A 226,313-nucleotide genomic window follows, 5' to 3' on the forward strand; every position below is an offset into this window, starting at 1 on the left:
CCTCCTCCCGAGAGCGAGTCCCCGATGACGGCCGAGTCCACCGCAGCGGCACCCGAGGCGCTGCCCCGCGCCCGCGTGGACCGGGGCAGGCAGCCGCCCCGCTGGGCGGTCATCACGGTGGTGCTCGTCCTGGCCGTCCTCGTCACCGACCTGTTCGCCCAGGCGCTGTGGCCGCTGCTGCGCGCCGACGACTGGCCCTACCTGCTGCCGGCCCACACCCCCGGCACCATCGACAACTGGGCCAAGAACCTGCGCGAGGGCCGCTGGCTCAACTACCTCTGGTGGCTCGCGATCGGCCAGCACACGACCACGACGTGGGCGTCGGTGACGCACGTGACGGCATACGTCCTCTTCGTCGCGGGACTGTGGCGGCTGCTGTGGCGCGACGACCGGCGGACGCACTGGGCGGTGCAGGTGCTCGTCGGGCTGGCGCTCTTCGCATCGGTGACGTGGGTGCAGCTGCTCTACTGGCCGGCCACGCAGGTCTCCTCGGCGCTCGTCGCGGCCGCGGGCGTGTGGACCCTGCCGCTCGCGGCCCGCCGCCGCGGGCGGTTCGGCGCCTGGCTGCTCGTCGTCACGGTGCTGTCGGTGCTGAGCTACCCGCCGGTGGCCGCCGTCCTCTTCGTCGCCGCCGTCGTCCACCTCGGCCGTATGCCGTGGCGCCGGCTCCTGCTGCTCACGCTGGGTTGGGTGGGCAGCTTCGCCCTCGGAGTGGGCGTGATCTACACGCTCAACTGGTTCGCGTTCGGGCACTTCGGACTCGAGATCGCCGCTTGGCGGCACCCGAACCCGCTGCACGACCTCGCCAGCCTGCGCACCAACGTGCGCCGCGCCGCGAGCTCCGCCGCCGGCCTGCTGCGGCTGTCGCCGGTCGCCACGGTGGCCGGGGTGCTGGCGGTCGTCGCCGGACTGCTCAGCCCCGTGGTGCGGCCGCTCATGACGCGCCTGCTTGTCGCGCTGGCGGTGGTGGCCGGCCTCGAGGCGGCGCAGACCGTGGTCACCGGCGTCGCCACCGCGCCGCGGGGGGAGCTGTGGATCTGGCTCGCCCTCGTCCTGCCCGCCGTGCTGCTCCTGCGCGACCCGGGGGTCTGGTCGCGGGTCGGGATGGGCATGCTCGCGGTCCTGGCCGTCGTCGGGCTGGTCACGTGGCGAACCGACGTGGTCGGCCACCAGCAGACCCGGCAGCAGTACGACGCGATCGTCGCCGCGGCGACGAGGCCCGGGCCGGGCGGGTCGCGGCCCGAGGTCGTCTTCTACCAGGACCACGAGGGGCGTACGCACCTGCCGGGCCAGACGATGGCCGGGGTGCTCTGGATGATGGTCCGCCAGGGACAGGACCGGGTGCCGCGCTGGTGCCGTGGAGCCGAGTGCACGCAGATCGCCCGGGCCGCGGCCGGCTCTGACGGGTTCGTCGTGCGGGTCGGCTCGGTCGTCGGCGTCGTCGTGCCGCCGCCACCGGACTGGGTCAAGGGCTGAGCCCGGGTACGGCTGCGCCCGAGTCCCGAGTCCCGGGTGGCGGCGGCCGCCGGCTGCTCGACTACTTGACCGAGCCGGCCGTGAGGCCGCCGACGAGGTGCTTCTCGATGATCGCGAAGAGGATGACGACCGGCACGACCGCGATGACCGAGGCCGCGAAGAGCTGGTCCCAGTGCTGCTCGTAGCCGGTGATGTAGGCGCGCATGCCGACCGTCAGCGGCTTCTTGTCGTCGTCGATCATCAGCGTCAGCGCCACGACGTACTCGTTCCAGGCCGCGATGAAGGTGAAGATCGTCGCCGTCACGAGCCCCGGCAGGGTCAGCGGCAGCATGACCCGGCGCAGCACCTGCCAGCGGCTCGCACCGTCGAGCGAGGCCGCCTCCTCGACCTCGAGCGGGATCGAGGAGAAGAAGCCGTGCAGGATCCAGATCGCGAAGGCGAGGTTGAACGCCGCGTTCGTGATGATCAGCGCGCCGTAGGTGTTGATCATGTTCAGCTCGAAGAACTGGCGGTAGAGGCCAACGACGAGCGAGGTCGGCGCGAACATCTGCGTCACCAGCACGAGGAACAGGAACGCGCCGCGGCCCGGGAAGCGGTGCCGCGCCGTCATGAACGCCGCCGGGATCGCCACGAGGACGACGATGACCGTCGAGCCGCTCGCCACGATGAGCGAGGTCTTGAGCCAGTTGAGGAACCGGTCGTCGCCGAGCACCTGCGCGTAGGTGTCCCACTGCCAGACCTTCGGGAAGATCGAGGTCGGCGTGCTCTTGACGTCGGTGCTCGTGCGCAGCGAGTCGAGCACCATGATCAGGTACGGCGAGAGGAACACGAAGGCCACGAGCGCGCCGCCGACGGCCATCCAGGCGCGCCTGCGCCGCTTCGGGTCGTGGCCGTGCGCGACCGCCTGCTCCTGGGCCGGAGGCGGGCCGGGTGCGACCGGCGCGGCAGCCGTCGTGGTGCTCATCGCGTCGTCTCCTCGCGCACGTTGATGATCCTCAGGTAGATGGCGACCACGACCAGGATGAGCAGGACGTTGAAGATGCCGGCAGCCGCCGACATGCCCACGTCGTGCTCCTGGCTCTTGAAGGCCAGCTTGTACATGAACGTGATCGTCGTGTCGTGGGCGTAGCCCGGGTTGCGGTCGTTGAGCGTGTAGACGATCGGGAAGCTGTTGAAGACGTAGATGACGTTGAGCACCGTGGCGACCATCAGGGCCGGGCGCATCAGCGGCAGCGTGATGTTCCAGTAGCGCTGCCACGGGCTCGCGCCGTCGACGGTCGCGGCCTCCATGACGTCGTCGGGGATCGCCCCGAGGCCGGCGATGAAGACGAAGATCGTGAACGGCAGCGACACGAAGATGCCCACGACGACCATCGAGAACATCGTCCAGCTGTCGTTGCCGAGGAAGTCGATCGGCGTGCTGATCAGGTGCAGCTTCTGCAGCACGTAGTTGATGACGCCGTAGTTGTAGTCATAGAGCAGCACGAACAGCTGGCTCGTGATGACCAGCGAGGCCGCCCACGGCACGATCACCGCCCAGCGCACGAAGCGGCGGCCCGGGAAGCTCTTGACGAGGAACTGCGCCAGCGCCAGGCCGATGACGATCGTGAACGCGACGACGGCCACCACCCACACGACGGTGTTGCGCAGCACCTGCGCGAGATCGGGGTGCTCGAGGACCTTCTGGTAGTTGGTCCACCCGGCGTCGCCGGTGCGCAGCCCGGTGATGGAGTACTTCCCCTGCGAGGCGTCGAAGAGCTTGATCGCCGGGTAGAGCACGACCCCCACGATGAGCGCGAGCGCCGGCGCCAGCCAGAGGAGGGCGACCAGCGGGTGGACCCGGCCGATCCGCCCCGCCCGCTTGCGGCGGGAGGGACGAGACGGCATACGCGAGCGCGTGGCCCCCGCCCCCGCCGAGTCGGCGGGAGCAGGGGTCACGGCAGTGCTGTCACTCATCGTGGGGAGCTCCGGGTCAGCCGGCGTTCTCGGCGGTCTTCTGCAGGTCGTCGAGGACGGCCTTCGGGTCGCCGCTCATCGCCTTGCCGAGGTTCTGCTGGACGGCGAGCTTGACCTTGTCCCACGTCGGGTCGTCGGTCGGGGTGAGGCGCGCGTTCGGCAGCGTGTCGAGGTAGACCTTGAGCTTCGGGTCGCTCTGGAACTGCTGGACGCCCGACTTCGTGACCGGCAGGAAGCCCTCGGCCTTGATGAAGGTGTTGACCTGGTCGGGCTGGTAGTAGAGGTCGTAGAAGGCCTTGACCGCCGCCTGGTTGCCCGGCTTCTTGAACGCCATCAGGTAGTCGGTGACGCCGAAGGTCTTGCTCTCGGAGTTGTCGTTGGTCGGGAACGGCGCCACGCCGTAGTCGACCTTCTTGTCCTGGTCGAGCGCGCCGGCGAGCGGGCTGAAGCCGACGACCATGCCGGCCTTGCCCGACTTGAACAGGTCGAACGCGTCAGCGCGGTTGGTGCGGGCCGGGTTGTTCTGCGTGACCTTCTCGTCGGAGAGCTTCTTGAGGAAGGTGAGCGTCTGGACGTTCTTGTCGCTGTTGATCGTCCACTTGCCGTCGGTCTTCCAGTCGCCGCCGTTGTTGAACAGCCACATGGAGAACTCGCCCTGCGACTCCTCCGGGCCGAGCGGGAGGGCGTAACCGACGTTGCCGGTCGCGGCGATCTTCTTCGCGTCGGCCTCGAGCTCGTCCCAGCTCTTCGGCGGGTTCGCGATGCCGGCCTGCTTGAAGAGCGTCTTGTTGTAGAAGAGCGCGCGGGCCGAGGACAGGTCGGGGAAGCCGTAGAACTTGCCCTGGTAGGTGCCGTACTTGACGAAGGTGTCGAGGATGTCGCTCTTGGCGCTGGCCGGCAGGACCTCGTCGGAGCTGTAGAGCAGGCCGTCCTTGGCGTAGCTGGCGTACGCGTTGAGGTTGAGGATGTCGGGGGCCTGGTTGTTCTGGATCATCGTCGAAGACTGCTGGTCGATGTTGTCCCAGCTGACGATCTGCACGTCGAGGGTGTTGCCCGTCTTCTGCTTGTACGTCTGGGCGAAGGCGTCCCAGAACGCCTTGGTGTGCTCCTTGGAGTACTCGGCCGCGACGAGCTTGATCGTCGTCGGGCCCTGGCTGCCGCCCGAGGCGTTGCCGCCGCCGCCTGCTGCGGACCCGGCGCCGGTGCCTCCACCGCACGCGCCGAGGGCGAGGCCTGCGATGGCCATCCCCGCGACGACCACGGACTTCTTCGTGGACCTCATTGTCTCTCCCTTGGTTCGGTGTGGGCCGGTGGCGTCGGTGCCGATGCCTCCCCTGGCCGCAATGGTGCCAACCTAGATCGGCATCGATGTGCATTCAAGAACAATCATGACCGAATCTCCATTGATTCGATCACAAACACGCATCACTGGGGGCCGAACACGCCTGTGGGTTCCGTCAGACCTCGTGCACCTGGACGCCGGCGGCGCGGATCGCGTCCACCTCGTCCCGGTCTGCGCCCACGGTAGTGACGAGGTGGTCGATGCGCTCGACGGGGCAGATGGAGGCGAAGGTGCGGGCGCCCAGCTTCTCGGCCGTGGCCACGCAGATGACCTCCTTGGAGCGCTCGATCATCGTGCGGATGATCGCCGCCTCGTCCTCGTGGCGGCAGGTCGCGCCCTCGCGGGACGACAGCGCGTTGACGCCGACGATGGCGACGTCGATCCACAGCTGCTGGAGCACGAGGGTCGCGAGCGGGCCGGTCACCTCGTAGGACTCCGGGCGGGCGACCCCACCGAGCGACACGCACTGCACGTGGGGGCGCAGCACCGCCTCGGTGGCGATGTTGAGCGCGTTGGTGACGAGCGTGATCTCCTCGTCGACGACGAGATCCTCGCGCGCGGTGATGGCACGCGCGGTGGCGGTGGTGGTGGTGCCGCCGTTGAGGCCCACCACCTGGCCCGGGTGCACCAGGGCGGCCGCAGCCGCGGCGACGCGGGCGCGGTCGTCGTCGGCGCGGGTGCTGCGGTAGCGGTAGGGCAGCTCGTAGGCGACGCTCGTGGCGACGACCCCACCGTGGTTGCGCGCGACGAGCTGGCGCTTGGCGAGCTCGGAGAAGTCGCGCCGGATCGTCGCCTCGCTGACGCCGAGGAGCTCGGCCGCCTCGCTCACGCCGAGCCGGCCCTGCGTCGCCAGCCGGTCGAGCATCGTGGACCAGCGACTGGCGCGACTGGTGGCGAGATCGCTGTCTTGGCTCACGCCCCGACGATACCGTGCAACCCGAGCAATAGACATGTGCAACTCTGCGCGTTTAGGCTGCAAACCAAGCACACACAATCACCCACCTGTCGTGCCGCGCTGCGGCGTCGACGCCCGAGCCTCCGGAGCACCCATGACGCAGTCCACGCACCTCGCCCGCGAGATCGCCACCCAGGCCGACGACTGGGAGCGCGTCGTCGGCCGCCTCGGCGACCTCGCCGCCCACCTTCCGCAGCCCGGCGAGCGGGTCGCGACGATCGGTTGCGGCACCTCGTGGTTCATGGGGCAGGCGTATGCCGCCCGCCGCGAGGAGCTGGGCCAGGGCGTCACCGACGCGTATGCCGCCTCCGAGCACCGTCTCGCCCGTGGCTACGACCGCGTGGTCCTCATCAGCCGCTCCGGCACCACGACCGAGGTCATGGAGGTGCTCGACGGGCTGCGCGCGGCCGGCACGCCGCACGTCTCGCTCGTCGCCACCCCGGGCACGCCCATCGCCGAGCAGTCCGACGCCACGATCCTGCTCGACGACGTCGACGAGCAGAGCGTCGTGCAGACCCGGTTCGCCACCTCGGTGCTGGCCCTGCTGCGCGCCTCGCTCGGCGACGACCTGGCGGCGGTGGCCGAGCAGGCCCGCGCGGTGCTCGCGGAGGACGGCGACACGGCATACGGCCCGCTCGTGGGTGCCGAGCAGGTGACCTTCCTCGGGCGCGGGTGGTCCAACGGCATCGCGAACGAGGCGGCGCTGAAGCTGCGTGAGTCGGCGCAGTTCTGGTCCGAGTCCTACCCCGCGATGGAGTACCGCCACGGCCCGATCAGCATCGCGGCGCCCGGCCGGGTCGTGTGGGCGTTCGGCGAGGTGCCGGAGGGGCTGCGCGAGCAGGTGGAGGCGACGGGCGCGCGGTTCGAGCACCGCGACATCGACCCGCTCGCCGACCTGGTGCGCCTGCACCGGCTGTGCCTCGCCAAGGCCGACGCCGAGGGCCTCGACCCCGACGCCCCCCGCAACCTCACCCGCAGCATCGTCCTGAGCTGAAGATCCCCACGCACCCTTCATCGTCGAAAGGCCACGAACGGCCCCTCCGCGAACGTCGAAAGGCCACGAGTGGCCCGGGCCAGACGTGGCCTTTCGACGGTTGAGGAGGGGCCAGACGTGGCCTTTCGACGGTTAAAGAGGGGCCAGACGTGGCCTTTCGACGGTTAAAGAGGGGCCAGACGTGGCCTTTCGACGGTTAGGGGGTGGCGAGGAGGCGCATGAGCCTCGCGGCCTCGTCGGTGACGGCGTCGCGAGCGGCGCCGAGGTACTTGCGGGTGTCGACGGTCGGGGATGACTCGAGCCGCTCGGTCATCGCCCGCGTGAACACCTGGTTGAGGTGCGTCGCGATGTTGACCTTGACCATCCCAGCCCGCACGGCGGCGACGAGTCCCTCGTCGGGCACGCCGGACGAGCCGTGCAGCACGAGCGGCACCGGCACCGCCGCGCGCAGTGCCGCGATGAGCTCCGTGTCGAGCTGCGCCGTGCGGTCGGTCATCGCGTGGCTGCTGCCGACGGCCACCGCGAGCGCGTCGACGCCCGTGTCGGCGACGAACCGCGCCGCGTCGTCGGGATCGGTGCGCACCCCGGGGGCGTGGACGCCGTCCTTGCCGCCCACCTCACCGAGCTCCGCCTCCACCGAGACCCCGGCGGCCCGGCACAGCTCGACGACCTTCCTGGTCACCGCGCGGTTCTCGTCGTCGGAGAGCTTCGAGCCGTCGAACATCACCGACGTCATGCCCAGCCGCACCGCCTCCTCGACGAGCGCGGCGTCCTCGGCGTGGTCGAGGTGCACGACGGCCGGCTGCGAGCAGGCGTCGGCGATGGCGAGCGTCGCCGCGGCGATCGGCGCGAGGGAGCCGTGGTAGCGCACGCAGTTCTCCGAGATCTGCATGACGACGGGCAGGCCGACCCGCTCGGCTGCGGCGGCATACGCCTCGGCGTGCTCGAGCTGGATGACGTTGAAGGCCGCGACGGCCCGTCCGGCCGCGGCGGCGTCGGCGAGGACGGGCGTCAGGGGTGAGCGGCTCACAGGGGGATCTCCTCGATCTCGACGGTGGGGAGCAGGCGGGCGACATCGGCGGGGTCGACGGCGCCGGCGACGGGCTGGAGGACGGCTGCGGCCGACCACGCCACGCCGCGTCGCAGCGCCGCCGCCCAGACGTCCCGCCCGCTCGGCAGGTCCCCGCCCGCTTCCAGGTCGGCGGCCAGCGAGGCGGTCAGCGCGTCACCGGCGCCGGTGGGGTTGCCGGAGAGCGGCCGGGGCAGCCGGGCCCGCAGCGCGACGTCGTGCCCCAGCGAGTCGTGCACGAGGACGAGCCCGTTGGTGCCGTCGCTCACGACGGCCGAGCGGGCGCCGGCCGCCACGAGCGCCCGGGCCGCCTGCGGGACCGACGGCACGTCGCCGCGGCCCAGGCTGCTCAGCGAGACGGCGGCCTCGACCCGGTTCGGCTTGACGAGGTCGGGCCCGGCGGCGAGGGCTCGCGTCAGATGGGGCCCGCTGATGTCGAGGACGACGCGCAGACCCGACTCGTGGGCCAGCAGCGTGACCCGGCGGGCGAGCTCGGTGTCGGCGCCGGTCGGGAAGCTGCCCGAGACCGTGAGCACGGACGCCTCCGGCGCGAGCGCCGCGATCTCCTCGCAGAGCCGGTCCCAGACCCGCTTCGACTCGGGCACCCCCGCCTCGTTGAAGAGCGTGGCGCGTCCGCCGGCCTCGACGACCGCGACGGAGCGCCGGGTCGGGCACGGGGAGGGCACGAGGCGGTGAGGCACCCGCCGGGCGTCGAGGTCACGGCGGAAGAGGTCGAGGTCGAGCTCGCCGACCGGGGCCACGGCCACCGCGCCAGATCCCATCGAGGTCAGCACGGAGGCGACGTTGAGCCCCTTGCCGCCGGCCCGCTCTGTGACCGAGGTGACGCGGTGGGACTCCCCGAGCGCGATGGCCGGGACGGCATACGTCAGGTCGAGCGCCGGGTTCGGCGTGACGGTGATGATCATCGGCCCACGAGGTCCAGCGCGATGGTGGCAGCGCCGAGGCAGCCGGCCCGGTCGCCGAGCGCGGCGGCCTCGACGGCCACCTCGGCGCGCCGGCCGAGCCGGGCTCGCAGCGCCGCCCGCAGCGGCTCGAAGAGGGTGTCGCCGGCGCGCGCGAGTCCGCCGCCCACGAGAACGAGCTCGGTCCCGGTCGCGGCCACGACGGGTGCGACCACGGCGGCGAGCGCGTCGACCGCCTCCTGCCAGACGCGGCAGGCCTCGGGCTCGCCCGCCTCGGTCCGGCGGGCGACCTCCTCGGCGTCGCCGGTCAGCCCGGTCGCCGCAGACCACCGGCGTCCGATCGCCCCGGCGCTCGCGACCGCCTCGAGGCACCCGCGCTCGCCGCAGCCGCAGGGCGGGCCGTCGGGGACCACGACGACGTGACCGATCTCGCCGGTCCACTGCGACCCGGTCACGAGCCGGCCGCGGCTCAGCATCGCGCTCGCCAGGCCGGTGCCGAGCGGCACGAAGAGCACGTTGTCGGCCTCGCGCGCGGCTCCGAGCCGGTGCTCGGCGAGCAGGCCCGCGCGTACGTCGTGGCCGACCGCGACGGGCACGTCGACGGAGGCGGCGACGCTGCCGTGCAGGTCGAGGTCGGTCCACCCGAGGTTGGCCGACCAGACGCCGATGCCCTTCTCGTCGTCGACGAGGCCCGGGACGACGAGCCCGACGGCGAGCAGCTCGACCGGGTCGCCGGCCTGGCGCACCAGCCGGTCCACCGCCTCCGCGGCGACCGCGCCGAGCCGGTCGCCGACCGCGGGGGGCGTGAGGTGCACCGCTTCGGCGAGGACGGCGCCGTCAGGGCTAACGAGGGCCGTCTTGATCCGGGTGCCGCCCACGTCGATCCCGACCACTGCTTCACGCGTCACGGTGCGCAGTCTATGAGCAATGCTGCGCGATTTCGCATCGGTTCGCGCACGATCGGACACGCCGGGGGTGGTCACGTGCTCAGGATGCCAGCCGCGAGGGCTCCGAGCCCCTGCCGTCAGCGCTCGAGCGGGTCAGCGACGGTAGAGCGCCCTCGCGGGACACAGCCGCACCGCCCGGGCGACGGCGTCCGCGTCGTTCTCTGCCGCGACCCGCGCCTCGTCGACGACGGGATAGCCCCACTCGTCGAGTGTCACGCCGGTGAGCAGCTGGGCACAGACGCCGTGGGCGCTGCAGGCGACCCGGTCGACGGCCAGCGGCGCCGTGCGCCCGGACGCTGCCCGCTCAGCCGACGTGGACACCGGTCCGCCTCCCGTCCGTCTCGGGGGCGTAGCGCAGCTCGGCGACATCGCACCGCCCCGCCCGGTGCTGCTCGAGGTGGTCGCCGAAGACGTCGAGCGCCGACCCCGCGAAGCCGGCCACCCCGTCGGGGAAGCGGCACGCACCGCGCCCGCGCAGCAGCCCCACCCGGGAGCGGATGCGGCCGTATGCCGTTCGGTCGCCTCGTGCGACCAGGGCGTGCCAGTCGGCGGCGAGCGCCGGCAGGCCGAACATGCACGGCCCGCACTGGCCCGCCGACTCGCCCGCAGCCCAGGTCAGGCACCGCTGGACGTAGGCGAGGGGGCACTCGCGCGGGTCGAGCGCCTCGGCGACGCCCGGTCCGACGCGCGCCCCGACTCGGCCCAGCGACGCGTCGGACCAGCGCAGCCCGGGCACGTCCGCGGCGGCCACGAAGGTCCCGCCGAGCCCGCCGACGAGCACGCCGGGCGATCCGTCGGGCAGCCCACCGGCCAGGTCGAGCAGGTCGGTCAGCGCAGCGCCGGCCTCGGTCTCGACGACGAGGGCGTATGCCACCGGCGTGCTCACCGAGACGAGACGCGGTCCCGGTTGCTCGGCCGTGCCGAACGAGCGGAACCAGTCCGGGCCGTTCGCCAGGATCTGCGCCGCGCGCCACACCGTCTCGGCGTTGAGCACGGCGGTCGGGCGGATGCGGCGGCCCTCGGAGTCCCGGCCGCCCCGCACGAGCGGCTGGCGCTTGGTCATCGGCCGGGCCAGGCCGCCCTGCGCGTAGGAGATGATCGCCGACTCCTCGGAGGAGACGTAGCGGGCCGGCAGCTCGAGCACGCGCAACCCGGCCGCGTGCAGGCGCTGCGCGGTCTCCGAGCCGCGGTGGGCGGCATACGACACGGGTGCCCCGGCGGCGAGCCGGTTCGCCCCGGCCACGAGCTCGGGCAGGCGGTGGGCGACGACCCAGCCGTCCTTCGCGGCGCCGAGCTCGCCGTCGCAGGCGTTGACGACGAGGGCGGCGCGGTGCGCGTGGGCGGCCTCCACCTTGGTGGCGGTGCTGAAGGCGGCGCCGCCGCGTCCGGTCAGACCGGCCTCGGCGAGCACGGACACGACGCTCATGACCACTCCTGCGAGGCGACGGCGAGCCGGCGTTCCCGGTCGTGGTGCGTGGCGCTCCAGCGCCACGCGAGGGCGACGGCCCCGGCCACCGCGCACAGCAGCGTCGTGCCGCGGAGCAGCAGCTCGCCGGTGGTGCCGAGCGCGAGGCCGTGCACGATCGCGAGCGGCCACAACGCATACGACAGCAGGTGCACGCGGCGCCACGTGCGCTCGGCAAGGCGGTGGCGCAGCAGCGAGGTGACGACGACGGCAACCAGCACGTCGAAGGCCAGCGTGCCGAAGCCCACCCACAGCGGCTCGTAGCCCGAGGTGAAGGGCAGCACGGCCGAGACCAGGTCGATCGACACGTACGTCTCGGCGATGGCGGTCGCGATGTGGGTGAGGAGGAAGACGCTCGCGCCGAGCGAGAGCCAGCGGTGCACGGCCATGACGACGGTCGCCGACTCGCCGGTGGGACGGCGGCGGCCGGAGGTCACGAGGCCCAGCACGAGCACGACGGTGAGCAGCACGATGCTGGCCACGCCGGTGGCGCGGGAGAGGTACCAGAGCAGCTCGTTCATCAGGCGGCCCTGCTCGTCCCGACCGCGGGCCAGCCGGGGGTGGTCACGACCTGCCCGTCGAGGCCGTCCAAGCGCGCCGGGACTCCGTGCTGCGTCAGCCAGGCGGGCGCGTCGGCGCCGAGCACCACGGCCGCGGTGGAGGCGGCGTTCGCCTCGAGGCACGTCGCGGCCGCGCACGAGACCTGCGCCCAGACGGCCCGGGCGGTGCGGCTGGTGCGCGGGTCGACGATGTGGTGGCGCGGCCCGTCGTCCGAGCGCCACACGCGTCGCTGGGTCGAGGAGGTGGCGACGGCCTGCCCGGTGCTCGTCACGACCTGCCGCACGGCACCTGCCGCGTCCTCGATGCCGATCGACCAGCTCTGTGCTGGAAGGTCGTCCGACACGGCGAGGTCGCCGCCGAGGTTGACGACGAAGCCGCCCGGGAGCGACGCGGCGAGCAGGCCCGCGATGGTGTCGGCGGCGTACGCCTTGGCCGAGGCACCGAGGTCGAGGAGCGTGCCGGGCGGCACCGAGACCCGGCGTCCCGAGACGTTGAGGTGCACGGAGTGCCAGCGCGGGACACCCGCCACGTGGACCTGGTGGAAGACCGGTCGCGCGCGCACGACGTCGAGGTCGTCGTCGTAGCCGGTGGCCACCAGGGCGGAGCCGACCGTCGGGTCGACGAGGCCACCGGTGAGGCGCGCGACGCGCAGCGCGGCCTCCAGGTAGGCCGCGAAGGTCGGCGAGACGAACGCCTCGGCCGGCGCGCGGTGGGCGCGGCGGGCCAGCAGGCTCACCTCGGAGTCGGGCCGGAAGCGGCTGACGGCCCGGTCGACTTCACGCAGGTGTCGCTGGGCGATCCCGACCGCCTCGGGCAGGGCGTCGGCGCGGGTGGCGAGGATCGAGTTCGTCGTGCCGATGGCGTGGAACGTGGCGCTCGCCGGCGCCCTGAGGGCCGCGGCGCCCATCACGAGCCGCCCGAGTTCGACTGGGCCGAGAAGCCGCTGCCGCCGAGGGGAGCGACGGGAGCGAAGCCCGCGCTCGACCCCTGGTCGGAGCCCGAGTTCGAGAAGCCCTGGTTCGACGACCCCTGGTCGGAGAAGCCCTGGTTCGAGAAGCCCGCCGAGCCGGAGGAGCCGGACGAGGAGCTGCCCGAGCCCGACCCGCTAGCGGCGCTGGACGACTGGGCCAAAGAATGGGCGTGGTCCTCGGCGAGGTGGATGCCGATCACCCCGACGAGGACGGTCGAGGCCGTCAGCAGGCCCGTCGTCCACAGCCGGGCTCTGCGCAAGGCGCGGGGAAGGGCTCGGGGAACGGTGCTCATGGGGGACTCCTTCACGTCCGGATGTCTCCCACGGTCCGCGCGGCCACTGTGCCCGCGCTGTGCCGCCGCGATGACCGCGGCATGCATCGCCCGGCGTGCCCGGCCGAGGTCTCCCGGTGTGTGCAGCTTTGGGGGTCCTGGCCCCGAGGGCTGCACACAGCAGCCGAGCCGCACCTCCGCCCAGCCCCGAAACCGCCCGGTCCGAACCCTCAGCCGTCGAGGCCGTGGGCGAGCGCCACGGACTTCGGCACCACGAGCCGCCACGCGTCGACCACCAGCTCACGCATCCGCCCGACCTCCAGCGCGTCCAGCCGGGCCTCGACCCAGTTGAACCGCAGGTCGGAGGCGCGTGGCATGTGGAACACGTCCGGCTCGCTCGCCACCAGCGCGTCGCGCTCCTCCTTGGGGAAGGCGAAGCCCATCTGGGTCTCGTCGGCGGAGAAGGCGAGCCAGACGATCTGCCCGACCCGGAACTTCACCCGGTCACGCACGAGCACCTCGTAGGAGCGGGGGAGCGGCTCCGCCACCCGCCGCACGTCCTCGATGGTCACGGCCACCCGTCCAGACTGCCACCGAGACCGCACGAGAGAGCCCTTCCGCGGAAGCCACGGGACGGCATACGCTCCCCGTGTCGCGACCCCGACGGCAGCGCCGGGCGGGCTGAAACGTCGACTCCACGCCACGACCAAGGAGACGACGTATGCCGTCACGCCCCACCCAGCCCACGATCCCGCAGCGCCTGATCGCCTTTCTCGACCGCCTCGCCGCCGAGCTCGACCGTCGCGGCGACGCCGTGGCGCTGCTCGGCCTCGGCTCGGTCGGCCGCGACCTGCACCGCCTCGACGAGCACTCCGACGCCGACTTCTTCGTCGTCGTGGACGACGAGCCGGCGCGCGACCGCTACCTCGCCGCCATCGACTGGCTGGAGGCGGCGCAGCCCGTCGTCTGGTCGTTCGAGAACAGCCGCGCCGGCCGCAAGGCGCTGCTCCAGGACGGCCTCTTCGCGGAGTACGCCGTCTTCTCCCTCGCCGAGCTGGAGACCGCCGGCTACCCGCCCGGTCGCGTGCACTGGAGCCGCCCGGACGCGCCCGCCGGGCTCGAGATCCCGAAGGCGCCTCTCCCGCAGCCGGACTCGCTCGAGCACCAGGTCGGGGAGGCGATCACGAACCTCTACGTCGGGCTGCACCGCGACCTGCGCGGCGAGCGGCTCACGGCGACCCGCTTCATCCAGGGGTATGCCGTGGACCGCTGGGTCACGCTCCTCGGGCACCTGCGCCTCGGGCACGGCGACCAGCAGGACGTCTTCGTCGTCGACCGGGGCGTCGAGCGCAGGTTCGACCCGGAGCTGCTGCCGCTCGCCGACCTCGTCCCCGGCTACGAGCGCAACGCGCACGCCGCCGCGACCCTGCTGCGACTGCTCGAGGCGCACGTCGAGCTCGACCCCACGATGACCGCCGCCGTCCGCGACCTCATCGAGCAGGCCAGCAGGGACGCTCAGGCGCGGGCCGGCTCCAGCTCGAGCACGTAGACGAGCAGCTTCAAGTCGCGGACCGGTGACCAGTCGCGCTCTGGAGCGCGTCGGAAGCCGAACCGCTCGTAGATCGCGTGCGCCGAGTGCATCGAGGCCTGGGTCGAGAGCACCACGCGGTGGCGCCCGAGGGCCGACGCCCGCTCGATGCACTCACGCACCAGGGCGGTGCCGATGCCCCGCCCCCGGCCGGCCGGCGCGACGGCGAGCATGCGGAACTCCGCCTCTCCCTCGCGCGCCACGTCGGCGAAGGGCCCCGGTCCCTCGACGAAGGCCACCCCGCCGAGCACCGTACCCTCGCGGTCGACGGCGACGAGCACCTCGGTGTGGGCAGCCCGGTGTGCCACGTCGCGAAGCACCTCGAGGTAGGGGTCGTCGGCGCCGAAGTCGAGCAGGCCGTCGTCGAGGTAGGCCGCGGCGGTCAGCTCGCCGAGCCGGTCGTGGTCAGTCGGGAGCGCGGCGCGGATGGAGAAGCCGTCCATGACCGCAGTCTCGCAGCCGCCGCCCTTGTCATGGATTCGGCAGGGTTCTCCCAGCCAGCTCGAATAAATCGAACCTACCTTCCCTCTGGAATCGAGGCATTTCGCCCGAGGTACAGGGAAAAGGGGATTCATGCGCAATCGAACTCGACGTACACAGACGTACGTGGGGGTGGGGCTCGCCTCGGCGGCCCTCGCGCTCGGCACCACCCTGGTGGCCGGTTCGTCGGCCACCGCGGCCGGCGTGGACAACAGCAACATCGTCTACACCGTCCACCCGCTGACGAAGCAGTACTCGACCGGCAGCACGATCGGCGCCCTGCCCACGCCGTCGCAGTGCGTGGCCCGGGTCGGGCTGGCCTGCTACACGCCGGCGCTGATCCGCAAGGCCTACGACATCCCTGACGGCTGGACCGGCAGGGGCGAGCGCATCGTCATCGTCGACGCGTACGGCAGCCCCACGGTGCGCCAGGACCTCGACGTCTTCAGCCAGACCTTCGGCCTGCCCAAGGCCGACCTCAACGTCTACTACCCCGGCGGTGCGCCGCAGACGAGCACCGCCCACAAGGGTCAGCCGCTCGGGTGGGCCGGCGAGACGAGCCTCGACGTCCAGTGGGCGCACGCCATCGCGCCGGACGCGACGATCAACCTCATCGTGGCGCCGAACAACTACGGCAACGCGCTCAACAACGCGGTGCGCTACGCCGTCGACCACGACCTCGGCGACGTGCTGTCGATGAGCTACGGCTCGGACGAGGCCGCCATCAAGGGCAAGGGCAACAACCTGCAGCTGCAGCAGTCGCACGAGAACTTCGTCGCGGCGGCGGCCAAGGGCATCTCGGTCTTCGCCTCCTCCGGTGACGACGGCGCCTCGAACGGCGGCCCGCAGCTGGCGGCCGGCTACCCCGCGTCCGACCCGCTGGTCACGGCGGTCGGCGGCACGAATCTCTTCACCGACGACGCCGGCGGCTACCAGGGCGAGACGGTCTGGGGCGACCAGGCCTCCTGCGCCCAGCACGAGCCGTTCGGCTGCACGCTCGGCCCGATCGGCGCGACGGGCGGCGCCCCGAGCACGGTCTTCCCGGCGCCGTCCTACCAGGCGGGTGTCAACGGCAACGCGATGCGCACGACCTCCGACGTCTCCTACAACGCGTCCGTCTACACGTCCGTGTTCGTCTACGTCGGGTTCAACGCCAAGGCCTCCGACAACGGCTTCTACTTCTACGGCGGGACGAGCTCCGGCTCGCCGCAGTGGGCCGCGATCGGCGCCCTGGCCGACCAGCAGGCGGGCCACCGCCTCGGCCAGCTCAACCCCGCCCTCTACGCGATCGGCACGGGAGAGACGCGCAAGCTCGCCTTCCACGACGTGACCTCGGGGAACAACGCCTGGCAGGGCCCGGGCCTCGACGCCGGCGCCGGCTACGACGACCCGACCGGTCTGGGCTCGCCCGACGTCTCCGGCCTCGTGGGACAGCTGGTCCACCGCTGACCGATCCCGTATGCCGTGTCGTGGCCACCCAGCACCTCGCTGGGTGGCCACGCCGCTGTCCGGGACCGGCGCCCCGGCCGTCGGCGGTGCCGCACCGCCGATGGCCGGGGCCACGGTTGCAGCCGAGCGACAGCGTCCCCGCTGCAGAAACCGTCGTGCCGGGCCGTGAATTGTGTGGATCTTGCAGGTTCCTTGCCGTTTCGCGCGCCGACCCCTTGTGGCGACTCGGCGAGAGTTCTCGTCATGAACCTGGCAATCGTCGACGGAGTCTCCTCACTGGCCGCCGCGTGGCCGCTGGCGCTCGTGGCCCTCGTCATCGCCTCGCTCGTCGGCACGGCGTTCGTCCAGGCCGGCCGCGCCGGTGACACGAAGCAGGTCACGGCGTGGGGCGACACCGGTCCCTCCCTCACCTGCCGCGCGTCGGGTCACCACTACCTCAAGGGCGCGGCGGGCTGGCACTGCTCGCACTGCGGCGACACGATCCGCCACGAGTCCCGCGCGCCGCAGCGGGCCCGCGAGGTCGCCGGCGTCTGACGCCACCGATATCCCGTTGACGGCGGCATGGCCGCACCAGAGGGTGATGGCGTGAACCCTCCCGTCCTCACCACGCGCTCGTCCACCGGTCTCGCAGACCGGCGCGAGGCGGCCCGCATCTGGGCGCAGGCCACCGCCCACCGCGACGGCGACCCCGACCCGGCGACGGTGGAGGAGTCCCTGCCGGTCATCGACCGGGCCCTCGGCCCGGTGGGCGCCAGCCTGCACCTGGCCGAGCTCGACGGCAGGGTCGTCGGCTTCGTCGTGCTCGAGCCGCACGGCCCGAGCCTCGAGATCGTCTACCTCGGGGTCGACCCGTGCGCCTGGGGGTCGGGCGTCGGCGCGGCCCTCGTGGCTGCCGCGACAGAACACGCGGCTGCCACCGGGGCGACCGGTCTCGAGCTGTGGGTCTACGACGACAACGAGCGGGCCGTCGCTCTCTACCGCCGCACCGGCTGGCAGCCGACCGACGAGGCGCGCGAGCACCGCAGGTCGGGGCGTCTCGAGCGCCGCTACGTGCGGTCGCTGGCCTAGCATCCGGGACCATGACGGCACTGACGCCCTACCTGCACCTGCCCGGAACCGCCCGGGAGGCCCTCACCTTCTACGGCAGCGTCTTCGGGGCGGAGGTGCACGCATACACGCTCGAGCAGTTCGGGCGCACCGACGGACCGGCCGACGCGATCGCCCACGGCTACCTGTCCGACGGCCCGGTCACCCTCTTCGCCTCGGACGCCACGGGTGACGAGCCGGCGCTGCGGTGCGAGGGCCTGATGCTCTCGCTGCTCGGCACCGCCGAGCCGGACACCCTGCGCGCCTGGTTTGCCGCGCTCTCGGAGGGCGGCCGCGTGGTCGACGACCTGCAGCAGCGGCCCTGGGGCGACTACGACGGCCAGGTCGTCGACCGCTACGGCCTGCACTGGCTCATCGGTTTCGAGGGCTCGAAGGTCGACCCCACCGACTGACGCAGCGTGACGCACCCGGCGGGAACGATGACGCATCTTCGCGGCGTCGCCCGCCTCCGCTGAGCACGACGCGACCAGGACGCGGCACGAAGGTCGTCATCTGTCCCGTCCACGCGCTGCCGTATGCCGCGTGGCCGAGCCGGCCGGGCGGCATACGTCGTCGGGAGGGGAAGCCCTCAGCCGGCGAGGCGCCAGGCGAGCAGGCCGAAGAGGACGCCGAGCGCGTTCGTGGCCCAGTGCATGCCGACGCTCGCGAAGAGGCTGCCGCTGCGGCGGCGCAGCTCGCCGGCGACGACGCCACCGAGGGCCGTGAACGCCACCGTGCCACCGACGACGGCCGCCTTGGCGAACGGGCCGAGCCCGGCGACGGCCGAGCCGATCGCGGCGTTGCCGGTGGCCGACGCCATCGCCGGCAGCACGTGCCACAGCCCGAAGAGGAACGACGAGCCGGCGAGCACCTGCCACCAGCGGGCGTGCCGCGACAGGAAGCCCCACAGCACCGACCGGAAGGCGACCTCCTCGAGCAGGACGGTGCCGACGGGGATCATGACGAACGCCGTGAGCAGCGCGCCGGCCGGCGGCAGGTGGTAGCGCGCGTCGAGGAACGCCGTCCGGGTCGAGGGCAGCAGGATGCCGAGCAGGTAGACGGAGGCGACGACCGCGATGACGCCGAGTCCCCACCGGATGCCGCGGGCGTGGGTGTGCCGGGCGAGGCCGAGCTGGTGCCAGGTGAGTCCCTGCCACCGGGCGAAGGCGAGCAGCGCCACGGCACCGAGCGGGCCGAGCCACATCGTGTTCCAGCCGAGCAGGTGGTCGGCGATGTTGACGCCGGCGAGCGCGAGGACGACAGCCACGGTCGAGGCCAGGCGCGCACGGCGGCCGCGGGCGATCAGGGCCACCCGCCGCCGTCTGGTCACCTCGTGCGAGGCAGCGTGGGCGGACACGACGGCGCCGTCGGTCGGGGACGCGACGGCGGCTTCTGGGCGGCTCAGGACGGGGACACTCATCCGTTCCAGTGTCACACGGCGACCTGTGCGCTTTCCGTGCTTCCGTGCCGGTCAGGCCACTTCGACCCCACCGGTCACAGGCGTCGCAACGGCCCAAGGGCGCCTGTCAGGAGGCGGCCCGAACCCGGGTCAGCGACGCCGCTCGACGAGCCCGCGGACGTACTCGGCCTGACCGAGGTGCTTGGCCGCGTCGTCGAGCACGGACACGAGCCGGGCGGCCACCGTGACCGGCGGGTCCCACCGCTCGTCGATGACCTTGGCGTACGCGTCGGCGTCGAGACGCTCGACGAGCGCGGCGGTGCGGTCGTGGACGTCGGAGTGGTACTCGGCGAAGAGGCCGGGGTCGGCGATGGTGAAGCTGCCGACCTCCTCCGAGCTCATGCCCCAGCCGTGGGCGTCGGGCGGGTAGGGCAGGCCGAACCGGTCGACCCAGCCGTCCGCCAGCCAGGCCGACTCCTCGCTCGCGAGGTGGGCCACCTGGTCGTCCTGCTGCCGGGCGAGGTGCCAGACGAGCCAGGCGATGTGGTTGGCGTCGGCGTCGGGGCGCCACAGCAGATCGTCGACGGAGAGCCCGTCGACGACCTTCGGCAGGCCCTCGCGGATGCGCTCGAAGGCGTCGAGCATCAGGTCGCGGGCAGTCTCTGTCGTCACGTCGTCCACCTACCCAGCATGCCCCGGTGCATCCCGCCGGGGCCCCGGACGCGAGGGCTCGCACGCCGACTCACGCTCCCCAGCGCCACGCGCCGGGACGAAACGGACCTTCCGCCCGGCGTGTATCTGGAGCCCCTGAGCCGGCTCTGAACAGCCGCGCCCACCAGTCGGGCCGCAGACGAAACAGGAGACCAGCATGACCACGTTCCTCACCCCCACCGCCCGACGGGCCGCGAGCCTCGCCGGACTCTGCGACGGTGCGGTCCACCTGCCCGGCGACGCCGGCTACGACGCGGCTCGAATGCCGTGGAACGTCGCGATCGACCAGCGCCCAGCCGCCGTCGCGCTGCCGGCAACCGCTGCACACGTGCAGCAGGTCGTGCGCGCAGCCGCGGCCGCCGGCCTCCGGGTCGCGCCGCAGAGCACCGGCCACAACGCCGGCCCGCTCGCGGCACGCGGCCTCGACGACGTCGTGCTCGTGCGCACCGAGCGGATGCGCGGGGTCACCATCGACGCCGACCGCCGCATCGCCCGCGTCGAGGGCGGCGCGCTGTGGACCGACGCCACCGAGCCCGCCGCCGACCACGGGCTCGCGGCCCTGCACGGCAGCTCTCCCGATGTGGGGATCGCCGGCTACAGCCTCGGCGGCGGCATCGGCTGGTACGCCCGACAGCTCGGCCTCGCCGCCAACAGCGTCACCGCCGTCGAGCTCGTCACCGCCGACGGCGAGCTCGTGCGCGCCGACGCGAGCGAGAACGTCGAGCTCTTCTGGGCGCTGCGTGGCGGCGGTGGCAGCTTCGGCGTCGTGACGGCGCTCGAGTTCCGGCTCTTCCCGATCGAGACGGCGTATGCCGGCATGCTCGTCTGGGACGCCGGCGACGCCGAGCAGGTGCTGCGTCGCTGGGCCGACTGGGCGCCCGAGGCGCCCGACGCCGTCACGACCTCGTTCCGGTTCCTCAACCTGCCGCCGCTGCCGGCGATCCCGGAGCCGCTGCGCGGCCGGTCGCTCGCCGTCATCGACGGGGCGGTGCTCGGCTCCGACGAGGAGGCGGGCGCGATGCTCGGCCTGCTTCGCGGGCTGCGGCCGGAGATCGACACCTTCGGCCGGGTGCCGGCCCGCACCCTGACGCGCCTGCACCTCGACCCGGAGGGGCCGACGCCGGGCGTCTCCGACAGCACGCTCCTCGGTGAGCTCGGTGACTTCACCGTCGACGCCCTGCTCGAGCAGGTCGGACCCGGCGCCGAGACGTCGCTGCTGGCGACCGAGCTGCGCCAGCTCGGCGGTGCTCTCGGGCGGGCGCCGGAGGGCCACGGTGCCCTCGCGACGATCGACGCGGCATACGTGGCCTTCGCGGTGGCGGTGGCGGCGACGCCGGAGATGGCGGCGCAGGGCGAGCTCGACGCCCGCCGGGTGACGAGCGCGCTCGAGCCGTGGTCGACCGGTCGCAGCTACCTCAACTTCGCCGAGAACGCCGTCGACGCGCGCACGGGCTACGACGAGCTGACCTGGGTGCAGCTGAAGGGCATCCGCTCGGCCTACGACCCGGACGACCGGTTCCTGGCCAACCACCGCGTGCCGCGCCTCTTCGAGGACGGCAAGGTCACGGACTGACTGGTCGGCTGAACGGCTGACGAGCAGGACCACGGGCCGCGCGCCCGCCCGGACAGGGGGCTGTCGGGCGGGCGCGCTCGCGTGTCAGGCGGAGGTGTGCTCGGGAAGGGAGACGAGGACGAAGGCCTCGACGGGCTCGTCCTTGCCCTTGAGCTCCAGCGGGCCGAGGCGCTCGGTGACGGCGCCGGGAAGAGCCTTCAGGGTGCTCGCGGTGACAGCCACCCGCCCGACCGGCGCCTGGCCCTCGATGCGCGAGGCGACGTTGACCGCGTCCCCGATGACGGTGTGGGTGCGGCCTCCCTCGCTGCCGAGCACGCTCACGAGCACTTCGCCGCTGTTGATGCCGACCCGGAAGCGCGGCCAGCCGGGGTGGGTGTCGGCGATGCGGGCCGTCTCGGCCTGCAGGTCGAGACCCGCCAGCGCCGCGCGGCGGGCGTGGTCGGGCTGGTCGCCGAGCCGGTTGAAGGTGGCCATGATGGCGTCGCCGATCAGCCGGTCGATCGTGCCCCCGTGCCGCTTGACGACGGCGGGGATCGCCACGGTGAAGTAGGCGTTCAGCATCTCGGTCACCTCCGCCGGGTCGTGGGCCTCCGAGAAGGTCGTGAAACCCTTGAGGTCGGCGAAGAGGATCGACATCTCCCGGTGCCCGGCGAGCGTGTCCGCGGTGTAGAGCCCGGCCCACCGCTCCTCGTGCCACGACTGCTGCGCGCCCCAGGCCACCAGGGCGAAGGCGGCGAGCAGGAGCAGGTGCCACTCCCACCAGGACAGGTGCCAGTTCGGAGCGATCGCGACGGCGACCATCGCCTCGGCCAGCAGGACGAGATCGGAGGCCATCGCCGCCGGCAGCAGGCCTCCCCGCCGCCACCAGAGGCGCGCATAGGTCAGGGCCGCCGCCAGGTAGAGCACGACCGCGACCACCGCACCGGCCACCATCGGCCCCGAACCGCTCTCGGGTCCCGGACCCACGTCGAAGGGCGGGAGCCGGAGCAGCGACGCGACGCCCCACAGCGCCATGACGACCAGGAGCAGCAGCCGGAGCATCCGTGCCCGGCGCATCTCGGCCGCCGCATCGACCGCGGCCACCTCCCGCACCGACACGACCGCGAAGAGCGAGCCGAGCGCGACGCCGACCGGCGTCGAGACGTTGAAGCCGGCGGACGGGCTGTCGAGCAGGACGTGTGGTGTCGCCAGGGCGTGCAGGCCGAGGAAGCCCGCGGCGCACAGGAACGCGAGCGAGACGTACATGACGCGTACGTCGCCGCGCCGGACGGCAGCCGCCCCCGTGCCGTATGCCGTCACCGCGCTGAGTAGGGCCGCGCCGAACACGATCCAGAAGTGCGTCGTGTCGTGCTGCCACTGCCGGTCGAGGTGGCTCGAGAGCCGCAGTACGACCAGGCCGGCCAAGGGCAGTGCCAGCGCCGCCGCGCCGACGACGAGGCGCCTGCGCATGGGCGCGCGAGGGCCGCCCCCCGAAGCTGTCGGAGCGCGCGCCACCGGCTCAGCCGGGGACGGCTCAGCCACGGCGGTCGGCGCCTCCCGCCTCCTGAGTGCGGCGCGACGCGGGGGCGAGGGCGAGGTGCTGGTGGATCTCCGACACGACGACCGATCCCTCGCCGACGGCGGACGCGACTCGTTTGACCGATCCGGCCCGCACGTCGCCGACGGCGAACAGCCCCGGCACCGACGTCTCGTGGGCGCTCGGGGGCCGCTCCATGGTCCAGGCGCCGGTCTCACGCAGGTCGGCGCCGGTGACGAGGAAGCCCCACCTGTCGCGCACGGCGTCAGGGAGCCACGAGGTGTGCGGCTCCGCGCCGATCATGACGAAGAGGCCGTCGGCCGGGATGACCCTCCGCTCGCCCGTCGTCCGGTCGGCGACGACCACCTCCGACAACCAGCCGTCACCGCCCCCGCCGACCACCTCGGCGTTCCCGATGACAGAGATCGTGTCCGAGGCCTCGATCTCGTCGATGAGGTAGCTCGACATCGTCGAGGACAGGTCGGGGGTGCGGACCACGATGGCCACATCGGCGGCATACCGCTGCAGGTGCAGGGCCGCCTGCCCGGCCGAGTTGCCCCCGCCGACGATGACGGTGTGCGCGCCGGTCAGGCCGTGCGCCACCGAGACGTTCGCGCCGTAGTAGACGCCCGACCCGGTCAGCGCCTCCAGCGAGGGAACCCCGAGCCGCCGGTAGGCGACGCCGGTGGCGAGGAGCACCGTGCGGGCCCTGACCTGGCCGACGTCGGAGACCGTCACGAGGAAGCCCCCGCCGTCTGTGAGCGGCTCGATCTGCGTGACGCGGCGGGTGAGCACGAACTGCGCCCCGAAGACCCACGCCTGCTGGAAGCCGCGCTGCGCGAGCTCGGCGCCGGAGAGCCCGCGGGAGAAGCCGAGGTAGTTGCGGATGAGCGAGCTCGTGCCGGCCTGCCCACCTAGAGCCAGCTCCTCGACGCAGAGGACCGACAGGCCTTCGGAGGAGCCGTAGACGGCGGCCGCCAGGCCGGCCGGTCCCGCGCCGACGACGAGCAGGTCGACCTCGCCCACCTCGGTGCCGTCCGGTCCGGTGAGGTCGGTGCCGATTCCCCACGCCTGGCAGATCTCGACGTCGGTGGGGTCGAGCAGCACCCGCCCGCCGAGCGCTGCGAGCCAGATGACGAGCGGACCCTCGGCATCCGCAGGCCGGGGCGCAGCCACCGACTCGAGGACCGCCACCGCCTCCGGCGTCCCGCGGTCGAGGTACGCGTGCGGGATGCCGTTGCGGGTCAGCAGGGTCCGGACGTCGTGCCCCCGCGCGTCGCGGGCCGCACCGACGACGACGACCTCGCGCCGCCGGTCCACGACCGTGCGCGACCAGGCCTGGACGAACTCCGAGACGGTGCGGCAGAAGAGCTCGTCGGGCGAGGCCCACGGCTCGAGCACGTAGTAGTCGATGTCGCCGCGCGACATGCCGCGCAGGATGGCTTCAGCGGTGTGACCATCGGCCCAGGCGCCCCACGGGACGAGGAAGGCACGGGCCGCGTCGGGATGCAGGGTGCGCACCGAGCGGAGCAGCTCGGCACCCGTGGGGCCCGGCAGCCACGGGTCGGCCAGGACCAGCGCCACGGGGTCGCCGCGTTCGGCGGCGAGCTCGAGCTGTTGCAGGGCGACGCGGCTGTCGGACTCCCCGCGAACGCGGAAGTCGGCGCTGAAGCGGCGGGCGAGCTCGCCCTCGGTGCGCGCGAGGGCATCGAGATCCGGGTCGACGACGAGGAGAAGAGGACGGGTCATGGTGACCCCCCTGGCTGGTTGGCGGCTGGTGGCGGGCAGGACCGATCACGACCACCCCTCGTTCTCGACGGTAGGCCCGACCACCGCGCCGCCGGGCCCGATCGACAGAACCGGCCGTCGCTCGGCGAAGATGGGGCCATGGCTGCCCTTGGTTCCCCCTTCGACGTCGACCGGATCCGCTCGCACTTCCCGGCCCTGCTGGAGGGGGCGGCGCACTTCGACGGGCCCGGCGGCTCGCAGGTGCCCGACACGGTGGCGACCGCGATCGTCGAGACGTTGACCTCGGCGATCTCGAACCGCGGCGCCGTGACCCCGGCCGAGCGGCGGGCCGACCGGGTCGTCGTCGAGGCCCGCGCGGCCATGGGCGACCTGCTGAACCTCGACCCCGCGGGGATCGTCTTCGGGCGCTCGGCCACCGAGCTGACGTTCCACCTGGCGCGCACCCTCGCCAAGGGCTGGGGCCCCGGGGACGAGGTGGTGGTCAGCCGCCTCGACCACGACGCCAACATCCGCCCGTGGGTGATCGCCGCCGAGGCGGCCGGCGCCACCGTGCGCTGGGTCGACTTCGACCCGGCGACCGGCGAGCTGCCGCCCGACGCCGTCGAGGCGGTCGTCGGCGAGCGCACCCGGCTCGTCGCGGTCACCGCCGCCTCCAACCTCATCGGCACCCGTCCCGACATCCCGGCGATCGCCGACGTGGTCCACTCGGTCGGCGCCCTGCTCTGGGTCGACGGCGTGCACGCGACGGCGCACGTACTGACCGACGTCCCGGCGAGCGGAGCCGACTTCTGGGTCTGCTCGCCCTACAAGTTCCTCGGGCCGCACCACGGCGTGCTCGGCGCGGCGCCCTCGCTCCTCGAGACGCTGCACCCCGACAAGCTGCTCCCGTCGTCCGACACGGTCCCGGAGCGGTTCGAGCTCGGGACCCTGCCCTACGAGCTGCTCGCCGGCACGACCGCCGCCGTCGACTTCCTCGCCGACCTCGCCCTCACCGACCCCTCGCTCTCCCGCCGCGAGCGCCTCGTCACCTCGTTCGCGGCGCTCGAGGAGCACGAGGACGCGCTGCTTGCCACGCTGGAGGAGCGGCTGCGGGCGATCCCGGGCCTGACGGCATACTCCAACGCGAAGCGGCGCACGCCGACCCTGCTCGTGACCGTCGAGGGCCACGACCCGCAGGAGCTGCGCGCCGGGCTCGCCGCGCGCGCCGTCAACGCGCCGGCCGGCCACTTCTACGCGTGGGACTGCAGCCACCACCTCGGGCTCGGGGCGACGGGCGGGCTGCGGATGGGTCTGGCGCCCTACACGAACGCCGACGACATCGAGCGCCTCGCCTCCGGGCTCGAGGAGATCTGCGGGGGCCGGTCGTGAGCCGGCCGGTGCCGCTGCCCGCCGGTCCCGGCCAGGAGTCCGTCTGGGACTACCCGCGCCCGCCGATCGTCGACCCGAGCGACGAGCTCGTCGAGGTGCACCTGGGCGGCGAGGTCGTGGCGAGCACCCGCTCGTCGCTGCGCGTGCTCGAGACGAGCCACCCGCCGACCTACTACCTGCCGCGCGACGCGTTCGTCGAGGGCGCGCTCGTCCCGGTCGAGGGCAGCACGGTGTGCGAGTGGAAGGGACAGGCGGCGTACTTCGACCTCGTCGGTGGCGGACGCCGGGCAGCACGGGCTGCGTGGACCTATCCCGAGCCCCTGCCGACGTATGCCGTCCTGGCCGGTCACGTCGCCGTCATGCCGGGGCTCGTGGACGCGTGCTTCGTGAACGGCGAGCAGGTGCGGCCCCAGGAGGGCGGCTTCTACGGCGGGTGGATCACCGACCGGGTCGTCGGGCCGTTCAAGGGCGGCGCCGGCTCCTGGGGCTGGTGACCGGCGCCCGAACTCACCCCCTTCGGGGGAGGCACGCGGCGGGCGGGTCCGGCAGGGTCTTGGTGCCGGCCGTCCGACCGGCGGTGACGCAGAGGAGCGCGAGATGGCGACGTTCACCGTATGGAAGTTCGACGACCCCGACCAGGCCGCACAGGCCGAGCACGTGCTCAAGCAGTGCGAGACCGAGGGGCTGATCAAGATCATCGACCACGCCGTCGTCTCGTGGCCGGAGGGTCAGGACCGCCCGAACACCAAGCACGGCAACGAGGAGAAGTGGCGCGGCACCGGGTGGGGCGCCCTGTGGGGCGTGCTCGCCGGAGCGCTCTTCCTCGTGCCGGTCGTCGGCGGCGTCGTCGGTGCCTCGATCGGCGCGATCAGCAAGATGACCCAGGACGCGGGGATCAGCAAGGAGCAGCTGACCACGATCCGCAAGGAGGTGACCCCGGGGACCTCGGCGCTGTTCGTCGTCACCGACCAGGGTGACCTCGACCGGGTCGGCGAGCGCTTCCACTGGATGCACAGCAAGCTCATCGCGACCAACCTCACCGAGGGCGAGCGCGAGGTGCTGATGGAGACGTTCGGCGGTCGGTGAAGCCAGGGCTGACCTGCCTCAGGTCGGCAGCTGCTCGATGCGCACGTCGGCGAGCGCGCCGTCGCGGAGGTCGAGGACGGCATACGTGCCCGTGGGCTGGCGCCGGCGGTCGGTCGGCGAGCCGGGGTTGAGGATGCGCACGCCGTCGCCGGTCTCGTCGAGCGGGATGTGCGAGTGACCGAAGACGACGAGGTCGGAGTCGGGGAAGCGCCGCCGCATCCGGGCCGTGCGGCCCTGACGCTGGCCGCTGTCGTGGATCATGCCGATGCGCACGCCCTCGAGGGTGAGCTCGAGCGTCTCGGGGGCGCCCCACTCGGCGACCTCGGGCACGTCGTTGTTGCCCATCACGGCGTGCACGGGCGCGAAGGTCTCGAGCAGTTCGAGCACGTCCGGGGTGCACACGTCGCCGGCGTGCAGGACCACGTCGGCGGCATCGAGCTGCGGCAGCAGCGCGGGCGGGCAGCCCTTCCACCGCCGCGGGCTGTGGGTGTCGGACAGGACGAGGACCCTCACCGGGGCTCCTCCTCGTGCGCGGTCGTGCCGGGCGGCTCGGTCCAGGGCGGCAGCAGGGGTCGCAGGGCAGCCAGCTGGTCGCTGGTGACGAAGGACGGGTTGGCCATGAACGGCTGGCGCTGCACCTCCAGGCCGTCGATGCCCGCCGCGCGCAGCTCGTCGTCGCTGACCGGCTGGTCGAGCAGCCGCACGTCGATCTCGACCCGCGCGCGGACGCCGTGCGAGGCGGACGCACTGCGCCACCGCCCCTGCTCGGTCTCCGCCCAGGGCTCCACCTCGGCCGTCGTGTGGCCGAGGCCCCAGATGCCGCGCTGCAGTCCCTGCCGGCCGCCTCCGGAGACCCAGAAGAGGACCGGGTCGCCGGGCGCGACGAGCCGCGAGCGGTAGCCGGGCTGCACGGCCCACGAGGTGAGCCGGTCCTGGCCGGAGTCGAGCAGCCCGCGCAGGTCCCACAGCTCGGGGTTGCACTTGAGCAGCCAGGCGCCGAGCCGGGACCGCTCGACGGCTCGCTGCTGCGCCACGCTGCCGGCCTCCTGTGCTGGTGCTGTCGTCGTCCGTCACCTACCCGTATGCGTCCACGCACCTTCCAGGACCGCGATCCCGCTCGTCGGGTCGACGCCGCCCCGCGCGCCGGGCAGCGGGGCGATGATGGGAGCACGAGGCAGGCGTACGAGGAGGCACGGCCATGCGGATCGCGGTGCTGGGCGCAGGTGGCATCGGTGGCTACTTCGGCGGGAGGCTGGCGGCGTCGGGCCATGACGTCACGTTCCTGGCGCGAGGAGCGCACCTGGAGGCGATCCGTGAGCACGGGCTCGTCGTCACGAGCGTCGCGGGCGACTTCACGGTGCGGGCGGCGCAGGCCACCGACGACCTTGCCGCGATCGGGGTCGTCGACGCGGTGCTGCTGGCCGTCAAGACGTGGCAGCTGGCGCCGGTGCTCGAGAAGCTGCCGGCCCTGCTGGCCCTGCACACGGCCGTCATCACGGTGCAGAACGGGGTGGAGGCGCCCGACCGGACCGCAGCCACGGTCGGTCGGAGCGCGGTGCTGCCGGGCATCGCCAAGATCTTCGCCCACATCGAGGCACCCGGCCGTGTCGCCCACGTCGGCGGGCCGGCCTCGCTGGTCTTCGACGAGTGGGCGCCGGCGCCGGGCGCGCCCTCGGAGCGCGTCGCCCGGCTGCGCGAGGCGGTGACGGCGTCGGGCGTCGCCTCTCCCGCACCTGACGACATCTGGGCCGAGCTCTGGTCGAAGATGCTCTTCGTCGTGCCCTTCGGCAGCCTCGGCGCCGCCCTCGACGCCGCGATCGGGCAGCTGCGCTCCAAGCCGTCGAGCCGCACGCTGCTGCAGGACGCGATGCGCGAGGTCGAGGCGCTGGCCCGGGCACGCGGCATACGGCTGCCCGCGCGGGTCGTCGAGGGCACGATGGCCTTCGTCGACGACCAACCGGCCGACTCGACGACCTCGCTGCAGCGTGACCTGCTCGAGGGCCGGCCCTCGGAGCTGGACGCCTGGACCGGCGCGGTCGTGCGGCTCGCCGGTGAGTCGGGCGTCGACGTGCCGCTGCACCGGCTGCTGCTCGAGGTGCTGACCTCGCGACACCCCGTGCCGCCGCCGGGCTGACCCGCAGCTCGGATGCGGGCTGATGCGACTGATGGTGCGCTGATCGGTGGGGTGATCACCCCACCGTTCGCAGCACCATCCGCCGGACCACCCGCAGCCTCAGCCAAGCATCCCGGCACAGGCACGTCGGCTAGGTTCTGCGTCTGTGCAGTGGTTCGAGGTGGTCCGCGACCGCGTGGTCCCCGCCACGCACGACGTCGCCCTGACCGCGCCGCGGCTGCTGCTCGTGCTGGCGGTCGCCCTCGCGCTCGTCACGGTCCGGCCGCTGTGGCGGGTCGTGCGCCTGAGCGTCACCCTCGTGCACGAGCTCGGTCACGCGATCGTCGGCATCCTCGTCGGGCGCCAGTTCACCGGCTTCGCGCTGCGCGGCGACATGTCCGGGCACGCGGTCACCCGCGGTCGTCCGCGCGGCGCCGGTCGCATCGCCTCGACGTGGTCGGGCTACCCGATGCCGGCCCTGCTGGGGGCGCTCATGGTGTGGGCGGCCGGGCGCGGCTGGGCCGCGCCGGTGCTGAGCGCCGGGCTCGCCGTGCTGCTGTTCGCGCTCGTGCGGGTGCGGTCGGCGCTCACCGCCCTGGTGATGGCCGTGGCGATCGCCGGGTCGGCGGCGCTGTGGTGGTGGCGCGACGACAGGCTGCAGACGCAGGTCCTCGTCGGCCTCGGCGTCGTCCTCGTCGTGGGCGCCTGGCGTCACCTCGGGGCGGTGCTGCGCGACCGCAGCCGCAGCAGCGACCCCGCCGTGCTCGCGGCGCTCACGCCCGTGCCGCGCGCCGCGTGGAACCTCTCCTACGTCGTGGTCTGCGCCCTCGCGAGCTGGGTCGTCGCGTCCGAGGTCCTCGCCACCCTCCGCTGACCTTCCACACCGAACGCAGCGTTCGGTGTCGAACGCGCTGGTAGAACGCTGAGTTCGCGCCCGAACGCTGCGTTCGGTTCAAGAAGGCGCGTGCGGGCCGAGGGCGTATGCCGCCGGGCTCAGTTGAGGTTGAAGGGCGGCGCTGCCGGCGGGGCCACGGCACCGAGCGCCGACGCGAACTCCCGCTCGCGCTGGACCAGCTGCAGGGCCAGCCGCAGGCGCGACTCGGTGTCGGTGCTCGAGAGGAGGCGCTGGCGGTCGGCCACGTCGAGGCTCACGGTGTTCGGGACGGCATACGCCAGGGATCGGTCGTCGTCGGGCAGCTCCGGCTCCTCCCCGGTGACGGCGGCGAACGCCGTGAGCTCGGCGCGCAGGCGGGCGGCCAGCTCGCGCACCGTGGCCGGGTCACCGTCGGGCTCCGTGAGCCAGGTGATGCGCGCCGTCGTGTACGGCGTGCCGGCACTCTCATCGATCGCGTCGACCCGGAAGCGGTCGATGCCCTCGGAGATGACGAGGAAGCGCTCGCCCTGCAGGGCGGCCGCCTGCGTGACGAGGGCGCCGCAGCCGATCGAGTGCAGCGCGAGCACGCCGTCCTCACCGACCTCGAAACCCTCGCGGATCGCCACCACGCCGAAGACCGGCGACCGCTCGTCCTGCCCGTCGATGAGGTCATGGAGCAGCTGCACGTAGCGCGGCTCGAAGATCTGCAGCGGCAGCCGGGCGCCGGGCATCAGCACGGTGCCGAGGGGGAAGAGCGGCAGGGTCGCCATCCACCCAGCGTAGGTGCGAAGAGCGGCGTCCGTCAGGGGTGGAGACGGCCGGCGGTCACCGGACGGCCGACCGGCTCAGTCCGGCACGCCGGACGGCATGGCCTGGGTGGCGCCCAGCTCGTCGGCGGAGTGGTCCTGGTGGCGCTCGGCCACCTCACCCTCGAGCTCGTCGACCTCGTCGAGCATCTCGGCCGGCGACCCGTTGATCGCGGTCGCGAGGCCGAGGGCCAGCCCGCGCAGCTCCTGGTCGCCGAGGCCGAGGCGCACGGCGACGGCCGCCGCGTTGGCGGGACGCTTCTCGGGGTCCTTCTCGAGGCACTCGGCGATGAGGTCGCGCAGGTCCTCGGGCACGTCGTCGGGCAGCGGCGGCGTCGGCTCGTTGACGTGGCTCAGGGCCGTCGCGATCGGGGTGCCGCGGTCGAACGGCCGCTGGCCCGACAGCATCTCGTGCCCCACGACGCCCAGCGCGTAGAGGTCGCTCGCACCGGTCGCGGCGTGGCCCAGGGCCTGCTCGGGGCTGATGTAGTTGGGGGTGCCGAGCATCTCGCCGTGCTGCGTGTGGCCGGAGGCGTCGAGCGCGCGTGCGATGCCGAAGTCGGTCAGCTTCACGAGCCCGTCCTCGCGCACCATGATGTTGGCCGGCTTGATGTCGCGGTGGACCACCCGGGCCTCGTGCGCGACGCCGAGCGCGAGCGCGGCCTGCCCCAGGATCGAGCGCACCTCGCTCGGGGGCAGGGGACCGCGCTGGTTGAGGATTGCCGACAGCGGCTCGCCCTGGACCAGCTCCATCACGAGGTAGGCCAAGCCGTCGTCCTCGCCGTAGTCGAAGACGGTCGCGATGTTCGTGTGCATCAGGGCAGCCGAGTGGACCGCCTCGTCACGGAAGCGGAGGGCGAAGAGCCGCTCGTGGTCGACGTCCGGGCGCATGATCTTGACCGCGACCTCGCGCTGGAGCACCGAGTCGGTGCCGGCCCAGACGTCGGCCATCCCGCCGGAGGCGATCCGGTGGTCGAGGTGGTAGCGGTCGCCGAGCACGAACCCTTCATGCAAGCGGTTCATCTCAGCGGCACCTCTGTCTTCCGGGACTGAAGGTGCACGTCAGTTGACATCTCAGGAGCCTTCGTCAGCGATATGGTACGGGACGCGAGCGCGGATGGAGCACTCACGGGCTGTCTCTGCTGAACCGCTCCCCGGTTACGCGGCTCCGGCCTACATACCCCCCGGCCCCGGATGCGCAACGGTGCATTTGCGCCGATATTCCGGCCCTTCGCGGCCGGTTCGCCGACGCCTCGGCCGGGTACCCGTCTCCCATGAAGATCGGAAGACTTGCGGCCCGAGCGGTCATCGGTGGCCTCTTCGTGGGGCACGGCACGCAGAAGCTCTTCGGCTGGTTCGGTGGCCCCGGTCTCGAGGGCACCGAGCAGATGATGGGCGCGCTCAAGATGCGTCCGGCCCGCCCCAACGCGATCGCCGCCGGCGTGTCGGAGGCGGCCGGCGGAGCCCTGCTCGTCGCCGGCGCGGCCACGCCCCTGGCGGCCTCCAGCCTGATCGGCACGATGCTCACCGCGATCTGGAAGGTGCACAAGCCCAAGGGCGTGTGGGTCACCCAGGGCGGCTGGGAGTACAACGCCGTGCTCATCGCCGCGCTGGTCGCGCTCATCGACGCCGGCCCCGGCGAGGTGTCGGTGGACGCGGCGCTCGGTCGCGAGGAGTGGGGGCCCGGCTGGGCCCTCGGCGGCCTGGCGATAGGTGCCGCGGCGTCCTCGGCGGCCATCGCCCTCGGGCGCCGCAACTCGGCGCCCGCCGAGGCGGCGCAGGAGGCCGCCGCCGGCGACAGCGAGGTGGGACGGGCCGCCACCGGCGAGACGCCCGGCGACCCCGTCACCACCGTCAGCGCCGACAACGCCGACGAGCAGGGCTGAGCCTGGCCCCGGGACAGCCGCGCGACCCCGACCTCCCGCGGACCAGCCGGGTTGACGCGTCCGCGGAAGGTGGTGGTCCTCACGAGTGCAGGGCTACGAGTACGCACGTGGTGGCCACCGCCGAGAGCAGGAGCACGGCCGCGGGGAGCAGTGTCATGCGCAGCACGTCACCGGCTCGTCGGGCGGCCCCGACCGCCGTGAGTCCCAGCACGATGACGACCGGTGCCAGCGAGTTGCCGATGTTGCCGCCGGCGAGCTGGCCGGCGAGCAGGTCCGCGGGCCGGTCGCCGACCAGGTGCGCGATGTCCGCCTGCAAGGAGGAGAAGAGTGCGTTGGAGCTCGTCGTCGAACCGGTGATGAACGACCCGAGCGCGCCCACCAGGGGCGCGATGGCGGGGTAGGCCGATCCGGTCGCCGCTGCTGCTCCCTGGGCGACGACCCGCACCATGCCACTGTCGACGAGCACTCCCGCGACCGACGCGAGCAGTACCACGGAGGGAGAGGACTTCCAGGCCTGCCGCACCGTGCCGCGCCACACGGGGCCCCACGCGCCCCTCGACCAGGCGCCGCGCCGCCACCAAACCGCGATGCTCCCAGCACAGGCGACGAGCAGGATCGTTCCCGGGTGGCCGAGCAGTGCGATGGGGTTGTAGAGCTGAACCGCGGGGTTGGTCGTCCCGAGTGAGGTGGCCGTGGCCGGGAAGGACGGTCCCAGGAGCAGGTGGGACTTGGCCCAGGTCCGCAGGACCGGGGGCAGGAAGATCGCCAGGGCCACGACGGCCAGCAACGCGTAGGGCACGGCGGCGGCCCGGGCGCGCTCCACGGTGTGGGCCGTCTCGAGGGACTCCACCGGCCGGTCGGCGCCGGCCCGTGCCCGCCGGTCCTCGTCGACCGGCCCGGCCCGGTCGACGACCGACGCGGTCGCCTGCGCCTCCTCATCGGCGGCACGCGAGGCCACCCGCTGGGTGATCGGGACCTCGTCGACACGGTGCCACTGCTCCACGGCCACGGCGACGGCGCTGCGGTCGACCGCGGCGGGCCGGCCGGGCCAGCGGCGCAGCAGCATGACCATGGCGATCCCGGACGCCCCGGCGCACAGGGCACCGATGCCCGGCTCGAGTCCGACGACACCCACCTGCACCAGCGCCATCACCGGCCCCACGGTCAGCAGCATCCGCCGGCCCTCGACGAGCCCGCGCCAGCCGCCGTCCATGACGGCGACGAGGGCTCCAGCCAGGACGGCGTTGATCCCGAGGGCGATGCCCGCGGCGGCGGCATACTCGGTCTGCTCGAGCGGGTGGAGGTGCGCGGTGAGCGCGCCCATGTAGAAGGAGGACCCCATCGAGCCGAAGCCGACGGCCCAGTGGTAGCCGATCAGCGGCAGCGCGACGGCTCGCGCCTTGCCGATACCGAGGGCGACCAGCAGGGGAGCGGCCACCGCGATGGGGGTGCCGAAGCCAGAGACGCCCTGGATGAACGACGGCAGGACCCACGCGAGCAGCAGCACGTTCTCCGTGCGACGGGGCAGCAGCGTCGCGAGGGCGCGACCGAGCGACGCCATCCCGACGTGCGACGCGAGGTGGTGCATGAGTAGCGCCGGCCAGATGACATAGAGGATCCAGACACCGACCCAGGCGCCCTTGCCGAGACCGACGGCCACCGTCAGCCCGTCGGCGCCGAAGACGAGCAGGGCCACCAGCGCGCTATAGACCACGGTGACGGAGGCGTTCACCACGGTCGAGAAGCGTCCCCACAGGACGAGGGCGAGAAGCAGCACGACGGGGCTGACTGCCAGGGCCCAGGTGCCGGGGGAGACCGTCGTCAGTCCGGACGTCACGTCGGCGGCAACGGGGAAAAGCAGTGGCATGAAGTGTCTTTCGTATACGGTGTGCATGGTCGGAACAGGCGAGACAGAGGGATGCTCGGCGGCCGTCTGAGGAGGAGCTGCATGAGCGTCAGCCACGCCCGAACGATCGGGAGCCAGCACCAGGCGCTGCGAGAACAGGTGCTGGAGGAGCTGCGCCGCCGCATCGTCAACGGCGACTACCCGCCGGGACAGCGACTGACGGAGGAGCGGCTGGCCACCGACTTCGGGGTCTCGCGCAACCCGGTGCGCGAGGCGCTGCGCATCGTGGAGGCCGACGGCCTGGTCACGATGATGCCGCGGCGCGGGGCCGTGGTCGCCACCCCCGAGGCCGCGGCGGTCGCCGACCTCTTCGCCGTGCGCTCGGCGCTCGAGACCATTGCGGCGCGCCTGGCGGCAGAGCGGGCAACCCCGTCCCAGGTGGCCGAGCTGAGGGGGCTGCTCGACGAGGCCCGCGACGCCACCGACCGGGACGACCTGTCACGTGTCGCCGAGCTCAACAGCGCGCTGCACCTGGCCGTGATCGGCATCAGCGGGAACCGTTGGCTGACCTCGATCGCCAGCTCGATGTACCTGCACGTGCACTGGGTGTTCCGCGTGGGGGCGGCCGACCGGGCGCCGCACTCCTGGCAGGAGCACATCCGGCTCGTCGACGCGATCGCGGCCGGCGACGCCGACGAGGCCGAGGCCGCCGCCCGGGACCACGTCGACGCCGCGGCCCACGCAGCGCGGGAGAACGTCACCCGGCAGTGAGGGCGGCGGTGGTCACCGACCCACCGCATAGCCCTGCATCCCACGTGGGTTGGCACCGGCCCTGAGCACGCCCGAGTCAGCGTCCCGCGTCACGGCACAGAGCCTCCCCAGACTCCAGGGATCCGAGACGCGAACCGAGTGCCCGCGCCGCTCGAGCTCGGCCACGGCATCCGTCCCGACGCGGTCCTCGACGACGAGCACCCCGGGCTCGGCCTCCCTCGGGTAGAAGGACGCAGGCAGGCTCGTCGTGTGGAAGGACGGGGCGTCGATCGCCTCCTGGAGGCTCTGCCCCTGGACCAGGTGGCGCAGCAGGAAGACCAGCTGCCACTGCTCCTGCTGGTCTCCACCGGGAGAGCCGCAGGCCATGACCGGTCGACCGTCCCGGAGCACCAGGGTGGGCGTGAGCGTCGTGCGCGGGCGCCGTCCCGGTGCCAGCGACGAGGACAGGCCCTCCTCGAGCCAGAACATCTGCATCCGGCTTCCGAGGCAGAAGCCGAGCTCGGGGATCGTCGGCGAGCTCTGCAGCCAGCCGCCGCTCGGCGTGGCCGACACCATGTTGCCCCAGCGGTCCACGACGTCGACGTGGCACGTGTCGCCGCGGGTCACGCCGGTCGGCGCGACCGTGGGCTCCCCGAGGGTCGCGTCGAGCGCCGCCGCAGGACGTTCCTCGGCGAAGCGGGCGTATGCCGCGACCACCGGTTCGCGGCCTCCCGGGCTGCCCGGCCGGAGCGAGGTCGACGCAGTCTCGCCGACGAGCGACACGCGTTCGACGGCATACTCCCGCGACAGCAGGGTGTCGATCGGGACGTCGACGTCGCCGTACCACGCCTCACGGTCGGCGAAGGCGAGCTTGAGGGCCTCGGTGGCGCAGTGGATGCCGTGCGGCGTCGCGGGGTCGAGCGCGGCAGGGTCATCGAGCGCCTCCAGCAGGCCCAAGGTCTGCAGCAGGACGGGGCCCTGCCCCCACGGGCCCGTCTTGGCGAGGGTGTAGCCGTGGAAGTCAGCGGTGGTCGCCGGCTCCCACGTCGCAGAGAAGGCTGCCATGTCGGAACCGGTGATGAGGCCCGCGTGTGCTTCGCCGCTCGAGTCGCGGAAGGACTTGCGGGAGAAGGCGTCCACGGCTTCGGCGACAAAACCCTGGCTCCAGGCGCGACGGGCTGCGTCGATCTGGGCCTCGCGGTCGCCACCGGCTGCGCGTCCCTCGTGGACGAGTCGGTCCAGGGTGTCGGCATACGTCGGGTTGGCGAAGAGCGCACCTGGCGCCGGGACCTCACCACCGCGCAGCCACAGGTCGGCCGAGGTCGACCAGTCGCTTTCGAAGAGCTCGCGGACGGTCGCGATGGTCGTCGACACCCGCTCGAGGAGCGGGTGGCCGTGACGGGCGTAGCCGATGGCCGGCTCGAGCACCTCGGCCAGCGTCATGGTGCCCTCGTCGCGGAGCAGGAGCAGCCAGGCGTCGACCGCGCCGGGGAGGGCGGCCGCGAGCGGTCCTGAACCCGGCACGAGGTCGAGGCCCTCCGAACGGTAGTGCTCGATGGTTGCTCCGGCCGGTGCCGGGCCCTGGCCGCAGAGCACCCGCGGGGTCGGGTTCTCGGCGGTGGCGATGATCGCGGGCATGTCACCGCCGGGGCCGTTGAGGTGCGGCTCGACGACGTGGAGGACGAAGCCGGCCGTCACCGCGGCGTCGAACGCGTTGCCACCGAGCTCGAGGATCCGCATGGCCGACTGCGAGGCGAGCCAGTGCGTCGAGGAGACCATGCCGAAGGTGCCCTCGAGGGTGGGACGGGTGGTGAAGGTCATGTGAGGCTTTCCGTGGTCGTCGTCGAAGTCGTCGTGGTCGTGGCGGTCACAGCGGTCGTCGCGCTAGCTGCTGCGTCGGTGCGGATGTCGGGTCCGGTCCCGTCCTGCTCCACGAGGTGGCAGGCCACCGTGCCGCCGTCCCCGACGGTGCGCAGCACCGGGACCTCCTCCGCGCAGCGGGCGACCGCCACCGGGCAGCGGGTGCGGAAGCGGCAGCCGGAGGGTGGATCCATGGCCGACGGGAGGTCGTCACCGAGCAGCACCGGCGTGCGTGCTCGCTGCCGCTCGGGGTCCGCGACCGGCGCAGCAGACAGCAGCGCCTGCGTGTAGGGGTGCTTGGGATGGGCGAAGATCTCCTCACGGGTGCCCACCTCGACGAGCTGGCCGAGGTACATCACCGCGATCTCGTCGGCGAGGTACTCGACGGCCGACAGGTCGTGCGTGATGAAGAGGCAGGCGAAGCCGATGTCGCGCTGCAGGTCGGCGAGCAGGTTCAGGACGGCGGCCTGCACCGACACGTCGAGGGCGCTGGTCGGCTCGTCCGCGACGAGCAGGCTCGGCTCGGACATCAGGGCCCGGGCCAGGCTGACGCGCTGGCGCTGCCCTCCGGACAGCTCGTGGGGGTAGCGCTCGGCCACCTCGGGACGCAGACCGACCCGGAGCAGGCTCTCCTTGACCCGCTCGGACCGCTCGCGCCGGTTCAGCCTCGCGGCCTGGAGCCGCAGTGGCTCGCCCACCACCTCGCCGACGAGCATGCGCGGGTCGAGAGACCCGGCCGGGTCCTGGAAGACGATGGAGACGTCGCGGCGGTGCTGGCGCAGCTCCTTGCGCGACAGGTGGGTGACGTCGGTGCCGCCGAGCCTCACCGCGCCGTCGGTGGGCTCGACGAGGCGCACGATGCAGCGGCCGACCGTCGACTTGCCCGAGCCGCTCTCGCCGACGAGGGCCGTCACCTGACCCTTGCGGATGCGCAGGGACACCCCGTCGACGGCTCGGACGGGACCGAAGTGCATGACGAGGCCCTCGAGCTCGAGGACCGGCTCACCCGGCCCGGCGGGAACGGGCTGCCCCCCGGGCTGGGTCGTCTCCACGGCTGCGGGCTTCATCGGGACTCCTGGCGGGTCGTTTCGGCTGCCTCGTGGCGCGGGTGCCAGCACGCGACCCGGTGCTCCACGGCGCCGGCGGCTCCGGTCCCAGCGTCGGCGTCGGTCGGCGGGCCTCCAGAGAGGGCGGCGAAGGGCGGGGCAGAAGTGGAGCACCGCTCGGAGGCGGAGGGGCAGCGGTCGGCGAAGGTGCAGGCGTCCGGCTGGGTCTCGAGCACGGGCACCAGACCCGGGATCTCCTGCAGCCGGTGCGTGCCCGCGTGGTGGCCGGGACGGGGCGAGGCCGCGAGCAGCCCTGCGGTGTAGTGGTGCTGTGGTCGTGCGAACAGCTCGTGGACGGTGGCGCTCTCGACGACGCGACCGGCATACATGACCATGACGCGGTCGGCCACGTCGGCGATGACGCCGAGGTCGTGCGTGATGATGAGGATGCTCGTGCCGAACCGGTCGCGCAGCCCCCGCAGCACGTCGAGGATGCCCGCCTGGACCGTGACGTCGAGAGCCGTCGTCGGCTCGTCGGCCACGAGGACCTTCGGCCGGCAGGCCACCGCCATCGCGATCATGACGCGCTGTCGCATGCCCCCAGACAGCTGGTGCGGGTAGTGCTTGACGCGCTCGCGCGGGGACGGGATCCCCACGAGGCTGAGCAGCTCGACCGCCTGGTCGAGCGCCTCCTTGCGGCTGAGGCGCTCGTGGGCCTGGAGCACTTCGACGACCTGGCGTCCGACCGTGAGGACCGGGTTCAGCGAGCTCATCGGCTCCTGGAAGATGTAGGCGATGTCGCGGCCCCGGACGCCGCGCAGCGCGCTGGGCCTGGCCCCGACGAGCTCGACGCCGTCGAGTCGCACCGACCCCTCCACGCGGGTGCTGCGCGGGAGGAGACCGGCGAGGCTCATCGCGGTGACGCTCTTGCCGCAGCCGGACTCGCCGACGATGCCGACGATCTCCCCTGGGGCCACGCGCAGGTCGACGTGGTCGACGGCCGAGACCGAGCCCACCTCCGTGCGGAAGGTCACCGTGAGGCCGTGGACGTCGAGGACGGGTTGGCCCTCCTGCTGCGGGGTGCGGCCGAGGGTCCCTGTGGCGGCGGTCATCGGCGACTCGCTTTCGGGTCGAGGGCGTCGCGCAGGCTGTCGCCGAACACGTTGAACGCCAGGGCCAGCACCATGATGGCCACCCCGGGCAGGACGGCGGCCCACGGTGCCCGGGCCGCGAACTGCTGGGCGTTCGCCAGCATCGTGCCGAGGCTGGGCGAGGGCGGCTGGATGCCAAGGCCGAGGAACGACAGCACGGCCTCGCCGAGGATCGCGGCGGGGATCGCGACGGTCGCCTGCACCAGCACGACCGAAGTCGCGTTCGGCAAGATGTGCCGGGCCAGGACCCACAGGTCGCTCGCCCCGTGGACGACCGCGGCCGCGACGAAGTCGAGGGACTTCAGGCGCAGGGCGTCGGACCGCACGACCCGGATGACGCCCGGGATCTGGGCGATGCCGATGGCCACCGCGGCGTTCGCGAGGCTGGCCCCGCGGATGGCGGCCAGGCCGACGGCCAGGATGAGGAAGGGGAAGGCGAGCAGCAGGTCGGTGACCCGCGAGATGATCGTGTCGGCGGCCCGGAAGTAGCCGGCGACGAGCCCCAGCGGCACCCCGATGAGCAGGGCCGTCAGCACCGCCAGCAGGGCCACCTCGAGCGAGGCCCTCGCGCCCAGCATGATGCGCGAGAGCACGTCACGGCCGAGGTCGTCGGTACCGAGCAGGTGGCCGGGCGTTCCCGGCGGCGCCAGCGTGTTGGAGAAGTCCGTGTGCTCCGGCGTGTAGGGCGCCACCCAGGGCGCGATCACGGCCACGAGCACCGCAATGGCGAGCACCGTGAAGCTGACGACGGCCAGCGGGTTGCGGCGCAGCCGGCGCAGCACGCGCGAGCGCTGGCCGCTCGCCGTGCGCGGGGTGGGGCCGGCGGCCAGGGCGGTGTCGACGCTCATGAGGCCTCTCCGGTGATGCGGACCCTGGGGTCGATGAGCCCGTAGAGCAGGTCGACCACGAAGTTGATGACGATGTACGAGGTGGCCGTGACGAGGACGACGGCCTGGATCACGGGGTAGTCGCGCTGGAAGACGGCGTCGATCGTCATCTTGCCGAAGCCGGGCAGGCCGAAGATCTGCTCGGTCACCACCGCTCCGGAGATGAGGCCGCCGAGCTGCAGGCCGACGATGGTGACGACCACGATCAGGCTGTTGCGCAGTGCGTGTCGCCCGATGACGGCCGACGGGCGCAGGCCCTTGGCCTCTGCCGTGCGGACGTAGTCGGTGGACAGCGAGTCGAGCATGGACGACCTCGTCTGTCGCATGATCACCGCCGAGAGGCCGGTACCGAGGATCAGGGCCGGGAGGATGACGTGGTGGAGGTTGTCCGTGACGCTCTGACCTAGGGGCACGAAGCCGGACGCGGGGAAGAGGCCCGTCGCGACGGACAGGTAGAGGATGGCGATGAGTCCCAGCCAGAAGTGCGGGACGGACAGGCCGAGCAGGGCGAACGCGTTGGCCACCCACTCCGAGGGGCGGCCGCGCCGCACCGCCGCGACGACGCCCGCTCCGACACCGAGCACCACCGCGATGGCGATGGCCAGCAGCGACAGCTCGACGGTGACGGGGATGGCCGTGCCCAGCATGGAGCTGACCGACTGGCCGGTGCGGACGGAGATGCCGAGGTCGCCCTGGAGGGCGTGGCTGACGAAGCGCCAGAACTGCACGGGCAGGGACTGGTCGAGGCCGTACTCGGCGCGGATCGCGGCGAGCGCCTCCGGGGTCCGGTCCTCGCCCGCGAGGGCGAGGGCCGGGTCCCCGGGCAGCGCCCGCACACCGAGGAAGACGACCACGGTGGCGAGCACCAGCGTCACCAGCGACTGCCAGGCGCGGTGGAACAGGTAGCGACGCACGACCGCTACTTGGCCATCCCGGCGAAGGCGACCCGGACGACGCCGTCGGGGAAGACCTGCACGCCCTTGAGCGAGTTCGAGACACCGGTCAGGTTGCGCTGGCGGTAGAGGTAGATCAGCGGGTCGGTCTGGTGCAGCCGGTCGATCACCTGGGCGTAGAGGTCCCGGCGCTGGCCGACGTCCTGGGTCTCGCGGGCCTTGGCGAGGAGGTCGTCGACCTGCTTGTCGCTGAAGCCGGCCACGTTCTGGCTGCCGCCGGTGCCGACGAAGTTGGTGATGTTGGCGTCGGGGTCGACGCGGCCCGACCAGCCAAGTTGCAGGAGGCTGAACTGCCCCTGGTCCTGCTGGTCGAGCAGCGAGGCGTACTCGACCGGCTTGATCTTCAGGTCGAAGCCGCCCTCCTTGACCATCGACTGGAGCGCCTGCGCGAGCCGAAGGCTGTCGGGGTTGTTCGAGGTGATCATCTCGATCGGGAAGGGAGTCTGGACCCCCGCCTCCTTGAGCAGCGCCTTGGACTTCTCCGGGTCGTGGGCGGTGCACTTCTGGGCCGCGTCGCTCGAGAACTCGCTGGCCGGCGAGATGGGTGAGCAGGCGACGGTGTTGAGGTCGTTGAAGATGACCTTGACGAGACCGGCCCGGTCGATGGCGTACTCGAAGGCCTGGCGGACCCGCGGGTCCTTCGCCTCCGGGGCGTTCCTCATCTGCGGCGGAGCGTCGACGCCGTTGGTGTTGCCGATGTTGAACGTCACGCCCTGGTAGCCGAGGGACTGCGACTGCAGGACCTGCAGGGACTTCTCCTGCTTGAGCCCTGGGACGTCCTGCGCGGAAAGGGAGTCGGCCACGAGCACGTCGCCCGAGCGCAGGTTCGCGGCACGGATGCTGGCGTCCGTGATGATCCGGTAGCTGATCGAGTCGAGGTGCACCTTGTCGGCCGCGTAGTAGTTCGGGTCCTTGACGAGGTCGATCGAGTTCTGCGGCACGCGCTTGGAGAACTTGAACGGGCCGACGCACACGGGCGAGGAAGCGAAGTCGGTCCCCAGCTTCTTGGCAGCCGTGGGGCTGACGATCATGCCGGCACGGTCGGTCAGGGCCGCGGTCAGCGGCGCGAACGGTTTGTCGAGGGTGATGACGACCGTCTTGGGGTCCTTGGCCGTCACGCTTGCGATGGGTCCCAGCTCGCTCTTGCGCGCCGAGCCCTTGAGGGAGAGCTCACGCTCCAGGGAGGCCTTGACCGCCTCCGCGTCGAACGGCGTGCCGTCCGCGAACTTCACGCCGGTCTTGACGGGGATCGTCACTGTCTTGCCGTCACCGCTGACAGTCGGGAGCGCCGTGGCCAGCTGGGGCACGATCTTGGCCGACTGGTCGACGTCGTAGAGCTTCTCGCACATGGCGCTGAAGACGTACCGGGAGTAGAGGCTGCGCGAGAGCGCGGGATCGAGCTTGTCCGGCTCGGCCGAGAGGGCCATGACCAGGGCGCCGCCCTGCTTGACGTCACCGGCGTTGGCGGGCGAGCCGAAGCTGTCGGCGCCGCTCGCGCTGGAGCCGGCGCCCGCTCCACCCGGGCTGGCCTGGTTCGCGCTGGGTCCGACGGCCGAACAGCCGGCGGCTCCAAGCGAGGTGGCGGCGAGAACGACCGCCAGCGCGCGCGCTCGCGCCCAGGCCGGCGAGGAGGTCGAGACGTTCCGAACTGTCATGACACGCTCCGTGGTGGGGGGAAGGCGAAGTTCGGGAATCGTATCCTGTATACAAGAGCATTTGGTAGGTTGAACGGACCATTTTTTCGCGACTCACCTCCGCCGTCTCCGGGGGCTGCCGACGGACGGCTAAGAGGTCAGCCGGGGCGCAGCCCGCGACTGGATGGGTGGCCGACGAGGTGGGCGACGTCTGCGCGCGCGGCGCCGCGGGCATGGGTCGGCGGCGGCACGACGAGCGCCGCTGGACCCGCACGAACCCGCGCCCCTGACCTCTGGCAGCACCGTCGGCCGAGGGTGACCCGGTCACCGGGGCCAGATCACTCACTGAGGGTGATGCCCCCGCGGCCAGCACAGGCGAGCCTGAAGAAGGCAGAACGTCTCGTCTGACTGGAGGAACATCATGAGCGACGTGCGCCAGCAAACACCGGCGACCGGAGCCAACCGGATGCCGCAGCAGCCGGGTTACGGAACGCCCACCGAGGACAGATGGAGCGGCTGGGTCCTCTTCGGCTCGATGATGCTGATCATGCTCGGCTGCTTCCAGGGCATCGCCGGGCTGGTAGCCCTCTTCAACAAGAGCTACTACCTGGTGGCCTCGACCGGACTGGTCGTCCACGTGGACTACACCGCGTGGGGCTGGGTCCACCTGATCATCGGCATCGTCGCGCTGGTGTCCGGCTTCGGCCTGTTCACCGGCGCCCTGTGGGCGCGAGTGCTCGGCATCGCCGTGGCGGGCATCAGCGCGATCGTCAACTTCGCCTTCATCCCGGCCTTCCCGCTGTGGGCCCTGACGATGATCGTGGTCGACTTCCTCGTGATCTACGGCATCGCCGCTCACGGCAAGGAGGTCGGGTCCAGCACCTGAGGCCGCGGGCGCGGTCCAGCGGATCCCCTTTCGCACCCCGGGACGGACGCGTGACGTCCCGGGGTGCCTGCCGTATGCGTACGGCTGGCCACCGCGAGCGCGCGCACGCCGGTGGGGGCGGACACGCATACGTGCGGTGACCGCCTGAGTTGGCTGCACGCGTACGCAGTCACCCGGCCGGGGTGAGGCGGCCGACGCGCGCGAGGACGACTCTGGGAGGGACCGGTGGGGGGCGCGCGTGTGCTCCGCGGAGGGGATGGAGACGGGCTGATGGCTCAGACGGTGACGGACGTGCTGGTGGCGGGCTACGAGGACACCACCTCGGCACGGGCGGACTTCGACGCGCTCGTGGCGGAGGTGGGCCGCCGGAAGGTGGCGATCGAGGGCGTCATCCTCGTCTCGCACGCGCAGGACGGGAAGGTCTCCGTCGAGCTCACCGGCGACCACCTCGGGCGCACGGGTGCCCGCTGGGGCGGTGGCGTGGGCCTGGCCGTAGGCCTCTTCGCGCCGATGCTGCTGGCCACGACCGTGGCGACCGGTGGGGTGGTCGGCTGGCTCGCCGGGCGGTTCAGCGCGAACCGGCTGCGGCAGCAGATCGAGCAGCGCCTCGGCGAGAACCTGCCGCCGGGGTCGGCCGGGGTCATCGCCGTGTTCGACGACGACCAGCGACTGCGGGTCGAGCAGGCGCTGACGCGCACGCAGGCCCGCTCGCTCGTCCAGGCCGACCGGGACGGACTGGGGGCGCTCAAGGACTCCCTCGCCGAGGCCATGGCGAAGTTCAGCCCGGACCGGACGGTCCTGCCGATCCCGGATCGTGCCTTCAGCGGGATGGCCGGCCGCACCCTCGGCGAGTCCATCGCGGACTGGACGATCGTGGCGCCGGTGCGCCCGCCCGAGGGTGCGCCCAACGTGCTCATCGCGCTGATCGACGACGCCGGGTTCGGGGGCCCGTCGACCTTCGGCGGCGCGATCGAGACACCGAACCTCACGCGCGTGCAGCGCATGGGCCTGACCTACAACCGGTTCCACGTCACCGCGGTGTGCTCGCCGACGCGGGCGGCCCTGCTGACGGGGCGGAACAACCACCGGGTCGGGTTCGGGTCGATCGCGGAGTACCCGGGGCCGTTCCCGGGCTACACCGCGTCGGTGCCTAAGAGCTGCGCCGCGCTTCCCCGGATCCTGCGGGAGAACGGCTTCGTCACCGGCGGCTTCGGCAAGTGGCACCTGACCCCCGACAACGTGCAGGGGGCCGCGGGCCCGTTCGACCGGTGGCCGCTGTCGTGGGGCTTCGACCACTTCTGGGGCTTCCTGTCGGGGGCGGCCGGCCAGTACGACCCGATCATCACCCAGGACAACTCGGTGCTCGGCGTGCCCGAGGGCAAGGACGGGCAGCCGTACTACTTCCCCGACGACCTCACCGACAAGGCGGTCGAGTGGCTGCACGCGGTGCGCGCCCAGGACACCGAGAAGCCGTGGTTCATGTACTACTCCACGGGCTGTAGCCACGCGCCGCACCACGTGGCCCGGCAGTGGGCCGACCGCTACAAGGGCCGCTTCGACGAGGGCTGGGACGCCTACCGGCAGCACACCCTGGAGCGGCAGAAGCAGCTCGGGCTCGTGCCCCAGGACACCGAGCTGACCGAGCGGCCCGAGGCGCTCCCCGCGTGGGACTCCCTCAATGACGCGCAGAAGAAGCTCTACGTGCGGCAGATGGAGGTCTTCGCCGGCTACTCCGAGAACGCCGACTGGAACGTCGGTCGGCTGCTCGACGCCATCGAGGCGGCCGGCGACCTCGACAACACGCTGGTCTTCTACGTCTGGGGCGACAACGGCGCCAGCATGGAGGGCACCCTCACCGGGTCGTTCAACGAGATGACGTTCCTCAACGGCGTCGAGCTCGAGGCGCCCGAGCAGCTGGAGCTGATCGAGAGGTACGGCGGCTCGGAGGCGTTGGGTGGCGACCACACGGCGCCGCACTTCGCGGCCGCCTGGGGGCATGCGAGCAACACCCCCTTCCAGTGGGGCAAGCAGACCGGCAGCCACCTCGGCGGCACCCGCGACCCGATGGTCGTCGCCTGGCCGCGCCGGATCAGCCCGGACCGGGCGGTGCGAAGCCAGTTCACGCACTGCATCGACATCGCGCCCACCGTCCTGGAGGCGGCCGGCATCCCCGAGCCCTCGCACGTCGACGGGATCGCGCAGGAGCAGATGGACGGCACGAGCTTCCTCTACACGTTCGACGACCGGGAGGCGGCCGAGCGGCACACCGTGCAGTACTCCGAGTCCTTCGCCAACCGCAGCATCTACAAGGACGGCTGGTGGGCCTGCGCGCGCATCGACCGGAACCCGTGGGCCTTCTCGCCGGAGACGCTGGCCGCCTTCGCGCCCGGCGTCTACGACCCCGAGCAGGGCGTGTGGGAGCTCTACTACCTGCCCGACGACTTCTCGCAGGCCCACGACCTGGCCAAGGAGCAGCCCGCGAAGCTCGAGGAGCTGCGGCAGCTGTTCTGGCAGGAGGCCGAGCGCAACCGCGTGCTGCCGCTGCTCGGTGGCCTCTGCGTGATGTACGGCATCCTGCCGCCGCTGCCGGCCGTCACCCGGCGCACCTTCGCGGGCGACGTCCAGAACGTGCAGCGCGGGATGATCCCGTTCGTCTACGGCCGCTCCTACGCCATCGAGGCGGACCTGCACGTGCCGGAGGAGGGTGCGGAGGGCGTCATCGTCGCGAACGCCGACTTCATCGGCGGCTTCGCGCTCTGGGTCGACGGCGACCACCGGTTGCACCACACGTACTCCTTCCTCGGGGTGGAGACGTACAAGCAGGTGTCGACCAAGCCGCTGCCCACGGGCGACCTCGCCGTGAAGATGCTCTTCGAGGCCGACGAGAACAAGCCGGGCACCGGCGGCACCGTCACCCTCTGGGTGGGCGAGGAGAAGGTCGGCGAGGGTCGCATGCCGCGCACCGTGCCCGTCGCCTTCTCGTCGTATGCCGGCATGGACATCGGGCGGGACAACGGCCTCGTGGTCGACCTCGACTACGAGGACAAGGCGCCGTACGCGTTCACCGGAACCGTCCGCCAGGTCGTCTTCGACCTCAAGCCCGGCACCCGCGAGGAGGAGGAGATGCTCCACCGCCACGGCGCCGCCCATCTCGTCTCGCACGGCATGCACGCCTGACGGCCGATCCGCGACCACCCACCGCACGAAGGAGAGAGATGACCACCACACAATCGCCCACCCCCACGACCGAGGCGTCGGGCCCGATCGACTTCATCCTGCTGGAGTTCCCACGGGACCGGCTCACCGGAGCCGCCGGCGACGCGCTGATGGACCTCGTCGAGCGCGGCGTGATCCGGCTCTACGACCTGATGGTCGTCAGCAAGGACGACGACGGCCGGGTCGAGGTCCTCGAGGTCACCGACCCCATGTCCGCCTCCGGCGGGTTCTCGTACTTCGCGGGCGCCCGGTCGGGGCTGCTCGGTGACGACGACGTCGCCGAGGCAGCCGGGGCCATGTCACCCGGCACCGTCGCAGCGCTCATCGTCTACGAGAACAGCTGGGCCGCGCCGTTCGTCGCGGCCGCCCGCGAGTCCGGCGGCGAGCTCATCGCGAGCGCCCGCATCCCGGCCACCGAGGTCATGGCCGCCCTCGAAGACCTCGAACCCAGCAGCTGAAGGAGAGGAACACCATGCCAGGACTACTCCGGGGAGTCGCCCGCACGGCTGTCGTCGCCGGCACCGCGTCGGCGGTGGCCGGTCGCGTCCAGCGCCGCCAGGCCTCGAAGTTCGCCGAGAAGGACGCCGCCACGGCGGCCCAGCGCCAGCAGGCGTACGACGACCAGGTGTACGGCCAGCAGCAGGGCTACCAGGAGCAGCCGCCCCCGGCGGCCGCGCCGGCGCCGCCGCCACCGCCGGCCGCTGCGAGCACCGACGTCGTGCAGCAGCTCAAGGGACTGGCCGAGCTGCGCGACCAGGGAATCCTGACCGACGAGGAGTTCGCCGCCCAGAAGGCCAAGATCCTCGGGACCTGACGGGTCGGTCGTCGGATGGACGAGCGCGACCCCGAGCCCGACGCCGTCACGCGCACCGGCGCGCCGGTGCGGGCTCGGGCCCGAGTCGACCCTCTCGGGCTGATCAGCGGTGGTGAGGGCGTCATCACCGGCACCGTGGTGTGCGCCGCGGTCATCGCCTACGGCGCCGGCCACGTGGACTCGACGGCGCAGTTGAGCGTCGCCATCTTCGGCACCGTGCTCGTCTACTGGCTGGCGCACCTGCATGCCCACACCATCGGTGCGTCGGTGACGCACGGCCACCACCCGGCCGTGGCCCTGCGACTGGCGGTCAAGGAGACGTGGCCGATCGCCGGCGCCTCGGTGCTGCCGATCATCGTCCTGCTCGTCGCCGAGCTGGCCGGGGCCACGTTGCGCACGGCGGCCTGGATAGCGCTCATCGCCACGATCGTGCTGCTCACCGGATACAGCTACCTGGCGGGGGCGCGGGGCGGCCTGAGCCCGTGGGGACGCGTGGCCAGCGCCGCGGTGGGTGCTGGGATCGGCCTGCTCGTCGCCGGCCTCAAGGTGGCCCTGCACTGACCATGCCCCGTGACCACGGGAGTGGCTACCAGCTGCCTGAGGGCGGTGCGGGAGAGTGAAGGAGGTGGCCGGGACAGGTCGAGGTCGGAGGGAGGTCCACAGGTGCGCGCTGACGCAAGCGTCATGCACGTCGACGCCGACTCGTTCTTCGCCTCCGTCGAGACGCGGCAGAAGCCGTCGCTCGTGCGCACCCCGGTCCTCGTCGGCGGGACGGGCCCGCGCGGGGTGGTCGCCACCGCGAACTACGAGGCGCGCAGGTTCGGCTGCCACTCGGCGATGCCGATGTCGCAGGCACGGGTGCTGTGCCCGTCGGCGACCGTCCTGACTCCCCGCTTCGCCGCGTACGCGGAGCACAGCGCCCTCATCATGGACACCCTCCGCGAGCTGTCCCCGCTCGTGCAGCCGGTCAGCCTCGACGAGGCATTCGTCGACCTGGCCGCCGGCCCTTTCGCCGCCGACCCTGCCCTCGGAGCCGATGTGGCCCGCCGGCTGGTCTACAACCGGTCCGGGCTGGTCGTCTCCGTCGGTCTCGGCCGCTCCAAGCTCATCGCCAAGCTCGCCTCGGACGCGGACAAGCCGAACGGGTTCACCGTCGTGCCGCCCGAGGCGGAGGACGACTTCCTCCTGCCCAAGCCGGTCTCGGCACTCTGGGGCGTCGGACCGGCGACGGACACGACGCTGCGACGCCTCGGCATCGTCACGGTCGCCGACCTGCGCGCGACGAGCCGCGAGGACCTGGTCCGGACTCTCGGTGAGGCTGCCGGCTGGAACCTCTACCGCCTCGCTCGTGGCGACGACCCGCGTCCGGTCGTCGTCGAGCGGGAGGCCAAGAGCGTGGGCGCGGAGCGCACCTTCGCGGAGGATCTCCGCCGCTGGGAGCTGCCCGGCGCTCTCGAGGACGTCCTGGCTCGCGCGCTGCGGCGCCTGCAGCGGCACGGCGGCGGCGCCCGCACGGTGACGGTCAAGGTCCGCCTGTCCGACTTCACCACGCTGACCCGGTCGGTCACCCTGGCCCAGCCGACGTCGGAGGCGGAGCAGCTGCGGGAGGCGGCCACGGCGGCGCTCGACGCCGCGGACCCGAAGGAACCGGTCCGGCTGCTCGGGGTCGCCCTGTCCGGCCTGACCCACTGGGCCCAGCTGCGCCTGCCCGAGGAGGCGGACGCAGTCCTGATCGAGCCCACCACCTCCGACCGGGCGGTCGCTCCGTTGGTCGGCACGGCGCCACTCCCCACGGGTGACGAGACGGGCGACAGCACCGGCTCCCTGGATGCGGGCGTGGTGCCGGCGGCCGATGGACGCGACGACGCGGCGGACGCCGACGACGACGATGACCGGGACGGCGAGCGCCTCCCGGCACCGTTGACGGTGCACACCTGCGCGGTCGGCCTGGACGTCGAGCACGAGGAGCACGGGAGCGGCTGGATCGCGCGCGTCGCCGACGGGGTCATCACCGTCCGGTTCGAGGGTCCCGGCACCCCACCGCGTCCCGAGCGCACGTTCGACGTTCGCCGGACGCTCCTGATGAGGGTCGCGCCGCCCGCGCCGACCCCGCCACGGAAGCTGACCGCGCTGCCGAACCTCGACCGGTTTGGGAGCGCGGGGCAATCCCTGCTCGTCGACGGGTTCATGCCGCACACTGGGTGATCGGCCGCAAGGGGGGAGCCGTCCTCCCCCCTCTGGCTCGGTCGTCCTCCAAATCCCGCCTGCTTCAGGTACGCGTGAAGACGAGGGCCGAGATTCGGGTTAGCGACATCAGTCACACCAAATCGGGATGTGTCGGGCCCGTGTCACCTCATGTATTTCTAGTCCCGCTGAAACCATCCGATGGAACACATCATCGGTCGTCGTGACGAGGAGCGAGTCAGCGTAGGGCGGAGCTTCAATGAGTGAGGTCTCGCACTGGGCGCGGCCCGAGAACCGTCGGTGTGCCCAACTAGCGGCCAAGTCGCGAAACGCACCTACTTCCGACCTTTGCGACAGGCGAGAGGCATCAGTGGTTTGCAACGCATCCAGCCAAGGGATATCCGGCAGCCATACCCACTCTGAGTCCGGGGACGAGGAAAATACTTGCAGGAGCCTTGAGCGCGTAACCGGGTCCAGGTAGCCGGCGGCCGCAACCGGTATCGACGAGGCATCGATCCCCGGACGAAGCTCCACAAGCTGGCTCCAATCCGTGTAGCCATCGACCGGGGTTGGGAAGCCTGTCTGCGCGGCAATAGAGTTCCAAGGCCACAGTCCGCCGTCCGGGGAACGCCCGGGGAGCAATAGACGAGCAGTAAGTCTCATGAACTGAGGCCCTCCAATGACTATTCAGGAGCGGGCGGAGCCACCGCACGGAGCACCCACGAAACGAAATACGAGCGCACGCCCGAGCGGACATCCTCGGGGGCCAGCGTTGGGTACTCAAGTGTCAGCGTGGCCATGGTGAGAGGATCCATCGTGATGCCAGAGACGACAGAGAAACTGTCGCCGCTCATCTCGAGCCTGCAGGATTGTCCTCTCTTTTCGCAATCCACGGCATGCCCATCATCACTAGATGGCAATCCGCCTGGCCTCGGTAGCCGGTAGGTCACTAGGCGGGCACGCAGCGGAGCGTTCGCAGTACTTAGGACCACGACTGGAGATCGCCAGTTCTCCGGAGAGACTCCATTGATGACCACATCAGAGTCAGACTTAGGAGCAATACTTTGCATGTGTCCGTCAATTCGCCATACGACTTGACTTGGCTTGAGTCGCTGGCCCTTCAAACTGGCCGAGGGCGGCTCCTTCGGGGGCTCCGAATATGGAGTGAGAGCAAGACTCTCCGTCTTCTCGCCCGCCGACGCGGGGGCTGACGCCATCAACTCTGAAGAGGCGTTCGGCCCTGGCGACGGCGTGCACCCTCCTACCGAGAGCATGCACGCCGCGGCTGAGAGTGCGACTAAGCAGGACTTCAGCACGTCCACCTATCGTCGTTGTCGGTATAGGCAATGTAGCTGTTACCGTTGATCACGACGCGGTGGTAGCTCTCGCCGAGCCACGTGTATGTACCTACTCCGGCGCAGTACCACTTGGCATTTGCGTTCGTGTACATCTTGTAGCCGCTGTCTCCACCGTTCGCGAGGTACTCCCAACCCCACCAGCGGCTGCGGTACAGGTTCGTGTTGACGACCATGTTCGTGTAGAACGGGCATTCCGTACGGCCGTGCACCGACGCGAACGAGTAGGACGCGTGCACGTTGTCGGTGTAGCCCCAGCATCCCGAGGGCACCGCTGCGGACGGCGCGTACCCCTCTACGGTGCCTGACGGTTTGCCCTGAGCGGTGCTGTCGAGACTCGCTGACGACGAATGGCCGCCGCTCGGCTTTGGCTTGGCGGGCGCGCCATCGGCGGCGATTGCGGACGGTGTGGCAAGGCAGACCATACTGACTAGAGCGGCGAGCCCCACTCTGACTGAACGGTTGAGACGAAGCATGGTGATCCTTTTCCATTGATATGGCAAAGTCCCCCTGTGGGATCCCTGTGGGTTGGATCATCCTCGGCTGAGGGTGGAATGGGAATGGGATCAAAGAATCTTGACCATCTACTTACATTTCCGGCGATCTTCTCGCGCAGCGCCGGCGCCTTATCCACAGGACGGGCGTCGTGTCCTAGTCATCTCGTCGCGTGGAGGGCAGATCGCGCCTCAGCATCAGCCTCTTGGAGCACGGCATCACGATCACGTACGTGTCCAGTAGCCCGGACGTCGCGTTTCTGGACGGGGTGCAGTACCTGGACGGCGGACCGTGCGTCGCCGCGGCAACAGCAGGTGAGCCGATCGAGTACCCGAGCCATGACCCGCTCGACGAGGCGCAGTGGCAGCTCTTCGGCCAAGCCGGCGCGGCGACGGGCGTGACGAGCACCTTGTCGCTCCCCACCATGGATGGGGCAGCAGTCACCGCCAGCATCAACCTCTATGGGGCACGGCCGGACACGTTCGACGGGCGCAGCGAGGAGCCGCCCGACTGTTCGGGGCGTGGGCGCCGGGGGCCGTGACGAACGCCGATATGACGTTCGCGACCCGGCTCGAGGCGGCGGATGCCCCGGCCCGGCTACAAGACCTCGGGGTCATTGACCACGCGGTGAGCGTCCTCATGGCGCGGGACCACATCCGTGAGCACCACGCACGCGAACGACTCGCGGTCGCAGCCGCGCGCGCCGGCGTTCCGGTCGTCGCCCTCGCACGTGCAGTGCTCGACGGTGACGGACGCGTGGGGCCGCCTTCGCCACAGAACCGGAGTGACGCCACGGGATGACGGTGGCCGCTGCGCGGACTCAGCACGGCAAGTCGCCGTATTTGACCGCGGGCCCGACTCCGGCACTGACACGTGTGGCGCCCTGGCGGAGGCCGGGCGGTACGGGCAAACGCGAAGGGCCCCCACCTGGTAGGTCGGGGCCCTCTTCTTCACGCGTGCGCGAGGGGGGATTTGAACCCCCACGCCCTTTCGGACACTGGCACCTGAAGCCAGCGCGTCTGCCGTTCCGCCACTCGCGCGTGACAAGCAGACAGTGTGCTGCATGCCCCCCGGTATCGCCAAACCGGGGTCCCCGACGCGAACCGGACGCCTCCACGGACGGGCGCTCAGGGGACCGCCGGTGACCCCGCCTCGGGCAGCTCCTGTCCCGCGCGCCGACCGGGCGGAGCGGCATACCCCTCCTCGTGCCGACCACGGGCCGGGCCGCCGAGCGAGAGGGTGGCGAGCAGGCCGAGCACGAGGAAGCCGGCGGCGGTGAAGGCGGCATACCGCGTGGCGTCGGAGAACGCCTCCTTGGCGACGGGAGCCACCGGGGCCGTACGCGGGTTGCTCGCGAGCGCCGGGATCGCACCTCCGGCGCTCTCCACGACGGCGTTGACCACCGCGGTCCGTGCCGGGGCCGGGACACCGGCGTCGCTCAGGCCGGCGTCGAGCCGGGCACCGGCGCTCGTGAAGAGCACCGTGCCCAAGATCGCGATGCCGAGCGCCGAGCCGATCTGCCGGGCGGTCGACTGCAGCCCCGAGCCTTCGCCGCTGCGCTCGACGGGCACGTCGACAAGGACGACACCGGTCAGCTGCGCGGTGGCGAGACCGACGCCGAAGCCGTAGACGAAGAGGCACGGCACCATGGCCACCCACGACGTCGAGGGACCGATGACCAGGCCGAGGCCGGCCACACCGACGATCTCGGCGACGATGCCGACCCGGACGATGGCCGGCGGGCTGAGCCGCTTGCCGAGCACGGCCACGAGCCCGCTCGCCGCGAAGGAACCGATCGCGAGCGCCAGCAGCACGAGGCCGGTCTGGAAGGCGGTGTAGCCCAGCACGTTCTGCAACCACAGCGGCAGCGAGAGCACGATCCCGAACTCGCCGAGGCTGACGATCATCGCGGCGATGTTGCCGTTGCGGAACGAGCGGATGTCGAAGAGGTCGAAGCGGAAGAGCGTCGGGAGGCCGTTCGCCGTACGCCGCAGCGTGCGCACCACGAACGCCGTCCCTGCCAGCAAGGTGATCGCGAAGGCCACCGGCACGGGGGACAGACCGCTCGACCACGTCCACGGCCCGATCTCGAAGGGCTTGACCACGCTCCACCAGCCGTAGGTGCGGCCCTCGATGAGGCCGAAGGCGAGCGTGGCGAACGTGACCGCCGACAGCAGCGCCCCGACGACGTCGATGCGGCCCTGCACCCGTCCGCGGGACTCGTCGACGAAGAGCACCACGCCGACCACGATGAGCAGCCCGATCGGCAGGTTGATCCCGAAGGCCCAGCGCCACGAGAACGACGTCGTGAGCCAGCCCCCGAGCAGCGGGCCGACCGCGACCATGCCGCCGATGGTCGAGCCCCAGACGGCGAAGGCGATCCCGCGCTCGCGGCCCTGGAAGCCGGCGTTGATGAGCGAGAGCGTCGTCGGCAGGATCATCGCCCCGCCGAAGCCCTGGATGATGCGAGCGCCGATGAGCGCCTCACCCGAGCCCGAGACGGCCGCGAGCACCGAGGCGACGACGAAGAGGGCGACGCCGATGAGGAGCATCCGGCGCCGGCCGATCCGGTCGGCGACGGTGCCCCAGATGAGCAGCGTCGCGGCGAAGACGAGGGTGTAGGACTCCTGCACCCACTGCACCTGCGACGAGGTGAGCCCGAGGTCCTCGACGATGTAGGGGACGGCGACGTTGACGATCGTGGAGTCGACGATGATCAGCGCCACGGCGATGCTGATCGCGACCAGACCCCACCACCGGCGGTTGTCCCCACCGCGGGCGGCGACGGGGCGTGACTCCTCGGTCATGATGGCCTCCATATGTTCAGATGATCTAAAGATATGGAAGCAGTAAGGTGCCGTCATGGCAATCCCGCCCCCCGACAGCAGGACCGGCGCCCCCGTCGAGGGCCTGCCGCGGCGCGCCCACGAGCCCGAGACCTGGGCCCTGCGCGCGCTCGGCGCCGCGGAGGCCGAGGCGTCCGGCGCCCTGGCCCGCCGGATGCGGATGCACCCGACCGACTTGTCCGCGATGAGCCACGTGGCCGCCTCCGACGGCCGGCTGGGGCCGCGCGAGCTGAGCACCCGGCTCGGGATCACCCCCGCGGCGATGACCGACGTCGTCGACCGACTCGAGGCGGCGGGGCACCTGCTGCGCGAGCGCGACACCGCCGACCGGCGCCGGGTGCGGCTCGTGCCCACCGAGTCGGCCGCGACCGAGGTGCGGGGTCAGCTGCGCAGCCTGCTCGACCGGCTCGACGCGCTGACGGAGGAGTTCACGCCCGACGAGCGCCAGGCGATCCACCGCTACCTGCAGGCGGCAGCCGACGCGTACCACCGGTTCGCCACCGACGAGGACTGAGCGCCCGACCGCTCAACCGAACGACCGATGGCGCGGCGACAACCGCCTCAGAGGCCGTCGACGACCGTGGCCGCCATCTCCATGCACGCCTCGTGCGTCCGCTTGGCGATCTTCAGCGGGTCGAGGTGCAGGCCGGGGGCCAGCATCGGGTCGTAGGGGATGTCGACGACCGAGCGCACCCACTGCTCGAAGTGCTCACGCGTGTGCACCCCGGCGCCGCCGTCGCCCTTGGCCGAGGTGTGCGAGATGACGCAGACGGCGTTGCGCACGAGGTCACCGCGGCCCATCGCCACGAGCGCGTCGAGGTTCTTGGCGGCCACGACCGACGTGTCGTCCTTGAGGGAGGTCGCGAAGACGAGCATGTCGGCGCGGGCCGCGGCCGCGAGCCAGTTGGGCGAGAGGCGGTTGTTGCCGGTGTCGACGACGATCATCCGGTAGAAGCGCGAGAGCTGCGTGTGCAGGTCCTCGAACTCCTGCTCACCGATGATCCGCATCGCCTCGTCGTCATCGGCCGAGGCCAGCACGTCGAACGACAGGCCGCGCTGCTCGCGCACCCAGTGCTCGAGCTCGGAAGTGCCGGCGTTGGGGTCGCCCGCGATCTGCGGCAGCGCACCGAGCAGGTCGACGACCGTGCGGTGGTGGCTCTGCGACGGGGCGCGCATGCCGAGCGTGCCCTCCGTCTCGTTGTTGTCCCAGGCCAGCACCGAGCCGGACCGGTAGCGCCCCAGGTAGCTCGCGAGCATCAGGGTGACGAGGGTCTTGCCGCCGCCGCCCTTGGTGTTGATGACCATGACGGTCTTGCGGCCGTTGAGCGGCCGCGCGATGCGGTCGATGCGGTCGCGCTCGAGCATCTCCTTGGAGCTCGGGCCGAGGCCGAAGGCCTTGCGCAGCCCGGAGCTCGCCTTGACCTTCTGCCGCGCCCCCTTCGAGCGCGCCGTGATGAGGTCCTCGGCGCTCGGCCCGTCGGAGCCGTCCGCCCCCTCCGTGCGCGAGGTGGTGCTGCCGTATGCCGTGTCCGAGGTGTCGCCGTAGCCCTCGCGCGCGGCTGCGGCCACGTCGGGGTCGACGGCCGGTGCGGCGGCATACGCCCGCTCGGCAGCCGTGTGGTCGGTGGTGAAGGTCGAGCCGGGGGTCACGCTGCCGGAGTCGGTGCTCGAGGCGTAGGCCTCGGGCTGGGCACCGGCCGGCGTCCACCCCGAGTAGGACGTCTCGGCCGACTCGGTCGACGGCTGCCAGTCGCTCCACGAGTTCGCGCTGCTCGGCTCGTAGGAGGAGCCGGCGTCCGAGGAGGGAGCCGAGGCGTCGGCGGCGTGCCACGAGGTGTCCTCCCACGTGGAGCTCCACGGGTCGGCCGGGGCCTCCTCGTCCTGCGACGCGCCGGCCGTCGCGATCGGGATGGGCAGGGTGAACCCGCCCGGGACGGAGTTGTTGGCGGGGAAGCCCGGGATGCCCTGGTTCTCGGTGCTGCCGGTCTCGTCCTTGCCCATCGAGCGCTCCTTGCTGACCTGACCACGTGCGGGGACCCGCCACGGATCCCCGTGCGATGGTTTCATGCTTCGGCCGGACCGCAAACCCGGACGGTAGCCGCCCGGGTGCACACCCCCGCGTGGCCGTGAAGTGGCCGCGAAGTGGCGGTGAGGCGGCCGGGAACCCGCCCCGCCCTGTCTGTCGGTGGGAGGCGGTAGGGGCTGACCCGGTTACGATGAAGCGCCCGGCAGGAGGTACCAACGAGGAGGAGACGGCGTGGGAATCATCAACCGTGTCGAACACGGTCTCGCCAAGGCTGTCCACGGTGCCTTCGCCAAGGCCTTCAAGTCGGAGGTCCAGCCGGTCGAGATCGCCTCGGCGATCCGGCGCGCGATGGACGACCGCGCGGCCCTGCTCGGCCACGGCCGTTCGATGGTCCCCAACGTCTACACGATCGAGCTGAGCCAGACCGACTACGACCGGCTCGGCGACTACGAGGACGACCTGTCCGACGACCTCGTCGCAGCAGCGCAGGAGCACGCCGACTCCCAGGGCTACCAGCCGGGCGGCCCGCTCGAGGTGCAGCTCATCGAGGGCGAGGGCCTCGAGACCGGCGTGTTCCGGGTGCGCCCGGCCACCGTCAAGCACGCGGCCCGCGAGTCCGACCCGGCGCCCGCGGCCGCCCGCCCGCACACGAGCACCGGCACGATGGTCGACGAGCCGGCGGTGCACCGTCCCGCCCCACGCTCCAACCCCTCGGCGCGGCCCTGGCTCGACATCGCCGGCGACCGCTACCCCCTCCTCGGCAGCCTCACCACGCTCGGCCGCGACGAGAGCGCCGACATCGTGGTCGACGACCCCGGCGTCTCCCGGCGCCACAGCGAGATCCGCGTCACGACCGACGGACCGCACCTGGTCACCTCGATCCGCGACCTCAACTCGACCAACGGCACCTTCGTCAACGGCGAGCGCATCTCCAGCCAGCGCCTGCAGGACGGCGACCGCCTGACGATCGGCCGCACGACCGCGACCTTCCGAGCCGGGCGCCGGTGACATGAGTGAGCTGACCCTCACCCTGCTGCGGCTGGGGCTGCTGGCCCTGCTGTGGCTGTTCATCTTCAGCGTCGTGGGCGTGCTGCGCACCGACATCTACGGCACCAAGGTGAGCCGGCGCACGCGGCGCAAGGCGCTCAAGGCCGCCGAGCAGCGCGACGCCGCCCGAGGCCGCCGTGCGCCGGTCCCCGCGGCCGCCGGCGCCGGCGCGGCAGGTGCCGGCCCCGTCACCCCCGAGCGGGGCACCCCCCGCCGTGGCCGTGGCAAGGGCACCCCCACACGCCTCGTCGTCACCGAGGGCCCGCTTACCGGCACGTCGCTGCCGCTGCGCAGCGCCGGGGTGCTGATCGGCCGCAACCCGGAGTGCGCGCTCGTGCTCGACGACGACTACGCCTCCGGCCGACACTGCCGCATCCAGCCCGACCCCAGCGGGCGCGAGGGCTGGGTCGTCGAGGACCTCGGCTCCACCAACGGCACGTTCATCGGTCGCGAGCGCCTGAACGGGTCCCGGCCCGTCGAGGTCGGCACGACCCTGCGGATCGGCAAGACCGTCCTCGAACTGCGAGGCTGACCCGATGGCCATCGCCCTGCGCTACGCCGCGCGCTCCGACCTCGGACTGGGACCCAAGTCCCGCAACGAGGACTCCGGGTATGCCGGCCCCAACCTGCTCGTCCTCGCCGACGGCATGGGTGGGCACGCCGCGGGCGACGTCGCGAGCTCGATGATCGTCGGCGAGCTCGCGCCGCTCGACGAGGAGGACGTCACCGCCGACCAGGCGATCCCGCTGCTGGAGGAGGCACTGCACTCGGCCAACGCGCGCCTGACCAAGGCGATGCGCGAGAACTCCGACCTCTCCGGCATGGGCAGCACGACCATCGTCATGCTGCGCACCGGCAACAAGCTCGCGATGGCGCACATCGGCGACTCCCGCGCCTTCATGCTGCGCGGCGACACCTTCTCGCAGATCACCAAGGACCACTCCTTCGTGCAGCAGCTCGTCGACGAGGGCCGCATCTCCAAGGAGGACGCCGGCCACCACCCGCAGCGCTCGGTCGTGACCCGCGTCATGACCGGACAGCCCGACGACGAGCCCGACACCTCGCTGCGCGAGGCCAAGGTCGGCGACCGCTTCCTGCTGTGCTCCGACGGGCTGTCCGACTTCGTCGGCGCCGACGTCATCGAGGAGATCCTGCGCGAGGCGAAGACCCCGGCCGAGGCCGCCGACCGCTGCATCGAGGTCGCCCTCAAGGCGAGCACCCGCGACAACGTCACCGTCATCGTGGCCGAGGTCGTCGACGCCGACGGCGACGACCTGCCCTCCACGGTGCCGCAGGTCGTCGGCGCCGCCGGCAAGCGCATGCGCGGGCAGACCCGCGCCATCCCGACCAGCCCGGCCGAGAAGGCTGCAGCGCTCTCACGAGCGGCCACCGGCCGCTCCGAGCCCGACGAGGACTCCCTCGAGCTCGCCGAGGACCGCTCGCGCTCGCGCCGCGCGAAGATCATCCTTCGGCTCGTCGCGGCCGTCGTCATCGCCGCGATCCTCGGCGGCGGAGGCTATGCCGCCTGGGCCTGGTCGCAGAAGCAGTACTTCGTGGCCGCCGACGACGGCCGGGTCGCCATCTACCGCGGCGTCTCCCAGGACCTCGGACCGATCCACCTCTCGCACGTGCAGACCCCGTCCGATGTGCTCGTCACCGAGCTGCCGAGCGACGTGCAGGGGGCCGTCGCCAACACCATCCCGGCCCGCGACCTCACCGACGCGCAGGCCAAGGTCGAGGCGCTCCGCGCCGAGGCGGTGCGCTGCCAGCGCCTGGCCGCCACCGGCATACCGTGCGGCGGAACCTCGACGCCGGCGCCCACGGGCACGTCCACCGACTCGAGCACCGAGTCGAGCACCCTGCCCAGCTCCCCGGTGACGCCGACCACGCCGCTTCCCAGCACCCCGGGAGCCAAGCCCACCACCGCGCCGACGCCGGCCGTCAAGATCACGACGCCGCCGCCGCGCGCCCTCGCACCCGCCATGCGGGGGGTGGGCGCATGACGACCACCGTCGAGCCCCTGACGCCGCGCACCCGCCGCAACGCCGAGCTGCTGCTGCTGCTCTTCGCCGTCGGCATCGTGCTGGTCGCGTGGGTCACCACCGACCTCAACCGCAACGGCACCGTGCCGGCCAACATCCTGCCGGTGGCGGGCGGCTTCACCGTCCTCGTGCTGATCGTGCACCTCGTGCTGCGCTGGAAGGCCGCCTACGCCGACCCGGTGCTCCTGCCGATCACGACGGTCCTCAACGGGCTGGGCCTGGTGATGATCCACCGGCTCGACCTGGCCCGCGGCAAGCTCGCGACCGACGGCGACGCCTACCGCCAGCTGATCTGGACCACGCTGGCCGTCATCCTCTGCGTCGCCGTGCTCGTGCTCCTGCGCGACCACCGGCTGCTGCGCCGCTACACCTTCGTCAGCATGGCCGCCGCCCTCGTGCTGCTCCTGCTGCCGCTCGTGCCGGGGCTCGGCCGCTCGATCAACGGCTCGCAGATCTGGATCAGCATCGGCCCGCTCAACTTCCAGCCGGGCGAGTTCGCCAAGATCGCCCTCGCGATCTTCTTCGCCGGCTACCTCGTGCAGACCCGCGACGTGCTGTCGCTCGCCGGCAAGAAGATCCTCGGCTTCACCTTCCCGCGCGGCCGCGACCTCGGCCCGATCGTCGTCGCGTGGGCGCTGTGCGTCGTGGTCCTCGTCTTCCAGAACGACCTCGGCACCTCGCTGCTCTACTTCGGCCTCTTCGTCGCCACGCTCTACGTCGCCACCGAGCGGGTGTCGTGGATCGTCATCGGCCTGCTGCTCTTCGCGGCTGCGGTGGCCTTCGCCCTGACCGCCTTCGCGCACTTCCACACCCGCGTCGACCTGTGGCTCGACCCGTTCTCGCAGCAGAGCCTCGAGCGGTCCAACCAGCTGGCCAACGGCCTGTGGGGGATGGCCTCGGGCGGCCTGACCGGGACCGGCCTGGGCGCCGGGCGGCCCTACCTGACGCCGTTCGCCGAGAGCGACTTCATCTTCCCCAGCCTCGGCGAGGAGCTCGGGCTCTTCGGCGCCGTCGCCATCCTCGTGCTCTACCTCGTCTTCTGCGAGCGCGGCGTGCGCACCGCCCTCGGCGTGCGTGACGGCTTCGGCAAGCTGCTCGCGATCGGCCTGTCCTTCTCCGTGGCCTTCCAGCTCTTCATCGTCATCGGCGGCGTCACCCGCGTCATCCCGCTGACCGGCCTGACCACGCCGTTCCTCTCGCTCGGCGGCTCCTCGCTGCTCGCCAACTGGGTGATCGTGGCGCTGCTGCTGCGCATCTCCGACCAGGCCCGGCGCCCGATGCCCGAGATCCCGATCGGGGTGGCCGCCGCCGAGCCGGCCCCCGCCGAGGCCACCCAGGTGGTGAGGCTGCCGTGAACACCCCGATCCGCCGGCTCTCGATCCTCATCGCGATGCTCTTCACCACGCTGCTCGTCGCCTCGACCGTCGTGCAGTTCGCGCAGGCCAAGTCGCTCGGTGCCATGGCGAGCAACAAGCGCACGCTGCTCGACAACTACTCCCGCGAGCGCGGCGCGATCATCGTCGGCGGCCAGGCCGTGGCCAAGTCGGTGCCGGTGCAGGACCAGTACCGCTACCTGCGCACCTATCCGCAGGGCGACCTCTACTCGCACCTGACCGGCTTCTACTCCTACTCCGTCGGCGCCCCCTACGGTCTCGAGCACGCCGCCGACGACCTGCTCTCGGGCGATGCCGACCAGCTCTTCGTGCGCCGCGTCACCGACCTCATCACCGGTCGCAAGACCTCCGGCGCCACCATCGAGCTGACCATCGACCCCAAGGCGCAGAAGGCCGCCGACCAGGCGCTCGGCCAGAGCCGCGGCGCCGTCGTGGCCCTCGACCCGAAGACCGGCGCCATCCTCGCGATGGTCAGCCACCCGGCATACGACCCCAACGCGCTCGCGAGCCACAACCTCGACAAGGCCGCGAAGGCGTGGCAGTCGCTGTCCACCGACAAGAACCAGGCCTACCTCAACCGCGCCCTGAGCGGCATCTACCCGCCCGGCTCGACCTTCAAGGTCGTCACCGCAGCGGCCGCACTCGAGAACGGCCTCGTCACCGGTCCCGACTCGCAGGTGCCCGGGCCCGCCCAGCTCGACCTGCCCCTGACGAGCACCAACCTGCCCAACGAGAACCGCCTGCCGTGCGGGCCCAACGACAAGACGACGCTGGTCCACGCACTCGAGATCTCGTGCAACACGACCTTCGGCTCGCTGGGCCTCGAGCTCGGCGGCGAGAAGCTGCGGGCGCAGGCGGCGAAGTTCGGATTCGGCGACTCGCTCCAGGTGCCGATGCGCGTGGCGACCAGCTCGGTGCCGGCGGACCTCAACGCGCCGCAGTCCGCGCAGGCCGCCATCGGCCAGTACGACGTGCGCACGACCCCGCTGCAGATGGCCATGGTCGCCGCGGGCATCGCCAACAAGGGCAGCGTCATGACGCCCTACCTCATCCAGTCGGTCCGCAGCGCCAACCTCGACATCATCGAGCCGGCACCCGACCCGGTGGAGCTGTCGCAGGCGGTGTCCGAGCAGACCGCGAGCATCCTGACGAAGATGATGGTCTCGGTCGTCGACAACGGCAGCGGCGCGCGCGCCCAGATCCCCGGCGTCGAGGTGGCGGGCAAGACCGGCACGGCCCAGCACGACCCGAAGAAGCCTCCGCACGCCTGGTTCATCTCGTTCGCGCCGGCCACCGACCCGAAGGTCGCCGTGGCGGTCGTCGTCGAGGACGGCGGCGTGACCGGCAGCGAGATCGGCGGCGGCCGGGTCGCCGCACCGATCGCCCGCGCGGTCATGGAGGCGGTGCTGAACCGATGACGACCGACCCGCGCGACATGGACGAGCGCCTCGAGCCCGGCGGGCAGCGCGACGACGCAACCCGACCCCTCGACCGAGACGACCCAACACCCCAAGCGAAGGCGGAACACGTGACCACCACACCCCGTGTCCTCGGCGGACGCTACGAGGTGGGCGAGCTCATCGGCCGTGGCGGGATGGCCGACGTGCACCTCGGCCACGACACCCGGCTGGGGCGCCAGGTCGCCATCAAGATGCTGCGCTCGGACCTGGCCCGCGACGCGAACTTCCTCATGCGCTTCCGCCGCGAGGCGCAGTCGGCGGCCGGCCTCAACCACCCGGCGATCGTCGCCATCTTCGACTCGGGCGAGGACGACAGCACCGTCGAGGGCCCGAACGGCACGCGTACGACCCTGCCCTACATCGTCATGGAGTACGTCGACGGGCAGACGCTGCGCCAGAAGCTGAGCGAGCACGAGAAGCTCGAGCCGGCCGAGGCGATCCGCATCACCGAGGGCATCCTCGACGCCCTGGCCTACAGCCACCGGATGGGCATCGTCCACCGCGACATCAAGCCCGCGAACGTCATGATCACGAGCAGTGGCCACGTCAAGGTCATGGACTTCGGGATCGCCCGGGCCATCGCCGACACCGCGGCCACCATGACGCAGTCCCAGTCGGTCGTCGGCACGGCGCAGTACCTCTCGCCGGAGCAGGCTCAGGGCCAGACCGTCGACGAGCGCTCCGACCTCTACTCCACCGGCTGCCTGCTGTTCGAGCTGCTCGCCGGCCGGCCGCCCTTCACCGGCGACTCGGCTGTCGCCATCGCCTACCAGCACGTCGGCGAGCTGCCGCAGCCACCGAGCGTCTGGAACACCGCCGTCGGCGGTGACCTCGACGCCGTGACGCTGCACGCCCTGGCCAAGGACCGCGAGGCCCGCTACCAGGACGCCAACGCCTTCCGCGCCGACCTCGAGAACGTCCGGCTCGGCCGGCGAATCAGCGCGGCCGCGCTGGGCACCGCTGCTGCCGTCGGCGCGGCGGCCACGCAGACCCTCCCGCAGGCGTATGCCGTCGCGGGCAGCCCCACGGCCCTGCAGCGTCCCGTGCCCGACTCCCGCTACGGCAACACGGCGGGGCTGCCCGCAGTCGGCTACGCCGAGGACGAGGAGCCGCGCAACCGCGGGAACAAGGGCAAGGCCGCCTTCATCACGCTGCTCGTCATCGCCCTGCTGGCCCTCGTCGGCTGGGGCGCGGTGTCGTGGTTCGGCAACCAGACGCCGGCCGTCACGATGGTCACCGTCCCCTCCATCCAGGGGATGAAGGCCGACGACGCGGCCCGCACCCTCGCTACGAACGGCCTGCGCGGCGACAAGTCCCAGGCGGCGAGCACCACCGTCAACGAGGGCGACGTGATCAGCCAGGATCCCGGGTCGGGCGCCCAGGTGCCCGAGAACACCACGGTCAAGTACGTCGTCTCCTCGGGCCCCGACACGCTGACCGTGCCCGACGTCACCGGCCAGGACAAGGACACCGCACGCGAGACCCTGACGAAGGCCGGCTTCACCGTCTCGGGCTTCCAGGAGGTCAACACCCCCGACCAGGGCAAGGACAAGGTCACCAAGACCGACCCTGCCGCGCAGGCCGTCGTGCCCAAGGGCTCGAAGATCCGCATCTTCTACGCCACCGGCAACGTCAAGGTCCCCGACAACCTCGTCGGCCAGGACTGGGCCCTGGCAGCTCCCGCCCTCCAGAACGCCGGCCTGTCGCCGGTCAAGCAGCTCGTCGACTCGCAGAAGACCGAGGGCGAGGTGCTCGCGGTCGACCGCGCCGGAGACGTCGTCAAGCAGGGCACCCAGATCACCGTGCAGGTCGCCAAGCCGCCGGAGCCGACGCCGACGGTGGCGCCCACGCCGACCGACACGACGCCGACGACAACCGACACGACACCCCCTGCGACACCGACGACGCAGCCGACACCCTGAGGCCCCTGCCCCGAGGGGCACGACGGGCACGACACGGCATACGGCACCTGACGAAGGGCCCCTCCCGAGCGGGAGGGGCCCTTCGTCGTGGTGGCTCAGACGCCCGCGGTGACGAGCGGGCTCAGGCCGGCCGAGCGCGCGACCGCCCCCGCGTCGCCGCACATCGCGAGGAAGTTGGCGAGCATCCGGTGGCCGCCCTCGGTGAGCACGCTCTCGGGGTGGAACTGCACGCCGTGCAGCGGCAGGTCGCGGTGGCGCACCGCCATGACGACGCCAGAGTCGGTGCGCCCGGTCACCACGAGCTCGTCGGACAGCGTGGCGGGGTCGATCGTCAGCGAGTGGTAGCGCGTCGCGGTGAACGGGCTCGGCACCCCCTCGAGGACGCCGGTGCCGTCGTGGTGCACCAGCGAGGTCTTGCCGTGCAGCAGCTCCGGGGCGCGGTCGACGGTCGCCCCGGCGAAGACGCCGAGGGCCTGGTGGCCGAGGCAGACACCGAACATCGGCTTGGCCAAGCGCGCGCACTCGCGGATCATCTCCAGCGACACCCCTGCCCCCTCGGGCGTGCCGGGCCCCGGGGAGACGAGCACCCCGTCGTATGCGGCAGCCTCCGTCGCGTCGACCGCGTCGTTGCGCACGACCGTGCACTCGGCGCCGAGCTGCTCGAGGTAGCCGACGATCGTGTAGACGAAGCTGTCGTAGTTGTCGACGACGAGGATGCGGGTGCGGGTCACGGGGGTCATGCGGGAGCCTTCGAGGTGGGAGGTGCTCAGCGGATCGGTGAGGCGTACTGCAGGTCGACCGAACCCGAGTATGCCGGGAACTCCATCGAGCTGTGCGTGTGGACCGCGTAGCCGAGACCGACCGCGTCGACGTACTGCTTGTAGATGGCCACCGAGGGGTCGGAGTCGAGGCCGCGCTGAAGGCGGTCGAGGTCGCCGATGGCGGTGATGCGGTAGGGCGGGGAGTAGACGCGGCCCTGCAGGATCAGGGTGTTGCCGACGCAGCGCACGGCGCTGGTGGAGATGACCCGCTGGTCCTGGATCATCATCGCCTCGGCCCCGGAGGCCCACAGGGCGTTGACGACCGCCTGCACGTCCTGCTGGTGCACGACGATGTCGTCGGCCGTGAACCCGTCGGGCAGGGAGTCGGCCGAGCGCTTCGCGTCGTCGAGGGCGACCTCGAGAGCCGGCCCGCGCACCTTCGTCGTGGCGGCCACCGGGGCGAGCTCGTCGGCGGTGCGGGTCAGGCTGGAGAGGTGCTGGTCGGTGGGCGCGGCGGTCTTGGAGAGCGCCTGTACCTCCTGCTGCAGGGCGTCGAGCCGGCTCGCCTTGTCGGCCACGCGGGAGTCGGCGTCCATGATCAGCTGCGGCAGGTCGCGGTCGGCGCGCAGGTCGCGGCCCTGGGCCGCAGAGAAGCTCATCGCGAACATGACGCCGGCTGCGGCCGTCACCACCGGCACCAGCAGGCGCCAGGTCACCCGCCGCCTGGCGCGCGGCGCCGGCCCGGGCGCCGGGGAGGCGGGGGACTCCGCCGTCTTCGCCGCACCGGCCACGGGCGGCTCGACCGGCTCGGTCGGCTCGACGTCGTTCGTCACGGGTGTCCTCGCTCGCGCGGACCGTCCGCGCCGCCTCCATTGTGCCGGGTCACGGCGCGGTGGCCGAGTCGAGGCCGGGAGCCTCGCCGAGCTGGTCCGCACGCGCGGTCGCGTGGGACGCGCGGTGCGTGCCGGCATACGTCCCCCCGCGGAGCGCGAGCACGGCCGCGGCGCGGTTGCTCGCCCCGAGCCGGCGCACGAGGTCGGCGATGTCGGTGGCGACGGTGCGGCGCGAGATCCCGAGCTCGCGTGCGATGGCGGCGTCCTTCGTCCCCACCACCAGTCGACGGGCGACGACGCACTGGCGTGGGGTGAAGGGCGGCTTCGCGCCTGCTGCGAGCACCGGCCGGGACCGCTCCCACGTCCGGTGCCAGAGCGCCACCACGCGTGCGACGACGTCGGGGCGCGTGGCCAGCCACGCCGTCTGGAAGCCCCGGTCGTCGTTGGGCCCGGCAACCACCGCGGTCACCTCGTCGACGACGATGCACTGGAAGTGCGCCGGCCCGATGTGGATGTCGGGGTGTTCCGAGGAGATCAGCGGGTTGGTCAGGACGGTGCGCTCCGTCGTGATGCCGCGCATGTCGAGGCCGCGACCCCGGGAGCGGTCGTCGGTCGTGCGCATCAGCTCGCCGGGGTCGAACGGCAGGTGGGGCTGCATCGACCAGACCGAGCGGCGGGTCACCGGCTCGATCGCGGCGGCGAGGTGGCGCTCGATCTCGGCCGTGCCGGTGCCCAGGAGGCGGAAGCCCGGCGTCGGTCGCGCGCTGAGCCACTGCACGCTGAGGTCGTTGACCACCGTGGTGACCTCGACGGCCGCGGCGATGAGGTCCACCGCAGAGGTCGACGACTCCGGTGCCGGGGTCGCCCCCGTTGCGTCGGTGTCCTCGTTCTGTCGAGTCGTCACGTCGTCCCCTGTCCTGTGGCGTCCGGTGCCAGCATGCCGCCTCTGCGCGGGACGTCAACTCCCGCCCCGGCCCGGCGCCCGCGTTGCATGTTTGTGCAACGGCACGGGTCGAGAGGCGACAGGAGGCCGCCGGCGATGTCATGGTCAGCACGGTCATCGTGCGGGGATCCGTTGCGGGCGGGCGCAGACAGGGGGCGCATCCACCGCGCGCTTGCGGAGCACGAGCCACCCGTCGGATGCCCCTCGAGACGTTCTCGAGGGGCATTCGGATGTCAGGGGGACGCCGCTGCGACCGGGGCCGCCGTGGCGCCGTCCCTGCACTCGCCCCACCTGCGGTCACGCGTGGGGCGAGCGCAGGGACGGGGAGCGGCTCATTGGTTACCCTTGCCTCAACTCAGAGCAAGGAGAACGCAGTGCCCGAGTCCAAAGGCCGCGACCACAAGGCGAGCGCCTACACCCCGCCCCGGAGCAGCAAGGCCGTCGAGCCCAACCCCACCTGGTGGGCTCCCGTCTTCATCACGCTGCTCGTGCTCGGGCTGCTGTGGATCGTCGTCTACTACATCAGCGAGTACAAGTACCCCATCGGCTCGATCGGGGTCTGGAACCTCGGCATCGGGTTCGTCCTGCTCATGGGTGGCTTCATCATGACGATGCGCTGGCGCTGAGCGCTCGCCGCCTCCCGCGCGGCCCACAGGACCAGCAACGCCGGTCGTCCACATGGTGTGGACGACCGGCGTTCGTCGTCTCGGTCCACAGCTGGGGAAAAGCGCGGTGCACAAATCCACACGGTCGCAGGTGCGGTTGTCCACAGAGTTGTCCCCAGCTGGGGATGAATGACACGTGTGTAACTACATCCACAGGGTTGTCCACAACCGGTGGACAACCTGCGTCACGCCCGGCGGGGCAGGCCGAGCTCGGCGACGATGCGCTCGGCCGTCACGCTCGCCTCGCCGTGGGAGTTGTCGAGGCGCAGGTGCCGGTGGCCGGCGAGCAGGTCGCCGTCCCGAGCCGGGTCGCTCGTGAAGCGGGCGTGCGTCTCCATCTCCACCACGTGGGCCCGGGCCCACTCGACGTCGCGCTTGCTGCGCTTGTGGTCCACCCGGTCGGGGCTGCCCTCGCGGGCCAGCCGTATGCGTTGAGGTGCGTCCAGCTCGACGACGTCGATCGGCTGCCCCGCGCGCTCCACCGGCGCCACCAGCTCGCGCATACGAGCGGTCTCGCTCGGTCGGTCGAAGTCGATGGCCACCGTGAAGACGAGGCCGAGGAGGTCGGAGGCGACCGCCTCGGCGATCACCTCCCGACGCACCAGGCGGTTGATCCGCCGGAAGGAGGGGGAGTCGAAGTCGAAGACGCCGAGCAGCGGCTCGATCGACATGTGGTTGTGGAAGAGCCGGTAGCCGGTGAGGTCGCACACGGCCCGCCCGACCGTCATCTTGCCGACTGCCGGTGGCCCGATGATGCAGACCAGGTGCACACCGGCAACCTAGCCAGCACCACCGTCAGGGCGCACCGCGATTGTCGGCGGACCCGGCAGGCGCTGCACGCCCGGCGGGCCCCTCCGGCCGTCACTGCAGGCCGAAGTCCTTGGAGCTGATCATCCGGATCACGTCGGGCAGCGTCAGGTACTTGACCACGGCGACGGCCACGAGCACGGCGAGCACGCCGCCGAGGGCCAGCCACACGCGCTGCCGGACGCCCTGGTGGCGGAAGGCGACGATGATCGCCGCGCAGGCGGCACCGGTGACCAGTCCGCCGAGGTGGGCCTGCCAGGCGATGCCGGGGTAGATGAAGCCGAAGGCGGCGTTGATGGCGATCGTCGCGTACATCGCGGTCGAGGACCGGCCGAGGTGCCGGTTGAGCACGAGCAGCGCCCCGAAGAGGCCGAAGATCGCGCCCGAGGCGCCGACGACCGGGGTGATCCAGGCGACGTCGTGGCCGGTGTTGAGACCGATCAGGGTCGGCGAGCCGGCGAGCAGGCTCACGGCGACCTGGCCACCGATGCCGCTGATGAGGTAGAGCGCGGCGAAGCGGGCCCGTCCGAGCATCGGCTCGAGGTACTGCCCCAGGCTCCACAGCGCGAACATGTTGAGCAGGATGTGGAAGATCGTCGCCGGCGAGTGCAGGAAGGCCGCGGTCAGGAACCGCCACGGCTCGGTCCACCCGAGCGCCGGCACGAAGGAGAAGCGGGCCGTGACCACGGGGTCGGCCCGCTGGATGAGGTAGACGACCGCGCAGATCGCGATGATCGAGTAGGTGACGACCGGCCGGCCGTCGGTCGCGCGGCCACCGAAGACGGTCTGCGCGCTCGGGGTGGAGCGGGCGGCCTCGCGTACGCAGTCGACGCACTGGATCCCGACGGCGGCGGGCCGCTGGCACTCGGGGCAGGCCGGGCGGCCGCAGCGCTGGCAGCGGACGTAGGCCTCGCGGTCGGGGTGGCGTGGGCACACGGACGGACCGGCAGCAGGCTGCGGCACTCCCTCGAGAGGGGGCTGGCCACTGGTCGGGTTGTCAGACAACAGGAGTCCCCCTGCCGGTCGCGTCCGTGGGCGGTGAAGCGGTGAAGCCGGAGCTCAGCCCTCGATGGTGACCGAGTTGATGACGACGTCCTCGAGCGGCTTGTCGTTGGCGCCGGTCGCGACGGAGCCGATCTTGTCGACGACGTCGCGCGAGGCCTGGTCGGCGACCTCGCCGAAGATCGTGTGCTTGCCCTGCAGCCACGTGGTCGGCGCGGTGGTGATGAAGAACTGCGAGCCGTTGGTGCCCTTGCCCATGCGCTTGCCGGCGTTGGCCATGGCCAGCATGTAGGGCTTGGTGAAGTCCTTGTCGGGGCTGATCTCGTCGTCGAACGCGTAGCCGGGGCCACCAAAGCCCTGGCCGATCGGGCAGCCGCCCTGGATCATGAAGTTCGGGATGATGCGGTGGAAGATCAGGCCGTCGTAGAACGGCGTGGGGTTGGTGCGCCCGGCGTCGTCCTTGTACTCCTTCTCGCCCTTGGCGAGGCCGACGAAGTTGTCCACCGTCTTCGGGGCCTGGTGCTCGAAGAGGTCGATGACGATGTCACCGTGGTTCGTGTGCAGGGTTGCCTTCATGGGCCCAATCCTCGCACGCCGAGCAGGTATGCCGTCCCGCCGCCCGAGCGGGTACGTCACAGGCGGCCCGTTCACCCCGAGCGAGGGGAACGCCCGGGTGGGGCCCACCGTTGCCAGGACAGGGATCCTCCCCGCAGCAGCTGGGAGCCGACCGAGGACGAGCCGGATGGGACCGGCCGGGACGGAGTGCCGATGTCGTTTCTGGACAGGTTGAAGAAGAAGGCCGAGGAGCTCGACCTCGAGACGAAGGCCAGACAGCTGCAGGAGGCCGCCGCACAGGCGGCGCAGCAGGCCCGCGAGAAGGCGGGCGAGTTCACGGCGGAGCACCGGGAGCAGATCGACGGCTACGTCGAGACCGCCGGCGCCAAGATCGACGAGACGACCGACCACCGGTTCTCGGGACAGATCGCCAAGGTCACGGAGCAGCTCGAGCGTGGGGTCGACCTCGTCGCTGACGGCTACGGCACCGCGACCGGCGGTGCTGCCGCCGCGGGCATGGCCACCGGCCCCGCGGCCGAGCCCTTCCCGCCGGACCCGGACGCGCCGGCCCCGGTGCGGGCCAGCACCCTGGAGCCGCCGGAGCCGATCGACGCGCCCACTCCCATCGACGAGCAGCACCCCGAGCAGCACCACGAGCAGCAGGCCGAGCCGCTGGCTGAGCACGTCGACGAGTCCCTGGTCGACACCGCGCTGGAGGACACCGTGCTCGGGCTCGACCACCCACCCGTGGCGGCGCCGCACCAGGACGAGCCGGCACCGGAGGACGCCGACCGCGCGACGGACCGCTCACCCCGCCCCCCGCACGAGTCGACGAGCTGACCCGATCGGCGAGACGGCATACGCAAACCCTGCCGTGGAGCCCGCCCCGGACGCCCTCGCGCCGGTCTCGGGGACACGGCGCGGCGCGTGGCCGATCTTGGCAGGATGGGTAAGGACCGAAGGACCTAGGAGGACGTATGTTCCGAAGCAAGCAGTCCCGCACCGAGGCTGCCGTCGAGCAGGCCCAGTCCGCAGCGGCCGAGCTCAAGGCCAACGCCGCCGCCGTCGCGGCCGAGGCAGCCACCCTCGCCAAGCAGCGCGCCCAGACGGCGCGCGAGTCGGCGACGCCCTACCTGCAGAACGCCGCCGACACGGCGCGCGAGCAGCTGACCGCCGCCAGGGAGGCCGCCGCCCCCGTGCTGGCATCGTCGGCCGCGTCGGCGAAGGAGGTGGCGGCTGAGGCCTTCCACGAGGCAGCCGACCGCGCCCGGCCCCGGGTCGAGGCCGCGCAGTCGACCATGGTCGACTCGGTGCTCCCCAAGGTGGGGGCCGTCCTCGGCACGGCCGCCGCCGCGCTGGCAGCCGGCGCCGAGCAGGCCCGCGAGGCGGCCGTGGCCGCACAGCCGCACCTCGAGCAGGCGGCCGCCCATGCGAAGGAGACCGCCGCCGTCAGCGGCCACCGCGCCTCCGACGCCTACCTCGTGCTCAAGGGCGAGGCCGTCGCCAAGCGCCGCGGTGGCAAGGGCCGGTGGCTCCTCGTCATCGGGCTGGCCGCTGCCGGGGTGGCCGCCGCGGCCGCCTTCCGCAAGCAGAAGCAGGCCGAGGACCCGTGGGCCACGCCGCTCGACACCCGCTCCACCGGCACCGACACCACCACGCTCAAGGACAAGGCGAGCGGGCAGGTCGCGCAGGCCAAGGACGCGGTCGCCGACGCAGCGGGCAAGGCCAAGGAGAAGGCCGGCGACCTCGCGGCCAAGGGTCAGTCGGCCATCGCCGATGCCAAGGACCGCTCCGGTGAGGCCGTCGACGACGCGACCGACGCGACCGACGCGACCGACGCGACCGACGCCGGCAGCACGTCCGGGGGCCAGGTCTCCGAGGTCACTTCGGGACAGGGTTCGGCTCCGGGCTCCGACGCCATCACGTCCGACGCGGTCGAGGGCGGCACCATCAACGGTGCTTCGACGACCGACTCCTCGCGCGGGTCGGCCAAGACGCGCGCCGAGCGCGGCGACGACGCCGGCAGCTGATCAGCCGCTGACCCGGCGCGCGCGAGCGCGCCGGGTGGGCCACAAAAGAAGGACCCGGGTGCCAGAGGCATCCGGGTCCTTCTCTGCATGAGCTGGCTCGCACCGACAGGGGGACAGCGCGAGCCAGCACATGCAGAAGGGCTGGGCGCGGTTCGTGCGGGCCCAACCCTTCGCTGTCACCAGTCTAGACCGTGTCCGGCTGGTTGCGCGAGGGCTTCGATGAAGTTTCCATCAGATTTTCCGCGCCACCTGCACCGTCGGGCTCCTTCCGAAGCCCGAGGACCACGACGGCGTCCGCACGAGCATGTCACCCCGTCCGCCGGCTCGCCACCCGAACCGCCGTGCCTCACCACCCCAGCGGGCTGGCCGGCGTCTCGTCCCCGCCCGCGGCCGGCTCGTTCGCGGCGACGGCGAAGGACTCGAGGGCCGCGACGAGCCCCGCCCGCTCCTCGGCGGGCACGGCGCGCACGATGCGGGCGATCTCGCTGCGGCGGCGCGCCGTCACCGCCTCGACGAGGCCGGCTCCCTGCGCGGTCGTGGCGAGGACGACCTGACGCCGGTCGTCGGGGTTCTCACGTCGGTCGACGAGCCCGTCGCGCACGAGGCGGTCGACCTGGCGCTGCGCCGTCGAGGCGTTGACCCCGAGCCGCGCCGCGAGCTGCGCCAGGGTCGAGGCCCCGTGCGTCGTCAGCAGCACGAGGACGCGGAACTGCGCGAGGGTGACGGTCTCCTCGACGTCGGCGAGTGATCGCGCCGACACGCCCACCAGTGCGCGGGAGGCGGTCAGCAGGGCGGTCACGAGGTCCTCGCCCTCGCTGCTCGCTGACCCTGCTGATGCGTCTGACAGTGTGGGATTTACTTGCACAGTGCAATCATTGCATAATGCAGGAATGTCATCCGGGATGCCACGCCCCCAACGCTCCTGGATCCTCCCCACGGCACTGCCCACGATCCGGCGGCCCTGGCCGCGGCAGGCCGTCGCCGCGCCGCCGCGTGCGCGCCTGGGTGGGCAGCCCGCCCTTGCGGCCAGCGCAGCCGTCGTCGGAGCCCTGACCGGCCTCGTCGCCGCGACCTTCCGAGTGCTCCTCGAGCACGCCGGCCGGCTGCGCGTCGACCTCGTGGGCTGGGCGCACGGCAGTCCCGTGACCGGCTTCGTGCTCGTGATCGTGTGCTGTGCTGCCGCCACGAGCGCCGCGGCGTGGCTCGTGCACCGGGTCGAGCCGCACGCCGAGGGCAGCGGCATCCCCCGCGTCGAGGCGGTCGTGGAGGGGCGCAAGCCGCCCGGTCGCTTCCGCATCCTGCCGGTGAAGTACGCCGGTGGCCTGCTGTCCATCGGGTCGGGCCTGGCCCTGGGCCGGGAGGGGCCCTCGGTGCAGATGGGTGGCACCATCGCCGCGGTCGTGGGGCGCGCGCTGCGCCGCAGCAGCGCCGATGTGCGCCTGCTCGTGGCTGCCGGAGCAGCGGCCGGCCTGGCCACGGCCTTCAACGCGCCCATCGCCGGTGGCGTCTTCGTGCTCGAGGAGCTGCTCAAGCGGTTCGACCCGCGCACCACCCTGGCCACCCTCGTCGCGTCGGCGGCCGGCTTCGCCAGCGCGCGGCTGCTGCTGCCCGCGTCGTCGTCCGACTTCCACGTGCCGCACTTCGCCGAGCCCTCCCTCGAGCAGGCGCCGCTCGTCGTGGCCGTGGGCGTGGTGTGCGGCCTGGTCGGTGTCGCCTACAACTGGTCGGTCATCCGCAGCCTGCGCATCGCCGACACCAGCCGCTGGCCGGTCGTCGTGCGCGCCGCGCTCATCGGCGCTGCGGTCGGGGCGGTCGGCTGGTTCGGTCCCGGGCTGGTCGGGGGCGGTGACAACCTGACGCAGTCGGCACTGCTCGGGCACGGCACGATCGTGGCCGTCACGGGGCTTCTGGCGCTCCGCTTCGTCCTCGGCGTCGGGTCGTATGCCGCGTGCACCCCGGGCGGCCTCTTCGCCCCGATGCTCGTGCTCGGCTCGAACCTCGGGCTCCTCATCGGCCTGGTGGGCCAGGACGTCGTCCCGCTCGAGACGCCGGAGCCGGCGGCGCTGGCCCTCATCGGGATGGCGGCGTTCTTCACCGCCACGGTGCGAGCCCCGGTGACCGGGCTCGTGCTCGCCACGGAGATGACCGCTTCGACGACGCTGCTGCCGCCGATGCTCGGCGCCTGCGCGGTCGCCATGCTGACGGCCGCCATGCTGCGCTCGGTCCCGATCTACGACCAGCTGACCCAGCGGGCGGTGCTGGCCACCCGCGAGAACGCCGCCGAGGGTCACCCCGACTGAGCGCCCGCCGGCGAGACACTGCCGTCCGGCCGCACACCCCCTGATCCCCTTTTCGCGGGAGCTCGCGGAATCCAACTCCCCGACACTTCCGGATATGACGGTTGAACCACTTCGGAAATGGCATATATCAAACCGAGTCCAAACCACTCGGAATCATTCTCCGGCGTATTTTTCGCTGTTCTACCGAGCGAATTCGGGCCGGGGAACAGCCAGCGGTGCTCCTGTCGTCACCCCTGGGCGGTCGACAGGTCGTGCGCCGACCCGGAGAGGCCGTCGGCTGCCCAGGAGGAGGCGATGACCCCGTCATGGAGGATCGCCAGGCCGTCAGCGAGCACGTCATCGGGGGTGGTCAGCGGGGCCATCACCTTGAGCACCTGGTCGTGCGAGCCGCAGGACTCGATGAGCAGGCCGTTGTCGACACTGTGCCGCCGGACCTCGGCCGCCACCTCCCCGCTGACGACGTCGAGGCCTTGCATCATGCCGCGGCCCTTGGGCCTGGCGCCCGGCAGCTCGTCCGCCATGCGCTGCAGCGCACGGTTCACCCGCCGGGCGTGATTCGCCACGGTGACGCAGAGCCGGTCGTCGGCCCAGAACTTCTCGAGCGCTGCGCGCGCCGTCACGAACGCGTGGTCGTTGCCCCGGAAGGTGCCGTTGTGCTCGCCCGGCTCCCAGACGTCGAGGTCCGGCCGGATGAGCAGGACCGCGAGGGGCAGGCCCATCCCGGACAGCGACTTGGACAGGACGACGAGATCCGGCACGAGCCCGGCCGCCTCGAAGCTGAAGAAGGACCCGGTGCGCCCACACCCGGCCTGGATGTCGTCGACGACCAGCAGGGCGCCGTGTCGCTGCGCGATCGCCGCGACGCGACGCAGCCAGGTCGGAGAGGCCACGTCCAGGCCCCCTTCGCCCTGCACGGTCTCGAGCAGCACGGCGGCCGGCGGGTCGATCCCGCCGGAGGGGTCGTCGAGCATCTGCTCGAGCAGGTCTGCCGTGTCGATGCCCTCGCCGAAGCAGCCGTCGAAGGGCATCCTCGTCACGTCCGGGAGCGAGCTCGTCGGCGCCATCCTGTGGTGGCTGTTGGCGGTGGCCGCCAGTGAGCCGAGGGACACCCCGTGGAACCCGTGCGTGAAGGCGATGACGTTGCGACGACCGGTCACCCTCCGGGCGAGCTTGAGAGCGGCCTCGACGGCGTTCGTCCCCGTGGGTCCGGTGAACTGCACCCGGTACTCCAGACCTCGCGGGGTCAGCACCAGGGCGTCGAAGGACTCGAGGAACTCGGCCTTGGCCGTGGTGTGCAGGTCGAGGCTGTGCGCGATGCCGTCCCCGGTGAGATAGGCCAGCAGGGCCTGCTTGAGGTCCGGGTCGTTGTGGCCGTAGTTCAGCGAGCCGGCCCCGGCCAGGAAGTCGATGTACTGGCGGCCCTGGACGTCATGGACCACGCTGCCGCGGGCCGTGGTCAGGACGGCCTCGAACGACCGGCAGTAGCTGCGGACCTGCGACTCCTGCGTGGCGAAGATGTCGACAAGACGACACTCCTCGGCGTCCCGGCTCAGCTGCGTGATGGTCTCTGCTCTGGACATGTCCGCTCCCGTCACGGACCCGTGAGCGGCTCCGATGCCCCCTGATCGATGGCGATCCAAACCGCTCCACGGAAGGTGATGGAGATGGATGTCCTGTACTCGACGCGGCATCGGGCGGACGTCGAGGTGGCCAGCAGAATGCGGGAACCGATCCACGGTTGTGGCCCGGAAGACCCCTGCTTCCGCTTCAACGCTAACCCCGTCCGCAAATTGCGTCAGCGCATTGTGGAGCGACGGGAGCATCCGGTGGAATGTGCAGCATTCGCAGGACGAGTGTGTTAGCGGCCGCGCATAGTGGAAAGGCCGGACGGCACCCGGAAATGTGAATTCCGGTGTGAAGGAGAGTCTTTCCGCGTGAAAGGGGCGAAGGCACCATGACGCCCTACCGCTCGCCCGCCAGCGCGCGCGCGACCTCACCCGCAGGCTCGCTGGTCCACCAGGGCGCCGCCCCCGACGCGACGCTGCGCCCGGGTCCCGTCCTGGCGGCACGGGACCAGCGACTGCGGTGGCGTCCCGGCGACCGGCTCGAGCACGTCTTCGAGGAGCAGTGCGACCGGCTGTGCGAGCAGGAGCCGGCTCACCTGGCCGTCGACAACGCGTCGGTGCGCCTGACCTACCTCGAGCTGGACGCCCTGGCCAACCGGCTGGCGCGGCACCTGCAGCACCGCGGAGTCGCGGCCGGCGACCGGGTCGGCCTGGTGCTCGACGACCCCGTGTGGTCCTATGCGGCGATCCTCTCGGTGCTCAAGCTCGGGGGTGCCTACGTGCCGATGGACCCGGCCTTCCCGGCCGACCGCATCGGCTACATCGCGCAGGACGCCGGCGTCCGGTGGGTGCTGTCCCTGACGCACGTCGTCGAGCCACTGTCACAGGTCGAGGTCCCCGTCCTGCATCTCGACGCAGACGACGAGGCGGGCGAGATCGACCGCCGTGACAGCACGCGTCTGCCCCGTCCGGAGCCGCCCGACGACCTCGCCTACGTCATCTACACCTCAGGGTCGACCGGCCGGCCCAAGGGGGTCGCCGTCGAGCACTCCAGCATCTGCAACTTCGTGCGCGTGGCCGGCGAGGTCTACGGCTACCGTCCCGACGACCGCGTCTACCAGGGGATGACCACGGCGTTCGACTTCTCCGTCGAGGAGATGTGGGTCCCGTGGGCGGCCGGGGCGACCCTGGTGCCCAAGCCTGCACGGACGAGCCTGCTGGGGATGGAGCTCGCCGACTACCTGACGCGCCACCGGGTCAGCGCCCTCTGCTGCGTGCCCACCCTTCTGGCAACGCTCGACCCCGAGGAGGCCGACCTGCGATTCCTTCTCGTCTCGGGCGAGGCCTGCCAGAAGGACCTCGTCAGCCGCTGGCACCGCCCGGGCCTGCGCTTCCTCAACGTCTACGGCCCCACCGAGGCCACCGTCACGGCGAGCTGGGACGTCGTGCATCCCGACAAGCCGGTCACGCTCGGGGTGCCGCTGCCGACCTACACCGCCGTGATCCTGCACCCGCAGGAGCCGCGGACCGTTCCGGTGGGGGAGCTCGGCGAGATCGGCATCGCCGGCATCGGGCTCGCCAGGGAGTACGTCAACCGACCGGAGCAGACGGCCGCCGCCTTCATCCCCGACTTCGTCGGCATCGAGCCCAACCCGGGTGGCCGCATCTACCGCACCGGTGACCTCGGGCGCTTCACCGCCGACGGGGTGATCGAGTACGCCGGGCGCATCGACACCCAGGTCAAGATCCGGGGCTACCGCATCGAGCTCACCGAGATCGAGTCCGTGGTCCTCGAGGTCCCGGGCGTCGCGCAGGCCGTGGTCGACGTCCACGCAGCGGCCGGTGGGGCCGGCACGGAGCTCGTCGCCTACTACACCGGGCGGCCGGGTGTGGACGTCACCGACCGCAGCGTGCACGACCACCTCGGACGCCGCCTGCCGGCATACATGGTCCCGGCCTACTACGAGCGGATCCAGGCCATCCCGAGGCTGCCGAGCGACAAGGCCGACCGCAAGCGCCTGCCGGCCCCGACCCACCGGCTCGGCCCGGAGGAGACGGCCGAGCACGTCGCGCCCGCGACCGACACCGAGCGCGCGCTGGCGCGTGCGATCGAGACCGTCCTCGGCGTGCCCCAGGTCTCCGCGACCGCTCATTTCTTCGACGACCTCGGGGCGAACTCGCTGATGCTCGCGCAGTTCTCCGCGCGGGTGCGCAAGGACACCGACCTGCCGCCCGTGGCCATGCAGCAGATGTACACGCACCCGACCGTGCGCGACCTCGCCTCGGCCGTCAGCCGCGCCCGGCCGAGCGTCGACACCGAGGCGTGGGCTCCCCGACCACGCTCCGCCGCCCCGGCCGAGGCCGGGCACCCATGGGCCGTCGGGATCCGGATGGCGCTCTGCGGGCTCCTCCAGGTGCTGATCTTCCTCGCCTACTCCTACCTCATGCTGTGGGTGACCCTCATCGGCTACCGCTGGACCGTCGCGGCCACGGGCCCGCTGCTCGTCTGGGCACGCTCGATCGCCTTCGGCATCGGAATCTTCGCCCTGCTCGCGACCGTCCCCGTCCTGCTCAAGTGGGTCCTGGTCGGACGGTGGAAGGCGACCGAGATCCCGGTGTGGGGCCCGGCCTACCTGCGCTTCTGGTTCGTGCACGCGCTCGTCAACACCAACCCGCTGCGGCTCTTCGTCGGCACGCCGGTCTACCTCGCCTACCTCCGGGTCCTCGGGGCCCACATCGGCGCGCGGGCGTCGATCTTCTCCACCGCAGTGCCGGTGTGCACCGACCTGCTCACCATCGGCGCGGACACGGTGATCCGTAAGGACACGCGCTACGCGTGCTACCGGGCACACGACGGCCGGATCGAGACCGGCCCGGTGACGCTCGGCTCGGGGGTTCTCGTCGGGGAGATGTCGGTGCTCGACATCGGGACCTCGATGGGCGACGGGTCCCAGCTCGGGCACTCCTCCTCGCTGCAGACCGGGCAGGCGGTACCGGCTGGAAGCCGCTGGCACGGATCGCCGGCGCGACCGACCGGGGCCGACTACCGCGCCGTGCCCGAGGCCGACTGCGGTCGGCGTCGCCGGGCGACCTACAGCTTCCTGGTGCTGCTCAACCGGCTCGTGCTCGTCGGGCCGGCCGGCATCGCCGTGCTCGCGCTGACACTGCCCTCCTACCTGGGCACCGGTCACCTGGACCACGGCAACCCGACGTTCTACCGCGACCTCGTGCTCGTCTCCCTCGCGCTCTACCTCGGCGGACTGCTCGCGGGCTTCGCGACGGTGCTCGTCCTACCCCGGGCGCTCAACCGCCTCATCGACCCGCGGCGGACCTACCCGCTCTACGGCTTCCACTACGGGGTGCACCGCACCATCACGCGGCTGAACAACCTCAAGACGTTCCTCAACCTCACCGGTGACAGCTCGCTGATCGTGCACTACCTGCGGGTGCTCGGCTACCGCCAGCCCGACGTGGTGCAGACCGGGTCGAACTTCGGCGTGGCCCTCAAGCACGACACCCCGTTCGCCGTCACCGTCGGCTCGGGCACGATGGTCTCCGACGGGCTGTCCGTCGTCGACGCGGACTACTCGAGCTCGTCGTTCCGGATCGCTCCCGTGACGATCGGGCCCCGCAACTTCTTCGGCAACGGCGTCGCCTACCCCGCAGCGGGGCGGACTGGCGAGAACGTCCTCTTCGGCACCAAGACCATGGTCCCGATCGACGGCCCGGTGCGCGAGAACGTCGGGTTGCTCGGCTCGCCGCCCTTCGAGATCCCGCGGTCGGTCGAGCGCGACGCCGTCTTCGACGACCACCGGGACCCCGCGACCTTCCGGAACCGGCTGCACCACAAGAACGTGCACAACGGCGTCACCATCGCGCTGTTCATGACCAGCCGCTGGTTCCTCCTGCTGGTCGGGCTGCTCTTCGCGTCGTATGCCGCGCCGGTCCTCGGTGGTGGGAGCGCGGTCCTCCTGCTCGCAGCGCTGCTCGGCTTCGCCGGGGTCCGCCTCCTGCTGGTGGTGCTGTGGGAGTGGACCGCCCTGGGCTTCCGACGCCTCGTGCCGCGCTTCTGCTCGATCTACGACCGCCGGTTCTGGCGGCACGAGCGCTACTGGAAGTTCCTCACGGCGCCCCCGCCCGCCCTGAACGGCACGCCGTTCCGTCCGCTGCTGTGGCGGGCGCTGGGGGTGCGCATGGGTCGCCACGTCTTCGACGACGGGCTCGCCATCCCGGAGAAGACGATCGTCTCGGTCGGCGACGGGTGCACCTTCAACCCGGGCAGCATCATCCAGTGCCACTCCATGGAGGACGGCGCCTTCAAGCTCGAGGGCGTCCGAGTCGGTGACCGGGTCACCCTGGGGGTCGGGGCCTTCGTCCACTACGGAGTGGACATCGGCGACGACGCCGTGCTCGAGGCCGACTCGTTCCTGATGAAGGGCTCCGAGGTGCCGGCCGGCAGCCGCTACGGCGGCAACCCCGCCCAGGAGGTGGAGCGGGGGTCGATCTGAGGTGTGGTGGAGCCAAGGGGACTCGAACCCCTAACCCCCTGCTTGCAAAGCAGGTGCGCTACCAATTGCGCCATGGCCCCTCGGGTGGAGGGAGTGCCGCCTCAGGCGGTCGCGGACGACCCGTTGGCCGACGGCGTCGGGGGCACTGGCGGGACCGGCGCGTGCACGTCGTCCGTGGCCTGCGTCCACAGATCCTGCTCGGCCTGCTGCTGCTTCGCCTTCTTGCGGAGCACCACGATGCCGGCGACGGCGCCACCGATGAGGGCGAGACGCTTCAGCATTTCCGGGATCCTCTCCGTGGTGGCGGTGATGGTGGGCCTAGGAGGACTTGAACCTCCGACCTCTTCCTTATCAGGGAAGCGCTCTAACCGTCTGAGCTATAGGCCCATCGTCACCTTCGCGCGGCCGGTCCACCTCTCGACGGACACCGTCGGAGCCGATGACCGGACGCGAGGCGAAACGTTACCGGATGGACCTCGCCACAACCAAAACGGCCCCCTCCCGCTCGGGTGGGGGCCGCCTGGCGTGTGCCGTGTCGCCGGCTGGGTGCGCCGGCTCAGTCGTCGGTGAGCGTGAGCTGCACGCCGCCGACGAGAGCGGAGCAGATGTTGTAGAGGAAGGCCATGACCGTGGCGATCGCCGTCATGAGGATGATGTCGATGACGCCGATGACGATCGAGAGGGACACGACGCGGCCGAAGCCGACGTAGTCCTTGATCGAGAACGGGTCGGAGGTCGTCGACTGCAGCGACTGCAGCACGCCCTCGATGTCGGTGAAGACGTTCATCGTCGACAGGATCATCCACAGCACGGCGGTCAGCACGACGCCGGCGATGCCGATGGCCACCGAGAGCAGGAAGCTCATCTTCATGACCGACCACGGGTCGACGCGGGCGACGGCCAGGCGCACGCGGCGCGGGCCCTTGTGCTTGCGCGCCGCCGTCGTGGTCTTGGCGGTGGAGCCGGTGGTGCCGGCGGCTGCAGGGGCGCCGGTCGACCCGGGCTGCTCCGACGTGGCGGGCTGGCCCTTGTCACCGGAACCCACGCGCTGCGTCGGGGCGGTGCGGTTGGTGACCGCGCCGCGTGAGAGCGAGGTGCCCTTGTCACCGCTGGTCGCGCCCGACGTGCTGGCGGCACCGGCGGAGCCGTAGTAGGAGCCGTTGCGGCCGCTGCCCTCGGGCTGGGAGCCGGAGCTCGTGCGCGTCGACGTGCCGGACCCGCTCAGGGACCCTTCGGGGCTGGTCGCGCTCATTCGTCACCTCCGTTGTCGGACTCGGACGAGCTGGCCTCGTCGGCCGACGTCTGCTCCGACGGTACGCCATCGGCGGTGGGTACCGCAGCCGGCGCTCCCGTGCCGGACGGCTGGTCGACGGGGTGACCCTCCTCGACCTCGGCCACCGCGATCTCGGACTCGGCGTTGCGGGCCACGGCGACGATGGAGTCTCCCTTGTCGGGGGTGGCGAACTTCACGCCCTGCGAGGAGCGGCCGGTGTGGCGCACCTCGTCGACCCGCGAGCGCACGATCTTGCCCTTCTCCATGACGACCATGACCTCGTCGGTGTCGATGACGGTCAGGGCACCGACGAGGTCGCCGCCCTTGTCGGAGATCTTGGCGACCTTGATGCCGAGGCCCCCGCGGCCCTGGAGGCGGTACTCGGACACCGGGGTGCGCTTGGCCAGGCCGTTCTCGAAGACAACGAAGACGTCCGGGCTCTCACCCTCCTCGACGACCGACATGGCGAGCAGGTCGTCGCCGTCGCGGAACTTCATGCCCGTCACGCCCGAGGTCGAGCGGCCCATCGGGCGCAGCGCCTCGTCGGTGGCGGTGAAGCGCACCGACTGGCCCTTGCGCGAGACGAGGAGCAGGTCGTCGCGGTTGGAGGCCAGGCCTGCCCCGACGAGCTCGTCGCCGTCGCGCAGGTTGATGGCGATGAGGCCGCCGGATCGGTTGGAGTCGTAGTCGGCCAGACGCGTCTTCTTGACGAGGCCGGCACGGGTCGCGAGCACGAGGTAGTCGGCGGACTCGTAGTCGCGGATCGCGAGCACCTGGGCGATCTGCTCGCCGGGCTGGAAGGCGAGCAGGTTGGCCACGTGCTGGCCCTTGCTGTCACGGGAGCCCTCGGGCAGCTCGTAGGCCTTGGCGCGGTAGACGCGGCCGAGGTTGGTGAAGAAGAGCAGCCAGTGGTGGGTCGTCGTGGTGAAGAAGTGCTCGACGACGTCCTCCCCGCGGAGGGAGGCACCGCGTACGCCCTTGCCGCCGCGCTTCTGCGAGCGGTACTGGTCCACGCGGGTGCGCTTGGCGTAGCCGCCACGAGTGATCGTGACGACGACGTCCTCCTCCGGGATGAGGTCCTCCATCGACATGTCGCCGTCGAAGGGCACGATCGTCGTGCGGCGCTCGTCGCCGTAGCGCTCGACGATGTCGGCGAGCTCCTCGCTGACGATGCGGCGCTGGCGCTCGGGGGAGTCGAGGATCGCGTGGTACTCGTCGATGAGGGCCTGCAGCTCGTCGTGGGCCTCGATGAGCTTCTCGCGCTCGAGGGCGGCGAGGCGGCGCAGCTGCATGTTGAGGATCGCGTTGGCCTGGATCTCGTCGATCTCGAGCAGCTCGATGAGGCCGTCGCGCGCGATGTCGACGGTGCGTGACCCGCGGATGAGGGCGATGACCTCGTCGAGCCGGTCGAGGGCCTTGAGCAGGCCGCGCAGGATGTGGATGTCGGCCTCGGCCTTGCGCAGGCGGAACTTGGTGCGCCGGACGATGACCTCGACCTGGTGGTCCACCCAGTGCCGGATGAAGCCGTCGAGCGGCAGCGTGCGCGGCACGTCGTCGACGAGGGCCAGCATGTTGGCGCCGAATGTCGTCTGCAGCTGGGTGTGCTTGTAGAGGTTGTTCAGGACGACCTTCGCCACGGCGTCGCGCTTGAGCACGATGACGAGCCGCTGGCCGGTGCGGCCCGAGGTCTCGTCGCGGATGTCGGCGATGCCCGAGATCTTGCCGTCCTTGACGAGGTCGGCGATCTTGAGCGCCAGCATGTCCGGGTTGACCTGGTAGGGCAGCTCGGTGACGACGAGGCACTGGCGGTTCTGGATCTCCTCGACCTCGACGACCGCCCGCATGATGATCGAGCCGCGGCCGGTGCGGTAGGCCTCCTCGATCCCCTTGTGCCCCATGATCAGGGCGCCGGTCGGGAAGTCCGGGCCCTTGATGATGCCGAGCAGCGCCTCGAGGAGGTCCTCCCGCGAGATCTCGGGGTGGTCGAGGTAGTACTGCGCCCCGGCCGCGACCTCGCGCAGGTTGTGCGCCGGGATCTGGGTGGCCATGCCGACGGCGATGCCGGCCGAGCCGTTGACGAGCAGGTTGGGGAAGCGGCTGGGCAGCACGGCGGGCTGCATCGTCTTGCCGTCGTAGTTCGGGACGAAGTCGACGGTGTCCTGCTCGATGTCGCGGACCATCTCCATCGCGATCGAGGCCATCCGGCACTCGGTGTATCGCGGGGCGGCGGCGCCGTCGTTGCCGCGCGAGCCGAAGTTGCCCTGGCCGTCGACGAGCGGGTAGCGCAGCGACCAGTCCTGCACGAGGCGCACGAGGGCGTCGTAGATCGCCGAGTCGCCGTGCGGGTGGTAGTGACCCATGACGTCGCCGACGACGCGGGCGCACTTGTTGTAGCCGCGGTCGGGGCGGTAGCCGCCGTCGTACATCGCGTAGACGATGCGCCGGTGCACGGGCTTGAGGCCGTCGCGCACGTCGGGCAGGGCGCGGCTGACGATGACCGACATCGCGTACTCGATGTAGCTGCGCTGCATCTCGGTGTTGAGGTCGATCGGCTCGACCCGGTCGTGCTGGCCGATGTCGGCCGGCACGACGGCGGTCGCGTCCGGGTTGCCCTCGTCCGCGTCGTCGTCGGCATCGGGGTCGCCGGCCGGGTCGGGGCCGAGGATGTCCTCGATGCTCGCGTCGGGCGTCTCGTCACCCGGCGTTCCGTTGACGTCGTCCCCGTCAGTGGGGGGCAGGTCGTCGCTCACGTCAGATCCCTTTGTCTCTCAGTCAGGTTCAGGCAGTACAGGGGCGTATGCCGGGTGGCGCCGTTTCACGTGGAACGTGGCGGACGGCATACGCCATCGCTCAGATGTCGAGGAACTTCACGTCGCGCGCGTTCTTCTGGATGAACGAGCGGCGCGACTCGACGTCCTCACCCATGAGCACCGCGAAGACCTCATCGGCCTTGGCCGCGTCGTCGAGGGTGACCTGCAGCAGCGTGCGGGAGTTCTGGTCCATCGTCGTCTCGCCGAGCTCCTGGTAGTTCATCTCGCCGAGGCCCTTGTAGCGCTGGATCGGGTTGTCCTTCGGCAGGCGCCAGCCCTTGCTCTCGCCGAGCTGCTTGAGCCCGTCGCGCTCGCGGTCGCTGTAGGCGAACTGGTGGTCGGCGTTGGACCAGCGCAGGCGGAACAGCGGCGGCTGCGCGAGGTAGACGTAGCCGGCCTCGATGAGCGGGCGCATGAAGCGGAAGAGCAGCGTCAGCAGCAGCGTGCGGATGTGCATGCCGTCGACGTCGGCATCGGCCATCAGCACGATCTTGTGGTAGCGCGCCTTGTCGATGTCGAAGTCCTCACCGATGCCGGTGCCGAAGGCAGAGATGAGCGCCTGGACCTCGTTGTTGGCGAGGATCTTGTCGATGCGCGCCTTCTCGACGTTGAGGATCTTGCCGCGGATCGGCAGGATCGCCTGGGTGTGCGGGTTGCGCGCCTGGGTGGCCGAGCCGCCGGCGCTGTCGCCCTCGACGATGAAGACCTCGGAGATGCTGGGGTCCTTGCTCTGGCAGTCCTTGAGCTTGCCGGGCAGGCCGCCCGACTCGAGCAGGCCCTTGCGGCGCGTGGCCTCGCGGGCCTTGCGGGCCGCCATGCGCGCGGCCGCGGCCTGCACCGACTTGCGGACGATGTCCTTGCCCTCACTCGGGTGCGCCTCGAGCCAGTGGCCGAACTCGTCGGTCATGGCGCGCTGGACGAAGCCCTTGACCTCGGAGTTGCCGAGCTTGGTCTTGGTCTGACCCTCGAACTGGGGCTCGGCGAGCTTGACCGAGATGACGGCGGTGAGGCCTTCGCGGATGTCGTCCCCTGTGAGGTTCTCGTCCTTGTCCTTGAGGAGGTTCTGCTTGCGGGCGAACTCGTTGACGAGCTTGGTCATCGCCGCACGGAAGCCCTCCTCGTGGGTGCCGCCCTCGTGGGTGTTGATCGCGTTGGCATAGGTGTGGACGGACTCGCTGTACGCGCTGGTCCACTGCATCGCGAGCTCGAGGCTGAGCGACTTGGCCTCGTCCTCGACCTCGATGCTGATGACCTCGGGGTGGACCGGCTCGCTGCGCTTGGAGCCGTTGAGGTGGTTGACGTAGTCGATGAGGCCGTTGTCGTAGCGGTAGCTGACCTTCTTGGCCGTCACCGTCTTCTTCTCACCGGCACCGTCGCCGGCGGCGGACGCGTCGGGCTCGTCCTCGTCCTGCTCGACCTCGGTGAGGTCGGAGTCCATGTCGTCGAGGTCGACGTCGGCGGCGGCGTCCTCGGGGGCGACGCGCTCGTCGACGAGGTTGATCGTCAGGCCCTTGTTGAGGAAGGCCATCTGCTGGAAGCGGGCCCGCAGCGTCTCGAAGTCGTACTCGACCGTCTCGAAGATCGACGGGTTGGCCCAGAAGGTGATCGTGGTGCCGGTCTCGTCGGTGGCCTCCTGCTGCTCCAGGGGACCGTCGGGTACGCCGTCGGTGAAGCTCATCCGGAAGACGTGGCCCTTCTGGCGGACCGCGGCCTTCAGGCGCGTGGAGAGGGCGTTGACCACCGAGCTACCGACGCCGTGCAGGCCACCGGAGACCTTGTAGCCGCCGCCACCGAACTTGCCGCCGGCGTGCAGCTGGGTCAGCACGAGCTCGACGGCGCTGATCTTCTCGACCGGGTGGATGTCGGTGGGGATGCCGCGGCCGTTGTCCTTGACCCGGACCCCGCCGTCGGCCAGCAGCGTGACGTCGATGGTGTCGGCGTAGCCGGCGAGGGCCTCGTCGACCGCGTTGTCGACGATCTCGTAGACGAGGTGGTGCAGGCCGCGGGGGCCGGTGGAGCCGATGTACATGCCCGGGCGCTTGCGCACCGCCTCGAGTCCCTCGAGCACGGTGATCTGGCTGGCGTCGTAGTCCACGCCGTTGGGCCGGTTGTCGGCCGCGGCGAGCGCCGGCGACACCGTGTCGTTGGCCGGGGACTCGGCGGCCGGGATCTCGACGGCCGAGCCGTCCGGGGTGTTGGCCTCGGGGCCCGGCACGTGGTCTCCGGGGGAGAGCTCTGCTGCGGTGGAGTCCGGTCCGGTGGAACTGGCGGTGGTGCTGGGGTTGGTCGGCTCGTCAGCGTCGGACACGTCTCTCCTCGGTGGTCAGACCTCATGCGGGCGGCTCGACGTGACGTCGAGCCGCAACCACCACAGTCTAGCGGTCCGGCGACGACAAACGTGCCCTCAGACGCGCGCAACGGCCAGTTTCCCGGCCGATCACCCGTGGATCCGAGGGGAGGATCACGACCCGGGTCCTCAGCCGCCCTCAGGCGCCTTCACCTCGCAGACTGCGGCACGGACGCGCAGTGGCGGCGTCGCGTGCCCATTCTCCCCCTTCGAGGCGGTTCGCCGCACTCCCGTCCACAGCCTTTGTCCACAGCCGTGCACGCAGCGGCGTCACGCTCTCGGACCCGGGGGACACGCAGCCCGCCGTGCACGACAACCTTCCGCCGGCGCCCGGCGTCTGGGAGGGTGCCGGCACCTGCCGGATGGTGAGGGTCGAGCCGACGACCGCACCGACGGTGACGCCCACGCCGAGCGGCACGGGCTCGTGACAGGGGACAGGCGATGGACGACGCGCAGCGCACAGCCGACTTCACGGCATACGTCATGGCGCGCGAACAGTCGCTCGCGCGCCTCGCCTACCTGCTCACCGGCAACCGCGACGCCGCGGAGGACCTCGTGCAGAACGCGCTCGCGAAGGTCTACCGCAGCTGGCACCGCGTCCAGGCGAGCGAGCTGCCCGACGCCTACGTGCGCCGCATCCTGGTCAACGAGAGCAACTCACGATGGCGCGCGCTGCTGCGCCGGCACGAGAGCCCGAGCAGCCACGTGCTGGAGGTGCTCGACCCACCGGCCGCGACCGGCCTGGACCCGGCCGCGTCGATGGACCTGTGGAACCACGTGCAGAGCCTGCCGGCCCGGCAACGCGCGGCGATCGTGCTGCGCTACTACGAGGATCTCAGCGAGGCACAGACCGCCGAGGTGCTCGGATGCTCCGTCGGCACCGTCAAGAGCCACACCAGCCGCGCCATCACCGCGCTGCGCACCCGGATGAGCGAGGCCACCGCATGAGCGACGTCGACCCGAACCTCAAGGACGTGCTGGGCGACCGGGCCGCCCGCGTGCGCGTCGTCTCGAACCTCGCCGAGCGTGCCATCGAGCGCGACCGCTCCAACCGGCGGCGCGAGCTGGGGGTGGGGGCCCTGGCCGCCGGCCTCGTGCTGGCCGTGGCGGTCCCGGTCGGTTGGGCGGCCATCGGCTCCGAGGGCGGCCGTGCCCTGCCAGCGGGACCCACCGTCTCGACCAGCGTCCCCACGCCGGTGAGGACCGGCGTGGCCCCGACGGACCCGAACTCGACGAACCCGACCGCGACCACCCGGCCGACGCCCACGTCGATCCCCACCCTCACCCCCGACGGCTCCGCACCGGTTCGGCCGTTCCGGCCGGCCACCGGCGGAGTCACGGGGACGACCGCGGTGCCGTACGTGGTGGACGGTGTCATCCACGACGGCCCCAGGACGGTCAAGGTGCCCGCCAAGTTCCAGACCGGTCAGCTCGCCCGCGTCGCCGGAGGCCGCTGGCTCGTCACCGGCACGGTCACCCTGGTGTCCTACCTCCTCGACGCCTCGGGAACCTCCATGAAGAGGCTCGACGGCACACCGAAGGTGTCGAGCGACGGCACCGTCATCGTGGTCGGCGACGACCGTGGCGGCCTCGCGGCGTACGACGCCGAGGGCAGGCAGATCGCGACGCTGGGAGCCAAGGCGTGCCAGTGCGCCGGCACGGGGGCCCAGTACAGCCCCGGTCTGGTGCCCGTCGGCATCGTCGGGTCCACGGTCTACGCCCAGCGGGGGTCCCTGGGCAGCTCCCTGTCATGGGACGTCGGGACCGGGAAGACCCAGCGCATCGCCGGTCACATCACCGCCGTCGACGCGGCCCAGCGGACAGCGGTCATCGCACCGGACCCGAACACCGCGCCCAAGGACTACTGCAACGAGCTGCGGGACCTCGACACCGGACTGACCCGCTGGCGGCTGTGTGCGCCGATCCTCATCCGGTCCTTCTCCTCGGATGGCTCCTACCTGCTCGGGACCGGCACCATCGACGGCATCGACCCCTCACAGCTGAGCGCGGACGGGAAGCGCTTCCGCTACGGCACCCTGGTCGTCGTGCGCACGAGCGACGCCGCCCTCGTCCTGCAGGGGGGCACCGATCCGTCGGGGAAGGGCTCGCCCTCGACCTACCGGCTGGGCGGGGACAGCGCTCTGACCGCACAGGTCGCCGTCACGCCGAGCCAGCGCAACCTGCAGCGCTGCACCTTGGACGGGGTGTGCGAAGTGGTCGCGCCCGCCCGGCCGCGCAACACCGACATCCCGGACGCCGACGAGCCGTACGTCCTCTCCTCGAACTGACGTCAGGGCCCTCAGTCGTCGGCGAGGGTGCGCTCGAAGAGGGAGTGGATCGCCTCGGGCAGGTGCGGTTCCTGGATCGTGATGTCACAACCCATCTCGTCGCAGACGACCGAGTAGACGTACGCGTCGGGGTGGGTGCGCTCGGTCGACGCCGCGATGCGCTGGAGCGTCGGGGCCGCAAGCAGGTGCTGCCAGTCCTTCGCATCGCGCTCCGGCAGCTCGCCGATGGCGACTCGCCGCTCACGCACCAGGCCGGCGAAGCCACCGGACCGCCGCAGCACCACCTGGGTGTCGGCGTTGGGAGCGCTGCCGCCCTGGTCGGCCGGCGAGCCGGCTGCCGCGGCACCACCCGACTGCGACGCGCTGCCGCCGGCACCTGCGGCGAGCACCCCGACCTGCTCCCAGGCGTTCCGCACCGCCGACTGCTCCTTCGACCCCGCACCGTGCAGGCGTCCGGCGGCGTCCACCGTGAGGCCTGCGAAGGTCGCGAAGTCGCAGTCCGCCTTGATCCCGTCACCCGACACGACGGCATACCAGATGGCCCCGGCGCCTTCCCAGGCGTTGCCGCCGATGGCCACCGCAGCGAGCACGAAGGCGCGGTTGGGGATGCCCGAGTTGATGTGGACGCCGCCGTTGTCGTCGGAGGTGTCGACGTAGTGCGCCATGTCGGCCGGCTGCGGGTCCTTGCCGAGCCGCGGGTCGTCGTAGGCGGTGCCGGGGTTGCGCATGTCGCGCAGCGCCCGCCCCTTCACCGACGGCGCGAGCAGGTCGGCGCCGACCAGCCAGTCGGCCTCGGCGGCGCTCTGGCCGAGGTGCTTCTGCTTGACGAGCACCCCGAACACGTCGGAGATCGACTCGTTGAGGGCGCCCGACTGCCCCTGGTAGAGCAGCCCGGCCGTGTGCTCGGTGACGCCGTGGGCCAGCTCGTGGCCGATGACGTCGAGGCTCTTGGTGAACCGCTCGAAGATGACCCCGTCGCCGTCGCCGAAGACCATCTGCGAGCCGTCCCAGAAGGCGTTGTCGTAGTTCTGGCCGTAGTGGACGGTGGCCAGCAACGGCATGCCCTTGCCGTCGAGCGAGTCACGGGAGTATGCCGTCCACCACAGCTCCCAGGTCGCGCCGAGCCCGTCGTAGGCCTCGTCGGCCGCCGGATCGCCGGTGGCGGGCTGGCCCTCGGCGCGCACCTGTGTGCCGGGCGTGGTCTGCGTGCCATGGGTGTCGTAGATCGTGCGCTTCGGGCCGGTGCCCTGAGCCTCCTCCGGCGCGGCGACGCCCGCGGGCCGGGGCACCTGTCGCGTCGTGGCCCGAGCCGTGGGGGTGCGCCGGGCGCTGCGGAGCCGCTCGTCGTGGCGCAACGCGTCACGCGCTTGGGCCGCGAGGGCCGGCTCGTCGCTCGAGGCCAGCGCCTCGAGGACGTAGGGCGGCACGATCGCACAGTGGCTCTCGTGCGTCGGCAGGGCTGCGGGTCCAGGGGTCGAGGTCCGGTGCGAGGTCATGACGCCAGTGTGCGACCGGACACCGACACTCGCGCGCCGAGAGCTGCCGGCCTGAGCCCGTGGCTGCTGGCCCAGGGCGGGGTGGGCTGCCCACGTCCGGAGGGCGCGCCTGCCCTGTGGACAAACGACGGAAAGTGCCCACTCGACGTGGCTGGGGGTGGGAGTGGGGGTCCGTCGTGGGTGACGTGGGGTGTGGGTCGGGGTCAGCCGTAGGTGTCGCGGGGGCCGCGGGAGTCGGGGGAGCGACGGCCACCGCGGCTCCACGACGGCGCCCCGGGTCCGACGATCTTGAGCTCGCTGACCGCACCGGCGCCGATCTCCTCATCGATCCGGGCCAGCAGTGAGGAGGCGAGCAGCTTCATCTGCGTGGCCCAGGCCGTCGAGTCGGCACGCACCGTGAGGATCCCGTCGACGAACGTCAGCGGCTCCACGTGTCCGGCGATGTCGGGTCCCACGATCTCGGGCCAGCGGCCCATCACCGACCCGACGGCGACGTCGACCTTCCATCCTCGGTCGAGGAGCAGCCGGTCGAGCTGGTCGCCGAGCAGCGCGGGGTCGCGCCCGTCGCGCGCGGAGCCGGACAGCACCGGGGCGTGGCCGATGGGGCGGCGGCGCTTCTTCGGCTTCATCCCCGGCCGCAGGCCCTTCTCGGCGGCCGCGGCTCTCGCGCGGGCCAGTGCCGATGCGGCCGCGTCGGCGATGCGGGTGTCCTCGTCGCTCGGCTCGGGCACCTCCTCGGGATCGAAGCCCTCGTCAGCCACCGCTCACCTCCTCGTCCGCACCCGCCTCGACACCGTCCGTGGTGTCCGGCCCGTCCGGCCCGCCGGGCCGGATATCCGAGCCGTGCTCGCCGGCGCCCTCCGCCTCCGGAGCACCGGAGCCGTCGGAGGTCTCGGAGTCCGTGGGTTCGGCCGCCGGTGAGCCGGCCAGGTGCACCTGGCCCAGCTCGACGGCATACGTCGTCCCGCTCTCGCGGAGCGTGTCGGGCACGTCGGCGCCCACGGCCGCCGTGATGAGCACCTGCTCGCAGTCGGCGACGAGCGTCGCGAGGCGCTCCCGGCGCCCCGAGTCGAGCTCGGCGAAGACGTCGTCGAGCACGAGCACCGGGTCATCGCCGAGGTCGCGTCGCAGGAGCCGGTATGCGGCGAGCTTGAGTCCCAGCGCGAAGCTCCACGACTCGCCGTGGCTGGCGTAGCCCTTGGCCGGCAGCTCGCCGAGCGAGAGGACGAGGTCGTCGCGGTGCGGCCCGACGAGCGAGACGCCACGCTCGATCTCGCTCGAGCGCAACTGCTCGAGGGTCTCGAGCATGCCGGCGCGCAGCTCCTCGATCTCGGGCACCTCTCCCGCGGCGAGCCGCTTGGCGAGGTCCTCGTGCAGGGAGCTGCGGTAGGTGGCGCGGGCGTTGGACGAGGCCGCGCTCACGGCGTCGTAGCACTCGCCGAGGTCGGGGGCCAGGTCGCGCAGCAGGCGCAGGCGCGCGTACAGCAGCTGGGCGCCGACGGTCGCGAGGTGGTCGTTCCACACGACGAGCGTGTGCAGGGCCGCCTCGCGCGCCTCGTCGAGCGGCGGCTCCCCGTCCCGTGGCGGACGGGGTGGGCGACGGGCGCCCTTGCGCAGCACCGGCGCGGCCGACTTCAGCAGGGCGTTGCGCTGCTTGAGGATCTTGTCGTAGTCCGATCGCACGCCCGACCACCGCGGCTGGCGCTGGACGAGCAGCTCGTCGAGGAACCGGCGCCGCTCGGACGGGTCGCCCTTGACGAGGGCGAGGTCCTCCGGCGCGAAGAGGACGGTGCGCACCGTGCCGAGCACGTCGCGCGGGCGGGACACGGGGGAGCGGCCGAGCCGAGCGCGGTTGGCGCGGCCGGGGGTGATCTCGAGCTCGACCATCGTCTCGCGGTCGTCACGCACGATCGCCCCGCGCACGATCGCCTGGGCGGCGCCGAAGCGCACCAGCGGCTGGTCGGTGGCGACCCGGTGCGAGCCGAGCGTCGCGAGGTAGCCCACCGCCTCGACGAGGTTGGTCTTCCCCTGCCCGTTCAGCCCGACGAGCGTGGTGACGCCCGGGGTCAGCGCGAGCTCGGCGCTCGGGTAGCTCCGGAAGTCCTTGAGGGTCAGGTGGCGGACGTGCACGTCAGGGTCGCGGGTTTCTCGGGGTCGGCCGGCGGGACACCGGCCGGCAGCGGGCTGCCGGCCGGACTTGCGGGTGTCAGGACGAGGTGTCCTGGGTGCCCGACGTGGGGCCACCACCGGGGGCGCCGCCACCGGTGGAACCGGTGCCGGAGGATGGACCGGCGGTCGAGGCCTCGACGGCGGCCTCGCTAGGGTGGTCCGGCGTGGTGGCCTTCTCCTTGGCGGCGGCGGGGGCCGGGTGGGTTGAGCCCTCGGCGCCGGTCTGGTTGCGCAGCTCCTCGCCCTCGGCGATCGTCATGACCTGGTGGCCGCCGAACTGGCCGCGCAGGGCCGCGACGGCCTGCATCGTCGGCGAGCTCTGCTGGCGGGAGGCGAAGCGGGCGAAAAGCGAGGCGGAGATGACGGGCATCGGCACGCCGAGCGCGATGGCCTCCTCGACGGTCCACCGGCCCTCGCCGGAGTCGTTGGTGTAGTCGGAGACGTCGTCCAGGTGCGGGTTCTCCTCGAGGGCCTTGACCATGAGGTCGAGCAGCCAGGAGCGCACGACGGTGCCACGGCTCCAGGCCTTGAAGGCGCCCGGGACGTCCTTGACGATGTCCTTCTTCTCGAGCAGCTCGTAGCCCTCGGCGTAGGCCGCCATCAGGCCGTACTCGATGCCGTTGTGGACCATCTTCGTGTAGTGGCCGGCGCCGACCTCGCCGGCGTGGACGAAGCCCTCCTCGCGCGGGCCCTCGGGCCGCAGCGCGTCGAAGATCGGCATGGCCCGCTCGACCCACTTCTGCTCGCCGCCGCACATCAGGCCGTAGCCGTTGTCGAGCCCCCAGATGCCGCCGCTGACGCCGCAGTCGACGTAGCCGATCTGCTTCTCGCCGAGCACCTTGGCGTTCTCGAAGTCGTCGGTGAAGCGCGAGTTGCCGCCGTCGATGACGAGGTCGCCGGGCTCGAGCAGCTCACCGAGGGCCTTGACGGTCTCACGCGTGGGGTCGCCGGCCGGGACCATGACCCACACGACGCGGGGGGCCTCGAGCGCCTTGACGAGGTCCTCGAGCGTGCCCACGTCGGCGACGTCGGGGTTGCGGTCGAAGCCGACCACCTCGTGGCCCGCGCGGCGCAACCGCTCGCGCATGTTGCCGCCCATCTTGCCGAGACCGATGAGACCGAGCTGCATGTCGCGTGCCTTTCTGCGGGGGAGCGTGCGGGGCTGTTCGAGGCTACGCCAGCCCGGCGGCATACGGCGCGGGCAGGGGGCGGTGGCCGGTGGAGGACCGGGGTGCTACGTCAGCTGGCGAAGCGCACCGGCATCAGGACGTAGCGGTAGCTGCTGTCGGGCTGGGAGTCGGCCTCGGCCTGGCCGGTGAGGACCGCCGGGCGGCTGGGCTGGGTGAATGACAGCCGGCTCCACTGCGTGCCGACCGCGTGCAGGCCGTCGAGGAGGAACTGCGGGTTGAACGCGATCTGGATCTCGGGGCCGTCGAGCGTGGCCTCGACCGCCTCGGAGGCCTGGGCGTCGTCGCCGGTGCCGGCCTCGATGGCGACCTGGCCGTCGGTGAACTTCAGCAGCACCGGGGTGTTGCGCTCGGCGACGAGGGCCACGCGCTTGACGGCCTCCTCGAGCGCCGCGGTCTCGACGACGGCCTCGGTGTCGACGGAGGTCGGGAAGATCGAGGTGACCTTCGGGTACTCGCCGTCGAGCAGGCGCGTTGTCGCGCGGCGACGGCCCGCCTCGAAGCCGATGAGCCCGTCACCGCCCTGGCCGAGGGCCAGCTCGACCGAGCCGGAGGCGCCGAGAGCGCGGGCCGTGTCGGAGAGCTGGCGGGCCGGGATGAGGGCCACGTGGTTCGCGTCCGGCGCAGCGGGGCTCCAGGTGAGCTCACGCATCGCGAGGCGGTAGCGGTCGGTGGCGAGCAGGGTGACCTTGTCGCCGTCGATCTCCATGCGCACGCCCGTCAGGATCGGCAGGGTGTCGCCCTTGTCGGCCGCGACGGAGACCTGCGCGACCGCCTGGGTGAAGACGTCGCCGGCGATGGTGCCGCTCGCCTCGGGCGCCGCGGGGAGCGTCGGGTAGTCGGAGACGGGCATCTCACGCAGCGCGAACCGCGAGGACCCGCACGCGACGTTGACCTTCGTGCCGTCGGTGCTCACGTCGATCGGCTTGTTGGGCAGGTTGCGGGAGATGTCGGCGAGCAGGCGCCCGAGGACGAGCACCTGACCGGCCTCGGCCACGTCGGCCGGGACGGTGATGCGCGCGGACATCTCGTAGTCGAACGCCGAGAGCGTCAGGGTGCCGTCCTCGGCGGCCTCGACGAGGACGCCGGCGAGGACCGGCACGGGCGGGCGCGCCGGCAGGCCACGGGCCACCCAGGTCACGGCCTCGGCCAAGACGTCTCGCTCAACCCGAAACTTCACGGTGCACTCACTTCGACAGGGAAGGACATTGGGGCTCAGACACTAGTGCCTGCCGGTGACCGGCACCACACACACTCCCGAATCCGGCAGCAGGCCCAAATCCCTCGAACCGGGCGCCCTCTCGGTCGGTGTCGCGAAGCCTCGTTGTCGGGGCATCTCCCTTGTTCGAGGGTCTCGTCATAGTCATAGGTGCTGTGGATCCTGTGGACAACCGGCGTCGTCGCTGGTCACGGGCCGGATGGCCATGTGCAGGAGGTGTGGGGCGAACGCTGCGGTCACAGGACGTGGCTGGGGACGGATTCCCGGCGTGCACACCGTCCTCACAGCCCCGGTGCGAGTTGTCCGCAGTCAGGGGCCGCTCATCCACAGTTGTCCACAGGCCCGTGTGGAAACCGCGGCGGCATATGACCGCTTTGGCGCGCTTGCTGACTAGTCAGCTGTGCAGAACCCGGCGGCTGCTTATCCCCAGACTTGTCCACAGTCGGTGGACAACGTCGACCGGGGTGGCCGTTGTGAGCGTCATGCAGGCCCCCTCGTCACCCGAGCATCGTGTGCACACAGCTGTGGAGAGAGCTGTGGACAGATGTGGGTTCCGGCGCCGGGTCGTGGTCCTCACGTGGCGCGCGGACGGGCGCCCGGGGGTACGCGAGAGCCGACCCGGCGGCATACGCCATCGGCCCCGTGAAGGGGCGCTCGGGCCGGCTGGGAGGCGAACGGCCTCAGTGGGACTGCTGGCGGATCCGGTTGGTCAGCTCGGTGACCTGGTTGTAGATGGCGCGACGCTCGCCCATCAGCTCACGGATCTTGCGGTCGGCGTGCATGACGGTCGTGTGGTCGCGACCGCCGAAGTGCTGGCCGATCTTCGGCAGGGACAGGTCGGTCATCTCGCGACAGAGGTACATCGCGATCTGGCGCGCCGTGACGAGCTGACGGGAGCGGGACGAGCCGCACAGGTCCTCGAGCGTCACGGCGTAGTACGCGGCCGTGACGGCCATGATCGTCGCCGCCGTCACCTGGTTGGGCGTCTCGTTCGGCAGCACGTCCTTGAGGACGATCTCCGCGAGCGGCAGGTCGACCGCCTGCCGGTTCAGGTTGCTGAACGCCGTGACGCGGATCAGGGCGCCCTCGAGCTCGCGGATGTTGGTGCTGAAGTTCGTCGCGATGTACTCGAGCACGTCGTCCGGGACCTTCATCCGGTCCTGGATCGCCTTCTTGCGCAGGATCGCGATGCGGGTCTCGAGGTCGGGCGGCTGCACGTCGGTCAGGAGGCCCGACTCGAAGCGCGTGCGCATCCGGTCCTCGAAGCCCGAGAGCTCACGCGGCGGCAGGTCGCTGGTGATGACGATCTGCTTGTTCGCGTTGTGCAGGGTGTTGAAGGTGTGGAAGAACTCCTCCTGGGTCTGCAGCTTGCCCTGGAGGAACTGGATGTCGTCGATGAGCAGCACGTCGACGCTGCGGTAGCGGTTCTGGAACGCGCTCGCCTTGTCGTCGCGGATGCTGTTGATGAAGTCGTTGGTGAACTCCTCGGAGTTCACGTAGCGCACCCGCACGTTGGGGAACATCGTCCGGGCGTAGTGCCCGATCGCGTGCAGCAGGTGTGTCTTGCCCAGCCCCGACTCGCCGTAGACGAAGAGCGGGTTGTACGCCTTGGCCGGGGCCTCGGCGACCGCGACCGCCGCCGCGTGGGCGAAGCGGTTGCTCGCGCCGATGACGAAGGTGTCGAAGGTGTACTTCGGGTTGAGCCGGGTGTCACCCGGCGAGCTGGGCTCGGGGCGGTGTTGCAGTCGCAGCGGCCCGCTCTCACCGCCGCTCAACGGGTCGGGACCGAGCTCCATGCGCGTCTGGTCACCCGGACCCGGGTATGCCGGCTGGCGCGGTTCGTCGAGGTCGGCGCCGTTGAGCGCGGGCGCGCTCTCGGCGAGGTCGCGCAGGGGGTTGGCCCCCGGGGCGCCGTACCCTCCGTAGCCCTGGCCACCGGCAGCGCCGGGGGCTGTGTGGGCGCCGTTGTGGGGGGCCGGGCGGCCGGGGCCGCGGGAGCCCTCGTGCACCGAGGCCTGCCCGGTCGGCTCATCGGTGACGAGGCCGAGGTCGGTCTCGAGGCTCTCGTCGACCGACACGGCGAGCTGCACGGGGTGGCCGAGCTCGCTGGCCAGCGCCGCGTGGATCTGCTCCCGGACCCGCTGCTCGAGGAAGTCCTTGGTGAAGGTGTTGGGGGCGCGGACGAGAGCGGTCTGGTCGAGCACGCCGACGAGCCGGCAGAGACGCACGAACGCGCGTTCCTGGTTGGACAGGCCCACCGAGTCGAGGGTGCCGAGCGTCTGGCGCCAGATCTGTGCGTAGTCGACGCCGGCCTCGCTCACCTGAACCCACCTTCCCCTGATCTTGTCTGTGCACTTGCTGGCTTGTCGGATCCACCGGCATCGGTCCGGCTCGTCCCTGTTCGGGATCGGGACCGAGACGGCTCGAGTCGGGACTCGACCGCGGTGGCCTGCCTCGATGTCGACACCGAGGCCACCGGTCGGTGTCGTCCGAGCGGTACCCGGCGACACGATGCCCTGTTGTCCACACGTTTGTCCACAGCCTGTGCAGAAGGTGGCGAGGATCGTGAGAGTCGAAAACCTACAGCGAGGGCGGCGACAATGACAATCGAACGCGGTCAGGATCTTTCCAGACTGCGGCGTGTCGCCTTGCAATCGCCCGGCGACGTTCCAAGATCAGGGGTTTCGGCCCTGTCGCGCACCGGGGTCCTCGCCGGTTTGCTTCTCGTTCCGGCGCTCCCGTATCGTTGACCGAGCGTGTCTGCGACCTCTTTCGCATGCCCATGGCCCTCGGGAGCCGGCCTCGCCGGTCTGTCCGTGGCTCCGTGGGCTTGCCGATTGCGGTCGCATCGGCCACCGCCAGCCCCACCCGGGCGCCGTGCCGACGTCGTCGACGTCGTGCGGGCGCCGCAACCTACGGAGATCCACGTGAGCAAGCGCACCTTCCAGCCGAATAACCGTCGCCGCGCCAAGACGCACGGCTTCCGCCTGCGCATGCGCACGCGCGCCGGCCGTGCCATCCTCGCCGCCCGCCGTCGCAAGGGCCGCGCCGAGCTCTCGGCCTGAGCCGCCGGAGGCCGCGGCGTGCTGCCGGCACGTCACCGACTGCGTGAACGGTCGGACTTCACCACGGCAGTACGCGGGCCCGGCGCCAGCAGAGCAGGCGGGCGACTCATCGTCGTGCATGCCAACCGGACCGATGCGCGTGCGGATCTTCCGCCGCGTGTCGGTTTTGTTGTGTCCAAGGCCGTGGGCAACGCGGTGGTGCGCAACCGCACCAAGCGCCGGCTGCGCGCCAGCGTCGCGACCCGGCTGAACGGCATACCCGCAGGGCTGGACCTCGTGGTCCGGGCCAACCCCGCGGCGGCCGACGCCGGCTGGGACGAGCTCGACCTCGCGGTGGCCCGCGGACTCGAGAAGGCGTGCCGGCGATGAGCGCCACCCGCAACCAGGTGCTCGCCTCCCCGCTCGTCCTCCTCGTGCGGCTCTACCAGCGCTTCGTCTCGCCCCTCACGCCGCCGTCGTGCCGCTTCTACCCGAGCTGCTCCGCGTATGCCGTCGAGGCCCTCACGCGGTTCGGTCCTTTGCGCGGTGGCTGGCTCGCGATCCGCCGGCTCGGACGGTGCCACCCGTGGACCCCCGGCGGCGTCGATCCGGTGCCGAGGTCGTGGGCCACCCGCAACGACGTGCGACCCGAGGACTTCCGTCCCAACCCCTGACCCACCGGCATATGGTTGCCGACCAGTGGTGAGCAGCCCGTCCGGCTCGACCCCGAGCTGACCGACTGCCCACCAGACCACAGAGGAACACACCTTGATGGACTTCCTGCAGACCCTGCTCTACCCGATCAAGCTGGGTGAAGCGTGGGTCATGTACGCCTGGCACTGGCTCTTCGACACCATCGGCCTGCCCACCGGCTGGGCCTGGGCCATGTCGATCGTCGGCCTCACGGTCGTCGTCCGCATCCTGCTCATCCCGCTCTTCGTGCGCCAGATCCACTCCTCCCGGCGGATGCAGCTCATCCAGCCGGAGATGCAGAAGATCCAGAAGAAGTACAAGGGCAAGCGCGACCCGGAGTCCCAGAAGGCGCAGCAGGCGGAGATCATGGATCTCTACCGCCGCACCGGGACCAACCCGTTCAGCAGCTGTCTGCCGATCCTGATCCAGAGCCCCTTCTTCTTCGCGCTCTTCCAGCTGCTCAACAACCTCAAGGCCATCGCCGAGGGGGCTGCGGCGCCGATCGGCCCGATCACCCGCCAGGTCGCGCAGACCATCGAGGCCTCGACGATCCTCGGCGCGAAGCTCTCGGACTCCTTCGTCCACTCGACGACGCTCAACGTCAAGATTCTCAGCGCCATCCTCATCGTCCTGATGTCGGCGACGACGTTCACGACGCAGTACCAGCTGATGCGCAAGAACATGCCGGCCTCGGCGCTGGACAACCCCTTCGCGAAGCAGCAGAAGGTCCTGCTCTACCTGATGCCGCTCTTCTTCGCGTTCTCCGGCATCAACTTCCCCATCGGTGTCCTGCTCTACTGGCTCACCACCAACCTGTGGACCATGGGTCAGCAGTTCTACGTCATCCGCAACATGCCGGCTCCGGGCTCCGAGGCCGAGCGCGCCCGCCGCGAGCGTCTCCAGCGCAAGGGCAAGGACGTCCAGGACTTCACCGTGCCCGGGCTCGACGCCACCGGCGATGCCGTCCCGGACGACGCCCCCAAGTCAGGCCAGCGCCAGCAGCCCAAGGGCAAGAAGCGCGCTCGCACCCAGCCCAGGACCCAGCCGAGCAAGAACCGCCGCTGAGCCTCGTCCACACCCTCGTCCACACCTCTTCGGGCCCCTGACCTGCGCGGACACGAGTTGTCCACAGTCCGGCCCCGGTGAACCAAGGAGTTTCCATGAGCGACACGCAGTCCCCCGACGTCGAGACCAACGATGCTGTGACCACGCCCGCCGAGACCGACGCTGCCCGGACGCACAACGTGCAGCCGGATGACGTCGAGTCGAGTGACGTCGAGGCGCCGGTGGTCGCGACGACCGAGGGCGCGCTGGTCCCCGAGATCGCCGAGGCAGCCGACGAGGCCGCCTCGAGCGAAGGCGCCGGCGGCACGGGGGAGGCCGGCAAGGCGAACAAGGGCTCGCGCCTGCGTCAGCTCGAGCGCGAGGGTGAGGTCGCGGCGGACTTCCTCGAGACGCTGCTCGACATCGCCGACCTCGACGGGGACATCGACGTGGATGTCGACGGTGACCGCGCCGCGATCGCCATCGTCGACTCCGAGGAGGGCCGGGTCCCGCGGCGTCTCGTGGGGACTGACGGGAAGGTCCTCGAGGCCCTCCAGGAGCTGACGCGGCTCGCGGTCCAGGTGCAGACCGGAGAGCGCAGCCGACTCATGCTCGACATTGCCGGGCACCGTGCCCAGCGCCGGTCCGCCCTCGTCGAGCTCGCACACGCGGCCATCGCTGAGGTCAAGGAGTCGGGGCAGAAGCGTTCGCTCGACCCGATGTCGGCCTTCGAGCGCAAGGTCGTGCACGATGAGGTGTCGGCTGCCGGGCTCGTTTCCGAGTCCGAGGGCGTGGAGCCCAACCGCCACATCGTCATCCTCCCTGCGTAAGGGCGATGTCGCGTTTCACGTGAAACGCGACGCCCCCGTCCGACGCTCCTGACCACTGGCGTACGGTCGAGGCAGCTCGCCGCGTGGGCAACCGCTTCTCGACGAGGGGTGCCGCCCCGGCTGGCGCCCGTGAGTGAACCGCCTGCTGTCCCACCTGATCGACCGACCTACCCGTAACGAGCCGAGGAGTGAGAGCGCGTGCCGGACGATGCGCTCGAGCCGACCGCTCCGAAGCCCACTGAGGCGGCCACTCCGCCCTCCACTCCGCCGGCCACTCCACCCACGGCAGAGACCGTCTTCGGCGATCGGGTGGAGCTGGCCGAGCGGTACGTGGCGATCCTCAGCGACACCGGCATCAGTCACGGACTCATCGGACCCCGTGAGGCTCCGCGGCTGTGGGACCGGCACGTTCTCAACTGTGGAGTGGTACAGGAGCTGATCCCGCCGCGAGAGTCGGGCCAGCAGGTGATCGACGTCGGTTCCGGAGCGGGCTTGCCCGGGCTGGCACTGGCCATCGCCCGGCCCGACCTCGAGCTGCACCTCGTGGAGCCGCTGCAACGGCGCACCGGCTGGCTCAGTGGCACGGTGGCCCAGCTCAGCCTGGCCAACGTCACGGTGCACACCGCTCGCGCGGAGGCGCTCTGGGACCGGTTGCAGGCTCCGTGGGTGACGGCCCGCGCCGTGTCCCGGATCGTCCAGCTGGCTGAGTGGACCCTGCCCCTGCTCGAGGCGGGCGGGAGCCTGCTCGCGCTCAAGGGCAGCCGCGCCGTCGAGGAGCTGGCGGAGGCGCACACCGCCTTGACCCGTCTGGGCGTGGTGTCCGCAGGGGTCGAGGAGGTCGGCGGCTCAGTTCTCGCCGAGCCCACCGTGGTGCTCCGGGCGACGATCGGCGACGAGGTCGACCGGCGCCGCTTCCGCAGCCGCCAGCCGTCGAGTGCGGGATCGGCGCGTCGCCGCGCCGACCGGCCGCGAGGTTCCCGACGCACCGGAGGCGGTACGAGCCACCGCGGGCCCCGTCAGCCATGATCGTCACCAGACCAACCAGCCGTCTGTCCCAGCCGGTGCTCCTGCAGCACCGCGTCGGACGCGTCGCAACTCCGGAGGTGCACTCCACGTGACCATGTCGACGAACCTGGGCTGGCCTAGCGAACCGGAGCCCGCTCCCGAGCACCGACGCCTCGGCTGGCTCGCGCGGGCGTTCGGCGTTTCACGTGAAACGGTCACCACACCGGAAGGGAATCTCGTGGAGGTAACACGCTCCGCCGTAGCGACGCCGGAGGCGCCGGGCACGACGCCCGACCCCATCGGGTCGGCTCACCAGTCCGCGGCGGTGGAGTCGGCGCACCACGATGCAGGTGACGTCGGTAGCCCTGACGTCCCCCCAGCTTTGACGGGGGCGACTGCTGGAGGTCCTGTGGACAAGTCAGTGGACAACGGTGCGGCAGAAGCGACATTCGTGCGGGGATCCGCGGATACCGAGGCTGGGGACAACGCTGTGGACAGAGCCCGTCGCGAGGCGCTGGCGAGGGCGGACGACGCCGACCGCGACGCCCTTGCCGCCGCGATCCCCAGCGCAGGGGAGGACACGCCTCTGGCTCGCGAGCTGGCAGAGAACGCGCGGCGCCGCATCCAGCTGACGGGTCGCCAGTTCCCCAAGCCTGCGAGCCCGCGCGTGCTGACCGTCGCCAACCAGAAGGGTGGCGTCGGCAAGACCACCACCACCGTGAACATCGCAGCGGCGCTCGCGCAGTCCGGCCTCGAGGTGCTCGTCATCGACCTCGACCCCCAGGGCAACGCCAGCACGGCTCTCGGCATCGACCACCATGCCGAGGTGCCCTCGATCTACGACGTGCTCGTGGACGGAACGCCTCTGCTCGAAGTGGTGCAGCCCTGCCCGACGGTCAGCAACCTGCACTGTGCCCCGGCGACCATCGACCTGGCCGGCGCCGAGATCGAGCTGGTCTCCCTCGTGGCCCGCGAGTCCCGCCTGCAGAAGGCGATCGCCGCTGCCATCGCCGAGGGCCACCCCTTCGACTACGTCCTGATCGACTGCCCACCCAGCCTGGGGCTGCTCACCGTCAACGCCATGGTCGCGGCGAGTGAGGTGTTCATCCCGATCCAGTGTGAGTACTACGCGCTCGAGGGTCTGTCGCAGCTGCTGAAGAACATCGAGCTGATCAAGCACCACCTCAACCCGGCGCTGCACGTGTCCACGATCCTGCTGACGATGTACGACGGGCGGACCCGACTCTCGGCGCAGGTGGCGGAGGAGGTGCGGGAGCACTTCCCCCAGGAGGTCCTGCGCACCTCCATTCCCCGTTCCGTCCGCGTCTCGGAGGCCCCGAGCTTCGGCGAGACCGTCATGACCTACGACCCGGTGAGCAGCGGTGCCCTCGCCTACCTCGCGGCCGCGGGCGAGATCGCCGATCGCGGGGCGGCCGATGTGTCGTCGCAGAACTGAGTAGGCACGGTCGGCCGTGACACCGGGACCGCTTCTGTGTTTCACGTGAAACTGCACGCGTCTGGGATCGGAAGCTCGCAACGTGTGCCGTTTCACGTGAAACACGTGGCGCCAGTTCCCGGTGCCAGCCAGACAGCCTGTTCCACGTGAAACACCACGAAGTCCGCACGGGCGGACTGACGTACAAGGCATGACAAGGCACCACCTAGACTGACCGCTGGCGCGAACGACGCGCCACATGGGAAAGGTTTGACGAATGGCGGAGAAGCGTCGCGCTCTCGGACGTGGTCTCGGAGCGCTCATCCCGAGCGCACCCAGTGGAGGTGCTGGGCGACCGGTGGACGTGTTCTTCACCGAGCAGAAGCAGCCCGAACCCGCGCAGGCGACCGACGCCAGCACGACTGGGGCGGTGTCCGGCACGACCGCCTCCGAAGCCGGCGCCGGCACGCCGGCCACCGACGTTGCAGCCGCGTCCGGCAGCGCGTTGGGAACGACGGAGGCGCCGGAGGGTGCGGCCTCGGGGATTCAGCAGCAGGCGTCGGATGGTGAGCGAACCACCAACCCCGAGGCGTCTGGCGAGCTGGAGCCGCCGGAGGGCCTCGCGGTGGTGCCGGGCGCGGAGTTCGCAGAGCTCGACATCGACGCGATCCGGCCCAACCCCCGCCAGCCCCGCACGGTCTTCGACGAGGACCACATGGAGGAGCTGGTGCACTCCATCCGTGAGATCGGCGTCCTCCAGCCCGTCGTCGTGCGTCGGATCGCCGCCGACCAGCTCGCCGAGGCCGACGGCAAGCGCTTCGAGCTCATCATGGGTGAGCGCCGCTGGCGCGCCTCGCAGGCCGCCGGGCTCGCCGTGGTGCCGGCGATCATCAAGGAGACCAGCGACGACGACCTGCTGCGTGACGCACTCCTGGAGAACCTGCACCGCAGCCAGCTCAACCCCCTCGAGGAGGCAGCCGCCTACCAGCAGCTGCTCGACGACTTCGGCTGCTCGCACGAAGAGCTGGCCACGCGTATCGGTCGCTCGCGTCCGCAGATCTCCAACACGCTCCGGCTGCTGCGCCTGCCGCCCCTCGTGCAGCGACGTGTGGCCGCCGGTGTGCTCAGCGCCGGGCACGCTCGTGCCCTGCTCGGTATGGCGGATGCCGCCGCGATGGAGCGGATGGCGCAGCGGATCGTCGCGGAGGGCCTGTCCGTGCGCTCGGTCGAGGAGCTCGTCGCGCTCGGGGAGGGCAACGACGCGCCCAAGCCGCGCCGTCCCCGTGCCGGTAGCCGGCACCCGCAGCTCGACGACCTCACGACGGGGCTGTCGGACCGCCTGGAGACGCGGGTCGCGATCGCGCTCGGCCAGCGCAAGGGAAAGATCACGGTGGAGTTCGCCTCGATGGAGGACCTGCGCCGCATTCTCGACCTCATGGGCGTCTCGGAACCCGAGCGGGCCTGACCGTTCACACCCGCCGCCGGGACCGGTCGTCGCAGTGCCGGCGTCCGTCCGGCTCCGCGACCACGGTAGGCAGGTCCGACCCGAGGCAGATGCGACCCGCCGTCCGCCGTTGCACTGTCAGGGCTCAAGCACGAAGGAAAAGAGATGCCGGAAGGGCACACGATTCACGCGCTCGCCGAGCGTCTGGAGCGTGTCTTCCGCGGCCAGTCCGTGCAGGTATCGAGCCCACAGGGCCGCTTCGCGGCGGACGCGGAACTGCTCGACGGGCACGTCTTCGAGCACGCTGACGCGTGGGGAAAGCACCTCTTCGCCGCGATCGGGGACCAGACGCTGCACGTGCACCTGGGTCTCATCGGCGCGTTTCACGTGAAACCGTTCGAAGGAACGGCTCCTCCGGCTCCCGTCGGTGCTGTGCGCCTGCGCCTCGTCGGCACGACACACTGGGCAGATCTGCGCGGACCGATGATCTGCACCCTCGTGGACCGTGCGCGGCAGCGTGAGGTCTTGTCCACGCTGGGTCCGGACCCGCTGCGCCGGGTCCAAGACCCCGGGCTCGGCTTCGCACGCGTGCACCGCAGTCGCCGCACCATCGCCGAGCTGCTCATGGAGCAGTCGGTCGTGGCCGGCGTGGGCAACGTCTACCGCTGCGAGGTGCTCCACCGCCTTGCCGTGGACCCCCTGACCCGCGGCGTCGACCTGAGCCCGGAGACATGGCAGGAGATCTGGGACGACCTCGTGCTGCTGATGCCGCTCGGACGCACGTTCGGCCAGATCATCACCATTCCCGAGCAGGTCGAGCAGGCCCTCCGGTGGCGTCGCTCCGGACGGGCGAGGGCCATCACCCGGTCGCTGACAGGCGAGCGACTCGGCGACACCTTCGAGAGGCGCTTCCTGGTCTACAAGCGCACCGGCGAGACGTGCCCACGGTGTGGCGGCACGGTGGCGCTGCGGGAGCTCGGCGGTCGCCGGCTCTACTGGTGCCCGGCCTGTCAGACGCGCCACTGAGCCGCCGCCGGCGAGCGTCCGCAAGCCGGTCACCCTAGGCTGGCAGCCGTGCCGATCACCGGAACGCACCCAGCCCCGAGCCACGTGCTCGCCCACCTCTCCGACCCCCACCTCATCGCCGGGACAGACCTGCTCCACGGACGCATCGACACCCGTGAGCAGCTGCGTCGGGCGCTGGAGCGGGTGGAGGGCTGCGCCGAGCACATCGACGCCCTCGTGGTGTCGGGAGACCTAACCGATCGTGGTGACGCCGCCGCCTACGAGCTCTTCCTGGCCATGGTCACCCCGGTCGTGAAGCGCCTCGGCTGCGCCCTGGTGGTCACTGGCGGAAACCACGACGAGCGCCGGGCGATGGCCCGCGTGCTGCACGGTGTCGACACCGACGAGCCACAGGACGCCGTCACGCACGTGCGTGGACTGCGGATCATCGCCATCGACTCCGCGGTCCCGGGCTACCACCACGGTGGCTTCTCGGACCCCCAGTACGCCTGGCTGACGAGGGAACTCGCGACTTCGGCCGAGCACGGGACGATCCTCGTCATCCACCACGCACCCATCGTCTACCGCTCCCCGGTCATGCAGCTGCTCGACTTCCGCGAGGCCGGCCGACTGCAGGCGACGATCGAAGGCAGTGATGTCAGGGCGATCCTCAGCGGGCACCTGCACGTCACGAGCTTCGGGACCCTGGGCGGCGTCCCGGTGCTCGTCGCGGGCGGAGTGTCCTACGTCGACGACGTCGGCGCACCGCGGGAGCTGCTGATGGCCGTGGACGGGCCGCAGTCGTGGAACCTCGTCGAGGTCCACCCGGACCACGTCGTGGGCACCGTCGTTCCGGTCGCGCAGCACGAGACCTGGCCGGCACTCTCACAGGCCGTCCAGGACCACATGGCCACCGTCCCCGAGCCCGACCAGGCCGAGGTCTTCTCGCGCAAGCCCTCGTGACGAGCAGCCCGGTGAAGATGAGGGGCACACCCGTGTCGAGACCGCCCGCCTGCGATCGACGGGTCAACGAAGGCTCGAACCGCGAGCCGCACCGACAGGAGCACCGGAGATGACTGGGAAGCAGCAGACGACCTCGGCCGATGGCACGACGATCGCCTACGAGGCGTACGGGTCCGGACCGGTCGTGGTGACCGTCGGAGGGGCGTTCTGCGACCGTGGCACGCTGCGTGACACGGCGCAGGCGCTCGGCGACCTCGGCCTGACAGGGGTCACCTACGACCGGCGAGGTCGCGGCGACAGCGGCGACCACCTGGCCGGCGCGCCCACCGAGGAGGTGCGCCGCCAGGCCCTCGGCCGCGAGGTCGAGGACCTCCGGGCGGTCATCGCGGAGACGAGCGGAAACGCCTCTGCCGCAGGCCTTTTCGGCGTCTCGTCCGGCGGTGCCCTGGTCGTCGAGGCGCTGTCAGCGGGGCTGCCGGTCGCGTCCGCGGCGGCCTTCGAGGTGCCCTACCGCACCGCTGCGTGGCCTCCCGAGCCCGAGGACTACATCGGCACGCTGGAACGCTTCGAGGCGGCGGGGGACCGCGAAGGCATCCTGCGCTACTTCAACGTCGACGTCGTCGGCATGCCGGAGCAGGCGTTCGAGGGCATGCGCGGCACGCCGGTGTGGGAGTCGTTGCTGGCTCTGACCTACACCGTCAAGTACGACGGACTGTGCCTCGGGGGAGACGACCAGTCGCTGCCGCGGGACGTGCTCGCCCGCATCGGTACGCCGTTCCTCGCGGTCTGCAGCAGCGGCACCGCCGTGCCGTGGCTGCACGACTCGGCCACGGTGCTCGCCGACGCGCTCCCCGACGCGCGCGCCGTGGAGCTCGAGGGCGGCTTCCACCAGGTGCCCCCTCCGGTGCTGGCGCCGGTGCTCGCGGACTTCTTCCAGCGCTGACCCAGCCCTGCCGCGCCGGGTTCCGTTGCGGCGCAACGGAACCCGGCGGCATACGCCCTCGGACTCAGCGGTCGAGCAGGGCGAGGACGGGGTTGTGCTCGGGTGGCACGACCTCGCGCGGAGGCCCGGGCGGGGTCCCGTCACCGAAGGGGGAGCCGCCCAGCTCCTCACGCCCGTGCGGCGTCGCCCAGTTCTCCAGCGCCGGCCCGAGGGGGACGACCCCGGTGGGATTGATGTCGCGGTGGACGATGTAGTAGTGCTGCTTGATGTGGGTGAAGTCGATCGTGTCGCCGAAGCCCGGGGTCTGGAACAGGTCGCGCGCGTAGCCCCACAGCGCCGGCATCTCGATGAGCTTGTTGCGGTTGCACTTGAAGTGCCCGTGGTAGACCGGGTCGAAGCGCGCCAGCGTGGTGAACAGGCGCACGTCGGCCTCGGTGATGTGGTCGCCCACGAGGTAGCGGCGGGTCGAGAGCCGCTCCTCGAGCAGGTCGAGGTGCTCCCAGAGTCGGCGGTAGGCCTTGTCGTAGGCCTCCTGGGTGCCGGCGAACCCGCACCGGTAGACGCCGTTGTTCACGTAGCGGTAGATCGGCTCGCTGACCGCCTCGATCTCGTCGGCGAGGGCGTCCGGGTAGAGGTCGGGCGCGCCCTCGCGGTGGAACTTCGTCCACTGCGTCTCGAGATCGACCGTGATCTGCTTGAAGTCGTTGGTCACGACGGCGCCGGTCGGGATGTCGACCATGGCGGGGACCGTGATGCCGCGCGGGTAGTCGGGGTCGCGCTTGAAGTAGGCGTCCTGGATGCGCGGGATCTGCAGCACCGGGTCGAGCCCACCCGGGTCGAGGTCGAAGGTCCAGCTGCGCTTGTCGTGCGTCGGCCCGCAGATGCCCATCGACAGGGCGTCCTCGAGGCCGAGCAGCCGTCGCACGATGATCGCGCGGTTGGCCCAGGGACAGGCGCGCGCGACGACGAGCCGGTAGCGGCCGGCCTCCACCGGGAAGCCGTCGCGCCCGTCGGCCGTGATGCGGGTGGTGATGTAGTTCGTGTCGCGCTTGAAGCTCTTCTCGACGTACGTCCCGGGCTCGCTCATGGGGCCACCCTACGTTCCGTACGCCGCGTGCTCCGGCACCGGAGCGCGCGCTCTTGCCGGGTCGGCGCGGTCACACCCCGCGACGGAGCCCGTGCTGCGGCACGCACGGGGAGTCCCGGTGTGGCGTCGAGCGCCGGCAGAGGGAGAATGCAGGCATGAGGCTCTCCGGGAGGCGTGGTGCGTGAGCTGCGTCCGCTGACGCCGGACCGCGTCACGGACCTCGTCGGCGGCTGCGCGCCGTGCACGTTCTGGCAGACGGTGCCGCACAACGGACACTCCGGCCCCCGTGAGCCCCTGGACCTGCTCGCCGAGTGGGTGGAGACGGTCACCTCCGAGTGGGGCAGCCCAGGGCGGGTGGCCTACGTCGACGAGCAGCCCGCCGGGCACGTGCTGCTGGCCCCTGCCCGCTACGTCCCGCGACTGGCCGCGTTCCCGACCTCTCCGTCGGACCCGTCGACGCTGATGCTCGTCACGGTCATGACGACCCCCGAGCAGGCTGGGATCCGCAAGACCCTCGTGCAGACCGCCGCCAAGGACGCCCTCGCCCACCGCGCGCGCTCGCTGGAGGCGGTGGGGGCCCGGCCGCTCGCGGTGTCGCGGCACGCGTGCGTGCTCGACGTGCCCTTCCTCGAGAAGGTGGGCTTCCGCGTCGAACGCGACCACCCGGCATACCCGCGCATGCGGATCGACCTGCGCACCGTCGTGACGTTGCGCGACGAGGTGGCCGAGGCGCTCTCGCGGGCGCTCGCCCGGGTCCCCGGGGTGCACCCTGCGCCCGCGCCGCACCCCAACGGCACGAGCCGTGCGAGCGTGGCCGACGCGCGGCCCGAGCGTCCGCTCAGCCGGTAGGGCGGTCGGAGCCGGCGCCGGAGGCCTGGGCCTGCTGCGCCCGCATCGTCTCGAGGTGGCGCCGCAGGTCGTCCAGTCGGAGTACGCCGGTGCGCGCCGTGTCGGCCTCGCCGAGGTAGACCCGCTGCAGGGCCACCACGACGGCCTCGGCGACGTGGTCGAGGGTCTGCCCGTCGGCCAGCGCGTCGGCGTCCCCCTCGTGGTCGAGGTAGCCGAAGTCGAGCCGGACGGCCGGCATGCGGGTGTGTCGCAGCAGCGGCCACGTGCGGGCGTGGCTACGGCAGTCGGTCAGGCCGGTGCGAGCGACGACCTCACGCAGCAGCAGGTCGGCGAAGCTCTCGCCGACGACCGACCAGTCGTGCTGGCCGGGAGCGTCGGGGTGGCCGTAGAAGTAGGTGGCGGCGCCGTGGGCGGCCCCAGACGTCGAGTGGTCGGTGTGCAGGGACAGCACGAGGTCGGCGTCGCACGAGTTGGCGAAGGCGGCGCGGTCCTCGTCGCTGCCGCCGTCGGTCGCCTCGGTGCGGGTGAAGACGACGCCCACACCGTGAGCCGACAGACGCCCCTCGATGCGGCGGGCGAGGTCGAGGGCGAGCTGCGCCTCGACGAGGTCACGGCCGCCCCGCGCACCGTCGTCGCCACCGCCGTGGCCGGGGTCGAGCACGATCGTGCGCCCGCTCAGGCTGAAGCCGCTGCGCCGGATCCGCTCGCGCTCACGCAGCGCGTTGGCCGACCCGCCGCTCACCGAGCGCCGCAGGCCCTGGAAGGCACGCATCGTCTCGGGCCCCACCGTGCCGTCGGGGACGAGCCCGACCGCGCCCTGGAAGGCCCGGACGGCCGCGTCAGTCGCGGGCCCGTGCATCCCGTCCACCTTGCCGGGCCGGAACCCGAGCTCGACGAGCCGCGCCTGCAGGGCAGCGACGTCGTCACCCTCGACGTAGTGCTCCGGGAGGTAGCGCAGCACGCGGTCACCGAGCGTCCACCGCGCGCCGTCGAGAACGGCATACGTGGAAGCACCGACGACACCGTCGGAGATGAGCCCGCGGCGCTGCTGGAACGACTTGACGGCCTGCTCGACCCGCTCGTCGAAGACGGCCGCATCCGGGTCACCGGGGTGCCCCGCGGCGGTCTCGAGGTCGCCGGTGAGGACGAGTCGCTCGCAGACGGCCGCGACAGCCGGGCCGTAGTCGCCGCGACGGAGCACGACTGGCTGGGGTGGTGTCATCTCGGCTCCTTCCTGGGACGGCTGCCGGAGGGGTACGCGGCTCTGCTGTGCGTCGCCTCCAGAGCGGTCGGGCGCCCTGAGCAGAGTAGTACGCCGAAGGGGTGGCGCCGTGCGGACGGGCCACCCCTTCGGTGCCTGGGGTCTCAGGCGATGAACTCCTCGAGCTCGCGCAGCAGCTTCGGCTTCGGGTGCGCGCCGACGATGGTCTTGACGACCTCGCCCTTGACGTAGACGTTGAGCGTCGGGATGGACACGACGCCGTAGCGCGCGGCCGTGTCGACGTTGGCGTCGGTGTCGAGCTTGACGATCTCGATCTTGTCGCCGTACTGCTCGTTGATCTCCTCGAGGATCGGGGCGACCTTGCGGCACGGGCCGCACCACGTCGCCCAGAAGTCGACGAGCACGGGCTTCTCGCTCATGAGGACGTCGTCGGCGAAGGTGGCGTCGGTCGTGTTCTTCAGTGCCATGGAGGCTCCTTCTCGGTGTGCGGCGGGTGCGGCGGGTGCGGCGGGTGTTGGGGTGCGGCGGTCGGTGGGTGGGAAACTACGCGTCGGCGCCGACACCGGCCCGCACGTCGGGGATCTCGCCGGCGTCGGTCTCGTCGATGACGGCGGCCTCGACGGCGGCCTCGGCCGGCGTGGCGGTGTCCTCGAGCGCGGCGAGGTAGTGCTCGGCGTCGAGCGCGGCCGAGCAGCCCGAGCCGGCGGCGGTGATGGCCTGGCGGTAGGTGTGGTCGACCAGGTCGCCGCAGGCGAAGACGCCGGGCACGTTGGTACGCGTGGAGCGGCCGTCGACGAGGACGTAGCCCGCCTCGTCGGTGTCCACGACCCCGGTGACGAGCTCGTTGCGGGGGTCGTGGCCGATGGCGACGAACAGGCCCGTGACGTCGAGCTCGCGGGTCTCGCCGGTGACGGTGTCGCGCAGCGTGACGCCGGTCAGCTTGCCCTCGCCGTGGATCTGCGCGACCTCGCTGTTCCAGGCGAAGCGGATCTTGTCGTTGGAGTGGGCGCGCTCGGCCATGATCTTGCTCGCGCGGAGGGTGTCGCGGCGGTGGACGATCGTGACGGACCGGGCGAACTTCGTCAGGAAGGTCGCTTCCTCGATGGCGGAGTCGCCGCCGCCGACGACGGCGATGTCCTGGTCGCGGAAGAAGAAGCCGTCACAGGTGGCGCACCAGGAGACGCCGTGACCCGAGAGCTCCTTCTCGCGGGGCAGGCCGAGCTCGCGGTAGGCCGAGCCCATGGCAAGGATGACCGACCGGGCGCGGTGCACGGTGCCCGCGCCGTCGGTGACGGTCTTGACCTCGCCGGTCAGGTCGACGGCGGTCACGTCGTCGGTGACGAGCTCCGCGCCGAAGCGCTCGGCCTGGGCGCGCATGCCGTCCATGAGGTCGGGCCCCATGATGCCGTCCTTGAAGCCGGGGAAGTTCTCGACCTCGGTCGTGTTCATGAGTGCACCACCGGCGGTCACCGCGCCCTCGAACACCAGCGGGGCCAGGTTGGCTCGGGCGGCGTACACGGCTGCCGTGTAGCCAGCGGGGCCGGAGCCGATGATGATGACGTTGCGGACGGTGTCCGGACTGGACATGGTGACGTGCTCCTCGTGACGCTCTCGGGTCGTGCTCCTGGCCGCGGGTCCCCGGGCGTCGGACGTCCGGCGGGGAGCCGGTGGTGACGCGGGGCTGGCCGTGTGGGCTACAACCGATCCTAGGTGGTGCTTGTTCCCGCGCACGCGGGCTCGCGGCGGCTGTCGCTCACGCCGGTGCCGGGACCGTCGGACGGAGATCCCTCACGGGACGGGCGTGGCGCCTGCCAGCACCCCGGGCGTGCCGGTGGTGCAGCTGCGCTCGACCGCCCAGGCGGTGCTCGCACCGGCCCTTGTCACGACGAGGATCGCCGCGGGCCTGCCCTCGAAGGACGCGAGGTCCACCGAGACCGCGTCGGCATCCGGGTGGGCGGCGTCGACGGCGCCGATCGCCTCGAGGCAGGACTCGAGGCCGATGGGAGTGGCGATGGGACCGATCGCCGGCGACTCGGCCGCGAGGTCCCGGACCGCGGGGCCGGGGTGGTCGAGGAGCGTGCGGGCTCCCGCGGCGAGGGTGCCGGCCGTGTAGGCCGTCTTGCTGAGCTGGACGTGCAGGCCGCCCTCGGTGCCGGCCGCGGTCGGAGGGGTCGGGGCGGACGACTGGTACGAGCCGCCGAGGGCCGCCGCGCCGTTGGGTCGCTTGGTCACGTGCAGCGCCGAGGCGCCCGCGGCCACGACGACGGCAGCGGCCGCCACCGCGGCGACGAGGTAGGCCGGTCGAGTCCGGTTCGACCGGCCGGCGCGTGCGGGCAGGGTGAACACGGCACCGTCGCCCGGCCGGTCCGGTTGGCCGTCGCCCGGTTCCGCTGGGGGCATCTGCCGGCGGCCGAGTGGCCCGGGCTCGACGCGCAGCCGGGCCTCCTCGAGCAGGGCGGCCTCGATGCGGTCGGACACCGCGGTGGGCATGGGGCCCGGCGCGGGCACGGAGGCCAGCAGGGCGCGTACGTGGTCGACCAGCTCGGGGTCGACCAGCTCGGGGTCGACCAGCTCGGGGTCGACCAGACCTGCGTGGCCCCCGCGGGTCTCGAGCGGCTCATCGCGCAGCGGGCCCCGGTCACGGCCCTGAGTCGAAGCCGTCCCGGTTGCCGGTTCGGTCCGAGGGCTGCGCCCGGGAGCGGGCTCAGGGGAGTGCGCGGACTCGTCCACGGGTGTGGTCCTTCGGGAAGACGTGCAGTGGTCGTCGGCGGCCTCGATCGGGGCGTCGAGCAGGCAGGGTATGCCGGTCGCCGTGGGTCCGACGGCCGCGCGGGGCCCCCGGGTTCCATCGGATTCAACCATTCTCGGCTGGGAGCCAGACGCGCCCCGGCGTGGACGCGGTCGGCTGGCTGCCGGTGGTCGGGGCGCGTGGGTCAGCGCGACTCGACGGGGCGCACGCTCGGGATCAGGCCGAGCTGCTGGGCGAGCGCAGCGCGGCCGCGTGCGCACCGTGACTTGATGGTGCCCTCTGCCACGCCGAGGATGAGGGCGGCCTCGGCGACGGGCACGGCGTGCATGTCGACGAGCACGAGCGCCGCCCGCTGTCCCTCGGGCAGGGCGGCCAGGGCCTCCTGGATGTCGAGGCGCACCTCGGTGGAGGCGTGGTGGTCGTGCCGGTCGGCCAGCTCGTACTCGGGCAGCTCGGCCGTGGGGCGCCGGCGCCGGAGCCGGTCGAGGCAGGCGTTGACGACGATCCGGTGCAGCCACGTCGTGACGGCTGCCTCCCCCCGGAACGACTCGGCGCGCCGGAAGGCCGCGAGGAAGCCGTCCTGGACGCAGTCGGCGGCCAGCTCCGGGTCGCGCACCGTGCGCAGTGCAACGGCCCACATGCGGTCCTTGTGTCGCCGGAAGAGCTCGCCGAAGGCCTCGTCGTCCCCGGCGACGTGCCGCGCCAGCAGGTCCCGGTCGCTCACGTCGGCGACCGGCCCGGCAACCCCCGAGACCACGGTCAGCGCACCGTGACTTCGCTGATCTGTGCGCGGTAGTGGTTGCTGGCTTCGGCGGGTGCGGCCTTGGTGATGAAGACGATGATCTTGCTCGCCGGCTGCAGGGTGCCGCTCGGCTTGATGGACACCGTGCCGCTGGCGTCGCTGGCGGACCCGATCTTCTGGGCGCCGTCGAGCGAGCGGGTGGAGCCGGAGTCGGTGGCGTAGACGGTGACGTCCTGGGACTTCGGCAGGTCGAGGACGACCTCCTTGACGACGGTGGGCGCGCTGAGGTCGAGCAGCACCCCGACGCCGTCCTTGTTGCCGTTGAAGCTCTTCGTGCCGTACCAGCGGGACTGCCAGGTGGTGCCGGTGTCGCCGTCGAAGGCCTTCTGGACGCTCTGGTCGGACTCGGTGCCGTCCTGTGGGTCGAAGCCCGTGCCGCCGGTGATGGAGACGGGGGCCGCGGGCGGTGCCTGCGTCGTGGTGGGCGACGGCTGCTGCGAGGGCGTGCCCGACGTGGTCTGGGTCGCGCTCGGGGCGCGCGTCTTGGTCACGGTCACGGCGGTCGCGGGACCGTCGTGCCGACCGATCATCGAGACGTTCTTGATGCCGATGATGAGAGCGACGACCACCAGGGCACCGACGATGGCCAGGGCGATCCGGGCCTGCGTCCCGCTGGGAGCGTCCGGCGTCTCACGGTGCATGACCGGCAGGGGCGGGTCGAGCCGTGTGGCGGGCGCCTGGTCGAGGGCGTCGTCGAGCCCGATCTCCTCACCGTCGAAGTCGTCGTGCGCGGCTCGGCGCTCGGCGGCGCGGGCCGCCGCCCTGTCGGCCGCCGACCTGGCGAAGGAGCCCACGCGGTCGCCGATCGCACCGGCGACGCCGCCGGCAGCCGCGGCCGCGGCTGCGACGCCGCCCGGGACGCGGCGGCCGTTGTCGCCGGCTGCCTCGTCGGCGCCGTCTGCCGGTCCGCCGGTCGAGGCCTGGCGATCGTCCTCGTCGAGGGCCGGCCGCGTGCTCCGCGGCGAGCCGGTGGCCGTGACCTGGTCGAAGGCCACCGTGCTCTCCTGGGCGCTGCGGGAGGACCGGCCTCCGGAGCCCGAGGCGGCAGCCGCGCCGATGACGGCGGTGGCGCCCGCTCCGGCCGCCACCGCAGGGAGCGTCCGGGTCGCGCCGCTCGAGCCGCTCGAGCCGGCGGAGCCACTCGAACCACTCGAACCACTCGAACCGGTCGAGCCGCGGCCGCCTCTCCCGTGCAGGCCGATGCCGGTGGCGCCGTCGGAGACGGCCTGTTCGGCCGGCCACGGGGCGATCTGCAGGGCCAGATCGCCCGGGGAGACCGGCCCACGGCCACCCTCGCCCAGGGTCATGCGGCAGATGAGGTCGAGGTCGTTGGGCACCCCGACGGCGATCTCGGAGGGGGCGGCGACCCCGCCGACGATCGTCGGCGCGGCCTCGAGGCCGACGGGCCGACCGGCGGGGATCAGCCCGTCGTCGACGGCCACCATGGGCCAGCGACCGGTCAGGCCGGCATACGCGAGCTTGACCAGGCCCACGGCGTCGGCGCGGGAGGCCCGCTCGTCGGAGAGCACGTCGGTGTCGGTGAGGGCCGCCTCGGTGGCGAGCCCGCGCAGCTTGACCGCACCGTCGGGCATGCGCAGCAGCGTCGCAGGGGTGAGCGCGAGGTGGTGCAGGCCGCGGTGTGAGGCCTTGTCGAGCGCCGTGGCGGCCTCGCCGGTGAGCCGGCGCACCTCGTCGGCGGCCAGCCCGCCGCCCTGGAGCAGGTGCGTCAGGGGCTCGGCCCCGGTCAGGGGCTCCTCGACGATGAAGCCGACGCCCTGGTCGCTGCCGACGTCGAGGACGCGGACGAGCCGGGGGTCCTCGATGCCGGCGGCGCGGCGGGCGGCATCGAGCGCAGCCGCCGCGACGGACGAGCCGGCGGCGAAGCACACCAGCACGACGTCGCGCTCGAGGGTGTGGTCGATCGCGCGCCAGCGTTCGTGGTGGGTGCCCTCAGAGGTGCGCAGCGTGACCGCGTAGCGACCCCCCAGGACCGTTCCGGGTCCGACTCCCTGCACGTGCGTCACCCTCCCCTCGTCCGGTGGTGCGTGGATGCGTGGCTGCGGCCCATCCTAGGCCGACTCACCTGCGTTCCCCGTGGTTCGCATCGCCGAGCGACTGGTTCGCTGCGGTGACCGCTTCGATGTCGGCGATCTCGTCGACGCGCGAGGTGCCCTTGCGCACGGCGCGGATGACACCGGCGACGAGCACGAGGCCCACGAGCACCCCGCCGACCCAGTAGATGGTGGCGTCGAGCGGGTTGGCTGCGACGGGGATGGTGGCCGGGGAGCCGATGACGGTGCCGTCGGCCGTGGTGAGGAAGGCGCGGATCTGGGCGCGGCCGGCGGCGACGGCGGCGACCTCGACGGGCACGTTGGTGCGGGACGAGGGCCCGATGGTCACGGGCGCCGGCTGCGCGACGACCCGGACGCGGGGGTTGTCGGGCACGAGCCGCAGGCGGATGTTCTCGACCGTGTAGTCGAGGCCGTTCTCGACAGTGACGCGCAGGGTGCCGTTCTCGGCGAGCAGGTTGATGGTGCTGGTGCGCGGCACGACGCGGATGGCGCTCGTGGCCGCCCGCACGTCGGCCGCCACCGAGCCCGCCAGGGCCGGCCAGGCCGTCGGCTGGTAGCGCCAGCGGACGCTCGCCAGCTCGTCGAGCACCTCGCGGTAGGTCCGCTCGAACTGCTCGCCGTCGCGCAGCACCGACGAGACGCTGACGAGCGTGTCGCGCTGCTCGGCGATCTGCGCGAGGCGGCGCGTGGTGAGGACGGGCGGCGGAGCCATGCCCGGCACGGTCGTGGCCGCCGCCGTCTGCGGCTGCGCCCGGTCGGTGCCGCTGTTCGTCAGGAGGGAGGCAGCCGGGACGGGGTGCAGCCACGGGGCGCTCGACGTCGCCGCGAGGAAGGAGGCGAGGGCCGTCGGGTCGGGGTCGAAGGTGCGCGGCGCGACCACGAGGACGGAGCGGGCGGTGCCGGCGCGCTCGCCGAGCAGCACGAGCGTCTCGGCGAGGTAGCGCTGGGTCGAGAGCACCGGGCTCGCGTCGGAGCGCTCGGGCAGCAGGGCGGACAGACGGCTGTCGTATGCGAGCAGCCGGGTTCCCGAGGCCGTCACCCGCCGCGCGGTGGGCGTGTAGGGGCTCGCCCTGGTGATCGCCGCCGAGTCCACGACGATGCCGGCCGGCTTCTTGACGGGGGTGCCGGAGAGCAGGGTCTGCAGACCCTGCTCGCGGCCGGCCGGGAGCAGCCCGTCGACGGGCCAGACGATGTCGGTGCGCGCGCGCTGCCCCAGGCGGGTCGACAGCGCGGAGGCGCGGGTGACGAGGTCGCGCACCAGCGAGTTGGCCGGGTCGGTCGCGACGGCGGCGGCGAGGTCGGCGTCGGCGTACGGGAGCGCCCACACGCTGCGCCCGCGCAACTGCCCGACGAGCGCGTCCCCGAGCGCGGCGATGGCCTGGTCGGGCGCCGGCGCCCCGGTGGGCTGGGCGCCGGAGGTGCTCGGGGAGGGAGCGGGCGTCGAGCTGGAGGGCGCCGGGGTGCCCGTGGTCGGGCTTGCGGTGGCGTTTGCCGGCCCGGACGCGCTCGTCGCGGCGGAGGGGCCAGGTGCGGTGGTCGCGGGCGGTGTCGTGGCGGGCGGCGTCGGGCTCGGGGTCGTGCCGGAGGGGCCCGGGGCGGGCGCGGTGGGGCTGTCGCCACCCGGGGACGCGTCGGGTCCGAGGACCGAGGGGTCGACGGCGAGAACCACCGCCTTGCCCTTGGTGCCCTCCAGCAGGCGGGAGATCCGCGACCCGGGCCCGAGCGCGCCCTGCCACGCGTGCAGCCGCGCGTTGTCGTCACGCGAGAAGAGGTCGACGTCGGGGTCGAGGGTGACGGGCACGACCGTCGCGACGTCGAGCGGGACGTACTCCTTGCGTCCGTTCCAGGCCACGAACGTCCGGGTCGAACCGGTCGGTTCGGAGGCCCCCTGCTGCACGACCTCGACGGCGATCGGCACGGCCGCGAAGGCCTCGGGGGAGCGCAGCCGCTCCCAGGGCACCGTGGCGGTGAACGCCTGGGTGCGACCGGGCGCCACCGTGGGCAGCCGGGTCGTGGCCACGGTGAACCCTGCAGCCCGGGTCTTGCCCGACGCCCAGTCGTCGAGCGCCGTGCTCTGGCGCACCTGCGTGTCGCCGCGGACGACGCGGACCTCCGGGACCGACAGCGGGCCGTCGGTGGGCGCGGTCACGGTGCCGGTGATCGTCACGTCGGTGCCCGGCTTCACGACGGCCGGGGTGAGGGTCTGGAGAACGATGACCGCCGCGTCCTTCGCGGGCACCACGTCCGGTCGGGGGGTGGCGGGCACGAAAGGCTCGGAGGGCGTGACGGGGGCGGCGACGGGGAGGGACGCGGCGGCATACGGCGTCGGACCGGCGGAGCCGAGCGCGGCGGCGCCGCCGGCGAGGCTCGTCCCCAGCGCGGCCAGCACGGTCGCGGTGGCAGCCAGGGAGCGCACGAGGCGGGCCGCGCGACGCCCGCTCCTTCCCGGACGCCGCGACCCCTCGCGGATCACGCCGTCCCTGCCAACCGGTTCCACGCCGCCTGCGCTATGCGGCGCTCGTTGGGGAAGGTCAGCCGGCGGTGCACCTCGTCGAGGCGGATCCAGGCCACGTCGATGGCCTCGTGGTCGGGGTCGTTCTCGATCGAGAGCTCACCGCCCGTCGCCTCGAGGAGGTAGTGGTGCACGAACTTGTGGACGCGCTTGTCCGACGTGGCGAACCAGTAGTCGATGGTGCCGAGCTCGATGAGCACCCGGCCCTCGATGCCGGTCTCCTCGGCGACCTCGCGGGCCGCGGTCTCGACCAGCGTCTCGCCCGGCTCGACGTGACCCTTGGGCAGGCACCACTCGATGCGCCCGGCCCGGTTGCGCCGGGCGATGACGGCGATGAGCGCCAGGCCCTCGCGCACGTCGACCACGATGCCTCCGGCCGAGCGCTCCTCGACCGCGGGCAGCCGCCTCCCCGGCACGGGGCTGGGGACGGGCTGGGCGCTCACATCGCCACCATAACGGGCCCGACAATGAGTCCCCTCGTCCTTCCGACCGGGTCGCGAGGGCGTACGCGCGTGGTCGGGACGGCACGAGTCGCTCACTAGGCTGAGGCGCGTGCCAGACCGACCCGACACGCCCGCACCCGCCGGCAGCCGGCCCGCCGACGCGGGGCTGCCGCTGCTGCGCGCCGCCGTCGCCCGGCTCGCCCCCGTGCTGCCGCTCCTGACCGAGCTGGGGGAGCGGTTCGCGGCCGCACGGCACGAGCTGGCGCTCGTCGGTGGCCCGGTGCGCGACGCGTTCCTCGGCCGCGTGTCGCCCGACCTGGACCTGACGACCGACGCCCGGCCCGACCAGATCCTCGGGGTCGTCACCGGCTGGGCCGACGCGCACTGGGACATCGGTCGCGACTTCGGCACCATCGGGCTGCGCAAGGGCTCGCACGTCATCGAGATCACGACCTACCGCGCCGACACCTACGACCGGACCTCCCGCAAGCCCGAGGTGATGTTCGGAGACAGCCTCGAGGGCGACCTGGTGCGGCGCGACTTCACCGTCAACGCCATGGCGATCCGGCTGCCGAGCCTCGAGTTCGTCGACGTCCACGGCGGCCTGCCCGACCTGGTGCAGCAGCGGCTCATGACCCCGTCGGCGCCCGAGGAGTCCTTCGCGGACGACCCGCTGCGGATGATGCGCGCGGCTCGCTTCGCCTCGCAGCTCGGCTTCGAGGTGGCGCCGGAGGTCCGGACGGCGATGGCCGAGCGCGCCGGCACGCTGTCGATGATCTCCGCCGAGCGCATCCGCGACGAGTTCACCAAGCTGCTGCTCTCACCCGACCCGCGGCTGGGCCTGACGCTGCTCGTCGACACCGGCCTGGCGGACGTGTTCCTGCCGGAGCTGCCGGCCCTGCGGCTCGAGCTCGACGAGCACCACCGGCACAAGGACGTCTACCACCACTCACTCATCGTGCTAGAGCAGGCGATCGACCTCGAGGGGCCCGCCGACGGGCCGCCCGAGTCGGTGCCCGGTCCCGACCTCGTGCTCCGCCTGGCGGCCCTGCTGCACGACATCGGCAAGCCTGCGACCCGGCGGTTCGAGGACGGCGGGGGCGTCTCCTTCCACCACCACGAGCTCGTCGGCGCCAAGCTCGCGAGCAAGCGGCTCAAGGCGATGCGCTACGACAAGGAGACGACCAAGCAGGTCGCCCGCCTCGTCGAGCTGCACCTGCGCTTCCACGGCTACGGCGACGGCCAGTGGACCGACTCGGCGGTGCGCCGCTACGTCACCGACGCCGGCCCCCTGCTGCCCCGGCTGCACCGGCTCACCCGCTCCGACTGCACCACCCGCAACGCCCGCAAGGCGCAGCGGCTCTCCCGGGCCTACGACGACCTCGAGCAGCGCATCGAGCGGCTCGCGGCCGAGGAGGAGCTCGCGAGCGTGCGACCCGAGCTCAACGGCAACGAGATCGCGCAGGCCCTCGGCATCCGGCCCGGCCCGGTGCTCGGCGAGGCCTACGACTACCTCCTGTCGGTGCGGCTCGACGACGGCCCCATCGGCAAGGACGCCGCCCGCGAGAAGCTCCTCACGTGGTGGGCGCAGCGCGAGACCCAGGCCTGACCGGCGCCCGGTGCGCCTCACGCATACGGCGGGGGTGCTTGCGGGTAGGCACGGGGTGGGCAGTGCTCCCCATCGCGCGACGCGTGCGCCCGGACGTACGCTCGGGCGCACGTCGAGCCGCCCGCGCACGGGGCGTCGCGTCCGCTGATCTGACACGGCCTGCCGTGAATGATTGACTGACCGCGCCGTTTCCCGAGCCTGCGGGAACGACCGAAAGGAACGAGCCATGACCACCCTCGCCTACCCGAGCGCGGACTTCCCGGGCCAGCCGGCGGTGAGCCTTGACGTCCCGCAGGGGTGGGAGCCGGTCCACGCGCCCGGCGCGACCATGGCTGCCCGGCTCCCGCGCGAGGGCTCCTTCGCGCCGAACGTGGTCGTCACCGTCGAGCAGTGCGGGCCCGTCTACCGCGTCGAGGACTCGCTCGAGCAGGTCGCCGTCCTGGCCGCCACCCGCGGCGGGTCCGTCTCCGAGCCGTATGCCGCCGAGCTCGCGGGTGCCCGCTTCGTCGGGTGCGACGCGACCTGGCCCGACGGCGACGTCGACACGGTGCTGCAGGCCAACCTCTTCCACCACGTCGCATCGGGCGAGACGTCCGGGCACGTCGTGCAGCTGACCGGAGCGGTCGGGGGTTCCGACGCCGAGGCGGACTACGAGCTGATCCGCCAGGTGCTCACCACGGTCCGCGTGGTCCCGTGGGGGTCCGGCGGGGCGGGGACGACCGGGGATGCCGAGGGCTCAGCGAGCTCGGAAGGCCCGGAGCGCACCGAGGGCCCGGCGAGCAGCGAGGTCGCCGGCTCATGAGCGCGACGATGCCCGCCATCGCCGCGGGAGTGGCCACCGACGTGGGCCGGGTCCGGCGCCACAACGAGGACTCTGCGCTGGTGCGCGGCACCGTGTTCGTCGTGGCGGACGGGATGGGTGGCCACGCGGCGGGCGAGGTCGCCAGCCGGATCGCGGCCGAGACCGTCGTCGAGCTCGCCGACCGCAACGTCCTGCAGGTGGGCGACATCGTCGAGCAGGTCGCCGAGGCGAACCGGCGCATCCTCGCCTCCGCCGCCCGACACCCCGAGCAGACCGGCATGGGCACGACCGTCGCCGGACTCGCGCTCGTCTCGGGCGGGGGCTCCCGGCACTGGGCGGTCTTCAACATCGGCGACTCCCGGGTCTACCGCCTCCTCGACGGGCGGCTGGCGCAGGTCACCGTGGACCACTCCGAGGTGTGGGAGCTCGTCGAGCGCGGGCTCATCACCGCCGAGCAGGCGCAGCGCCACCCCGGCCGCAACATCGTGACCCGGTCGCTCGGCCGAGAGCCGATGGGCGCCGTCGACACCTGGGTGTTCCCGCCCTACCCCGGCGAGGCCTTCGTCATCTGCTCCGACGGGATGTCCAACGAGCTGAGCCTCGAGGAGATCGAGGCGATCCTCGTCGAACACCCCGACGCCGAGGAGGCCGCGGACGCGCTGGTGCGCGCCGCGGTCGAGGCCGGGGGCCACGACAACGTCACTGCTATCGTCGTCGCCGTACAGGGGCAGGGCCACGATTCGGACGTGGACGAGGACACCACCCCGCGCGAGACCGTGAACGGCTCATCAGGGGAGAGCAGGTCGTAGACGTGAGTGGCCCGTCCGATGTCCCAGCTGTCGTCGTCGAACGGGCTCCCGACGGGTGGACGCACATCGGGGGCCCCGGCATGCACCTGCTCATCGGCCTCGACGAGGAGGACGACCGCACCCTCGCAGCGAGCGACGCCGCCGACGGTGGCGACCTCGACGACGTGCTCGAGGTCCTGACGGCCGGGGGCATGCGCAAGGCCCACCACTTCGTCGGCGTGCACTGGCAGCCGCGCAGCCGCATCGTCGCCTTCGGCCCCGTGTCGGCGCAGGTCACCCTCTCCGACGGCAGCGAGCACGACGTGCGTGCCACGAGCGCTCGGGTGTGGACCGACCTCGAGCTCCCCGAGCATCCCGAGCGGGTCGTGCTGCGCGTCCTCGAGGAGTCGGAGCGCTCCCAGCCGCAGCCGCCCCAGACGCTCGGGTCCCCACCGGTGGCGGGCCCGCCGGTGGGTGCCGCGGCCGAGGTCGCTGACGGTCCTGACGAGGAGCCCGATCCCGAGCCGGCGCCTGAGTCGGCGCCCGACTCCATGGCTGCGCCTGACGCTCCTCCCCGGTCCGAGCCGGCGCCCGCAACAGGTGCGACCGAGGCGGCCACTCCCGAGACGCCCGCCGTGACCTCGGCCGGCCCGGACGCTCCCGTCGCGCCACAGCCCCCGAGCAGCAGCCGCTGGGACCGCAGCTGGGCGGTGCCCGCCGCCGCGTCCGTCGCGTCCGTCGCGCCCGTAGAGCCGACCCGAGCCCCCGACGCCAAGCCGGCCGCAGCCCCGGACCGCGAGCCGCTCGCGCAGGCAGCGCCGGAGCCGGTCCCACCCTCAGCTCCTCCTCAGGAGCCGGAACGCGCTGCCCAGCAGAAGGGTGCCCCTGGGCGGGAGTCTGCGCCCGAGCTGCGGCCCTGGTCGTCGGTGCGGCCGCCGGTCGCGCCGCCGTCCGTCAGCCCTGCCTCGACTCCGGCCACGGCCGCCGCGCCCAGCGCTGCCGTGCCGGCCTCAGTCACCCAGCCTCCCGGTCCACCCTCCACTGCCCCGGCGGCGCCCGAGGTTCCGGCCGCCGAGGTCCCGGCCGCGGACGACCTGCCACCTGCAGCGCCCCGCGACGTCGACTCCACCTGGGCGGCCCGACCCGTGCTGGAGCCCGAGACGGTCCCGACGAGCGCCCCCGCGCCTGTCGCTGCCGCCCCCGATGACGCCCAGGCCGACGCGGCCCAGCCCGCGGTGCCGAGCTACGACTACCTCTTCGGCCACACGACAGCCGCCGACGAGCACCGTCGCGTCCTCGCCCAGCTCTCACGGTCCGAGGAGGACGAGGAGCCGGCCGACGACGACGTCCCGTCCGCCCCGCCCGTGCCGGCCGTCGCGGACACGAGCGAGGCGCCGGTCACCAACCTCCCACCGGCGCCCGAGGTGCCGGCTGCCCCGGTCCCGGTGGCGCACGACGTCCCGGCCGAGCCCGAGGGTGGGCTCATCTCGTCCGTGCCCTGGGCCAGCCCTGCGTCGACCCCCGAGGTGCCCAAGCCAGAGCCCGAGGTGCCGCACTTCTCCGGCCGGCACACGCCACCGCCGCCACCGAGCCTGCTGCCGCCGCTCAACACGCCGCCCCCGGGTGCGCGCGCCCCCGAGGCCACCCCGCTGATCTCCACCCTGCCGGTCGACAGCCCACCGGCTGCGCCCGCTAACACGCCCCTCCTGCCGTCGAACGTCGACACCGTCCCGACCCCCGCGCCGACGGTCCCCTCGGCGCCGGAGGTCGGCACGGCATACCCCGCGGTGTCCCGACCCGGCGCCGAACCCACCTTCGAGGTGCCGATCGCACCCCGGCCGCCGGTGGCCGCGCCCGCGACCACACCCCCCATCGCCTTGGCACCGATCGCCTCCGCACCGATCGCCTCGGCGCCGACCGCCTCGGCGCCGATCGCCACGCCACCCGAGGACGACGACGACGCCGAGCTCACCGTCGACCGCAGCGCCCTCCTCGAGGCGCGCCACGCCGCCCAGAACCAGACGGTCTCGGGCCCGAGCGTCCTCGCGGTCCTCTGCTCGGCGGGCCACCCGACGCCCCCGCACAGCGACCGCTGCCGGGTGTGCGGTGCAGGCATCCCGCCGCAGGGCCCGTTCACCATGCCGCGGCCGCCGCTCGGTGTGCTGCGCCTGTCCACCGGCGACGTCGTGACGCTCGACCGCAGCGTCCTGCTCGGCCGGGCGCCCAAGCTCGGTGACGGGCTCGCGGTCCACGACCGCCCGCACGTGGTCAAGGTGCCGAGTCCCGAGCGCGACATCTCGCGCAACCACGTCGAGGTGATCCTCGAGGGCTGGCACGTGCTGATCCGCGACCTCGGCACCACGAACGGCACCACCGTCACCCTGCCGGGTGAGAGCCCGGTGCGCCTGCGCGCCAACGACCAGCAGGTCCTCGAGCCCGGCTCGCTCGTGTCAATGGCCGACGAGGTCTCCTTCACCTTCGAGACCGCGATCTGATGGCCTCGCGCAAGGGAACCCCGCCGAAGATCCCGGGGCTCGTGTTCGTGCAGCCGCTCGGTTCGGGCGGCTACGCCGACGTCTTCCTCTACGAGCAGCAGAGCCCGCGCATGCCGGTCGCGGTCAAGGTGCTCAAGTCCGAGGGGCTCACCGACGCGCTGCGCCAGCAGTTCGTCGAGGAGGCCGACACCATGGCCGCGCTCGGCGACCACCCCTACATCGTGCAGGTCTTCCGGTCCGGCACCTCCGACGACGGCCGCCCCTACCTCGTCATGAAGTACTACCCGCCGCCCAACCTCGCGATGCGGGCGCGGGCCGAGCGCTTCTCCGTCGAGGAGGTGCTGCGCACCGGCATCCAGCTCGCGAGTGCCGTCGAGACGGCGCACCGCGCGCACATCACGCACCGTGACATCAAGCCGGCCAACGTCCTCGTCAGCGCCTACGGCGCCCCCGGGCTCACCGACTTCGGCATCGCCGGTCGTGGCGCTCGCGAGGGCGACACCCCGACCGAGACCACCGACGACGTCGGCGTCTCGGTGCCGTGGGCGGCCCCCGAGGTGCTCTACGGCCAGAGCAACGGCGACGAGCGCTCCGACGTCTACTCGCTCGCCGCGACGCTGTGGCAGCTGCTCGTGGGGCGCTCGCCGTTCGAGGTCCCGGGCGGCGACAACTCCGCGTACGCGTTGATGCCCCGGATCCGCACCACCCCGCCGCCCCCGACGGGCCGCCAGGACGTGCCGCCCGGCCTCGAGCGCCTGCTCGCGCAGGCCATGGCGAAGGACCCGGCCCACCGGCCCGCCTCGGCGCTCGAGCTGGCCCGGGCCCTGCATGCGGTGGAGCAGCAGCAGCGCCTCGGCCGCACCCCGATCGTCGTGCTCGACGAGCAGGGCCACACCACCCTGGTGAGCCAGACGTCCGGCTCGCCGACGGGTTCGTCGGTCGAGGACGAGGACCGCACCCGCATCAAGGCCCCGCAGACGGTCGTGGCCCAGCCGCTGGGGCCCTCGCCGCAGTCGCCCGACGACGAGACGCGCCGCCGCGCCGAGGCCCCCGGGGCCCGCTGGTCGCCCCCGCCGGCCGCGGCGACGTCCCCGGGGCCTGGTGGTATGCCGTCCGCCGCGCCCGTTCGCCCGGCCGCGGTCACCGACCCCGTCTACAGCCGGACGACCCCGCTCGACGCCGACACGGCCGAGGAGCCGACGGTCCGGCGCGCGGGCCGCGCCGCGGGCGCTCAGGCGGTGGCCGCCCCGACAGCCGCGCCGCCGTCGCCGCTGACGCGGCCGGGCGTGCTCTGGAGCCTGGTCGGCGGGGTCGTCATGCTGGCCGCCCTCGTGCTCTTCCTCCTGCTCCGCCCGAGCGGCGACGAGCCGGCGCCGACACCGGCCGGGCCGACGCCGCGCGCCACGGTGTCGATGCCGGGCGACGACAGCGCGATCGGCGACGGGCTCTTCGACAAGCCGACGCTCTCCGCCACCTCCACCCGCGGTGCCGTCCGTTTCACGTGGAACTATCCCTCCTCCTCGAAGAAGGACGTCTACCGCGTCTCGGTGGGTGCCACGCCTGCCGAGGCGGGCAACACCGACAAGACCACGTTCGTCTCCGTCGCCGCCCGCAGCTACACGGTGAAGGCGGCCAAGGGCACGAAGGTGTGTGCCACCGTCCTCCTGACCCGGTCCGGCCAGTCCTCGCCCGGCTCCACCATCCAGTGCGAGACCGCCCAGTGAGCGCCGGCCGCAACCGGCTGAGTATGCCGGCGGGTGGACACGGCCGCACGCGGAAGGCACCCTCGAGACCAAAGCCACCAAACCAGCGCAAAGCCTCGTAACTCCACCTGTCCGCGGCCCCGTTGTACGGGGGGTGGGCAGGTGCGCCACGTCGACAGGGATTAGGGGACCTGATCGTGATCCACAGCAAGGTGACCGTCGTGTTCTGCGGCGAGAGCCACTCCGTGTCACCCGACGCCGGCTTGACGATCGGCCGCTCCGGTGACGTCGAGATCGACGACAACCCCTACCTGCACCGCACCTTCCTGCGGGTCTCCCACGAGGCGGGCTTCTGGTGGCTCACCAACACAGGGTCGACCCTCACGGCCACGGTCGCCGACGAGCAGGGCCTCTTCCAGGCCTTCCTCAACCCTGGCGCCCGCATCCCGCTGGCCATGAAGAAGCTCCTCGTGTGGTTCACCGCAGGCCCGACCACCTACGACTTCGAGATCCACGTCGCGAGCCCCGCCTTCAAGACGGTGACCGCCGAGGGCCCCGCCGACCGCGGTTCCGATGACGACGAGGTGGGCGCCGCGACGGTCGGCCGCGTCTCGCTGACGCCGGACCAGAAGCTGCTCATCGTCGCGCTGTGCGAGCCGTTCCTCCGGAGGCGTGAAGCGGGTACGAGCCAGATACCCTCCTCTGCCGCCGCAGCCGAGCGCCTCGGCTGGACCCTCACGCGCTTCAACCGCAAGCTCGACAACGTCTGCCAGAAGCTCGCCGACGCCGGCACGCGCGGCCTGCACGGCGGCGTCGGCAAGCTCGCCACGAACCGCAAGGCCCGTCTCGTCGAGCACGCGCTCTCGACCAAGATCGTCACCGAGGACGACCTGGCCCTCCTCGACGCGCCCGGCACCACCACCTCAGCAGCAGAAGAACGAGCCGCCGACCAGCTGGTCCCGGCCGAACAGGGGAATGCATGAGCACCGCCGCCACGAAGCGACGGATCGGGGTCGCCTCCACCGTCGTCGTCGCGCTCGTCGCGAGCCTGCTCGTCTGGTTCGCCACCCGCAGCGACGGCGAGGTCGTGCGCAAGGCCGACCTCAACGACGGCGGCATCTGGGTCACCAACGCCGAGCAGGCCCGGTTCGGCCGCATGAACAAGCCCGCGGGCCAGCTCGACGCCGGCGTCCTCTCCGACGGCTCGAGCGGCTCGGGCCTCGACGTCTTCCAGGACGGCCCGGAGATCGTCGGCTACTCCCGGGCGAGCAACCAGATCGTCCCCATCAACCCGGCTGAGGGCACCCTCGCCTCCGAGCAGGCCATCGTGCTGCCCAAGCCGAGCACCGCCACCGGCAACCGGGTGTTCACCGCGCCGCTCGTGGACCTGCGAGGCCACACGATCGCGATGATCGACCCCGCCAAGGGCGAGGTCCGCGCCCAGCGGGTCGACGACCCCTCGGGTATCAGCGGACTCGACGGCCTGCAGACGCAGGCCAAGCCGCTGGCGAAGGTCGGCGGCAACGCCGCCGTCGCGGTCGGCGTCGACGGGTCCGTGTATGCGGTGTCGGGCGAGCTCGGGACGATCACCGTGCTGCGGCCGGAGGGCAACGCATACGCCAAGCCCGTGACGACGAAGCTCGGCTTCAGCTCCAAGTCAGCGCAGGTCACGGCCGTCGGCACGCACTGGGTCGTGTGGGACTCGGGCACCGGCAAGCTCTACTCCGACGCCCTCGAGAAGCCGCAGCAGCTCTCGGTCGGCAACGCCGAGCCGGGCAACCCCGCCTTCGCCGCCCTGCAGCAGCCCGGGCCCGACGCCTCGACGGTGCTCGTCCAGGACGAGACGCAGCTGACCCAGGTGCCACTGACGAGCGACAGCTCGAGCGTCGGCGGCGTCAAGCTCACGCAGGCCGCGCCCGGGCAGCGCCTCTTCCTCTCGGCGCCGGTGCGCCTCGCGAGCTGCGTCCACGCCGCCTGGGCCGGCGCCTCGCACGTCTACTACGGCCGCAACTGCGGCAGCCCCACCGACGCCGACACCGTCGACCTCGGGGCGATGAAGAAGGGCGTGCGCACCGACGGCGTGAAGCTGCGCGTCAATCGCGGCCTCATCGTGCTCAACGACCTCGACTCCGGCGACGTCTGGGACATCGACCGCAACAAGGTCAAGATCGACAACTGGAACTCGGTCATCCCGCCGCCGCAGAACGACAAGAAGAACAAGAAGAAGGACGACAACCTCGTCGACGACGAGGTGAGCCGCACCCCGCCGAAGGCGCAGAACGACAACGAGCAGGTCCGCCCGGGCCGCACCTCCACGCTCCACGTCCTAGACAACGACTCCGACTCGCAGGGCTCGATCCTGGCGATCTCACCGGGCGACGTCACCCAGCCCGATGCCCCGGGCATCTCGGCCACCGCCTCGGCCGACGGCCAGACCGTGCAGGTCAGCGTGCCCGAGGAGGCCACCGGCACGTTCTCCTTCGAGTACACCGTCAACAACGGCACCACCGCCAAGAACGGCCGCGCGAAGGCCAAGGTCACGGTCCGCATCGTCGGTCCGGAGGTCAACACCCCTCCGAAGCTGCGCGCCGGGCAGGCGAAGCTCGCCAAGGCGAAGTACCCCGTCGTCGCCGACGGCTCCGTCCGGGTCGGGGTCATCGCCGACTGGCGCGACGCCGAGAACGACCCCATCCAGGTCTCGGCCATGGACCCCGCCACCACGGGCGTCGACGGCTCCGGCGCCCTGACCATCAAGGCGAAGGGCGACAAGGGCGACCAGGTCGTCGACTACCAGGTCGACGACGGCCGTGGCGGCACCCAGCAGGCGTCCGTGACGCTCGACGTGCTGAGCGAGCAGGACAGCAAGGCCGTCCCGCCGAAGACCCAGCCCGACGTCGTGCGCGCGGTCGTCGGCAAGCCGGTCCAGCTCCAGCCGCTCGGCAACGACATCGCCGGGGCCGACCCGACGGACCCGCAGGCGCGGATGCGCCTCGCCCAGGCGGTCAAGGGACCGGGCCAGCTGACGCTCGACACCAACCTCGACACCGGGGTGCTCACCGTGACCGGCCAGACCCCGGGCACCTCGACCGTGACGTATGCCGCCCAGGTCGGCTCGGGCGTCAGCGTGGGCCGCATCCGCGTCGACATCCTGCCCAACCCGTCGGCAGACCTGCCCCCGGTCGCCAGCCCCGACTCGGCGGTGGTGCGTGGGCAGACCCCCGTCATCGCCGACGTGCTCTCCAACGACTACAGCCCGCGCAGCGACGTCCTCGTCGTCCAGCGCGTCGTGACCGGCGCCGCCTGGCTGCGGGTCTCCGTCGTCCAGGGTCGCTGGGTACGCGTGCAGGCCACCTCGCCCCTCGAGGGCGACACCCCCCGCAGGTCGACCGTCAGCTACACCATCAGCGACGGCACCAAGACCGCCGTCGGCCAGCTCTCCGTCGTGCAGAAGCCGGAGACCAAGGACGTCGTGCGGCCCACCGTCGTGGACGACGTGGCGACTGTCCGCATCGGCGACGCCGTCACCATCCCCGTGCTCGACAACGACTCGATGAGCGAGGGCATCCCGCTCAAGCTCGACCCGGCCAGCGTCAAGGTCGTCTCGGGCGGCGGCCAGGCCTTCGCCTCCGGAACGGTCGTGCGCTACGTCCCCGAGCAGGCCACGCTCAAGGGGCCCGCCTCCGCGATCCTCGAGTACGCCACGTATCCCGAGGGCCTGAGGGCGCGGTCGGTCACGGGCCGGGTGAACGTCACCATCAACCCGCTGCCCGACGCCGTGAAGTATCCCGACCAGCCGCCGGCGGCCCGTAGCTTCTCCGCGAGCGTCACGGCCGGCGACACCATCGCGATCACGGTGCCCACGAGCGGCGTCGACCCCGACGGCGACCTGACCTTCGTCAGCGGCATCGTCGGCGAGGACGGCAAGGCCGTCGACCTCAAGCTCGGGCGGGTGCTCGGCTTCGGGGCCGCGACCATCCGCTACGAGGCCTACCCGCGCAGCTCCGGCACCGAGGTCATCCGCTACCAGCTGCGCGACCGCTTCGGGCTGACGAGCGAGGGCTTCATCCGCGTCGGCGTCGTGCAGCCCGGTGACCCGCAGCCGCCCGTGGCCGTCGAGGACGACGTCGTGGCCGCCCCCGGTCGCACCGTCCGCGCCGACGTGCTGTCCAACGACCTCATCGCCGCCGGCGACTCCGTGTCGTTCGTCGACCTCACCACCCTCAACGACCCCGACGTGCTCAAGCAGTTCACGCGGCAGAAGGACGACACCTTCAAGGTGGTCGCGCCCGAGGACGGTCCGGCGAAGGTGCTGACCTACGGCATCACCGACGGCCTCTTCGAGCCGTCGAAGTCGACCCTGACGGTGCGTGGGCAGAAGAACTTCAACAACCCGCCGATCGCCGTCGACGACACCGGCATCGCCAAGCCGGGCGAGACCTCGATCGTCGTCGACGCGCTCGCCAACGACCGTGACATCGACGGCGACCAGGCGAGCCTGAAGATCACCAAGTTCGTCGGCGACGGCGTGACGCGGGAGGGGCGCAAGCTGCGCATCCAGCTGCGGCCGCAGGCACGCGTCGTGCCCTACGTCATCGAGGACGCCGACGGGGCCTCGGCGATGGCGCTGATCTACGTCCCGGCCGGCAGCAACGGCATCCCCTACGTCGTCGACGGCAAGACGATCAAGATGGGCGCCGACTCCACCGCCAAGGTCTCGCTCGGCGACTACGTGAGCGACCCCCGGGGCGGCAAGGTCACGCTCACCTCGCCCGACACCGTCTCGACCTCCCCGGAGGAGAACCTCCAGTCCCAGGCGACGTCGGGCATCGACATCACGCTCACGTCGACCAACGGCTACGTCGGCCCGGCCGCGCTGATGCTCGAGGTGACCAACTCCAAGGGAACGGCGGACAAGGGAGCGCAGAGCGCCTACGTCACGATCCCGGTCCAGATCGGTCCCGACGTGCCGGTCCTGCGCTGCCCGGACCACGAGGTCCAGCTCGTCGCCGACGGGCCGGCCCGCTCCTTCGACATCCCGCGCCTGTGCCACGCTTGGCTGCCGACCGGCATGGACACGAGCAACGCGCAGTACGAAGCGAGCTGGAGCCCCGCGATCGACCGCGTCGACCTGACGCAGACCGGGGCCGGTGGCCGCCAGGTCGTGCTCAAGGCCCAGGCGGGCGCCAAGGAGGGCTCGACGGGCGCCGTCACGGTCAAGGCCAAGGGCGGCGCCGAGACCTACAAGGTGCGGGTCCGCGTCGTCAGCGCCCCGCCGGCGGCGACCCTGCGGCCGGTCACCATCGAGGGCCTCATCGCCGGGACGAGCCGCACGGTCAACCTCGCCCAGTACCTCGACAGCCCGCTCAGCGCGCCGAAGTGCGTCATCGGCCAGTCCCAGGTCGCCGCCGGCACCGGGGTCACGGCCTCGGCCAGCGGGTGCCAGCTGACGGTCTCGGCCTCCGACAAGGCGCGTGGCGACGCGCGCATCCTCGTCTCCGTCACCGACGCGGCGGGCCGGCTCCCCGCACGCGGCGAGGTCGCCGTCAGCGTCCGGAGCAAGCCCGACGCGATGGCGGCCCCCACGGCCGTGGCCGACCGCATCCTCGGCAGCAGCGCCCGGGTCGACTTCCGTCCGCCCGGCTACGACGGCGGCCTGCCGATCGAGGGCTACGAGGTCACGGTCAACGGTCCGGGTGGCGGCACGAAGGAGTGCACCTCCTCGCCGTGCACGGTCACCGGCCTGACGAACGGCAAGGACTACTCGTTCACGGTCCGCAGCCGCAACCCCGTCGGCTGGTCCGACCCGAGCCCGGCCAGCAACACCGTGCGTCCCGACACCAAGCCCAAGGCGACGTCGATCACCGACGTCACCCCGGGCGACCGCAAGCTCACGGTCAACTGGGCTGCGCCCGCCAACGAGGGCAGCCCGGTGCTCGAGTACCGCGTGCAGTGGGTCGACATCGGTGGCAACGCCGGCAGCGGCAGCTCTGCTCCGGTCCGAGCCCCGGGGCTGACCAAGGTCATCAGCGGCCTGGTCAACAACGACGCGTACAACATCCGCGTCCAGGCGCGGAACGAAGCCGGCTGGGGTCCCTTCGGACCGGACGTCAAGGCCCAGTCCTTCGGCAAGCCCGCCGCGGTCCCGGCCCCCACCCTGAGCCCGCGCGAGCCGGTCCCCGGCGCGGCCAACGCCCAGGTGTCCATCTCGTGGCCGTCCACCGACCCCAACGGTCCGGCGATCACGAAGTACGACGTCTACCGCCGCACCGGCGGCGGGGCGTGGAACCACATCGCCACCCGCTCGGGCGGTGAGTCGCGGGTCGCCAGCGACACCATCCCCTACCAGGGCCAGACGGTGCAGTACGTCGTGACGGCCACCAACGGCGGCCCCTCGACGTCGGACAAGTCCAACTACAGCTCCTACGTCGCCGACGGCGTGCCCGAGACACCCTCGCTGAAGTCGGTGTCGACGCCGAGCAAGAACTACTCGGCCAACGCCTCCTTCGGCCTCGGTGACTCGCGCTCGCGCGGCTACCAGAAGGTCAACTGGCGCACCTCGGCCGGGCGCTCCGGCTCGTGGGGCTGCTCCGGCGGCTGCTCGGGTGGCACCGCGAGCAACCTCGGCACGAGCCAGCAGACGATGCAGGTCCAGGCCTGCAACGTGGCCGGTCGCTGCTCCCCGTGGTCCAACTCGGTCAGCTTCCACCCCTACGGCCCGACCAACGGGGTCCCGGGCCTGCGCGAGTCCCACGACAACAACAGCATCACCTTCACGTGGGGCACCGCGCCTAGCGAGGGCCGGCCGATCACCGGCTACGAGATCGACGGCGACCGCAACCAGACCGTCGGCGCGGGCACGCACTCGACCACCTTCGGCGGACTCGGCTACTCGCAGTCGAAGCGGATCCGGGTGCGGGCCATCGCCCAGGACTCGGGTCCCGGACCGTGGACCGGCTACGTCACCGGCACGACGAACGCTGCGCCCAAGCCCAAGGTGAACTGGCTGCGGCCCACGGGCCACACCGGCTACACCACCGGATGCAGCACCGGCGACTGCCAGTACCTGCAGTACGACCTGCAGGACTTCCAGGGCCACATCAGCTGCAGCTTCGCGAGCAGCAACGGCCCGTGGCCGTACAACAACGACGACGGCACGCACGGTTCTCACCAGCCCACCAACGGCACCAACACCTCGAGCAAGTACTTCGGCTTCGGCGGCGGTTGGGTTCGGATCACCTGCAGCGGCAGCAACGGCAGCGACTCCTTCACCCGCGACCCCTGGGGCGGCTGAGTGAGCCCGCCGACCCAGGGCCAGCCACGCGCCCGCCCTGACAGCAGCCACCCGGCATACGCAAGCCTTCGACATGACTACGACAGGAGCACGACACCCATGACGGCCACCCCCACCACCGGTCGCATCACGCAGGAGCAGGTCACGTGGTTCGCCCACACCTTCGACCAGCTCGTCGCCAACATCGAGAAGGCCGTCCTCGGCAAGCAGCACGTGACGCGCCTGGCGCTGACCTGCCTGCTCTCCGAGGGCCACATGCTCCTCGAGGACTTCCCCGGCACCGGCAAGACGCAGCTCGCCCGCGCCCTCTCCGCCACGGTCCAGGGCACGCACAGCCGCATCCAGTTCACGCCCGACCTGCTGCCGAGCGACGTCACCGGCGTGACGATCTACGAGCCGAGCAAGCAGGCGTTCGAGTTCCACCCGGGCCCGATCTTCGCGACCATCGTGCTCGCCGACGAGATCAACCGCGCCTCGCCGAAGACCCAGTCGGCGCTGCTCGAGGTCATGGAGGAGGGCCGGGTCACCATCGACGGCAAGCCGCACTCGGTCGGCCAGCCGTTCATGGTCATCGCGACGCAGAACCCCATCGAGCAGGCCGGCACCTACCGCCTGCCCGAGGCGCAGCTCGACCGCTTCCTGATGAAGTCGAGCGTCGGCTACCCCGACCACGAGGCGACCATCGCGGTGCTGGCCGACGCCAAGACGCGTGACCGCGCCAAGACCCTCAGCCCGCTCATCGCGAGCAACGTCATCGTCGAGATGAGCAAGCTCGCCGACGAGGTGCACGTCGACCCGGCGATCCTCGGCTACGTCAGCCGCATCGCCGAGGAGTCGCGCCGCCATCCCAGCCTCAAGCTCGGCCTGTCGGTCCGCGGCTGTCTCGCCTACGTCCGCTGCGCCAAGACGTGGGCCGCGAGCCAGGGCCGCACCTACGTCGTGCCCGACGACATCAAGATGCTCGCCGAGCCGGTCCTCAGCCACCGACTGCTGCTCGGTGCCGAGGCGCAGTTCGCCGGGACGACCGTCGAGCAGGTCATCGACCAGATCCTCGGCGACATCGCCCCGCCCGCCGAGCGCGCCTCGGCCTGACGCCCGTCACCGCTGCAGACCAGGGGAAGCGAATGACCCAGCAGGACCAGGAGGCCGCGCGCTCGCGTCGCGGCAGCCGCTTCCGTATGCCGTCACGCCGGCCCGCGCCGTCGGGCGCGGGTGCGCCCGGGGCGGGGTCACCCACCGGCACGCCGACCCGGGCGTCCGGGACGTCGGGGCCCCGCGCGCGGTCGGCTGCCGGGACGACCAGTCGCGGTATCCGCCAGATCACCCAGCCGCTGACCCGCTCGATCGGGCAGGTGGCCGGCCAGACCGAGGGCGTGTGGCGCCCGGTCGCACGGGTCGTGGGCTGGGTCTCGGGCCTGGGGTGGACGATCCTCGCGCTCGGGGTGGTCTGCTGGTTCGTCGGCGCCCGCTGGGGCTGGACCGAGCTGCTCATGATGGCCGCCGCCGCCCTGGTGCTCTTCGTCATCTGCCTGCTGCTCGCGCTGGGTCGCACCAAGGTGCGCATCGTCGCCGAGGTCGACCCGCGCCGCGTCACCGTCGGGGAGCCCGCGACGGGCCGCATCCTCGTCACCAACGAGGCCCGCACCCCGATGCTGCCGATCCTCGTCGAGCTGCCCGTGGGCCTCTCGGCAGCCCGATTCGTCCTGCCCGCCCTGACCCCGGGCAAGGCGCACGAGGAGCTCTTCGTCGTGCCGACCTCGCGGCGCGGGGTCATCCAGGTGGGCCCGGCCACGACCGTGCAGGGTGACCCGCTCGGCCTGATGCGGCGCACCCTGACCTGGACCGAGCGCACCGAGCTGTTCGTCCACCCCCGCACGGTGGCCCTCGAGTCGCTCGGCGCCGGCCTGCTGCGCGACCTCGAGGGCAGCACCACCGAGGACGTCTCGATGAGCGACCTCGCCTTCCACGCCCTGCGCGAGTACCAGCCGGGCGACGACCGCCGTTACATCCACTGGCGCAGCTCCGCCAAGGCCGGCAAGCTCCTCGTGCGCCAGTTCCTGGACACCCGGCGCTCGCACGTCACCGTCATCATCGACCCCGACCCCGAGCAGTACCGCTCGGGCCACGGCCGCACGGGCCGCACCGACCGCGACGACCGCCAGCTGGAGCGGGACGTCATGGCCGCCAACGCTCCGTCGGCCACCCAGGCCGACGTCGAGACCGCCATCTCGGTGGGCAGCTCCATCATGGTCCGCGTCATGCTCGACGAGCAGGACTGCACCATCGTCTGCGGCAGCCACAAGGTCACCAAGTCCGTGCCGCAGGTCGGCCTCGATGCCATGTCGCGCGTCGAGCCCGGACCGGCCGACCTGCTGCCCGCCTCGCTCGAGGCCGCCGAGCTCGCGCCCGACACGAGCACCTGCTTCCTCGTCACAGGGCCGCACCGCCCGTTCGTCGAGCTGCAGCGGGCCGCGGCGCAGTTCCCGCCCGAGGTGACCCGGGTCGTGGTCGTCGTCGACCCGCAGGCCGACCACGGCATCCGCCGGGGCGGCGGCCTGACCATCCTCACCCTCGCCCGCCTCGAGGACCTCCGCTCACTTCTCGTCTCAGGGGTGGCCCGATGAGCTCGATCCCCGCACCCCCTCCGTCCGCGCTCGTGACGCCGCCCTCGGCCGGCGCGCGCCTGCGCGGCCAGCTCGCGCGCCTGCGCCCGACGACGGCACACCTCGTCGACGCCGCCTTCTGCGCGGTCCTCGTGGGCCTGGCCCTCGTCGGCTTCCGCACCACCTTCTTCGGCCTCGGCTGGCTCTGGGTCGGACTCGCCGGGCTCGTGCTGGGCCTGCTCGTCTCGCACGTCACGGCGACCTACCGGGCACCCGGGATCGTCACGCTGGTGGCGGTCGCAGCGGCATACCTGCTCCTCGGCGGACCCATCGCGACGCGCGAGGACCTCATCGCCGGCTTCCTGCCCTCGGGCAGCACCTTCGGCTCGCTCGTGCACATGGCGGTGCCCGGCTGGAAGGAGCTGCTGACGGCCCTGCCGCCGGTCGACTCCGAGGGCCCGTACATGGCGCTGCCGTTCCTCTTCGGGCTGCTCGGCGCGGCCGCCGCCTACGGCGTGGCCCGTCGGTGGACCAGTGCGGTGGCCGCGCTCGTGGCGCCGGTGCTCCTGCTCGTCGCCTCCATCGTGCTCGGCACGCTGACCCCCGCCGCGGTGCTGCTGCAGGGAGCGCTCTTCGCCCTGGCGGCGATCGGCTGGACGGCGCTGCGCAGCAACCGCAACCGCCCGGCCCTGCAGAACGGCGCGGGCCGCACGACGCGGGCCGTCACGACGGCGGCACTGCTCGCGGCCGCGACCGTCGGCGGCTTCCTCCTAGGCCCGCTGCTGCCCGGCGCGGACGACGCCGACCGCACCGTCTTCCGTTCGGCGCTGGTGCCGCCCTACGACGTCACGCAGTACCCGTCCCCGCTCGCCGGCTTCCGGCAGTACACCGAGCCCAACGGCGCCCACCTCTTCGACAAGACGCTGCTCACCGTCAAGGGACTGCCGGCGGGCGTCCCGGTGCGCATCGCCGCCCTCGACTCCTACGACAGCTTCGTCTGGGGCGCCGGCAACGTCGCCAACAAGGGCACCGGCTCCGAGCCCGACGGCACCGGCTTCCGCAAGATCGGCAGCCACATCGCCGCCGACGGCCCCGGCGACCCGGTCACGGCCACGGTCAGCGTCCCCGCGAGCGGCTACAGCGACGTCTGGCTGCCCACCTTCGGCACCGTGACCGGGCTCGACTTCGGCGGGTCGCGCGCCTCGCAGCTCGCCGACGACCTGCGCTTCAACGTCGACACCAACACCGGCGTGCTCCCCGAGAAGCTCCAGGCCGGCGACACCTACACCGTCACTGCGCTGGCCCAGAAGGTCGACGGCGCCCTGCCCAAGGAGGTCGACGTCGCCGAGGGCAGCATCGTCGACGGGCAGAACCTCACCTTCGTCGACGACAAGATCACGCCGTGGACCGAGCGGGTCGACGGCTCCTGGCAGCAGGTCGTCGCCGTCGCCAAGGCCATGCAGGACGGCGCGTACACCGACGGTGGCGCCCCCGGGGACTACCAGAACATCTTCCTGCCGGGCCACAGCCTGCGCCGCATGACTCAGTTCATGAAGTCGCCCCAGCTCGCCGGGAACGACGAGCAGTACGCGTCCGCGCTGGCGCTCGCCGCCAACCGCCTCGGGGTGCCTGCCCGCGTCGTGCTCGGGGCCGAGCCCGAGGCCGACGGCGCGATCAAGGGCAAGGACGTCCACGCCTGGGTCGAGGTCGGCCGCGCCGACGGCTCGTGGCAGCCGATCTACTGGAAGCAGTTCCTGCCCGACCGCAACAAGAAGCCGCAGCAGCTGATCACCAAGTCCGAGGAGAAGAAGACCGGCGCCCAGGTGCCGCCGCCGGCGGCCAACAACCCGCCGAGCGTGCTGCAGGGCCCGGACCAGGCGCAGAACGCCACGCAGCTCAAGACGCCGTCGAAGGACGACAAGAACCCGCTCGACCCGTCGACGTGGCCGGACTGGCTGCGCTTCCTCCTCTTCTACGTGGTGCTGCCGCTGCTCGTGCTCCTCGCGGTCTACGGCGCGATCCGCCTCGCGAAGTGGCTGCGGCGGCGGCGCCGCCGCACGACCGGGGCCACCGCCGCCCGCGTGAGCGGCGGCTGGCGCGAGGTCGTCGACACCGCACGAGACCTCCGTATGCCGCTGCCCGCCAAGGGCACCCGCCTCGAGCAGGCGCGCGCCCTCGAGGAGCACGTCTTCGGCCCCCCGCCCGAGAAGCCGAGCCCAGTCGTCGATGGAGCAGTCATCGGGGCCCCGGTCCCCGTATCGGGCGCGTTCACCACGTCGAGTGGGCACTTCGGCGCGGACGTCGAAGAGCCCACGCATGCCGAGAAGGGTGCCGAAGTGCCCACTCGACCTGGGCCTGAGCTTGTGACTTCGGGACAGGGGACCGAAGTGCCCACTCGACCTGCGCTTGGTCTTGAACTCGTGCCACTCGCGAACCGCGCCAACGGGCACGTGTTCGACGTCGCCGAACCCTCGCCCGAAGAGGTCGAGGCGTTCTGGGCGGACGTCGAGACCGCGCGCCGGCGGCTGCGCAGCCAGCAGGGCTTCTGGCAGAAGCTGCGCGGCGACGTGTCCTTGGCGACCTTCCGCGACCGGCTCCCCACCGGAGCCGGCCTGGGGCCGGCCCGCACCCGCACCTCCCGCCGGCAGGGCAAGCCGGAGCAGCCGTCCCGCCGCTCGCGGCTGAAGACCACCGCACGCACGAGGAGTGACGCGTGAAGCTGAAGTTCGTCCTCCGGTCCGGGGACCGGGAGACCGACCTCGTCGCGACCACCGACTCGGCCACCACGGTCGGTGACCTCGCGGTGTACCTCGCCTCGGCCGACCCGCACCGGTCGAGCGCCCTCGGTACTGCCCAGGCGATGACGCTCGCCCTCGTGGACCAGGAGCTGCGCGCGCTCGACCCCCGCGCCACCGTCGCCGAGAGCGGCCTGCAGTCGGGCATGCGCGTGTCGGTCACGCGGGCCGGTGAGGGCTTCGTCGACCGGGGCCGCCCGGCGGCCGTCGCCTACATCCGCTCGGGGCCCGACGCGGGGCGCGAGGTCCCCCTGGCCCGCGGGACGGCATACGTCGGCCGTGGTCGCGGTTGCGAGGTGCAGCTCTCGGACGAGTCGGTCTCGCGCAAGCACGCCAAGCTCGTCATCCAGGAGGTCGTCGAGGTCGTCGACCTCGGCTCCGCCAACGGCATCACGGCCGGTGGTCAGCAGGTGACGCGTGCGCACCTCAAGAGCGGCGACGTCGTGAGACTCGGCGACACCGAGCTCGAGGTGCACCTGCAGGGCGACGGCGTCGTCAGCCGCCCGGGCAGCGGCGTCCTGTCCGGAGACGCCGGCACGGTGGCGTTCTCCCGGTCGCCGCGGGTGGCGCCGGTCTTCGAGGGTGAGGAGTTCCAGGTCCCCGACCTGCCCGAGCGGCAGAAGACCAACCCGATGCCGCTCGTGGCGATGATCGTGCCGCTGCTCATGGGCGCCGTCCTCTTCGCGGTCACCAAGAGCCCGTACTCCATCGTCTTCATGCTGATGATGCCGGTGATGATGGCCGGCACCTACTACGAGGCCCGCCGCCAGCAGAAGAAGGACTTCGCGCAGGCGATGGAGGAGTTCCGCGAGGACCTCGGCCTGCTCTCGCAGCGCATCCGCGGGTCGATCGAGGTCGAGGGCGACACCCGGCGCGCCGAGCACCCGTCCGGCGCGGAGTGCCTGGCCGCGGTGCGTGACCGCAGCGCCCTGCTGTGGACCCGTCGCAGCGACACCCCCGGCTTCGGCGAGCTGCGCCTCGGCGTCGGCACGCGCCCGTCCCGCTCGAGCATCAAGATGCCCGCCGTGGGCCGCTCGAAGGCCGAGGCCTGGTATGCCGTGTCCGAGGAGCTGGCCGGCCTCGAGGTCGTCCACGACGTCCCGGTCGTCTCCACCCCGCTGGTCGACGGCGCCGTCGGCGTCGCCGGCCCCCGCGCGAACGCGCTCGGTGCCGCCCGCTCGCTGCTCGTGCAGGCCGCCGCCCTGCACTCGCCGGCCGAGCTCGCGGTCTGCTCCTTCGCCTCGGGCAGCTCGGCCCGCGACTGGGACTTCCTCAAGTGGCTGCCGCACACCTCCTCGCCGCACAGCCCGATCGGGGTCGACCACCTCGCGGCCAGCGCCCCGGGGTGCTCCGCCCTCGCCGACGCGCTCGAGGACCTCGTGGCGGCCCCGGCCTCGTCCTCGGAGCCTGATACGGCCGCCGGCGCCCCGCGGCCGACCGTGCTCGTCCTCGTCGAGAGCGACGCCCCGATCGACCGCAGCCGGCTCGTGGCCATCGCCGAGCGGGGCCACGGCAAGGGGATCGTCGTGGTGTGGGTCGCCGAGACCCAGCAGCTGCTCCCGGCCGCCTGCCACACCTTCCTCGTCGTCGAGGGCGACGAGTCCTCCCGGGCCGGCTACGTCCGGGCCGGCGAGGAGGTGCAGCCGGTCGCCGTCGACCGGGTCGCCCACGACGAGGCGCTCGCCTGCGCACGCCAGCTCGCCCCGGTCGTCGACGCCGGAGTGCCCGTCGACGACGCGAGCGACCTGCCCCGGGCGGTGTCCCTGCTCACCCTGACCGGCACCGACCTCGCGAGCTCCGAGGAGGCTGTCATCGAGAAGTGGGGCGAGTCCCGCTCGATCCTCACCGGCCCATACGCGCCCGCTGTCCTGCCGCGCCGGCCGGGCAACCTGCGCGCCGTCGTCGGCCAGTCGAGCCAGGGCACCTACTCCGTCGACATCCGCTCTGACGGCCCGCACGCGCTCGTCGGCGGCACCACCGGCGCCGGCAAGTCCGAGCTGCTCCAGGCGTGGATCCTCGGCATGGCAGCGGCGCACTCCCCGCAGCGCGTCACCTTCCTGCTCGTCGACTACAAGGGCGGCTCTGCCTTCCGCGACTGCGTCAAGCTGCCGCACACGGTCGGCCTCGTCACCGACCTCTCACCGCACCTCGTGCGCCGCGCGCTCGCCTCGCTGGCCGCCGAGCTGCGCCACCGCGAGCACCTGCTGGCCCGCCACAAGGCGAAGGACCTCGTGGAGCTCGAGCGCCGCGGTGAGGTGGAGACCCCGCCCTCGCTCATCATCGTCGTCGACGAGTTCGCGGCGCTCGTGCAGGAGGTCCCCGAGTTCGTCGACGGTGTCGTCAACGTCGCCCAGCGCGGGCGTTCGCTCGGCCTGCACCTCATCCTCGCCACGCAGCGCCCCGCCGGTGTCATCAAGGACAACCTGCGCGCCAACACCAACCTGCGCATGGCCCTGCGGATGGCCGACGAGAACGACTCCGAGGACGTCCTCGGCTCCAAGGAGGCCGCCTACTTCGACCCCGCGCTGCCCGGTCGTGCCGTCTCCAAGACCGGGCCGGGCCGGCTCGTGCCCTTCCAGACTGGGTATGCCGGTGGGTGGACCTCCGACGTCCCGCCGCCACCGGACATGAAGGTCGAGACGCTGACCTTCGGCCGCGGGGTGGAGTGGGAGCCGCCGCAGTCCGACGTCGCGGACGACGTCGTGGACCTCGGCCCGACCGACATCCAGCGCCTGGTCGCGACGCTCGGACGCGCCGCCAAGGTCGCCCAGCTGCCCCGGCCGCGCAAGCCCTGGCTGCCCGACCTGCGTCCCGTCTACGACCTAGCGACCCTGCCGACCCAGCGCCGTGACGACGAGCTCGTCTTCGGTGTCGCCGACGACCCGGACAAGCAGGCCCAGCCCGAGATCGCCTTCCGGCCCGACAAGGAGGGCAACATCGCGATCTACGGCTCCTCCGGCTCGGGCAAGTCGGTCTTCCTGCGCTCGATGGCGGTGGCGGCCGGCTACACGGTGCGCGGTGGCCCCTGCCACGTCTACGGCCTCGACTTCGGCAACCGAGGGCTCGCCATGCTCGAGGCGCTGCCGCACGTCGGCTCCATCGTCCCGGGCGGCGACCACGAGCGCGTCACCCGGTTGCTGCGGATGCTGCGCGCCACGATCGACGAGCGGGCGACGCGCTACTCCGCGGTGAGTGCCGCGACGATCACCGACTACCGGCGCCTCGCCGGCCGTCCGGACGAGCCGCGCATCCTCGTGCTCATCGACAACATGACCGCCTTCCGCCAGGCCTACGAGGTCGGCGGCCGGTTCCAGTGGCTCGACCTGCTGGCCGGGCTCGCCGCCGACGGACGCCCCGTCGGCGTGCACTTCATCATCGCCTCCGACCAGCGCACCGGCCTGCCGACGAACCTCGCCGCGGCTGTGCAGGGCCGGATCATCCTGCGCATGAGCAGTGGCGACGACTACTCCGTCTTCGGGGTGCCCGGCGACGTCCTCAGCATGTCGTCACCGGCCGGGCGCGGCCTGATGGCCGGCTCGGAGGTGCAGGTGGCGGTCCTCGGCGGCTCGTCCGACGTCACGGTGCAGGCGGCCGCCATCGTGGCGTTCGCCGACGCCACCCTCAAGGCGGGAGTCAGCCAGGCACCGCCGATCGAGAGCCTGGCCGAGGTCATCCCGCTCGCCGAGCTGCCGTCGGAGTTCCACGGGCGCCCTGTGCTCGGGGTCGCCTCCTCGACCCTGGAGCCGCACGGCTTCGACCCCAAGGGGACGTTCGTCGTCACCGGGCCCTCCGGCTCGGGCCGCACGACCGCCGTCGCAGCCACCGCCGCAGGCCTGTTCCGGTTCAGCTCGGGCACCGCGCTCTACCTGATGACCCCGCGCCGCTCCTCAGAGCTGCTCGACCTCGGCATCTGGGCCGAGACCGCGGTCGGCGGCGAGGCGAGCACCAAGCTGGCCACGCGCCTCACCGCCGACATCGAGGAAGGCCGCACCAGCCGGCCCGTCGCGGTCTTCGTCGAGCGCGTCGACGACCTCGCTCCCGCGGGCGCCGAGAACGCCCTCACGGCCCTGGTCAAGGCGTGCGTCGACAACGACCAGCTCGTCGTCGCCGAGGGCGAGGCGGCCTTCTTCAGCAGCAACTTCGGCCTGCAGGCCCTGCTCAAGACCTCCCGCTCGGGCCTGGCACTGCACCCCGACGGCAACGAGGGGCTGTCGGTCTTCAAGGCCAACCTCCCCGCCCTCAACCGGGCAGAGCTGCCCCCGGGCCGCGGTTTCGTCGTCGAGAAGGGCCGGTTCGAGCTGCTCCAGGTGGCGCTGCCATGAGCTCGCGAACGCACCGAAACGCTTGTGCCACAGTCAAACTCACGAGGCCCAGCGGCATACGGCACGGTGGCTCGTCGACGTGGGGAGGTCATGGGGAGTGCTCCCCATCGACACTCCCCGAGGCAGCACATACCTTTCTGTCTGTCGACGAAAGCCGCACACGGGACCAACCGCCCGGCTGACGTCGAGGAGTGACATGAGCGGGCCTGAACTGGTGGTCCGGAGAAGAGAGCTTCCCGAATCCGTCGGGGGAACACAGGCAAAGGAGAAGGACATGGCTTGGCTCGGAATGAACGACGATGAGGTCAACGCCCAGGGCAACGTCCTGCAGCAGCAGGCGGAGGCCATCCAGAAGCTCATCGGCAAGGTCGACGCGGAGGTCGAGTCCCTCAAGCAGAACTGGCAGGGCGACGACTCCAAGCAGTTCGAGCAGGAGTGGACGGGCACGCACCGCCCCGAGCTGCAGAAGGCGCACAAGCTGCTCACCGACATGAAGACGACGATCGACCGCGAGGTCTCGCAGCAGCGCAGCACGTCCTCGCAGTACTGACGCACTGCGTCCCGCACCGACCAACCGTCCACTCACGCAGACTTTCGAAGGGGAACTGACATGGCTGTTTACAAGAAGGGCATGAACGCGGACGCGGTGTCCGCGTCCGGTGACAAGCTCGTCGGCTACAAGGGCGAGCTCGACGGCATCGTCGAGGCCGTCAACAGCGCCGTCTCGACGATCAAGGGCAACTGGGGCGGCACCGATGCCGAGCAGTTCCAGAGCGACTGGAACGGCCAGCGCCAGGTCGTCACGGCCGCCGGCGACAAGCTCGACGCGATGGGCAAGAAGTGCAAGACCAACGCCGAGGCGCAGAAGCAGACGTCGTCGCGCTGAGCCGATGACCGCCTGAGCCATGGCTCGGTGGCACCGCCGGAGGGTGGCCGCTCCTACAGGGGAGAGCGGCCACCCTTCTGCGTGTCCGGGTTCATCATGGCTCGCACAGTTCGTGTTCCGCTGCAGGAATGTGCGTCGTCTCACCCCCGGCCACGACGAATTGGCGTTCGCGCGGCCACCCCGTAGATTCTTCGTAGAGCAAGCGTATGCACGGAAGTATCTTCGGACAGGAGGCCCTCATGAGCCTGTTTCCTCTCGTCTCCGTCGTGGCCGACCGCCCCGACCTCGCCACCCCGCTGACCGCGGCGCTGAGCCGGCGTGGCTGCGTCCCGACGCCCGCTGCGGCCGCCGACGTCCTCGTGGTCGACGGCGCGCAGGCCGGCGACGACCAGGTGCGGGCCGCGCTGGCCGCCGGCCGCGGGGTCGTCGTCCTCGGCGCCCCCGCCGCGCCACTGCCCGGACTGAGCGCGCGTCACGAGGAGGCCCGTGAGGGTGCGGCCGCGAGCCTGACGCCTGCCGTGAAGGTCGAGCGCGACACCGAGGTCGTCGAGGACCTGCTCGCGCGGGTCGACCTGAGCCTGCTGGCTCCGGCCGGTGCCCTGACCGTCGAGGCCCCCGCCCGTCCCGTCGTCGCCGCGGGCGGTGCTCCGGTCGCTGCCACGACCACGACCACGACCACGTCCACGACCGAGCACGGCCGCGTCGTCGTCCTGGCCGTCGAGCCGGCCTCGGCCGCCGGCGAGCAGTCCTTCGCCGAGCTCGTGCACAACGCCGTCTCGTTCGTCGCCCCGCGCCCGGTGCGGCACGCCGAGACCTCCGCCCACCCGCTCGTCGCCTCCGACGCGTGGGCCGGGCTCAAGGCCGCCGTCACCGATCTGCGCGCGCTGCAGGCCAAGGACGGCTCCGTTCCCCAAGAGTCCGACCACGCGGCAGCCGCCGCCCACGTCGGCCGCGTCGTCGCCGGCATCGAGGCGCTCGCGCCGTCCCTGCCCCACGACGCCGACTACCTCGAGGCGCTCGTCAAGGACTTCGGCCGCTGGGCCGACAACGGTTTCGGCGTGCCCGACTTCTACGACTCGCTCGTCGCCTTCGCGCCGGCGCAGCACCGCGCCGACGGCCTGGTGCACCTCGTCGTCTTCCCGATGTACACGCAGAACGGCAACCCCGCCCGCCAGGTAGAGGCCGTCCTGCTCGAGGTCATCTGGCCCGACTTCGTCGCCGAGCTCGAGGCCGGCGACTACTCCAACAAGCTCTTCCTGCCGATCCGCTTCCTCGACTTCACCGCCGGTTACGACACCAACTCGGCCGTGCTCTTCCCCGAGACCGTCGCGATGCGCGAGATCCCGATTTTCACGTGGGGTGGCATCTTCGCCGACCGCGAGGCCGCCCGCTTCCGCCGGGTCATCTCCGAGGCGGCCTCGGTGACGCGGCTCTCGCTGCCGCCGGACGCTGCACGCCTGATCGCCGACCAGCAGCTGGCCGAGCGCGCCTTCGTCATGTGGGACCTGATCCACGACCGCACCCACATGCACGGCGACCTGCCGTTCGACCCATTCATGATCAAGCAGCGGATGCCGTACTTCCTCTACTCCCTCGAGGAGCTGCGCTGCGACCTCACGGCCTTCCGCGAGGCGGTCAAGCTCGAGGGTGAGGGCCACCCGTACGCGCGGTTCGTGCAGTATGCCGTCCTCTTCGACCGCATCTTCCGCTTCGCCATCACCGGCGACCGCAACCGTAACTACGACGGCCTCGGCGGCCAGCTGCTCTTCGCGTGGCTGCACCAGAAGGGCGTGCTGCACTGGACCGACAACCGGCTCACCATCGAGTGGGACCGCGTCGCCGAGCCGGTGCTCGAGCTCGGCCGCGCCGTCGAGGACCTCTACTGGCGCTCGATCGACCGGCCGAAGGTCGCGCACTGGCTGGCCGCGTACGACCTCGTCGCCTCGGTGCTGACGCCGCACCCGATGTCGGCGTGGGCCCGCCACCGCGACGGTGACCTCGCCGCGCTGCCGCTCGACGGGCCGCCCAAGGGCCTGACCGACGCGGTGCTGAACGACGAGTTCCCGCTCTCGATGTTCTACGAAGCCCTGTCCAAGAAGATGAAGGACGTCATCGAGTCGACGGCCGGCATCACCGGCGCCAGCGCGTGAGCGCGGGCGCCGGCGACCGGGCGCGCGTTGTCGTCGTCACGGGAGCCACCGGGGCGACGGGACGTGCCACGAGCGCGGCGCTGCTGGCCCGCGGCGAGACGATCGTCGCGGTCGGCCGCGACGAGGCCACCCTCGCCGGGCTGCGCGACGAGCTCGCCGGTGCGGGTGACGGGGTGCTGGAGACCCGGGTGTGCGACCTGCTCGACGCCGAGGCCGTACGCGTCCTGGCGCAGGACGTCGTGTCCGCGCACGGCGGCGTCGACGCCCTCTTCCACCTCGTCGGTGGCTGGCGCGGTGGCAAGGCCTTCACCGAGTCGACGGACGACGACTGGCGCTGGCTCTCCGGCAACCTCGTCGACACGCTGCGCCACACGACCCTCGCCCTGCACGACCACCTGCTCGCCTCCGGGCGCGGCCGTGTGGCGATCATCGGCGCGGCCGGTGCCTCGGCCCCGACAGCCGGCAACGCGGCATACGCCAGCGCGAAGGCCGCGGCGCAGACGTGGGTCGGGGCGCTCGCCGACTCCTTCGGCGCGGCGGAAGCCACCCCGGGGTCGGCTGCCGCGGTCGGTGTGGTGAAGTGGATCGGGTCCGGACGCACGGCCACGAGCCCCGCCCGGATCGCCGACTGGCTCGTCGGGCTGCTCGACGCCGACGCCGCGGCCCTCAACGGCACGAGCGTCCCGCTGTGGGACGCCCCGGCCGCTGAGAAGCTCGACCCCGCCTGACCCTGCCGGGCCCCGCGCTCGGTGCCGACCAGTGCCGACCACCGACCCCGAGTGAGGACCCCGTGACGACCCTGCACGACCGCGACCGGCGCGGCTTCGCGTCCGACAACTACGCCGGCCTGCACCCCGAGGTGCTCGCCGCCCTCGCCGACGCCAACGGCGGGCACGAGATCGCCTACGGCGAGGACGCGTACACCGCGCGGCTGCAGGAGGTCGTGGCCGGTCACGTCGGCGAGGGCGCGGTCACCTGGCCGGTCTTCAACGGCACCGGCGCCAACGTCGTCGCGCTGCAGGCGCTGCTGCCGCGCTGGGGTGCCGTCGTGTGCGCCGACACGGCCCACATCAACACCGACGAGGGCGGCGCCCCGGAGCGGATGGGCAGCATCAAGCTGCTCACCGTCCCAACGCCTGACGGCAAGCTGACCCCCGAGCTCGTCGACCGGCAGGCCTGGGGCTTCGGCGACGAGCACCGCGCCCAGCCCCTCGTCGTCTCGATCACGCAGACGACCGAGCTCGGCACCTGCTACACGCCGGACGAGGTCAAGGCGATCGCCGACCACGCCCACTCACTCGGCATGCGGGTCCACCTCGACGGCGCCCGCATCTCGAACGCCGCGGCCACCCTCGGCACGGACATCTCCGCCTTCACGAGCGAGGCCGGCGTGGACGTCGTCAGCCTCGGTGGCACGAAGAACGGCGCGCTCGCGGCCGAGGCCGTCGTCGTCGTGAACCCGGAGCTGGCTGCCGACCCGGGCCTCGGGATCGTTCATGTGCGCAAGCTCTCGATGCAGCTCGCCTCGAAGATGCGGTTCGTCTCGGCGCAGCTCATCGCGCTCTACGAGGGCGACCTGTGGCTGCGCTCCGCCTCGCACGCCAACGCCATGGCCTCTCGGCTGGCGGCGGGCGTCGGGTCGCTCGACGGCGTGACGATCCAGCGCCCGGTGCAGGCCAACGCGGTCTTCGCCGTGCTCGACCGTGACGTCGCGAACGCGCTGCGCGAGAAGTTCCGCTTCTACGACTGGGACCCGGCCACCGGCGAGGTGCGCTGGATGTGCTCGTGGGACACCCAGGAGTCCGACGTCGACGCCTTCGTCGCGGAGCTGACCCGCCTGCTCGGCTCGTGAGCGAGCATTCCTGACGCCGGTACGTCGAAGAAAGTTGCCGAGGGGTCGCGAAGTCTGCAGGAACGTGCAGCGGCCGCCAACTCAGCGCGCGCGCTGCGGTCTTCGCCGCGATGGTCATCTCGTCCGCACCACGAGATGAACGGAGCACAGCATGTTCAGCAAGAGGATCACCGCGGCGGCGCTCGCCGTGGGAGCAGGCGTCGTCATGGCCGCAGCCACCCCGGCATCGGCTGCGACCAACTACGTGGCAGGTCCGTACTCGAGCCTCACGAAGTGCAACAGCGTCCGGACGACGTACGTCAAGGACGGTGGCTTCAGCTACGTCGGCTCGTGCTACAAGCAGACGAACAACTACTACTACTTCCAGTACCGCTGATCCACCCCGTCCGACCGGAGCGGTCCGCAGTCACCGGGCAGCAATACTGCGGTTGGCGGACCGAAGTGTCTGCCCTGCCCCCGAGGACCTCGTGTCCTCGGGGGCAGCCGCATCTGGGAGGCTGCACCTCATGGAATCGGGACCCGGAGGAGCCGACCGCGACATCCCCGGCGGCTACGGGTCGGTGCGGGCGGCGTACGACACGGTCGCGGCCGACTACGCGGCGTACTTCCCCGACACGAGGGCCGAGACGCCCCTCGAGCTGGCGATGGTCGACGCCTTCGTCGCGGCCGTCGGACGGGACGCGGAGGTGCTCGACGCGGGCTGCGGCGCCGGGCGGATGAGCCGCTACCTCGCCGACCGCGGGGTGCGTCCCCGAGGGGTGGACCTCTCGCCCGGCATGGTGGCCATGGCGAGACGAGACCAGCCCGACCTCGCCTTCGGCGTCGCCTCGCTCGACGCGCTCCCCTTCCCGGACGCGTCCGTCGACGGCGTGCTCCTCTGGTACTCCGTCATCCACACGCCGCCGTCAGGGCTCGCTCGCGTGCTCGGCGAGGCCGTACGCGTGACCCGGCCGGGCGGGCACCTGCTCGTCGCCTCGCAGGCGGGACACGGCATACGCGACGTGGCACCCAGCTACCGACGCTTCGGCCACGACATCACGCTCGAGCGCCACCTCTACACGGCCGAGCACCTCGCCGAGGCCCTGGCCGCCGCCGGAGCCGGCGAGGTGGCGCGGCTGGTGCGCCGCCCCACCGGCAACGAGCGCGACGACCAGGCCGTCGTGCTCGCCGTCCGCGACTGAGACGGGAGCGGGTCTGGCAGGAGGGGCTCAGGCGGGGGCGCTCGTGTAGCGCAGGTAGGGCTTGACCTCCTCGACCGCGTCGTCGCCGAAGCGCTCGCGAGCGTCCTCGGTCGACACGGTCGGCGCGACGATGACCTTCTGGCCCTCGCGCCAGTCCGCGGGCGTCGAGAAGGGCCCGCGGTCGGTGAGCTGGAGCGCGTCGACGGCGCGCAGGATCTCGTCGAAGTTGCGCCCGACGCTCTTGGGATAGGTCAGCGACAGCCGGACCTTGTTGGCCGGGTCGACGACGAAGACCGAACGCACGCCGGAGGTGTCGCCCTGGCCCGGGTGGATCATGTCGTAGAGCTCGGACACCGCGCGGGAGTCGTCGGCGATGAGCGGGTAGGCCACGGTGGCGCCGCTCACCTCCTCGATGTCGCCCTTCCACGCCTCGTGCTGCTCGAGCGGGTCGACCGAGACGGCGAGCACCTTGACGTCGCGCCGGGCCCACTCGTCGGCCAGCGCCGCGACCCGGCCGAGCTCGGTCGTGCACACCGGCGTGAAGTCGGCCGGGTGGCTGAAGAGGACGGCCCAGCTGCCGTCCTTCCACTCGTGGAACCGGATCGGGCCCTCGGTCGTGGTGGCCTCGAAGTCGGGGGCGATCTCGCCCAGTCGCGGTGTCGTCATCGGCTCGTCCTCTGCGTTCGGTCAGATGGGTGGGGGGCGGCGCGGCGCCCCGAACGCGATCATTGTGGCCACCTGACATGGCATCGCGTTATGGGTGTCCAAATGTCGTGATGCTCGACGGGATGCGCTCCACGTGGCCGGGAAGGGTACGTTCCCAGAAGATGCACAGGCCCGGCTCGGACACTGGAGACAGACCGACGACAACGCCGCCGACCTGCCGCCGACCCGAGGAGTCCCGTCGTGAGCGCCCTGCTCCAGAACATCACCCACGAGGTTCTCAGCGCCCCGACCTGGCTCGTGCTGCTCGTCGTCGGCACGATCGTCTTCGTCGAGGACGCGATCTTCGTCGGCTTCATCGTGCCGGGGGAGACCGTGGCCCTCCTCGGCGGTGTGGCCGCCTCGCTCGGGCACGTGCCGCTCGCCGCCGTGCTCATCGTGGTGATCGCGGCTGCGATCCTCGGCGACAGCGTCGGCTTCGAGGTCGGCCGCCACCTCGGCGGCCGCGTGGTGCGGCTGCGGGCCTTCGACAAGCACCGCGACCGCATCGACTCGGCGCAGGACTTCCTCGGCCGGCGCGGCGGGGCGGCCGTCTTCCTCGGCCGCTGGACCGCGTTCCTCCGCGCCGTCATCCCGGCGCTCGCCGGCATGTCGAAGATGCACTACCCGACCTTCCTGCGGTGGAACGCCGCCGGTGGCATCGCCTGGGGTGCCGTCGTCGTGACGGCCGGCTACCTCGCCGGTCAGTCCTACGCGAAGGTCGAGTCGTGGCTCGGGCGCGGCGCTGCAGTCGTCGTCGGGGTCATCGCGGTCGTCGCCCTGGTCGTGTGGCAGGTGCGCCGCCACCGCGCGGAGTCGGGCGAGCAGTCCCCGGCCCGCGAGTCGGCCGAGAGCTCGCAGGCCCGCTGACGACCCCCGGATATGCGGGAGGCCACCTCCGCGGTGGAGGCGGCCTCACGCATACCGAAACGGCGTCCGGGCGTGGCCCGAACGACCCCTCTCAGGGCAGCGGGCCCTTCGGGCCGGTGTCCTTCTGGTACTGCACGGCCTCCTCGATCAGCTCGTCGGTGTCGGACCCGCCCGACCCCGACACGGTCGAGGTGACCTTGTCCGTCGCGCTCCTGGCCGCACCGGCCACCTTGTCGGCGACCACCGGCGCCTGCTCGCGCACGAGCTGAGCACCCTGGTGCGCCTTCTCCTGGACGCGGGGGTCGTCCTTGAGCTGGCCGATCGTGCGCATGAACTGCTCGTAGGGTTGGCGGCCCGCCCGCGAGCCGAGCAGGAAGCCGACCGCGCCGGCGCCGAGGATGAGCATTCTCTTCATGAGGGCCTCCGTGGGTTCGTGCCGGCAGCCCTGGCTGGGCACCGACGATCTACCTCAGCCATACCCAGCAGACGCGCGAGGGCCCCCTTCCGGTTGGAAGGGGGCCCTCGCCTATGCCAGAGATCGACTCGGAGGTCAGCGCTCCTCGGTGCCGGCGATGAAGGCCTCGAGCTTGGCGCGGCCGAGGTCGTCGGGACGCTGCTCCGGCGGGGACTTCATCAGGTAGGACGAGGCGGACAGCAGGGCGCCGCCGATGCCGCGGTCCTTGGCGATCTTGGCCGCGCGGATGGCGTCGATGATGATGCCGGCCGAGTTGGGGGAGTCCCAGACCTCGAGCTTGTACTCGAGGTTCAGCGGCACGTCACCGAAGGCGCGACCCTCGAGGCGCACGTAGGCCCACTTGCGGTCGTCGAGCCAGGCGACGTAGTCGGACGGGCCGATGTGCACGTTCTTGCTGTCCACGAGACCGGACAGCGGGCCGGTGAGGTTGCTCGTGACGGCCTGCGTCTTGGAGACCTTCTTGGACTCGAGGCGCTCGCGCTCGAGCATGTTCTTGAAGTCCATGTTGCCGCCGACGTTGAGCTGGTACGTCCGGTCGAGCACGACACCGCGGTCCTCGAAGAGCTTGGCCATGACGCGGTGCGTGATCGTCGCGCCGACCTGGCTCTTGATGTCGTCACCGATGATCGGCACGCCGGCGGCCTCGAACTTCGCGGCCCACTCGGGGTCGGAGGCGATGAAGACGGGCAGGGCGTTGACGAAGGCGACCTTCGCGTCGATGGCGCACTGCGCGTAGAACTTGTCGGCCTGCTCGGAGCCCACCGGGAGGTAGGAGACGAGGACGTCGACCTTCTTGTCCTTGAGCACCTGCACGATGTCGACCGGCTCGGCGCCGGACTCGTCGATCGTCAGCTTGTAGTACTTGCCGAGGCCGTCGAGCGTGTGGCCGCGCATGACCTCGACACCCGTGGTGGGCACGTCGGCGATCTTGATGGTGTTGTTCTCGGAGGCGTTGATGGCCTCGGAGAGGTCCTTGCCGACCTTCTTGTCGTCGACGTCGAAGGCGGCGACGAACTCGACGTCACCGACGTGGTAGTCGCCGAACTTCACGTGCATGAGGCCGGGGACACCCGTGGTCGGGTCGGCGTCCTTGTAGTACTCGACACCCTGCACGAGCGAGCTCGCGCAGTTGCCGACGCCGACGATGGCGACGCGTACGGATCCCATGGATCACTCCTTGTTGTTGGTGGACGTGCTCTCGGTGGTCGTGCTGTTGGTCGTGCTCTGGGGGTGGTGCAGGTCGGTGGTGTCGTATGCCGCCGGGCCGGGGTCCAGGGCCGCGCGCCGTTCGGCCACGATGAGCTCCTCGAGCCAGCGGACCTCGCGCTCGGCGCGCTCCTCGCCGTGCTGCTGCAGGGCCAGCGTGTAGCTGTCGAGGCGCTCGCGGCGGGCCTGTGAGGCCTCGCGGATGTTGGCCAGGCGCTCCTCGAGGCGGGAGCGACGGCCCTCGAGGATGCGCAGCCGCACCTGCGCCTCGGTGCGCGAGAAGAAGGCGAAGCGGACGTCGAAGTCGTCGTCGTCCCAGGCGTCCGGGCCGCTCGCGGCGACGAGGTCCTGGAAGTGCTCCTTGCCCTCGGCGGTCAGCTCGTAGGTGATCCGCGGCCGCTTGCTGCCCGTGGTGCCGGCACTGGTGCGGGCGGGGCCGGCCGTCGCGCCGGGGGCGTCGGTCGTCTCGTGGATCCAGCCGGAGTCGACGAGGCTGCGCAGCGCGGGGTAGAGCGAGCCGTAGGACAGGGCCCGGAAGATGCCGAGGGCGGTGGTGAGCCGCTTGCGCAGCTCGTAGCCGTGGAGCGGACCGTCGTGGAGGAGGCCGAGGACCGCGAACTCGAGCAGCGCGGCGCGCCGGCTCTGCGGACGTTCGGACCTGGGCACGCTCGCCACTGTACACCCGGGATATATCGCTGCGATACATCAACGCGACGCATCGCCGTGATGTGGCCTCCGGCGGGCTCTTCGGACGCTGCGGGCGTCAGTGCTCGAGCCGATAGAGCGCCAGGAAGCCGGTGCCCTGGTCGGGCCGCTTGCCCACGGTCGTCACCGTCACGGTGTGGTCGGAGCCATCGGGGGCCGGGGCGGTGCCCCAGGAGCCGTAGGGCCTGACCTCGGCGCCGCTGGGTAGACCTGAGAGCCGGATGCCGGACTCGGCGGTCCCGGACCCGGGGAGATCGCCCCCGGCGGAGCCCCAGGTGAAGAGCGAGATGCCGGCCGGGACGCCGCTCGTGAGGTCGTGCCACGACGCGAGCGGCTCGGCCTGCAGGCCGATCAGCTCGTAGCGGTAGCCCTGGTGCTCGACCACGTCAGGCAGGGAGGCGACCGTCTTGCCGGATGGGTCCCGGACCGGCTGCTCACTGCCCAGCTCGTAGACCGCGCCCGACAGCTGGACGCCTTCCACGGTCGCCGGGCGCATGGTCTTCGCGTCGACGAGCCGCACTCGCAGGCGCGCTGCCTTGCCCACCGTCAGCGCATCCCAGCCCTGACCCGGCTCTCCGGGGATGCCGCCGCTCGGCAGGTCCCGTTCGCTCGGCCGCTCGCCGGAGCACTGCCTGCCGAACACCCCGTCCTTGCCGCCCTCGAGGCCGACGCTGACCATGTACTTGCTCGCCTCGTCCGGCGAGAGGCCCGGTAGGTAGCACGAAGCACCGAAGGAGACGTGCGTCGTCGTCGGCTCCCAGATGAGGGAGGCCTGCGCCTGTCCAGGATCGCCGATGAAGCCGACGGCGAGGGTGTCGTCGGCCACCTTGGCGCGGTAGCGGAGCCCGTCCTTGACGACATCGCCGGGTGCGTCGGGGACGGCGCGGTACGGCATGCCGTCGGCCCCGATCATCGGTGCGGCGCTCGCGGACGAGGTGGGCGGCCCGGCGGGCACCGCCGGCGCCGGACGGCCGGTCCCGGTGACCACCCCGGCAGCGACGGCTGCGACTGCCAAGGTCGCGGCGCACGCCGCAGCGGCACGTCGGCGCCTGGTCCGTCGCACCCGCCCGGCGACGCCGGCGCGGAAGTCGGGGGCGGCGCCGAGGTCGTCGGCGTGGCTGGTCAGCTCGTCGCGCAGGTCGGTGACGTTCATCGGGCACGCTCCTCGTCGCGTACGTCGTCTCGATCGCCGCGGTCGTCGGTCGGTCGCAGGGTGGGGTCGATGCGGAGCTTCGCGAGCGCCCGGCTCGCCTGGCTCTTCACGGTGCCGACCGAGCACTGCATGATCTCCGCGGTCTCGGCCTCGGAGAGGTCCTCGTAGAAGCGCAGCACGACGACGGCGCGTTGCCGCTTGGGCAGGCGCTCGAGCGCGCGCCACAGGTCGGTGCGCTCGTCCACGCGGGCGTTCTCGGCGCCGTGCAGGCGGTGGGCGTCGTGCCGTTCGGGAAGCTCGCCCGTCGGCTGCTCGCCGTTCCAGCGGCGCCGCCACCAGCTCGCATACGTGTTCACCATGATCCGGCGGACGTACGCCTCGGGCCGGCTCTCGATGCGTCCCCACGCGAACCACGCCTTGGTCAGCGAGGCCTGCACGAGGTCCTCGGCGAGGGCGCGGTCGTGCGTGAGCAGGTATGCCGTCCGCAGCAGTCGCGTGGACCCCGTCGTCACGAAGTCGTCGAAGGACTCCCGATCCACTGCCCGTCCCCCTGTCCGTTCCCCTGTGCGCGGCGCGGGCGAGGTGCTGCTCGCCCCGGGGCCGGTTCCCGTCACTGTGGTCACACCCTGCCTGACCGGCTGGCCCCGCGGAAAGGTTGCACGCCGGTCGAGGCGGTGTCCGCGAGCCTGTGGAGCCGTTGTGCCGGGTTTGTGAGGCTCGTTGCGGATTTCGGCACCGGGGCACGGGTCGCGTCATACTGAGGGGCGGCTCGGGACGGTTCCCGGGCCTCATCACCGAATGGAGCAGGTTGTGACGCAGAGCAGGCGCGACGTCCGCGCGGCCCAGCGGTCGGGCACCCGAAACGGGTCCCGCGGCGGCAAGGGCGGCGGCGGCCGAGGACGCACCGGCTGGAGGAAGTGGCTCGTCGGCACCCTCAAGTGGGGGTCGCTGGCGGCAGCCGTCCTCTTCGTGCTCGGCGTCGTCGGTGTCTTCATCGCCTACCAGCAGACGTCCATCCCGCAGCCGAACCAGCTGGCCAACAAGCAGGTCTCGATCGTCTACTACAGCGACGGCAAGACCGAGCTCGACCGCATCGCCGTGCAGGACGGCAACCGCGAGTCGGTGCCGCTGTCGAAGGTGCCGAAGTTCGTCCAGGACGCGCACATCGCGGCCGAGGACCGCACGTTCTACCAGAACAACGGCATCTCGATCGGCGGCATCCTGCGCGCCATCAAGACCAGCGTCACCGGTGAGGCGCAGGTCGGTGGCTCGACCATCACCCAGCAGTACGTCAAGAACTACTTCCTGAGCCAGGACCGCACCATCTCGCGCAAGGCACGCGAGATCCTCATCTCCGTCAAGATCGACGGACAGCTGCCCAAGAGCGAGATCCTCGAGAAGTACCTCAACACCATCTACTACGGCCGCGGCGCCTACGGCATCCAGAGCGCCGCCAAGGCCTACTTCGGCAAGGACGTCTCCAAGCTCACCCCCGGTGAGGGCGCGGTGCTCGCCGCCGTCATCAACGCGCCGTCGATGTACGACCCCGCCAACGGCGCGGCGGCCAAGGAGAACCTGACCCGGCGCTACGCATACGTCCTCGACGGCATGGTGCAGGAGGGCTGGCTGAGCTCCGCGGACCGCGCCAAGTACGACAAGCTGCCGAAGATCCTTCCCTACAAGGGCCCCAAGGTCTCGTCGGGACCGAACGGCTACATCACGGCCCAGGTCAAGCGTGAGCTGTTGACGACCGGCCTCTCGGACCGGGACATCGACAACGGCGGGCTGCGCATCGTCACGACCATCGACAAGAGGGCCCAGGACGCGGCGATCGCGGCCATGCAGGGCAACCTGCCGAAGAAGGTCACCGGCGGGCTGGTCGCCATCAAGCCCGGCGACGGGGCCGTCGTCGCGATGTACGGCGGCGCCGACTACTCCAAGGACCAGTACAACACCGCGACCCAGGCGATCATGCAGGGCGGCTCCAACTTCAAGCCCTTCGGCGTGCTCGCCGCCGTGCGCGACGGCATCTCCACGAAGACGAAGTTCGACGGCGACACGCCCCAGACCATCGCCGGTACGAAGATCAACAACTTCAACGACATCTCCTACGGCAAGGTCGACATGCGCCGGATGATCGGCCGGTCGATCAACACCGCCTTCGTCAACCTCAACAACACGATCACGCCGGCGCTGACCAAGCAGGCGGCCATCGACGCCGGCATCCCGGCCAACACCGCGGGCCTCGGGACCGACCTGACGAACATCCTCGGCACGGCCTCCCCCCACGTCATCGACATGGCCTCGGCCTACTCGACGATCGCCTCCCAGGGCGTCCGGTCCACCCCGTACCTCGTCAAGAAGATCACCTCGACCACGGGTGACTTCACCTACGAGGCCAAGCCGCAGACCAAGCGAGCCTTCGACAAGGACGTCACCGCGGACACCACCGACGCGATGACCTACACCGTCAAACCCGGCGGCACGGCGACCAAGATCGGCCGTGAGCTCGGGCGCCCCGCGGCCGGCAAGACCGGAACCTCCGAGGAGAACCGGTCCAAGTGGTTCTCCGGGTTCATCCCGCAGCTGGCCGTCTCAATCGGCACGTACAAGCCGTCGCCGGACGGCAAGACCAACCTGCAGCTGACCCCGGCCGAGTCCGAGCTCTACGACGGGTCGACCATCCCCGCGAACATCTGGCTCGACTTCATGAAGGTCGCCACGCAGGGCATGCAGGTGGAGAGCTTCCCGCCGCGGGCCGGCGTCGGCGACGACAAGATCCCCACGCCGACCCCGACGTTCACGCCCACGCCGACGCAGACGACCACGACGCAGGCGCCGACCACGACGACGACCACGACGCAGCCGCCGACGACCACGACGACCTCGACGCAGGCGCCCACGACGACGACGCAGCAGCCGACGAAGACACGCGGCACCGGCAAGCCGACTCCGTCGACCACGAGCCAGCAGCCGACCATCACCGTGCCGCTCCCGGGACGCAGCACGACCCAACCCGGCGGGTGACGGGATGACCGTGCGCGCGGGCGAGAGGGTGCGGTGACCCGGCGATGACCGGGAGGGTCGACGACCCGGTCGTGCGGGCGGCCTCCGAGGTGATCGGAGGCCCCCGGGGGCGGTATGTCGTCAGCCGTGAGCTCCCCTGGGTGCTCACCGCCGCCGTGCTCTCGGCCCTCACCGCCGTGACGGCCGGCCTGGCCGTGCTGCTGCGCGCCCCCTGCCTGCGCACCGGGTTCACCGGCGACACGCAGTTCTGGAGCGCGTGCTACGCCGACCTGCCCACCGCCTACCGCGACGCCAACCTCAAGGCCGGCGTGGCGGCATACCTCCAGGGCGGCGACGGCGCCCCCGTCACCGGCCAGCCGCCCCTGACCGGGCTGGTGCTGACCGCGGTCGCGAGCCTCACCCCGGATGGTGGCGACCTCAAGACCCGGGCAGCGTGGTACTTCGCGCTGTGGTCGGTGCTACTGACGCTGCTGCTCCTCGTGATCGTCTGGCTCGTCGCGTCGTCGGCCGCACGGCCCTTCTCCGCCGCTCACGTCGCCCTCTCCCCGGTGGTGGTGCTGGCCGGGTTCATCTCCGCCGACCTGCTCGGCGTGGCTCTGGCCAGTGCCGGCATGTGGGCGTGGTCGCGGCGGCACCGCACCCTCGCCGGTGTGCTGCTGGGACTGGCCATGGGAGCGCGGTCCTACCCGGTGCTCATCCTCCTGGCGATCGTGCTGCTCGCGCTGCGGGCCGGCCGGCTGCGCGAGACGGGTCGCACCGTCGGCTACGCGCTGCTGACGTTCGGCGCCCTGCTGTCGGCCCTGTGGCTGCTCAACCACGGCGCGGCGGTCTCGCCCTACACCGACTGGGCCTCGGCGTCCGCCGGCTACGGCTCGCCGTGGCTGCTCCCTCAGCTCGCCGGGCACCCGCTGCCTTCGGGCGCCGTGACGGCGCTCGCGGTCGTGGGCTGGCTGGTGGCCCTGCTCGTCGGGGCCGTCCTCGCCCTCGCGTCGGCGCGGCGTCCCACGCTGGCCGAGGTCTCGCTCGTCATGGTCGGACTCGTGCTCGTCACCGGCAAGTCGTTCACGGTGCAGAGCTCGGTGTGGCTGCTGCCGCTCATCGCCTGGTGCGCGATCCAGTGGCGCGACCACCTGATCTGGGCCGGAGCCGAGGCGCTCAACTTCGTCGCGGTGTGGCTGACGATCGCCGCCACGACCGTGCCCGACCGCGGGATGCCGGCGCCCTGGTACGCGTTCTTCTCGATGCTGCGCGTCGTCGCGGTGCTGTGGCTCGTGGCGGTCGTGTGGCTCCGGGCCCGCGAGCGGCGCGGTGCTGCTGACGGGCCCGAGATGGACGACCTCGCCGGTCCGCTCGCGGGTGCCGAGGACGCGCTTCTCGTCCGGTTCTCGTGAGCCGCGCGCCCGCAGGCGCCCCGATTTCTGCGTATGCCGTCCGTACGGATAGTCTTGCCCGGTTCACCGTGTGCCCGGTGGCCTGTGGATCTTCCCGACCGATGTCGGTGAGGTCTGCGAGGCTGGACCCGGCTGGAGAGAAGGCCGGGCCCCAAAGGCTCGCGGTGGGACGAATGCAACCCTCCTGTCACGAGAGAGACTCGTGACCGCCGAGACCAGAGGAGGTGGGTTAGAAGCATGCGTCAGTACGAACTCATGGTCATCCTCGACCCGGAGACCGAAGAGCGCACCGTCGGCACGACGATGGACAAGTTCCTCACCGTCGTGAAGAACGACGGCGGCAGCGTCGACAACGTCGACATCTGGGGCCGTCGCCGTCTCGCCTACGACATCAAGAAGAAGTCCGAGGGCATCTACGTCGTCGTCACGATGACGGCTGAGCCGGCCACGGCCCAGGAGCTCGACCGACAGCTGAACCTCAGCGAGTCGATCATGCGCACCAAGCTGCTGCGCCCCGGCGCCTGATCTCACCAGCCACCCGAACCGCTCGATCACCGGACAAGGACTGAACGGAGCCACGAATGGCAGGCGACACCGTCATCACGATCATCGGCAACCTGACCGCCGACCCCGAGCTGCGTTTCACGCCGTCCGGTGCCGCGGTCGCGAACTTCACCGTGGCCTCGACGCCGCGGCAGTTCGACCGCCAGAGCAATGAGTGGAAGGACGGCGAGACGCTGTTCATGCGCTGTTCCGTGTGGCGCGACGCGGCGGAGAACGTCGCCGAGTCCTGCCAGCGGGGCATGCGGGTGATCGTGTCCGGCCGCCTGAAGTCTCGGTCCTACGAGACGAAGGAAGGCGAGAAGCGCACCGTCGTGGAGATGGACGTCGACGAGATCGGCCCGTCCCTGCGCAGTGCCACCGCGAAGGTCAACAAGACCCAGCGCGGTGGTGGCGGTGGCGGCTTCGGCGGCGGCCAGGGTGGCCAGGGCGGCGGCTGGAGCGGTGGCTCCGGTGGCGGTCAGGCCGAGGACCCCTGGGCGACCGGTGGTTCCGCCGGCGGCGGCAACCAGGGTGGCCAGGGCGGCGGCAACCAGGGCGGCTGGGGACAGCCCTCGGGTGGCCAGCCGGCCGGCGGCCAGCAGGGTGGTGGCTGGGGCTCTGCTCCCAGCTACGACGAGCCGCCGTTCTGATCGTCTCCTGACCCGGCGGGCCCTCTGGTGGGCTCACCCGAGCAGGTCAGCACCTCGTCCGGTGACGCAACCGGACGGCATACCCAAGAAGTTCGTTTCCATCCCGGGGCGCGAAACCCCGGGCTCTCATCAAGAAGGAGAGCACCACGATGGCAAAGCCCGTTGTGCGCAAGCCCAAGAAGAAGGCCAACCCGCTGAAGGCGGCGAAGGTCGAGAACATCGACTACAAGGACACTGCGCTGCTGCGCAAGTTCATCTCCGACCGCGGCAAGATCCGCGCGCGTCGGGTGACCGGTGTGTCCGTCCAGGAGCAGCGTCTCATCGCCACGGCCGTCAAGAACGCCCGTGAGATGGCCCTGCTGCCCTACTCGAGCTCGGCTCGCTGAGCCCGGTTCGGGAACGAGGAGAACACCATGAAGCTCATTCTCACGCACGAGGTCAGCGGTCTCGGTGAGGCCGGCGACATCATCGAGGTCAAGGACGGCTACGGCCGCAACTTCCTGCTGCCGCGTGGTCTCGCGACCCCGTGGACCAAGGGCGGCCAGAAGCAGGTCGACGCCCTGACCAAGGGCCGCGAGGTCCGCGCGATCAAGGACCTCGACACGGCCAAGGGCGTCAAGGGCCAGCTCGAGGCGACGTCGGTGCAGGTCCCGGCCAAGTCCGGCCAGTCCGGCCGCCTCTTCGGCGCCGTCAGCAACGGTGACATCGCCGCGGCCGTGAAGGCTGCCGGTGGCCCCGAGCTCGACAAGCGCAAGATCGAGGTCAAGCAGGCCATCAAGACGCTCGGCTCCTACGAGGCGACCGTCCGTCTGCACCCCGAGGTCGCGGCGACCCTGAAGTTCGAGGTCGTCTCCGCCTGAGCGAGCTGCTCAGCCTCACGCACGGCCGAAGGGCCGGGACCCGCACCGCGGTTCCCGGCCCTTCGCCATGTCCCGGGCCGCTTCGACGCGGCCCGCGTGCCCAACCCCTCCCCTCCAACGTCGAGTGGGCACTTTGCGTCACTTGTCCACACACCCACAACGTCGAGTGGGCACTTTGCTGCAGTTGTCCACAGCCCCCAGGTCGTCAGCCTCGACCGGTGACGGTGACCCGCACGTTGAAGAGGTCCCAGGTGCAGTCCCCGGCTGCGTCGCAGACCTCGAGAGTCGCCAGCGCCGTCGCCGAACCACGGGAGAGGTTCTCCCGAGGACCCGTGGTCGTCCACCGGTGCGTCACGCCGTCGCAGACGACGGAGGTCCCTGCCGTGTTGCCCACGGTGCTGCGGGTCGCCAGCTCGGTGTAGATCGAAGCGCTGCCGGCGCCGGTGCACGAGTAGGTGCCCGTCAGCGTCACGGTGTCGACGTTCAGAACCGCCTTCCGGTCGATGGTGACCGTGCCACCGGTGGGCGCGCCGCCCGCGTGCGCGGGTGCGGCGGCCAGGGCGGACAGCGAGAGCGCGGCGGCGGTCAGGACTGCGGTGGTCAGGCTGCGCGAGATGTTCATGATGGGTCCCCTTGTCTGGTGGGCCCGGTGGTCGAGCCCTGCCACCAGGACGACGGGCCGGGCCAATCGGTTGTCACGCCACCCGATCGGCTTCTCATCCCGCCAGGTCGGCTTTTCAGCCCCCGCCGGCTCCTCAGCCCGGTCGGTCGGCCCCAGCGGCCGCCGCCCTCGTGCACCACGCCGCGTCGAGTGGGCACTTTGCGTCACTCATCCACACCCCCTTCGTGAGCGACGTCGTCGTGCACAGGCGCCGACGGGCTCGCTGCACCTACAGCCGTATGCCGTCACCGTGGAGACACACCACAGCGCAGCAGGAGGGCGGCACGCATGGACGACGTCAGAGTCGAGCAATGGCTGGACCAGGAGGACCGACGGGTCATCCAGAACATCAGGACGCACGGGTGCTCCCTCCAATACGTCTTCCCGAATGAGGCAGGCGAAGTCCCGACCCCGTTCTGCTACACGATCGGCCTCTTCGGGCTCGGCCATCCCGAGCTGCTCGTGTTCGGGCTCGACTTCTCCAGCGCAGCAGGTCTGCTCAATCACCTGCACGAACTGGTGGCCCAGGGGCGCGATCTCGTGCCGGGTGAGGTGCTGGCCTTCGACGGACATGACGAGACGTATCTGGTCGAGGAGGTGCCGAACCCTGGCGAGATCCTCTTCGCCGCGAACCGCCACTACGTCCGCCCGTCCGAGTTCTCGGTGCCAGCCCTGCAGCTGACGTGGTCGGTGAACGGCGCCTTCCCGTGGGACGAGGGCTACCCCTATCAGCCGAAGAGCCAGCCGCGACCGGGTGACTTCTCGGCCGTCGTCGACCGGACGGATCATGACGGGCCTTGCGGCTGCTGCTGAGCCGCCACTGGTCCGAGTGGCCGGGGTGGCCGTGCCCGCACGCCCCTTCCTGAGGCGTCACGCGCTCGCCGAGGATGTCCCCGAACGCGTGCTGGACTCGCCGTTGCTCACGCGCCCGACCCGAGGCGTGCGTTCGGTGACCGCGCCGCTCTCGCTGGCCGAGCGAGCGGCCGCCGTCGTGCCGGCCCTTCCGTCGGATGCAGCCTTCTCGCACGTGACAGCCGCAGCGTTGCACGGCCTGCCACTCTCCTACGCGCTCGAGAGTGACGGGCGCCTCCACGTGTCGGGCCCTCTCGACACCCGCCGTATGCGTCGTCCGGGTGTCGTCGCGCACCGGTGCCTTCACCCACGCAGCCGCGACAGCGTCGACGGTCTGCCGGTCGTGGGCCTGGCCGACACCTGGGTCGACCTGGGTGAGCTCGTCGGACGAGGCAAGCCCGCCGGGCTCGACGATCTCATCGTGGTCGGCGACGCCATAGCGACCCGTCTGCGCGCCGTCGCTCCGCTACGCGACGCCCTCATGACGCGGGTCCGACCACGAGGAAAGGTGACCCTGCTCGAGGCGCTGCTGGAGATCCGGGTCGGGTCCGCCTCTCCCCGAGAGACATTGGCGCGCCTGATGCTGGTTCGATGTGGGCTGCCCGAGCCCCAGCTGAACCACCCGGTGCTCGACGAGATGGGCATCCTGCTCGGCTACGCCGACCTGCTCTGGACCGAGCAGCTGGTGGCGGGGGAGTACCAGGGCGAGGAGTTCCATGACGGCGACGAGGAGCGGGCGCGAGACGGGCGTCGCAGGACCCGCTTCGAGCGGCACGCCGGAGTGCGCGTCGAGGAGATCTGGAAGGCTGACATGGCCACGCGGTCGGACCGAGAGGCATGTGTGCTGCGATTTGCCGAGGCGCTGGGCATCCAGCCGTCCGAGCTTGACCTGAGCAAGGCCGAGCCGCGGTTCTTCTCGACCTACGCCATGGACGTCGCCGAGCAGCGTGCGATGCGCCGTAACGCCCCTGGATGCTTCTGAGCATTCGCGGGCGCGGGCGTCGCAAAGTGCCCACTCGACTTGATGGGTGTCGGAAAGTGCCCACTCGACTTGGGGGCGTCGGAAAGTGCCCACTCGTCTTGGAGGGGTGGCAGTGCGTGGCAAAGTGCCCACTCGACTTGTCAGGTGGAGTCGCGGACGACCAAGTGGGTGTCGAGGGTGGTGACTCGGGGCGGGGAGCCGCCGGCGAGCAGCCGCAGGAGCGTGTCGGCCATGGCGACGCCCATCTCCTGCGACGGCTGGGCCACGGTCGTGAGGCCGACCTTGCCGCGGGTCGCGTACTTGCTGTTGTCGAAGCCGACGACCGCGACGTCCTCCGGGACGCGCAGCCCCCGCTCCTCGAGGGCGAGCAGCGCACCGCTGGCCATCAGGTCGCTCGCCACGAAGATCGCGTCGAGGTCCGGGTAGGTGTCCACGAGCGTCAGCGCGGCCCGGATGCCGCCGGCCTCGGTGAAGTCGCCGTGCGCCACCCGGTGGTCCGGCATCCCAGCGGCGTGCAGCGCGTCGTGCCAGCCCTGCTCGCGGTCGACAGATGCCGGCATGTCCGTGGGCCCGGTGATCGTGGCGATGGCCGTGCGGCCGCGCTCGATGAGGTGCTGCGTCGCCGTCACCGCGCCGAGCCGGTTGTCGACGTCGATGTAGTAGTCGCCGTCCTGGGCGATCTCGCCGATCGGTCGACCACCGAAGACGACCGGCAGCGACTTGGCCAGCGAGGCCAGGAAGTGGTCGCCCGAGTGGTGCGACACGACGATGGCTCCGTCGACGTTGCCGCCGAGCAGGTAGCGGCGGGTCTTCTCCGACGGCGAGCTCGGGTGCGTCAGCTGCAGGTTGAGCACGTAGTCGCTGTCGTCGAGCCGGTCGCTGATGCCCTGCACGACGTCGGCGAAGTAGGGGTCGCCGAAGAAGCGGTGCGCGTCCTCGGGCACGACCAGCGCAATCGACATCGTTGCCCGCGCGACGAGCGACCGCGCCGCCCGGTTGGGCACGTAGTTGAGCTCGGCGATCGCCTTCTCGACGACCGCGAGCACGTCGGGGCTCACGCGCGGCGAGCCGTTGATGACGCGCGAGACCGTGGCCCGGGACACGCCGGCCACCCGGGCGACCTCCTCGAGGGTCGGTCGCCCGACGGGGGTGGCCAGCGTCCCGTCGCTCATGCCTGCAATTGTGCCGCTGGATCGGCCCCGTCGCGGTCCGGCCCCGCCGACGACGAGGAAGCCCCGGCCGCCTGCAGGTCCCACGGGACGGGCAGCCGGCGTGTGGCGATGACCCGCGCGTAGTCGAGGGCGCTCGCCTTGGGTGTGCGCTCCTGGGTGTCGTAGTCGACCCGGACGAGCCCGAAGCGCTTCGCGTAGCCCCACGCCCACTCGAAGTTGTCCATCAGCGACCAGTAGAAGTAGCCACGCACCGGCACCCCCGCCTCGATGGCGTCGAGGACCGCCCCGAGGTGCGCGCGGACGTATGCCGTCCGGTGGCGGTCGTCGACGAACCCGCGGTCGTCGGGCACGTCGTCGAAGGCGGCGCCGTTCTCGGTCACGTGCAGGGCGACCCCGGCCGGGCCCGCATACTCCTCGTGCAGCCGGACGAGGAGCCGGGTCAGGCCCTCGGGCTGGACGGGCCAGCCCATCGACGTCGTCGGCAGCCCGCTCGGATGGGTGTGCACGCCGTCGGCCGCCGGGAAGGGCGAGCGGGTGGGGCGAGCGGTCGCCGGCACCGAGTCCGGCACCGAGTCGGCCACGCTGGTCGCGACGGCCGGTCGGGCGCTGACCGTCGAGCCGTTGTAGTAGTTGACGCCGAGCACGTCGATCGGGGTCGAGATGACGTCGAGGTCACCGTCCAGGATGTGGTCCTCGAGTCCCAGGTGGCGGACGTCCTCGAGCACGTCCGCCGGGTAGGCACCGCGGAAGATCGGGTCGAGGAAGATCCGGTTCATCTGCCCGTCGATGCGGCGGGCGGCATCACGGTCACCGGCGTCCTGGGGATCGACCGGGTCGGCGACGGTGAAGTTGAGCGTGAGCCCGAGCTCGAGCGAGGCGTCGCGCGCTCGCAGCTCCTGCACGGTCCGGCCGTGTGCGAGCAGCAGGTGGTGCGCGGCGGCGAGGCCGTCGGCGGGTGAGGAGCCTCCGGGGGCGTGCTCGCCCCCCGTGTAGCCGAGGAACGCGGAGCACCACGGCTCGTTGAGGGTCGTCCACGTGCTCACGCGGTCGCCGAGCCGGTCGTGGACGGCCAGCGCGTACTCGACGAAGCGGTCGACGGTCGACCGGGACGTCCAGCCACCCAGGTCCTCGAGCGCCTGCGGCAGGTCCCAGTGGTAGAGCGTCAGCCACGGCGCGATGTCGGCCTCGAGAAGCGAGTCGACGAGCCGCTCGTAGAAGTCGAGGCCCTTGGCGTTGACCGGCCCGCCATCCGGGCACACGCGGTCCCAGGAGGTCGAGAAGCGGTAGGACTGCATCCCGAGCGAACGCATCAGCTCAACGTCAGCGGCATACCGGTGGTAGTGGTCGCACGCGACGTCGCCGGTGTCGCCGGCGACGACGGCGCCCGGCGTGTGCGCGAAGGTGTCCCAGATGGAGTCGGTGCGCCCGTCCTCGTGCCGGGCCCCCTCGATCTGGTAGGCGGCCGTCGCAACACCGAGGACGAAGTCTTGCGGCAGCGAACGCGTCTGCGCCACAACGAGGTCGGGTCCCGAGACGGTGGAGGGGGAGTGGGTGCGCGTCTGGGCGGTCATCCCTTGACTGCTCCTTGCATGATGCCGGAGACGAGCTGCTTCCCGGCGAAGACGAACAGGACGATGAGGGGCAGCGCCATGAGCACGACCCCGTTGAGCACGAGCGAGTAGTCGACGAAGTAGGCGGCCTGAAGCTGCTGCAGGGCGACGGGCAGCGTCGGGTTGCCGGGGTCGAGGATGATGAACGGCCAGAAGAAGTTGGTCCACGTCGCGATGAAGGTGAACAGGCCCAGCATCGCCGCACCCGGGCGGGCGGCGGGCAGCGCGACGGACCAGAAGGTTCGCAGCGTCGAGGCGCCGTCGACGCGGGCCGCCTCGATGAGCTCGTCGGGCAGCGCCTCGGAGAGGTACTGCGTCATCCAGAAGACGCCGAAGGCGCTGACCGCGCTGGGCAGGATGACCGCCCACAGGCTGCCGATCCAGCCGAGCTTGCTCATCACGATGAAGAGCGGCACGATCCCGAGCTGCGTCGGCACCGCCATCGTCGCGATGACGAAGACGAGGAGGCCATTGCGCCCGCGGAAGCGCAGCTTGGCGAACGCGAAGCCGGCCATCGCCGAGAAGAGCACGACGAGCAGCGACACGGTCGTGCTGACGAGGAGGCTGTTGCCGAGGGCCTTCCAGAACGGGATCGTCGTGACGACGGTGCTCGCGTTCTGCAGGAAGTGCCCGCCCGGGATGAACGAGTACGGGTCCTGGACGATCGCGGCGGAGTCCTTGCTGCCGATGACGAACGACCACCAGAGCGGGAACGCCGAGGCGAGCAGGACCACCACGAGGACGACGTATGCCGTCCGGCTGGCCTGGGTGCGGCGCACGAGTCGCGCGCCGCGTCGGGTGCTGCGCCCGCTGCGGACGACAGGGGCGGGGGTCAGGGTCGGGGCGGTCATCGCGATCCCTTCGAGGCGATGCGGCGGGTGACGAGGAAGTTGACGACCGCGAAGAGCACGACGATGAGGAAGAGCATCCACGCGACGGCGGCGGCCCGGCCGAAGTTCTTCTGCGTCCAGCCGAGCTGGTAGAGGTAGAGCGTCAGGGTCTGCCACTGCCGGTCGGCGCCGCCGAGGCCGTACTGGTCGTACATCCGGGGCTCGTCGAAGATCTGCAGCCCGCCGATGGTCGAGGTGATGACGACGAAGATGATCGTCGCGCGCAGCTGCGGGACGGTGATCGAGAAGAAGGTGCGGATGCGTCCGGCGCCGTCGATCATCGCCGCCTCGTAGTAGTCGCGCGGGATGGCCTGCATCGCGGCGAGGAAGATCAGGGCGTTGTAGCCGGTCCACCGGAAGTTGACCATCGTGGCGATCGCGACGTGGCTCGGGATGACCTCCTTGTGCCACTGGATCGGGTCGATGCCGACGAGGCCGAGCAGGTGGTTGACCAGGCCGAACTTGTCGCCGAACAGGTCGCTGAAGATCAGGGCGACGGCGACCGGGGCCACGACGTAGGGCAGCAGGACGCCCATCCGCCAGAAGGTCCGGGCCCGCAGCCCGCTGTCGAGGGCGGCCGCGATGAGCAGCGCCGCGATGACCTGCGGCACGCTCGAGAGCAGGAAGATGCTGAGCGTGTTCTTCAGCGCGTTCCAGAAGTAGGGCTGGGCCAGCACGTCGGTGTAGTTCTTGAGCCCGACGAAGCTGCCCTGGCCGCCGATGAGGCTCCACTTGTGCAGCGAGACCCACGCCGTGTAGAGCAGCGGGAAGAGCCCGACGATCCCGAAGAGGATGAAGAACGGGGAGATGTACGCGTAGGGTGCGCCCTTCTCGTCGAGCCGGGTGAGGCGTCGGCGCCACGCCGCCCGTGGCGGCAGGGGCGAGCGGTCCGTGAAGGGGGACGCCGCGGCGGGGGAGGTGGCCCGTCGATCGCCGGCGGACGGCATACCCGGTCTCGAAGGGTCGGGGCCCGCGGGCTGCGCGGGAGGGGGTGCGGGGGACTGGACGGTCACGGCAGGTTCCGCTCGTCGGGCGGGGGCCCGGTGCCGGTGGGGGTCACCGGGCCACCCGCGGTTCGGTCAGGTCAGCCGAGGGCCTTGACGTCGCTGACCCACTTGTCCCAGGACTCCTGCGGGGAGGTGCCCTGCTCGACGCGGGTCAGCGCCTGCTGCATCGCGTCGTTGATGGCGAAGTAGTGGGCGCCCTTGTACGGCGAGACCGTCACGGCCTTGGCCCGGTCGGCGAAGATCTGGCCGGTCGGCGCGTTGTTGAACGAGGCGACCTTGAAGGAGAGCAGGTCCTGGCTCTCCAGGGCGGCCTTCTGGCTCGGGAAGGCGCCGACCTTCTGGAAGGCCTTGACCTGCTGCTCCGGAGCGGTCAGCCACGCGGCGAGCTCACGCGCCTCCTTCGGGTGCTGGCTCTGCTTGGGCACGGTCAGGTAGCTGCCGCCCCAGTTGCCGCCGCCGCCGGGGAAGGTGTTGGCGACGTCCCAGCCCTTGACGCCCTTGGCGTTGCCCTCGATGACGCCGACCATCCAGCCGGGGCAGAGCATGGTGGCGAAGCCGTCCTTCTGGAAGGACGCGGTCCAGTCGTCGCCCCACTGCTGCAGCTTGGCGGAGAGGCCGTCGGTGATGCCGGCCTGGATGACCTGGTCGTAGACCTTCTTGACCTGGGCGTTGTCGGTGGCGGTGATGCTGTCGTCGCTGGGGTTCTCGTAGGCGGCCGGGATCTGGTTGACCATGCCCTGGTAGGTCGCGCCGATGCTGTCGAAGAACGGGACCTTGGACTTGGCCTTGAACTGCTTGCCGGCCTCGAAGTAGCTCTCCCAGGTGTTGCCGAAGAGCTTGGCGACGGACTCGCGGTCGCTCGGCAGGCCCGCCTTCTTGAACAGGTCGCCGCGGTAGCAGATGGCCTCGGGGCCGGAGTCGGTGCCGTAGCCGATGAGGTGGCCGTCGGAGTCGGTGGCCGCCTTGGCCTTCCAGTCGAGCCAGCGGCCCTGGACGTCGGGGGAGTTCAGGTCGGTGAACTTGTCGGAGTACTGCAGCATCTCCGGGAGCCAGTCGACCTCGACGGCCTCGACGTCGGCCATGCCGCTGCCGGCCGAGAGTCGGGTGAAGAAGTTGTCGCGGGCCTCGTTGGAGGTGGCGGCCTTCTTGTGCTTGACCTTGATGTTGGGGTGGGTCTTCTCGAACTCGGGGATGAGGTCCTCGTAGCCGAACTGGTTGAACGTCGCGAGCGTGAGGGTGACCGGGCCGCCTCCCGCGGCACCAGTCCCGCCGGCCGCGGTGGAGGTGCCGTCGGTGCCGCCGCCGGAGCTGCAGGCCGAGAGGGCCAGCAGCGAGACGGCGGAGACGGCGACGGTGGACAGGACGAGCTGGCGCGGGCGTCTGCGAGGTGCCCCGGTGCGGCTGAAACGGGATGTCATGGAGAGCTCCTTCGGTCTCATCCCCAGTGTGGGTGTGGGAGCGCTCTCCGTGCGGGAACCGCGACCGTGAGAGCGCTCTCACGAGGAGAATGGGGGGCGGCGTGAACCGCGGTCAAGGGCCGTTACCATTCCGTGACCTATCGGCAGGGCAGGTGTGGAGCGCTAGCGTGGTGGGGGCAGGCACCGCCGGCGAACGGAGCGTCCATGGCCCCCGAGACTCCCTACGACCTCGTCGCCATCGGGAGGGTCGGCGTCGACCTCTACCCGTTGCAGCAGGGCGTCACTCTCGACGAGGTGCGCACCTTCGAGAAGTTCCTCGGCGGCAGCGCCGCCAACGTCACGATCGCAGCAGCGCGCCACGGCCGGCGTGCGGCGCTCGTCAGCGCCACCGCCGACGACGCCTTCGGCCGCTTCGTGCGCCGAGAGCTGCTGCAGCTCGGCGTCGACGACGCCTTCCTGCAGACGATCCGCGACGGGCCCCCCACGCCCGTCACGTTCGTGGAGATGTTCCCGCCCGATCGGTTCCCGCGCTGGTTCTACCGCTACCCGACCGCGCCGGACCTGCTCATCACCCCGGATTCGCTTCCGCTGCAGGCGATTCGCGAGGCACGCGCCTGCTGGACCACCGTGACCGGGCTCAGCCGTGAGCCGAGTCGTGCGGCCCACGTCGCCGCGCGCGAGGAGCGTGGTCGCGCGCCACTGACGGTGCTCGACCTGGGCTACCTGCCGGCCTTCTGGCTCGATGCTGACCACCCTGCCGAGGCGGCCCGCGCCGAGTACCGCAGCCAGGCCCGGGAGGCGCTGCGACATGCCACCGTCGCCGTCGGCAACCTCGAGGAGTGCGAGCTCGTCACCGGCGAGTCCGACCCGCACCGGGCGGCGCGTGCCCTGCTCTCCTCGGGCGTCGAGCTGGCCGTGGTCACGCAGGGCTCGCGGGGCGTCCTGGCCCTCACTCAGGCGGAGCAGGTCGTGGTGGGGGCTTTCCCGGTGACAGTCGTCAACGGCCTCGGCGCCGGGGACGCGTTCGACGGCGCGCTCGTGCACGGGCTGCTGGCCGGGTGGGACCTCGACCGCACCCTCCACTTCGCGACCGTCGCTGGCGCGCTCGTGGCCAGCCGGCTCGAGTGCTCCACGGCGATGCCGACGGAGCGGGAAGTCCAGGCCCGGCTCACGGACGTCGAGGTGGCCGAAGGGGCGCTCTGACGACCCTGCGCTGACGACCCTGCGTCGTGGCTGCCGCTGCCCCGGAAACGAGAAAAACCCGCTCCTGCTGGTCACGTCGCCGAACTCGACCAGCAGGAGCGGGTGCCCTTTGACCCGGTGACCGACAGGGGAGGAGATCACCGAGTCGCACAGGAGCAACTCACGAGAACGACTATGACCGCGCAACCTTAAAGAACGCTGGGAAACCCGTAGCAGTTGACCCAGACCTCGTCCGGGAGCGTGGAGCAGCCCGACCGGAGGGGTTTGGCACCGACGCGGGAAAGGGGTCGATGGGGTATGGCCAATCCCGAGCAGGCGCCCGCCCGGGCGTGCCGGCGAGCGACGGACGGAGGACCGAGTGCAGACCTTCGTGCCCTACGCCGACTTCGCCGAGACCGCGCGGGTGCTCGACACCAAGCGCCTGGGCAAGCAGCGGGTCGAGGTCATCCAGATCGTGCGCGCCCTCACGGTTCCGGGCTACGCCTGGGCCTCGCACCCGGCCGTCCTCATGTGGAAGGGCTACGAGGAGGCGCTGGGCAGCTACGGGCTGGCGATGTGCGCTGAGTGGCTCCAGCGAGGCTTTGGCGACACGTGCGCCGCGACGATCGCGACCGACCTGGCCGCGGTCGGGGTGGACGGTCTGCGGAGCTACGCCGAGCTGGCCGAGGCGGGCGACCTGCCGCCGTGGCTCTTCGACGAGTCTGTGCAGCTGAGCCATCGCTCCTCGCTGGTGCGCAAGGACCCGGCTCACTACGCCGCCGCGTTCCCGGAGGCGCCGCCGGACCTGCCGTACGTCTGGCCGGTGCGCTCGGAGGCCGTGCTCGAGCGCGAGCGGCGCCGGGAAGAGGCCGCCGTCCGTCGTGCGGAGGCCGCAGCCCGACGCATCGCACGCGAGCGCGAGGCCAGCAGGCGCCGGCGCAGCCGGGCCGCGAAGAAGGCGTGGGAGGCGCGTCGGCAGGCGGCGGCGACGGCCACCTCGCAGGGCGAGGACCACCCGTAGCGAGCAGTTCCTGGCGGGCGCCCGCAGCGGGCAGCCTCAGCGGGCGCCGACGACCATCCAGTCGTCGCGCCGCGCGCGCCAGCCGAGTCCGACGCCGCGGACCACCATGAAGACGGTGAAGGCCAGCCACAGCACCACGACGTCGCGGCTGGGTGAGTCGGTCGGGCCGGCTGCGCGGACCGCGAGGATCACCGGCAGGTAGGCCACGAGCGTGATGACCATCCCCCAGGCCAGCCACCGCCCGTCACCCGCGCCGATGAGGACGCCGTCGAGGACGAAGACGTAGCCGGCGACCGCCTGCCCGAGCCCGACGACGACGAGCGCGGCGCCGAGCGCCTGCTGGACCTGCGGGTCGGGCGTGAAGAGCGGCGGCAGGAGCTGGTGCAGGGCCACCACGACGAGTCCGAGCGCCAGCCCGCCCCAGACGCCCCAGCGGACCATGGTTCCCATGGCGACGCGTACGCCCTCCCGGTCGCCCGCGCCGAGCGCGCGCCCGGTGATCGCCTGGCCCGCGATGGCCAGGGCATCGAGCGCGAAGGCGAGGAAGGACCAGATCGTCATGGCGACCTGGTGGGCCGCGAGCGGCACGTCGCCGAGCGACGCGGCGACCCACGTCGTCACGAGCATCGTCGCGCGCAGGGCGAGCGTGCGCACGAGCAGGGGTATGCCGGTGCGTGCGGCCGCGAGCACGCGCGCCGGGTGCGGACGCAGGCGGGCGTGGCGGGCCCGCGCCTTGACGAGCAGCACCGTGACGAGCGCGATCGCCATCCCGGTCTGGGCGAGCACGGTGCCCCACGCGGATCCCGCGATACCCCAGTGCAACCCGTAGACGAGGAAGAGGTTGAGCGCGATGTTGGCGCCGAAGCCGACGACGGAGGCGACCAGGGGAGTTGTCGTGTCCTGCAGGCCGCGGAGCACCCCGGTGACGGCCAGGATCACGAGCATGGCCGGTATGCCGAGCGCGGAGATGCGCAGGTAGGTGGTGGCCTGGTCGATGACCTCCGGCGACGCCCCGAACACCGCGCTGATCGGCCGCGCCCAGACGGCGACGACGGCCGCCGACACGGCCCCGAGGGCGAGCGCCAGCCAGAGGCCGTCGATACCCGCGCCGACCGCTGCCCGCTCGTCACCGGCGCCGAGGTGGCGGGCCACCACGCTCGTCGTGCCGTAGGCGAGGAAGACGAACACGCCTGCGGCTGTGACGAGTGCGGCGCTCGCGATCCCGAGCCCGGCCAGCTCGGCGGTGCCGAGGTGGCCGATGATCGCCGAGTCGGCGAGCAGGAAGAGCGGCTCCGCAATGAGCGCAAGGAAGGCCGGGACGGCGAGCCGGACGATCTCCCGGCGGTGGCTCACCAGCCGGGGCGCGACCGAGCTCATGCCGGCGCCCCCAGGTGCTTGAGCGCCTCGCGTCGCGAGAGGCCGGACAGGTCGGGGTGCGCCGCGACGAACCGGCCCACCCACTCCGGGTCGGTGCGGGCGTGGTCGCGCAGCGCCCAGCCGATCGCCTTGCGGCTGAAGAAGTCCGGGTCGGCGATGTTCGGCTCGATGACGTCGGTGAGGAGCGCCTGGTCGACGCGCTCTCCGGCGCCGACCTGGCTGAGGATCGCAGCCCGCCGCACCCACAGCGAGTCCGCGGCCGCCCACTCCCGGAGGCGCAGACGCTCGGTGTCGGGATGCGTGAGGAGGGTGTCGCGCACGAGGTGCGTGGCGATGTCGTCGACGACGTCCCACCAGGCACCAGTCCGAATCAGTCTCTCCCACAAAGGCATCGCGTCGCTGTCGACCCACGTGCGGTAGGCGCGGTGCCGCGCGAGGGCGATGGCGGCATACCACTCCTCCCGGTGCGTCGCGCCGTCCCACAGCTCGCGGATGGTCGCCTCCCACTGGGCCCGCGAGCCCATCGCGAGGGCGGGGTCTCGCAGCAGCGGGCGCAGCACCGCGGTGAGCTGCGGCGAGGTCAGGCCGAAGTACGGCATCGCCGACTTCATGTAGCGCTGCTGCCCGGCGGCCCGCTCGGGATTCGCGTGGGCGACGAGCTCGGCCCGCACCCGCGACGCGAAGTCGGGGTGCGGGCCGCTCGTCATGCGCCAACCGTAGTCGGCGCCACCGACGCGGTGGTCAGCCGTCGAGAACCGTGACGTCGAGAGCCGGGTCGGCGAGGAGGGGGCCGATCTCCTGCTCGTCGATGCCCAGCTCGGGCAACGGGTCGACGTCGACGGCGCTCGATCCGTTGGGGTCGGTGAGGAACGCGTCGTCGACCCGGAAGACGTCGACCGCGACCCAGGCCCCCTTGGTGTTCTGGCGCCAGTACTCCGGGGCCCTCGCGCCCGGATCGGCGAAGGTCACCTTGGTCACGGCGACGCCACCGAGCCGGACGCTTCGGCACGAGGGCACGCCCCACGACTCGCCCGGTGTGGCGGCGCACTGCGGACCGGTGTCGCGCATGATGCGAACCGTCACCCCGGTCGTCGCCCGGTGGTCGGCGGCGACCCACGGGACGGTCGTGCCGGCGGACGTGGTGCCGAGCCGGTCGAAGCCGGACGAGTGCTCGTAGTGCTTCTCCTTGCCGGGGTAGTGCCTCTCCTGCGGGTCGAGGTGCCGGGCGACGGCCGCTGCGATCGCCGGGGGACCCGCCGGAGCAGCGGCCTTGGCCGTCGCGGTGGCCGAGTCGGGCAGGGTGGTCATGGACGACGTCGGCGTCGCCGTGGCGGCGTTCGGAGCCGTCGACCCCGACGAGGCCGGAGCAGCGGGTGCACTCGGGCCGAAGTGGAGTGCCTGGGTGCCCAGCAGCGCAGCCCCCACGAGGACCGCCGCGCCGGCGGCCGACCCAACCCCCGTGGTCGCGCGGTGACGCCGTAGGCTCCGACGCCCGCGCCGCAGGTCCTCGGCCAGGGGCGTTGCCGGGAGCCCGGCGCCGTCCGCCAGGTCGCGCAGCGCGCGCTCGAGGTCGTGGTCAGGTGGGCCCGTCATCGTGCTCGTCATCACCGTCATCCTTTCCCTGCGGTCGTCGTGGGTTCGAGAGCGCGCCGCAGGTTCGCGATGGCCTCGGAGGTCTGGCTCTTGACCGTGCCGGGGGCGATCCCCAGCGTGTCGGCGGTCTCGTTGACGGACAGCCCCCAGTAGTGGCGCAGCACGACCACCGCTCGCTGCCCCGGCGCCAGGGCGCGCAGGGCGGACCCCAGGTCGTCGAGGTCCTCGTAGGGCAGGTCCGCCGTGCCGGCCCGGTCGAGCTGCTCGTCGGGGGCTGACTGCTCGCGGCGGCGGAAGGGTCGACGCACCTCGTCGAGGTGGGTGTTGACGAGGATCCGCCGCGCGTACGCGTCGACGGCGCCCTCCTCCCGCAGCCGGTGCCATGAGACGTAGAGCTTGGTCAGGGTCTGCTGCACGAGGTCCTCGGCGAGGTGCGGGTCCCCGCAGACGAGCCACGCGGTGCGGTAGAGGTGGTTGCGCCGGCGCACGACGTAGTCGCTGAACTCCGCTTCGCGTCGTGCCCTCGCGCGCATCGTGCTGCCCCGTCCCCTGGTCTGCGTGGATCGTCGCCGAAGCGTCCGTCACTGTCCAGACGGAGAGGGGGCCGGATCGGTTGGGTGACGACCCAGGAGATGGGTGGATCAGGGCTTGCGGGCGCGACCGAGGTAGACGTAGACGAACGGACACATGACGGCGGCGGTCGACGCGTACTCCCGCTCGACCGTCTCGAGGACAAGCCCGGACTCCTCGACGAGGCGGTCGATCGGACGGGTCAGGTGGCAGCCGTCGAAGGCCCTCATCTGGAAGGGTTCGAGCCGTCGCTGCCAGCGTCGCACCCCCTCGTCGGGCGCCAGGCCGTGCTCGAGGAAGTGCAGCCGACCGCCCGGCCGCAGCACGCGCCGCGCCTCGGCCAGCGCCTGCGGCAGGTCGGGGATGGTGCAGAGGGTCAGGGTCGACAGGACGGCGTCGGCGCTCTCGTCCGGGAGGCTGAGGGCCTGGCCGTCGAGGTCGCCGCGCACGATCGGGATGGGGCTGCGCGCGCGGCGGTCGGCGCCGAGGTCCCACGCGACGTCGGACGGCTCCACGGCGATGATGCGGGTGACCTCGCCCGGGTAGAGGCCGACGTTCAGCCCGCTGCCGAAGCCGAGCTCGACCACCTCGCCGCGCAGCCCCTCGCACGCCCGCTCGCGCAGGGCGCGGACCCTCTCGCTCTCGCCGGCGGCGACGAGCCGGGGCGTGACCTGCTCGGCCCAGAGCCCCACGGGTGTCGGTCCCCCGGGCTCAGGCCGGGGTGCCGAAGCGGACGGCGTTGCGCTCGCGCGCCTTCTGGCGCTCGACCTCGCGGTCCTTGGGCGGTGCGCTCGTCGTCAGGTGCTCGAGCAGGTGCGCGGTGGCGTGGGCGATGGCCTCGACCGCCTCGTCGAACGCAGCCTGGTTGGCCTGGCTCGGCCGGGTGCTGCCGCTGACCTTGCGGACGTACTGCAGCGCGGCGGCCCGGACCTCGTCGCTCGTCGCCGGCGGCTCGAAGTTGTGGAGCTGACGGATGTTGCGGCACATGGTCCGACTGTAGGCCGCCGCAGGCTCGGAGGGCTGCGTGAGCGGGCGGGAATGTGGACCGGTTGCCCGTTCTCGGGACGCGGTGGTGCCGTATGCGGACGGCTGCGTCCCGGCGGTGCGTGCGGTGAGAGGGTGGGCGCCATGGAGGTCCTCGTCCTGCCCACGCCCGCCGACGTCGCCCGCCGCGCCGCCGAGGTGGTGCTCGAGGGGCTGGCCGCCGCTGGCCGGGCACGTCCGGAGGCGGGGCCGGTGCTGGGCCTCGCGACCGGGTCGTCGCCGCTCGGGCTCTACGCCGAGCTCGCGGCTGCCGTCCGGTCCGGACGTCTGGACCTCTCCCGCGCCACCGGGTTCGCGCTCGACGAGTACGTCGGTCTGCCGGTCGGGCACCCGCAGAGCTACCGCGAGGTGCTGCTGCGCGAGGTGTGTCGCCCGCTGGGACTGGCGCCCGAGCGGCTGCACGTGCCGGACGGCTCGGGCCGCACCGAGGCGGAGCTGGTCGCCGCCGCGGCCGACTACGACCGCCGGATCCGCGCGGCCGGCGGGGTCGACGTGCAGATCCTCGGGGTCGGCGCCAACGGGCACCTCGGCTTCAACGAGCCGGGCTCCTCGCTGTCGTCGCGGACGCGGGTCAAGCGCCTGTCGGACCGCACCCGCCTGGACAACGCCCGGTTCTTCGACCGGCTCGACGACGTGCCGACGCACTGCGTCACCCAGGGCCTGGGCACCGTCCTGGAGGCGCGGCGCCTCGTACTCGTCGCCTCGGGGCCGGCGAAGGCCAGCGCGGTCGCGGCGGCGCTGGAGGGCCCGCTGTCGGCCTCGTGCCCCGCCTCGGTGCTGCAGTGGCACGCCGATGCGACCGCCGTGCTCGACGAGGAGGCCGCGGCGCAGCTGCGCAACCGGGACTACTACGACGCGTCGGCCGCCGGCCTCTGAGAGGCCGGCACACGGCATACAGGCTCGGTGGGCATTTCGGACACCGCTGTGGACGACGCACAGGGGCAGGGAACTTCTCCTCCACACCCGGTGGACGCGTGTCTGCGCAGGTCAGCGCGCTCCGGCCGGTGTGACCGGCGGCACATTTACACACTGTCCACACACCTTGTCCACACCTGTTGACGGCGTGTCGTGGGTCGTCGTCCACCGGTTGTCCACAGGCAGTGGACGGCCGGGGGGTCCTCAGGTTGGTCGTCGCCGAGCCGCGCCCTTACGGTGGGGCGGGTGCTCCTGGGGAGGGGCTGACCGGCCGGGGAGGGCCCGTCGCCGCCGACCCCCGCGCGGCAGTGTCAGAGCCGCGTTGTTCACTGGGGCGAAGCAGGTTGCACCGATGTCATTTCGCCGAACAGGGGAAGGGGAGCACGTGTCGCTCGACGAGCTGAGCACGAGCGCATTCGCGTCGTCGTCCACCCGCGACGGTGGGCCTCCCGACGACCGGCTCCCGCCGCAGGACGTCGGCGCCGAGCAGTCCGTCCTCGGCGGCATGCTCCTGTCGAAGGACGCCATCGCCGACTGCGTCGAGCAGCTCAAGGGCACCGACTTCTACCGTCCGGCCCACGAGCTGATCTATGACGCGATCCTCGACCTCTACGGTCGCGGCGAGCCGGCCGACGCCATCACCGTCAGCGACGAGCTGACCAAGCGCGGCGACCTGACCCGCGTCGGTGGGCAGGCCTACCTCCACCAGCTCATCGCGTCGGTGCCCACCGCGGCCAACGCCGGCTACTACGCCCAGATCGTCGCCGAGCGCGCCGTGCTGCGCCGCCTGGTCGAGGCCGGCACGCGCATCGTGCAGCTCGGCTACGCCCAGGGCGGCGGCGACGTCGAGGACATCGTCAACGCCGCACAGGCCGAGGTCTACGCGGTCGCCGACAAGCGCGGCGGCGAGGACTACCACGCCATCGGCGACATCATCGAGGCCACGGTCGACGAGATCGAGGTCGCCTCCGGCCGCTCCGGCGAGATGACCGGCGTGCCCACCGGCTTCACCGACTTCGACGCCCTGACCAACGGCCTGCACCCCGGCCAGATGATCGTCATCGCCGCGAGGCCGGCGATGGGAAAATCGACAATCGGCCTAGATATAGTGCGGTCGGCCGCGATCAAGCACAAGATGGCGGCTGTCGTGTTCTCGCTTGAGATGAGCCGCACCGAGATCACGATGCGTCTGCTGTCGGCCGAGGCCGGCATCCAGCTGCAGCACATGCGCAAGGGCACCATGCGCGAAGAGGACTGGACCCGCCTCGCCTCGACGATGGGCCGGGTCTCGGACGCGCCGCTGTTCATCGACGACTCGCCGAACATGTCGCTGATGGAGATCCGGGCGAAGTGTCGCCGGCTCAAGCAGCGCGAGAACCTCAAGCTCGTCGTCATCGACTACCTCCAGCTGATGAGCTCCGGCAAGCGCGTCGAGTCGCGCCAGCAGGAGGTCTCGGAGTTCTCCCGAGCCCTCAAGCTGCTCGCAAAGGAGCTCGAGGTTCCTGTCATCGCGATCTCGCAGCTCAACCGAGGCCCTGAGCAGCGCACCGACAAGAAGCCGGCGATGAGCGACCTTCGCGAGTCCGGCTGCCTCACGGCTGACAGCCGCGTGATGCGAGCTGACACCGGTGCAGAGGTCTCGCTGGCCCAGCTCTATGCCGAGGGCGCCACCGACGTACCGGTCTGGGCGTTGGACGAGAAGTTGCACTACGTCACCCGGCATCTCACCCACGTCTTTCCCACCGGCACCAAGCCGGTGTTCAGGCTCACGCTCGCGTCCGGCAAGACGGTTCGCGCCACCGAGAACCACCCGTTCCTCTCCTACGAGGGGTGGACCGCACTCGGTGACCTCCGCACCGGCGACCGTCTGGCCGTTCCCCGGCACGTTCCTGCGCCCGAGCGGCACGAGCCGTGGGAGGACTCGCGAGTCATCCTGCTCGCGCACATGCTCGGGGACGGGTCGATGCTCGCGCGCCAGCCGATCCGCTACGCCAGCATCGACGAGGCGAACCTCGAGGCGGTCACGAAGGCCGCGCTCACGTTCGGTGTCGCCGCGGTCCGCGACGACTACGCCGCTGCACGGGTCAGCACCCTGCGCCTGAGGGCCCCGTTCCGCCTGACCCACGGCAAGCGGAACCCAATCGCCGAGTGGCTCGACGAGCTGGGCCTGTTCGACAAGCGCAGCCACGAGAAGTTTGTGCCCGAGTCCCTCTTCTACGCGTCCAAGCGCCAGATCGCGCTGTTCCTGCGGCACATCTGGGCCACTGACGGTTCGGTTACCGTCAACAAGAACGGCCGCGGCGGCCGTATCTACTACGCCTCGACCTCACGCCGCCTCGTCGACGACCTGTCCCGCCTGTTGTTGCGCTTCGGCATCTCGACCCGGCTGCGCACGGTGCGGAAGTCGGGCTACCGACCCGGCTACACCCTGGATATCTCCGGGTGCGACAGCCAGCGACGCTTCCTCCAGGAGATCGGCGTGCACGGCGATCGAGGCGTCCAGGCAGAGCGACTGCTCGAGATCATCCGCGACACCAAGGCCAATACGAACGTCGACACAGTGCCCGTCGGGATCTGGGACACCGTTCGCGAGGTCATGTCCGAGCAGGGGATGACCACTCGGAGCTTCCAGGCCGCCCTCGGGGTCCAGTACAACGGCTCCGCCCTCTACCGTCACGCACCGTCGCGGGAGCGCCTGGCTCAGGTGGCCGCCGTGCTCGACAGCGCAGAGCTCGAGCTGTATGCCGTAAACGACGTCCTCTGGGACACCGTGGTCTCGGTCGAGCCGGACGGAGTCGAGGAGGTCTTCGACGCAACGGTGCTCGGGACCCACAACTTCATCGCCAACGGCATCGCCGTCCACAACTCGATCGAGCAGGACGCCGACATGGTGGTGCTGCTACACCGCGAGGCGGCTTACGAGAAGGACTCCCCGCGCGAGGGCGAGGCCGACCTGATCGTGGCCAAGCACCGTAACGGCCCGACCGACACGATCGTCGTCGCCTTCCAGGGGCACTTCAGCCGGTTCACCAACATGGCCAACAACTTCTGAGTCCGTCTCTCCTCGAGGGCCGCGTCGTGCCGCCTCGAGGAAAAGCGTTGGCCCAGCAGCGGCACCAGCAGTCAGTCTGGCGCGATGACGAGCAGCGACCTGTGGGACGCCGAGACCGCCGAACGCTACGACGAGAGCTCGAGCTTCATGTTCGCGCCCGACGTGCTGGAACCGGCAGTCGACTTCCTCGCCGAGCTGGCGGGCGCCGGAGCCGCCCTCGAGCTCGCCATCGGGACCGGACGTGTGGCCGTCCCACTCACGCACGCGGCATCCCGATCACCGGCATCGAGCTGTCCCAACCGATGGTCGCCCAGCTGCGCCGCAAGACCACCGACATAGCGATCGTCGTCGGCGACATGGCGACCACGGAGGTGCCGGGGCGGTTCTCGCTCGTCTACCTCGTGTGGAACAGCCTCGGCAACCTGCGCACCCAGGCCGAGCAGGTCGCCTGCTTCCGCAACGCCGCCCGTCACCTGGAACCGGGCGGGCGGTTCGTCATCGAGCTCTGGGTCCCCGGCATCCGACGCTTCCCGCCGGGGCAGGCGGCGGTCCCCTTCCACGTCGGCGAGCACCATGTCGGCCTCGACACCTACGACCTGACGACCCAGCAGGGCACGTCCCACCACTACCGGAGGCACCCGGACGGACCTTCGTGAGCAGGTGACCGAGCGTGAACGACGCCGTCACGCCGAGGGCGGTCACGGCGGCATACGGCCGGGGGAACGAGCGCCCGCTGGCAGGACCTTCGACCCTGATCAGGACGCCGGACAGCGGCGCATCGTGGTGGTCGAGGGGTGGCGTGTCAACGCGCCGCCGGGGAGGGGACACCATGCAGCCGATCAAGAACGCCGCCGCCGACTTCCTGAGCCACCAGCGCATCGCGGTGACGGGGGTGTCCCGCAACGCAGGCTCGCACGGCAGCAACGCCGTCTACCGACGGCTCAAGGAGCGCGGCTACGTGGTGTACGCCGTCAACCCGCACACCGAGCAGGTCGAGGGGGACACCGCCTACCCGGACCTCAAGTCCATCCCCGGCGGGGTGGAGGCGGTCGTCATCGGGACGCGTCCCGAGCGCGCCCAGTCCACCCTGGAAGAGTGCGCGGGGCTCGGCATCACGCAGGTGTGGATGCACCGCGGGCCCGGCGGCGGCAGCGTCTCGGAGGAAGCCGCGGAGTGGGGCCGCGGCCACGGGATGACCGTCATCGCGGGTGGCTGTCCGTTGATGTTCGACCCGACGGCCGACGCAGGCCACAAGATGATGCGGTGGATGTTCAGCCTCAACGGGAACGTGCCGCGCACCACCTGAGCACGCGCGCCTCGACGTCGCGCCGACGGGCGTTCCACCGGTGATCCTGCCTCCCGTCGCCGACCCGAGGCTCGTGACGATCCGTCGCGGGGGCACCCTGACCGACGAGCACCACCACCTGCTCGCACTGTGGGCGGCTGCGTGCGCCGAGCACGTCCTTTCGCTCTTCGAGTCCGCGCAACCTGACGACCCGCGGCCGCGCGCCGCGATCGAGCACGCCCGTGCCTGGGTGCGCGGCGAGGTGGGGATGATGACCGCGCGGGCCGCGGGTGGCCACGCCATGGGCGCCGCGCGACCGTTGAGCGGTGCGCCCCGCTTCGCCGCGTATGCCGCCGGGCAGGCCGCGTGCGTCGCCCACGTCGCGGCGCACGACCTCGGCGCCGCGGCCTACGCCATCAAGGCAGTGCGCGCCGCCGTGCCGTCTGGCGATGCCGACGAGGCCGGCCGCCGGGAGTGCCGCTGGCAGCGCGACCGGCTGCCCGAGCCGGTGCGCGACCTCGTCCTGGACGACCAGCGCCAGCGCAACGACCTCTGCTGGTCCGTCTTCGAGACCTGAGCCCGTCGACGCTCACCCGGCTCGAACGGCGGCGGCCCTGGGCTCGATGCGGCGGATGTCGGTCCACCCGGTCCAGCCGCGCTCCTCGAGCAGCTCGAGCATGCGAGCGGCGCAGGGGAACGACTCGAGGAAGGCGGTGTCGAGCAGCTCGATCACCTCCCGCCTGATCGGCGGGTATGTGTCGTGCTCGGCCAGGTTCTCCGCCTCGGCGGCGGCCGCCTCGATGAAGGCGGCCACCCGGTCGGCGAGCTCGGGCAGTCGTGGGTCGTCGGCGGGGCTGTCGGCCAGGTCGCCGAGGTCGAGGTAGAGCCGCCGCAACACCGGGTCCTCGATCTGCCGGTGCTTGATCGTCATCAGGGCCGGCACGTCCTGCGGCATCTGGGCTGCGATGAGGATCCAGCTGTCCCGCTCGACCTCGACCAGGCGGTCGTGGAAGCCGAGCTCACGCATACGGCGCAGGTAGGCGACGGCCTCGGGCGGCAGCGCGAGACTGTCCCCCGCGGCCAGCGACGCGATGCGCTCCCGGTGCCGCTGGCGCTCGCGGATCTCCGCCCGCAGGCGGCGGTCGATGTCCTCGACCGCCGCCGCGAACTCCTCGTCGCCGGCAGCGAGCAGCTGCTGCACCCGCGACAGCGGCACCCCCGCGTCGGCGAGCACGCGGATCCGCACGAGCGCGACCACGGCTGCCGCGTCGTAGCGGCGGTAGCCGGACGCGTCCCGCTCCGGCTCGGGCAGCAGCCCCTTCGCGTGGTAGTGCCGGACCGCGCGCACCGTCACCCCTGCGTATGCCGCCAGCTGGCCGATCGTGAGCACGTGACCATTCTCCTGTCCGTGGGTCCCGACGCGCTCAACCGAGCTTGCGGCGGTAGGTGCGCAGGGCGAGCGCGTAGGCGACGACGAGCAGCCCGACGCACCAGCCGAGCGCCACCCAGCCCTGGGTGCCGACCGGCTGGCCCGCCAAGAGGTTGCGGATGGTGTCCACGATCGGCGTGACCGGCTGGTGCTCCGCGAACCAGCGCACCGGCCCCGGCATGCCCTCCGTCGGCACGAACGCCGAGCTGACGAAGGGCAAGAAGATCAGGGGGTAGGAGAAGCCACTCACCCCGTCGACCGAGGTGGCGGTCAGGCCCGGGATCACGGCCAGCCAGGTGAGGGCCAGGGTGAAGAGCGCAAGGATCCCCGCCACCGCGAGCCAGGCGAGCAGCCCTGCGCTAGAACGGAATCCCATCAACACGGCGACCACGACGACGAGCGCCAACGAGACGAAGTTCGCCACGACCGAGGTCAGGACGTGGCCCCACAGCACCGCCGACCGTGCGATCGGCATGGACTGCAGCCGCTCGAAGACACCGGTCGAGACGTCCGTGTAGAGCCGGAACGCCGTGTAGGCGACGCCGGACGCGATGGTGATGAGCAGGATGCCGGGCAGCAGGTAGTCGACGTAGCTGCCGCCGCCGACCCGCATCGCGCTGCCGAAGACGTAGACGAAGAGCAGCAGCATCGCGATGGGCGTGATCGCCGTGGTGACGATCGTGTCCGGGCTTCGCAGCACGTGGCGCAGCGACCGCTCGGTGAGCACGCGGGTGTCGCCGAGGACGTGGGTGGTCATGAGGAGGCTCCTTCTGGGGTCTTCGCGTCAGGGGACGTGCGGGACTCGCGGGCGTCGGGGGTGTCGGAGGCTTCGGGGCGTATGCCGTCCCCGACGATCGCGAGGAAGACCTCCTCGAGCGTCGGCTGCTTCTCGACGTACTCGACGGTGGCGGGCGGGAAGAGCCGCTTGAGCTCGGCAAGGGTGCCTTCTACGATGATGCGACCGTCGTGCAGGATCGCGATCCGGTCGGCGAGCTGCTCGGCCTCCTCGAGGTACTGCGTCGTGAGGAGCACGCTCGTGCCGCTCCCGGCGAGCTCGCGCACCGTCCGCCAGACCTCGTTGCGCGACTGCGGGTCGAGCCCCGTGGTCGGCTCGTCGAGGACGAGGACCGACGGGTTGCCGACGAGGCTCATCGCGATGTCGAGGCGTCGCCGCATGCCACCCGAGTAGGTGCCGGCCCGTCGGCCGCTCGCCTCGACGAGGTCGAAGCGTGCCAGCAGCTCGTCCGCGACCCGCTCGGGGTGCTCGACGCGGCGCAGCCGGCCGACGAGCAGGAGGTTCTCGCGGCCGGTGAGCACCTCGTCGACGGCCGCGAACTGCCCGGTGAGGCTGATCGACGCCCGGACCTGCGCCGGGTCCAGGGCGACGTCGTGGCCGTCGACGACGACGCTGCCACCGTCGGCCCGGAGCAGGGTCGCGAGGATGCGCACTGCGGTCGTCTTGCCGGCCCCGTTGGAGCCGAGGAGCGCGTGGACGGTGCCGCGGGCGACGGTCAGGTCCACGCCCGTGAGCACCGCCTGGTCGCCGTAGGACTTGGTGAGCCCGGCGATCTCGATGGCGTTCTGTGTGGTCATGGAACGAGGGTCGGGCCCTGACGCTGCGTCAGGGTCAAGCCCCTTTCCCAAGGGGGTCCTGCTGCGTGCGGCAGCGCCGGTCAGCCGAGCCGCTCGGCCAGGGCCACCGTGATCCCCTCGGGACCGCGGACGTACGCCATCCGCCACACGCCCTCGTACTCCCCGATCCCGCCGATGAGCCCGTAGCCGTCAGTGGCGAGTTCGTCGATCATGGCCTCCAGGTCCTCCACCTCGAAGGCGATGCTGCGCAGCCCGAGCTCGTTCGCCATGGCGGTCGGCGAGCCCGGCACGGGATCGGGGTGGGTGAAGCTCGACAGCTCCACGCAGGTGCCGCCGCCGGGTGGCTGCAGCATGACGATCCGGGTCGCCGAGCCGGGGATGCCGGTCACCGTGTCGATGAACTCGCCCTCGACGGTGGCGGATCCCTGCAGCTCGAGCCCGAGCCCGACGAAGAACTCGGTCGCCGCGTCGAGGTCGGCGACGGTGATGCCGACGTGGTCGAAGTGCCGGATGGAGGCCATGGCTCATCCTCACCCCTCGACCACGGCCGGCGGGGTGTGTCGACCCGATCGGAAAAAGCCTGGCTGCTCAGCGAGCCCGGTCGAGCACGCGCTGACGCACCTGCCGCAGCGCGCCCGCAGCCTTCCCGGTGACCCGCGCCGGGTCGGTCAGCCAGTCCACCAGTGCGGTGTCGTCGCGGGTGATGCCGCAGCGCTGGTCGGCGACGGCCGCCGCGATGAGGGCGCCGGCGCGGGGGACGGGCTGGGCGTCACCGAGCGCCTCGTCGGCCCACGACTCGGCCGAGCGCATCAGCGCGTCGTCGACGTGCTCCCGCCGCGCCCGCGTCAGGGCCTCGGCCGCGGCCGGCAGCGCGCCGGCGGCCTCGTCACCCGCCACCGCACGCACCTCGGCCACGAGGGCGTCCAGGTGGATCTCGAGCAGCCACGACGGCATACCCCGGTTGGCGAGCACCCGGGAGAGCCACTCGACCTGCCGGACCGCGCGGCTCTCGCCGAGCCCGGCCAAAGAGATCAGCCACGCCGAGTCGGTCGTCGCGAAGCGGGAGCCGCGCTCGCCGTAGCGGGCGCCGTAGTACGGCATCGCGTCGATCGAGGCCTGGGCGGCCCGGACCGCCGCACGCAGCAGGGTCGCGTCGGTGGTGATGTCGTAGCCACCGGAGGCGGGGTTGACCACCCCGGCGTCGACCGCCTGCCCGGACGCGCGCCGGATGAGCCCGGCCGTCACGTGCGCCTCGGACTCGGCGACGAGGGAGGCGACCACCTTGGCGTCCACCCCTGCCACGGCCTTGCCGCCGAGCGCTGCGCGCAACACCTGCTCGTCCGTGGATCCTGTTGCGACCACGAGTCGCTCGACCCCGACGACTGCCGCGACGACCGCCGGGTCCTCGAGCCGGCCCATCAGCGTGCGGTCGGCGTGGGCGAGCAGGAGCTGGTGGGCCTCGTCGGGGGCCTCGGCGTCGGTCATGCCTGCATTCTCGCGTCCCCGACACAGCGGTTTGGCACGCACCCGCCCCCCGCGGCCGGACGGCATACGGCCGCCTCCCTCCGGGAGTAGCGTCGGACGCGTGGTCGAGAAGCTGACCTTCGAGGTGGTGCGCAGCTACCCCGAGTTCGAGCTGCGGCGCTACGCCCCGCACGTCGTCGCGGAGGTCGTCGTCCCGGCGCCCTTCGAGGACGCGGGCAACGTCGCCTTCCGCACGCTCCTCGGCTACATCAGCGGCCAGAACCGCTCCGCGACGAAGGTCGCCATGACGGCGCCCGTCCTCCAGCAGCCCTCCGAGCGCATCGCGATGAGCGCGCCGGTCGAGCAGCGCGAGACGCGCGAGGGGGAGTATGCCGTCGCCTTCGTCCTGCCCTCCGCGCTGACTCTCGAGAGCGCGCCGGTTCCGACCAGCCCGGACGTGCAGCTCGCGCAGCACCCGGGCGTGCTCGCTGCCGCGCGCCGCTACCGCGGCGGGTGGGCCAGGGAGGCCTTCGAGCGGCACTGCGCCGAGCTGGACCGGGCCATGCGGGCAGCGGGGCTGACGCCGGTCGGTGAGGTGCGGTGGGCGCGCTTCGACCCGCCGTTCGTGCCGGGATTCCTGCGCCGCAACGAGGTGGTCCAGGAAGTCGCGGAGAGGTCGGCGCAGTCCTCGGCGTAGGCGAGCGGCGAGGGGCCTCGGGCCACCCCTCCACGAGCAAACCCGAGGCCCCACGGCGAGGGCCGCACCGTGCGGGACGGCCGTCGAGGCCCACGTACCCACGTGAGCGGCGCGTCGACCGTTTCGTCCGATTTGTTCTGCGCTGGTTTCGATGAGGCCGGCCACGTCGTCCACGTCGACGGAATAGTGAGTCCCCGGAGGCGGTTCCCCTCAGCGCGCATACCCACGGGGGGTATGCATTGGGTGTCCCCGGAGCCAATGGGTCACCCCGAGGAGGAAGGGCAGTCTGATGGGCGACACCACGCACCAGCACCACACCACGCCGGCCGGTCACGACCAGCACGCCGGCCAGGGCAGCGGCCTGCGGTCGATGGCCGCAAGTGCCACGCTGCACTGCCTCACCGGGTGTGCGATCGGCGAGATCCTCGGCCTGATGATCGGCACCGCTGTGGGGCTGGGCCCGGCAGCCACGATCGCCCTGTCCATCGGGCTCGCCTTCCTCTTCGGCTACACCCTGTCCAGCCTGCCCCTTCTGCGCGGAGGGCTCGGGCTCGGCGGCGCGCTCCGGCTCGTCCTGGCCGCCGACACCGTCTCGATCCTGACGATGGAGGTCGTCGACAACCTCGTCGTGGCCGTCATCCCCGGGGCGATGAACGCCGGACTGGTCAACCCGGTCTTCTGGGTCAGCATGGCCCTGTCGCTGGCCGTCGCGTTCGTCGCCGCCTACCCGGTGAACCGCTACCTCCTCTCCCACGGGAAGGGTCACGCGCTGACGCACGAGCAGCACCACGGTGGGAGCGGGGCCGTCACCGGCGCCCGCCGGCTCATCCCGGCGATCCCCACCACCGCCCTGGCAGCGGCGATCGCGGCGTTCATGCTGGGCGGGTTCGTGGTGTCGGTGGCCGACGGGCAGGCCGGCTCCTCGATGCCGTCCGCCCCGCACAGCTCCTCGAGTCCGTCGAACCCGTGAGACGAGACGGGCCCTACTGTCGCCGCCCGGGCCTACGCTTCCAGGACCGCAACAGGGAGCGAGGATCGGGATGGCCGACGACGCCTATGACGACCAGCAGGGTGCGCGTTTCGAGCGAGCCCGGCTGACCGGTGCCACCTTCGAGGACGTCTACCTCGACGGCTCGCACTTCCACGACGTCGTCCTGCGCGATGCCACCCTGCGCATGGTCGACCTGCGCGGCCTGCGTGCGCGGGACGTCTGGCTCGAGGACGTCGAGATCACGGGCGACATCGGCGACCTGCGCATCAACGGGGTCGACGTGGCGCCCCTGGTCGAGGCCGAGCTCGATCGCAGGTATCCCGACCGGCCCAAGATGAGGCCCACCGACGCCGCGGGCTACCGCGAGGGCTGGGACGCGGTGGAGCGGCTCTGGGCGCAGACGGTGGAGCGCGCCCGCACCTTCCCGCCCGAGCTGCTGCACGAGCGGGTCGACGGCGAGTGGTCGTTCATCGAGACGCTGCGCCACCTCGTCTTCGCCACCGATGCGTGGGTGCGCCGGGCGCTCCTCGGCGACCCGGAGCCGTGGCACCCGCTGGACCTGCCGCACGACGACATGCCCGACAGCCCGCCGGTGCCGCGCGCCCGCGCGGCCCGTCCGAGCCTCGACGAGGTGCTCGCCCTGCGCGCCGACCGCATGGCGACGGTCCGTCGGGTCGTCGACGAGCTGACCGACGAGGCGCTCGCCGGCTCCACCGAGCGGGTGCTCGAGCCCGGCTACCCGGAGCCGGAGTCCTTCCCGGTCTCGCGGGTCCTCGGGACGATCCTCAACGAGGAGTGGCAGCACCGGCTCTACGCCGAGCGCGACCTCGACGCACTCGCCGCGGCACACGCCCTCGGTGACGCAGGGGTCACACGGCCCTGAGCCCGCCGACGTGCGGGGCGGCGGCCCTGGCAACGGCGAGCGCTGCCGGGCCGGTCAGGCGACGGTGTGGATCGGCTCGCGCGGCAGCTTGCGCACCTTCGCCCGGCGGCGGCGCCGCTCCGGGATCATCGAGCGCATCTCCTCGAGGCGGCCGAAGCACAGCAGCCGGTCCTCGGCCTCGAGCACGACCCGGCGCCGCGGGTTCGGGATGACGCTCGTTCCCCGGTGCAGCGTCAGCACCTGCAGGTCCCGCTCCTCGAGGCCGGAGTCGCCGATCGTCTTGCCGATGATGTCGGCGCCGGCGTGCACGACGAGCTCGGCGACGCCGTAGCCGGTCGAGACGGTCAGCCGCTGGCGCACGTCGATCTCGGGGAAGGCGACCTGGCCGGCGATGTAGTCGACGATCGCGCCGGCGACGTCGAGCTTGGTCGCGGTCTCGATGCCCTCGAGGCCCGGCGAGGAGTTGACCTCCATGACGAGCGGTCCCTCGTTGCCCTCGAGCATGTCGACACCGGCGACGCGCAGCCCCATGATCTGGGCCGAGCGCACCGCGGCCTGCTCGTACTCCGGCGTCAGCTCGACGGGCTCGACCGTGCCGCCGCGGTGCACGTTGGAGCGGAACTCCTCGCCCTTGGCGCGTCGCCGCATCGCGGCCACGACCCGGTCGCCGACGACGAGCGCGCGGATGTCGCGGCCCTTGCTCTCGCTGACGAAGCTCTGGATGAGGACGTTCTGGTTCGTGCTGTGCAGCGTCTCGATGATGGCCTCGGCGATCTTGATCTCCGGGGCGAGGATGACCCCGATGCCCTGCGTGCCCTCGAGCAGCTTGATGACGACCGGCGCACCGCCGACGCGCTCGATGGCCGGCATGACGTCGGCGCGGTTGCGCACGAAGGTCGTCGCCGGCATACCGATGTTGTGGCGCGAGAGGATCTGCGCCGCGCGGAGCTTGTCGCGGGCGTTGGAGATGCCGTTGGCGATGTTCGGTGTGTAGACGTCCATCTGCTCGAACTGGCGCACGACGGCCGTGCCGAAGTAGGTGATCGAGCTGCCGATGCGCGGCAGGACGGCGTCGTAGTCGGAGATCGGCCGACCCCGGAACTGCAGATCCGGCTCCGATCCCGACAGGTCGATCGCGAAGCGGAGCGTGTTGAGCACCCGCACCTGGTGGCCGCGGTCGAGTGCGGCGGTGCGCAGGCGCTGCGTGGAGTAGGCACGCGGCGCGCGCGAGAGGATCGCGAGTTTCATGCGGTGTCCTGCCAAGATGGGCGGGTGTCTGGGCCGGCCTATTCAAGCACTGCCGTCGGGTGGCGGGAATGGGCCGGTATGCCCGGGATCGGGCTGCCCTGGGTCAAGGCCAAGATCGACACCGGAGCGCGCACCTCGTCGCTCCACGCCGAGGACATCGAGGAGTTCGAGCGCGACGGTCGGCCGTGGGTGCGCTTCACCGCCCACCCCTGGCAGGACTCCGACGCCGACCCCCAGGTCGTGGAGTGCCCCGTCCACGACCGCAGGCGCGTCCGCAGCTCCTCTGGCCACGTCACGCGGCGACTCGTCGTGCGCGTCGACCTCACGCTCGCCGGGCGCACCGTGCCGGCCGAGGTGACCCTGAGCAAGCGCGACCGGATGGGCTTCCGGATGCTCGTCGGCCGTGAGGCGCTGCGCCAGGGCTACGTCGTCGACCCCTCGAGGTCGTATGCCGGGGGCCGGGCTCCCAAGGAGATCCGCCGCCGCAACCGCGGCCGCTGAGCGCCCGCCAGCAACCGGCTCAGTGCGCGCTCGCCTGTCGGCGTGCGTCGTGCAGGGCGAGGAGCCGGGCCTCGGCGTTCGCGTCCATGGGGCGTCCGGGCCGGTCGTTCGGCCGCTCCGGCAGCCCCTCGCGCTGCAGCCAGGCCCAGGTGTCGGCGACGGTCTGGGCCATCGGTCGGCAGTGCAGTCCTGCCGCTGCGGCCGCCGTCGTGTCGAGCGCGTGCAGACCGGCGAGCTCGCCGGTCGGCGGCACCCAGATCGGCAGCTCGGTCCACGGCTCGACACTGGCCGCCTCGACCGTCGCCGGGTCGACCCAGACGAGCTCGGCGTCGCTCCCGGTCACCCGGCGCGCCTCGTCCAGCAGGGCACCGATCGTGGTGTGTCCCGGGCGGCTCACCGTGTTGAAGGTGCCGACCGGCTGTGAGCCGAGGACCCAGTCGGCGATGTCGCGGCAGTCGACGTACTGCAGCGGTCGGTCATAGGGCCCCGGCGCAGGCACCCGGCCGCCTGCAGCGATCCGCCTGAGCCAGAACGGCATCCGGCCGACGATCTCGTACGGGCCGAGGATCAGGCCGGCGCGCGCGACCGCGACGTCCCCCTCGAAACCGTGGAGCACGGCGACCTCGCCCCCGCGCTTGGCCGCGGCGTAGTCGGAACCGTGGTCGGAGGAGGGCTCGCCGTCGACCACCGGCGCGCTCTCGTCGGACCCGGGCGCGATGGGCCAGGTGTAGACCGAGCAGGACGAGATGTAGGTGTAGTGCCGGGCGCGACCGCTCAGCAGGCGTGCCGACGTCTGCACCGCGACCGGCGCCGCGGACCACGTGTCGACGACCGCATCCCACTCGTCGTCGGCGAGGGCCGCTCTCATCGCCTGCGGGTCGAGGCGGTCGGCGTGCCGGGCCTCCGCGCCGGCGACCGGGGTGCCGGTCAGCCCCCGGGTCACCGTGGTGACCTCGTCGCCGCGCGCCAGCGCAGCCTCGACGAACGCACGGCCGACGTGGTGGGTGCCTCCGAGCACGAGCAGTCTCATGGGGCGATCCTCGCCGTCCGAGGGCCCGTAGCCAAGGACCCTTCGCCCTGAGCGTGGAAGGCAGTGGGCGGGCCCGGGCCGGATACGCGGGCGGTCAGCCGCGCTGCAGCCGCCGCCCCACGGCGCGGGCGACGTCCCAGAGCCACCACGCGAGGAAGGCGCTCGCTGCGAGCAGGAACGCCAGGAGCATCACCCAGAGCCTCGAACCCGGCACGTGCACCGTCGTCGGGCCCGACTCTGCCAGGTAGACGACGGACACTCGGTCGCCGACGCCGCCGCTGCCGTCGAGGTGGGCGTCGGCGACTTCCACGCTGCCGTCATTGCTCGTGAAGCGGCCGAACGGCGCGCAGCCGCCGCGGGTGCACTGCTCTCGGGTGACCGTGATGGTTCCCGGAAGGCCCTCCCCCCTCGACGCTGCCAGCGCCGGCCCGATCGCGGGGATCGTGACCCCCAGGACCCCGAGCGCCATGGCAGGGATGAGGATGCGGAGCACCACGACGCGCCCGACCCAGTGCCAAATCGCCACGGCCGCAACCTAACACCGGCCGGACGCGGACTCGGCCGGCACCGGCTCCCGTGCATCCCGGTGCGCTTCGGCATCTGGGAGGGTGACCGGATGGGAGCCACGCACGACTGGAGCACGCCCGTCGACACCGAGCACCTCGACGAGATCCGGTGCCACGCTGCCCGGCTCGCCCCGGGCGGGTTGCTGCACCTCGCGCTCGAGGTGCTCGCCTACCCGGTGGACGAGGCGAGGGAGGGCGCGACCACGCGCGTCACGGTCGTCCTCCACGCCGACGGGTCGGTGTCCGTGGCGGACGACGGGCGTGGCACCGAGACGCGGGTCGGCGCCGACGGCGTCGCCCGGGTCAAGCCGGTCATGGCGACGAAGGACCTGCGCTTCTTCGGCCGCTCCGACGTGCCGGTGCTTCCCGACGGGCACCGGCGCTCCGGGATCTCGGTCGTCGCTGCGCTCAGCGAGTGGCTCGTCCACACCAACCGCCGCGCCGAGGGCGGCTGGAGCCGGCGCTTCGAGCACGGCCTGCCGGTCGGGGAGCTCGAGGCACTGCCGCCCGGCGCGTCGGGGACCGTGGTGCAGTTCCGTCCGGACCCGGCGCTGGTGGACGGGTCGGTGTCGGCCGACGAGCTGCGCGAGGCCGCGAGGACGTATGCCGCCGTCGTCCCCGTCGAGGTCGTCGACGAGCGCAGCTGAGGGGTCCGCCGCCCGGTGAGCACTAGCGCGCACGATTCAGGCGTCAGGCCGGCCGGAAAGCGTGACCCCACGCCGGCCGGTGACCCAGCACCCCGGCATACGATGCAAAGATCCCCCAGCCCACGAAGGAGTGGCCCATGCCGCGCGACCTCGCCCCGGACCTCGTCGAGCGCCTCACGAAGGCGTTCGAGGCCGACCCCACCGCCCGCCTGCTGCAGAACGCCGTGACGACCACCTCGGTCGACGACATCGCGCTCGACCGTCGGGTCGTCACGAGCATCGACCACTCGGTCTCGCACCTGCTCGACGACTGGGCCGCGACGTCGCAGGAGAAGAGCGGCCGCTGCTGGCTCTTCGCCGGCACCAACCTGCTGCGCGCCGGCGCCCGCGAGAAGCTGGGCGTCAAGGACTTCGAGTTCTCGCAGAACCACCTGCTCTTCTGGGACAAGTTCGAGAAGGCCAACCACTGGCTCGAGTCGATCATCGCCACGGCCGACCGCGACGTGGACGACCGCACCGTCTCGCACCTGCTGTCCACCCCGGCCGAGGACGGCGGGCAGTGGAACATGTTCGTCGCGCTGGTCGTCAAGCACGGCCTGGTCCCCAAGGTCGCGATGCCCGAGACGAAGAGCTCGAGCAACACGCGCCTGATGAACCGCGACATCGGCACGATCCTGCGCCAGGGCGCCCGCGACCTGCGGGCCCGCGCCGCCGAGGGCGCCGACGTCAACGAGCTGCGCGAGGCCAAGGAGCAGGTGCTCGCCTCGATCCACCGGCTGCTGTGCATCCACCTCGGCACCCCGCCCGAGACCTTCGTCTGGCAGTGGAAGGACAAGGACGGCACGTTCCACCGCGACGGCGCGATGACCCCGCTCGAGTTCGCCGAGCGCTACGTCACCATCCCGCTCGAGGACTACGTCTGCGTCGTCAACGACCCGCGACCGAGCAGCCCCTACGGCCGCACCTTCACCGTCGAGCACCTCGGCAACGTCGTCGGCGCCCCGCCGGTCACCTACCTCAACATCGAGACCGACCTCATGAAGTCGCTCGCGGCCAAGGCGATCGTCGGCGGCGAGCCGGTCTGGTTCGGCTGCGACACCGGCCAGATGTCCCACGCCGACCTGGGCCTGTGGGACGCCGGCCTCTACGACCACGCGTCGGTCTACGGCACCGAGCCGAGCCTCGGCAAGGCCGACCGCCTCCTGCACCACGAGTCGCTGATGACGCACGCCATGCTCTTCACCGGCGTCGACCTGCACGACGACGTGCCGCGGCGCTGGCGCGTCGAGAACAGCTGGGGCACCGAGCGTGGTGACAAGGGCTTCATGACGATGAACGACAGCTGGTTCGCCGAGTTCGTCTTCGAGATCGCCGTACGCCGTGACGCCCTCCCGGCGGAGCTGCAGGAGGCGCTCGGCCAGGACCCGATCGTCCTGCCCGCCTGGGACCCGATGGGCGCCCTCGCCCGTTGAGCGACGCGGCCGCGCTCCCGACCCGGCGCACCACGACGCCCGGGCCGGCGACGGATGCCGACGTGCCGGCATACGTCGCCGGGCTCGGGCTGCCGGGGCTCGCGGACGTGCACGTGCACTTCCTGCCGGAGTCGATGCAGCGCAAGGTGTGGGGCTACTTCGACGAGGCGGAACGGCACTACGGCGCGCCGTGGCCCGTGACCTACCGCGTCGGCGAGGAGCGGCGGCTCGAGACGCTCCGGGCCTTGGGGCTCAAGGCGATCCCGGCGCTCGCCTACCCGCACAAGCCGGGGATGGCGCAGTGGCTCAACGAGTGGTGCGCCGACTTCGCCGCGCGGGTGCCCGACGCTGTGCACTGTGCGACGTTCTACCCCGAGCCGGGTGTCGGCGACTACGTCGCGGCGTCCCTCGGCGCGGGTGCGCGACTCTTCAAGATGCACGTGCAGGTGGGTGACTTCACGCCCGACGACGAGCGGCTCGACCCCGCGTGGGGGCGGCTCGAGGCGGCGCGGGTCCCCGTCGTCATCCACGCCGGGTCTGCCCCGTTGCAGGGGCGGCACACGGGCCCGGAGGCGGTGCGCGAGGTGCTGCGTCGTCACCCGGGCCTCGTCCTCGTCATCGCCCACCTCGGCATGCCCGAGTACCACGAGTTCGCCGACCTGGCAGACGAGTTCGCCGGCGTGCACCTTGACACGACGATGAACGGCACCGACTTCACCAACCAGTTCGCCCCCTTTCCCGAGGGCTACGTCGAGCGCCTCGACGGGCTGCGTGACCGGGTCGTGCTCGGAACGGACTTCCCGAGCATCCCCTACCCGTATGCCCACCAGCTCGAGGCTCTCGCCAGGCTGGGTCTCGGGGACGACTGGATGCGGGCCGTGCTCTGGCACAACGGCGCCCGGCTGCTCGGCCTCGAGGGATGAGCTACCTCAGATAGCTGGCGAGGAAGGCCTCGGTGCGGCGGATCGAGACGTCCCACTGCGGTGACGCGAGCGTGTGCCGGCCACCGGGGTAGACGTCGAGCTGCACCGACTTCCCCTTCGCCTTCAGCGCGGCCACCGTCTCGCGCGACCAGACCAGGGGGCACTCCTCGTCCGCCGTGCCGTGGTGGATCAGGAGCGGCTCGGTGACGCGGGCGAAGTAGGTGCGTGGGCTCGTGGTGGCCCAGCGCGCCGGCTGTGCCTCGGGGGTGCCGAGGCGGGCGATGACCGCTCGGGCGGCCGAGGCGCGGGAGGCGTCGCGGCGCACCCACTTGTCGAAGTTGTCGACGGTGTCCGAGCTGACGGGCGCGTACGCCACGGCCGCCTTGAAGAGCCCCGGCTTCGCGACGAGCGCGTTGAGCACGACGCCACCGCCCATCGACCGGCCGATCAGCGCGATGCGGCCGTGCTCGACGTACGGCGCCTGGTCGAGTGCGAGCCCGGCGTTGATGGCATCGACGGTATAGCCGGTGCGCAGGTCCGCGTCGTTGCCCGGGTCGCGGCTCGACTGCGCGTGGTTGCGGTAGTCGATGTGCAGGGTGACGTAGCCACGCCGGGCGAGGAAGTCGCGCTCGCGGAGCATGGTCTGACCGTTGGTGTAGGCGGCCGGGTCGACGTAGCCGTGCGCGAGCACGACCGCCGGGAAGGGGCCCTTGCCGCGCGGGATGTTGATCCGCCCGGAGATCGTCAGGCCGTTGCTCGCGTAGGTGACGAAGTACTGCCGGTACGCGTCGGTGCTGCCGCTCTCGCGCCCGAGCCGCAGCGGTCCGGCGTCGTAGCGCATCGCGATGAGCGCCGGGATGGAGGCCGGGTCCGGCGTCGGGCTGGCCGTTGGCGGGGGCGGGGTGCTCGTCGTGATGGGGGAGGACGGGGCAGGAGCGCTGGTCGGGGTGCCGGGAGAAGTCGTCCCGGTCGACGGCGTCGCGGCGCTGCCGGCGGTGGTGGGTCCGGTGCTCGTGCAGGCGCCGAGCAGCAGCGCCCCGCTCAGGGCGGCCGTGACGAGGGCGGTGCGCGACGGCATACCCCAGTCTCTCCCGGCAAGGACGTCAGACCGTCAGGCGAGGGTGGCGGCGGCCTCGAGGACGGTCCAGGCCTGCAGCTGCGGCGAGAGCTCGAGCGGCAGCACCGGTGGGTTCCCGCCCGGCTCGACGGGGAAGGCCGACGCGTGGGGCCGGCCGTCGACCGGCAGGCTCGAGCGTTCCTTCCACAGCGTGTCCGCCGAGTCGACGACGAGCCGCCGTGCGGTGGCCCGCGCCTCGTCGGCCAGGTCTTCCCCGGGCGCGGCAGCAAGCGCGAGATAGCGCGCGAGGATCCCGGTGAAGAGCCCGCCGTCCCCGCCGCCGTGCGTCCGCAGCACCCTGGCGCCGTCGACCTCGACGGTCAGCCCCGTGTCGACGGCTTCGACGAGAGCCTCGGCCCGGGCCAGGCTCTCGTCGTCGCCCAGGGTGACGAGGGCGCCGAGCACCGTGCCCTGGTTGTAGGACCAGACGTCGGGGACGAGCACCTCCTCGCCCCCGCGGAGCCGTATGCCGTCGAGCACGAGCCCGCTCTCGGGTGACCACAGCCGGTCGTAGAGCCAGTCGACGAGGCGGCGGGCTTCGTCGGTCTGCCCGAGGCGAGCCAGGTGCAGCGCGGCCGGACCGGTGGCGGGCGTGTTCTTGAAGTCCCGGTGCCGGTTCCAGAAGAGGCCGCCGCCGAGGTCGCTCGTATGGGCTGAGCGCAGCTGCGCCGTCAGGTCCCGTTCCGCCGAGCGGAGGCGTCGCAGCCGCGCCCGCCTTCGAAGCTCCTGGTGCAGGCCCTGCAGCCGCCAGGAGGCGAGCGCCAGCCAGGCCATGTCGTCGTAGTAGGCGTTGGTCCACCGCAGCCCGTTGCGCAGGCGGATCGTGGCGAGCAACCGATCCCCCTGCTGTGCATGCACTTCCGCGCCGGCGGGGTCACCACGGCGGAGGTCGCGCAGGCCTGCGTCGACGACCGCGTCGAGGTAGTGCGCCTGCCACCAGTAGTTCCAAGCGCCCCCGACGCCGACGAACCGGCGACTCCCGCGCCCCGGCCGGACCACGGCGCGCGCGAGGTGCGTTCCCGGCATACCGAGGAGCCGGCCGCCGAAGAGCGTCGTCACGGAGCGTTCAGCCTCGGCGGCTCGCTCGTCGAGCCCGGCCGCGAGCAGGGACGAGCGAGGGCGGCCGGTCACGCGAGCCACCCCGGTCGGTCGTCGTCGTCGGGTTCGATCGTGTTGAGGAGCTCGTCGAGCGCGTGGACGCCGCTCTTGTCCAGGTCGAACCAGGTGGCGAACCGGTCGTAGACCTGCTCGGGACCGACGCAGTCGACGTGCACCGTCACAGGCCACACGGATCGGACCCAGTCGACACCGTCGATGACGTCGACGCCCTTCTTGAGCAGGACGACGATCCGGGTCCCGGTCCTGCCGGAGGTCTCGTCCCGGACGTCCCGGATGAGAACCGGTGGGTCGGCCGCGACGGACGGCGGCTGGCCGGGCAGGGAGAGGTCGCCGTGCTCCTCCCGGATCCGCTCCTGGTCGATGCGCTCCCGGAGGTTCGCGATGATCGTCTCGGTCGGGACGAGGAAGGGCGGTGAGGTGATCACCAGCTCGCTGCGGTCCCGGCCGGTCCGGATGGCCGATCCGAGCTGGTAGCGCAGGAACCAGCGGCCCTGCCGGCGCTCGATGCCCGCGGCATCAGCGGTGATCGTCCCTGTGGGGGTGCGTGGCAGGCCGGCGCTACCGGCGCCGATGAGGACCGCGCGGATGGTCGTGGCCGGGTCGAGCGGCGGCACGGGTCCGCCGCGATAGAGAGACCCCTCGATGAGGTCGAGGGGGAGCGGCCCCACCTCCCCGCGCTCGGAGGCGAGCGCGAGCTGGCCGACCGCGGACAGCCGCACCTCCGTGTAGCGCGCCTCCGCGCCGGGGTCACCCGCGATCGACCCGAAGTTGCCCTGACCGTCGACGAGGGGCAGGTGGCGCACCCAGTCGACGACGAGGTCGGCGAGGATCTTCTCCGAGTAGCGGCGACCGACTCCGGCCTCCGCGTCGAGACGCTCGAGCACCTCGAGGGTCCGGACGTACCGGCCGTCCGAGACGCCGCCCAGGTCCTCGATCGCCCGCAGCAACGAGAGCTCGACCGGGGTCAGGCCGCTGGCTGTCGGCCGCGTGGGCGGCACGGGCGAGGTGATCATGCCGCCCGCACCGCCAGCTGCCAGACCTGTCCAGCGCGCTCGTGGGCGACTGTCGCTGCCCCGGCGCACGAGGCCGCCTCGTGCGCATGTCCTTCGTCGACGAAGACGTCCAGCGGACCCCAGGAGGTGTCGACGTGTGACTGCCCGGCGCGGCCCAGGCGCTCCGCGGTGGTCGCCACACCCAGGCGGCCGAGGGCGGCGGCGAGGGCCGGAAGGTCGTCACGGCATACGGCCACGTCGAGATCGCGCGGAACGCCGTGGCCGGTGGTGAGCCAGCGCGCCGTGCTGCCGACGACGACGAAGCGCGCACCACGGCGCAGCAGCTCGGTCGCGAGCACTGCCGGCCGGCCGCGTAGATCGGTCACGCCGTCACCCTAGGGGCCAGCGACCCGCGCGTGACCTCTTTGCGGACCGGCTCGTTGACCGACGAGCCCGTTCCCGGACAAAGGAGTCCTCGTGCCTCGATCCTCGCGAACCACCCGTCTCGCCCGCAGTGTCGTCGCGCTTCTCGGTGCGCTCGGCGCGACGGCAGCCCTGACGGCGGCCAGCCCCTCAGCCGCAGCAGGCGCAGCCCAACAGCCTCGCGTGGTGCAGCTCGGCGACTCCTACTCGGCCGGCAACGGCACGGGCAGCTACGAGGAGCGCGACTGCTACCGGTCCCCCGACAACTACGGCTCGCAGGTCGCCGCCTCGATGGGCGCCAGCTACGTCGACGCGGCGTGCAGCGGTGGCGTCGTCGCCGACATCCTCGAGCCTCGCAAGCTCGGCAACGCCTCCAGCAAGACGGGCACCTACTCGATCGACCCGGCTCGCTACCCGGACCAGAAGGCCGAGTGGCTCCGCCGCGCTCAGACCGCGCGCCTCTGCGGCGTCCCGGCCCAGCCCGACTTCTCCTACACGTACACCTTCGTGGCCGGGGCCGGGGTCGGCAGCCTCTACACCGGTACCGTCTCGTGCCAGCTCGTCACGGCGGCGCAGATCGACTCGGTCACGCCCGACACCGACTACGTCTTCGTGACCATCGGCGGCAACGACATCGGCTTCTCCACCATCGTCGTGGACTGCCTGACCCTGCGCGAGCCCACGAGCTGCAAGCAGGCGCTCGACGCGGCCACCGCCAAGGCCCCGCAGATGGTCGAGAAGACGAAGGACGCGCTGCGGGCCGTCGAGCAGAGGTCCAACGGTCACGCGCAGGTCTACCTGCTCAGCTACCCCTACCTCATCAACTCCGAGAGCTACGCCATCCCCGAGGTCGCTCCGGTCTACGACGCCGGCAAGGCCCTCAACAACCTGCAGCGCCTCGGCGACCAGCTCCAGGCCCAGGGCATCGCCGAGCTGAACGCCGAGCCCGGGGCCGACCACTACCACTTCGTCGACACGGTGAAGCAGGCCTGGGGCGGGCGCGCCCACGGCCTCGACCCGCACGTCGTGGCGGACAACTCACGCGCTTGGCTCGTGCCGGTGGGGACGCCCGGGCGCGACACGGCCGAGTACGTCCACCCGACCCAGCCGGGCTGGGACGCGACTGCCGGAGCCCTGCGGGCTGCCGTCATCGGCTGACAACTGACGCCCGACCGCACGACTGCTTGCTGGCCGGACGACTGCTTTGGTATGCCGTGTGGTTCGTCCGTTGTGAGAGCACTCGACGGGGCGTCAGGCACTCGCCCGAGCCGCGGTGGCAGGTCGCGGTCAGGCCCAGATGGCGGCGGGGATGCCGTCGGAGAAGACCTCCGGCGGGTCCGGCAGCGACCGGGCCACGCCGGCGGTGTGACGGGCTGCCGACCACGCGACCGCACAGGCGTCGAGGACGTCGTCGGCGGCATACCCCTGTCCCTGGAGCACCGACGGGCGCGCGATGCCGGCGGCGGCCAGGGCCTCGAGGCGCAGGCGGCGGCCCTCGTCGGTCTTCTTGCTCGCGAGGATCGGCGCGCCGGTCATCGTGGCGAAGGACAGCTCCGGGTGGATCTCGAGCACCGTGACGGTCGGACGGGTCCGCAACCACGCGTCGATCTCGACGATCTTGTCGCGCAGGGCGAAGGCCTGGGCGCCGACCCCTTGGCCGACGAGCTCGCGGTTGACGGCGTCGGCCTCGAGGCGGGTCGGCGCGGCATACGCCCCGCGGGTCAGGGTGGAGAAGATCGACGACGCCTTGCCGGGGAGGGCGCGGCGGGCGAGGACGTCGGCCTGGCGGATCGAGCTGTCAGGCAGGCCGATCGGGATGTCGATGCCGACGACGCGGATGCCGGTGGACTCGCGCACCATGGCGACGAGCTCGCCGATGGAGGGCGCCACGACGACTCGTGGGCGGGGCGCTCCGGGCTCGAGGAGGGCGCCGACCCAGCCGGCGGAGCAGCCGTCGACGCCGAGGACCGGGACGAGCACTTCGACCGGTGCGGGACGGCCTGCGGCAGCCGCGTCCCCGGAGCGGTCCAGCGCGTCGGCGAGGCGCACCAGCGCCGTGACCGAGTCGGCCGCCGCAGCCCGGACCTCCTCCGGCCCGCCCGCGACCAGCCCCTGGTCACCAGCCAGCTCGGTCGCGAAGGCACGCACCCGGTCGCGCCACTGCTCGCTGTCCATGGCACCACCCAACCGCACCGGCGGATGAGACACGCGGCCGGTCAGGCACCTCGGGCGGGATGGCCCTCCAGCGCCGGCAGGTCGGCGGGCAGGTCGAGGAGCTTGTCGGCCGTCACCGGCAGGTCGCGCACCCGGATGCCGGTCGCGTGCCAGGCCGCGTTCGCGACCGCGGCCGCGGCGCCGACGATGCCGATCTCGCCGATGCCGCGCGAGCCCATCGGGTTGGTCAGCGGGTCGGACTCCTCCAGCCAGGTCGCCTCGATCGAGGGCACGTCGGCGTGCGAGGCCACGTGGTAGGTCGCGAGGTCCTGCGTGACGATGTGCCCGAAGCGCGGGTCGCGCACCGACTCCTCGAGCAGGCCGGACCCGAGGCCCATCACCATGCCGCCGATGAGCTGCGACCGGGCCGTCGTCGGGTTGATGATCCGGCCGGCCGAGAAGACGCCGAGCATCCGGCGCAGGCGCGGCTCGCCGGTCCACACGTTGACCCCGAGCTCGACGAAGTGGGCGCCGAACGAGTGCAGCGAGTGCGTGTCCATGGCCGGGTTGTCCGGCGGGGTGCCGGTGCTCACGTCGCCGACGCCGGGGGAGGTGCCGTGCTCGTCGCGGAAGGCGCGGGCGGCGCCGACGATCGCCGAGCCCCACGACGCCGTGCCGGCCGACCCGCCCGCGACGGTCGCCTGCGGGAGGCTGCTGTCGCCGAGGTGGACGTCGACCGCATCGACCCCGACGCCGAGCGCGTCGGCCGCGATCTGCCCGAGGACGGTGAGCGCTCCGGTGCCGATGTCGGCGGCGCCGATGCTGACGGCATACCGTCCACCGGCGAGCGCCTCGATGCGCGCGGTGTTGGCCGGCTGCCGGTAGTAGGGGTAGGTCGCGGCCGCGACGCCCATCCCGACGAGCCAGTCACCGTCGAGCCGGCTGCCGGGACGCGGGTCGCGGTCGGCCCAGCCGAACTGCTCGGCGCCGGTGCGCAGGCACTCGACGAGCTTGCGATGGCCGAAGGGCTGCCCAGACTCGGGGTCGACCTCCGGCTCGTTGCGCACCCGCAGCTCGATCGGGTCGAGGCCGCAGGCGACGGCGAGCTCGTCCATGGCCATCTCGTGCGCGGCCATCCCCGGCATCTCGCCCGGGGCCCGCATCCACGAGGGCACGGCGACGTCGAGCGCGATGAGACGGTGACTCGTGTGCCGGTTCGGGGCGGCATACATGTGCCGCGTCGCGACGGCGGTCTGCTCGGCGAACTCCTTGAGGGCCGAGGTCTGCTCGAGCACCTGGTGGTCGATCCCGAGCAGCGTGCCGTCGGCGCCGGCGGCGAGGCGGAAGCGCTGGATCGTCGCCGTGCGGTAGCCGGCCAGCGCGAACATCTGCTGACGGGTCAGCGCCAGCCGAACCGGCCGTCCCGGGTGGGCGCGGGCAGCCAGCGCCGCGACGACGTCGTGGGCGTGCGGCAGGCCCTTGCTGCCGAACCCGCCGCCGACGTAGGGCGAGCGCACGTGCAGCTGCTCCGGCTCGAGCCCGAGGATCGGCGCGAGCTCCGACACGACGCCGTGCACGCTCTGGGTCGACGCGTCGAGGACGAGCCGCGGGGCGCCGTCTGGGTCGGTCTCGGCCGCCCAGCGAGCCGTCGTCGCGTGCGGCTCCATCGGGTTGTTGTGCTCGAAGGGTGTCGTGTAGGTCTCGTCGACGACGACGGCCGCGGCCTCGAGGGCCGCGTCCAGGTGCCCGATGGCCGTGTCCGTGGGGAAGGCCGGGTTGACCTTCTCGGGAGCGTACGCGTGCGGGTCGTCCGCGCGCAGCTGCGCGCGGTGCTCCCGCACGTCGTAGCCGACCCGCACGAGGCGCGCACCCTCGCGGGCCGCCTCGGGCGAAGTGGCCACGACGACGGCCACGACCTGCCCGCGGAAGGCGACGTCGGGCGTCTGCAGCACCTGCAGCTCGGCGTTCTCACCGTCTTCCAACCGGGGTGCGTTCGTGTGGTCGAGCACCGCCACGACGCCCTCGTGAGCGAGCGCCGCCCCGGCGTCCACCGACCGCACCGCGCCCTTGGCCACCGTCGACTGCACGAGGTGGAGGTAGAGCGGGTCGTCCGCCGGCGCCTCGTACGCGTATGCCGCGGCCCCGCGCACCTTGAGGGGTCCCTCGGTGCGCGCCACCCGCGTGCCCATCGCCACGGCGTCGAGCTGGTCCTGCCGGCTCTGGCCGGCCGTGTCCGCGCTCATGCGCTCGCCTCCGTCGGGTTCGTGGCCAGCCGTTGCAGCACCATCGTCGTGGCGCGCCTCACGAGCGGGACCTTGTATGCCGCGTCGTCCGTCGTCGACGCCGCGGCGAGCTCCGCGTCGAGCGCCGAGCGGATCGCCTCCGGCGTGAGCGGGCCACCGCGGAGGGCGTCCTCGGCCCGGGTGGCGCGCCACGGCTTGTGCGCGACCCCGCCCCAGGCGATGCGGACGTCCCGCACCCGGGCATCGGCGCCCTGGCCGTCGAGGTCGAGCACGACGGCCACGGAGACGAGGGCAAACGCATACGACGCCCGGTCCCGCGCCTTGTAGTACGTCGAGACGGTGGTCACCGGGAGCGGCGGCAGCTCGACCGCGGTCACGAGCTCGCCGTGCGCGAGGGTCGTGTCGCGCTGCGGCTCGTCCCCGGGCAGCCGGTGGAAGTCGGCGAAGGGGATGCGGCGCTCGCCGTCGGGCCCGAGCACGACGACGGTCGCGTCGAGGGCAGCCATCGCGACCGCCATGTCCGACGGGTGCACGGTGACGCACTCGGGCGACTGGCCGAGGATCGCGTTGTAGCGGCCGTAGCCCTCGAGCGCCGAGCAGCCGGTGCCGGGCTCGCGCTTGTTGCACGGCGTCGTCACGTCCTGGAAGTAGACGCAGCGGGTGCGCTGGAGCAGGTTGCCGGCGGTCGTCGCCTGGTTGCGGATCTGGCCGGAGGCGCCGGAAAGCAGCGCGCGGGACAGGACGGCATACCGCTGGCGCACGACGGGGTGGGCGGCGAGGTCGCTGTTGCGGACGTTCGCGCCGATGCGCAACCGGGAGCCTGCGGGGCCGCCGGAGCCGCCGGCCTCGGCCGGGACGTCGGTGATGTCGTCGAGCGGCAGCCGGCTGACGTCGACGAGCCGGGTCGGGGTGGCGACGCCGAGCTTGAGGTGGTCGACGAGGTTGCTGCCGCCGGCGATGAAGCGGGCGTCCGGGTCGGCGCTGACGGTGGCGACGGCCGACTCGGCGTCGCGGGCCAGCTCGTGCACGAGGGCCTTCACGCGCCGGCCGCCTCTCGGATCGCGTCGACGATGTTGGGGTAGGCGCCGCACCGGCACAGGTTGCCGCTCATCCGCTCGCGGATCTCCTCGTCGCTGAGCTCGATGTCGCCGGTGAGGTCGTCGGTGACGTGGCTGGGGTGGCCCTGCTTGGCCTCGTCGAGCATCCCGACGGCCGAGCAGACCTGGCCGGGCGTGCAGTAGCCGCACTGGAAGCCGTCGCGGGCCAGGAACGCGTCCTGCACGGGGTGCAGCCGGTCCTCACCGCCGCCGAGGCCCCCGGCCGTGGTGACCTCGGCGCCGTCCTGGGCCACGGCGAGCGTCAGGCACGACAGGTGCCGCCGGCCGTCGAGCAGCACCGTGCAGGAGCCGCACTGCCCGTGGTCGCAGCCCTTCTTCGGCGCCGTGACCCCGAGCCGGTCGCGCAGCGCGTCCAGCAGCGTCGTGCGGTGGTCGACGACGACGTCGCGCGCCGTCCCGTCGACGTGGAGCGTGATCCGGGATTCCATGTCTCACCGTCCTGCCGTGGTCGCTCCGGGCGAACGGCCGGTGGGGTCGTACCCGCCCGGGGAGCGCCCGCGTCGTGGACGCGGCGGAATGTGTGAGACGCGGCGAGGGTTTCCGCCTCCATGAACACCAAGTCGGACACGAAGGCGGACGCGACGGAGACGACGAGGGACGAGAAGGCGACGATCGGCGTCACCGGCCTGGCGACGATGGGGCGCAACCTGGCCCGCAACATCGCGCGCCACGGCCACACCGTGGCCGTGCACAACCGCACGACCGCCCGCATGACGAGCCTCGTGGAGCAGTTCGGCGACGAGGGCCGCTTCGTCGGCGCGGAGACGCTCGAGGACTTCGTGGCGGCGATCGAGCGTCCCCGCGCGATCATCGTCATGGTCAAGGCCGGAGCCCCGACCGACGCGGTCATCGACGAGCTCGTGCCGCTGCTGGACGAGGAGGACATCGTCGTCGACGCCGGCAACGCGCACTTCACCGACACGCTCCGCCGGGAGAATGCGCTCGCCGAGAAGGGCATCCACTTCGTCGGCATGGGCGTCTCCGGCGGCGAGGAGGGCGCGCTCAACGGTCCGTCGATCATGGTCGGCGGCTCGGACCACGCCTACGAGCGCCTCCAGCCGGTCGTCGAGTCGATCGCCGCGCAGGTCGACGGGACGCCCTGTGCGGCGCACCTCGGCCCGGACGCCGCGGGCCACTTCGTCAAGATGGTGCACAACGGCATCGAGTACGCCGACATGCAGCTCATCGCCGAGTCATTCGACCTGTTGCGCAGCGTGCTCGGGCTCGAGCCGGCGCAGATCGCCGACGTGTTCCGCGAGTGGAACGAGGGCGACCTCGAGTCGTTCCTCATCGAGCTGACCGCAGACGTGCTGGCCCACACCGACGCCGCCACCGGCACGCCGTTCGTCGACGTCGTCGGCGACGCCGCCGAGCAGAAGGGCACCGGTCGCTGGACGGTCCAGAGCGCCCTCGACCTCGGCGTCCCGGTGACCGGCATCGCCGAGGCCACCTTCGCGCGCAGCCTCTCGGGCCACACGAGCCAGCGGGCCGCCGTGCGCAAGACCTTCGCCGACCTGGGCGGGCTCGACCCCGCCGCCCAGCGCGAGGTCGACCGCGACGCCTTCGTCGACGACGTCCGGGCAGCCCTCTATGCGTCCAAGATCGTCGCGTACGCGCAGGGCTTCGACCAGCTCGCCGCCGGCTCCAAGGAGTACGGCTGGGACCTCGACCTCGGTGAGGTCGCCACCATCTGGCGCGGCGGGTGCATCATCCGCGCGCGCTTCCTCGACCGGATCCGGGAGGCGTATGCCGAGGGCGGCGTCCTCGAGAGCCTGCTCACCGCGCCGTGGTTCGCCGAGGCGATCGGGCAGGGCGTGCAGGCCTGGCGGCGGGTCGTCGCGGTGGCCGCCGAGCGGGGCGTGCCGGTGCCGGCGTTCGGGTCGTCGCTGTCCTACTTCGACGCGCTGCGTCGCGACCGGCTGCCGTCGGCGCTGATCCAGGCGCTGCGCGACAACTTCGGCGCGCACACCTACCTGCGGATCGACCGCGAGGGCTCCTTCCACACCAACTGGGCGGGTGACCGCGTGGAGTCCGCCATCGAGTGATCAGCCGTGAGTCGGGTCCGTAGTCGGGTCGGCCTCAGGTGCGGGTCGCGCGACCGACACGTCGGCGGGCAGCCTCGGACACCCGCCCTTGGACACGGCCCTTGGACACGGCCCTTCGACACCGTCAGCCGTCGGACGTAGCGTGAGGCAATGAGCCTTCCCGACACCGGTCGTGCCACCACCCTCGGCGAGCTGCGCGCCTCCGGGCACGTCTACCGCACGGTCAAGAGCGAGATCCGCGAGAACCTCCTGGCCCGACTGCGAGCCGGCGAGGACGCCTTCCCGGGGATGGTCGGCTTCGACGAGACGGTGCTGCCCGAGCTCGAGACCGCACTGCTCGCCGGCCACGACCTCGTCCTGCTCGGCGAGCGCGGCCAGGGCAAGACGCGCCTGATGCGCACGCTCGCCGGCCTGCTCGACGAGTGGAGCCCGGTCGTCGAGGGCTGCGAGATCGGCGACGACCCGCACCAGCCGTCGTGCACGCGCTGCCGGCGCCTGCTCGCCGAACTTGGCGAGGACCTGCCGGTCGCCTGGCGCCACCGCAGCGAGCGCTACACCGAGAAGCTCGCGACGCCCGACACGAGCGTCGGTGACCTCGTCGGCGACGTCGACCCGGTCAAGGTCGCGCAGGGCCGCACGCTCGGAGACCCCGAGACCGTGCACTACGGCCTCGTCCCGCGCAGCAACCGCGGCATCTTTGGCCTCAACGAGCTGCCCGACCTCGCCGAGCGCATCCAGGTCGCCCTCTTCAACGTGCTCGAGGAGCGCGACATCCAGATCCGCGGCTACTCGCTGCGGTTGCCCCTCGACCTGCTGCTCGTCGCGACCGCCAACCCCGAGGACTACACCAACCGCGGCCGCATCATCACCCCGCTCAAGGACCGCTTCGGCGCCGAGATCCGCACGCACTACCCGACGGAGGTCAGCGACGAGGTCGCCCTCATCGCGCAGGAGTCCAACCTCGTGGCCGAGGTGCCCGAGCACCTGCTCGAGGTCGTCGCCCGGTTCACCCGCGCCCTGCGCGAGTCCTCGGCCGTCGACCAGCGATCGGGGGTGTCCGCGCGGTTCGCCATCGCCGGCGCCGAGGGGGTTGCGGGGTCGGCGCTGCGTCGGTCGGCCCGCACCGGGGAGGTGTATGCCGTCGCGCGCGTCTGCGACGTCCCCACCATCGTCCCGACCCTCCTCGGCAAGGTCGAGTTCGAGATGGGCGAGGAGGGCCGCGAGCGTGACGTGCTCACGCACCTGCTCCGGCTCGCCGTGGCGGAGACCTACCGGTCGCGGCTCGCGGGGCTGGACCTAACGGGGTTCACGAACCTCTTCGCCGAGGGCGCCGTCGTCGAGACCGGCGAGCTCGTGCCCGGCTCCGACCTGCTGTCGCAGGTCGGTGCCGTGTCGGGCCTGTCCAAGGTGCTCGACCGGCTCGGCCACGGCGACGACGCCAACCCGGGCGAGGTGGCGGCCGCGATCGAGTTCGTCCTCGAGGGGCTGCACCTGACGCGGCGCATCGACAAGGACTCCGTCGCCGGCCGCACCGTCTACGGAGCCTGACGCCGTGCTTGCCAGAATCGAGCCGACACGCTTCATCTCGGAACACACCGAAAAAGTCACAACTCACCGGCATCCGATCCCGGTGGGTTGCGACCTACACGGTGTGTTGCGGGTGCGGAAGGGCGGCGGGCGATGACACCGCGGGGCCCCGGCGAGGGTGGCAACGGGGACGTGCACGGGCGGTTCCGCTACACGCCCTGGCACGGCGGTCCTGACCCGCTCGCGCCGCCGTTCGACGTCCGGTCGGCCCTCGACGAGCTCGGCGAGGACGTGCTGGCCGGCGGCTCGCTGCGGGAGTCGCTGCGCGAGCTGTTGCGCCGCGGCATGGACGGTCGTCGCGGACTCGATGACCTCGCCGACCGCGTACGCCGTCTCCGTGAGGCCGCACGGCGCCGCGGCGACCTCGGCGGCACGCTCGACCATGCGCGGGCGATGCTCGACCAAGCGCTCGCCGAGGAGCGCGACACCCTCGCCGGTGAGTCGGGCGACGATGCCCGCCTGGCCGAGATGGACCTCGCGACGATCCCCGACGATGTAGCCGGCGCGGTGCAGGCCCTCGGTGAGTACGAATGGCACTCGCCCGAGGCGAAGGCGACCTACGAGCAGATCCGGCAGATGCTCCAGCGCGAGGTCGTCGGGGCGCAGTTCGAGGGGCTCAAGCAGGCGCTGTCGGGCGACAACCCCGAGGCGATGCAGGCGGTCAAGGACATGCTCGCCGACCTCAACCAGCTGCTGGCCGCGCACGCCCGCGGCGAGGACACCGAGGACCAGTTCCGCGACTTCATGGACAAGCACGGCGACCTCTTCCCCGAGAACCCGGAGAACGTCGACGAGCTCATCGACGCCCTGGCCCGACGCCAGGCCGCGGCCGACCGGCTCATGGCGTCCCTCAGCCCCGAGCAGCGCGACCAGCTGAGCCGCCTCATGGCCGAGGCCATGGGTTCCGACCCCGACCTCGCCTCGCAGATGGCCCAGCTGTCCGACAACCTGCGCGCACTGCGGCCCGGCCTCGACCGGGGCAGCCCCGTGCCGCAGGGCCAGGGCGGACAGCCGATGGGCTACGGCGACGCCGTGGGTGCGGTGGCCGAGCTCGCCGACCTCGAGCAGCTCGGCGAGCAGCTGAGCCAGAGCTACTTCGGCGCCACGCTGGACGACGTCGACGTCGAGAGGCTCGAGCAGTACCTCGGCGCCGACGCGGCCCGCGACATGGAGGCGCTGCGCCAGCTCGAGCGCGAGCTCGAACGCCAGGGCTACGTCTCGCGAGGCGACGACGGCCTGCGCCTGACGCCCCGGGCGGTCCGCCGGCTGGGTGAGACGGCTCTGAAGCGGGTGTTCGAGCGGGTCGAGGCGGCCGGTCGGGGTGACCACGACGACCGTGCCGCCGGTCAGGCCGATGAGCTCACCGGGCTCAGCCGGCAGTGGGAGTTCGGCGACGAGCTGCCCATCGACACCGTGCGCACCGTGTCGAACGCCCTGCAGCGTCGGGCCCGCACGACGCAAAGTGCCCACTCGACGTCGGGGGTAGAGCTGCTCGTCGAGGACTTCGAGGTGGCCGAGACCGAGCGCCGGTCGGTGGCGGCCGTCGCGCTGTGCGTCGACATGTCGTTCTCGATGCTCCAGGAGGGCCGGTGGGGGCCGATGAAGCAGACGGCGCTCGCGCTCTCGCACCTGGTCCAGACCCGGTTCCGGCACGACGCGCTGCAGATCATCGGCTTCAACCTCGCCGCCCGGCGGCTGACGCCGACCGAGCTGACCGAGGCCGAGCCCGAGTGGGTGCAGGGCACCAACCTGCAGCACGCGCTGATGCTCGCCGGGCGGCACCTGCGACGCCACCCCGACGCCGAGCCCGTCGTGCTCGTCGTCACCGACGGTGAGCCGACCGCGCACATCGAGTCCGACGGCCGGCCGACCTTCCACTGGCCCGCGACGCAGCAGACCATCCGGGCGACGGTCGCCCAGGTCGACGAGCTGCGCCGCTCGGGCGCCCAGCTCAACGTCTTCATGCTCGGCGAGGACCCCGGGCTGGCGCGGTTCGTCGACGCGGTCGCTCGCCGCGCCGGTGGTCGGGTCTTCACCCCGGACGTGTCGCGGCTCGGCGAGTACGTCGTCGCCGACTACCTCCGCACCCGGCGGGGTCGCCGCTGAGCGTGCGTCGGCAATTCGGTCGCTCCGCCCACCGCTGGCTGTCATGGTGGCGCCATGCGAGCACCTGACGCGCGGCTGGAGCGCATCGAGGCCTACTACGACTGCGTGCCGCGCGCCGTCGCGAGCGCCGAGGAGGTCGGTCCCTTCACCCTCTTCGTCGCCGAGGAGGGCACGGGCTGGCGGTTCTACGCGCGCCCGCGGCTCGGTGGGACGGCGCGGTTCACCCAGGAGGACGTATGCCGTGTGCTCGAGCGCCAGCGCACGCTCGGGGTCCCGCGGGCGATCGAGTGGGTCGACGAGGTGACGCCGTCGCTGCTGCCCGCGGTCCGAGGGGCCGGACTCGAGCCGCGCTGCTACCCGCTGCTCGCCCTGTCGTCGGACGTGCCGGTGTCGGCGGACCCGCGGGCGCGGGCCCTTCAACCTGCGGAGCCGCACCTGTCGCTGGCGCTCGGCTCGGTGTCCGCCGGCTTCGCCGGGCGCGACGAGGTCTCGCCCAAGGAGCCGGGCCGGCAGCCCGAGCTGATGGAGGACGGCAAGCTCGTCGTCGTCGCCTCGTTCGAAGACGACCGGCTCTGCGGGGCCGGTTCGGCCGCGCCCCGGGGCGACGTGGCCGAGCTGATGGGCATCGCGGTGCCGCCGCGACACCGCGGGCGTGGGCACGGCACGGCCATCACCAGGACCCTCGTGGCGACCTGTCGAGAACGGGGCGTCGACCTGCTCTTCCTGTCGGCCGGCTCGGACGCGGCGGCCGACATCTACCGCCGCGTCGGCTTCGTCGACATCGCCACCGCTTGCATCCTCGAGCTCGACGACTGACGTGCCGAGAGCGGGGCGCCGATCGCATGGTCGCCGGCCGGTGGCCTGCGTCAGTGAGTCACTTTCCGGTTCACCGACGGAGCCCGACATGTCTCCGGCGCCCTCCGGCTCGGGTCAGTCGGTGACCGTCACTCCGTGCCAGAAGGCGACCCGGTCCTGGATCTGGGCGGCTGCCCGCTTCGGGGTCGGGTAGTACCAGGCGGCGTCCCGGTTGGTCTCGCCGTCGACGGTCAGGGAGTAGTACGACGCCTGGCCCTTCCAGGGGCAGGTCGTGTGCGTCTCGCTGTCGACGAGCACGGCGTCGTCGACAGAGTCTCGGGGGAAGTAGTGGTTGCCCTCGACGACCACGGTGTCGTCACTCTCGGCGATGACCTTGCCGTTCCAGATCGCGCGCACGCTCGAACTCCTTCGTCCGGCCCCCGGGATGGGGCGTCTGAGGAGAAAACGGCGCAGGGCCCGGATTCCTTCCGAACCCTCGACAACCGATGCCGGCCGGGCAGGTCCTCAGTGGGCCGAGCGGACCAGCCCGAGAGTGTGTGCGACGACGGCGTTGGCGTGCCCGTGGCCGAGCCGGTGCTCGGCCTTCAGCCACGCGACGAGCTCGCCGTGCTTGACGGTGCCGCCGGCGTGGCGCGCCCGAACCAGCCCGATCCAGTGCTCGACCGGCTGACCGTAGGTCTTCTCGATGGACGGGAAGTAGGAGGCCGGACCCTTGGGGGCCGGCGCGGTGCCGGCCTGCCGGCTCACGTGCTCGCTCACTGGTGCTCCTTCGGTAGACCTCGTCATGCTCGTACGTCGATCGGCCGCTCCGCGTCTCGACACGGCATACGCCCTGGAAGTTCGACGAGCGTGTCGTCGGATACACCAAGGTGCTGCTGCACCCGGGCGGTGCTGCCTAGGCTGGGGGCATGGCAGCGGGGTCGAGCTCATCGTCGGGGCGGTGGTCGATCGCCTCGCGCGACTCGTTCCTGTCGATCGGCTCGACCGGGTCGGTGCTGTCCATCGGGAGCGTCGGCTCGGTGCTCTCGATCGGTGGGGTGGGCTCCTTCGCCTCGTTCTTCTCCGTCGGCTCGTCGATGAGCGCGCTGTCGCTGCTGTCGAGCATGTCGCGGCTCTCGGTGCTCTCGCACCAGAGCGACGCGTCGGTCATGTCGGTGCAGTCGAAGCGGGCCCTGCGCGGCTACAGGGTCGACGGGACGCTCGGCCGGCGACGGTCGAGCGGCTAGGCCGACTCGCCTCGGACCGGCCGGTAGACCAGCCAGAGCGCCCCGCTGGGCGTCGGCGTCGCGCTCTGCAGCGCCAGACGCTGCAGGCCGGGCAGGCCGTCGAAGAGGCGTCGTCCCTCCGGGTCGAGCACCGGCGCGACGGCCAGGTGCAGCTCGTCGACCAGCCCTTCGGCGAGCAGCGACTGGGCCAGCTGGATGCTGCCGTGCACGCCGATGTCGCCGCCCGGCAGCGCCTTGAGGCGGCTGACGACGTCGGCGAGCGGACCCGACACGGCCTCGCTGTCGCCCCACTCGGTCGTGAGCGGAGTCGAGGTGACGACGTACTTCTTGACGCCGTTGATGAAGTCGGCGAACGGCTGCTCGTCGGACGTGGGCCAGTAGCGCGACCACTGGTCGTACATGTGCCGGCCGAGGAGCACGGCGTCCTGCGCAGCGATCAGCCGCGCCTCCTGCTCGATGAGGCCGTCGTCGAAGGTCGGTGGCTGCGGCTTGTCGGGATCGGTGTCCGGCGGGAACGCCCGGGTGGGGTCGTCGACGGCGCCGTCGAGCGAGGTGATGGCGTAGACGACGATCTTGCGCACGGGGCTTCCTGTCTTCGGGGGTCAGGGGGCGGCGGGGCCGCTGAGGGTGAGACCCAGCCAGTCGGCAAGGTCGGCGATCTCGCGGTGGACGTCGGCGCGTACGCGCTCGGTGAAGGGCACGTCCTCGTGGATCGCGTTGACCGCGAGCGTGCCGGCCTTGCGGTCGGCCTGGGCGTCGAGCTTCCCGACGAGCCGGTCGTGGTGCAGGATCGGCAGCGCGAAGTAGCCCCAACGGCGCTTCTCCCTCGGCTTGTACATCTCGAGGATGTACTCGAAGCCGAAGAGTTGCTCGGCGCGGACCCGGTCGTGGATGAGCCGGTCGAAGGGCGACAGCAGCGCCGTGCGCCCCTCGAAGCGGTCCGGGACGTCGAGGTATGCCGGGTCGACCCGCCACGTCCCCGGCAGCCCCTCGACCTCGGCGGGCTCACCGGCGTCGGCGGCGTACGAGTGCTCGCCGGGCATGACCGTGCCGGTGGGGCGGGCGATGCCGAGGGCGGCCAGGCGCCGCTCGTTGCGGTGACGGACCGCCTCCTGGAGCGTGAGCGTGGGCAGACCGGGCGGGTAGACGCGCTCGGGCAGGTCGAAGTAGCGCTGGCGGCCCTTGCGTCCGGCGATGGCGACCTGCCCGCGCAGGGCCAGGGCCTCGAGCATCTTGGTGAGGTTGCGGTTGTTGGTCCAGCCGCTCGAGGGCCACGGCACGACGCTCGTGTCGGGGATGTCACGCGAGAGCAGCGGACCGTCGGCCTCGAGCTTGGCGATGATGTCGCGGCGGAACGAGTCGTTGTCGGCGAGCCACTGCGCCATGAACGGATAGGGGTCGGTGTCGCGGGCCTCGGCGATGACGGCCGGGACGTCGCCGGGGGGCCGGATGTAGGCGACGGTCTCGACGAGCGTCCGGTCGTGCTCGAGCGCCCGGGTCAGCTGGGCCGGGTCGTAGGAGCGGCCGATCCGGCTCCACAGCACGAGGTCGGCGCTCGGGGCGATGGCCGCCGTGGGGTCGATCTGCAGGAAGGTCAGCCGCTCGACGGTGGCGACGAGGTCGGTCGGGCGCGGCCGGTCGAGCAGCTGGGCGTGCACGGCGATGCGCCGCGCCTGCTCGACGGTGAGCTGGTGGACCGACATGGGCTCGACCCTAGCCAGCAGCACCGACAGGGTGGGTGGGCCGCGCACGGCGATCCGCGACGAGATCCGGGTGAAGCCGGGACGCGCCGCCGCGCAAAGGGGTACTAAGGGGTATGCCGTCCGCGTCCGTGGGGACCCTTGTGCGCCAGCGCCTGGCGGAGCAGCGCGACGCCCTGCGGGACGCCGAGGCCGCCGCCCGTGCGGGTGACGAGTCCGGCGTGCACGACCTACGCGTGGCGATGCGGCGGCTGCGGGCGCTGCTGGCGACCTACCGGCCCGCCTTCGACCCGTCGGTCACCGAGCCGGTGCGCACCGAGCTGGAGCAGGCCTCGCGCGAGCTCGGGCAGTCCCGCGACGCGGCCGTCGCCGTCGAGACCGTCGAGGCGCTGTTGCAGGAGGCGCAGCTGGACGGCCTCGACGCCGAGGCGGTGGCCGGGCTGCGCGCCCGGCTGCGCCTCGACGCGAGCGGGACGACCGACGACGTGGCCGAGACGCTGGGCTCGACCCGCTGGGCCGCCGTCGTCATCCTCGTCGACGAGCTCGTCTCGCACCCGCCGCTGACCGACGAGGCGCAGCGCGGGGCCCGCTCGACGGCCCGCGAGCGCGTGCGACACGAGGGCCGCCGCTTCGCCGAGCGGGTGGACGCGGCCAGGGCCGCCGGGCCTCATGAGCTGGCCCAGCGGCTCCACGAGGTGCGCGGCGCAGTCAAGCGCCTGCGCTACGCCGCCGAGACCGCCGAGCCTGTCGCCGGCAAACAGGTGCGCGCCATCCGCAAGCAGGCCAAGGCGGTGCAGGCGCGCATCGGGCGGCACCACGACGCCGTGATGACGCGGGCCACCCTGCGCCACCTGGCTCTCGACGAGGCCGTCGGCGAGGGCGCGGCCTTCCTCCTCGGTCACCTCGACGCCGACGAGCAGCGGGCACTGGCCACCCTCGAGGAGCAGTCCTGGAACGAGGTCGACGCGCTCCAGCGGCTGCTGCGCGAGCTCTGACCGCTCGACCGGGCGACACGGCATACGCCGTATGCCGTGTCATCGCTCCTCAGCCGGCGACCCCTTCCAGCGCGGCGTGGTCGCGTCGTGCCGCGGCCGGCGAGCCCGGCGTCGGGGCGAAGCGCGAGACGAGACCCTGCTGCGCGAACGTCCAGGCGTTGTTGAGGAACCAGTAGACGACCAGGGCCGCGGGCACCACGGCCGCCGCCACGAGCAGGCCGACCGCGCCGAGCCACGGCAGCAGGCGCTGGGCCGACGCCATGGCCTCGGGAACATCGTGCAGGTCGGTCATCGGAAGCACGAACCAGCGCTGCGTCAGCAGGCTCAACGCCGCGGCGCCGAGCGCCAGCGCGACCAGCAGGAACCCGCCGGGGCCGCCGGCGGCGAGCGCCGTCCCGAGGTGGCTGGTCAGGTGCAGGCCGGCGAAGGACGCTGCGGAGGCGGACGCGACGAGGGTGGCGTCGAGCGCGCCGATCGAGTGGCCGGCGGCGAGGTCAGAGACGACCCGGTAGAGCGCGTAGAAGAGCGGCAGCTGCAGCAGCATCGGCGCGAGGCTCCAGCCGGAGACGCCGTGCTCGGCGTGGATCGCCTTCTGCTCGGCGCGCATCGCGGTCAGCTGCTCGAGGTCGCGGCTGCCGGTATATCGCTTGCGCAGCTCGCGCAGCTGGGGTGCGGCGTGGGCGCGGGCGTGGGCGGCGCGCACTCCGTGGATGGTGAGGGGCAGGAGCGCGGTCCGCACCGCCACGACGAGCAGCGCGACGGCGAGCAGCCAGGCGCCGGCGGACCCGGGGCCCAGGCCGAGCCGGGCGGCGAGGTCGTGGGTGGCCGCGAGGACCGCGGCGACGATGTGGGTGACGGGGGACAGGACGGTGGACAGGTCGGGCATGACGAAGCTCCTCGAGCGGGCCCGCGCTCGGTCGGCGGCGGGCCAAGGATGGGTCGGGTCAGAGCCCGGACGCCGCGGGTGCGGCGGCCGGGGTCAGTGCCGACCCGGCGCTCGTGGACGCTGGGGGCAGCTCGGGACCTCGAGGGCGCACCAGTACGCCGTCGAGGCCGGGACGGCGCCCGGCACCCCTGACGTGCTGGCTCGCACCGGCACCGGCCGCAGCACCTGCCGGCCGGTCGTGGCGAGCACCGCCGTGACGAGGCCGACAGCGGCGGCCGTCACGAGCAGCTGCCCGGGACCTGCTCCGGTGAGCGAGCCGAGGAGCACGACGACCGTGGCGGCGAGGCCGGCGGTGAGCACCCAGAGGGACTCGCGGGTCGAGGCGACACGGGCGCGCAGGTCGCTCATCCGTGTCTCCTCTCCGGCTGGCTCGAGGCGACGGCCCCGGCGGTGCAGCCCGAGTCGGGCCTCGGATCGAGCGTACGTCACGGCGTCGGCATATCCCGTTGCCCGTGGAGCGCGGCGGTCCGTAGGTTGCCCGGCATGCCCACCCGCGTGCCGTACGTGCCGTTGCCGATCGACCAGTCGGACGTCGTCTACGAGCACGGCCCCGACTCCGCGAGGCACGACGACGTTCCCTTGGGCGAGACGGTCGAGCTGCGGCTCGACGACAGCGCCACCTACCCGGGGACGTCCCGCACGGTGTGGGTCCACGTGCCGGCGGCGTACGTGCCGGGCGAGCCGGCCTCGGTCATGGTCTTCAACGACGGCTGGTGGTACCTCAACCCGGACGGCGAGGTGCGCGGCGGCATCGTCCTCGACAACCTCGTCCACCGCGAAGACCTCCCGGTGACGATTGGCGTCTTCGTCGACCCCGGCGTGTTCGAGGGCCGCGCCGACCCGGACGAGCGGAAGAACCGCAACGCCGAGTACGACGCCTTCGACGACCGCTACGTCACGTTCCTGCTCGAGGAGGTGATGCCGCTCGTCGGGCAGCGCTGGGCCATCAGCGACGACCCGGACCGGTGGGGCGTCTGCGGCGGCAGCAGCGGCGGCAACGCCGCTTTCACCGCTGCCTGGCTACGGCCGGACCGGTTCCGCCGGGTCGTCGCGTTCCTGTCGAGCTTCGCGCAGATGCCGGGCGGCAACCCCTACCCCGCGCTCCTGCCGACGGCGGCGCCCATGCCGTTGCGCGTCTTCCTGCAGGTCGGGCACCGCGACCTGAACTGGAACCAGCCGGAGTCGAACTGGCTGGCCGAGAACCTGCGCACCGCTGCGGCGCTCGCCGAGGCCGGGTATGCCGTCCGGATCGTCCTCGGGGACGGCGGCCACAGTGCCAACCACGGTGGTGTGCTGCTGCCCGACGCCCTGCGCTGGGTGTGGCGCGACTCCTCGGAGCAGGCGTGATGTCCGAGCGCGGGGCTGCGTCTCGGCTCGACGGCGGCGGCGCGTGCCTGCTCGTGACGGGTGCGCCCGGGGCCGGCAAGTCGACGGTGTCGCGCCTGGCTGCCGAGAGCCTGACCCGCTCGGCCCTGCTGCGCGGTGACTTCGTCAGCCGGCTCGTGGTCAGCGGGCACGTCTGGGCGCTCGGTGAACCAGCCGAGGAGGCCGCCCGGCAGACGCGCCTGTGCAACGACAACCTCGTCTTGCTGGCCCGCAACCTCGTGGCAGCCGGGTTCACCCCGTCTTCTTCGACGGGCACGAGGCGCTCACCGCGTCGATGCGCGACGGGTTCGGGGAGCTCGGCTGGTGGTTCGACACCGCGGCGCTGACCGCCGAGGAGACGGTCGCGCACGCGGTCGACCACGCATACGACCTCGGTCGCCGCGGGCTCTGACAAGACGGGCCCGCGAGCCCGGCCGCCCACCTATCCTCGGTCTCAGGGCGTCTCCGCGGCCCGCGGCCGCCGGCCCGGGCCGGAAGGGAGGCAGGGATGGAGGCAGCCGACTCGGAGCGGCCGGCCGGTCCTGCTGCCGACGCGCCCGCCGCCGACGCACCCGCCGCCGACACGTCCACCGCCGACACGTCCGCCGCCGACACGTCCGCGGCCGACGCGTCCGCTGCAGACGCGCGGCGGATGCGGCGGGCGGCTCGCGAGTCCCAGGCGCCCACCCCTCCCGCCGTGGCCGGTCGCCGGCTGCTCGACCGGTTCGACCTCGTGCTGCTGCTCGTCCTGGCCGTCATCGCGATCCAGTCCCTCGTCGACACGAGCGGCTCGGTCTGGGGGTCGTTCGTCACCCACTCGGTGACCGGACTCGCGCTCATCGTCGCCACGCGTGCCTCCGCCGTCCCGCCGCGGGCCTGCCGCGCCTTCGACCTGCTCGTGCTCGTGACGGTGGTCGGCAACCTCGTGCTCGTCGTCGCCTCCAGCCGAGGTGGCCAGGCGCCGGGGAACACCGTGCAGGCCGAGGGGATCTGGCTGGTCGCCGAGCTCATCCTGCCGGTCGTCATCGGCCGGCGGGTGCTGCAGCACCGGGTCGTCGGCGTGCAGACCGTGCTCGGGGCCGTCGCGGCCTACCTGCAGATCGCGGTCACCTACGCCACGCTCTTCCAGACGATCGACGCGCTGTCGCCGCAGCCCTTCTTCGGCCAGGCCGTGTCGACGACCGTCTACACCTACTTCAGCCTCGTGACCATCTCGACAGTCGGCTACGGCGACTTCGTGGCCGTCACCAACGTCGCCCGGCTCGCGGCGACGAGCGAGGCCGTCATCGGACAGGTCTTCCTCGTCACGTTCGTGGCCTTCATCGTGTCCCGCTTCGCCGCGAGCCCGGCCCGTCGTGGCGCTCGCAACGGCGAGGACGACAACCCCTAGCATCTCCGGCATGCCCCACCGGCTCGTGCGCGACGCCACTCCTGCCGACGCGGACGCGTGCGCAGCGATCTACGCGCCCTACGTCACCGACACGACCGTCACCTTCGAGACCGAGCCCCCGGACGCCGCGGAGATGGCGCGCCGGATCGCCAAGGCCCAGGCGCGCCACGCGTTCCTCGTGCTCGAGGATGAGGGCGAGGTCGTCGGGTACGCGTATGCCGGCCCGTTCAAGGAGCGCGCCGCCTACCGCTGGTCGTGCGAGGTGTCGGTCTACCTCTCGCCGCACCGGCACGCTCGGGGCGGTGGCCGCGCACTGTATGCCGCGTTGCTCGAGCGCCTGACCGCCCGCGGCTACCGGATGGCCGCCGCCGGGATGACCCAGCCCAACGAGGCGAGCGGCCGGCTGCACGCGGCGATGGGGTTCGAGCCGGTGGGCACCTACCGCGGGATCGGCTGGAAGTTCGGCGCCCCCCGCGATGTCACGTGGGTGCAGAGGGCCTTGGGCGAGCCGTTCGCGGGGCCCGGCGATCCGCCCGAGCCCAGCTGACGGCATACGCGAGCGGTCCCTCGACGTCGCAAAGTGCCCACTCGACGTAGGAAAGTGCCCACCCGACGTGGGAGCACGTCGAGTGGGCACTTTGCGACAAGCCCTACGGGGGGTCAGGGCAGGGCGGGGTAGTCCGTGTAGCCCTCGGCGCCGCCGCCGTAGAAGGTGTCGGCGTTCGGCTCGTTGAGCGGGGCGCCCTCGCGCCAGCGGCGCACGAGGTCGGGGTTGGCGAGGAACTCGCGGCCGACGGCGACGAGGTCGGCGAGGTCGCGCTCGAGGAGGTCCTCGACGTCGGCCAGCTGCGTCACCGAGCTGAAGCCGGTGTTGAGGATGACCGGGCCCTCGAAGCGCTTGCGCAGGTTGCGCACGAGGTCGGACTCCGGGTCGCCGAGGATGCTGAGGTAGGCCAGGCCGAGCGGCGCGATGCCCTCGACGAGCGCCTCGTAGGTCGCGGCGGTCTCGGCCTCGTCCTCCTCGAGAACGCCCTGGATGTTGTGCGCGGGCGAGATGCGGATGCCGACGCGGTCGGCGCCGATGGCCTCGGCCACGGCCTTGGTGATCTCGATCGTCAGGCGGGCGCGGTTCTCGGGGGAGCCGCCGTACTCGTCGGTGCGCTGGTTGCTGCTCGGCGCGAGGAACTGGTGCGGCAGGTAGCCGTTGGCGGCGTGGACCTCGACCCCGTCGAGACCCGCGGCGATCGCCTGGCGCGCCGCGTGGACGAACTCGGCCACGAGCCCGGGGATCTCCTCGGTCTCGAGGGCGCGCGGGACGACATACGGCTGCTGGCCCTTGGCGGTGACGATCTCGCCGGGGGCGGCGATGGCGCTGGGGGCGACGCTCTCGAGGCCACCCTTGTTGTCGGGGTGGGCGATGCGGCCGGCGTGCATGAGCTGGACGACGATGTGGCCGCCGCCCTGGTGCACGCGGTCGGCGACGAGGCGCCAGCCGGCGACCTGCTCGTCGGAGTGCATGCCGGGGGTGTCGAGGTAGCCCTGGCCGACGGCGCTCGGCTGGGTGCCCTCGGTGATGATGAGGCCGGCGCTCGCGCGCTGGCCGTAGTACTCGGCGTTGAGCTCGGTCGGCGCCTGGCCCTCGCCGGCGCGGTTGCGCGTCAGGGGTGCCATGACGAAGCGCTGGGGGAGGTCCCAGCGGCCGATGCGGATGCTCTCGAAGGCAGTGCTCACGGGCCTGCTCCTCACGTGTGGGGGACGGTCGGATCTGTCGAGGCGGGCACCGCCGGGGGAGGCGGTGGAGCCTTCAACTACCTAGGCGTCAAGGAGCAGAGCCGACCGATCATTCCCGATTGCCCCCGGTTGTGGGCTACCTCGCAGGCTGCGCTCGGCTGGCACGCAAGGAGGGAACGCTCGTTGTGAGGCCGTGGATGGGGACGCAGAAGGGGAGGACGCCCGAGGCGTCCTCCCCTTCCCACAGTCGCGTCAGTGCGCGGAACCTGCTGCGCTCACGGAGCGTAGATGAACGACATGCCGCCGCTCAGCGTCACCGTGCGGGTGTCGTAGTTGTACGGACCCGCGGTGGCGTTCATCTCGATGATGGTCACCTTGTTGCCGTTGACGGCGGTGACCCAGCCGACGTGGCCGACGCTCGAGGAGCCGGCGACACCGGGCTGCATGACGATGATCGATCGCGTACGCGGGGTGCTGCTCACGGTGTAGCCCGCGGACCGTGCGCCGGAGGCCCAGGCCATCGCGTTGCCGGTCCAGCCACCGGGGTAGTAGCCCTCGGACTGGTACCACTTGTTGAGGGCGCCCCACGTGCACTGGCCGGCGGTGGCCCAGTTGGAGGAGGCCCGCATGCCCGACGAGGCGCTGGGCGCGGACGCGTTGGCGCTCACCTTGACGGACGAGGTGCTGTTGGTCAGGGTGCGGCGGGTCAGGTCGCGCGAGGCGCGCTGCGTGGCGGCCTGACGGTCGGCAGCGGCCTTGGCTGCCGCAGCCTTCGCAGCGGCGTCGGCACGCTCGGCCTTGACCTGCTCGTCCTCGATGACCTCGGGCTTGGTCTTCTCCACGCGCTGGGCAGCGGTCTGCTGCGTGGCGGGCGCGAAGCCGATCTTGGACAGGGCCGTCGACGGCGCGGGTGCGGCGGTCGTGGCCGGGCCCACCGCGGCGGGAGCCGCCTCGGGGGCGGCGGCGTTGACGCCGGCCGACTTGGCGGCGGACAGGGTGTCGGCGCTCGCCGGGTTGGCGAACCCGGCGACGAGACCGCCGGTGGCGGCCACGAGGGCGCCTGCCTTCAGGGCCGGCTGGGCCGACTCGCGAGCGAGGAGCTTGAGCTCGCTCAGGGGGTTGTGGCGTCCGGGCGCGCGGTGGCGCCCACGGGTGGTGTCGTTGATCACGGCTGTGCCTCTCCGCGCCTACGAAGTTAGCTGTCGGGTTCGGGCGGAAAGGTGCCCGGCCTCCGACCCAGCTGACGAGACTTCGTCGGCGGGGCTGAGGCTTAACCCCAAGGACGTCCGGAGTCGTTGCGCCGGACGCCCGGAGAAACGTGTGGTTCCTCCGCTCCTGTCACAAGGGTTTGGTTCTTCTCGCCAGGTGGTGACAGGACTAGGCGGTCCACCACGCGAGAGCCCGACCTGATGGACGGACTCCCGAAGAGTAGAGGAGTCGATCAGCAAAAGTCACGCCGAGGTAACGGCATGGCGTCCGTTGCGTCACCCTATGTCCAGATTTCCGGCCGGAATCAGCCCTGACCGGGCAGATCGTGAGAGGCAGATCACATCAAGCCTGTGGTCCGGCTGTGGCCGCCCGGGGTAGCGCCTGTGGCTGCTCGGCGACCGAGCACCACCGTCTTGGGGTGGCCGACGGGTCAGCTGTCGGAGCTCTCCGACACGGCGGCACGGCGGGCGAGGCAGAGCCGGGTGATCTCGCCGATCAGCTCGAGCGGCACCGGCCGGCTGACCGGGAAGCGGACGGTGTCCTTGGCCCGGCGGTAGGGGGCGATGGCCTCCTCGAACTCCGGGCTACCGGTGGGCACGGGGTAGAGCCCGACGTGGTTCTTCCAGCCGGCGTAGTAGACGAGCGGCTTGCCGTCGACGGTGAAGGTCGCCATGCCGTAGCTGATCTTCTCGGCCGCGTGCGGGGCCACCTTCTTGATCGCCTTCCTCACCCCGGCGAGCTGCGTCCGCGTGTCTTCGGGGTAGGACGCGATGTAGTCGTCGACTGACGCAAACCTGGGGGCCAATCCTGGTCCTCACTTCGGTGTCGGACCGGTCATGGAGGGGATGAACCGACTGTATTGTGCGAAACGGGCGTCTGCAAAAGGAAAGTGGTCCATTCCGGACACCCGCGGCGGCCCGTCCTCGCTCAGACCTCGAGCCACTCCTCACCGGCGAGGACCCGGCCCACGGGACCGTCCACCTCGCGCCCGAGCAGAGTCGCAGCGGTGAAGTCGGCGGCCAGCCCGTCGAACACCTCATGGCGCCGCAGCATCGCGTGCTTGCCGCCGGTGACGGTGACGTAGCCGACCCGGTCGGCGGTGCGCGCCAGGTCGCGGGCCACGGCGGCGGCGTTGCGCGGACGAGCCACCCGGTCCTCGTCGCCGTGGACGATGAGAACCTGCCGTCCTGAGAGGTTGGCTCGCCCCTCGTCCGGATAGACCCAGGGGTTGAGGGCGACGGCGCTGACCACCGGGTGCTCCCGCGCGGCGATCAGCGCGGCGCGCCCGCCGAGGGAGTGCCCGACGAGCGTCACCGGCAGCTCCGGGCCGAACCGCTCGGCGACCTGGCCGAGCGCCCAGTGCACGTCGTCGACCGGGGTGTGGGTCGCGTCCCAGCCGCGGGTCGAGTTGAGCAGGCGCAGCACGGCGGCCTCACCCCGGACGGCGCGGGCGATCCGGGCCGCGATCGGCACCATCCGCAGCACCGACAGCTGGGTCGGGCTGACGCGGGCGGCGCCGCGACGCGCCGCACCGCCGTGGAGCACGAGGGCGATGCCGCGCGGCTCCGAGGGCGCCACCGTGTCGATCAGGCGCGCGTGCGTCACCTCGTGCTCCGTCTCTCTCGCAGGGTCGTGGACCGAGGGCGTATGCCGTGTGCTGCCGATCCGCACGCCCGCTCGGGTGCGTGGATGCCCGGTCAGAGGTCTCGCCGGAGGCACGGTCGGTCGCTCGGACGGCGTGGTCACGCGCGTCGTTCGGAGCGGCCGCGTCGTCGGCTTGGTCGGGCGACCTGGCCGGCCAGCTGGTCGACCAGCTCGTCGACCGAGGAGCCGAGCGAGAAGGCCAGCAGGGCAGCGCCGGTTCAAACACGGCATACCCGTTGGTGGCCGTTGGGCCCCGCGATGGTCAGGGGCGGAGCAGCACCTTGATGGCGCGGCGCTCGTCCATGGCCTTGTAGCCCTCGGCGACCTCGTCGAGCGGGAGCGTCAGGTCGAAGACCTTGCCGGGGTTGATGCGGCCGTCGAGGACGCGCTCGAGCAGGTCGGGCAGGTAGGTGCGGACCGGCGCCATGCCGCCGGCGAGGCCGACGTTGCGGACGAACATCTGCCGCACGGGCAGCTCGACGCCGTGCGGCGCGCCGACGAAGCCGACGCTCGAGCCCGGACGGGCGATGCGGAAGGCGGTCTTCATCGACTGGTCGGTGCCGACGCACTCGAGCACCGAGTCGGCGCCGATGCCGTCGGTCAGCTCGAGGATGGCCTCGACGCCGGCGTCGTCGCGCTCGGCCACGGTGTCGGTGGCGCCGAACTCGCGGGCGAGCTTCTGGCGGGGCTCGTGGCGCGACATGGCGACGATGCGCTCGGCGCCGAGCTCCTTGGCGGCGATGACGCCGCACAGGCCGACGGCGCCGTCGCCGATGACGACGGCGGTGCCGCCGGGGCTCACGCGCGAGGAGACGGCGGCGTGCCAGCCGGTCGCCATGACGTCGGCGAGGGTCAGCAACGACGGGATGAGGGCGTCGTCGGGCATGCCGTCGGTCTTGACGAGGCTGCCGTCGGCCTGGTCGACCCGGACGAGCTCGGCCTGGCCGCTCTCGGTCCAGCCCTGGTGCTCGCACACCGACGTCATGCCGGCGCGGCAGTGCGGGCAGGTGTTGTCGCAGTGGACGAACGGGATGACGACGAAGTCGCCCTGGGAGAAGTGGCTGACCTCGGAGCCGACCTCCTCGACGACGCCGACCGCCTCGTGGCCGATGGTCGAGCCGGCGGTGATCGGGTTGGCGCCGCGGTAGGGCCACAGGTCCGAGCCGCAGATGCAGCCGGCGACGACGCGCACGATGGCGTCGGTCGGCTCCTCGATCGTCGGGTCGGGGACCTCGGAGAGGCGGATGTCGCCAGGGGCATGGATCGTCGTCGCGCGCATGACCCAATCCTTACCCACCGGGCCCCTTCGCTGGAGGGGCGCTTGCTCGCGCTGGGCTGGGGCGCGATGGCTGGCTCGCGGTGGCTGGGTCGCGCTCGCGGGGCGAGGCGGCGCTCGCGGCGTGGAGCGTCGGCGGCCGTCCTCGCCCAACGCTCGCTTTCGTATGCCGTGGGCCGCCGCCGATGCCGCTCCCACCCCCACGCCCCGCTCCCGCTCGAACCCCCGCGTCGAGTGGGCACTTTGCTGCGAGTTGTCCACAGGAACCTGGCCCCCTGCCTGTGGACAGGTGTCGCAAAGTGCCCACTCGACGGTTTGGGGGACTTCAGCCAGTCGAGTGGGCAGTTTGCGTCGGTCAGCCGCGGGGGCGGAGGTGGAGGTTGGGGAGCTCGGGGGCGGGGAGGGTGTGGTCCCAGGCCTCGGGGAAGGTGCCGTAGCGCGCGTCGGGCGGGGCGGCGGCATACGACCCCTGCTCGCGTGCCGCGCGCTCGCGCTGCCAGTCGGCGCGGAAGCCGACGACCTCGTCGTGGCTGCGGCCGATGAAGTTCCACCACATGACGATCTGCTCGCCGAACGGCGTGCCGCCGAGGATGAGGAAGCGCGCCGGCTCGTCGTGACCGGCCTCGACGGTGATGCGGTCGGCTCCGGTGGGCTGGAAGAGGATCTCGCCGGGCTTGGCAGTCGCGCCGCCGACGGTGAGCGTGCCGGTGTCGCAGAGCAGTCCGTGCTCGTGGGCAGCGTCGAGGGCGATCGTCAGCGAGGCGCCGGGTTGCAGCGTGACCTCGGCACCCACGAGGTCGGAGAACATCGTCACCGGCGACGTCTGGCCGAAGAGCGTGCCGAGGAAGACGAGCACGCGGGCGCCGTCGACCTCGGTGACCGGCGGCGCGTAGTGCTCGAAGCCAGGGGCGGTGAAGCGGTCGCTCTCCGGGAGGGCCACCCACAGCTGCGCGCCGTGCAGGACGGTCGTCTCGGGCGTCGAGTACTCCGAGTGGGCGATGCCCGAGCCGGCGGTCATGATGTTGAGCTCGCCCGGGTGGACGAAGGCGTGGGCGCCGGTCGTGTCGCGGTGCTCGACCTCCCCGGAGAAGAGCCACGACACCGTCTGCAGGCCGGTGTGCGGGTGACCGGGGACGACCATGCCGCCGGTCTGCGACACGTCGTCGGGGCCGTAGTGGTCGACGAAGCACCACGCGCCGATGAGCGAGCGCTCGCGCTGCGGCAGGCTGCGCCGGACCGGCATCGCGCGCGGGCCACCGAGCGGCACCTCGCGGTAGGGCAGGACGGTGACGGTGTGCTGGTGCTCGGCCGGCTCGGGGGCGTCGGCCCCGCAGACGACCTCGATGGGGTGGCGGTCGGGATTGCTCACGGTTTCAGGCTAGGCCCAGGCATGCAGGTGCGGTTGCTACGTTGCGCCCATGACCGAGCCTGCCGCCACCGACGCCACTGCTGCTGCCGCCGCGTCGACGACCCGGCGCTGGTCGGCCTGGCGCGTCGTGTGGTGGTTCGGCTTCGTCAGCCTCGCCGCCGACATGGTCTACGAGGGCGCCCGCTCGATGTACGGGCCGCTGCTCGCCTCCCTCGGCGCCAGCGCCCTCGTCGTCGGCCTCGTCACCGGCGCGGGCGAGGCGATGGCGCTCGTGCTGCGC

The 226,313-nt window shown here is 71.9% G+C and carries 208 protein-coding genes, 3 tRNA genes, 1 pseudogene and 1 riboswitch (1 of these 213 running past the window's edge); of the genes and pseudogenes, 104 read left to right on the plus strand and 108 right to left on the minus strand.

Annotated elements, in window-relative coordinates:
- Positions 1–24 precede the first annotated feature (24 nt).
- A complete protein-coding gene (locus AB0316_RS01340; protein WP_366269798.1) occupies positions 25–1,476 on the plus strand; it encodes a hypothetical protein in 1,452 nt (483 codons plus the stop codon).
- Positions 1,477–1,537: 61 nt separating this feature from the next.
- On the opposite strand, the gene AB0316_RS01345 is transcribed toward AB0316_RS01340, so the two are convergent.
- The 4 genes from AB0316_RS01345 to AB0316_RS01360 all read right to left on the minus strand — a co-directional run bounded on the left by AB0316_RS01345 (position 1,538) and on the right by AB0316_RS01360 (position 5,690).
- Entirely contained in the window at positions 1,538–2,440 is a 903-nt protein-coding gene (locus AB0316_RS01345) for a carbohydrate ABC transporter permease (RefSeq protein WP_366269800.1), read from the minus strand.
- Complete coding sequence (locus AB0316_RS01350) at positions 2,437–3,432, minus strand: sugar ABC transporter permease (protein ID WP_366269802.1); 996 nt, start codon at positions 3,430–3,432, stop codon at positions 2,437–2,439. Before AB0316_RS01350 ends, AB0316_RS01345 begins: the two co-directional genes overlap by 4 nt.
- A 16-nt stretch (positions 3,433–3,448) precedes the next feature.
- The gene (locus AB0316_RS01355; protein ID WP_366269804.1) at positions 3,449–4,714 is read right to left on the minus strand and encodes an extracellular solute-binding protein; all 1,266 of its coding nucleotides are present in this window, start codon (positions 4,712–4,714) and stop codon (positions 3,449–3,451) included.
- Between the two features lie 175 nt (positions 4,715–4,889).
- Positions 4,890–5,690, minus strand: a complete 801-nt coding sequence (locus tag AB0316_RS01360) for a DeoR/GlpR family DNA-binding transcription regulator (protein WP_366269806.1) — start codon at positions 5,688–5,690, stop codon at positions 4,890–4,892.
- A gap of 133 nt (positions 5,691–5,823) precedes the next feature.
- Here AB0316_RS01360 and AB0316_RS01365 point away from each other — a divergent pair, with 133 nt between their 5' ends.
- Positions 5,824–6,723, plus strand: coding sequence for an SIS domain-containing protein (locus tag AB0316_RS01365; RefSeq protein WP_366269808.1), 900 nt, complete (start codon positions 5,824–5,826; stop codon positions 6,721–6,723).
- 196 nt (positions 6,724–6,919) lie between these two features.
- Here AB0316_RS01365 and AB0316_RS01370 read toward each other — a convergent pair whose 3' ends face one another.
- The 9 genes from AB0316_RS01370 to AB0316_RS01410 form a co-directional block, all read right to left on the minus strand.
- A complete protein-coding gene (locus AB0316_RS01370) occupies positions 6,920–7,753 on the minus strand; it encodes a class II fructose-bisphosphate aldolase (protein ID WP_366269810.1) in 834 nt (277 codons plus the stop codon).
- Positions 7,750–8,718, minus strand: coding sequence for a hexose kinase (locus AB0316_RS01375; protein ID WP_366269812.1), 969 nt, complete (start codon positions 8,716–8,718; stop codon positions 7,750–7,752). Before AB0316_RS01375 ends, AB0316_RS01370 begins: the two co-directional genes overlap by 4 nt.
- Positions 8,715–9,623 carry an ROK family protein gene (locus AB0316_RS01380; RefSeq protein ID WP_366269813.1) on the minus strand — a complete coding sequence of 303 codons (909 nt, stop codon included), beginning with the start codon at positions 9,621–9,623 and terminating at the stop codon, positions 8,715–8,717. The genes AB0316_RS01375 and AB0316_RS01380 overlap by 4 nt, the downstream gene beginning before the upstream one ends.
- A gap of 132 nt (positions 9,624–9,755) precedes the next feature.
- Positions 9,756–9,983, minus strand: a complete 228-nt coding sequence (locus tag AB0316_RS01385; RefSeq protein WP_366269815.1) for a ferredoxin — start codon at positions 9,981–9,983, stop codon at positions 9,756–9,758.
- Positions 9,967–11,088, minus strand: a complete 1,122-nt coding sequence (locus tag AB0316_RS01390) for an NADH-ubiquinone oxidoreductase-F iron-sulfur binding region domain-containing protein (RefSeq protein WP_366269817.1) — start codon at positions 11,086–11,088, stop codon at positions 9,967–9,969. The genes AB0316_RS01385 and AB0316_RS01390 overlap by 17 nt, the downstream gene beginning before the upstream one ends.
- On the minus strand, positions 11,085–11,648 hold the full coding sequence (locus AB0316_RS01395) for a ferric reductase-like transmembrane domain-containing protein (RefSeq protein ID WP_366269819.1): 564 nt from the start codon (positions 11,646–11,648) through the stop codon (positions 11,085–11,087). Before AB0316_RS01395 ends, AB0316_RS01390 begins: the two co-directional genes overlap by 4 nt.
- The gene (locus tag AB0316_RS01400; RefSeq protein ID WP_366269821.1) at positions 11,648–12,595 is read right to left on the minus strand and encodes an FAD:protein FMN transferase; all 948 of its coding nucleotides are present in this window, start codon (positions 12,593–12,595) and stop codon (positions 11,648–11,650) included. The genes AB0316_RS01395 and AB0316_RS01400 overlap by 1 nt, the downstream gene beginning before the upstream one ends.
- A complete protein-coding gene (locus AB0316_RS01405; RefSeq protein ID WP_366269823.1) occupies positions 12,595–12,951 on the minus strand; it encodes a hypothetical protein in 357 nt (118 codons plus the stop codon). Before AB0316_RS01405 ends, AB0316_RS01400 begins: the two co-directional genes overlap by 1 nt.
- Positions 12,952–13,160: 209 nt before the next feature.
- The gene (locus tag AB0316_RS01410) at positions 13,161–13,508 is read right to left on the minus strand and encodes an MmcQ/YjbR family DNA-binding protein (protein WP_366269825.1); all 348 of its coding nucleotides are present in this window, start codon (positions 13,506–13,508) and stop codon (positions 13,161–13,163) included.
- Positions 13,509–13,651: 143 nt separating this feature from the next.
- Between AB0316_RS01410 and AB0316_RS01415 the strand changes: the two genes are divergently transcribed.
- The gene (locus tag AB0316_RS01415; RefSeq protein WP_366269827.1) at positions 13,652–14,479 is read left to right on the plus strand and encodes a hypothetical protein; all 828 of its coding nucleotides are present in this window, start codon (positions 13,652–13,654) and stop codon (positions 14,477–14,479) included.
- Here AB0316_RS01415 and AB0316_RS01420 read toward each other — a convergent pair.
- Entirely contained in the window at positions 14,446–14,961 is a 516-nt protein-coding gene (locus AB0316_RS01420; protein ID WP_366269829.1) for a GNAT family N-acetyltransferase, read from the minus strand. The two genes, AB0316_RS01415 and AB0316_RS01420, sit on opposite strands and share 34 nt — an antisense overlap.
- Before the next feature lie 163 nt (positions 14,962–15,124).
- Between AB0316_RS01420 and AB0316_RS01425 the strand changes: the two genes are divergently transcribed.
- The 4 genes from AB0316_RS01425 (at position 15,125) to AB0316_RS01440 (ending at position 17,946) form a co-directional block, all read left to right on the plus strand.
- Complete coding sequence (locus AB0316_RS01425) at positions 15,125–16,447, plus strand: S53 family peptidase (RefSeq protein WP_366269830.1); 1,323 nt, start codon at positions 15,125–15,127, stop codon at positions 16,445–16,447.
- Positions 16,448–16,690: 243 nt separating this feature from the next.
- Positions 16,691–16,981, plus strand: coding sequence for a hypothetical protein (locus AB0316_RS01430; protein WP_366269831.1), 291 nt, complete (start codon positions 16,691–16,693; stop codon positions 16,979–16,981).
- A gap of 51 nt (positions 16,982–17,032) precedes the next feature.
- Positions 17,033–17,515: a GNAT family N-acetyltransferase gene (locus AB0316_RS01435; protein WP_366269833.1), complete on the plus strand. Its 483-nt coding sequence runs from the start codon at positions 17,033–17,035 to the stop codon at positions 17,513–17,515.
- An 11-nt stretch (positions 17,516–17,526) separates the two neighbouring features.
- Positions 17,527–17,946, plus strand: a complete 420-nt coding sequence (locus AB0316_RS01440; protein ID WP_366269835.1) for a VOC family protein — start codon at positions 17,527–17,529, stop codon at positions 17,944–17,946.
- A 176-nt stretch (positions 17,947–18,122) separates the two neighbouring features.
- Here the strand turns inward: AB0316_RS01440 and AB0316_RS01445 are convergent, their stop codons facing one another.
- Both AB0316_RS01445 and AB0316_RS01450 read right to left on the minus strand, forming a co-directional pair.
- Positions 18,123–18,953: a CPBP family intramembrane glutamic endopeptidase gene (locus tag AB0316_RS01445; protein ID WP_366269836.1), complete on the minus strand. Its 831-nt coding sequence runs from the start codon at positions 18,951–18,953 to the stop codon at positions 18,123–18,125.
- Positions 18,954–19,082: 129 nt separating this feature from the next.
- Positions 19,083–19,604: a DinB family protein gene (locus AB0316_RS01450; RefSeq protein ID WP_366269837.1), complete on the minus strand. Its 522-nt coding sequence runs from the start codon at positions 19,602–19,604 to the stop codon at positions 19,083–19,085.
- 196 nt (positions 19,605–19,800) lie between these two features.
- Between AB0316_RS01450 and AB0316_RS01455 the strand changes: the two genes are divergently transcribed.
- Positions 19,801–21,216 carry an FAD-binding protein gene (locus tag AB0316_RS01455; protein WP_366269838.1) on the plus strand — a complete coding sequence of 472 codons (1,416 nt, stop codon included), beginning with the start codon at positions 19,801–19,803 and terminating at the stop codon, positions 21,214–21,216.
- An 84-nt stretch (positions 21,217–21,300) separates the two neighbouring features.
- Here the strand turns inward: AB0316_RS01455 and AB0316_RS01460 are convergent, their stop codons facing one another.
- Positions 21,301–22,665 carry an adenylate/guanylate cyclase domain-containing protein gene (locus tag AB0316_RS01460; RefSeq protein ID WP_366269840.1) on the minus strand — a complete coding sequence of 455 codons (1,365 nt, stop codon included), beginning with the start codon at positions 22,663–22,665 and terminating at the stop codon, positions 21,301–21,303.
- A 64-nt stretch (positions 22,666–22,729) separates the two neighbouring features.
- Positions 22,730–24,481 carry an FAD-dependent oxidoreductase gene (locus AB0316_RS01465; RefSeq protein ID WP_366269841.1) on the minus strand — a complete coding sequence of 584 codons (1,752 nt, stop codon included), beginning with the start codon at positions 24,479–24,481 and terminating at the stop codon, positions 22,730–22,732.
- 138 nt (positions 24,482–24,619) lie between these two features.
- Between AB0316_RS01465 and AB0316_RS01470 the strand changes: the two genes are divergently transcribed.
- From AB0316_RS01470 to AB0316_RS01480, 3 genes are all read left to right on the plus strand, one after another.
- The gene (locus AB0316_RS01470; protein WP_366269842.1) at positions 24,620–25,849 is read left to right on the plus strand and encodes a cysteine desulfurase-like protein; all 1,230 of its coding nucleotides are present in this window, start codon (positions 24,620–24,622) and stop codon (positions 25,847–25,849) included.
- Entirely contained in the window at positions 25,846–26,343 is a 498-nt protein-coding gene (locus AB0316_RS01475; RefSeq protein WP_366269843.1) for a DUF427 domain-containing protein, read from the plus strand. Before AB0316_RS01470 ends, AB0316_RS01475 begins: the two co-directional genes overlap by 4 nt.
- 103 nt (positions 26,344–26,446) lie before the next feature.
- Entirely contained in the window at positions 26,447–26,935 is a 489-nt protein-coding gene (locus AB0316_RS01480; protein ID WP_366269844.1) for a DUF1269 domain-containing protein, read from the plus strand.
- Between the two features lie 18 nt (positions 26,936–26,953).
- Here the strand turns inward: AB0316_RS01480 and AB0316_RS01485 are convergent, their stop codons facing one another.
- Positions 26,954–27,448 carry a metallophosphoesterase family protein gene (locus AB0316_RS01485; protein ID WP_366269845.1) on the minus strand — a complete coding sequence of 165 codons (495 nt, stop codon included), beginning with the start codon at positions 27,446–27,448 and terminating at the stop codon, positions 26,954–26,956.
- Positions 27,445–27,969, minus strand: coding sequence for an EVE domain-containing protein (locus AB0316_RS01490; protein ID WP_366269846.1), 525 nt, complete (start codon positions 27,967–27,969; stop codon positions 27,445–27,447). The genes AB0316_RS01485 and AB0316_RS01490 overlap by 4 nt, the downstream gene beginning before the upstream one ends.
- A gap of 164 nt (positions 27,970–28,133) precedes the next feature.
- Here AB0316_RS01490 and AB0316_RS01495 point away from each other — a divergent pair, with 164 nt between their 5' ends.
- Both AB0316_RS01495 and AB0316_RS01500 read left to right on the plus strand, forming a co-directional pair.
- Positions 28,134–29,069 (plus strand): 2-dehydropantoate 2-reductase, encoded by a 936-nt coding sequence (locus AB0316_RS01495; protein WP_366269847.1) that lies wholly within the window; start codon positions 28,134–28,136, stop codon positions 29,067–29,069.
- A gap of 145 nt (positions 29,070–29,214) precedes the next feature.
- Positions 29,215–29,922: a M50 family metallopeptidase gene (locus tag AB0316_RS01500; RefSeq protein ID WP_366269849.1), complete on the plus strand. Its 708-nt coding sequence runs from the start codon at positions 29,215–29,217 to the stop codon at positions 29,920–29,922.
- A gap of 119 nt (positions 29,923–30,041) precedes the next feature.
- On the opposite strand, the gene AB0316_RS01505 is transcribed toward AB0316_RS01500, so the two are convergent.
- Positions 30,042–30,692: an LON peptidase substrate-binding domain-containing protein gene (locus AB0316_RS01505; protein ID WP_366269850.1), complete on the minus strand. Its 651-nt coding sequence runs from the start codon at positions 30,690–30,692 to the stop codon at positions 30,042–30,044.
- Between the two features lie 75 nt (positions 30,693–30,767).
- The gene (locus AB0316_RS01510; protein WP_366269852.1) at positions 30,768–31,751 is read right to left on the minus strand and encodes a serine/threonine-protein kinase; all 984 of its coding nucleotides are present in this window, start codon (positions 31,749–31,751) and stop codon (positions 30,768–30,770) included.
- Positions 31,752–32,002: 251 nt separating this feature from the next.
- Between AB0316_RS01510 and AB0316_RS01515 the strand changes: the two genes are divergently transcribed.
- Complete coding sequence (locus AB0316_RS01515; RefSeq protein ID WP_366269854.1) at positions 32,003–32,614, plus strand: DoxX family protein; 612 nt, start codon at positions 32,003–32,005, stop codon at positions 32,612–32,614.
- A 79-nt stretch (positions 32,615–32,693) separates the two neighbouring features.
- On the opposite strand, the gene AB0316_RS01520 is transcribed toward AB0316_RS01515, so the two are convergent.
- Complete coding sequence (locus AB0316_RS01520; RefSeq protein WP_366269855.1) at positions 32,694–34,481, minus strand: L-lactate permease; 1,788 nt, start codon at positions 34,479–34,481, stop codon at positions 32,694–32,696.
- 81 nt (positions 34,482–34,562) lie between these two features.
- Between AB0316_RS01520 and AB0316_RS01525 the strand changes: the two genes are divergently transcribed.
- Entirely contained in the window at positions 34,563–35,231 is a 669-nt protein-coding gene (locus AB0316_RS01525; RefSeq protein WP_366269857.1) for a GntR family transcriptional regulator, read from the plus strand.
- 12 nt (positions 35,232–35,243) lie between these two features.
- Here the strand turns inward: AB0316_RS01525 and AB0316_RS01530 are convergent, their stop codons facing one another.
- From AB0316_RS01530 to AB0316_RS01555, 6 genes are read right to left on the minus strand one after another with little or no spacing between them, the layout of a single operon-like run.
- Positions 35,244–37,031: a gamma-glutamyltransferase family protein gene (locus AB0316_RS01530; protein WP_366269859.1), complete on the minus strand. Its 1,788-nt coding sequence runs from the start codon at positions 37,029–37,031 to the stop codon at positions 35,244–35,246.
- Positions 37,028–38,137, minus strand: coding sequence for an oligopeptide/dipeptide ABC transporter ATP-binding protein (locus tag AB0316_RS01535; protein WP_366269860.1), 1,110 nt, complete (start codon positions 38,135–38,137; stop codon positions 37,028–37,030). Before AB0316_RS01535 ends, AB0316_RS01530 begins: the two co-directional genes overlap by 4 nt.
- On the minus strand, positions 38,134–39,228 hold the full coding sequence (locus AB0316_RS01540) for an ABC transporter ATP-binding protein (protein ID WP_366269861.1): 1,095 nt from the start codon (positions 39,226–39,228) through the stop codon (positions 38,134–38,136). The genes AB0316_RS01535 and AB0316_RS01540 overlap by 4 nt, the downstream gene beginning before the upstream one ends.
- Positions 39,225–40,115 carry an ABC transporter permease gene (locus tag AB0316_RS01545; protein WP_366269863.1) on the minus strand — a complete coding sequence of 297 codons (891 nt, stop codon included), beginning with the start codon at positions 40,113–40,115 and terminating at the stop codon, positions 39,225–39,227. The genes AB0316_RS01540 and AB0316_RS01545 overlap by 4 nt, the downstream gene beginning before the upstream one ends.
- Entirely contained in the window at positions 40,112–41,068 is a 957-nt protein-coding gene (locus AB0316_RS01550; RefSeq protein WP_366269864.1) for an ABC transporter permease, read from the minus strand. The genes AB0316_RS01545 and AB0316_RS01550 overlap by 4 nt, the downstream gene beginning before the upstream one ends.
- A gap of 5 nt (positions 41,069–41,073) precedes the next feature.
- Entirely contained in the window at positions 41,074–42,762 is a 1,689-nt protein-coding gene (locus AB0316_RS01555; protein ID WP_366269866.1) for an ABC transporter substrate-binding protein, read from the minus strand.
- Between the two features lie 400 nt (positions 42,763–43,162).
- Between AB0316_RS01555 and AB0316_RS01560 the strand changes: the two genes are divergently transcribed.
- The 6 genes from AB0316_RS01560 (at position 43,163) to AB0316_RS01585 (ending at position 49,862) form a co-directional block, all read left to right on the plus strand.
- The gene (locus AB0316_RS01560; RefSeq protein ID WP_366269867.1) at positions 43,163–43,627 is read left to right on the plus strand and encodes a hypothetical protein; all 465 of its coding nucleotides are present in this window, start codon (positions 43,163–43,165) and stop codon (positions 43,625–43,627) included.
- A gap of 270 nt (positions 43,628–43,897) precedes the next feature.
- The gene (locus AB0316_RS01565; RefSeq protein WP_366269869.1) at positions 43,898–46,804 is read left to right on the plus strand and encodes a sulfatase-like hydrolase/transferase; all 2,907 of its coding nucleotides are present in this window, start codon (positions 43,898–43,900) and stop codon (positions 46,802–46,804) included.
- A gap of 38 nt (positions 46,805–46,842) precedes the next feature.
- Entirely contained in the window at positions 46,843–47,301 is a 459-nt protein-coding gene (locus AB0316_RS01570; RefSeq protein ID WP_366269871.1) for a DUF6325 family protein, read from the plus strand.
- A gap of 14 nt (positions 47,302–47,315) precedes the next feature.
- The gene (locus AB0316_RS01575; protein ID WP_366269873.1) at positions 47,316–47,657 is read left to right on the plus strand and encodes an SHOCT domain-containing protein; all 342 of its coding nucleotides are present in this window, start codon (positions 47,316–47,318) and stop codon (positions 47,655–47,657) included.
- Between the two features lie 15 nt (positions 47,658–47,672).
- Positions 47,673–48,218: a hypothetical protein gene (locus tag AB0316_RS01580; RefSeq protein ID WP_366269874.1), complete on the plus strand. Its 546-nt coding sequence runs from the start codon at positions 47,673–47,675 to the stop codon at positions 48,216–48,218.
- Positions 48,219–48,320: 102 nt separating this feature from the next.
- Positions 48,321–49,862 (plus strand): DNA polymerase IV, encoded by a 1,542-nt coding sequence (locus AB0316_RS01585; protein WP_366269875.1) that lies wholly within the window; start codon positions 48,321–48,323, stop codon positions 49,860–49,862.
- A 1,288-nt stretch (positions 49,863–51,150) separates the two neighbouring features.
- On the opposite strand, the gene AB0316_RS01590 is transcribed toward AB0316_RS01585, so the two are convergent.
- The gene (locus AB0316_RS01590; RefSeq protein WP_366269877.1) at positions 51,151–51,672 is read right to left on the minus strand and encodes a hypothetical protein; all 522 of its coding nucleotides are present in this window, start codon (positions 51,670–51,672) and stop codon (positions 51,151–51,153) included.
- A gap of 224 nt (positions 51,673–51,896) precedes the next feature.
- On the opposite strand from AB0316_RS01590, the gene AB0316_RS01595 reads away from it, so the two are divergent.
- Both AB0316_RS01595 and AB0316_RS01600 read left to right on the plus strand, forming a co-directional pair.
- Positions 51,897–52,232 (plus strand): hypothetical protein, encoded by a 336-nt coding sequence (locus AB0316_RS01595; protein ID WP_366269878.1) that lies wholly within the window; start codon positions 51,897–51,899, stop codon positions 52,230–52,232.
- An 11-nt stretch (positions 52,233–52,243) separates the two neighbouring features.
- Positions 52,244–52,492: an ANTAR domain-containing protein gene (locus AB0316_RS01600; protein WP_366269879.1), complete on the plus strand. Its 249-nt coding sequence runs from the start codon at positions 52,244–52,246 to the stop codon at positions 52,490–52,492.
- A 156-nt stretch (positions 52,493–52,648) separates the two neighbouring features.
- Here the strand turns inward: AB0316_RS01600 and AB0316_RS01605 are convergent.
- Positions 52,649–52,731 (minus strand) — tRNA-Leu (locus AB0316_RS01605).
- An 87-nt stretch (positions 52,732–52,818) separates the two neighbouring features.
- Complete coding sequence (locus AB0316_RS01610) at positions 52,819–54,498, minus strand: DHA2 family efflux MFS transporter permease subunit (RefSeq protein ID WP_366269881.1); 1,680 nt, start codon at positions 54,496–54,498, stop codon at positions 52,819–52,821.
- 55 nt (positions 54,499–54,553) lie between these two features.
- On the opposite strand from AB0316_RS01610, the gene AB0316_RS01615 reads away from it, so the two are divergent.
- Positions 54,554–55,051: a MarR family transcriptional regulator gene (locus AB0316_RS01615; protein ID WP_366269882.1), complete on the plus strand. Its 498-nt coding sequence runs from the start codon at positions 54,554–54,556 to the stop codon at positions 55,049–55,051.
- A gap of 47 nt (positions 55,052–55,098) precedes the next feature.
- Here AB0316_RS01615 and AB0316_RS01620 read toward each other — a convergent pair whose 3' ends face one another.
- Positions 55,099–56,538: a hypothetical protein gene (locus AB0316_RS01620; protein WP_366269884.1), complete on the minus strand. Its 1,440-nt coding sequence runs from the start codon at positions 56,536–56,538 to the stop codon at positions 55,099–55,101.
- A gap of 256 nt (positions 56,539–56,794) precedes the next feature.
- Between AB0316_RS01620 and AB0316_RS01625 the strand changes: the two genes are divergently transcribed.
- From AB0316_RS01625 to pknB, 6 genes are all read left to right on the plus strand, one after another.
- Entirely contained in the window at positions 56,795–57,571 is a 777-nt protein-coding gene (locus AB0316_RS01625; protein ID WP_366269885.1) for a DUF3662 and FHA domain-containing protein, read from the plus strand.
- A gap of 1 nt (position 57,572) precedes the next feature.
- Positions 57,573–58,142: an FHA domain-containing protein gene (locus AB0316_RS01630; RefSeq protein WP_366269887.1), complete on the plus strand. Its 570-nt coding sequence runs from the start codon at positions 57,573–57,575 to the stop codon at positions 58,140–58,142.
- 4 nt (positions 58,143–58,146) lie between these two features.
- Positions 58,147–59,613 carry a protein phosphatase 2C domain-containing protein gene (locus AB0316_RS01635; RefSeq protein WP_366269889.1) on the plus strand — a complete coding sequence of 489 codons (1,467 nt, stop codon included), beginning with the start codon at positions 58,147–58,149 and terminating at the stop codon, positions 59,611–59,613.
- The gene (locus tag AB0316_RS01640) at positions 59,610–61,007 is read left to right on the plus strand and encodes an FtsW/RodA/SpoVE family cell cycle protein (RefSeq protein WP_366269891.1); all 1,398 of its coding nucleotides are present in this window, start codon (positions 59,610–59,612) and stop codon (positions 61,005–61,007) included. Before AB0316_RS01635 ends, AB0316_RS01640 begins: the two co-directional genes overlap by 4 nt.
- Positions 61,004–62,464 carry a penicillin-binding transpeptidase domain-containing protein gene (locus AB0316_RS01645; protein WP_366269893.1) on the plus strand — a complete coding sequence of 487 codons (1,461 nt, stop codon included), beginning with the start codon at positions 61,004–61,006 and terminating at the stop codon, positions 62,462–62,464. The genes AB0316_RS01640 and AB0316_RS01645 overlap by 4 nt, the downstream gene beginning before the upstream one ends.
- 110 nt (positions 62,465–62,574) lie before the next feature.
- Entirely contained in the window at positions 62,575–64,428 is a 1,854-nt protein-coding gene (gene pknB, locus AB0316_RS01650; RefSeq protein WP_366269895.1) for a Stk1 family PASTA domain-containing Ser/Thr kinase, read from the plus strand.
- Positions 64,429–64,523: 95 nt separating this feature from the next.
- On the opposite strand, the gene AB0316_RS01655 is transcribed toward pknB, so the two are convergent.
- The 3 genes from AB0316_RS01655 to AB0316_RS01665 are packed head-to-tail and all read right to left on the minus strand — an operon-like array spanning position 64,524 to position 66,926.
- Positions 64,524–65,168 carry an aminodeoxychorismate/anthranilate synthase component II gene (locus AB0316_RS01655; RefSeq protein ID WP_366269896.1) on the minus strand — a complete coding sequence of 215 codons (645 nt, stop codon included), beginning with the start codon at positions 65,166–65,168 and terminating at the stop codon, positions 64,524–64,526.
- Positions 65,169–65,194: 26 nt separating this feature from the next.
- Positions 65,195–66,022 carry a DUF881 domain-containing protein gene (locus AB0316_RS01660; RefSeq protein ID WP_366269898.1) on the minus strand — a complete coding sequence of 276 codons (828 nt, stop codon included), beginning with the start codon at positions 66,020–66,022 and terminating at the stop codon, positions 65,195–65,197.
- Positions 66,023–66,071: 49 nt separating this feature from the next.
- Positions 66,072–66,926, minus strand: coding sequence for a LuxR C-terminal-related transcriptional regulator (locus AB0316_RS01665; protein ID WP_366269900.1), 855 nt, complete (start codon positions 66,924–66,926; stop codon positions 66,072–66,074).
- Positions 66,927–67,339: 413 nt separating this feature from the next.
- Here AB0316_RS01665 and AB0316_RS01670 point away from each other — a divergent pair, with 413 nt between their 5' ends.
- The gene (locus tag AB0316_RS01670; protein WP_366269902.1) at positions 67,340–67,591 is read left to right on the plus strand and encodes a cell division protein CrgA; all 252 of its coding nucleotides are present in this window, start codon (positions 67,340–67,342) and stop codon (positions 67,589–67,591) included.
- A gap of 224 nt (positions 67,592–67,815) precedes the next feature.
- Here AB0316_RS01670 and AB0316_RS01675 read toward each other — a convergent pair whose 3' ends face one another.
- From AB0316_RS01675 to AB0316_RS01685, 3 genes are all read right to left on the minus strand, one after another.
- A complete protein-coding gene (locus tag AB0316_RS01675) occupies positions 67,816–68,400 on the minus strand; it encodes a hypothetical protein (RefSeq protein ID WP_366269904.1) in 585 nt (194 codons plus the stop codon).
- 91 nt (positions 68,401–68,491) lie between these two features.
- Positions 68,492–69,442, minus strand: a complete 951-nt coding sequence (locus AB0316_RS01680) for a rhomboid family intramembrane serine protease (RefSeq protein WP_366269906.1) — start codon at positions 69,440–69,442, stop codon at positions 68,492–68,494.
- 54 nt (positions 69,443–69,496) lie between these two features.
- The gene (locus tag AB0316_RS01685; protein ID WP_366269908.1) at positions 69,497–70,015 is read right to left on the minus strand and encodes a peptidylprolyl isomerase; all 519 of its coding nucleotides are present in this window, start codon (positions 70,013–70,015) and stop codon (positions 69,497–69,499) included.
- Between the two features lie 192 nt (positions 70,016–70,207).
- Between AB0316_RS01685 and AB0316_RS01690 the strand changes: the two genes are divergently transcribed.
- Both AB0316_RS01690 and AB0316_RS01695 read left to right on the plus strand, forming a co-directional pair.
- A complete protein-coding gene (locus AB0316_RS01690; RefSeq protein WP_366269910.1) occupies positions 70,208–70,834 on the plus strand; it encodes an Rv0909 family putative TA system antitoxin in 627 nt (208 codons plus the stop codon).
- Between the two features lie 137 nt (positions 70,835–70,971).
- Complete coding sequence (locus AB0316_RS01695; protein WP_366269912.1) at positions 70,972–72,024, plus strand: hypothetical protein; 1,053 nt, start codon at positions 70,972–70,974, stop codon at positions 72,022–72,024.
- Between the two features lie 346 nt (positions 72,025–72,370).
- On the opposite strand, the gene AB0316_RS01700 is transcribed toward AB0316_RS01695, so the two are convergent.
- A complete protein-coding gene (locus AB0316_RS01700; protein WP_366269914.1) occupies positions 72,371–72,823 on the minus strand; it encodes a MarR family transcriptional regulator in 453 nt (150 codons plus the stop codon).
- A 91-nt stretch (positions 72,824–72,914) separates the two neighbouring features.
- Here AB0316_RS01700 and AB0316_RS01705 point away from each other — a divergent pair, with 91 nt between their 5' ends.
- Complete coding sequence (locus AB0316_RS01705) at positions 72,915–74,324, plus strand: ClC family H(+)/Cl(-) exchange transporter (protein WP_366269916.1); 1,410 nt, start codon at positions 72,915–72,917, stop codon at positions 74,322–74,324.
- 227 nt (positions 74,325–74,551) lie between these two features.
- On the opposite strand, the gene ectB is transcribed toward AB0316_RS01705, so the two are convergent.
- Positions 74,552–75,904 carry a diaminobutyrate--2-oxoglutarate transaminase gene (ectB, locus tag AB0316_RS01710; RefSeq protein ID WP_366269918.1) on the minus strand — a complete coding sequence of 451 codons (1,353 nt, stop codon included), beginning with the start codon at positions 75,902–75,904 and terminating at the stop codon, positions 74,552–74,554.
- Positions 75,905–76,278: 374 nt separating this feature from the next.
- On the opposite strand from ectB, the gene AB0316_RS01715 reads away from it, so the two are divergent.
- The gene (locus AB0316_RS01715) at positions 76,279–80,397 is read left to right on the plus strand and encodes a Pls/PosA family non-ribosomal peptide synthetase (RefSeq protein ID WP_366269920.1); all 4,119 of its coding nucleotides are present in this window, start codon (positions 76,279–76,281) and stop codon (positions 80,395–80,397) included.
- Positions 80,398–80,401: 4 nt separating this feature from the next.
- Here the strand turns inward: AB0316_RS01715 and AB0316_RS01720 are convergent.
- The 6 genes from AB0316_RS01720 to gyrB form a co-directional block, all read right to left on the minus strand.
- Positions 80,402–80,477 (minus strand) — tRNA-Ala (locus AB0316_RS01720).
- 21 nt (positions 80,478–80,498) lie between these two features.
- The gene (locus AB0316_RS01725) at positions 80,499–80,678 is read right to left on the minus strand and encodes a DLW-39 family protein (protein ID WP_366269922.1); all 180 of its coding nucleotides are present in this window, start codon (positions 80,676–80,678) and stop codon (positions 80,499–80,501) included.
- 29 nt (positions 80,679–80,707) lie between these two features.
- Positions 80,708–80,784: transfer RNA gene (locus AB0316_RS01730), tRNA-Ile, on the minus strand.
- 169 nt (positions 80,785–80,953) lie between these two features.
- Complete coding sequence (locus tag AB0316_RS01735) at positions 80,954–81,649, minus strand: DUF3566 domain-containing protein (RefSeq protein WP_366269924.1); 696 nt, start codon at positions 81,647–81,649, stop codon at positions 80,954–80,956.
- The gene (gene gyrA, locus AB0316_RS01740) at positions 81,646–84,258 is read right to left on the minus strand and encodes a DNA gyrase subunit A (RefSeq protein WP_366271271.1); all 2,613 of its coding nucleotides are present in this window, start codon (positions 84,256–84,258) and stop codon (positions 81,646–81,648) included. The genes AB0316_RS01735 and gyrA overlap by 4 nt, the downstream gene beginning before the upstream one ends.
- 262 nt (positions 84,259–84,520) lie before the next feature.
- Positions 84,521–86,617, minus strand: a complete 2,097-nt coding sequence (gene gyrB, locus AB0316_RS01745; RefSeq protein ID WP_366271272.1) for a DNA topoisomerase (ATP-hydrolyzing) subunit B — start codon at positions 86,615–86,617, stop codon at positions 84,521–84,523.
- A gap of 515 nt (positions 86,618–87,132) precedes the next feature.
- Here gyrB and AB0316_RS01750 point away from each other — a divergent pair.
- Genes AB0316_RS01750 through AB0316_RS01760 form a run of 3 tightly spaced genes read left to right on the plus strand, consistent with a single transcriptional unit; the run spans position 87,133 to position 89,115 of the window.
- Entirely contained in the window at positions 87,133–87,255 is a 123-nt protein-coding gene (locus AB0316_RS01750) for a hypothetical protein (RefSeq protein WP_366269926.1), read from the plus strand.
- A 13-nt stretch (positions 87,256–87,268) separates the two neighbouring features.
- A complete protein-coding gene (locus AB0316_RS01755; protein WP_366269928.1) occupies positions 87,269–87,775 on the plus strand; it encodes a SigE family RNA polymerase sigma factor in 507 nt (168 codons plus the stop codon).
- The gene (locus tag AB0316_RS01760) at positions 87,772–89,115 is read left to right on the plus strand and encodes a hypothetical protein (RefSeq protein ID WP_366269930.1); all 1,344 of its coding nucleotides are present in this window, start codon (positions 87,772–87,774) and stop codon (positions 89,113–89,115) included. Before AB0316_RS01755 ends, AB0316_RS01760 begins: the two co-directional genes overlap by 4 nt.
- Before the next feature lie 11 nt (positions 89,116–89,126).
- Here the strand turns inward: AB0316_RS01760 and AB0316_RS01765 are convergent, their stop codons facing one another.
- From AB0316_RS01765 to dnaA, 6 genes are all read right to left on the minus strand, one after another.
- Positions 89,127–90,611: a protealysin inhibitor emfourin gene (locus AB0316_RS01765; RefSeq protein WP_366269932.1), complete on the minus strand. Its 1,485-nt coding sequence runs from the start codon at positions 90,609–90,611 to the stop codon at positions 89,127–89,129.
- Between the two features lie 203 nt (positions 90,612–90,814).
- Positions 90,815–91,372, minus strand: a complete 558-nt coding sequence (locus AB0316_RS01770) for a DciA family protein (RefSeq protein WP_366269934.1) — start codon at positions 91,370–91,372, stop codon at positions 90,815–90,817.
- Positions 91,365–92,741 carry a DNA replication/repair protein RecF gene (gene recF, locus AB0316_RS01775; protein ID WP_366269936.1) on the minus strand — a complete coding sequence of 459 codons (1,377 nt, stop codon included), beginning with the start codon at positions 92,739–92,741 and terminating at the stop codon, positions 91,365–91,367. The genes AB0316_RS01770 and recF overlap by 8 nt, the downstream gene beginning before the upstream one ends.
- Positions 92,742–92,817: 76 nt before the next feature.
- The gene (gene gnd / locus AB0316_RS01780; protein WP_366269937.1) at positions 92,818–93,972 is read right to left on the minus strand and encodes a phosphogluconate dehydrogenase (NAD(+)-dependent, decarboxylating); all 1,155 of its coding nucleotides are present in this window, start codon (positions 93,970–93,972) and stop codon (positions 92,818–92,820) included.
- 47 nt (positions 93,973–94,019) lie between these two features.
- Positions 94,020–95,147 (minus strand): DNA polymerase III subunit beta, encoded by a 1,128-nt coding sequence (dnaN, locus tag AB0316_RS01785; RefSeq protein ID WP_366269939.1) that lies wholly within the window; start codon positions 95,145–95,147, stop codon positions 94,020–94,022.
- Between the two features lie 719 nt (positions 95,148–95,866).
- Entirely contained in the window at positions 95,867–97,507 is a 1,641-nt protein-coding gene (gene dnaA, locus AB0316_RS01790; RefSeq protein ID WP_366269941.1) for a chromosomal replication initiator protein DnaA, read from the minus strand.
- 606 nt (positions 97,508–98,113) lie between these two features.
- Between dnaA and rpmH the strand changes: the two genes are divergently transcribed.
- From rpmH to AB0316_RS01850, 12 genes and pseudogenes are all read left to right on the plus strand, one after another.
- The gene (rpmH, locus tag AB0316_RS01795; protein ID WP_010849920.1) at positions 98,114–98,251 is read left to right on the plus strand and encodes a 50S ribosomal protein L34; all 138 of its coding nucleotides are present in this window, start codon (positions 98,114–98,116) and stop codon (positions 98,249–98,251) included.
- Positions 98,252–98,269: 18 nt separating this feature from the next.
- Positions 98,270–98,620 carry a ribonuclease P protein component gene (gene rnpA, locus AB0316_RS01800; protein ID WP_366269943.1) on the plus strand — a complete coding sequence of 117 codons (351 nt, stop codon included), beginning with the start codon at positions 98,270–98,272 and terminating at the stop codon, positions 98,618–98,620.
- The gene (gene yidD / locus AB0316_RS01805; protein WP_366269945.1) at positions 98,617–98,904 is read left to right on the plus strand and encodes a membrane protein insertion efficiency factor YidD; all 288 of its coding nucleotides are present in this window, start codon (positions 98,617–98,619) and stop codon (positions 98,902–98,904) included. Before rnpA ends, yidD begins: the two co-directional genes overlap by 4 nt.
- Before the next feature lie 97 nt (positions 98,905–99,001).
- Positions 99,002–99,988: a membrane protein insertase YidC gene (gene yidC, locus AB0316_RS01810; protein ID WP_366269947.1), complete on the plus strand. Its 987-nt coding sequence runs from the start codon at positions 99,002–99,004 to the stop codon at positions 99,986–99,988.
- A gap of 95 nt (positions 99,989–100,083) precedes the next feature.
- Positions 100,084–100,797 carry a R3H domain-containing nucleic acid-binding protein gene (locus AB0316_RS01815; RefSeq protein WP_366269949.1) on the plus strand — a complete coding sequence of 238 codons (714 nt, stop codon included), beginning with the start codon at positions 100,084–100,086 and terminating at the stop codon, positions 100,795–100,797.
- 198 nt (positions 100,798–100,995) lie between these two features.
- Complete coding sequence (rsmG, locus tag AB0316_RS01820) at positions 100,996–101,823, plus strand: 16S rRNA (guanine(527)-N(7))-methyltransferase RsmG (protein WP_366269951.1); 828 nt, start codon at positions 100,996–100,998, stop codon at positions 101,821–101,823.
- A gap of 493 nt (positions 101,824–102,316) precedes the next feature.
- A complete protein-coding gene (locus AB0316_RS01825) occupies positions 102,317–103,258 on the plus strand; it encodes an AAA family ATPase (RefSeq protein WP_366271274.1) in 942 nt (313 codons plus the stop codon).
- Positions 103,259–103,514: 256 nt separating this feature from the next.
- On the plus strand, positions 103,515–104,702 hold the full coding sequence (locus tag AB0316_RS01830; RefSeq protein WP_366269953.1) for a ParB/RepB/Spo0J family partition protein: 1,188 nt from the start codon (positions 103,515–103,517) through the stop codon (positions 104,700–104,702).
- Between the two features lie 144 nt (positions 104,703–104,846).
- Positions 104,847–105,068, plus strand: a pseudogene (locus AB0316_RS01835) (DNA-formamidopyrimidine glycosylase family protein); the annotation flags it as partial.
- Positions 105,069–105,206: 138 nt separating this feature from the next.
- Positions 105,207–105,707: a zinc finger domain-containing protein gene (locus AB0316_RS01840; RefSeq protein ID WP_366271276.1), complete on the plus strand. Its 501-nt coding sequence runs from the start codon at positions 105,207–105,209 to the stop codon at positions 105,705–105,707.
- 48 nt (positions 105,708–105,755) lie between these two features.
- Entirely contained in the window at positions 105,756–106,649 is an 894-nt protein-coding gene (locus AB0316_RS01845) for a metallophosphoesterase (RefSeq protein WP_366269955.1), read from the plus strand.
- 109 nt (positions 106,650–106,758) lie between these two features.
- The gene (locus AB0316_RS01850) at positions 106,759–107,592 is read left to right on the plus strand and encodes an alpha/beta hydrolase (RefSeq protein WP_366269957.1); all 834 of its coding nucleotides are present in this window, start codon (positions 106,759–106,761) and stop codon (positions 107,590–107,592) included.
- 64 nt (positions 107,593–107,656) lie between these two features.
- Here the strand turns inward: AB0316_RS01850 and AB0316_RS01855 are convergent, their stop codons facing one another.
- Positions 107,657–108,679, minus strand: a complete 1,023-nt coding sequence (locus AB0316_RS01855) for a glutathione S-transferase C-terminal domain-containing protein (RefSeq protein ID WP_366269959.1) — start codon at positions 108,677–108,679, stop codon at positions 107,657–107,659.
- A gap of 177 nt (positions 108,680–108,856) precedes the next feature.
- On the opposite strand from AB0316_RS01855, the gene AB0316_RS01860 reads away from it, so the two are divergent.
- Positions 108,857–109,528 carry an N-acetyltransferase gene (locus tag AB0316_RS01860; protein ID WP_366269961.1) on the plus strand — a complete coding sequence of 224 codons (672 nt, stop codon included), beginning with the start codon at positions 108,857–108,859 and terminating at the stop codon, positions 109,526–109,528.
- Here the strand turns inward: AB0316_RS01860 and AB0316_RS01865 are convergent.
- The 8 genes from AB0316_RS01865 to AB0316_RS01900 form a co-directional block, all read right to left on the minus strand.
- Positions 109,518–110,750: an N-acetylmuramoyl-L-alanine amidase gene (locus tag AB0316_RS01865; protein WP_366269963.1), complete on the minus strand. Its 1,233-nt coding sequence runs from the start codon at positions 110,748–110,750 to the stop codon at positions 109,518–109,520. The genes AB0316_RS01860 and AB0316_RS01865 overlap by 11 nt on opposite strands.
- 143 nt (positions 110,751–110,893) lie before the next feature.
- On the minus strand, positions 110,894–111,217 hold the full coding sequence (trxA, locus tag AB0316_RS01870) for a thioredoxin (protein ID WP_207556001.1): 324 nt from the start codon (positions 111,215–111,217) through the stop codon (positions 110,894–110,896).
- A gap of 76 nt (positions 111,218–111,293) precedes the next feature.
- Positions 111,294–112,337 (minus strand): thioredoxin-disulfide reductase, encoded by a 1,044-nt coding sequence (gene trxB, locus AB0316_RS01875; RefSeq protein ID WP_366269966.1) that lies wholly within the window; start codon positions 112,335–112,337, stop codon positions 111,294–111,296.
- Between the two features lie 201 nt (positions 112,338–112,538).
- Positions 112,539–113,480, minus strand: coding sequence for a hypothetical protein (locus AB0316_RS01880; protein WP_366269969.1), 942 nt, complete (start codon positions 113,478–113,480; stop codon positions 112,539–112,541).
- 203 nt (positions 113,481–113,683) lie between these two features.
- Positions 113,684–114,223: an RNA polymerase sigma factor SigM gene (sigM, locus tag AB0316_RS01885; RefSeq protein ID WP_366269972.1), complete on the minus strand. Its 540-nt coding sequence runs from the start codon at positions 114,221–114,223 to the stop codon at positions 113,684–113,686.
- Between the two features lie 35 nt (positions 114,224–114,258).
- On the minus strand, positions 114,259–116,325 hold the full coding sequence (locus AB0316_RS01890; protein WP_366269974.1) for a hypothetical protein: 2,067 nt from the start codon (positions 116,323–116,325) through the stop codon (positions 114,259–114,261).
- A gap of 55 nt (positions 116,326–116,380) precedes the next feature.
- On the minus strand, positions 116,381–118,846 hold the full coding sequence (locus AB0316_RS01895) for a DUF6049 family protein (RefSeq protein WP_366269976.1): 2,466 nt from the start codon (positions 118,844–118,846) through the stop codon (positions 116,381–116,383).
- The gene (locus AB0316_RS01900) at positions 118,843–119,328 is read right to left on the minus strand and encodes an NUDIX hydrolase (RefSeq protein ID WP_366269978.1); all 486 of its coding nucleotides are present in this window, start codon (positions 119,326–119,328) and stop codon (positions 118,843–118,845) included. The genes AB0316_RS01895 and AB0316_RS01900 overlap by 4 nt, the downstream gene beginning before the upstream one ends.
- A 109-nt stretch (positions 119,329–119,437) precedes the next feature.
- Between AB0316_RS01900 and AB0316_RS01905 the strand changes: the two genes are divergently transcribed.
- The 18 genes from AB0316_RS01905 to AB0316_RS01990 all read left to right on the plus strand — a co-directional run bounded on the left by AB0316_RS01905 (position 119,438) and on the right by AB0316_RS01990 (position 149,805).
- Entirely contained in the window at positions 119,438–120,937 is a 1,500-nt protein-coding gene (locus tag AB0316_RS01905) for a CCA tRNA nucleotidyltransferase (protein WP_366269980.1), read from the plus strand.
- A gap of 226 nt (positions 120,938–121,163) precedes the next feature.
- On the plus strand, positions 121,164–121,739 hold the full coding sequence (locus AB0316_RS01910) for a hypothetical protein (protein WP_366269982.1): 576 nt from the start codon (positions 121,164–121,166) through the stop codon (positions 121,737–121,739).
- Positions 121,736–122,548 (plus strand): PP2C family serine/threonine-protein phosphatase, encoded by an 813-nt coding sequence (locus AB0316_RS01915; RefSeq protein ID WP_366269984.1) that lies wholly within the window; start codon positions 121,736–121,738, stop codon positions 122,546–122,548. Before AB0316_RS01910 ends, AB0316_RS01915 begins: the two co-directional genes overlap by 4 nt.
- A 2-nt stretch (positions 122,549–122,550) precedes the next feature.
- A complete protein-coding gene (locus AB0316_RS01920) occupies positions 122,551–125,022 on the plus strand; it encodes an FHA domain-containing protein (RefSeq protein ID WP_366269986.1) in 2,472 nt (823 codons plus the stop codon).
- The gene (locus tag AB0316_RS01925; protein ID WP_366269988.1) at positions 125,022–126,746 is read left to right on the plus strand and encodes a protein kinase; all 1,725 of its coding nucleotides are present in this window, start codon (positions 125,022–125,024) and stop codon (positions 126,744–126,746) included. Before AB0316_RS01920 ends, AB0316_RS01925 begins: the two co-directional genes overlap by 1 nt.
- A gap of 191 nt (positions 126,747–126,937) precedes the next feature.
- Positions 126,938–127,708: a hypothetical protein gene (locus AB0316_RS01930; RefSeq protein WP_366271277.1), complete on the plus strand. Its 771-nt coding sequence runs from the start codon at positions 126,938–126,940 to the stop codon at positions 127,706–127,708.
- Positions 127,705–134,016: an Ig-like domain-containing protein gene (locus AB0316_RS01935; protein ID WP_366269989.1), complete on the plus strand. Its 6,312-nt coding sequence runs from the start codon at positions 127,705–127,707 to the stop codon at positions 134,014–134,016. The genes AB0316_RS01930 and AB0316_RS01935 overlap by 4 nt, the downstream gene beginning before the upstream one ends.
- Before the next feature lie 99 nt (positions 134,017–134,115).
- Positions 134,116–135,108 carry a MoxR family ATPase gene (locus AB0316_RS01940; RefSeq protein WP_366269991.1) on the plus strand — a complete coding sequence of 331 codons (993 nt, stop codon included), beginning with the start codon at positions 134,116–134,118 and terminating at the stop codon, positions 135,106–135,108.
- A gap of 32 nt (positions 135,109–135,140) precedes the next feature.
- Entirely contained in the window at positions 135,141–136,640 is a 1,500-nt protein-coding gene (locus AB0316_RS01945) for a DUF58 domain-containing protein (protein WP_366269993.1), read from the plus strand.
- Positions 136,637–139,336: a transglutaminase-like domain-containing protein gene (locus AB0316_RS01950; protein WP_366269995.1), complete on the plus strand. Its 2,700-nt coding sequence runs from the start codon at positions 136,637–136,639 to the stop codon at positions 139,334–139,336. The genes AB0316_RS01945 and AB0316_RS01950 overlap by 4 nt, the downstream gene beginning before the upstream one ends.
- Positions 139,333–143,736 carry an FtsK/SpoIIIE domain-containing protein gene (locus tag AB0316_RS01955; RefSeq protein ID WP_366269997.1) on the plus strand — a complete coding sequence of 1,468 codons (4,404 nt, stop codon included), beginning with the start codon at positions 139,333–139,335 and terminating at the stop codon, positions 143,734–143,736. Before AB0316_RS01950 ends, AB0316_RS01955 begins: the two co-directional genes overlap by 4 nt.
- A 274-nt stretch (positions 143,737–144,010) precedes the next feature.
- Positions 144,011–144,286: a WXG100 family type VII secretion target gene (locus AB0316_RS01960; RefSeq protein ID WP_366269999.1), complete on the plus strand. Its 276-nt coding sequence runs from the start codon at positions 144,011–144,013 to the stop codon at positions 144,284–144,286.
- Positions 144,287–144,346: 60 nt separating this feature from the next.
- Positions 144,347–144,622, plus strand: coding sequence for a WXG100 family type VII secretion target (locus AB0316_RS01965; RefSeq protein WP_366270001.1), 276 nt, complete (start codon positions 144,347–144,349; stop codon positions 144,620–144,622).
- Between the two features lie 797 nt (positions 144,623–145,419).
- The gene (locus AB0316_RS01970; RefSeq protein WP_366271279.1) at positions 145,420–146,772 is read left to right on the plus strand and encodes a DUF6421 family protein; all 1,353 of its coding nucleotides are present in this window, start codon (positions 145,420–145,422) and stop codon (positions 146,770–146,772) included.
- The gene (locus AB0316_RS01975) at positions 146,769–147,500 is read left to right on the plus strand and encodes an SDR family NAD(P)-dependent oxidoreductase (RefSeq protein ID WP_366270003.1); all 732 of its coding nucleotides are present in this window, start codon (positions 146,769–146,771) and stop codon (positions 147,498–147,500) included. The genes AB0316_RS01970 and AB0316_RS01975 overlap by 4 nt, the downstream gene beginning before the upstream one ends.
- A 62-nt stretch (positions 147,501–147,562) precedes the next feature.
- Positions 147,563–148,624 carry a low specificity L-threonine aldolase gene (locus AB0316_RS01980; protein WP_366270004.1) on the plus strand — a complete coding sequence of 354 codons (1,062 nt, stop codon included), beginning with the start codon at positions 147,563–147,565 and terminating at the stop codon, positions 148,622–148,624.
- 151 nt (positions 148,625–148,775) lie between these two features.
- On the plus strand, positions 148,776–149,000 hold the full coding sequence (locus AB0316_RS01985) for a hypothetical protein (protein ID WP_366270005.1): 225 nt from the start codon (positions 148,776–148,778) through the stop codon (positions 148,998–149,000).
- Between the two features lie 130 nt (positions 149,001–149,130).
- A complete protein-coding gene (locus AB0316_RS01990; RefSeq protein ID WP_366270007.1) occupies positions 149,131–149,805 on the plus strand; it encodes a class I SAM-dependent methyltransferase in 675 nt (224 codons plus the stop codon).
- 27 nt (positions 149,806–149,832) lie between these two features.
- Here AB0316_RS01990 and AB0316_RS01995 read toward each other — a convergent pair whose 3' ends face one another.
- Positions 149,833–150,471, minus strand: coding sequence for a peroxiredoxin (locus AB0316_RS01995; protein WP_366270008.1), 639 nt, complete (start codon positions 150,469–150,471; stop codon positions 149,833–149,835).
- Positions 150,472–150,711: 240 nt separating this feature from the next.
- Here AB0316_RS01995 and AB0316_RS02000 point away from each other — a divergent pair, with 240 nt between their 5' ends.
- Positions 150,712–151,377 carry a DedA family protein gene (locus AB0316_RS02000; RefSeq protein WP_366270010.1) on the plus strand — a complete coding sequence of 222 codons (666 nt, stop codon included), beginning with the start codon at positions 150,712–150,714 and terminating at the stop codon, positions 151,375–151,377.
- A gap of 91 nt (positions 151,378–151,468) precedes the next feature.
- Here the strand turns inward: AB0316_RS02000 and AB0316_RS02005 are convergent, their stop codons facing one another.
- From AB0316_RS02005 to AB0316_RS02025, 5 genes are all read right to left on the minus strand, one after another.
- Positions 151,469–151,792, minus strand: a complete 324-nt coding sequence (locus tag AB0316_RS02005; protein ID WP_366270012.1) for a YtxH domain-containing protein — start codon at positions 151,790–151,792, stop codon at positions 151,469–151,471.
- Positions 151,793–151,927: 135 nt separating this feature from the next.
- A complete protein-coding gene (locus tag AB0316_RS02010) occupies positions 151,928–153,019 on the minus strand; it encodes an inositol-3-phosphate synthase (protein ID WP_366270014.1) in 1,092 nt (363 codons plus the stop codon).
- Between the two features lie 3 nt (positions 153,020–153,022).
- A complete protein-coding gene (locus tag AB0316_RS02015) occupies positions 153,023–153,724 on the minus strand; it encodes a PadR family transcriptional regulator (protein WP_366270016.1) in 702 nt (233 codons plus the stop codon).
- Positions 153,725–153,821: 97 nt separating this feature from the next.
- On the minus strand, positions 153,822–154,916 hold the full coding sequence (locus AB0316_RS02020) for a hypothetical protein (RefSeq protein ID WP_366270017.1): 1,095 nt from the start codon (positions 154,914–154,916) through the stop codon (positions 153,822–153,824).
- The gene (locus AB0316_RS02025) at positions 154,913–155,455 is read right to left on the minus strand and encodes a SigE family RNA polymerase sigma factor (RefSeq protein WP_366270019.1); all 543 of its coding nucleotides are present in this window, start codon (positions 155,453–155,455) and stop codon (positions 154,913–154,915) included. Before AB0316_RS02025 ends, AB0316_RS02020 begins: the two co-directional genes overlap by 4 nt.
- Positions 155,456–155,726: 271 nt before the next feature.
- Here AB0316_RS02025 and AB0316_RS02030 point away from each other — a divergent pair, with 271 nt between their 5' ends.
- From AB0316_RS02030 to rplI, 6 genes are all read left to right on the plus strand, one after another.
- Positions 155,727–157,943, plus strand: a complete 2,217-nt coding sequence (locus AB0316_RS02030; protein WP_366270021.1) for a transglycosylase domain-containing protein — start codon at positions 155,727–155,729, stop codon at positions 157,941–157,943.
- Between the two features lie 44 nt (positions 157,944–157,987).
- The gene (locus AB0316_RS02035) at positions 157,988–159,334 is read left to right on the plus strand and encodes a hypothetical protein (RefSeq protein ID WP_366270023.1); all 1,347 of its coding nucleotides are present in this window, start codon (positions 157,988–157,990) and stop codon (positions 159,332–159,334) included.
- Positions 159,335–159,571: 237 nt separating this feature from the next.
- The gene (gene rpsF / locus AB0316_RS02040; RefSeq protein WP_343995213.1) at positions 159,572–159,859 is read left to right on the plus strand and encodes a 30S ribosomal protein S6; all 288 of its coding nucleotides are present in this window, start codon (positions 159,572–159,574) and stop codon (positions 159,857–159,859) included.
- Positions 159,860–159,915: 56 nt separating this feature from the next.
- Entirely contained in the window at positions 159,916–160,527 is a 612-nt protein-coding gene (locus AB0316_RS02045; protein WP_366270024.1) for a single-stranded DNA-binding protein, read from the plus strand.
- 149 nt (positions 160,528–160,676) lie between these two features.
- The gene (rpsR, locus tag AB0316_RS02050) at positions 160,677–160,913 is read left to right on the plus strand and encodes a 30S ribosomal protein S18 (protein WP_013494395.1); all 237 of its coding nucleotides are present in this window, start codon (positions 160,677–160,679) and stop codon (positions 160,911–160,913) included.
- A gap of 27 nt (positions 160,914–160,940) precedes the next feature.
- Positions 160,941–161,387: a 50S ribosomal protein L9 gene (gene rplI / locus AB0316_RS02055; protein ID WP_366270027.1), complete on the plus strand. Its 447-nt coding sequence runs from the start codon at positions 160,941–160,943 to the stop codon at positions 161,385–161,387.
- Positions 161,388–161,592: 205 nt separating this feature from the next.
- Here the strand turns inward: rplI and AB0316_RS02060 are convergent, their stop codons facing one another.
- Positions 161,593–162,009, minus strand: a complete 417-nt coding sequence (locus AB0316_RS02060; protein ID WP_366270028.1) for a DUF6299 family protein — start codon at positions 162,007–162,009, stop codon at positions 161,593–161,595.
- Positions 162,010–162,336: 327 nt separating this feature from the next.
- Here AB0316_RS02060 and AB0316_RS02065 point away from each other — a divergent pair, with 327 nt between their 5' ends.
- Positions 162,337–162,861, plus strand: coding sequence for a DUF4262 domain-containing protein (locus AB0316_RS02065; protein ID WP_366270030.1), 525 nt, complete (start codon positions 162,337–162,339; stop codon positions 162,859–162,861).
- 136 nt (positions 162,862–162,997) lie between these two features.
- Complete coding sequence (locus AB0316_RS02070; protein ID WP_366270032.1) at positions 162,998–163,882, plus strand: hypothetical protein; 885 nt, start codon at positions 162,998–163,000, stop codon at positions 163,880–163,882.
- A 140-nt stretch (positions 163,883–164,022) separates the two neighbouring features.
- Here the strand turns inward: AB0316_RS02070 and AB0316_RS02075 are convergent, their stop codons facing one another.
- The 5 genes from AB0316_RS02075 to AB0316_RS02095 all read right to left on the minus strand — a co-directional run bounded on the left by AB0316_RS02075 (position 164,023) and on the right by AB0316_RS02095 (position 169,979).
- Complete coding sequence (locus AB0316_RS02075; RefSeq protein ID WP_366270033.1) at positions 164,023–165,054, minus strand: LacI family DNA-binding transcriptional regulator; 1,032 nt, start codon at positions 165,052–165,054, stop codon at positions 164,023–164,025.
- Positions 165,051–166,625 (minus strand): family 1 glycosylhydrolase, encoded by a 1,575-nt coding sequence (locus AB0316_RS02080; RefSeq protein ID WP_366270034.1) that lies wholly within the window; start codon positions 166,623–166,625, stop codon positions 165,051–165,053. Before AB0316_RS02080 ends, AB0316_RS02075 begins: the two co-directional genes overlap by 4 nt.
- The gene (locus AB0316_RS02085; protein WP_366270036.1) at positions 166,622–167,515 is read right to left on the minus strand and encodes a carbohydrate ABC transporter permease; all 894 of its coding nucleotides are present in this window, start codon (positions 167,513–167,515) and stop codon (positions 166,622–166,624) included. The genes AB0316_RS02080 and AB0316_RS02085 overlap by 4 nt, the downstream gene beginning before the upstream one ends.
- Positions 167,512–168,501 carry a sugar ABC transporter permease gene (locus AB0316_RS02090; protein WP_366270038.1) on the minus strand — a complete coding sequence of 330 codons (990 nt, stop codon included), beginning with the start codon at positions 168,499–168,501 and terminating at the stop codon, positions 167,512–167,514. The genes AB0316_RS02085 and AB0316_RS02090 overlap by 4 nt, the downstream gene beginning before the upstream one ends.
- A 137-nt stretch (positions 168,502–168,638) precedes the next feature.
- Positions 168,639–169,979 carry an extracellular solute-binding protein gene (locus AB0316_RS02095; protein ID WP_366270039.1) on the minus strand — a complete coding sequence of 447 codons (1,341 nt, stop codon included), beginning with the start codon at positions 169,977–169,979 and terminating at the stop codon, positions 168,639–168,641.
- A 204-nt stretch (positions 169,980–170,183) separates the two neighbouring features.
- Here AB0316_RS02095 and iolC point away from each other — a divergent pair, with 204 nt between their 5' ends.
- Positions 170,184–171,182: a 5-dehydro-2-deoxygluconokinase gene (iolC, locus tag AB0316_RS02100; RefSeq protein WP_366270041.1), complete on the plus strand. Its 999-nt coding sequence runs from the start codon at positions 170,184–170,186 to the stop codon at positions 171,180–171,182.
- A gap of 358 nt (positions 171,183–171,540) precedes the next feature.
- Positions 171,541–172,182: an MSMEG_6728 family protein gene (locus AB0316_RS02105; protein WP_366270043.1), complete on the plus strand. Its 642-nt coding sequence runs from the start codon at positions 171,541–171,543 to the stop codon at positions 172,180–172,182.
- A gap of 36 nt (positions 172,183–172,218) precedes the next feature.
- Here the strand turns inward: AB0316_RS02105 and AB0316_RS02110 are convergent, their stop codons facing one another.
- From AB0316_RS02110 to AB0316_RS02135, 6 genes are all read right to left on the minus strand, one after another.
- Entirely contained in the window at positions 172,219–173,559 is a 1,341-nt protein-coding gene (locus AB0316_RS02110; protein ID WP_366270045.1) for an MATE family efflux transporter, read from the minus strand.
- Positions 173,556–174,266 carry a DNA alkylation repair protein gene (locus AB0316_RS02115; RefSeq protein WP_366270046.1) on the minus strand — a complete coding sequence of 237 codons (711 nt, stop codon included), beginning with the start codon at positions 174,264–174,266 and terminating at the stop codon, positions 173,556–173,558. The genes AB0316_RS02110 and AB0316_RS02115 overlap by 4 nt, the downstream gene beginning before the upstream one ends.
- Before the next feature lie 34 nt (positions 174,267–174,300).
- Complete coding sequence (locus AB0316_RS02120; RefSeq protein WP_366270047.1) at positions 174,301–175,164, minus strand: hypothetical protein; 864 nt, start codon at positions 175,162–175,164, stop codon at positions 174,301–174,303.
- Between the two features lie 5 nt (positions 175,165–175,169).
- Positions 175,170–175,685, minus strand: a complete 516-nt coding sequence (locus AB0316_RS02125; RefSeq protein WP_366270049.1) for a SigE family RNA polymerase sigma factor — start codon at positions 175,683–175,685, stop codon at positions 175,170–175,172.
- A 108-nt stretch (positions 175,686–175,793) separates the two neighbouring features.
- Entirely contained in the window at positions 175,794–176,414 is a 621-nt protein-coding gene (locus tag AB0316_RS02130; RefSeq protein ID WP_366270050.1) for a class I SAM-dependent methyltransferase, read from the minus strand.
- 19 nt (positions 176,415–176,433) lie between these two features.
- A complete protein-coding gene (locus AB0316_RS02135) occupies positions 176,434–176,709 on the minus strand; it encodes a DUF2277 domain-containing protein (RefSeq protein ID WP_366270052.1) in 276 nt (91 codons plus the stop codon).
- A 141-nt stretch (positions 176,710–176,850) separates the two neighbouring features.
- Here AB0316_RS02135 and AB0316_RS02140 point away from each other — a divergent pair, with 141 nt between their 5' ends.
- The 6 genes from AB0316_RS02140 to AB0316_RS02165 all read left to right on the plus strand — a co-directional run bounded on the left by AB0316_RS02140 (position 176,851) and on the right by AB0316_RS02165 (position 182,595).
- Positions 176,851–177,642, plus strand: a complete 792-nt coding sequence (locus AB0316_RS02140; RefSeq protein WP_366270054.1) for a glucosamine-6-phosphate deaminase — start codon at positions 176,851–176,853, stop codon at positions 177,640–177,642.
- Between the two features lie 439 nt (positions 177,643–178,081).
- Positions 178,082–180,733, plus strand: a complete 2,652-nt coding sequence (locus AB0316_RS02145) for a replicative DNA helicase (protein WP_366271280.1) — start codon at positions 178,082–178,084, stop codon at positions 180,731–180,733.
- Between the two features lie 84 nt (positions 180,734–180,817).
- Complete coding sequence (locus AB0316_RS02150; protein ID WP_366270057.1) at positions 180,818–181,072, plus strand: hypothetical protein; 255 nt, start codon at positions 180,818–180,820, stop codon at positions 181,070–181,072.
- The gene (locus AB0316_RS02155) at positions 181,036–181,389 is read left to right on the plus strand and encodes a class I SAM-dependent methyltransferase (RefSeq protein ID WP_366270059.1); all 354 of its coding nucleotides are present in this window, start codon (positions 181,036–181,038) and stop codon (positions 181,387–181,389) included. Before AB0316_RS02150 ends, AB0316_RS02155 begins: the two co-directional genes overlap by 37 nt.
- 173 nt (positions 181,390–181,562) lie before the next feature.
- Positions 181,563–182,039 (plus strand): CoA-binding protein, encoded by a 477-nt coding sequence (locus tag AB0316_RS02160; RefSeq protein WP_366270060.1) that lies wholly within the window; start codon positions 181,563–181,565, stop codon positions 182,037–182,039.
- A 40-nt stretch (positions 182,040–182,079) separates the two neighbouring features.
- Positions 182,080–182,595 (plus strand): putative immunity protein, encoded by a 516-nt coding sequence (locus tag AB0316_RS02165; protein WP_366270061.1) that lies wholly within the window; start codon positions 182,080–182,082, stop codon positions 182,593–182,595.
- Positions 182,596–182,607: 12 nt separating this feature from the next.
- Here AB0316_RS02165 and AB0316_RS02170 read toward each other — a convergent pair whose 3' ends face one another.
- From AB0316_RS02170 to AB0316_RS02190, 5 genes are all read right to left on the minus strand, one after another.
- Positions 182,608–183,408, minus strand: coding sequence for a MerR family transcriptional regulator (locus AB0316_RS02170; protein ID WP_366270062.1), 801 nt, complete (start codon positions 183,406–183,408; stop codon positions 182,608–182,610).
- Positions 183,409–183,442: 34 nt separating this feature from the next.
- The gene (locus AB0316_RS02175) at positions 183,443–184,204 is read right to left on the minus strand and encodes an ABC transporter permease (RefSeq protein WP_366270064.1); all 762 of its coding nucleotides are present in this window, start codon (positions 184,202–184,204) and stop codon (positions 183,443–183,445) included.
- On the minus strand, positions 184,201–185,040 hold the full coding sequence (locus AB0316_RS02180) for an ABC transporter ATP-binding protein (RefSeq protein ID WP_366270066.1): 840 nt from the start codon (positions 185,038–185,040) through the stop codon (positions 184,201–184,203). The genes AB0316_RS02175 and AB0316_RS02180 overlap by 4 nt, the downstream gene beginning before the upstream one ends.
- An 80-nt stretch (positions 185,041–185,120) precedes the next feature.
- Entirely contained in the window at positions 185,121–185,561 is a 441-nt protein-coding gene (locus AB0316_RS02185) for a VOC family protein (protein WP_366270067.1), read from the minus strand.
- A gap of 67 nt (positions 185,562–185,628) precedes the next feature.
- Positions 185,629–186,525 (minus strand): hypothetical protein, encoded by an 897-nt coding sequence (locus AB0316_RS02190; protein ID WP_366270068.1) that lies wholly within the window; start codon positions 186,523–186,525, stop codon positions 185,629–185,631.
- A 100-nt stretch (positions 186,526–186,625) separates the two neighbouring features.
- On the opposite strand from AB0316_RS02190, the gene AB0316_RS02195 reads away from it, so the two are divergent.
- From AB0316_RS02195 to AB0316_RS02205, 3 genes are all read left to right on the plus strand, one after another.
- Positions 186,626–187,201 (plus strand): heme-binding protein, encoded by a 576-nt coding sequence (locus AB0316_RS02195; protein WP_366270069.1) that lies wholly within the window; start codon positions 186,626–186,628, stop codon positions 187,199–187,201.
- Between the two features lie 289 nt (positions 187,202–187,490).
- Positions 187,491–188,171, plus strand: coding sequence for a DUF4396 domain-containing protein (locus AB0316_RS02200; RefSeq protein ID WP_366270070.1), 681 nt, complete (start codon positions 187,491–187,493; stop codon positions 188,169–188,171).
- Between the two features lie 70 nt (positions 188,172–188,241).
- Positions 188,242–189,075 carry a DinB family protein gene (locus AB0316_RS02205; RefSeq protein ID WP_366270072.1) on the plus strand — a complete coding sequence of 278 codons (834 nt, stop codon included), beginning with the start codon at positions 188,242–188,244 and terminating at the stop codon, positions 189,073–189,075.
- A 54-nt stretch (positions 189,076–189,129) separates the two neighbouring features.
- On the opposite strand, the gene AB0316_RS02210 is transcribed toward AB0316_RS02205, so the two are convergent.
- Positions 189,130–190,323: a RimK family alpha-L-glutamate ligase gene (locus tag AB0316_RS02210; protein WP_366270074.1), complete on the minus strand. Its 1,194-nt coding sequence runs from the start codon at positions 190,321–190,323 to the stop codon at positions 189,130–189,132.
- Between the two features lie 24 nt (positions 190,324–190,347).
- Between AB0316_RS02210 and AB0316_RS02215 the strand changes: the two genes are divergently transcribed.
- The gene (locus AB0316_RS02215) at positions 190,348–190,824 is read left to right on the plus strand and encodes an ATP-dependent zinc protease (protein WP_366270075.1); all 477 of its coding nucleotides are present in this window, start codon (positions 190,348–190,350) and stop codon (positions 190,822–190,824) included.
- A 19-nt stretch (positions 190,825–190,843) separates the two neighbouring features.
- On the opposite strand, the gene AB0316_RS02220 is transcribed toward AB0316_RS02215, so the two are convergent.
- Together AB0316_RS02220 and AB0316_RS02225 are read right to left on the minus strand one after the other, a co-directional pair.
- Positions 190,844–191,854, minus strand: coding sequence for an NAD-dependent epimerase/dehydratase family protein (locus AB0316_RS02220; protein ID WP_366270077.1), 1,011 nt, complete (start codon positions 191,852–191,854; stop codon positions 190,844–190,846).
- A gap of 94 nt (positions 191,855–191,948) precedes the next feature.
- The gene (locus AB0316_RS02225) at positions 191,949–192,380 is read right to left on the minus strand and encodes a hypothetical protein (protein WP_366270078.1); all 432 of its coding nucleotides are present in this window, start codon (positions 192,378–192,380) and stop codon (positions 191,949–191,951) included.
- A gap of 90 nt (positions 192,381–192,470) precedes the next feature.
- On the opposite strand from AB0316_RS02225, the gene AB0316_RS02230 reads away from it, so the two are divergent.
- From AB0316_RS02230 to AB0316_RS02240, 3 genes are all read left to right on the plus strand, one after another.
- Positions 192,471–193,067, plus strand: coding sequence for an ATP-binding protein (locus tag AB0316_RS02230; protein WP_366270080.1), 597 nt, complete (start codon positions 192,471–192,473; stop codon positions 193,065–193,067).
- 137 nt (positions 193,068–193,204) lie between these two features.
- On the plus strand, positions 193,205–194,539 hold the full coding sequence (locus AB0316_RS02235) for a C1 family peptidase (RefSeq protein ID WP_366270082.1): 1,335 nt from the start codon (positions 193,205–193,207) through the stop codon (positions 194,537–194,539).
- Complete coding sequence (locus AB0316_RS02240) at positions 194,536–195,462, plus strand: amidohydrolase family protein (protein ID WP_366270084.1); 927 nt, start codon at positions 194,536–194,538, stop codon at positions 195,460–195,462. The genes AB0316_RS02235 and AB0316_RS02240 overlap by 4 nt, the downstream gene beginning before the upstream one ends.
- Position 195,463: 1 nt before the next feature.
- On the opposite strand, the gene AB0316_RS02245 is transcribed toward AB0316_RS02240, so the two are convergent.
- Genes AB0316_RS02245 through AB0316_RS02260 form a run of 4 tightly spaced genes read right to left on the minus strand, consistent with a single transcriptional unit; the run spans position 195,464 to position 199,076 of the window.
- Positions 195,464–196,540, minus strand: coding sequence for an alpha/beta fold hydrolase (locus AB0316_RS02245; RefSeq protein WP_366270085.1), 1,077 nt, complete (start codon positions 196,538–196,540; stop codon positions 195,464–195,466).
- 33 nt (positions 196,541–196,573) lie between these two features.
- Positions 196,574–197,710 (minus strand): glycoside hydrolase family 76 protein, encoded by a 1,137-nt coding sequence (locus tag AB0316_RS02250; protein WP_366270087.1) that lies wholly within the window; start codon positions 197,708–197,710, stop codon positions 196,574–196,576.
- The gene (locus AB0316_RS02255) at positions 197,707–198,711 is read right to left on the minus strand and encodes a DNA gyrase subunit A (RefSeq protein WP_366270088.1); all 1,005 of its coding nucleotides are present in this window, start codon (positions 198,709–198,711) and stop codon (positions 197,707–197,709) included. The genes AB0316_RS02250 and AB0316_RS02255 overlap by 4 nt, the downstream gene beginning before the upstream one ends.
- A complete protein-coding gene (locus AB0316_RS02260) occupies positions 198,708–199,076 on the minus strand; it encodes a hypothetical protein (protein WP_366270090.1) in 369 nt (122 codons plus the stop codon). Before AB0316_RS02260 ends, AB0316_RS02255 begins: the two co-directional genes overlap by 4 nt.
- A 91-nt stretch (positions 199,077–199,167) precedes the next feature.
- Here AB0316_RS02260 and AB0316_RS02265 point away from each other — a divergent pair, with 91 nt between their 5' ends.
- Positions 199,168–200,271, plus strand: a complete 1,104-nt coding sequence (locus AB0316_RS02265) for an SGNH/GDSL hydrolase family protein (RefSeq protein WP_366270091.1) — start codon at positions 199,168–199,170, stop codon at positions 200,269–200,271.
- Positions 200,272–200,400: 129 nt separating this feature from the next.
- Here AB0316_RS02265 and AB0316_RS02270 read toward each other — a convergent pair whose 3' ends face one another.
- The 4 genes from AB0316_RS02270 to AB0316_RS02285 are packed head-to-tail and all read right to left on the minus strand — an operon-like array spanning position 200,401 to position 205,056.
- Positions 200,401–201,288 (minus strand): DUF429 domain-containing protein, encoded by an 888-nt coding sequence (locus tag AB0316_RS02270; protein WP_366270093.1) that lies wholly within the window; start codon positions 201,286–201,288, stop codon positions 200,401–200,403.
- 41 nt (positions 201,289–201,329) lie between these two features.
- Positions 201,330–203,510, minus strand: coding sequence for a xanthine dehydrogenase family protein molybdopterin-binding subunit (locus AB0316_RS02275; protein ID WP_366270095.1), 2,181 nt, complete (start codon positions 203,508–203,510; stop codon positions 201,330–201,332).
- A complete protein-coding gene (locus AB0316_RS02280; protein WP_366270096.1) occupies positions 203,507–204,550 on the minus strand; it encodes a xanthine dehydrogenase family protein subunit M in 1,044 nt (347 codons plus the stop codon). Before AB0316_RS02280 ends, AB0316_RS02275 begins: the two co-directional genes overlap by 4 nt.
- Positions 204,547–205,056: a 2Fe-2S iron-sulfur cluster-binding protein gene (locus AB0316_RS02285; protein WP_366270097.1), complete on the minus strand. Its 510-nt coding sequence runs from the start codon at positions 205,054–205,056 to the stop codon at positions 204,547–204,549. Before AB0316_RS02285 ends, AB0316_RS02280 begins: the two co-directional genes overlap by 4 nt.
- 120 nt (positions 205,057–205,176) lie before the next feature.
- Between AB0316_RS02285 and gndA the strand changes: the two genes are divergently transcribed.
- From gndA to AB0316_RS02305, 4 genes are all read left to right on the plus strand, one after another.
- Complete coding sequence (gene gndA, locus AB0316_RS02290; RefSeq protein ID WP_366270099.1) at positions 205,177–206,673, plus strand: NADP-dependent phosphogluconate dehydrogenase; 1,497 nt, start codon at positions 205,177–205,179, stop codon at positions 206,671–206,673.
- A 150-nt stretch (positions 206,674–206,823) separates the two neighbouring features.
- Complete coding sequence (locus tag AB0316_RS02295; RefSeq protein ID WP_366270100.1) at positions 206,824–208,221, plus strand: sigma 54-interacting transcriptional regulator; 1,398 nt, start codon at positions 206,824–206,826, stop codon at positions 208,219–208,221.
- 132 nt (positions 208,222–208,353) lie between these two features.
- On the plus strand, positions 208,354–210,366 hold the full coding sequence (locus tag AB0316_RS02300) for a hypothetical protein (protein WP_366270101.1): 2,013 nt from the start codon (positions 208,354–208,356) through the stop codon (positions 210,364–210,366).
- A 54-nt stretch (positions 210,367–210,420) separates the two neighbouring features.
- Positions 210,421–211,182: a GNAT family N-acetyltransferase gene (locus AB0316_RS02305; protein WP_366270102.1), complete on the plus strand. Its 762-nt coding sequence runs from the start codon at positions 210,421–210,423 to the stop codon at positions 211,180–211,182.
- Positions 211,183–211,296: 114 nt separating this feature from the next.
- Here the strand turns inward: AB0316_RS02305 and AB0316_RS02310 are convergent, their stop codons facing one another.
- Complete coding sequence (locus AB0316_RS02310; RefSeq protein WP_366270104.1) at positions 211,297–211,578, minus strand: DUF427 domain-containing protein; 282 nt, start codon at positions 211,576–211,578, stop codon at positions 211,297–211,299.
- Positions 211,579–211,686: 108 nt separating this feature from the next.
- Positions 211,687–211,941 (minus strand): DUF4287 domain-containing protein, encoded by a 255-nt coding sequence (locus AB0316_RS02315; RefSeq protein ID WP_366270106.1) that lies wholly within the window; start codon positions 211,939–211,941, stop codon positions 211,687–211,689.
- A gap of 149 nt (positions 211,942–212,090) precedes the next feature.
- Between AB0316_RS02315 and AB0316_RS02320 the strand changes: the two genes are divergently transcribed.
- Positions 212,091–212,408, plus strand: coding sequence for a hypothetical protein (locus AB0316_RS02320; protein ID WP_366270108.1), 318 nt, complete (start codon positions 212,091–212,093; stop codon positions 212,406–212,408).
- Here AB0316_RS02320 and AB0316_RS02325 read toward each other — a convergent pair.
- Together AB0316_RS02325 and AB0316_RS02330 are read right to left on the minus strand one after the other, a co-directional pair.
- Complete coding sequence (locus tag AB0316_RS02325) at positions 212,405–212,989, minus strand: dihydrofolate reductase family protein (protein ID WP_366270109.1); 585 nt, start codon at positions 212,987–212,989, stop codon at positions 212,405–212,407. The genes AB0316_RS02320 and AB0316_RS02325 overlap by 4 nt on opposite strands.
- 21 nt (positions 212,990–213,010) lie before the next feature.
- Complete coding sequence (locus AB0316_RS02330; RefSeq protein WP_366270111.1) at positions 213,011–214,111, minus strand: crosslink repair DNA glycosylase YcaQ family protein; 1,101 nt, start codon at positions 214,109–214,111, stop codon at positions 213,011–213,013.
- A 113-nt stretch (positions 214,112–214,224) separates the two neighbouring features.
- On the opposite strand from AB0316_RS02330, the gene AB0316_RS02335 reads away from it, so the two are divergent.
- Positions 214,225–215,103: a CHAD domain-containing protein gene (locus tag AB0316_RS02335; protein ID WP_366270113.1), complete on the plus strand. Its 879-nt coding sequence runs from the start codon at positions 214,225–214,227 to the stop codon at positions 215,101–215,103.
- A 49-nt stretch (positions 215,104–215,152) separates the two neighbouring features.
- On the opposite strand, the gene yidC (AB0316_RS02340) is transcribed toward AB0316_RS02335, so the two are convergent.
- The gene (gene yidC / locus AB0316_RS02340) at positions 215,153–215,989 is read right to left on the minus strand and encodes a membrane protein insertase YidC (protein WP_366270114.1); all 837 of its coding nucleotides are present in this window, start codon (positions 215,987–215,989) and stop codon (positions 215,153–215,155) included.
- Between the two features lie 93 nt (positions 215,990–216,082).
- Complete coding sequence (locus tag AB0316_RS02345; RefSeq protein ID WP_366270115.1) at positions 216,083–216,397, minus strand: hypothetical protein; 315 nt, start codon at positions 216,395–216,397, stop codon at positions 216,083–216,085.
- Between the two features lie 135 nt (positions 216,398–216,532).
- Here AB0316_RS02345 and AB0316_RS02350 point away from each other — a divergent pair, with 135 nt between their 5' ends.
- From AB0316_RS02350 to AB0316_RS02360, 3 genes are all read left to right on the plus strand, one after another.
- Positions 216,533–217,396, plus strand: a complete 864-nt coding sequence (locus AB0316_RS02350) for an alpha/beta hydrolase-fold protein (protein WP_366270117.1) — start codon at positions 216,533–216,535, stop codon at positions 217,394–217,396.
- Between the two features lie 526 nt (positions 217,397–217,922).
- Positions 217,923–218,804, plus strand: a complete 882-nt coding sequence (locus AB0316_RS02355; RefSeq protein WP_366270119.1) for a potassium channel family protein — start codon at positions 217,923–217,925, stop codon at positions 218,802–218,804.
- A gap of 10 nt (positions 218,805–218,814) precedes the next feature.
- Positions 218,815–219,351, plus strand: a complete 537-nt coding sequence (locus AB0316_RS02360) for an N-acetyltransferase family protein (RefSeq protein ID WP_366270121.1) — start codon at positions 218,815–218,817, stop codon at positions 219,349–219,351.
- Between the two features lie 113 nt (positions 219,352–219,464).
- Here the strand turns inward: AB0316_RS02360 and AB0316_RS02365 are convergent, their stop codons facing one another.
- From AB0316_RS02365 to AB0316_RS02390, 6 genes are all read right to left on the minus strand, one after another.
- On the minus strand, positions 219,465–220,535 hold the full coding sequence (locus AB0316_RS02365; protein ID WP_366270122.1) for an alkene reductase: 1,071 nt from the start codon (positions 220,533–220,535) through the stop codon (positions 219,465–219,467).
- A 275-nt stretch (positions 220,536–220,810) separates the two neighbouring features.
- Positions 220,811–221,704: a CHAP domain-containing protein gene (locus AB0316_RS02370; protein ID WP_366270123.1), complete on the minus strand. Its 894-nt coding sequence runs from the start codon at positions 221,702–221,704 to the stop codon at positions 220,811–220,813.
- 3 nt (positions 221,705–221,707) lie between these two features.
- A riboswitch (cyclic di-AMP (ydaO/yuaA leader) is annotated at positions 221,708–221,899 on the minus strand.
- Positions 221,900–222,174: 275 nt separating this feature from the next.
- Entirely contained in the window at positions 222,175–222,549 is a 375-nt protein-coding gene (locus tag AB0316_RS02375; protein ID WP_366270124.1) for a DUF1801 domain-containing protein, read from the minus strand.
- 122 nt (positions 222,550–222,671) lie between these two features.
- Entirely contained in the window at positions 222,672–223,349 is a 678-nt protein-coding gene (locus AB0316_RS02380; protein ID WP_366270127.1) for an alpha/beta hydrolase, read from the minus strand.
- Between the two features lie 301 nt (positions 223,350–223,650).
- Complete coding sequence (locus AB0316_RS02385; protein ID WP_366270129.1) at positions 223,651–224,667, minus strand: zinc-dependent alcohol dehydrogenase family protein; 1,017 nt, start codon at positions 224,665–224,667, stop codon at positions 223,651–223,653.
- A gap of 352 nt (positions 224,668–225,019) precedes the next feature.
- Positions 225,020–226,033 (minus strand): pirin family protein, encoded by a 1,014-nt coding sequence (locus AB0316_RS02390; RefSeq protein ID WP_366270131.1) that lies wholly within the window; start codon positions 226,031–226,033, stop codon positions 225,020–225,022.
- A 49-nt stretch (positions 226,034–226,082) separates the two neighbouring features.
- On the opposite strand from AB0316_RS02390, the gene AB0316_RS02395 reads away from it, so the two are divergent.
- Positions 226,083–226,313: the start of an MFS transporter gene (locus AB0316_RS02395; RefSeq protein ID WP_366270133.1), read on the plus strand. It continues 1,077 nt past the right edge of the window; 231 of the gene's 1,308 nt are visible here — the first part of the coding sequence; it begins with the start codon at positions 226,083–226,085; its stop codon lies beyond the right edge, outside the window.

Source organism: Terrabacter sp. NPDC080008 (assembly GCF_040702505.1).
In the GTDB taxonomy this organism is placed as follows: Bacteria; Actinomycetota; Actinomycetes; order Actinomycetales; family Dermatophilaceae; genus Terrabacter.

Excerpts from the sequence above, each read along its gene's own strand:
- AB0316_RS01340 (WP_366269798.1), top strand. The coding sequence starts at position 25 with ATGACGGCCGAGTCCACCGCAGCGGCACCCGAGGCGCTGCCCCGCGCC.
- AB0316_RS01345 (WP_366269800.1), bottom strand. The coding sequence starts at position 2,440 with ATGAGCACCACGACGGCTGCCGCGCCGGTCGCACCCGGCCCGCCTCCG.
- AB0316_RS01350 (WP_366269802.1), bottom strand. The coding sequence starts at position 3,432 with ATGAGTGACAGCACTGCCGTGACCCCTGCTCCCGCCGACTCGGCGGGG.
- AB0316_RS01355 (WP_366269804.1), bottom strand. The coding sequence starts at position 4,714 with ATGAGGTCCACGAAGAAGTCCGTGGTCGTCGCGGGGATGGCCATCGCA.
- AB0316_RS01365 (WP_366269808.1), top strand. The coding sequence starts at position 5,824 with ATGACGCAGTCCACGCACCTCGCCCGCGAGATCGCCACCCAGGCCGAC.
- AB0316_RS01375 (WP_366269812.1), bottom strand. The coding sequence starts at position 8,718 with ATGATCATCACCGTCACGCCGAACCCGGCGCTCGACCTGACGTATGCC.
- AB0316_RS01390 (WP_366269817.1), bottom strand. The coding sequence starts at position 11,088 with ATGAGCGTCGTGTCCGTGCTCGCCGAGGCCGGTCTGACCGGACGCGGC.
- AB0316_RS01395 (WP_366269819.1), bottom strand. The coding sequence starts at position 11,648 with ATGAACGAGCTGCTCTGGTACCTCTCCCGCGCCACCGGCGTGGCCAGC.
- AB0316_RS01400 (WP_366269821.1), bottom strand. The coding sequence starts at position 12,595 with ATGGGCGCCGCGGCCCTCAGGGCGCCGGCGAGCGCCACGTTCCACGCC.
- AB0316_RS01405 (WP_366269823.1), bottom strand. The coding sequence starts at position 12,951 with ATGAGCACCGTTCCCCGAGCCCTTCCCCGCGCCTTGCGCAGAGCCCGG.
- AB0316_RS01415 (WP_366269827.1), top strand. The coding sequence starts at position 13,652 with ATGCCGTCACGCCCCACCCAGCCCACGATCCCGCAGCGCCTGATCGCC.
- AB0316_RS01420 (WP_366269829.1), bottom strand. The coding sequence starts at position 14,961 with ATGGACGGCTTCTCCATCCGCGCCGCGCTCCCGACTGACCACGACCGG.
- AB0316_RS01430 (WP_366269831.1), top strand. The coding sequence starts at position 16,691 with ATGAACCTGGCAATCGTCGACGGAGTCTCCTCACTGGCCGCCGCGTGG.
- AB0316_RS01440 (WP_366269835.1), top strand. The coding sequence starts at position 17,527 with ATGACGGCACTGACGCCCTACCTGCACCTGCCCGGAACCGCCCGGGAG.
- AB0316_RS01445 (WP_366269836.1), bottom strand. The coding sequence starts at position 18,953 with ATGAGTGTCCCCGTCCTGAGCCGCCCAGAAGCCGCCGTCGCGTCCCCG.
- AB0316_RS01455 (WP_366269838.1), top strand. The coding sequence starts at position 19,801 with ATGACCACGTTCCTCACCCCCACCGCCCGACGGGCCGCGAGCCTCGCC.
- AB0316_RS01460 (WP_366269840.1), bottom strand. The coding sequence starts at position 22,665 with ATGCGCAGGCGCCTCGTCGTCGGCGCGGCGGCGCTGGCACTGCCCTTG.
- AB0316_RS01465 (WP_366269841.1), bottom strand. The coding sequence starts at position 24,481 with ATGACCCGTCCTCTTCTCCTCGTCGTCGACCCGGATCTCGATGCCCTC.
- AB0316_RS01470 (WP_366269842.1), top strand. The coding sequence starts at position 24,620 with ATGGCTGCCCTTGGTTCCCCCTTCGACGTCGACCGGATCCGCTCGCAC.
- AB0316_RS01480 (WP_366269844.1), top strand. The coding sequence starts at position 26,447 with ATGGCGACGTTCACCGTATGGAAGTTCGACGACCCCGACCAGGCCGCA.
- AB0316_RS01495 (WP_366269847.1), top strand. The coding sequence starts at position 28,134 with ATGCGGATCGCGGTGCTGGGCGCAGGTGGCATCGGTGGCTACTTCGGC.
- AB0316_RS01505 (WP_366269850.1), bottom strand. The coding sequence starts at position 30,692 with ATGGCGACCCTGCCGCTCTTCCCCCTCGGCACCGTGCTGATGCCCGGC.
- AB0316_RS01510 (WP_366269852.1), bottom strand. The coding sequence starts at position 31,751 with ATGAACCGCTTGCATGAAGGGTTCGTGCTCGGCGACCGCTACCACCTC.
- AB0316_RS01515 (WP_366269854.1), top strand. The coding sequence starts at position 32,003 with ATGAAGATCGGAAGACTTGCGGCCCGAGCGGTCATCGGTGGCCTCTTC.
- AB0316_RS01520 (WP_366269855.1), bottom strand. The coding sequence starts at position 34,481 with ATGCCACTGCTTTTCCCCGTTGCCGCCGACGTGACGTCCGGACTGACG.
- AB0316_RS01525 (WP_366269857.1), top strand. The coding sequence starts at position 34,563 with ATGAGCGTCAGCCACGCCCGAACGATCGGGAGCCAGCACCAGGCGCTG.
- AB0316_RS01530 (WP_366269859.1), bottom strand. The coding sequence starts at position 37,031 with ATGACCTTCACCACCCGTCCCACCCTCGAGGGCACCTTCGGCATGGTC.
- AB0316_RS01535 (WP_366269860.1), bottom strand. The coding sequence starts at position 38,137 with ATGAAGCCCGCAGCCGTGGAGACGACCCAGCCCGGGGGGCAGCCCGTT.
- AB0316_RS01540 (WP_366269861.1), bottom strand. The coding sequence starts at position 39,228 with ATGACCGCCGCCACAGGGACCCTCGGCCGCACCCCGCAGCAGGAGGGC.
- AB0316_RS01545 (WP_366269863.1), bottom strand. The coding sequence starts at position 40,115 with ATGAGCGTCGACACCGCCCTGGCCGCCGGCCCCACCCCGCGCACGGCG.
- AB0316_RS01555 (WP_366269866.1), bottom strand. The coding sequence starts at position 42,762 with ATGACAGTTCGGAACGTCTCGACCTCCTCGCCGGCCTGGGCGCGAGCG.
- AB0316_RS01560 (WP_366269867.1), top strand. The coding sequence starts at position 43,163 with ATGAGCGACGTGCGCCAGCAAACACCGGCGACCGGAGCCAACCGGATG.
- AB0316_RS01565 (WP_366269869.1), top strand. The coding sequence starts at position 43,898 with ATGGCTCAGACGGTGACGGACGTGCTGGTGGCGGGCTACGAGGACACC.
- AB0316_RS01570 (WP_366269871.1), top strand. The coding sequence starts at position 46,843 with ATGACCACCACACAATCGCCCACCCCCACGACCGAGGCGTCGGGCCCG.
- AB0316_RS01575 (WP_366269873.1), top strand. The coding sequence starts at position 47,316 with ATGCCAGGACTACTCCGGGGAGTCGCCCGCACGGCTGTCGTCGCCGGC.
- AB0316_RS01580 (WP_366269874.1), top strand. The coding sequence starts at position 47,673 with ATGGACGAGCGCGACCCCGAGCCCGACGCCGTCACGCGCACCGGCGCG.
- AB0316_RS01590 (WP_366269877.1), bottom strand. The coding sequence starts at position 51,672 with ATGCTTCGTCTCAACCGTTCAGTCAGAGTGGGGCTCGCCGCTCTAGTC.
- AB0316_RS01600 (WP_366269879.1), top strand. The coding sequence starts at position 52,244 with ATGACGTTCGCGACCCGGCTCGAGGCGGCGGATGCCCCGGCCCGGCTA.
- AB0316_RS01610 (WP_366269881.1), bottom strand. The coding sequence starts at position 54,498 with ATGACCGAGGAGTCACGCCCCGTCGCCGCCCGCGGTGGGGACAACCGC.
- AB0316_RS01615 (WP_366269882.1), top strand. The coding sequence starts at position 54,554 with ATGGCAATCCCGCCCCCCGACAGCAGGACCGGCGCCCCCGTCGAGGGC.
- AB0316_RS01620 (WP_366269884.1), bottom strand. The coding sequence starts at position 56,538 with ATGGGCAAGGACGAGACCGGCAGCACCGAGAACCAGGGCATCCCGGGC.
- AB0316_RS01630 (WP_366269887.1), top strand. The coding sequence starts at position 57,573 with ATGAGTGAGCTGACCCTCACCCTGCTGCGGCTGGGGCTGCTGGCCCTG.
- AB0316_RS01635 (WP_366269889.1), top strand. The coding sequence starts at position 58,147 with ATGGCCATCGCCCTGCGCTACGCCGCGCGCTCCGACCTCGGACTGGGA.
- AB0316_RS01640 (WP_366269891.1), top strand. The coding sequence starts at position 59,610 with ATGACGACCACCGTCGAGCCCCTGACGCCGCGCACCCGCCGCAACGCC.
- AB0316_RS01655 (WP_366269896.1), bottom strand. The coding sequence starts at position 65,168 with ATGACCCCCGTGACCCGCACCCGCATCCTCGTCGTCGACAACTACGAC.
- AB0316_RS01685 (WP_366269908.1), bottom strand. The coding sequence starts at position 70,015 with ATGAAGGCAACCCTGCACACGAACCACGGTGACATCGTCATCGACCTC.
- AB0316_RS01690 (WP_366269910.1), top strand. The coding sequence starts at position 70,208 with ATGTCGTTTCTGGACAGGTTGAAGAAGAAGGCCGAGGAGCTCGACCTC.
- AB0316_RS01695 (WP_366269912.1), top strand. The coding sequence starts at position 70,972 with ATGTTCCGAAGCAAGCAGTCCCGCACCGAGGCTGCCGTCGAGCAGGCC.
- AB0316_RS01705 (WP_366269916.1), top strand. The coding sequence starts at position 72,915 with ATGTCATCCGGGATGCCACGCCCCCAACGCTCCTGGATCCTCCCCACG.
- ectB (WP_366269918.1), bottom strand. The coding sequence starts at position 75,904 with ATGTCCAGAGCAGAGACCATCACGCAGCTGAGCCGGGACGCCGAGGAG.
- AB0316_RS01715 (WP_366269920.1), top strand. The coding sequence starts at position 76,279 with ATGACGCCCTACCGCTCGCCCGCCAGCGCGCGCGCGACCTCACCCGCA.
- AB0316_RS01725 (WP_366269922.1), bottom strand. The coding sequence starts at position 80,678 with ATGCTGAAGCGTCTCGCCCTCATCGGTGGCGCCGTCGCCGGCATCGTG.
- AB0316_RS01735 (WP_366269924.1), bottom strand. The coding sequence starts at position 81,649 with ATGAGCGCGACCAGCCCCGAAGGGTCCCTGAGCGGGTCCGGCACGTCG.
- AB0316_RS01755 (WP_366269928.1), top strand. The coding sequence starts at position 87,269 with ATGGACGACGCGCAGCGCACAGCCGACTTCACGGCATACGTCATGGCG.
- AB0316_RS01760 (WP_366269930.1), top strand. The coding sequence starts at position 87,772 with ATGAGCGACGTCGACCCGAACCTCAAGGACGTGCTGGGCGACCGGGCC.
- AB0316_RS01765 (WP_366269932.1), bottom strand. The coding sequence starts at position 90,611 with ATGACCTCGCACCGGACCTCGACCCCTGGACCCGCAGCCCTGCCGACG.
- gnd (WP_366269937.1), bottom strand. The coding sequence starts at position 93,972 with ATGCCGCCGGGCTGGCGTAGCCTCGAACAGCCCCGCACGCTCCCCCGC.
- yidD (WP_366269945.1), top strand. The coding sequence starts at position 98,617 with ATGAGCGCCACCCGCAACCAGGTGCTCGCCTCCCCGCTCGTCCTCCTC.
- yidC (WP_366269947.1), top strand. The coding sequence starts at position 99,002 with ATGGACTTCCTGCAGACCCTGCTCTACCCGATCAAGCTGGGTGAAGCG.
- AB0316_RS01815 (WP_366269949.1), top strand. The coding sequence starts at position 100,084 with ATGAGCGACACGCAGTCCCCCGACGTCGAGACCAACGATGCTGTGACC.
- AB0316_RS01830 (WP_366269953.1), top strand. The coding sequence starts at position 103,515 with ATGGCGGAGAAGCGTCGCGCTCTCGGACGTGGTCTCGGAGCGCTCATC.
- AB0316_RS01850 (WP_366269957.1), top strand. The coding sequence starts at position 106,759 with ATGACTGGGAAGCAGCAGACGACCTCGGCCGATGGCACGACGATCGCC.
- AB0316_RS01855 (WP_366269959.1), bottom strand. The coding sequence starts at position 108,679 with ATGAGCGAGCCCGGGACGTACGTCGAGAAGAGCTTCAAGCGCGACACG.
- AB0316_RS01865 (WP_366269963.1), bottom strand. The coding sequence starts at position 110,750 with ATGACACCACCCCAGCCAGTCGTGCTCCGTCGCGGCGACTACGGCCCG.
- trxA (WP_207556001.1), bottom strand. The coding sequence starts at position 111,217 with ATGGCACTGAAGAACACGACCGACGCCACCTTCGCCGACGACGTCCTC.
- trxB (WP_366269966.1), bottom strand. The coding sequence starts at position 112,337 with ATGTCCAGTCCGGACACCGTCCGCAACGTCATCATCATCGGCTCCGGC.
- AB0316_RS01910 (WP_366269982.1), top strand. The coding sequence starts at position 121,164 with ATGACCACCCTCGCCTACCCGAGCGCGGACTTCCCGGGCCAGCCGGCG.
- AB0316_RS01915 (WP_366269984.1), top strand. The coding sequence starts at position 121,736 with ATGAGCGCGACGATGCCCGCCATCGCCGCGGGAGTGGCCACCGACGTG.
- AB0316_RS01925 (WP_366269988.1), top strand. The coding sequence starts at position 125,022 with ATGGCCTCGCGCAAGGGAACCCCGCCGAAGATCCCGGGGCTCGTGTTC.
- AB0316_RS01935 (WP_366269989.1), top strand. The coding sequence starts at position 127,705 with ATGAGCACCGCCGCCACGAAGCGACGGATCGGGGTCGCCTCCACCGTC.
- AB0316_RS01940 (WP_366269991.1), top strand. The coding sequence starts at position 134,116 with ATGACGGCCACCCCCACCACCGGTCGCATCACGCAGGAGCAGGTCACG.
- AB0316_RS01945 (WP_366269993.1), top strand. The coding sequence starts at position 135,141 with ATGACCCAGCAGGACCAGGAGGCCGCGCGCTCGCGTCGCGGCAGCCGC.
- AB0316_RS01950 (WP_366269995.1), top strand. The coding sequence starts at position 136,637 with ATGAGCTCGATCCCCGCACCCCCTCCGTCCGCGCTCGTGACGCCGCCC.
- AB0316_RS01960 (WP_366269999.1), top strand. The coding sequence starts at position 144,011 with ATGGCTTGGCTCGGAATGAACGACGATGAGGTCAACGCCCAGGGCAAC.
- AB0316_RS01965 (WP_366270001.1), top strand. The coding sequence starts at position 144,347 with ATGGCTGTTTACAAGAAGGGCATGAACGCGGACGCGGTGTCCGCGTCC.
- AB0316_RS01985 (WP_366270005.1), top strand. The coding sequence starts at position 148,776 with ATGTTCAGCAAGAGGATCACCGCGGCGGCGCTCGCCGTGGGAGCAGGC.
- AB0316_RS01990 (WP_366270007.1), top strand. The coding sequence starts at position 149,131 with ATGGAATCGGGACCCGGAGGAGCCGACCGCGACATCCCCGGCGGCTAC.
- AB0316_RS01995 (WP_366270008.1), bottom strand. The coding sequence starts at position 150,471 with ATGACGACACCGCGACTGGGCGAGATCGCCCCCGACTTCGAGGCCACC.
- AB0316_RS02005 (WP_366270012.1), bottom strand. The coding sequence starts at position 151,792 with ATGAAGAGAATGCTCATCCTCGGCGCCGGCGCGGTCGGCTTCCTGCTC.
- AB0316_RS02010 (WP_366270014.1), bottom strand. The coding sequence starts at position 153,019 with ATGGGATCCGTACGCGTCGCCATCGTCGGCGTCGGCAACTGCGCGAGC.
- AB0316_RS02020 (WP_366270017.1), bottom strand. The coding sequence starts at position 154,916 with ATGAACGTCACCGACCTGCGCGACGAGCTGACCAGCCACGCCGACGAC.
- AB0316_RS02035 (WP_366270023.1), top strand. The coding sequence starts at position 157,988 with ATGACCGGGAGGGTCGACGACCCGGTCGTGCGGGCGGCCTCCGAGGTG.
- rpsF (WP_343995213.1), top strand. The coding sequence starts at position 159,572 with ATGCGTCAGTACGAACTCATGGTCATCCTCGACCCGGAGACCGAAGAG.
- AB0316_RS02045 (WP_366270024.1), top strand. The coding sequence starts at position 159,916 with ATGGCAGGCGACACCGTCATCACGATCATCGGCAACCTGACCGCCGAC.
- rpsR (WP_013494395.1), top strand. The coding sequence starts at position 160,677 with ATGGCAAAGCCCGTTGTGCGCAAGCCCAAGAAGAAGGCCAACCCGCTG.
- rplI (WP_366270027.1), top strand. The coding sequence starts at position 160,941 with ATGAAGCTCATTCTCACGCACGAGGTCAGCGGTCTCGGTGAGGCCGGC.
- AB0316_RS02060 (WP_366270028.1), bottom strand. The coding sequence starts at position 162,009 with ATGAACATCTCGCGCAGCCTGACCACCGCAGTCCTGACCGCCGCCGCG.
- AB0316_RS02065 (WP_366270030.1), top strand. The coding sequence starts at position 162,337 with ATGGACGACGTCAGAGTCGAGCAATGGCTGGACCAGGAGGACCGACGG.
- AB0316_RS02075 (WP_366270033.1), bottom strand. The coding sequence starts at position 165,054 with ATGAGCGACGGGACGCTGGCCACCCCCGTCGGGCGACCGACCCTCGAG.
- AB0316_RS02080 (WP_366270034.1), bottom strand. The coding sequence starts at position 166,625 with ATGACCGCCCAGACGCGCACCCACTCCCCCTCCACCGTCTCGGGACCC.
- AB0316_RS02085 (WP_366270036.1), bottom strand. The coding sequence starts at position 167,515 with ATGACCGCCCCGACCCTGACCCCCGCCCCTGTCGTCCGCAGCGGGCGC.
- AB0316_RS02090 (WP_366270038.1), bottom strand. The coding sequence starts at position 168,501 with ATGCCGTCCGCCGGCGATCGACGGGCCACCTCCCCCGCCGCGGCGTCC.
- AB0316_RS02095 (WP_366270039.1), bottom strand. The coding sequence starts at position 169,979 with ATGACATCCCGTTTCAGCCGCACCGGGGCACCTCGCAGACGCCCGCGC.
- iolC (WP_366270041.1), top strand. The coding sequence starts at position 170,184 with ATGGCCCCCGAGACTCCCTACGACCTCGTCGCCATCGGGAGGGTCGGC.
- AB0316_RS02110 (WP_366270045.1), bottom strand. The coding sequence starts at position 173,559 with ATGAGCTCGGTCGCGCCCCGGCTGGTGAGCCACCGCCGGGAGATCGTC.
- AB0316_RS02115 (WP_366270046.1), bottom strand. The coding sequence starts at position 174,266 with ATGACGAGCGGCCCGCACCCCGACTTCGCGTCGCGGGTGCGGGCCGAG.
- AB0316_RS02120 (WP_366270047.1), bottom strand. The coding sequence starts at position 175,164 with ATGACGAGCACGATGACGGGCCCACCTGACCACGACCTCGAGCGCGCG.
- AB0316_RS02125 (WP_366270049.1), bottom strand. The coding sequence starts at position 175,685 with ATGCGCGCGAGGGCACGACGCGAAGCGGAGTTCAGCGACTACGTCGTG.
- AB0316_RS02135 (WP_366270052.1), bottom strand. The coding sequence starts at position 176,709 with ATGTGCCGCAACATCCGTCAGCTCCACAACTTCGAGCCGCCGGCGACG.
- AB0316_RS02140 (WP_366270054.1), top strand. The coding sequence starts at position 176,851 with ATGGAGGTCCTCGTCCTGCCCACGCCCGCCGACGTCGCCCGCCGCGCC.
- AB0316_RS02150 (WP_366270057.1), top strand. The coding sequence starts at position 180,818 with ATGACGAGCAGCGACCTGTGGGACGCCGAGACCGCCGAACGCTACGAC.
- AB0316_RS02155 (WP_366270059.1), top strand. The coding sequence starts at position 181,036 with ATGGTCGCCCAGCTGCGCCGCAAGACCACCGACATAGCGATCGTCGTC.
- AB0316_RS02160 (WP_366270060.1), top strand. The coding sequence starts at position 181,563 with ATGCAGCCGATCAAGAACGCCGCCGCCGACTTCCTGAGCCACCAGCGC.
- AB0316_RS02175 (WP_366270064.1), bottom strand. The coding sequence starts at position 184,204 with ATGACCACCCACGTCCTCGGCGACACCCGCGTGCTCACCGAGCGGTCG.
- AB0316_RS02180 (WP_366270066.1), bottom strand. The coding sequence starts at position 185,040 with ATGACCACACAGAACGCCATCGAGATCGCCGGGCTCACCAAGTCCTAC.
- AB0316_RS02185 (WP_366270067.1), bottom strand. The coding sequence starts at position 185,561 with ATGGCCTCCATCCGGCACTTCGACCACGTCGGCATCACCGTCGCCGAC.
- AB0316_RS02190 (WP_366270068.1), bottom strand. The coding sequence starts at position 186,525 with ATGACCGACGCCGAGGCCCCCGACGAGGCCCACCAGCTCCTGCTCGCC.
- AB0316_RS02200 (WP_366270070.1), top strand. The coding sequence starts at position 187,491 with ATGGGCGACACCACGCACCAGCACCACACCACGCCGGCCGGTCACGAC.
- AB0316_RS02205 (WP_366270072.1), top strand. The coding sequence starts at position 188,242 with ATGGCCGACGACGCCTATGACGACCAGCAGGGTGCGCGTTTCGAGCGA.
- AB0316_RS02210 (WP_366270074.1), bottom strand. The coding sequence starts at position 190,323 with ATGAAACTCGCGATCCTCTCGCGCGCGCCGCGTGCCTACTCCACGCAG.
- AB0316_RS02220 (WP_366270077.1), bottom strand. The coding sequence starts at position 191,854 with ATGAGACTGCTCGTGCTCGGAGGCACCCACCACGTCGGCCGTGCGTTC.
- AB0316_RS02230 (WP_366270080.1), top strand. The coding sequence starts at position 192,471 with ATGGGAGCCACGCACGACTGGAGCACGCCCGTCGACACCGAGCACCTC.
- AB0316_RS02235 (WP_366270082.1), top strand. The coding sequence starts at position 193,205 with ATGCCGCGCGACCTCGCCCCGGACCTCGTCGAGCGCCTCACGAAGGCG.
- AB0316_RS02245 (WP_366270085.1), bottom strand. The coding sequence starts at position 196,540 with ATGCCGTCGCGCACCGCCCTCGTCACGGCCGCCCTGAGCGGGGCGCTG.
- AB0316_RS02255 (WP_366270088.1), bottom strand. The coding sequence starts at position 198,711 with ATGATCACCTCGCCCGTGCCGCCCACGCGGCCGACAGCCAGCGGCCTG.
- AB0316_RS02270 (WP_366270093.1), bottom strand. The coding sequence starts at position 201,288 with ATGGACAGCGAGCAGTGGCGCGACCGGGTGCGTGCCTTCGCGACCGAG.
- AB0316_RS02275 (WP_366270095.1), bottom strand. The coding sequence starts at position 203,510 with ATGAGCGCGGACACGGCCGGCCAGAGCCGGCAGGACCAGCTCGACGCC.
- AB0316_RS02285 (WP_366270097.1), bottom strand. The coding sequence starts at position 205,056 with ATGGAATCCCGGATCACGCTCCACGTCGACGGGACGGCGCGCGACGTC.
- gndA (WP_366270099.1), top strand. The coding sequence starts at position 205,177 with ATGAACACCAAGTCGGACACGAAGGCGGACGCGACGGAGACGACGAGG.
- AB0316_RS02295 (WP_366270100.1), top strand. The coding sequence starts at position 206,824 with ATGAGCCTTCCCGACACCGGTCGTGCCACCACCCTCGGCGAGCTGCGC.
- AB0316_RS02300 (WP_366270101.1), top strand. The coding sequence starts at position 208,354 with ATGACACCGCGGGGCCCCGGCGAGGGTGGCAACGGGGACGTGCACGGG.
- AB0316_RS02305 (WP_366270102.1), top strand. The coding sequence starts at position 210,421 with ATGCGAGCACCTGACGCGCGGCTGGAGCGCATCGAGGCCTACTACGAC.
- AB0316_RS02320 (WP_366270108.1), top strand. The coding sequence starts at position 212,091 with ATGGCAGCGGGGTCGAGCTCATCGTCGGGGCGGTGGTCGATCGCCTCG.
- AB0316_RS02330 (WP_366270111.1), bottom strand. The coding sequence starts at position 214,111 with ATGTCGGTCCACCAGCTCACCGTCGAGCAGGCGCGGCGCATCGCCGTG.
- AB0316_RS02335 (WP_366270113.1), top strand. The coding sequence starts at position 214,225 with ATGCCGTCCGCGTCCGTGGGGACCCTTGTGCGCCAGCGCCTGGCGGAG.
- yidC (WP_366270114.1), bottom strand. The coding sequence starts at position 215,989 with ATGCCCGACCTGTCCACCGTCCTGTCCCCCGTCACCCACATCGTCGCC.
- AB0316_RS02345 (WP_366270115.1), bottom strand. The coding sequence starts at position 216,397 with ATGAGCGACCTGCGCGCCCGTGTCGCCTCGACCCGCGAGTCCCTCTGG.
- AB0316_RS02350 (WP_366270117.1), top strand. The coding sequence starts at position 216,533 with ATGCCCACCCGCGTGCCGTACGTGCCGTTGCCGATCGACCAGTCGGAC.
- AB0316_RS02355 (WP_366270119.1), top strand. The coding sequence starts at position 217,923 with ATGGAGGCAGCCGACTCGGAGCGGCCGGCCGGTCCTGCTGCCGACGCG.
- AB0316_RS02360 (WP_366270121.1), top strand. The coding sequence starts at position 218,815 with ATGCCCCACCGGCTCGTGCGCGACGCCACTCCTGCCGACGCGGACGCG.
- AB0316_RS02385 (WP_366270129.1), bottom strand. The coding sequence starts at position 224,667 with ATGCGCGCGACGACGATCCATGCCCCTGGCGACATCCGCCTCTCCGAG.